The organism is Treponema sp. OMZ 857 (genome assembly GCF_024181085.1).
In the GTDB taxonomy this organism is placed as follows: Bacteria; Spirochaetota; Spirochaetia; order Treponematales; family Treponemataceae; genus Treponema.
The window spans coordinates 115,343-346,028 of record NZ_CP051147.1; the positions used below are offsets into that span (position 1 = coordinate 115,343).

Here is a 230,686-nt window from a genome sequence, read left to right on the forward strand (position 1 = left end):
TTACAAATGGCGAAAGACATGATTGAAGATAAAGAAACGACCCCCGGCCGTGCATATAGGCCTCTTGTTATTCTGTGTTCGGATGGAGCGCCGACTGATGATTGGAAGATGCCTATGGAAAACTTTATCAAAAACGGACGTTCTTCAAAATGTGATCGTATGGCAATGGCTATTGGTTCTGATGCAAACGAAGATATTCTGAAAAATTTTATTGTCGGTACTGAAAATCCGCTTTTTTATGCTAAGGATGCATCAGCTATGCATAAATTCTTTAAGTTTGTAACAATGAGTGTGACAAGCAGAAGCCATTCTCAGAATCCAAATCAAGTTTTCAAACTGGAAGCGCCTAAGGAAATCTTAAAATCCGTAAGTGTTGAACCTTCCGGCGGTAGTTATTGGTAATAATAGATTTTAAGGGCGGTAAACTTTATGAAAGAATGTTTACTTTCGTGGTACGGCATAACAGATTTTAAAGCATCTCTTGGGATCGAAAAAAGCGGACCGCTCTTAGGAGCAATTTTATCAACTCATTACACTGAGATTCAACTGTTAGGTTATACGAATAACGCGGCTGAATCTTACTCAGATGAAGTTTTTGATAGTGAGCTTGCATCTTTAAATAGAAATGATACGGCAGAAGCAAATAATTTTGTTTATAAATGGGCAAATACACAACCGGCACATCATCATTTTATAAAGTGGTTGCAAAATAAAGTAGCAGAAAATACTAAAAGTATTACTATTGGATTCACACCGGTGAAATTGAGAAAATTAAATGATACCGAGGGAATATATGCAGCAGCAGTCCGATTGTTGGAAGCAATTGCAGAGAATAGCAATAAGGAAGATATATACGTGACTTTGTTTTTAAGTCCCGGAACTCCGGTTATGGCTTTCTGTTGGGCAATGGCGGCTTTGAAATTTCCGCAGTTTCGGAAACGACTTATAGCATCATCGGATCCGAGAAAAGGGCCGGAAAATATCGGTTTACCGCAAGAATGGATGGAATGGTATGGAAAACAAATGCCGTTAGAACATCGGAATGGTAAATATTTTGACATGATATTTCATCTTTATGGTGATCAAAGAATACCGACATACTTAGGTCTAAAACAATTTAACTGCAAAAGTCATGTTTTTATTACATCCGCAGGATACCATGCCGTTGATATTATGAAACAATTTGTTAAGGAAGATATTGAATTATTAGAATTAAATGTAGACGCATACAATCCTAAGGATGTTCAAGATAAATTACTTAAATTTATTGAAGAAAAGGATGGGATTCAAAATCAAAAAATAGGATTCAATCTAACGGGTGGAACAAAATTAATGTATGCAGGAGCATTGAATGTTTGCAGACAACTCGGCGGGATCCCCTTTTATTTTAACACGAGAGATAAAAAGGTTATTTTTCTTAATGATTTCAGTTCTAAACCTATAGTTAAGATAGAAAAAGTGAAATCCTTTATAAAATTGAACAGTAACGGTTTATCAATCGGTGATTCACAAAGAAAAATTCCTCAGCAAGCAGATATGATTTCTTTAACAAACTATTTATGGAAAAGAAAAGAGATTATAAATGATATTGCAGGCGAAATCAAAAAACGATATTTTGAGTTACGAAAACCTTTTATAAAAGAAGAAATTACCGTTTTTACCGATAATGATCGCAATTCTTATATTAAAATTAAAGACAGGCAATATGTGTTTGAAGATGCTTCACAGTTCAAGGTTTATCTAACCGGAGGATGGTTTGAAGAATATGTTTATAATAACTTAGAGAACTTGGTTAAAACAAAAAAAATAACCGATTTGCATCATAGTTTAAAAATCTCTTATGAAACAAATAATGCAACTACATTAGAGAAATTTTTAGGATTAACTAAGTCGGAAAACAATCAGTTATACCAAGAGCTTGATGTTGTTTTTACCGACGGCAATAGACTGTATGTCATAGAATGTAAATCGGGTAGAGCCGAAGTAGAGCATATTATGAAACTGGAAAATATTGTGAGATATTATGGCGGTTTGGAAGGAAAGGGAATTTTACTGTATATAAATAAAGTCGATAACCCTATTGTAGTGAAAAAAGCAGCGGAATCAAAAAATGTCAGAGTTTTTGACGGTGATAATATCATATCGAAAATAGAGGAGTTCGTAGGTTTATATGACTAAAGTCTTAGTTGTTATTGATAATTCGGGCAGTATGTTTTGTTTGTCGAAATCCGATATTTTGGAATCTATCTGTAGAAGTATTTATCTTCATGAGGATATTGAGGCAGATTATTATAGATGGGATACGTCTATAACCAGAATTGATTATCAAAATGAAGAATTAATAAAAGATGTTAAGGGAACAGCAAATTTGGGAGCGCTGGTTGATTTTATTGAACAGCAGGTAGTTGGAAATATTATTCTCCTGACGGATGGGTATATTGATGGTGATAAGACGGATTTAAACAGAATCTTAAAAGAAAATAAAGAAATAAAAGTGAGATTGGTGGGAGTTGGTGCTGATTGGAATTCAGTAGTAAGTTCACAGTTATTTCCGCCAAGTTTTATTGCCGAGAATAAAACTTGGTATATCTTTAATATGCTTGAATTGGATGCTGCCTTAGATTCGTTCTTAGAAGTATAACAAAAAGGCAATGCTAATATGAAAAATAAATATTGGAAAGGAGCTGCTGTCGAAAATATAGGACCAGCTCATATTCGACAAAATATTTCTATGCAGGATGCAAACCGACTCTGTTTTTTTAAGAGCGGTTTTATTGCTGTAGTTTCTGATGGTCTGGGAAGTAAAACTCATTCTGATTTCGGTTCAAATGTGGCATGTAAAATATTTATAAAATATTCAAAAAAATGGATTAGAAAAACAAAAAAATCACCCGATAGATTTATAAATAATTTTCATAAATATTGGGTACATGTAATTGAAAAATCAGGGTATAAAATTAAGGATTGTTCGGCAACATTATTGGGGGTCGTATGCAATGGGAAAGAAATGTTTTTATTCCGTTTAGGCGATGGGATGATCGTGTGCCTTTCAGATAATCAAAATATTTTAGTTTCGGATAAAAAAAACGGATCATTTTCTAATATTACGAAATGTTTAGGTAATGTTAATAGCCGTGAAGACTGGCAATATTTAAAGATAAATATAAAATTTATTAAGAGCGTTTTTTTATGTACTGATGGAATTTCCGATGATTTAGAAAACAGCTGTGAGATAGATTTTGTACAGGATATGTCAGATCGATATAGAGATTATTCATGCAAACAAATAAAACTGGATATGAAACAGTGGATTTCAAACTGGCCTGTACCCCGACATACGGATGATAAGACTGCTATATTTATAACTAAGAGAGGTAATGTTTAATTTATGGATGTAAAAATAACAGAAATAAAAGTTGTTGATGTAGAAAACCGTGTATATATTTTAGGTGAAAAGATTGGGCAAGGAGGGCAAGGCGCCGTTTTTCATGTTAAAGATGATGCCGATATTGCAATAAAGCTTTCTACCGATAAAGAAGGAAACCCCTTACAGGATGATACTGCAATAAAAAATATTTCCTACAAGCTTAATATTATTCGAAAACTTCCTCTGCCGCAAAATATTAATCTTTCCAAACCTCTTAGTATTTTAAAAAGTCATGCCGGATATGTCATGACTTTTATGAATGAAATGAAAAGTTTTGAAAGCTTTCTGAAGTTGCATCAAAAAATTGAAGATAATGATATCCCTAGATGGTTAAAAAATGAAGCTGGGGATCCGATTCAAGATGCTGAAGTTTGGATAAACTTTTGTAAAACAGGAAGTATAAGAACAAGGTTGCTTGCTCTGTACAAAGTTTCAGAGTTACTGGCAAATCTTCATGCAAGGGGGCTTGTATACGGTGATATTTCCGGCGGTAATCTTATGTATAAAGAATTAGCCGCAGGAATAATAGCCGGACTAATTGATACTGATAATATTAATTTTGCCGGAAAGAGTAAAACTTATTTCACTCCCGGGTTTGGGGCTCCGGAAATAACAAACGGTAAAAGCCCTGCCACTGTTTATTCCGATTCCTATGCTTTTGCGGTTGCCGCTTTTTATATTTTAACAATGCTGCATCCATTTAAAGGTAAAAAAGTTCTGGGATCGGATGATAATGATGATGATGACTGGGCGAATAGTGTTACGGTACAACAAAAAGCTGATCCCGGAAATTTTAATGATACCGGTATGTATCCATGGATATTTAATCAAAATGACGACTCAAATTCTTATGGAGATTTAGAACAAGTCAATTCATTATTCCTTACTCCGTTATTGTTTGCATTATTTGATAATACGTTTTCAACAGGACATAATAACCCTAAGTTACGGACTCCATTAATCAGATGGCCGAAAGCTTTTGCTCAAGCAGCAGATTTAACTATTAGATGCTTATCATGCGGAATGACTTATTATTATGATTATACGGAAGATGATAAATATTGTTGTCCGTACTGTTCAACGGAACGATGTCCTTTCGTTCTAGTAAAAACTTATATAATTAATAACGATGAGCCTGTTTATTCTTTTGTTCATGAGATAGACAAGGAAGAGTTTTATATACCTTCAAGATGCTTTGAATCATTTAAAATAAATGAGAGTGATAATTCCGTAGTTGGAATTTCTTTGAAAAATGGTTTTATTGCACTACGATTGATTGAATCTGAGTATGCTATTTATATTGAAAAGAACAATCTTAGAGAAAGATTTACCGGTGTTTATAAATTTAAAATTTCGGATATCCAAAACTTTTCAATCACTTTATTAACACAGTATCGCAAAGTAATTATTTCCGGAGGAGAATTACAATGAAATTAAGCGAACTAAGATACGGAGAGCACTTTTCCTGTAGAATCGAGCCATATTCAAATCCTGCTGATAATCTTATTGATAAACAAAATCCGCTTGGAATAATACTTCAAAAGAATACTCATTTGTCTGATGCTTATATCTTACAAATAGGGGCGGCCGCTAAAATGGTTAGGATGATAAAGTGTTCCGATATTTCTTCATTAGAAAATAGGATTCTTGCAGGTCAAACAAATCTTTATGAAGTAACAAATATTCTTTCTAATAATCAATTGGATATCGAGGTTGTATTTTTTAGAGAATATAAAACATTTCCGCAACCATTTATTATTAATGTAACGGAAGATTTTATTACGGCCTGTGGAACTTCTCATTTTTGTTCTAAAGGTAAAGATGGCGACCAGTTATGCGGTATTTTTAAATCTCAATTTATGTTAGGTTCATCGTCAAATTCCTATTTTCTTTATATAGGAAAAACTCCCGGAGATGATGATCCTGCGGCTTCTTGTACATTAGTCAATAAAGATTGGCAATTAGTCATAAAATCAAGGGAAATAAGGGATGAAATTTCGTTATATTCATCTGATATCAAAAGACATATACCCAGAAACAATGATAATTCCGTGTGTTTGGCAAAAGGTGAATTGCGATTTGCGTATTTAAGTACAGAAACGATTTCAAAATTGAATGAACTGGAAATGAAAAAGAATTTAGATGACGGCAGCAGTTATATCGGGGAATGGGATAAATATAACACGGAAATAGGAAAAAGACTTCTTGAAGCTGCTCGCAAAGTAGGGTATATCGTGTTATCCGGAAAGCCTGAAAAACTTAGTAATCATGAAATACTTTTTAACTACTCATATAATGGTGAAAATAAACTTGGCGACTTTAATAATTTAACTATAGAAACGGATACTGTAGATATCGTTCAAGAATTACCGGATTACTTACTAAATCCGAATATGACTTACGAAGAATGGATTGGTGAAATTGATAAAAATCTTGAGCAGGAAGCTTTGTTTCAAAATAAAAAAAAGAAAAAACAAGAACAAGAAGAAAAGCACTGGAGCAATCTTAATATTATTGACTATACACAAGATACGATTACTATAGAATCAAAGCATAAAGGATTACCTAAAAGAGGAAAAAATGGAGAATTATTTATGATTCTTTCCATTACCGGCGAAAAAATACAGGTTGAAAGAAGACGGCGTGCACGACAGAATATCCTTAAAGGATGCAGCCAGATAAGTAATCTGGGGCTTATCCTTGATGGAAAATCAAATCTTAGCTCAAATATTCCAAGTGTATCCGGTACTAAAAGAAAGTTATCCGATAAGGAACAAAAAAAAGTATATGAAAAGATCTTTGAATTTGAACCGACGGAAAATCAAAAGAAAGCTATAAACATTGCTCTAACAACTCCGGATATTGCAGTTATTCAAGGTCCTCCGGGAACAGGAAAATCTACCGTTATTTGTGGAATTATTGAATCTTTAAATCAAGATTTTCAGAAAGACAATAATCTGGCAGGAAAAATATTGGTAACAAGTCTTCAACATGATGCGGTAGATAATGTTACCAATAGACTTTTAACGAATGGATTGCCGACGGTAAAATCCGGCCGCTCAAGTTCTGAAGATGAGCTGAGTATTTCTACAACGCAAGCTGAAATTAAATCTTGGTGCCAAACGGTAGTCAAAAATATTGAGAAAAATATTCCTGCCGTAATAGAATCGGCTGAATTTCAAAATCTGCGTTCTTTATTTTTAGATTATCATAAAGCTCCGTCAACTGCGATGGAGATTGCACTTTTAAATGGTATTAAAAACTTAAGCTCACGATTTACAACTCCTGAAATTATAGAAAAAATAGATTCAATTTTAGTAAGTTTAGATCAAGACCCTTCCTCGGATGATATGGATATGATCAATTGCCTTTATGCCTTACGAACCGATGAGGTCTCTTTTCAAGATGATGGTACAAAACGAGCTATGGAATTGGCTGCTCGTTTACGAGAGGCGCAGATTCCTATTCCTTCATGTTTAAGTAAAGCTTGTAGTTACGAATTGAAATCTGACTTGTCGTTTTTAAGCGATTTGGAAAATTTACAAAATGAGCTGCTTGAACAATATCTTCCGCATGAAGAGTTCAGACGCAATAAAGAAAATGCCGTTATTGCTGAGATTGTTAATGAAGTATCTCAAAGAATCCAAAAATATCCTTTTGACCCGAGCGAAAAAAAGAATATGGCGCTTGCCGACTTTATTTATGAGTTAAAAAATAATCCCGATGGGATACTGAATACGCTATTAAGTTATAATCCTGTTTTGGCAGCCACCGTACAACAAAGCGAAGGACAAGAAATTAATGAGGCACGCCGAAAACTTGGCCTTGATACCGATAAGCAGAAATTACCGTATGAATATGTGATAGTAGATGAAGCTGCTCGTGTTGCTCCTCCGGATTTATTAATTCCTATGGCGAAAGGAAAACATATTATTTTGGTAGGGGATCATCGTCAGTTGCCTCAACAAGTTGACCAAGATATTGAGAAAAAAATGGAAATATCGGCAGCAAGCAGAGAAGAAATTGCTTTCTTGAATGAAAGTACTTTTGAAAGATTATTCGCTCAATTAGACGCTTCAAAAAAAATAACGCTTGATAAACAATATCGTATGCATCCTCTTTTAGGAACTTTTATCAGTAAGGAGTTTTATGAAGTTCATAATCCTGATGAAAGATTTGAATCTCCGCTAAAAGCAGAAATATTCAGCCATAATTTGCCTATAATCACTAATAAAGCAGCAATTTGGTGCAATGTTGAAAATGAACGAAATGGGGGTGGTGCGGAAAATAGAGATGCTTCAAAAAGCAGGTATAGAAGAGGAGAGGCGATTGTTGCAGCAAAGCTTTTGAAGAAATGGTTAGATTTTGATACGGAGAAAAAATTGACATTCGGTGTAATAAGTTTTTATTCGGCGCAATGTCGTGAAATAAAAAAGCAATTATCTTCTCTTGGTATTTGTACTCAAAAATTGCAAATAAACGAAGATTATCAATATACCTTATCTGATGAAAAGAAGAACATTAAAGAAAGGCTTCGAATCGGTACTGTTGATGCATTTCAGGGCATGGAATTTGATGTAGTTATTTTATGTACGGTACGTACGGCAACAGAAGACAGAATAAGAAATGCATATTCTGAAATGCAAAAGGATGCCGAAGAAGGTTTGCGGAAACAACAGGGGCTTTTCGGTTTTTTAATGTCAAAGAATCGGCTTTGTGTAAGTATGAGCCGTCAGAAGAAAGTACTTGTTGTAATCGGTGATAAAAATTTGTTTACAAGCAATATCGCAGAAAGCACAGTTCCTGAACTTAATCATTACATCACCATGTGCGAAAATAATATCGATTTCGGACTTGTATTTGATGCTAAATCAATTGATTAAAGGAGAATAATAATGACGGACGCACAAAAATCGGAATTGGTAATTCTCCGAAAAAAAAATAGAGGTATTATTTCAAACAAACCATGCTTTGAAGGTTTTGCACCTATCAAAAACAGTCAGACAAATTTGTTCTGGCCTTGCATTATGTATCAAGTGGAAATACAAGTAGATAAAAGCGAACTTGATATTTTTGAAAGAACAATATTAAAGTTTGCAGATTGTAATATCACAAAGGCAAAGGATGTTGCAGATTTAATGAATATGGAAGTTGAAACGATAGCGTTTATTCAGAATAGGCTCGTTATAAAAGGTTATTTAAAAGACAGGCTTTGTTCGATTACCGATAAAGGCCATGCATACTTAGATGAATATATAAACGGTAATCATACCGAGGCACAAGTTATTTGTTTGTTTAAAGATATAAACTCCGGAGAATTTATAGATTTAGTGGAAGTTTATCCTGCAAAAAATACATTGAATATTTATCCTGAGAAAAACGGCAATATAGAAGGTGTTTTTAATTTACCGGGAAATGAACGGAAAAAAGGTTTTATAGTTCTCTCTACTAACTATGAAAAAGCCATTGCATCCGAACCGGAAGCGTATCTCCTCTTAAGAGCTATCAGAAAATATAACAAGGCTGTTGAAAAAGAATTAAAAATATCTCTTAGTAAAATTTCCAATTCCGTTAAAGTAAAAAGTAAAGAGCTTGTATTTGTTCATACAGTCGGTTTTGCTACTGCTAATGGAGAAATCCATTCTACCGATGCTGCCGGAATTGGAATTTCCGATATTTTTACGGATTTTATCCGAAATGCAAACGATAACGAGCATCCGTGGATTCGATCGATTTTTGAAAAGGGGAATGCTAAAATAAACAATGAAGAAAAAGAGGCTGATAATAAGTACGAGAAACCTCGTTTTAGCTATCCGGCAGTATCCAATCCGATTTTCAATGCAGTAAAGGCTTTTAATGAAATAAAATCGGTTAAGGTAGAAAACCATATTGCGCGAGAAGATATGAAGCGATCGGGAGAAATCATTTATTATAATATATTCACAGCCTTGGAATATGCTTTGAAGATGTATTATGCTGATTTTAAGTCTAGGGAAAAAGAAGATGTTACAATACAATTGGCAGATCAGGAAGCGCGACAAATGAACAAAACTAAAATAAAAGAAGTTGGGATAGCGGAAGATAATATTTTCTTGTTCTATATTCTTGCACAAAATCTTTCCATAAATCTGCCGCACAACTATCTAACATTATTAAAGGTATATCCCGGTAAAATCAAATCAATGAGGGATGATAATCAACCTGAACTTATACCGTTATTGTGTTTATGTCTGGCAAATGCTATTGATGATCCCGAAGTTCCGTTGAGTTTTTTGGCAAAAAATTATCCGGACTTTATGATTGATTTTTTTAAATTAAAAGAATTACGTGATAAAACCTCAATGGCGCATGGTCCGGGATTAACATTCTCAGATGTCTCTGCAAGTAAGTGTAAAGAGATAATCGAGAAGATTCTTTTTTACGTAGAATATTTGAATGAAAAACTAAAAGCCGATAATAAGTTACTTACTGATTATTTTAAAGATGATATTCATAACAGTAAGTATCAATACTCCTCTTATATTCAGAAGATATATGAAAAGAAATTAGAGTTATACAAAGATTATGGCTATGTAACTATTAATAAACTTCCTGCAAATCTTATTAAACAAATGATCAATTCTCTGATTACGTTTGGAGACCGCAAATATGTTGCAGGAAGTGCCTGTTCGGTATTACAACAGTTCTTTGAATATTCAATTACGGCTATGTTAAAATATATGATGCCACCTTCTAAAGAACAAAGAAACTGCAATTTTGTAGCGGAAAAATGTAGAAATGTATATTTTGAACTCAAAAATAACAAATTGCCTGATTCTATAGGTACGGTAAGTTATAAAAAGATAGGTAAGGCTGTATGTGGGGGAGGATGCGATAGTTTAGGAGCCGGTATTGTAAGTTTTTTGATACTTGTACCGGAGGAGCAACTAATGGATATTTCTCAACAATATCCTCGGTTTATTCTTGATTTAGATTTTTTGTTAAAATCACGCGGGCATAGTGATGTTCGAGAATATTCTGAACGGGAAGTATCAATTTATAAAAAAATTGTTACTAATATAATAAAGATACTGATAAAATACATTGACTAAAGGAGTGAATAAAATGTGGCCTTTTACAAATAATAAAAGAGAAAAACAGCTTGTTGAGAGAGAGAACTCGATTAAATCAAAAGAAGAACGCCTTGAAGATGAGAAAGATTTGCTTGAGCAAAGAAAAATCGAATTTGAGCAATATAGGGACAAAGAAAACACCGCGATAAAAGATGAATTTTCAAAGTTGGATGAGGCTCGTACCGTATTCGAAATGAAAAGAACCGAATATGAACCTAAATTTCAAGAAGCTATAAAAGGATTTTCAGCAAGGATCAAAGAAAATGAAGCGGATATTCAAAAACGTAATTCCGAAATTACTGTAGAACGGCAGGAAGAACAGAAAAAGTTTGCTGAGCGGCTCCATGAAGCTCACCAAAAAAGTGAAAGAGAACACGAAGAAACTCTTTTTGTACAAACCACAAAAAGAATTCAAGAAACGGATACGGAATTAAGTAGTAGACGCGATGCAATTGCTCAAAAAGAAGCAGAACTGCGTCAACGAGAAATCATTTTAGAACAAGATCGTGATAAGCTTATACAAGACAGAAAAGATTATGAACAAAAAGATTCTCAGTTAGCGGCAGAAAGAACAATCGTTTCTTCAAAAATGGCGTCTTTAGATGAACAAGCAAAAGAATTAGCCGATGCAAAAATTAAAGAGTTAAATGCGAGACTTGAAAACTACAAAGAACATCAAGAAAGATTAAGTCAAGAACGAGCAAACCTTGAAATACGGCTCATTGCCTATGAAGAGATTAAGCACAGACTTAATGGCCAAGAACCGGAATCCATATTAGTTGAAATTCAATCTCTAACCAGACAGTTAGCGGAAGCTAGAAAGACGTTACAGAATTACCCTGATAATGTTGAAGAAGAACTCAACCGTAAACAGGAAGAAATAGACAGTCTCTCGGAACAATTAGAAGACTCAAGATATAAACTCGTAGCGCTTCAAAAGCTTGCTAACAGCGGTGAATTAAATGCGGTACATAATACTTCATTAGAGACACAAAAAAACATACTTGAACAGGATAAGCTTAGATTAGAAACGCTTAATGCAGAGCAAAATGAAACGATTAAGCATTACAGAGAATTATATGATAAAGAGGCGACGCTTGAAGAGAAATTAAATTCTATTATGGCTCCGCATGAAAATTTTACGGAAGACAAGATTCGTAAAGAGCCGTTGATATTAGTTACAAAAAAGGACGATGAATATTCAGACGAAACCACTCTCGAAATTGATTTAGATATAAATCAAAATAGTGAGAATATCGATAATACTGATAACGCAGATAATAGCGCCGAACAGAATTCGGAAACACCGAAATCAGAAAAAGAAGCAATTAATGATGAGCTTTTATGGTTAGATCAAGTATGCAGAAAGATCGCCGATTATGGTCTTGCTTTTTCACCGAGAATTATTAAGGCTTTCCATACGGCATTAAAAACCGCTGAATGGTCTCCGTTGGCTGTTCTTGCCGGTGTCAGCGGTACCGGTAAATCGGAATTGCCGCAACTCTATGCAAAATTCGGCGGCATTAATTTTATAAATATTCCTGTTCAGCCTAATTGGGATAGTCAAGAGGCCTTGCTCGGTTATTACAATACAATTTCCGGTAAGTTTGAAGCTCAGCCTCTTCTAAAATATTTAATTCAATCTCAAAAAGAGAATTCAGAAAATTACTTTGTCAGCTTAAAAAATCAACTGAATATTGTTTTACTGGATGAAATGAATCTTGCACACATTGAACAGTATTTTGCAGAATTTTTAAGTAAGCTCGAAGAACGCCGCGGAAAAGATGAAGGAACTCCGCAATATCCTACATTAGCTGTCAAATTAGGAGGAACGGATTCTTATCCGCTTGCACTTGGAAGAAATGTTCTTTGGGTGGGAACTATGAATCAGGATGAAACAACAAAAAGCCTTTCCGATAAAGTTCTTGATAGAGGTATCGTTATTAATTTTCCTCGGCCAAATGAATTTAAACGCCGTATAAAGATTAACAAAGATATAAGAACGGAAGAAAGATATCTTCCGATTGAAACATGGGAAGGATGGAAGGTAAACTTTACAGATGAACAAACGGCTGCCTCTGAAAAAGTAATTGCACCATATAAACAATTAGTCGAAGAGATTAATAAAGAAATCTCAAATATCGGACGTGCGATTGGACACAGAGTTTGGCAATCAATTGAAAATTATATCTGGAATTATCCGGATGTACGGCAATTGCTTATCTCTAAATCGGCAGATATGAATGACAAAGAATTTATTGCCGAATTAAACAAGAAGATTGATCCCGCATTTGAAGATCAGTTAGTCCAGAAAATTATGCCGAAGCTGCGTGGAATCGAAACGAGGAGAAGCGAATCTAAGAATGTTCTTATGAAAATTGCAAGTATAATTACAAGTTTTACGAATGAAGGTCATAACATAAATATCTCTAAAGACTTCTTGAACGCAATTAAATTTGGAGACGGACAATTCCTCTGGCTTACTTCCGAATATTTAAGTATGGAACAAGATAAACAAGAGGGGCGATAATGGATAAAGAAACACGGGATTATTCAACACTCTTGAAATCTTTAACTGTAGAAGATTCTAAAGAGAAATTATTACTTTCTTTACGGGATTGGTACTATAGAATTATCGAAACGGATCCTGAAACAGGAGATCCACTCGATACTGATCTAACTGCCTTGCTTGATAAACTTATAGAAATAAAGTCATACACAGACGATAAAAATGTTTACGATTGGATATTTAATATTTTTTCATACAGTAAAAGAGGTCTTTTTCATATTTTTGAAGCTCCTCGAAAAGAAATTCTCCGTTTTCATGAACAAATGCCGGTTTATCAGGCAAGAGAAATCGATTCGATGGGGATTATAGATATTTCTAGAAGGCCAGGTAGGACAGTTAGAGAAAAAATAGCTGCCAAACCTTCCGTTATAGCTGTAAAAAGGCAACAAAGCGTAGATACTTTGGAAAATCGCTTATTAAAAAAATTAATAATAAGAGCAACATATATTCTGGAAGAAAGATTGAATATATTCACTGCCGAACCGCTTCAAATAGAAAATGAAGATTCAGAGCTTTCTATTTTATATTCAAAATTATGTAAATGGCTTAAAAGTGATGAGGCGCAAGAAATCGGTATGTGGCAAAATTTACCGCCAAATAATATTCTTTTATGTGATAAGTATTATAAAAAGGTCTGGGCTACATGGCGGTATATTCTTGAACTGACTGATATTATCGAAAATGATATGAATAACATAGATAAATATGTAGCAGTCTATATATTCTGGAAAACAAGTGCATTATTACAGCAGCGAAAATGCAAGATTAAGCAACTTCCTGTAAAATTTTCTATAAATGAAATTTTAATAGAAACTATCGGTTATGGAAAAAATGCAGGGGCTGTTATTGAGGCTGATGATTTTAAACTAACGCTTAAAGATAATATCATTACTTTTACATCGGAGGCCGGAGAAGAACATTCAATTAATATTGCTTATAATTATTTTGAAATTGATGGGAAAAAATATCCTGATAAATTATTAAATCTGTTTGATGCTAATAAAATTGCCGGCAAACTTGCAAATTCAATTTCTCATTCTCCTGATAGAAGAATAGTTTATTCGAATAATACAGAAGAACAAATTTTTACGGTTATGGATTTTTCGTCAGAATACTATTACGGCATTTCAAATACGGAATTTATTAATAGTAAAGATGAAGCTGCTAAACCTTATCCATTGAAATTATTACGCCAATTCTGGAAGGCTGATGATTCTTCGGAATTAATTAATGTTGATTGCGCCGCATCACCATCAATTCATAAAGATAGATTGAATAATTATAAGATTGATTCAATATCTTTTGATGATATTTTATATGATAGCATTACACGTAAAGAAGTTTCTATAGAATTAAAGACGGAAGCAACCTATAATTTTATGAATTCAATTAGGGATTATTACAATACAAATAATTTTTACTATATTTTGCCGGACTATCTTGAAGACTTTTCATTGGGACTCATACGCTCTACAGCAAACTCTGTTTTTACAAATGCTAATCCCACCCCTAGTAGTATCGGGGCAGTCTTTGCTTTTCAACATAGTAATGAATTTCCTCATTATGCCATCAAAGATAATGATTTTGTATTTGTAATTGAAAAAAAAGAATTTGCAGCCGATAAAAAACTTTTATCAATTACACCGATTACTGCGAAAACAACATATAAGCAAAATGAGAAGACTGAAGAGATTAATCTAAAATCAATAAGGGAAATACCGGGAGGCGTTCGCTGGGAGCATCATCCGCCTGTTGTTATTAGTGATTATAAACCTTCAAAAATAATGGAGTATATTCTTGCGGCCGTAAAAAATACGGAAGATAAGCTTGACTCTTCATGTATCTATATTATTTCCGGGCAAGACTCAATAAAAGATGCGCGACTTAAAATGCCTAATCCCAATTGGACATTCATAAATATCCCATTTAAGCCGATACACGGGATTGCCTCTTTTGTAAAACTTCATCATCGAATTTCCGATATCCCTTTGTGGAGTGAGCATCTGCCGAATGTACAGATGACTGTTATTAAGAAAGGCCGAAGGCACTATATTAACTTAACAAACGAGAAAACCGTTCTTCCGATACGCGGAAAAGCTCAAGAAATACCTATTTCGGAAACTTTTATTCTTAATAAAAATGTAAAAGAATATCATTTCAGATTGGTCAGAAGTATCGGCAAAGATACCTCTGCTTTGAAATATGAGGCTTGCTTAACAAATTCGGCATTCCCATTAAAAGCAGACACTTCTTGCGAATTAAAAATGTATTATACATACGGACAAGAGCAACCCTTTGACTTGTATTTTGTATCAATCAACTCATCAAACTTTGTACGTGCAAAAGTTCAATGGAAAGAAATTGATGAAACTAAATTCCCTGTTCCGAATTTTCCTCCTGAGCGGACATGGAGCGAGTTTATTAATTGGAAAGATAGCCGTAGTAATACTCCCCGTAATTTAGTTGAATGGGAAGAAAATAATTTTAACAGTATTATCGATTTAACTCATTTTTATGCAGACGAAGAAAATAAATTTAAAAGATACACATGTAATATTCCTTCTAATTTTACTCCAAATTATCATAAGGATATTCATGGTTATTATTTCGTTATCAAATTGAATGAAACCGAATATGTAAAAATATATCAAACGCAATTTAAGGCAGTCGAAAACTGTAATAGTTTTTCTTTTTCAATTAATACAAAACATAAACCTAAATTTGATGATGGAGTGACATTATATTCTTCTATAGGATTAACTAAAGGTATAAGTTTATCTACAAAATTAATTTCATCATTTATAAGAAGATATAGATTCCCAACAATGCAGATATGGAATTTCGGTCATTCAATTATTACAAATACCCAAGTACCGATAGCTTTTAAAGAAAAATTTAATTCTATAAAACAAGCCCTTAAATCGCTGTTATATAATCACGCAGTTCAAGAGCAAGAAATCTTATGGAACGAATTATTCTTGTATGCATGTATACTTCATAAAGATTGTCTCGATATATCATCAGACTTAATGAAAATAAAGTTACAAGAGACAATTGATTTTGAACAACATTGGAAAATCATAGAGCAAAAAATCTTCCAATTCGGATATTTTATAGGAGATGCAAATACTCCTATTCAAAAAAAGGTTTTTGATTGGGCTTTAGATTTGGCAGATCAGGATTCAAAACTAAATTCTTTTAAGCTTCAAATTCTTACAATTGCGTTGTGGCGATGTGAGCATCTATTATCTACAATTTCTATTACTCAAATGGAAACTGTATTTAATCAGGTAATAGATGGAATAAAAGATGAATATCATAAACTAAAACAGGAAATATCACTTTCTAATAGAAAACTAAATCCCTTGCGCTCTCATTTAGAATTATTATGTGCATTAATCCGCTCAAGACGCTTTGGGATAGAATATCAGCAGCTTTTTTCCCCGTTTAATTCAAGAATTCAGCAACTGATTTCCGATATAGAACATATCTATGCATGGTTAAATAAAAATAGTAAAGAACTATTTGCAAAACAAATTAAGTTCACCTTATCGGATTCCAAATCTAATAATAACTTTATTGATTATTTATTACTATGGTTAGATGGCGAAAATTCGACGGAAATGCCAAAAGTCGAGAGTGCAACAGATGATGCAACAGGCGAGGATGAGGAACTTCCTTCGGATGATGATGATGAATAATATCATTATATCTGTGAGGATGGCCGGTTTGAATGAGGCAATAAAGGCACTGAAAGCTGACAAAGCCGATTATCAATTCATTATAAATAAAATTTCGAATCAATAAATCGGCTTTGCTGTTGATTGTTAAAAATTAGTATGATTTTGAATCATACGATTTGCGGTTTTTTTTCATTAACTTGCGCTGAAGAGCCTTCTTCTTTCTATTTAAAATAGTAGACGGCTTTTCATAGTATTCGCGCTTTTTCCACTCGCGGATAATTCCCTCTTTTTCAACTTGGCGCTTAAAACGCTTAATCGCTTTTTCAAGGTTTTCGGAATCATCGATAACGATACTTGCCACTTACAGAATCACCTCCAATGGATTATATCCTTAGTATCTTCTTGTACGATAACGATTTTTTATCCCTCTGTCAAGGTAACGGAAAATCAGTAAGTCTATGCGTTTCGGTTGTGCATAATTTCAAGTTCTTCCATAACAAGATCGACGACAGCCTGTTTTTTGTCATCTCCTTCACGGCATCGTTGCTTGGCTCGCTCACGGAATTCGGTGCAGTCTATAACGGGGCTGATCTCTATTACAACCTTATCTTGGCAAACAATGTCGCCGAGCATATTGGAAGGATCATCTGAAATACGTAAACAGTTGCCGTTAATAGATACCAGCATCATTACATCGGAGGTTCTGATGTAGGAGTCGATTTCGCGGACGCCTCGTTTTGTTTCCGGTTTGCCGGGGCGGTAGCGGGTTCCAGCCGGATATACGATAACGGCTTTTCCTTCTTTTCGCACTTCTTCCAGCGTCCGCATTGAGGCAATATTGATGCTGCGGCTCCGTTTTTTCTCTTCTTCCAGCTGTACGGGGTCGGTAATACCGGCGAGTGTTCTGCTTGGATAAATGACAATGCGTTCATAGCCTTCGGTAAGAGCTGCTATCAGCGGGTCTTCTTCGGTAAGTTTCATGCCGGCCATTGCGATAGAGCGATGGGCAAGCTCTTCTCCAGCCGGTCCTGTTTGTTCCATTAAATATAAGAAAATCGGTAAATCGAGGTTGCTGTAGTGTTCGGAAAGGATAATGCCTTTCTTTCCTGCTTTAATTGCTTGCAAAAATTCGGTAATGTGTTTTTCAGGGTATAGTTTTGAACCGTCTAACAAAAGTTTTTTTACGGCGGATTCCAAGATTGTACGAATCTGAGGATTTTCCATTTTGTGTACATTTTCTTCAGTGATAACATTATCCTTACTTGCATACTGCTCAAATAGCGGCCTGAGTTCTTCAAGCATATTTTTTAGTACAAGACCGTCCATGTTTTCCTCCTAAAAATAATTGGGAGCATATCTAACAAGTGAATCTTTTAGAGATGCCCCATCATCACTTTATCTAAAAAAGACCGGATAGTACCGGCCGATAATATCATCCTATACGGAAAGGCGCTCCAGTAACGGCGGTAGTTCGTAAATCGATTTAATCGATGGAATTCCGGACGTTTTGGTAAAATCCGTACATCGTTCCTTTTCATCGATGAGTACGCTCCGGCCGCCAATTTGAACAAACCCCTGAACGTATGCAGGGCAATCATCTAAAAACAATGTTTCCTCTATCGTTTTATGTACGGCGGCAAGCGGTTTGGTAAAGGCTGTCGGTTGCGGTTTCCCTTTTCCCTGGTTGTAGGAAATATCAAAAATGCCGAGGAATAAGTCACTGATATTAAAGAAGTTCAAAACCCGTTCTGCGTGTGCCATCGGTGCATTGGTTAATACCGTCATCGGCATTTGTAACGAAATGAGAAAGTCGCGTAAATGGGGATCCGGCTGTAATTCTGAAATTTCCGAAGCAGGATGTACTGCGGCAAAATACGTGTCTCTGTCGTTAAAATGATATTCACACTCAAGCCATTCGAGCGTTGTGCCGTAGTTGTGCCGCCGCGCACGTTGCAGCCTGATAGCTTCTTCCAACGGAACCGATAGAAAATCGGCAATAAATTGAAACATCCGCTCGGAGATTCTCCGTTCCATCAGATTCGATGCAGAATAAAGTGTATTATCAATGTCGAAAAGTAAATGCCCTATCATCTCTGTTGCAGTATAGCACAAAAACTAAAAAAGTCCATTAAAATAGGCTTGTTCGGCGCTATAAGCATGGCTATTAACCGTTAGGCTGACAATGGTAAAGCTGCCGTCTTTATTTTTAATACACCGTTTTATATCTTTTGAAATCTTTTTTGATTCGACATCGTATACGGATTGCTTTAGTGTAAAGGCGGTCTGCTTTCCTTCAATAGTCGTATATGGCAGCAGGGTTTTTGCATAAGGGCTTGAAGCGGTTAACAATCGAAGTAATTGTTCGGGTCCGGATAACTTATTTCCACTTTCTTCCTGTGGTACATTGACCGTACTTACCGTTAAAAAGGCCGTATTTCCGCAAAGAAAAGAGTTATCTGCAATCTTTTTCCACTGGCTATCCAAATGGAGCCGCGTGCCCGATACGGTTACCGTTTCTTTTTTTGCCGCCTTATTGAGGGTAAATACGTTTGTGTCCTGCTGAGGTTCTACCGGATCGTAGCCGTAGAATACCGATTCTCCATTGCCGTTAATAGAGCCTATTTCGGTTAATTCCAAAACGGTTTCTTTTTTTGCACCGGTTATTGCTTTGAGGTGAAAAAGGGGTACAAAAGATTGAAAGTCTAGGGTTACCGAACCGCCGAATTCTTCCATTTGCTTGCGTACGGTTGCCGTACCGAACGGTGCTTTTCCGGCACGGGGAAAGGTTTTAAGTTCATAAAGCTTCGGCAAAAGTCCCATCAAATAATTGACTCCAAAGGTGTCGTCCGATGTGATAGAAGAGATAATTTGCTGGCCGGTTAGGACTAACTGCCCCTTCTCAATTTGAGTGCTGAATATGATGGATACGGTATGGGGATTCTCCGGATCATCGGTACGGATAAATGCTCCGTAGGTTTCGTCATTATAGTACAAAAAGCCTATCCACGTAGGGGATTTCCATGAATAATCGCGGTAAATAACGTAATCGCCGGAAAAAGTGCCTTGCGTAGATTCGGTTGTGGGTTTCTGCGTTGCAAAAAGGAAGGCGGGAGCAAGTATCGCCGTACAGCACAGGATGAACCGTGCGGTACTTCTCTTTAAAAGTCCGTGATGATAATCCATTATAATCTCCAAAAACTGAGCTTAATAGTCCTTCGTGAAAGAAAGAGTCAGACAATTTTTAAAAAAGCTGTAAGGTTTGTAACAGACGTCTGTTAACTTTTTTCCGCGTGTTCTTCCGCATATTTCTTGAATTCTTCTTCACTCATTTTATCGGCATAGAGCGGATAGAGCGCTTCGACTAAATCTTCCAATGTAGGGAATTTTGCACCGTCTAATTTGTATGGCATTATTGTACCTCACTTACTTTATTGAGAATTTTAATGAGCTCTTCTTTTGTTCCGTTAATGAGCGGTACATCCGTAAGAGGCATATCAATATCCCGGAGATATTCGGGTATTATCGGGGATTCGCCGCATATCCGGGTAAGAATTTCGCTTTCAAAGGCGGGATGATCCTTCGACACCAACACGAGGGATTCCCCGCCACGCCGCCGGAAGATGTTTCGGGTTTGCGCCGCGGCATACGCATGGGCGGTTGCCGTATCGAACATGATGCCGTAATGTCGGTACGAATCGCTGATGAGCGTTTCCGCTTCGGCATCCGAAACCTTGGCAGGAAAAATAATCGATTTCATGATAGCAGGACTGAGTGTGAAAATTTGTTCAAGCCGTTCAATACTGGAGGGAACGGCAGGGTCGGCAGGGCCGCGCTCCGCAAGCGGAACGGAAGAGTTAATGCAGCGGCAGTATCCGGTTTCGTCACAGTTCAGTGCATCCGTTGCATCCGTGATAAAACCGTTTACCGGTAAACGAAACTTCCATGCGTATAAGCCTGCCGCAAGATTGCCGTAATTTCCGGAAGGAACGGCATAGAATATTTCTCCTGCTGTTCGTGTTTTTATACGGGTAAAGGCAAACATATAAAAGAACACCTGTGGTAGGATGCGCCCGATGTTGACGGTATTTGCCAGCGTCAGGTTATAATCTTTTACAAGCTGCCGTTCCTGGTAAACCGATCTGATGAGGTTTTCGACTATGGCAATATCTCCGTCAACCTCTACAGGGTATACGGAGCCGCCGTTCTGAAATAAATGCTCCGGCTTTAGCCCCTTTGCGTAGCCTTTCGGATATAAGATAACCAATTTAAGATGTTTTTTGTTTCCAAATGCTGCTGCCATACTTCTGCCACCCGCCCCGGTACTGGGGGCAACGACGATGGCATTTTTTTCATCTATTGTCAACAGATGTTCCAAGGCGGAGGCAAGCCATAAAAAGCCGAAATCTCGATGATTGCCGGTCGGGCCGTGGAACAGTTCCAGCAAAAAGAGGCGGTCATCAAGCTGGCGGAGCCGCGGGCTATAGGATTGAAACGCTGTTGCTGCGATACGTTCGGAAATAACCGGACTAATTTCTTCTTTGAGCAGAGCAGAGGTTAGTGAGCCTGCTATAGTCGAAAAAGCTGTCTGCTCATTCATGTGCAATATCCACGATCGTAAATCGTGTTCGGAGTAGGGAACATATAAACCGCCGTCGGCAGGCATACAATCAAAGATTGCATGTTTAAAGGAAACCGCATGTGTGCTGTTTCGAGTGCTGACTAACTTCATAGTTTCAAAGTGCTCCTTTATCAAGTCGGTATTTTTTAACAAAACCTTCCGGCTTGTAGCTCATTTTTGCATGGCGCAGCCCTTCGTCTCCCAAATCTTGCTCACGGTTGATGTATACGACGTGTTCGGGAAGTGATTGTGCAAAGGCATAGTTGATGTATTGATAGCTGCCTCGAAAATCGGTTCGTGCTTTTTCAAAATGGACAACAGCGGTAGCTCCCTGTGCTGCTAACTCGGCTAAACACCATGCGACCGGCATACCCTGTGCATAGAGGATAAGGCTGAGAAAATCTGCTATTTGCGGCAATGCCAAGGCCTGCTGCGCAGCTTCGTAGTCGGTTTCTTGGAGATTGGTTTGCTCTGTTGCCCAGATGTCTAAAATTTTAGATGCGTCTTTTTTTGTATCTGTATCAAGCTTTTTTAACGTAAAATCAGGGTAATTACTCAAAAATCCGTTTACATGGTTCTTTTTTTTATGTAATTGCTTTCCTGATAATGTACTTAATGAAAGACGGGTATAGAGGTAATCGAAATTATCTCTATCTTCGGTAGGCGGTTCTTTAAAATTTTGGAAAAAAGCTGCATTATCGGTTAAATATGATTCTGAGATCAACTTCCAGTAAGCACAATCGTTGTACAGTTCCTTAAGTGTTGCAAGCGGAAGCGGGTCTCCTATAATGAAGAAAAACGCTTTTTTCTGTTCTTCCCCTAAAAAGATCAGGGTGCGCTCATTAAATCTGCTTATTTTATATTTATACGTATTTCTAAAAAAATACAAACTTCCGAAGGTTAACTCTGACATACCGTCTTTCTGCTGCTGCAAATCGGCTTTAATGGCTTGTACAGCTTCAAGAGATAGCGGAGAAAATTCAGGATACCGCGCAATGACGTCCATGGCCGCTATGTTACTCTTTTATCAAAAAAATCGCAAGTTCTTTAGAAAAGATAAAATATGCGGACGAGGCGTTTAAAAATATTTATGAAAAACGCCTCTCTATCTAGGCTGTCAGATCCAATAGATAAGCCGATTCCGGCAAGGAAGAAGCATACCCGATGCTTTTTGAAAGCGTTATTTCCGTATGAATTTTAGTATTGACGTATTCAATCATTGCATCCAGCGTTTTTTCATCGGGTTTTGCTGTTAATAGCTTATTTTCCCGTTCGTTTTCGCGCATTTTAACCAGCTGATCGATAAGCGTATTTAAAATCTTCAGCTTACCGATGCTGACGCCGTTTTGATCCTTAGTACGCGGCACTCCGGAAACATATTGAAAATGAGAATAAACAACTTGTTTGGTATCGACCGGAAGATATGCACGCCCTCCGGCCGAAATGCTCGTCATTGCCGCATAAGACAATGATGACAACGGTACATAATTCGATACCATACCGATCCCTCCACTATTCCAATAATCGGCATTTTCTTTATGTACTTTAGAATAATTACGAACATACGGATTGCCGTATCTGATTGAGTTATTGCTTACCGTTGCGGCATGACCGGTGTCTTTTTAATATAAGCATCGAAGGTAACGCGCGCGGATCGATTTTCGTAGTAAGAAGCATATTGAATAATGATTTTCATCTTTTGATCTTCGTAGATGAAAGGCGTCTCATCTGAGAAAGGCGTCTCATCTGATATCTTTTCGGATTCTGCGCTGTCGGTTTTTAGCCGTGTATAAAAATCAAGCATTACTATCTGTCCATCTGTTTCATCGCTTATTTTTACCGATTTTCCGTCCGGTGTCATTGAAAATAAAAATGAACGATACCGGCATCGTGTATCACGGGGGATAGAGGAAGCTGGTATTGTATTTAAATCTAAATCAACTTTCACAAGAACAGCTTCGTATTCAGTGGTTTCGATAATTCGATCAATATTTTCAGGAGGCTGATTTTCTAACGGATAATATCGATACAAGTATTCAGGACGGGGTACGCTATCACTATTCCGATTTCTTTCGTGTATAAACTCTGCCAAATCATTACGAGGTCTGGTTATATTTTCCCTTTCAAAATAAGCATAATTATAGAATCCGATGACCGGAAAAAAGAGAATGATTGTGATAATTGCCGTTACGGTACGAAGCTTTGCAGTTATGTTTTTCCTGCTGAATACCGCAGCAAAAAAGTAAAGCGCCAAAAGGCCGTTTATTGCTATTTCGTGCAGCGGTAGTTTGTCGGACACACTAAAACCGATTCTATAACTCCTTGCAGTGATTGTTCGTTCGTGCAGCAAAGCGGCAATAAACAGGAGCGATGCGGTACCGAGGATGCCGAGCATAAGCCGGACAATATTTTGCCGGTCTGTAAAATGCTGAATCATCAACAGACAGAGTACAATAGTGCCCAGCACAAGATAATATAACGGAAAATACATTACTTCCGTTGAACGTGGGAGTAGTGCATACTTTGCTAAGTACACAAGGCCGAGGATACCAAGCGGCAGCAGTAAAATAGGCAGCAGCTTTTGAAACATAAGGGTAAAAAATTTTGAGTGTACGAGCGGTTTTGAGTGGTATACGGCAAACACGGTCAAAGCTGTAACGGTTGCTGCCGCGTTGGTAATGCGGAAGATGATACTTTCGGTAAACACAATATTAAGATAAAAAATGGCATTAATCAAAGAGACGGTGACAAACAGTGTGCAGTATACAGCGCCGAAAAAGAGCAGCGAAACCAGAACATGAATAAAACGCAATTTAAATTCTTTCAGAAAGTCTTCCGCAGGGAAAAAGAAGATAAAAGCGCAGATGCAATATAAGTATATTAACGATAGATACACCAAATCAATGTTTTTATTGAGGGTCAAAAGACCGGTAAGATACATTGCAGTAAGTGCGGCTGTTTGGCAACAGAAGATTATCACTTTAGTGCGGACTGCCGCCGCTTTTATCTTGTCGTTACAGAGTAAAACGACCGAAAACGAAAATAGAAAATTCAAATGTATCGCATTCGGAATATATTTATAAAAGAGCTGCGATATACCTGCCGCTACTACAAAAAAGAATATGGACGGAGAACTTACGGCTGCTGCCCGTATACTCTGCATAATTTCGCTCATTCTTTCTTTGAATGTCATAGTCATTCTCCCTAAAAGTTTGTCCCTTTATCATATAGTATTATGTAGAGTCTGTAAAAGAATATGTACAAAACAATATCGGATTCTTTAAAAATTTTAAAGCCAATGGTATAATATTACTTATACTGAGTAAAATAGTATGGAGGTTCTCTGCTATGAAATTTATTATGGACGAAAGTATTGGCGCGCTTGGGATTAAAAGCATTGCGATTGGGATTGCAAAAAATGTAGATCCACAAGCTTCCTTATCAGAAGCCTTTTTAAAGAAGCAAAAAGAGATGGAAGAATGGGCATTGAAATGCGATGTTGATGAAGTATTCAATCATCCGGTCATTCAGGGATACACTGATATGCTGCAAAGCGTGGGGCGCAGTATCAAGAAATATATGCCGACCGTTCCGGCTCTTATCCGAAACATTCAGCACCGCGGTTCTATTCCGCATATTAATAGCGTTATCGATATTTACAACGTCGAGTCGTTACGTTCACTTTTGGCAATAGGCGGACACGACCTTGCTAAAGTAGACGGGCAGATAGAGTTTACCGTCAATAAAGAAGAAGGCGTTTTCCTTCCCATCCTATCCACGGAAAAGCATGTTGCTAAAACCGATTACGTGTACCGCGATTCAAAAGGTATTATGGCATGGCTGGATGTCCGGGATGGGGAACATTATAAATTTGATGACGGGACAAAAAATGCAATCTTTATCATTCAGGGAAATGCCAATACGTCCGCCGATATGCGTGTAGACGCGCTCAAGCGGATTCAAAGCGATTTAGCGGAGTGTATGCCCCAGTTGGAATTTGAGATACAGGTTATCGAGGGGTAATTCATAATGAGAAATTGAGTTTCTCTGTTTCCTGTACGGTTAAGCTGAATTTCAGAAATCGAAGGAGAGTTCTACCGCTCCGCAAGTTCCGGTTTTTTGAATAAGGAGATAGCCCAAAACGACAAAAAGAAGCGGAATGCTTCCCGATGAATTAAGCCGATATCAAGGGCGACGGCAACCAGCAAGGCCGACCGTATACCCAATTTGTTTTTACCGAATCCGATGAGCCAGTGTACAAAGGCTTCATCGTATTGGTAGTCTTGAATAAAATCGATGACGGTCTTTTTCAGCACGGGATCGCTCGTTTTTTTCGTTTCAAAGATTTCATCGAGTATATCGATGAAAAGAATAGATGGCGATTGTTTTTCGTTCCGGTATTTTTCAAACACATAATAAAAGTCGTTTTGGATACCCATTAACGATGCCAGTGCAAGCAGCGCTTCGTTTTCGATATAGGGCGGAACGGTGTCCCTGCGGAGAATATCCAGAATAAACATAGGAGAATTATCTGCATTAAAAAGCTCCAGTGCACGTATTCCTTTCAGTATCAGCGCGGGGTTTTCCGCTTGGGAAAGTATGGTGCCGATTTTAGGCTGGCTGTAGCTGTCGTTCAGCCGGGCAAGGGCGACCATCGCTTCTCCGGCAAGATAGTAGTCGTCGCTGTCGAGCGCTGCCCGTAAGGGGGTAACCGCCTGCTGCACATTGAATTTGGCGAGTATCCGCGCGGCGAGCGGCGCTGTGGTAAACGCCCCCTGTTCAAGCTCTTTCAACACTACATCGCGTACCTTCGCATTGATGGTATTCATCGAATAGAGCGCCCGTAATGCGTTCATCCGAATTGTAAACCGCGGAGATTCAAGGTAGTGCAGCAGCTGATCGCAGGATACCGATGAAGCAATTTCGCCGAGTTCGTTGAGGATTTTCTCCTCGGTTTCGATAGTCTCGCTTCGGTCTAATTTGTGCAGAAGGTTGAGTGCCTTCATATCGCGGGGAGAAAAGAGCACGGCAAGCGTTTCAAACACGCGGTAACTGCCGAGGTTCAAGAGTTTGCGCTGAAATACGATACCGATTGCGATAATGGCGATAACTATCAAGAAAAATATTTGATACGATTGCAGGTAGGAAAAACCTTGCACCCGCAAAAGGTCGAGTATCGTTCCGCCGAGGATGGAACCAGCGCCGCCGGTAATCGCAAGGATAAAGTAATAGAGCATACTTAAATCCATCAGCGCCTCTTCCGGTACCATCGCGAAGAAATATGCTTGCGACGAATTATCCTGCCCGACAAAACCGACATTGCTGATCATTGTAAATAAAATGAGGAAAACGGTACTGACTATTCCGGCGCTTGCAAGTCCCGGCGCAAAGAAAGCCGGTATCAACGAAAGGGCGCTGATTGCACTGAAAATGATAAAGATCGGTTTAGCGCCGATGCGGTCGATAATCAGATGCATTAAAAGCCCGACGCTGAGTGCACCTACAAGTGAGTACACGGATAAGATGGTCGCAGCGCTGTCTCGTCTACTGTAAACCTCTTTTGCATACACAATGATAAACGGGCGGATCATCGCAATACCGAGACTGATAATAAAGAACGCCAACACGAACCGTCTGAAGTTTGCATCTTTAAAGGCATCACGAATGTGCCTCAAAAAAGTAGAGCCTTGGCGCGGGGTCGTATTGTCTTTCCGCTTTTGACGGTTCGGCTTTGCGGACTCCGGTTCCGGTATTCTAAACAGCAGGATAGAGGCGATAAAGCCGAGCAGTATGCCGATCATACTGGCAAGGTTATAGCTATGTACCGAAGGATCTCTCCGTAAAAGCCATGCCAGCAAAACAGTGGCGAGTAATGCCGCAAGGTTGTTGATTAAGGAAAGGCGCACGATATACGAGCTACGGTCTTTCCCGGGCGCAAGGATTCTGATAACGGGATTATTGGCAATCATTCCGACGCCGCGGAAAAAATTGAACAGCCCTACCGCAAGCAATAGGCAATAGAGCGCATACTGATCGTGTCCTGCAGAGACAAGAAACGGGATGGCAAGCAGCGGCAGCAGCGAGGCGGTACGCAAAAGCCATGTACTGCCGAATGTCTGCATAATGCTGAAACGCATCACCATCAATTTACCAAGCGGAATGGCAAAAAACGAAAGATACATAAACGCAGTCAGTAAACCGACTACCGTTGTGTTGGCTTTTAAAAAGAGCGCATAAAGAGTAACCGTATTGCCGGTAACAAGCGCAAAAGAAAAAGAATTGAAGATATTGTAAATGTCGTAGATTCGCCGCCCTTGTTTAATTTTATAGGCCGACAGTTGCTCATTCATCGGCCATATTGTATAGTGAACGTATGAAAAACTCAACGGTACCCCTCCGCTCGGAGGTCGCAAAAAGCGATCAATGGGATTTAAGCAAACTTTTTACAAATGATGCGGACTGGAATGCCTCACTGAAAGACATTGCTGCCGCAAAAGACCGCGTATTAACCTACAAAACCGCCTTTGCCGCACCTGATACACTGACTGCCGAAACGGTGCTCGGCTGTTTACAGGCGGTGGAAGCGGCGTCCCGTATTTCGGAAAAGACAAGCCATTATGCCTTTTTGATGAAGTCGGTGGATGAAAGCGATCCTAAAAACATCGAACGGGTTTCTCTCGCAATGATGGCGGACACGGAACTTTCTTCCGAAACAAGTTGGTTTATCCCCGCCTTGCTGGATATTCCCGAACAGACTATCCGCGGCTGGCTCGATCCTGCCGGAAAGACCGGCGCTGCTTTTGCTCCGTACAAAATCTTTATCGAAAAACTGATTAGATTGAAGGCTCATACATTGAGTGAAAAAGAAGAAAAGCTCCTTTCGCTTTTAGCCGAATCGCAGGATGTCGAACGCCGCAGCTTCTCGACGCTTACGAATGTAGACTTCCGTTTCGGTTCGATTGAAACTCCCGACGGCGCAAAAGAACTTACGCAATCTTCATATTCGCAGTTCTTAATCAATCCCGACCGGAATATCCGTAAGCAAGCATATATGCAATTTTACGGCACGTTCGACACGTACAAAAATACGATAGCATCTTTATACACCGGTCAGGTGCAGCAAAATATCGCGCTTGCCCGTATCCGCGGATACGGTTCCGCTCGTGAACAAGCGCTCTATCCCGATAAGGTGCCGACGGAAGTATACGACAACCTTATCAGCACAATCCGGAAAAACTTGGAGCCGCTGCATCATTTTTATGCACTTATGCAAAAATCGCTCAAACTTGATGAGCTGCGGCACTACGATGTGTATGTTCCGTTGGTGGGCGAAGTGCGGCGGCACACTCCGTACAACGAAGCCGTCGATATGATTACCGAAGCGTTACAACCGCTCGGCAATGAATATGTCACAACGCTGCGGAACGGGCTGCTCGGCGGTTGGGTTGACCGGTACGAAAATAAGGGCAAGCGTTCCGGCGCTTTTTCGTGGGGCGGCTTTGAAGGCGATCCGTATATCATGGTCAACTATAAAGAAGACGTTATCCGGGATGTATTCACCCTTGTGCACGAAGGCGGGCATTCCATGCACTCGTGGTATTCAGTACGGAACAATCCGTTTTTAAGCTACAACTACACGATTTTTGAAGCGGAGGTTGCGTCCACCTTTAACGAGGAGCTGTTGTTCCGCTCTATGCTGAAAAACACGAGTGATCCTAAAATGCGGGCATATCTGCTGAGTATTCGTGTAAGCGATATTCTTGCAACGCTCTACCGTCAGACGATGTTTGCCGAATACGAGCATATCACGCATAAGCTTGTTGAAGAGGGAACGCCGCTTACCATCGAGAATCTCCGTAGCGAGTACCGCAAACTGTTGACCGCTTACTTTGGCACCGCGATGCACTTTGAGGAATGCAGCGATCTTGAAGGCTTGCGTATTCCGCATTTTTACAATTCGTTCTATGTGTACAAATATGCAACCGGTATTTCCGCATCGCTTGCCCTTGCCGAACGGGTATGCTCGGGCGGAAAAACGGAGCGGGAGGATTACTTTAAGTTTTTAACCTCCGGCGGTTCCCGCTATCCCATCGAGTCGCTGCGGATTGCCGGCGTCGATATGGCTTCTCCCGAACCGGTTGAGGCAGCCTGTAAGCACTTTGCGCACTTAGTAAGCGAGCTTGAAAAAGCCTTAGCCTCTCTATAACCCGATTGCTCTGCCGCCGTGACTCTTGAACAAGCTCAAGCGATTATCGCTTCGCCTCTTTTCAGCGCTTTTTTAGAACCGGCGGCAGACCGGTGTGCCTTTATAACGGCACGGTTGGCGGCGCAAGGAATTCCCTACCGTACCGTTACCCTTCAAGATAAAACTCACATTGTTATTACCTACCGGCAATCCGCGTACAATCCCCGCTTTAAGATGAAAACGTTGATAGCGCACTATGACCGCGCCGCCGGTACACAGGGCGCAAACGATAATTCCGCCGCCTGCATACAGCTACTGCTGTTTGCCCAAACGCTGCTGCAGAAACGGACTGCGCACAATATCCGCATTATCTTTACCGACGGCGAAGAAGCGGGTACGGATGGCATTAAAAATCAAGGCGCGTACCGTTTGGGGCAAGGCTTGCGTGCGCTTTCAATGCAGCAGGATGATATCTTTGTGTTTGATATGTGCGGCAGCGGGGATACGCTTATCCTTTCCGAGTCGGGGATATACGGCAGGGATACACGGAAAACGGCGGCGCTTTCTGCTTTGCATCGGCGCTGCCGCATCTATGCCGACGCCGCGTGCAGAGGGCGCTGGTTTTCGCTTCCGACTGCCTATAGCGACAACGCGGGGCTTATTTCCGCCGGATTAACGGCGCAGGTTATCACCGTATTGCCGAGGGAGGAAGCGGAGCTGCTGATGCGGTATATGCCTCGCTCCGAAGCGCTCCAACGGTGCATTATCACCAATGCACACGTTCCGCCTGATTCGCCGCTTGCCGCCGTCATTCCGCAGACATGGCAGCGGATGCACACGCCGCAGGACAGGCTCGAAACACTGACGCCGCAAGCCTTTATCCTAGTCGATAAAATGCTTCGGTATTTGGCGGGTGTGAAAGAACCGGCCGGATAAAAGAACTCTAATACGCCGGCTTTTGGTAATGAATCTTAGGTGATCATTTCCGGAACGGTTTTTCAAAAGTTTATTCATGCGGCTCTTCTAATATCCCTTTGCGGGGCGTGAACTATTTGTCATGTTTAAGATGGAACACTAGAGATCAAATAAGTGAAGTTGTAGGCTTGCTTAAAAAAAAATTTCATTTTATACTAAATTATAATGAGAAAACCTCTAAAAATCTCAGTTTTTTAGAGGTTTTTGATTACTCACTCTTATCAATGGAAGCTGATGGGATCTGGTGGTCTTCGCGGTCTTCAAAACCGTTGGTTGCATAATCCGCAACGGCAGGTTCGATTCCTGCCTCTTCCGGTTTTCTGTTGTAGGTGTGGCTTTGTTGACCGTCTTGTTTGTTGCAGCATTTTCGACAGATGCCGAAAAACTCGCGTATGAATCTCGTAAAGTTTGGTCTGTAGACTGCATATTCGATAATCGAGCGGTTTTATCGTGTTTAGAAGAAAAAAACTACGATTTTCTTTTATTTGATTTTGAGGCAGGAGGTGGGTATCCGCCTAATGTACTTAAAGAAATTTACGTTCAGTATCCTATTTTGCCCATCTTTTTATTATCACATCAGCATTGTACTTTTATCGAAAAAACAGTTTTTGCAACGGATATGATATTGGGCTCTTTTTCAATTCCGTATGAGTTCAGTATACTATCCAGCACTATTCAAAATATGCTTGAGGGAAAAATTGTTCCGATAATGGATACGCATACTATTGATCCGTTGACAGCTCCGCTTTACACAAAGTTGCAGGGGCAAAGTGTCGAGATACAAATGGTACGGAATTTTATTTTACAGGCAGCTCAGAAAAATTCCCATGTGCTTCTGTACGGTGAAAGCGGTTCCGGTAAAGAAGTCGTAGCTTCGCTTATCCATCAGTATTCTAAAAACCGTTCAGGTAAATATGTGCCGGTTAATATCACCTGCATTGCGGAAAACCTTGCAGAAAGTTTATTGTTCGGCTCATGTAAGGGAGCGTATACCGGAGCGATTGATAAAGAAGGTCTTTTTTCGGAGGCGGATCAAGGAACATTGTTCTTTGATGAAATAGAGAATCTTACATTGAATTTACAGGCAAAGCTTTTAAGGGTTATCGAAACACGCGAATATTATAAACTGGGAGGAACACAAAAGTATTCTTCCGATTTTAGATTGATTTGTGCTACAAATTGTGATCTCGAAGAGATGGTTGATCAAGGTCTTTTCCGTTTGGATCTTTTTTACCGGCTTGATGTATCGCATCTTGTTATCCCTCCGCTGCGGCAGCATAAAGAGGATATTAGGGTACTGGCGTACAATTATTTAAAACAATCGAGAAAGCATTTATCAGGGGATGCGCTGCGGCTGCTTTATAACTACAATTGGCCGGGGAATGTCCGGGAACTGTTTAACTGTCTGGAACGGGCTGTGTTTGCAGCTAAGGCCTCTCCGGTTCTTTTTCCGCAGCATTTCGACATTTAACATAGCACAGCTTTTGAAAAAGCTCTTCCAAATACCGTGCTTCCCGGGCGGATAATCCCGCTCTTGCAATTATCTCTTGGAAAAATCGGATGTTGTCTTCTTTCCCTGCATGTTTAAAAAGTCCCATTTTACATAAACAATCGTTGATATGTTCCGATGTCGAGGTAACCCTCGTATACGGGATACGTTCGTATCCATACTTTCGTGGGCTATAGGCGCGGAACAGGGTATAACAGACAATTTGTACCGCATGCGAAAGGTTAAGCGATGGAAAATCGGGCGCTGACGGGATATTAACCGCTGTCGAACAAACATTTAATTCTTCATCGGTGAGTCCTGTTCGCTCATTCCCGAATACGATGCCGGTAAGTCCTTCTGCCGTATTAAATGAAAACAAAGCAAAATCCTCCGGAGTCATTCCCCATGATTTGCGTTTTTCTCCTACACGCCGTGTCGTTCCGGCGACGATACAGCAATCGGCAACCGACGCTTTTAATCCGTCGATCGAGGGTTCAAAAAAACGTGCCTGTTGCCATATTGCTCCGGCATGGATAGCTAACCGGAGGATTTCTTCTTCGTCATAATCTTTTTTGTTGCCTACAATACGTAAATCGGAACAATTATTGTTGGCCATTGATCTGCAAACAGCACCGATGTTACGGCTTATTTCAGGGCGGCAGAGAATAACCGCAACCGGAAGCCGTTCTTGAGAGGTTGAAGTACCCATAGCAATATTTTGTGTAGAGAACGCTTGCTATGTCAAGTGCTTCGGAGTATAATAAAAGACATAAGCGTGGGAACTGTCTCATAAACCGTATAATAAGGAATACGCTATGGATAATGTGCTGCAAGGTAAAAGCGCATTGGTCGTTGGCGGAACAAGTGGAATTGGTTACTGCTTAGTACAATCGCTTTTACAAGAGTCTGTTTCTGTCGTGGTGCAGGGGCGGATGAATTCAAAACGTGTTACAAATCTTTGCTGCCAAGGAAATGTAGCCTGTTTTATCTGTGATTTGCAAAATGACTCCTATGTGGAGGAACTGTGTAAATATGCCAATGCTGCTGATATTCTGTGTGTTGTTTATGGTCCGTTTTTGCAAAAGCCGCTTGATATGACGACTGTTCAGGAATGGAACACAACCGTATACGCAAACCTTACATTGCCGGGAATATTGGTTTCATCTGCTTTAACCGGTATGAAAGAGCGGAAATGGGGGCGTATTTTGTTATTCGGGGGTACGGAAACGCAGGTTTTACGCGGTTTTCGGACAAACGCCGTATACGGAGCTGCAAAAACGGGGATTATGTCGCTAGTAAAATCCGTGAGCATGGAATATGCTCGATATGGTATTACGGCAAATGCCGTTTGCCCGGGGTTTACCGATAGCGGTTTATTGTCGGAAGAGACGCGGGCTATGTGGGAGAAAAAAAATCCCGACGGTAAGCTTGTTGATCCGTCTGCGATTACGGATGCAGCGCTCTTTTTATTAAAAGATAGCGCCTATAATGGAGTTGTAATGCCGGTTGATAAAGGATGGTCATCGTTTTAAATAAACCTCTTGAATAGGGATATGAATACAAGTATAATTTTTATTTTATAAAATAATAGACTGAATAAAGGATTGTCATATGAATGATGCAGAAATAATTCAGAGTTTCGACAACGAAAAAGACAAAAGCCTTAAAATACAACTCCAAAAGGTGGAAGGGCTTGAAAAATGTATCGTAATTATTCTGTCGGGATATGTCGATACATATAATTCAACATTCTTTCAAAAAAGAGTTACAACCCTTATTGATGCGGGGTATATTCAGATTATTTTTAACTGTGCTCATTTGGATTATGTTTCTTCTACAGGAATCGGCTCTTTTACTGCTTTCCTAAAGGCGGTAAAAGGAAAAGGCGGTGATATTGTATTATTAAGCCTCCAGCCGAAAGTATATGAAGTGTTCCAATTGCTCGGGTTTGCTACTTTCTTTACTATCCATGACTCCTTAGAAACGTCTATTGAATTCTTTAAAAATAAAGGGGCCAATACTACTTCTCAGGTTACTCTTTTCCCTAAAATCTTTTCGTGTCCTATCTGTGCAAAAAAATTAAAAGCGCCTCGTGCAGGTCGTTTCCGCTGTTCTGAATGTAAGACCATTCTGGCGGTTGATAATAATGCGCAGGTTTCGCTCGGTTGATATTAGATAACAGTATTACTTGTGCGGAAGTTGTGGATATCTTGTAAACAGTATATCTGTACTTATTGCATTTTACTATATCATCTGTATCGTTTTGGTTTTCTAAAGATATATATATAAAGGTTTTATGCTGTTTTAATATAAAATGAAGTCTGTTTATATCGGTTAAAAAAGAGAGAAAACAATAGAACCGTATTGCTAATAACTTGTGGATAATCTGTTATGTCGGTGAGTAAGTTGTGAATAATCGGCGTTGAATTAACACTTGATAAAAAAAGCTTCCTAAAATATGATGTAACCGTAAGGAGAAATTATGGCATACTATTATGAAGAACCATCGCATACTTTTAATGAATATCTATTAATTCCGCGTTATACCGGCGTTGAACATAGCCCTCAAAATATTGATTTGCATACGCCGCTTACTCGTTTTTCTACCGGCGAAAAACCGTTGTATACGCTCAATATTCCGTTAGTTTCGGCAATTATGCAGTCGGTTTCCAATGACGGTATGGCTATTTCCCTTGCAAAAGAGGGCGGTTTATCCTTTATCTTCTGTTCGCAAAGTATAGAAAAGCAGGCTGCAATGGTTGCTGCCGTTAAAGACTATAAAGCGGGCTTCGTCGAAAGCGATTCAAACTTAAAACCTGAAAATACTTTGGAAGACGTATTGCGTTTAAAAGAAAAAACAGGGCATACGACTGTCGCTGTTACCGATGACGGCACCGCACATGGAAAATTACTTGGCGTTATTACCGGCCGTGATTATCGTCCAAGTAGAATGGCACGGGATTTAACCGTTGCAAAATTTATGACGCCGATTGAGAAGATTCATTATGCCGGCGAAGGTGTTACCTTAAAGGAAGCAAACGACATTATTTGGGAATATAAGCTCAACTCCCTTCCCGTACTTGATTCCGAAGGAAAACTGGTAGCGTTTGTATTCCGCAAAGACTATGAAAGCAAAAAAGAGCATCCGAATGAGTTGCTCGATGAAAAAAAGCGTTATTTAGTAGGGGCCGGGCTTAATACCCGCGACTATGAGCAACGTGTTCCTGCTCTGGTAGCAGCCGGTGCCGATGTTTTATGCATTGACTCCTCCGACGGCTTTTCGGAGTGGCAAAAACGGACAATCAAGTTTGTAAAAAAACAGTATGGGAATAAGATTCCTATCGGAGCCGGCAATGTCGTTGACGAAGACGGTTTTGTTTTTTTGGCAGAGGCTGGGGCCGATTTTATCAAGGTCGGTATCGGCGGTGGTTCCATCTGTATTACCCGCGAAACGAAGGGAATAGGACGCGGACAGGCAACAGCGCTGATTGCGGTTGCCAAAGCCCGTGATGACTATTTTAAGAAAACGGGAGTTTATATTCCCATCTGTTCTGACGGCGGTATTGTATATGATCATCATATCACGATGGCGCTTGCGATGGGCAGCGACTTCTGTATGCTGGGGCGTTACTTTGCCCGTTTTGATGAAAGCCCGACAAACAAAATACTGGTAAACGGCAGTTATATGAAAGAATATTGGGGCGAAGGCTCGTCACGGGCACGGAACTGGCAGCGTTACGATTCCGGCGGAGACAGTAAACTCGCATTCGAGGAGGGCGTTGATTCCTATGTACCCTATGCGGGTTCTTTGCATGACGGCGTTAAAACAACACTTTATAAGGTACGGTCTACGATGTGTAATTGCGGCGTTTTAACTATTCCGGAGCTGCAAAAGAATGCAAAAATAACACTGGTATCTCCTTCCAGCATTGTAGAAGGCGGTTCTCACGATGTTATGCTGAAGGATGTGCGCTCCTCGATACGCTAAAAAAATTGCCGCCCTCTTTATAGAAGGCGGCAATACGTTTTCATGTTTGGTTGTTCAGGCAATCTAATGAGCGGCCGGAGTTTCGCGGCGGCCTTCGTGAATTTTGTTTTTCATTAACGTCGGCTGTCCGGTTGCATCTAGGGCATCGCGCCAGAGGGAGCCGTCCGGTTCAACATAGTTGCGCGAACGAACAACGACATTTATCGGTAAGTGAACAAACTTGTTATACATCAACCCCACAATCAGTTTTGTTTTACCTGCCATAGCGGCATGAACTGCATTGTTTCCGAGCCGTTCGCAGTAAATAGAGTCAACCGGTGCAGCCGGCGCCGAACGTATTTGGTAGCTGGGATCAATATACTTTAAATTGATATGGATGGATTTTGCCTTAAAATAAGCGTCGATTTGTTCTTTTAAGAACACGCCGATATCCGAAAGGCGCTTATTTCCCGAATCGTCGGTTTCATTTTTGCTCTGCATTAAGTCTTGCCCTGCTCCTTCCGCAACAACAATAACCGTATAATGGCTTTGTTCCAAACGGTCTTCCAAATGCTTTAAAAAACCGTTTTCGCCTTGCATATCGAAAGGAATTTCGGGGATGAGTACAAAGTCAACTTCATGACTTGCGATAGCGGTATGCGTGGCAATAAAGCCCGATTCCCGTCCCATCAGCTTGACTAATCCGATGCCGTTAATCTGGGACTGTGCTTCCATGCGAGCGGCGGCCACTGCCTCCGAAGCTTTTACAACAGCCGTGTCAAAGCCGAAAGATTTTTGGATAAACGACAAATCGTTGTCAACGGTTTTCGGAATGCCGACAACGGAGATACAAAGGTCTCTCCGTTCGATCTCTTTTGCAATTTCCAATGCGCCTTTTTGTGTTCCATCCCCTCCGATGACAAAGAGGATGTTTAAATTGAGGCGTTCGATTCCGTCTACGATTTCGACTACGCGGGTACCGCCGCCTCGTGAAGTGCCGAGAATGGTTCCTCCCGTTTTATGGCAGGCATCGACAACCGTCGGGTTTAGGGGCATAACATCAAAATGATAATCCGGCAAAAGGCCTTTGAATCCGAAACGGATACCGCTAATCCGTTTAACGCCATACCGTCCCCATAAACAGCGTACTACCGAACGGATAACGTCATTAAGTCCCGGACACAGTCCTCCGCAGGTGATAATACCTGCATGGACATGGCTCGGATTAAAAAATATTTTTTCTCGCGGGCCTGCTTTTTCGATCAGTTGTTCACGCTTAAAGGGGCCGTACTGTTCTCCGACTTTGGATTCCAGTCGAAAGCGGATAAAATCTTCATTCGTAACATAATTAGCGATACGGTCTCCGACTACGTTTGAAAGGTGAATGGGAGACGGTATTTTACAGGGGCCGAGTGTCTCAATACTAAAATCAAATTCTTCATCACGGCGCATAATGAACCTCCGTTATAGCGAAAGCATCAAACTCCAAATCAAAGGCGTTGCAGTTTTTATCTTTCTGCGATTATCGATGATAACCTTCATTACAGTATCATAAATTTGCAGGGCATGAAAGGGAGAAAAAGCTTTTTTTGATTGACAGATTTCCCAATTTTCTTCATTATAAGGGTATCTATGGCACAGAAAAAAGAATCTTTCCTTACACGCATAGTACAGCTTTTTTTTCCGCGGGCTGATGCAGAGGCGATAAAGAAACGGCATTTAAAAGCGTTGGCAAAAGAAATTTCAAAAAATAAATTCGGAAAGTGGTATAAACCTTCTTCTGAAGAGCTTCAGCAGCAGATGGCACGGTTCTTTTTTGAACTGTACAAGATCGTCGGACCTGCGCGGGCTCTCCTTGCAAGTGCTGCCTCATCAAAGGTTCTCAAGTCTATCACCGTAGAACAAAATTTATCAAAACAGCAACATCAAATGCGTGAGAGGTTTACACCCGAAGCGATTAAAGAGCGTGCCAAAACAACCAATCCCAAAGAGCTGAATCTTCAGGTACAGAAAGAATTTGATGCTTTTATGCGTGAATTTGACGGTAAGAAAATCGATGAGATTGATACGCAGTACCGGCAGCTCAACGAATTTATCCACTTTGTGCTGTTTGATTATTATTTCTTTTTAAAGAAATTTGATCCCGCTTTACCGGAAGATAAATTTTCTTATACGCCGAGTTTTTCGCATGTGAACGGTGAATACCTTAAAGATGAATTAAACGATTTTATCGTTGTGCTCAATGGGCTTTCTCTTGATGCAAATTGGGATAAGCTTTTTGCAATTATTACTGCATACAAGAATGTACAGCCGGTTAATGCTCCGCAGTGGAAAAAGTATCTCGGCCTCTTAAATGACGTGCGCCGCTCTCATATTCTGGAAAAAATTATTCAACACATTACAAAAAATCCTACCTACGTGGTGGAAAATAGTCCTTTCACGGAGAAGGTTACCGATGACTATCTTAAACAAATAGAGCGGTCTATTGATAATACATTAAAAGATATTGTTGCGGAGCAAAAGAATTCTCAAGTAGCGGTGTTGGTACAGCGTGTATTCGGGAATGTCATTCCTTCAGGTACTAAAAACTATAATCCGCGTTCCAATGCCGCATTTGAAAAACGAGGACTTGCAGGTTATATCTATGCTGATGCAATGAACTACCTTAAATCATTTTTAGTCGAGTACTTTAAAAGTGATGTCAGGGCTCTTTCCGATTTAATTTTAGTACGAGGTCAATGGACACAGCAGGTACTCTCTGCCGAATATTCCGAGAGTTATCATAATTTGATGCATATTTCGACCAAACTTTTAGAGTTTGACGAAAAGCTTTCGGAAGTTTCCGAAATGGGGGTTAAATTCCGTACGCTGTTGTCGCGAATGGAGCGGGAAAAAGAAGCCGGCCGTCAAGTACAAAAACACTTGGATACCGTTAACGAAGCCGCTCTTAAATTGCTTAAAGTTGCTATTAAAAATATTATGACGCTTGGAAATGCTGTAAAGAATTGTATTGCCGACTATGATAAACCGCATCGAGATTTATTGCAAAACTGGAAGGAAATCGAACAGCATTCCGATAAGCCGATACGGGAATGGATGACTGCTGTCTATACAAAAATTTATAATTTTATCATGCTGGAACAGGTCGTTTTAAAGAAAGAAGAGTAGGAAACCTCTAAAAACTTCAGTTTTGGGATGGTTTTCTTAGATTTAGATGCGAGTTTAAAACCAAGTCATTACTGTATAAAACTTGAACATTCGTGTTTGAGTTTCGCTTGCGGTAAACATCGTGTGTCGGAAGATAAAGGAAATCAAGTATATTTACGCGTATCTCGTAAAAACGGTATATTGACATAAACCGCTAAATGTTTCAAATATAGTAAGTCTCCTCTAAAGTCCGGTTATGGGTTAAATGCTTTTAGAGCGGGCTATAACAAGTTGAAGGGGGCGCGATGCGTCAGTGAAAGGGTGCGAAATTTCAATCGAAAATGTGTCAAAAACATTTGGTGATTTTCATGCGGTGGATAATGCCGTTATTCACATTAAGCGCGGGGAGTTTTTCTCGCTATTGGGGCCTTCCGGTTGCGGTAAAACAACGTTGTTGCGTATTATTGCAGGATTTGAACAACCGGATTCGGGGGTTATCACCTTTGACGGGCAAAATATTGTCGGCATAGAAGCTCATAAACGGCAATCGAATACCGTCTTTCAAACCTACGCGCTTTTTCCGCACCTGTCCGTGTATGAAAACATCGCCTTTCCGCTCAGGATTCGCAAGCGTCCGCAGGACGAAATTGACCGGCGGGTTAAAGAATATCTGCATTTGGTGCAGCTCGATGCGCATATCTACAAAAAGCCGTCCCAGCTTTCCGGTGGGCAGAAGCAGCGGGTTGCCATTGCCCGTGCGTTGATTAACGAACCGCGGGTGCTGCTGCTGGATGAACCGCTTTCCGCATTGGACGCAAAGCTGCGGGCAAATCTTTTAATTGAGCTTGATAAACTGCACGACCAAATCGGCATTACCTTTATTTTCGTAACGCATGACCAAAGCGAAGCGCTTTCCGTCTCAGACCGCATTGCGGTGATGAATCAGGGAAAGGTGCTGCAAATCGGCAGTCCGTATGAAATTTACGAACAGCCTGCCACAGCTTTTGTTGCAAAATTTATCGGCGAAACAAACCTCTTTGATGCAACCGTGGTAGCGTGTGAGCCGCATACGGACGGCTTTATGGTTACGCTCGATACACCGGCGCTGGGAACTTCGGTTAAGATTACCGACTATGATAAAACCGAAGTGGGGCAACCGGTGTGCTTTACCGTGCGGCCGGAAAAAATCCGCATTTCGTTGGAAAAGCCGTCCTCACAGACAAAGGAATTGAATGTTTTCCGCGGTGAGGTAGAAGAGCCGATTTATTCGGGATTCCAATCTAAGTTTTTTGTAAAGCTGGAATGCGGCACCGTGGTGCAGGTTTTTAAACAGCATCAAAACTATCTTGAGGACGGGCCTGAAATCGAATGGAAGGATACGGTATATGTTTCGTGGGCAGCCAATGACGGCTACATCGTCGAAGATTTAACATAAAGGTATATCAGACTATGGTGCAAGATCATTCCCGGCGGCGGTACGCCTTTTTGTATACCTTTCCGATGGCGGCATGGTTTACCGTCTTTTTTGTGCTGCCGCTTCTCATCATCGGCGTGTATAGTTTTCTTCAAAAAGGATTATACGGCGGAGTTGTGCGACATTTCACGTTCAACGCCTATATTCAGCTTTTTACTGCAAGCTACGGGTTATTATTTGTGCGGACGCTCTGTGTCAGTATTGCCGTAACGCTCATTTGTATTCTGCTTGCGCTTCCTGCCGGATATGCAATTGCGCGTAGTAAGCATCAGCTGTTCTTTTTGTTTTTGATTATCATTCCTTTTTGGACAAACTCTCTGATTAGAATCAATGCGTGGATTTCGATACTCGGTACTCAAGGTTTCCTTAACGGGCTTTTGAAAAAGCTGCATCTTATCACCGAAAGTATTCCGTTTTTGTATAACCAACAGGCGGTGATACTCGTGCTGGTATATATGTTTATCCCGTATGCAATTTTTCCGATTTTTTCGGCAATCGACAAGTTTGACTTTTCGCTGTTGGAAGCCGCACGAGATCTTGGCGCTACCAAAACGGAGGCTATCGTTAAGGTTATGCTGCCTAATATCCGTGCCGGAATCCTGACCGCGGTCATCTTTACCTTTATTCCGGTATTCGGCTCTTATACCGTACCGCTCCTTGTCGGCGGAAAGGACTCTTATATGTTCGGTAATTTGATTGTCGATCAGGTAACGAAGATCCGCAACTGGCCGCTCGCCTCAGCCTTTTCGGTACTTATCACCGTCGTTAGCGCTGCCGGTGTCCTCTGGATGATGTACGCCAGCTTTAAGCAAGAAAAGCAAGCCGCAAAATAGTGAAGAGTGAGGAGTGAGTATGTCTGATATACCGCAAGATATACAACAGCAAGCGTTACCGGTTCCGTACCGGCACAGTTCGGTAAAAAGCCCGTACCGGCGGTTAATTCAGAAATTCGAGAAACGCAAACGGGAATCCGAACCGGCGCGTCATGCACGGCGTGCATATAAGAACCTTAACAGTTCTTGGTTTTCTTCTACAGTGCTGGTGTTTGTGCTGTTGTTCTTGTTTTTACCTCTTGCGATTATCGCAGTGTTTTCTTTTAACGAAGGCAAGGCGATTGTATGGTCGGGCTTTTCGTTGAAATGGTATGCCGCGCTTTTCTTGGAATCCGAAAAATTATGGACTTCATTTTGGCACAGCATACTTATAGCCTTTGTTTCCGCATTTTGTTCCGTTGTTATCGGTACCTTTGCCGGTCTCGGCGTACAGTGGTACCGGTTCCGGGGCAGAGGGTATGTGCAAGCGGTGAGTATTCTCCCGATGGTGCTGCCGGAAGTTGTTATCGGTATGTCTACGCTGATTTTCTTTTCGGCAATCAATATACCGCTCGGCTTTTTTTCAATTATTATTGCGCATATTACCTTTTGTTTGCCTTTTGTGTTTTTGCTGGTGCTTGCCCGCCTTGAAGAGTTCGATTTTTCAATTGTCGAAGCCGCGCACGACCTCGGCGCAACGGAGCGGCAGACTTTATTCAAGGTGATAATTCCCGCAATTTTTCCGGCGATTTTATCCGGCTTTTTTATGTCGGTTACGTTGTCGCTTGAAGACTTTGTGATAACCTTTTTTGTATCCGGCCCCGGTTCCACGACGCTACCGCTCTATGTGTTTTCGATGGTTCGGTACGGTATTTCTCCGGTAATTAACGCACTTTCCCTCATTATGATTTTAGGAACCATGCTGATTGCTTTTATGTTACGTAATTTTTTAAAAGGAATTGCGGCCTCAAATTAAACGCGCCGCGGATTTGATGATGAAAAAAAATACTGATACCGCCTCCCCGGTTGCAGCGCATCCCGTATATCTGCGGAGCGGTTTCTCATTGTGCCGCTTGAGGCAAACTATTATCCGTACCGGTTTTATAATTTTAATTGTCGGTTTCATTGCCGGAGCTGCTTCTTGCGATGGGAAAAGCGGTTCAGGCAAGCTATCTCATAAAAAGAAGGAACTTACTCATTCTCTCCTGTTTGTGCTGGGAAAGGATTTTTATCAGTATTCCGATTTATTTACCTATCTTTCGAATGTTTATGATTCGGAGAGTCTAAAAGCGAACCTGCATATTTTGAGCTATCGCGATATGACCGCTAAGACAAAGCAGCCTCGGCTTTCGATAATCTCTGAACGGCTTGCGGCACAGCCTGTTGAGGCGCTTATTTCTATCGGTATTCCCGAAGGCGGCGCTCGCATACTCCGTACCGCTCAAGAGAAATACCCTGACTTACATATTTTTTCCTTGCTTCCGGTAGAAGAGATTTTGCCGCTCGAAGCCTGCAGCGATATTGTTGTAGACTTTGAACTGCCCGACTCGTTTGCAAAGGCCGACAGGGCGGTGGATATCCCCGCGCATGATGTACAGACGCTGGTGCTCTGTGCCGTAACCGCTGTAGAACAAATCAATGAATTGCCGGAACAGGAGCCGTTTCCGCGGTTTGCGCGGGCAGTTGCAACAACGGTCGATATATTAAAAGAGCAGGGAATAGCGGCATGGGGCGGTACACCGTATACGCTGCATCCGTATAAAGACCCTGAACTGAATATCCGTTCGTACAATTATCTTATTTTATCACCGCCTTCGACCGGCGGGCGGGCAGATAGCGAGGAACCGGAAATGAGCGCCGCAGGGGAAAAACAATGAACCGTTTTACTCGCTGCGAAAACGGTATTATTGCCGATGCCGTTTTCTATAACCGACTGCAGTATGCGGATACCGCTTCCGTCTTGCTGCTTTCCGACACGCACGGAGCAGTGGATGCAGTGCGGTGGATTTTATCGGCTTTTAGCGAGGAATGCCAAGCCTGCCTTTTTACCGGAGACGGCGCTCAAGATATCATAACCGTTGTGCGCGAAGCTGCTGCCGGCCGGATAACCATTCCGCCGGTGATTATTATGGCGCAGGGGAACTGCGACAGCCAGCTCTATCCCCCGGTTTTTCCCGGTTGTGAAAACCCGAAACCGTTCGGGCTGCCGGTATATCAACAAAAGATGATAGCCGGACAGCAGATTTTATTGGCGCACGGGCATCTGCACCATGTTGAACTTGACGGGCGTAAATTGAGCATGACGGCCGAAAACCTCGGTTGTACAATCGCCGTATACGGGCATACGCATATTCAAAGTATCGAATGTTTCGGCGGCGTTACGGCTGTCAATCCCGGTAGCCCCTTGCGTCCCCGCGGTAAATCCTACGGCGGTTTTGCGCTTTTATCGCTCCGCACAGGGCAAGCGGGAAGCCCTGAAGATACAGCCACCGGAGACAGTTCAGTGACGGGGTTATTCAGCAAGGTGCAATTTTATCAGCTGATACGGGAATCCGACGGTGCTTTTTCTGCCTCCGCACACGCGGTCTATCCTATCCCGATACGCCAGAGTGCAGGGGATTAGTCCTTGGGCATGAATCAACACGGAGCTGTTCCAAAAAAGGAACCTCGATGGAGAGTGTCAGAGATTATCTTCTCCGCACGGATCAACATACCCCGACGCAAGCGTCGGGGTATTAACCGCTCCCGTGTGCTCGTATAAGCCGCACTTGTATCAGCCTTGCCTTTCTCCTATTTTAATATTCCGGTTTCCAGATACAGTCTTTGACCGTTTTTTCTACATTATCCGTTGCAACACGGTTTAATTTTTGACGAACGGCACACGAAGCAACCGCGACGGCAACCGCTTCGGAAAATTCCGTTAGCCGTGCTACCGGTGGCAAAACCGCCGCGCCCGGTTTACCGGTTTCGATAAATGCACCAAGCGAGTGGGCGGCTGCAGAAATCATTTCATCGGTTACGAGTTTTGAATTTACCGCGATACTGCCTAAGCCCAATCCCGGATAAATCAGTGCATTGTTGGCCTGTCCGATTGTGTATGTAACGCCCTTGTATTCTACCGGATCGGCAGGAATTCCGGTTGCCACCATGGCGCGGCCGTCCGACCAATGAATCAAATCCGAAGCCGTAGCTTCCGCCAGTTCCGTTGGGTTACTGAGCGGGAAAATAATCGGGTGTTCGCACCATGATGCCATAGCGCGGACAATCTCTTCCGTAAAGGTTCCCGGTGTTGTTGATGTTCCTACTAGAATCGTCGGACGAATTGCCATCACCGCTTTTGTAAGCGAGGTGAGACTTGCCGCATCGGAAAATTCGCGACGTTTTCGCGCAAACGGTTTTTGCTCTGGCGTTAGATCGTCCATATCATCGAACAAAAGCCCTTGCTTATCAACCATATAAAAATGACTGCGAGCTTCGTCTTCAGAAAGCCCTTGGGCAACCATTTCTCTAAAAATACGATCGGTAATTCCGGCTCCGGCAGTTCCTGCTCCAAAGCACAGATATACCTGATCCGTAAGCTTTTGCCCGTTGATTTTCATAGCGCCGAGGATTCCCGCAAGCGTAATGATACCGGTTCCTTGGCAGTCATCATTGAATACGGGAAAAGTCTTCTGGTATGTTTGCAAAACCTTTGCGGCGTTCGATCTGCCGAAATCTTCAAAGTGGAGATATAAATCAGGAAACAATTTTTCCGCCGCTGTTACAAATTGATCGATGAAGCGATAATATCTGTCGCCGTATATTCTCTTGTGGTGATTTCCGAGATAGAGCGGGTCATCAAGCAGTGTTTGCCTGTTTGTTCCGCAATCCAGTACAACCGGCAATACCGTTTGCGGATCAATTCCTGCGGCCGCAGTATAGACCATCAGTTTACCCACGGAGATGTCAACGCCATTTGTCCCCCAGTCGCCGATACCGAGAATTCCTTCCGCATCCGTCGCAACGATAAGTCTGATGTGTCTTCCGCCTGCGGCATGCCGAAGCGTCTCTTCGATTTGCTCCGGAGCATCAATCGACAAAAACGCTGCACCTTGTGTATTGACAAACTGTTCGCTGTACTGCTCAATACTTTCTGCAATAACCGGATCATAAACAATCGGCATTAGTTCAACAATGTGTTCATGAAATACATAATAGAAAAGTCGCCGGTTGTGATTGAAGACATCCATAAGAAATCTTCTTTTTTCTATGCCAGAATTTTTTCGCTCCATCTGCCGGTAAATTCTATTTGCCTGTGTTTCAATATCGTCAATACACGGCGGAAGCAGCCCTTCCAGATGATATTTTTTTCTTTCTTCGGCAGAAAATGCTGTTCCCTTGTTCAAAAACGCATCATGGATAATGTCATACCCATATTTTTCCATAAAGGTTCCTCCATACTGTCCGTTTGCAGGATTGCGGATATCATTCCAAATCTCAATGGAAACTCTCAAATGTACTTTTAGTACCGATACACAGTTTATCATGTTTTTATAAATTTTCTAGCTTAATCAATCAATTTTTTTGTCTATTGTCTCAACTTTTTTATTTTTGTATTATTATACTTAATTTTTTCTTCTGTAATAAGTTTCGTTATAATCGATCTATTCGATAACTGCGTTTCCGAATAGGTCTACGAGTTCTAAATCGTACAAATAGCACGATGTGTGAACATCGCATTTATTGAACGGATATACATTCTGAATGCTTTCACTTCAGAGTAAGAAGCATCAGCATTTTTGAGTTTTGGGTATCTCTAAAAACTCGGTTAGATTTTTAGAGATACCCGACGAGTCTTTTTTGATAAGTCTTTACATTGTTATGACTTATCAAAAAAACATCGCAATCTAAATCTAAGGAAAACTTCTAAAAACGGAAGTTTTTAGAGGTTCCCTCTTGTAAAAAATAGTGCAGGGGATTAAACTCTCCGCACGAATATAAGGAGATTTGTCTCGATATGAACAAATTACAGCTTTTCTTAAAAAAGAAAGATATAGAGATTTCCGGTAAGCGGTATTTTATTGATGCGATGAGCGCTATGGCGATGGGGCTTTTTTCATCCTTGCTTGTCGGAACAATCCTGAGAACTATAGGGCAGCAGCTGCATATCACCTTTTTGACCGATACCATCTGGCCGATATGCCGTGATATGACGGGCGCCGCCATCGGTATTGCCGTTGCGCACTCGCTTAAAGCGCACACCTTTGTCTTGTTCTCCGCCTCTATTGTCGGGTATGCCGGTAATATGTTCGGCGGCGCAGTCGGCGCCTTTATTTCCGCCATTGTCGGTACCGAGTTGGGGAAACTGGTTTCAAAAGAAACAAAGATTGACCTGATTGTGACGCCGACGGTAACCATTCTTTCCGGCAGCGTAATAGCCGTCTTTTTCGGGCCGTATATGTCTGCGTGCATGAATTGGCTCGGAGAGGTTATTATGACGGCGACAACTCTGCGTCCGTTCCTGATGGGGATTTGCCTTGCGGTATTGGTTGGGATCATTCTTACGCTGCCGATTAGCAGTGCAGCGCTCTGTATGATGCTTTCTCTTTCGGGGCTTGCAGGAGGCGCGGCGGCGGCGGGGTGCTGCGCTCAGATGATCGGCTTTGCGGTGATGAGCTATCGGGATAACGGATTCGGCGGCAGCTTTGCAGTCGGCATCGGTACCAGTATGCTCCACATGCCGAATATTATTAAAAATCCCCGAATATGGATACCACCGATTGCCGCATCCGCCGTATTGGGGCCGGTTTCGACGATGCTGTTAAAAATGGAAAATACCCCCATCGGCTCAGGAATGGGAACTTGCGGGTTGGTCGGTCAAATCGGTGCGCTGACGGCGATGAGTGGAACCGGGCGCAGCACCGCAAGCATCTACCTTTCTATCTTGTTGCTGCACATTATCGCTCCCGCCGTACTCACAATTCTTTTTACCGTGCCGTTGCGGAAAATCGGATGGATTAAAGACGGCGATTTAAAACTTGCGCTGTAACAGCCGTATTATGTATCGCTTAAGCCTTCTTCAAAAATAAATTGGATGTAGAGGTCTTCGAGTGTTCGCTTGGGGCCGGGGACTTGGAGTCTCCGGCGCGATTCGGCGTTGTTTTTCCGGTCAATAAAAGAAGCATAGAAGCCGCGCGGATCATCACTCGGAAATTCTCTTTTGAAGCCGAGTAGATTATATGCTTCGTCTCTGCTGAGGGCAGAAACTTTTCTTTCCTTCAAAATATTGCGGATAAAATTGATCTTTTCATAAGAGATACCGAATAAGAATTCTTCCAGTGCTTGGCCGATTTCAGGGTCTGCCAATTTTGCAATCATAAACCGTTCCCACGATTCATCAAGCTCCATTGAAAGAAGAAAGAGTTCACTGACGCCGAGCATACTACCGAAGTTCGGTGCAAGTTTGTTCCGCGCTGTCCAAACCTTGTGTAAAACAGGTGCAAAAGATGAGGAGTGTTCATCCAGCCGATGCTCCCATAGTTCGGTTAATAATTCTGCTATATCTTTTCGTGTTTCATGCTGAAGATCGGCATTATCAAGAAGCATCGTATATACATCTTCCGCCATGAGTGCGAACATAGCGCGAAGGGTAATCCGCCGCAGCGCTTGGATATCTTTTTCTTCAAAAAAAGCATTCATCGCTATTTTGGTGAGTGCGGAAAAAGTTTGAAATTTGGCAATCAGAAAGCTTTTGCCGAGGATAACCTTTGTCGGTAATGTCAGTAAACGTGAAGAAGGATCACTGCTGCAGAGTGTGTCGATCAATGTTTCTGCCGATCGATGTTCACCTGCAAGGACGGTGCTGCGTTGTATTGAGGGATAGCGGGAGACAGCTACCGCCACTTGTTCTAATGTTGTAATACAGTTTGCAATGTTGCTCAGTACCCCTGGAGCATAAGCTTGTAAGCTTTTTAAAATCTGTTCGATTACCGCGTGTTCGTCTTTATCGAACACCACAATATCGGATGAAGTGCTTCCATCTTCAGTTGTGTATGGCATTGAGAGCGTTGCAGACAAAGATGCATAAGTCATACCTTATCAGTATACCACAAAATCCGGATTTTGCCAAATATTTTCTTGCGGATACATATCGTGAAAAAGGTTGTCCCGCAACTGTAGCTGCCGTTACTTCAAATACACAAACGGGATACCATCGACGCGTTGCAGCCGGACGGTTCCGCAGCCTTTTTCGGCGTACATGAGGTTCAGCATTGCGGTAATATTGCATTCAAAGTCGGGGTTGTTTTTTTCTTCTACGGCAGCGATGCTTCCGCCGTAAATACAGTAGATAAGGTCGGCATATTGGAGCGCGAGTGCAGGATTGTGGATGGAAACGATCACCGTCTTGTGCACCTTTGTACAGAGCTTGCGGATAATCTGCATAATCTTATGCTCGTTGTAAAAGTCGAGATTGGCGGTCGGTTCATCCAAGAGGATGATGGGCGCATCCTGTACCATCCCGCGGGCAAGCAACACAAGCCGCGATTCCCCGGAGCTAAGCTGACTGTAATAGCGTTCTGCAAATTGCGTTAGGCCGAACACTTCAAGCGCATGATCGACATATTCCCAGTCTTTTTGCGAAGGTGTTTGCAGTGCCGTTTGATGGGGATTGCGTCCCATAACGATAAAGTCGCGCACCGTGTAGGTAAATACGCCGGAATGTCCCTGCGGAATGTAGCATACCTTTTGGGCAAAGCGTTTCCGTGTAAGACGCGCCGCATCTTCTCCCAATACGGAGAGAGTGCCGGACGCGGGCGTATCCAATCCGGCAAGCAACCGCAGCAGGGTAGTCTTGCCCGCTCCGTTGGGGCCTATCAGCGCAATAACCTTTTGCTGCGGAATAGTGAGCCGGAGATTTTTCAGAATGGTCTGAGTTCCCCGCACCGCCGTAACGCCGTCAAGTTTAAACGCCGCGTTCATATTCCAATCCAAATATCGTTATTCCGGCGGAGCATCAGCTGTGCGAGAATCGGTGCGCCGATTACGGCCGTGATAATACTGACCGGTATCTCATTGCCGGACAGGGAGCGGGCAACGGTATCCGCAAACAGCAGCAGAGCAGCGCCGCACATAAAAGAAAGCGGGGCAACCTTGTAATTGTTATTGCCGAACAGCAGCCGGATAACATGCGGCGCAATAAGCCCGATCCAACTGATGATACCCGCAGCGGACACAACGCTTGCAACCAACAATGTCGAAGTGATAATAAACAGCAGCCGCATCTTTTTAACCGGCGTACCGAGTGACGCTGCTTCTTCATCACCGAGCGAGAGAATATTGAGCTGTCTGCGGAACAGGATAATAAAGCTGCATCCCGCAAGGGCAATCGGTAAAAAGGCGGCGAGTTTTTTCCACGTGATAACGTTAAAACAGCCCATCAGCCAAAACTCAAGAGCAGGCAGCTCATTGAGCGGATCCGCCATATATTTGATAAGGGATACCCCGGCTCCGGCAAGCGCATTAATGATGACGCCTGCAAGCACGAGGCGTATCAGACTGTGTTCTCCGCCGATGTTCGAAAGCTGCAACACCAGCAACGTCGCCCCGATGCCGCCCGCAAAGGCGCAGAGCTGGATGCCTGCCGCACTTGTATGGAGCAGCACAATACCGATTGCCGCGCCGAGGGAAGCGCCGGTAGAAACACCGATGATGTCGGGTGCTACCAGTGGATTACGGAATAGACTTTGCAGACTTACCCCGCTCAACCCGATTGCACCTCCCGAAAGAAAGACAAAGAGGGTGCGCGGCAGCCGGATGTTCATAAAGATATTGTAATCGGCTGTAGTTACCGCCGCAAATGCATCGGTGCGGAACAGGATGGAAAGTATTTTAATAAAAGAGAGCGGATAACGCCCCCAGCTCAGCGAGAATATCAGCGCCGCCAGAGGCATTATGAAAGCTGCACATATCAGTTTAGTCCGGTACCGCATCTGCATTGAAAGGTTTTATCTTTTTATTTTACATTAAGGGAAGCGAGGTCTTTTTCTTTACCGAAGAAGTCCCGATAAAAAGCCTTGGTTTTTTCCGCTAAATAACCGGCAGGGATTTTTCCCGGATGCAGTTTATCGGCAAGCCAGATAACACCGAGGCATGAGCACGGAATGGGGGAATCCCACTCATCAACACTTGACGGGAATACATAGACCTTGCCGTTATCGACTGCGGAAATGCCCTTCCATTCAGCCTTTCCTGCAAGTTCTGCCGGAGTTACCTTCGATCCCGTTGCGGCAACGATGACCTGCGGGGCGTATTTCTGGACTTGCTCCAGCGATACTTTTGTCCAATAGACATCGGTAATATCATCGCTCACCAATTTTCCGCCTGCTGCCGCAACGAGTTCCGCTTGGAACATCTTGGGACTGAGCGCGTTCAGATGATCGGAGCGGCTGGCCACATAAACGGATACCGCTGGCTCGCCTTTTACAAAACCTGCGACATCATTTAAGATTGTCTTATAAAAAGTGAGCAGTTTTTGTGCTTGTTCGCGATTACCGGAAGCGGCGCCGAGCATTTCAACATAGCTGAAAAAATTCTTCATCGTTTCGGGCTCGATCACCAATGCAGGAACACCGAGCGCTTCGATTTGGGGAAGCTGCTGTGCGGCTTTAAACGGCACTAAAATGAGATCGGGAGACAGAGAAGCAACCGCTTCGAGGTTCAAGTTCTTTGCGCCGCCGCAAGCGGGTTTATCCGCCAGTTCGGGAGCGAATTCTTTAATAAACGGCCGACCGCTTTTTCTGTCGTCGCCCGACACGATATAGTCCCGACAGCCGATTGCCAATGCCGTGTTGCTGAGAATATAAAACGGCGCGACAATCTGCTCCGGCTTTTTGGGGATAACAACGGTTCTGCCCTGATGATCGGTTACGGTTGCAAAACCTTCCGATGCTTTTTTGTCCTGCTTCCCGCCTGCCCATATCGGCAAAGCTGCAAGCATCACAACCAAGATTGCTAATGAACAGAGTTTTTTAGACATAGAGTTCTCCTTTATAAACTTAGATAGACGTTAACATAATCTTCTGAATAAACGCAACCCCGTCTGCAAGTTCTTTATCGTCAGGGTGGCCTTTCCCTAAGCCGCCGAACAGCTTGAATGGTCCGAAGGTATCAAATCCTTTACATTCAAATTCACCCAATACGGTAAAGCCGTTCGCCTGTAAATAGCCGGCAAATTTTTTTGCATATCGACCTTTTCCCACTCCGCTCGTACATACGGCGAAAGCATATTTCGGAAGTTCAGTCCGGTGCTGTTTCAAAAATGCATATATCGATTTGTGAAATCTTCCTGCATATATTCCCGAAGCGAAGCCGATACAGTCGTATTCCGAAAAATCGATATTTTGAGCTTGCTCTACTTTAAACAGCGTTACCGGCATATCTTGTGCCATTGCCGTAACTACTTTTTTCGTATTTCCATGATGAACCGATGCATAGATAATAGCCGCTTTTTTCATAAAATCTCCCGATATATAATTTTAAAAACCATGCCGATCAATGTGCTTACATTATCCGACAGTGTCTTATTTTTAACAGTGCGATTGTACTACTTTTCCCATACCGATATCAATATAATATTCCGGTATGGAAAATAAGCTCTTGGCGTGATAAAATCAGCATAAGGAGAATTATGACACCAGAAGAAATAAAGAAACTCATTCAAAACGGTGAAAAAATTGATGTTGAATTTAAAGAATCAAAGAATGCTTTATCGAAAGACGTATATGATTCTGTTTGTTCTTTTAACAATAGAAACGGCGGCCATATAGTATTAGGAGTTAACGACAAAAGAGAAATTACCGGCGTTAATCCTGACAAGGTTGATAAAATAACAAAGGAATTTACAACAGCTATTAATAATTCGCAAAAAATATATCCGCCTTTATACTTAACACCTGCTTCAATAGATATGGAAGGCAAGAAACTTATTTATATCAGAGTACCAAAAGGCTGTCAGGTGTGTAGGCACAATGGGCGCATTTGGGATAGATCTTACGAGGGTGATATAAATATTACCGATAATGCGGAACTGGTATATAAGCTTTATGCGCGGAAACAAAGCACCTATTTTGTAAATAAGGTCTATCCTAATTTGGGAATAGATTGTTTAAACTCAGCGGTAATTGAAAAAGCACGAAGAATGGCTATTGCAAGGAATCAAAATCATTTATGGATGGGTATGAATGATGAAGAACTTCTGAGAACGGCTAATTTAATTTTAATTGATCCGGAAACAAATAAAGAAGGTATTACCTTAGCTGCAATTTTATTATTTGGAAAAGACAACGCCATTATGTCCGTTTTATCACAGCATAAAACAGATGCACTATTTAGAGTAGAGAACAAAGACCGATATGATGACAGAGATGTCGTCATTACCAATCTGATTGACAGTTATGATAGGCTTATCAACTTTGGCAGAAAGCATTTGAATGACTTGTTTGTTTTAGAGGGCATTGTTAATGTCAATGCACGAGATAGAATACTTCGAGAAGTAGTGTCCAACACATTAGCTCACAGGGATTATTCAAGCGGATTCCCTGCCAAAATGATTATCGATGATGAAAAAATTACTATCGAAAACAGCAATGTAGCGCATGGGATCGGCGCATTGGATTTGCAAAAATTCGAACCGTTTCCTAAAAATCCGTCGATATCTAAAGTCTTTAGGGAAATTGGAATTGCCGATGAGCTTGGTTCCGGTATGCGTAACACCTATAAGTATACACAGCTGTATTCGGGAAAAAATCCTATTTTTGAAGAAGGAGATATATTCAGAACGATTATTCCACTCAAGAAGATTGCGACAGAAAAAGTCGGCGAGAAAAATGTCCCTCACAATGTCCCTCACAATGTCCCTCACAATGTCCCTCACAATGTCCCTCACAATGTCCCTCAGAGTAAGAAAGAGTTGATTGAATTTATAAAGGCAAAGGTGAGGTCAAATAATAAGATTACAAGACAAGCTATTGCAGATAGTGCCGGCGTAAGTGTAAAAACTATCCAGAGAACCATAAAAGAGATAGAGAATCTACGATATATCGGTACCGGAAATAACGGACACTGGGAACTTAATTAGAAACGTAAAAAATTTGAACAGGAATAAAACGATCGGCGTATGGAATTAGATTTTAAGCATGCTTCATTACAGGAAATAATTGACTATGCTCCCGACCTCCGTAGGGAGGCGTATGTAGATGCGACGCTGCGGATGCAGGCGGATGATAATATCGTTGGGGTGTTCGGTTCTGCGTATTCGGAAGCTCAGTCTCCCGTCATCGACGAGGCGCTCATCTACGGCTGCGGTCTTGTGCCGGTGCCGATTGTCGGAGTGGACGCCTTTATTTTTAAACACGGTGATTATCCTGCCTGCGATGCAATCAAGAGCACGATGATATATTTAACGACGCAAAAGTGTCCGCTGCTGTATTCTTCCAAGATGTATGTACTTGACTGCTGTTGCCCTGCTGTCGAAACCGCGTTCCGGCAGTGTACGCAAAAACCTGTGCATATATACAAGGATGCTGCAACACTCAAGACCGTGCTGCAACAGGTGTACGGCTGCGAGTATTCCGCTGCCCGCTATCAAGAAGCGAAGTCTGCCTTTCTAATATTGAGCGGCTTGTTGCAGCAGCTTGAGCAAAGTGTTCTTTCCGGCAATGACTTTGGAATGCTCGCTTTTTATTCCCGTTTTATCTTTGAGCTTGAAGAACGGATCGCTTTCTTAACGCGGGTGTGCGAATTGCTTCCTTCCGTAGCTATCGGCGAACATTCATCTCATTCGCCGGGAAAACGAGTGCCTGTTTCCATTTATTGTCCCGACGGCATCATACAAAAAATCAAACCGGCTGCCGGAAATTATTTTAAGCCGGTATGGGTGCAGGCAGGGCGTCCCGCCGATATTGCGTGCGCGGGATGTATCTATCCCGCGGCTGAGTATGTGGGGTATAGGGAGCGTCCATAAATTTCCTCGGCGGAATGCGTGGTTCCTAAGGTTCGAAAGGAAACAGCCTCGCTATTTCACCACGATATTACCTTTGGAATCTGCAATGGAAATACGCGCGACAACCGAATAATTAAAATCCAGATAATCATCTTGAATGCCGTCGGAAAAGATGATGCCGTTTTCTCCCATCCTCGATTCGACACAAAAATCCGTACCGGGGGTGATAGAACCGAAAATAATCTTTGTACCGGTATTGACGCTCGGGAACGGTTCCCGCACGGCAAAGGTGAGCTGTTCTTTGCCCCAATCGATGACGGACTTCGCTTTAATTGCGAGCGATTGTTTTGATAAGCGGCCGGTAATTCCCGAAGCACCTGCCAATACGCTTTTCATCCAACCGGAACGTCCGAGCGGCGTAGAAACGATAATGCCGCTTGAAGATTGGTTTTCTACGGCTCCGTCAACCGTAATAGCATACCGTGCCGACGCATGATTTTTAACACCGATAAAAAAATCATTGACGGCATACAGTACCTGATTATCGGAAAGCTGTACTTTCGCTTTGGTAACCTGCTTTACGGCTGCTTCATCATTCAACGCCTGCCTGATAACCGTTCCGGCCTCATCTACGGAAAACTGAGATAGGACTCCGTCCCACCTGCTCGGATCGGGATTAATACCGATCAGTTTTTGTGCTTCCAGATATTTCAGAGTATTGGCGATAAGACCGTCCTGTCCGACGGTGATAACCGTATCATTTTTGCCGAATATAAAATTCGGTAAAAATTTCCAGTCGATAACTTGTACGTTGCCGATACCTTGCGCGGTTTTTACCAGCCTATCCAGTACCGCATAGTACGTTTCGTGTTCCGCTTCATAATCCTTAAAATCCGCATTCAGATGTTCGATGTAAAATTGAGCCTGCTGCTTTGTATTAAACCGCGCGACGAGCGCATCCAAACGAGTCGGACGGCGGATAATAATCAGCCTGTCCATTATTTTTTCATCAACTGCTGTAACAGTTCCGAACTGATATTCAGCTCGCCGATTTTACCGGCGTTTTCCGCGAGTCCGGTAAACGCATTTGCGATCAGCTTTTCGGGCGCCATACCGATTGAAGAAAGCGCTTTGATAATTTCGGGATTGATCTTGGACATCGGCTCCAGAACGGCGTTCAGCGAATAGGCTTTAATATCCGCCTCGGTCTTCTTGTTCTTAACGGAAATTTCAATAAGCTTCGTATTTTCCTGCTCCTGCTTAATTTTGAACGCCATATCTTCCTGTAAAATAACCCGCTTCTTTTCTTGAACCGCCCGTTTTCCCTCCATGTGCGCTTCCATAATTTGCCGCTGTTTTTCTTCAACTGCGATCTGCGTATTCAATTCGTTTTCTTTTATTTTCCGCTCCTGCTCTACCGCTGCATTACGCCGTTTGTACACCGCATCATCCGCTTCGCGCAGAATATTTTCTCGCGTTTCCGCTTCCAATGCCCGCGCTGTTTCTTTGTTCGGCAAGATTGAAAGAATATTGATATTTGTGATTGTGATTCCCAAATTTTGCAGATATTCGTTGTGCTGCACCGCTTCCTTTAATGCCCCTGCAATTCGATCAATTGATTGTATCGCTTCCCGCAAAGGCAGCTTAGAAACTTCGGTTTTGGTTATCGTATTTACCAAATTGATAATAATCCGGCTCAATTTTTCAGGATCATCCGAGAGGTACGCATAATTTTTAAGATCGACGGAGAAATTAACTTGATCGATAATTTTTTCGGTATCGGTTATTTTATAGATCAAATCACCTTGTATGGTCAGCGTTTGATAATCACTCGAAAGCTCTTCAAACATGAACGGCACGTTTTTTGTTTCAAGCGGAACGGTAATAATCGAAGTCGAAGGTTTATAAAACCAAAACGAAAGCCCGCGCCCTTTTTTTACCACACGTCCTTTTTTAATTACGTGAATATACTCATTTGGTTCAAATTTTACAAATCGCAATCCGAACATATCGGCTCTCCTCTGATAACTGATACAGCATAATGCAGTGACTTTTTACACCTAATCCAATCTTTTTATTTTGATAAACCGTACTTCTTGCCTGTAAGCGCTTACCATTGTAAGAATTGAGGACAGTATTAAGACTCCGCCGTTTATCAATAGATCTCTTCTAACCAGCTTTGCGATGTCCGGTTCAGTGAATATAAGCTCCGGCGTTTCTTTTAAAACATCAAAGAAACTAATAAGTTCATTCTCGGGGTTCTCGTGTACTACCTCGTAGATACGCCAGCCGTATTCCAATACGGTTGCCGCTGCGAGCGCGATGCACAACACAATAAAAATCATAACGATGGCTTTTATGGTTGTTTTTTTCCCCAGTCGTTTATATACAGCATAGGATATTGCGCTGAGCAGAGCAGGAATCGCCCAAACATAGAGATTTAATTTTCCGACGATAACATACAGTATGATTCCCGCTAATGCAACGCCGATAACGCCCAATGTACCGAGTAAAAAATTTTCTTGCGTGTTTTTGTCTTTTTCTTTTTGATCGGTAAGATCGGCTTCTTTTTCTGCCCGCTCAGCTTCGGTTAGATACAGGTATTGCAGTCCTATTTGAAACAACCGTATCGTTCCATCATTTTTACCATAGATAAATCCGCCGGATTTATACTTATTCTCTATCAGGAATGGGATAACGGTATCATTCAGCAAATCAAATGTTTTCTTATAATTGCCTAATGCCGGCGTAGGATATTCAAAGATTAATGTTGCGTTATCGATACGCGTTTTTACTTTTTTTATTTCGCAAAGCCGCGATTGCAAAAGGGCGAACAAATCTTCTCCATTTTCTGCCTTAGAAGCGCCGATGGTAAGGATACATTTCTTCGCATTGGCATTTACGTGAAAAATCGTATAAAACCCTTGCAGCATCCCTGCATATACATTCTTATATTTTTTAAATTGATAATCCTTTAATAAAAAGTCTAAACTTCCCATGAGTGTTCCTCTTTGAGTAAATAAGTTGCGCCTCAAATAATGAGGTGCTTTTAAAAATGAATTCTTCTGTGACTATAGGGCATCTGTAAAAAGATAAAGAGACGAAAGGCTATACGAACCGTATCGGCCAATGTCTGTACGGCCCAGTCCGTATCACCGGAACTGTATCATAGCTTCCGTCTCTTCTCGTTTAAGATCAGCTTACGCGATAATGCCCATTTCTTTTCCGACTTTTTCGAAGATGGCGATAGCGCGGTCGAGCTGTTCGGTGGTGTGTCCTGCCGTTACCATACAGCGGACGCGTCCGGTGCCTTTGGGTACGGTGGGGAACACGATCGGTCCGATGAATAAGCCGTTATCGAACAGCTTTTTGGAGAACTCAAGGGTCTTCGCTTCTTCCCCGATGATGACCGGCGTAATGGGGGTTTCGCTATGTCCGGTGTTAAAGCCGAGGCGGGCGAGCTTTTCTTTAAAGTAGCGAGCGTTTTTCCACAGCCGATCGGTGTATTCGGTAGACTCCATCAGCATTTTGATGGCTTCGATACATGCGCCGATAGCGGCGGGGGGGAGTCCGGTGGAGAACAGGAAGGGTCGTCCGCGGTTTTTCAGCCAGTCGATAGTAACCTGCTTACCGGCAACATAGCCGCCGACAACGCCGATTGCCTTGGACAGGGTGCCGATTGCAAAGTCTACTCTGCCGTGCAGGTGGAAGTGGTCAACGGAGCCTCGTCCGCTTTCGCCTAAAACGCCGCTTGCATGGGCGTCATCCACGTAGGTTAAGCACTCGTATTTTTCCGCAAGCGCAACGATTTCCGGTAGCTTGGCAATGTCGCCGTCCATGGAGAATACGCCATCGGTGATGATGAGGATGTTGCGGTAGTTGGGGCGCTTTTCTTTTAAAACCCGCTCCAAATCCGCCATGTCGGAGTGCTTAAACACTGCCTTATCGGCTTTTGAAAGGCGGGAGCCGTCGATAATGGACGCATGGTTTAATTCATCGGATAGGATGAGGTCGCCCTTGTCGGTAACCGCTTGGATAACCCCGGCATTGCAGTTAAAGCCTGACTGAAAAGCCAGCACCGCTTCTTCCCGCTTGAATGTAGCAAGCAGAGTTTCGAGTTCATCGTGAATCTTCATGTTTCCGATGATGGGGCGGACAGCACCGGCTCCCGCTCCGTAAGTCTCAATAGCTGCGATTGCAGCCTTCTTTAAGCGGGGATGGTTTGCAAAGCCCAGATAGTTATTTGATGAAAGGTTGATAACTTTCTTTCCATTAATAACGCATTCTGCTTCGTTCGGCCCGTCAAGCGTTACCGGCACCTTATACAAGCCTTGATCTTTTAATTCCTGTACTTTTTCTTTTAAAAAAGCCATTTCATGAATATTGCTCATCGTTTTCTCCTCTTCAATGAAATTTAATGCTCATTGCAACGTTTCTTTATTTTTGTGCCGAGTGATACGCAACGCCGAGCCGCTTACTCAGTTTTTCCAGCATATCGACGGTCATCGTTTCCAGTGTGTATTCGGGTTTCCAGTTCCATTCATTCCGTGCACAAGTGTCGTCGATGGAGTTCGGCCATGAATCGGCAATGGCTTGCCGCATGGGATCTACCTTGTAGTTCATCTTGAACTCGGGAATGTGCTTTTTAATTTCCGCAGCGATAATTTCCGGTGTGAAGCTCATGGAAGCGATATTAAAAGCATTGCGGTGGACTAAGCTTGCCTCATCGGTTTCCAAAAGCTGCTGAACCGCTTTTAAGGCGTCCGGCATATACATCATGTCCATATAGGTGCCTTCTTTAATAAAGCAGTCATATTTTTTGTTTTTCAGCGCTTCGTAATAAATGTCAACGGCATAGTCGGTAGTGCCGCCGCCCGGAGGAGTTGTATACGAGATGAGGCCGGGGAAGCGCACGCCGCGGGTATCGACGCCGAAGCGCTTGTGGTAGTAGTCACATAGCAGTTCGCCTGAAACTTTGGTTACGCCGTACATCGATGTCGGGCGCTGAATGGTGTCCTGAGGCGTTTTGTCTTTCGGGGTTCCCGGCCCAAAGGCTGCGATAGAGCTGGGGACAAAGAATCGGTATTTATTCTCCCGGGCGATTTCCAGCATATTGTATAATCCGTGGATATTGATATTGAACGCCATTTGCGGATCGCGTTCCGCAACAGCGGAAAGAAGCGCTGCTAAGTGAATAACGGTGTCTACTTTATATTTTTTACATACATCGGCAACTTTCTGCGGTTCCAACACGTTTAATTGTTCAAAAGGCCCGGATTCAAGCACTTCCGGCATGTCTTTTTTAACTACATCACTTGCAATTACATTGCTGCCGCCGTAGGTCTTGCGCAGATGCATAACCAATTCACTGCCGATCTGACCGAGGGCTCCTGTTACCAGTATTGTTTTCATATTACCTCCTCAGATAATACATTTTTAATCGATATATTTAGTATATCACCGTTTTTGCGATTTTGCTATAATAAAATAATGAATGACACTATTTTGACAGATGAAGCCGCAGGCTTCATGAAGAAAAAGAATTTCTTGCCGGTTCTTTCCGGACTCTTTATCGGTGTATTGGTACTGTCGAATATTTTGGCAGTAAAAATGGTGCAGATCGGTCCCTTCGTATTTGACGGCGGTACGCTGCTTTTTCCGTTTTCGTATATCTTCGGCGATGTGCTGACTGAGGTGTACGGCTATCGGGATACGCGGAAAGTCATTTGGACGGGCTTTGTCGTTCTCATTTTTATGGCGTTCAATGTCTGGCTGGTGAGTATTTTGCCGGCAGAGGGCGGCTGGAATCTGCAAAGCGATTTTAATAATATTTTGCTGCAAATGCCCCGTATCAGCGCAGGTAGTATCTGCGGTTACTTTATCGGCGAGTATAGCAATTCTACCGTTCTTTCTAGAATGAAGATACTTACCAACGGCAAACACCTGTGGATGCGCACCATCGGCTCCACCTTGATTGGAGAGCTGCTTGACAGTATCATTTTTGTAATGATTGCGTTTTCAGGGCTATACGCATCTTCTGTTTTAATGGTGATGGCTCTTTCCAATTATCTTTTTAAGACAACGATAGAAGTAGTTTTTACCCCTTTTACCTATCTGGTTGTTAATTTCTTTAAAAAACACGAACAGCTTGACACCTACGACTATGGTGAGCGGTATAACCCGCTACCGCAGTTTAACCGGTAATATTTCTCGTAAGAATTAATTCACCGCAGAGCTTACGGGCTTTGCGGCTTACTTTTCCAAAACTTCTATTTTCCAGTCTTTAATCGTTCGCGTTTCTTAATGCTACACATCAGAGTATGCAGGTAAAATATCCAATCATAAATCCTAAAGATGCCGCGGCTCCCTAAAAAAAACTATTTGCGGTTTAGCCTTTTATGCGATACAATAGACACTATCGGTCACCGTTAAAAATCGGTTTTGAGCTTTTAGCGGTGTTCTATTTGTATCGTAATAGAATAAAGGAATATGCTGCATTATGGTAAAAGCTGTCTTTGCGGGTTCATTTGATCCTCCGACTTTCGGACATTTGAATATTATCGAGCGCGCCCAAAAACTCTTTTCCGAAATCCATGTCGTCATTGCCGTAAATAAAAACAAGAGTTATTGTTTTTCCGGCGAGGAACGGCTGGAGGTCATACAACAACTGGTTTCCCGCTGGAATAATGTTTCGGTACATCTATGGGATTCACTGATCGTTGATTATGCAAAAAAAATTAAAGCGGATGTGCTTATCCGCGGTGTCCGGAATGATAATGATTTTTTATATGAATTTGATTTGGCGATGATGAACAAGAGTTTGAACCCGCAGATTGAGACGTTATTCTTAGTTCCTGATCCTAAATTTTTTGTACTGCGTTCCAGTTCAATTAAGGAGCTGGCGGCATTCGGTGGTGATGTATCGACGATGGTGCCGCCCATCGTTGAAGCTATGCTGAAAAAGAAGTTTTCACCCAAAAAATAGCGGAGAATCGCCAAAGAATGAACATCCGTGTTCATCCTTTGGCTACGGGGATGTCTCAAAAGTTGGTTACTTTTTCGACATCCCCGCTGCTGCTTATAACCCCGGACAACCCTGTCCGTTCTGAAATGCCTTTTCCGTCAGCCTTTTGAAATAGACGGTACAGATACAAGGAGCTAGGTAAAAAAGTACCGCAGGCGTATCTTTGATACGTTGAGGACACTTTTTTACCGTGCGACGCAGTAGATGTACCGTATATTTCAAAAGGACGTTACCTTGTTTTTTTTATATGATTATAGTAAACTCGCCCGCATGAAAACCGATATTCAGATCGCACGCGAGACTTCGCTTAAACCGATACAAAAAATCGCAGAGGAACTTCATATAGATGCATCCTCAGTAATCCCCTACGGGTTTTATACGGCAAAAATTCCGTATACATCTATTGTTCCGTCCTGCGTAGAAGAGCATAAACTCATCCTTGTTACTTCCATGACGCCGACCAAGGCGGGAATCGGGAAGACGACGGTTTCCATCGGTTTAGCACTCGGCTTACAGAAAATAGGGAAAAATGCGGTGTTAGCACTGCGCGAGCCTTCGCTCGGCCCTTGTTTCGGAATGAAAGGCGGGGCTGCGGGCGGCGGTTATGCACAAGTGCTCCCTATGGAAGAAATCAATTTACATTTTACCGGCGACTTCCACGCCGTTACCTCAGCACACAATATGATCAGCGCGCTGCTGGATAACTATGTGTTTAGGACGCAGAATACACCGCAGGGTTTAAAAAAAGTAGTTTGGAAACGGGTACTGGATGTTAATGACCGCGCACTCCGTTCAATTGTTACCGGACTCGGCGAAGGGAACGGTGTACCTGCAGAATCGGGATTTGATATAACCGCCGCTTCGGAAATTATGGCGATTTTGTGCCTCTCTTCCGATATCGACGATTTACGCCGCCGCATAGAAAAGATTATCCTCGGCTACCGGCCGGACAATACGCCGTTTACGGTTAAAGACCTCGGCGTCGCCGGAGCCATTACCGTACTGCTTAAAAATGCGATTAATCCGAATTTGGTACAAACCACCGAAAATACCCCTGCATTTGTACACGGCGGCCCGTTTGCAAATATTGCGCACGGGTGCAATTCCATTATTGCGACTAAAACAGCCCTTACCTACGGCGATTATGTTATTACCGAAGCGGGATTCGGAGCCGATTTAGGCGCTGAAAAATTCTTTGACATTAAATGCCGCAAGGCGGGGCTTGCACCTGCCTTAACCGTGCTTGTCGTTACCACCGGCGGGCTTAAATTGCATGGCGGTGTTCCTGAAGCGGAGCTGTCAAAGCCCAATAAAGAGGCGCTTGTCCGCGGGTTTAAAAATATGGATAAGCATGTTGAAAACATGCGTACATTCGGGCAGACGGTATTGGTGGTGTTGAATAAATACAGCTACGATACGGATGAAGAAATCGAGTGTCTCCGCGCCTATTGCCGGAATACCGGTGTGCCGTTTGCCCTAAACAGCGCTTTTTCCGACGGAGGGGCTGGCGCAACGGATTTTGCCCGTACCGTTTCCGGTTTGATTGAAGCCGAACCGTCAAAGCCGCTTGTGTTTACCTATCAGGATAGTGACAGCATTAAGACAAAAATTGAGAAAATATGCAAACAGGTGTACGGCGCAAAAACCGTTACCTATCATGCCGATGCGGAAAAAATGCTGAAGCGTATCAGTACGTGGGGAGTAGACTCCTATCCGGTATGTATCGCAAAAACTCAGTATTCTTTTTCCGACGACCCAAAAAAACTCGGCGTTCCGGAACAGTTTGATATGACTGTCCGCGAAATTATCGTGAACAATGGCGCCGAGATGATCGTTGCGGTTATGGGCGACATGATGCGGATGCCGGGGCTGCCGAAAGAACCTCAGGCGCTTCGCATAGACCTTGTAAACGGTTATATCGACGGATTAGCGTAAATTATATATTAGGAGACTCGCTATGAAGAAAGGCCTTCGAGATTGTATCATTGTCGGCTTTGCACTCTTTGCAATGTTTTTCGGCGCAGGAAATCTTATCTTTCCGCCGCTGCTCGGTTTTATGACCGGCAGTAAATGGTTTATTACGTTTATCGCATTCTCTATTACCGGTATTTGTATTCCTATTTTAGGTATTTTTGCAATGGGGAAAGCGGGCGGCGATGTGCAGCACTTTGCCGGCAAGGTTCATCCTATTTTTGCTAATGTGTTCGGTACCGTTATTATGCTGGGTATCGGGCCGCTATTAGCGCTGCCGCGCACAGCCGCAACCACGTATGAAATTGGCGTACTTCCCTTTAGTACATCGATAAGCCCTGTCGTCAGTTCGATTATATTCTTTACCATTGTATTGATCTTTTCGATTAAACCCTCGAAAGTAATCGATACTATCGGCAAGTATTTAACACCGGTACTGATTATCGTGCTTGCCGCTATCGTTATCCGCGCTTTTATTGTTCCGCTCGGGCCGCTTGAGAATCCTCCTCCGCAGAACTTTTTTTTAAAAGGCTTTTTGGAAGGATATCAGACGATGGATGCGCTGGCAGCCATGTTGTTTGCGACAATCATTATCAATAATATTAAGGAACGCGGATATTCCGATCGGAAATCGCTGTTAAAGATCAACCTTTCTGCCGGATTAATTGCTGCGGCAGGATTGCTGCTGGTGTACGGCGGGTTACTGCATGCAGGCGCCTCTGCTTCGCAGGTGTTTCCTAAAAACATCAGCCGTACGGCTTTGTTGATCAATATCTGTGCAAGTTTATGGGGAAATGTCGGAACGGTGATTTTGTCGCTTTCGATTGCGTTTGCTTGTATTACGACTGCAATCGGTTTAACGGCAACCGCTGGGCATTTCTTTAAGAAATTGTTCAATAATAAGGTTTCTTATGAAGCAATCGTTATTGTCGTATCGGTATTCAGCTGCTGGCTTGCCAACTATGGGGTAGAAAATATCATCCGGTATTCGGTTCCGCTTTTGGAAGCCTTGTATCCGGTTTGTATCTTATTAACCGTTATGAACCTTTTAGATGACTATATCCCCAACCGGTACTACTATGTAGGGGGAACCATTGGTACGCTTTTAGTGAGCTGCTTGCAGGCATTTGCCTCGACCGAAGGTATTGTCAACGATTTTCTCGGGCTTTTCGGCGCACAGCCTGTGTCATTCGGCGGCTTGGCTGCGCTGCTGCAAAAACTCCCTCTTTCGAGCATCGGTGTTGCATGGCTGATTCCGGCCGTTATCGGTGCGTTATTGTTCGGACTGCTTGGCGGAAAGGGCAAGGCAGCAAAACAGATTGCTTAAAAAATTGGTAGAAACAAAAGCGGTATCGCTGAATATGTCTATCAATTTAGATGCGATGTTTAAGATTAAGTTATTACTATATAAAGGCTTAATTTAAAACCCGCTATCAGCCACGCTGATGGTGATGTCTAAAAAGCAACCAACTTTTGAGACATCACCAAGCCGGTTATCATACTTTTCTCGGCGCTTCCGCGCCCTCCTGTAATTCAAATAGTATTTTTTAAAGTAAAGTTCATTTAAGTTCGGTTGAAGATTTGATTTTAGGGAACCTCTAAAACCCTCAGTTTTTTAGAGATGTCCTTTAGATGGTTACGACAAATAACTCTATTAACAGGAGGCTCAATTCATGGAGCATTCAGTTTCTAAAGCGCCAAAATCGCTTTTTGTATTCAACTTTTTAATTTTTAACGGCGTTTTCGGCTTAACATTCTTGTATGCATGGTTTACAAAAATACTACCGGATGCCGTGCTGCTGCGTATGTTTATGAATCCTGCAGCGTTATTAGGACTCTGCGCAACCCTATCGGTTCCGGTACTGTTATATCGAAATTGTATGCCGATTATTCAAAACTGGCGTTCGGAAGATAACGGTCTTGATAGGGCAAATAAAGCCTTAGCCGTATACTCACTGGTAAGTGTTTTTGTGCCGTTCTTTCTTTCAAGTGTTGTACCGGTACTAGCCCTTTGGTTAATAGGGGAGAGGAATTGGGCAATGTTTGTTGCAACCGTGTTAGCAGCCATCGGGTGTATGTTTTTTGTGTCTCTGTTCTTCTATGTTGTTTGGCTGCAGCGGATCGAACGATATACAAATTTTTTGGTGCTTGAAAAAAAACATATTAGCCTGTCATATACACAGCGCGGTGCGGCGGTAGGCTTTGCTCTTTTTATAGGGATTTCCTTTCTTTGTGTGGCTCCTTTTGTCGCAACACTTTATAACGGCAGGGATGTTGCTTTTACATTAACGTATGCTATGCTCCCTTTATTGATCGTGACGGTTGGAGGAGCTATTTTTATTAATCTTACGCTCTATAAGGGCGTGAATGACGAAATAGAGTCTATTCTCCGATTTACGGATAAACTTGCGGTAGGGAACTTTATTACCGAGCCGCTTGAAATGAACCGCCGTGATATATTCGGTTTGCTTGTTACACGGTTGAATAGTTTTTATGCCAATACCGTTGAACTTCTCAGGGGAGTAAAGACGAATACGCAGACAATGGGCGAAGCTATCGGCGTGCTGTCAATGAATACAACGGAGAGCGCCAATTCCGTTCATGAAATCAGTGCAAATATTGAAGGAATACAGCAGCAAATACTATCACAGGCTGCGAACGTGAGTGAAACGGCCGCTACTGTCGAAGAAATTGTCCGAACTATTAAACAGCTGAACTCCAGTATTGAAATACAGTCCGGAAGTGTGGCTCAGTCTTCATCTTCTATAGAGCAGATGGCGGCAAATATCGTGTCGATTACTCAAACCCTCGAAAAGACGGATGATGTGATTAAACGGCTTTCCTCTGCGACAGCCGACGGCAAGAGTACTATTGTAAGTTCGAATAAGGTAACACAGAAAATCGCGGAGGCTTCCGGTGGGCTTATCGATGCAAGTAATGTTATACAAAATATTGCCAGCCAGACCAACCTTCTTGCAATGAACGCTGCCATTGAAGCGGCACATGCCGGAGAGTCAGGTAAGGGATTCGCGGTTGTTGCAGACGAAATTAGAAAACTCGCAGAGGAATCCTCGGCTCAGGGTAAAAATATTACGACAACGCTGAAAGCCCTTAGTATCGAAATCGAAAGCTTAACGGGGTCTTCAAAGAGCGTTGAAGATAAGTTTAGTATTATTTTTGATCTTTCCAAACAAGTTAATACGATGAGCGCGGCTCTTATGGATGCAATGCAAGAGCAGGAAAATGGCAGTAGGGAAGTTCTATCGGCGATTAAGGATATCAATGCAGTTACTGCAGAGGTTAGAAACGGTTCTGTGGAGATGCTCAAAGGAGGGGAGCAGGTCGCCGAAGAGATGCATAAATTGGATAACTTCACACGGTTTATTACTGACAATATGAATGAAATGGCGAGCGGTGCGATAGAGATAAACCGTTCGGTGCAGGAAGTTAATACGGTTGCACAGCAGGGAAAGGGTTTAGTTGAAAATTTGTCAAATGCAGTAAATAAGTTCAAGATCGACTAGGTCTTTGGTCTTACGGTTTTTTGCCGATAGTGTAACTATGGATATAATAACGTATCATGCGTCCGATATGGACATATTTCAAAGTGATTCCATGCCGTTTTCGGCTCAGATAACACATAAAAGCGGATATACGGGCGGACAGGCGCGGCAAGCGGCTGTCGCAGCCGATATGCGTTTTTTTTCCGGCTTTGATGATGTTCGTTCGGCGTATACCCATACCAAGCCGTCGGCGGCTGTTAATCGTACTGTGCCGCTGATGCGGTTGAACCCTTTGCCTTTTTTACTGGGTTTCAGTATCCTCTATGCATTATTGGCACTGCCGTTGCTGCGTACCGGTGCAGGTTCTTATTCCATACGGAAAATGACCTTTAACGAGGAGCCTTTATCCGGACGGGCACTGCATTCATATATTTTCCCCGAAGCGGAAAACTTTATCGATCAAGAGGCAGTAACTGCTGCGGAAGGGTATGTTTCGACGGTAACATTTAAAGATTACACCGTTAGAAAGGGGGATACTATCAGCGGTATTGCTTCCCGGGCAGGATTGCGGAATTTCGGGACGTTGTTATCGGTTAATAATATCGATAATGCGCGCCGCATCAGTGCGGGGCAGGTACTGCGTATACCATCGGCAGACGGCCTTTTGTATACGGTTAAAAAGAACGAGACCCTTGCGGGTATCGCGGCGGCTCATAATGTACCCGTTACGGCTTTGCTTGATGCAAACGATTTAACGCACGAAACGCTGGCCGTCGGACAAAAGCTTTTTATCCCCGGCGCATCGCTTTCGTCTTTTGAGCTGCGGAAGGCTCTCGGTGAATTATTTATCTATCCGATACACGGTAGACTTACCTCACCATTCGGGTACCGGAGCGATCCTTTTACGGGGGTACGAAGTTTTCATTCAGGTGTTGATTTGGCTGCGCCGACAGGGACGCCCGTTAAGGCAACGCTCGACGGAAAAATTGCCGAAACAGGATTTAACCGTGTTTTTGGGAATTATATCATTATTACTCATGATCGGGGTTATCAGTCCCTTTACGGTCATTTATCGGCGATTTATGTCAAGCGGGGGCAGTATGTCACGCAAGGCGCGGTCGTGGGTGCGGTCGGTAATACCGGATATTCTACCGGCCCACATTTACATTTGTCTATTTATAAAAACGGGAGATTGATTAATCCGTTTTCCGTTCTAAAATAGGTCATTATTACAAAGCAATATGCGGATATCTCTAACAGTTGAGGCTTTTGAAGGTATCCTATTGAGGAGGATTTTGTGAAACGAATTGTATTCACTTTATGCGCATTATTCAGCGCATGTACATTCTTATTTGCTTATAACCCGCCCATCGGAGGGGAATCTGCCAATACGTTCTTTTCTCCCGACTTATTGGGCGGTCAGGCAAGTGCTACCGGCGGGCCGTTCGGGGATGGGAATCCTGCTGAATTGGCAACCAACCCTGCCCTTTCTGCGTACGAGCAGCGGATTATTTTCGACCTTTCCTATGCCGCCGTTATCGGGTTTAACAAAAGTACCCCAAACGACTTCGGATTGAAAGGACATTTGGCAAACATCGATTTCTTATATCCTGCCCGGTGGGGTGTTATCTCAACCGATGTGCATCTTTTAAATTCATCGTTTGAGTCGCTGCCATGGGGTACCGCCGGTTCAATACGGCTTGCGTATTCAAAAGATTTAACCGATAACTTGGCACTCGGTGTCGGTTTATACGGCATTTTCGGTACCGGTTGGGGTGTCGGGGCTGACATCGGCGTACTGTATCGGTTCGGGGATCTCGGATTTGCAAAAGATTCAAAAATCGGCGCTTCGATTACCGGAATGGGTAAACCGTATAACGCCAACAGGGGCGGCGTGAGGGGAATGACGAATACGAGCGGTTTTACCGGTATGTTTACTCCCCGTGTCGGTTTTGCGACCACCTTTATTTCGGTGAAAAACTTTAAGCTTGGTATGGCTTTTGATCTATCTTTTCCGACATTCCAAAACCTTGTTTTTGATGCCGGATTGCACATGAAGTTTGCCGATATGGTTACCTTTAAAACCGGTTGGAATTTCAATCTTGTCGAAACACTGAATCACCGGCAAACCTATATTCCGTCATTTGCTTTGGCTTGTTCAATCAAAATTAAATCAAAAAATGCGAATGAAGCAAATGCATGGGAACAAAGCGACATTACGCCGCAGGTTGCCGTTAAACCTTTCTATAATAATATCTGGGCAATCGGTGCAGGGGTAAATGTGAAGGTTGGTAAAAATGATACGGCAGCGCCTGTTATCAGTGTTAATTACCCTGAAACTAAATATATTTCTCCCAATAGTGACGGCGTACAGGATGTACTCGAAATTCCGTTATCCATAACTGATGAACGCTATGTGATGTCATGGGAGTGTGCGTTTGAGAACGAAAAAGGGGAACGTGTCCGTACAATCACGAACAAAGAAGCACGTCCTCAGTTGAGTGGAAAATCTTTTTGGAAACTTTTAACAAAAGCAAAATCCGGAGTTGAACTGCCGGAGACGCTGCGCTGGGATGGTATGCTTGATTCCGGTTCGGTAGCACCCGACGGAACCTACTATTTTACTATTACCGCCGCGGACGATAACAATAACACGGCGAAGAGCGAACGGTACGCCGTAGTGGTCGATAATACGCCTCCGGTGATTAGCGTTACACCTCCAACCGGTCAAAATGCATTGATTTTCAGTCCCGACGGGGATGGAAACAAGGATACGTTCCTTATCAAACAGAGCGGTTCCGTTGAAGATAAATGGACGGCAACCTTTACCGACACCGATAACCGTGTTGTACGTACTGCTGAGACCGTAAAAGCTGCTCCCTCCGACTTTGTTTGGGATGGCAAGAACAATGCAGGGGAATTTGTCCCTGACGGCATTTACACCTATAAAATTGCCGCTACCGACCGTGCAGGAAACAGCGCATCGCAATCGGTTCCCAATATTATTGTAGACACTATTAAGCCTTCGGTCGGTATTTCGATTAGTACCAATGCCTTTTCTCCGAATGGGGACGGCGTGAAGGATACTATTACACTGTCGCCTACAATTCCGGTACAGACCGGCTTGCAGGAATGGAAAATCGATATACAAAATGCAAAAGGCGCAACAGTACACACGATAACCGATAGCCGTATCGGGGCAATCATCTTTGACGGGAAGGATAAAAACGGAAAAGTATTACCGGAAGGTGATTACAAAGCAAAGCTTTCCGCCCGTTATATAAACGGATATGCACCGGCTGAAACCTCTCCGGTTTTTACCCTTAATGTTACCGCCCCTAAGGCAACGGTAAAAGCTTCGACTGATATTTTCTCGCCGGACGGAGACGGAAAGCTTGATACGGTTACCTTTACTCAGCAACTGAATCCAGGCGATTCTTGGACTGCCGAAATTTATGCCCTTGACGGTGCGGGAAATATGACCGGTAAGCCGGTACGCAGCTTTGCGATTACAAAAGATAATGCTGCGAATTTTGCGTGGGACGGACGGAATAACACCGGCGCTTTACTTGCGGACGGAAAATACGCCTATCGCCTAGTAGGTAAAAACGATGCCGGTAATACCGGATATTCGGTACCCGTTCCGGTTGAGCTGAATACCGAAAAAGCCAATATCATTTTGTCTGCAAATATGCTGGCATTTTCTCCCAACAAAGACGGCGTGCAGGATACCATCGTATTTTCACCTAAACTGAGATCGAATACCGCTGCCGCTTCCTATATCTTCGGCATTTACGATAAAACAGGCGTTGCCGTAAAAACACTTTCAGGAAATGGAATGCCGCCTGCTTCAATCAGCTGGGATGGTATCGCAGATGCAGGAGATGCAAAAGGCCGGCTTTGTGCAGACGGTTCGTACTCCGCTGCTATCGATGTGACGCTTACGAACGGACAGACGACTAAATCGGCGATCCCTGAAATTATCCTCGATACAAAGCATCCTGAAGTGGAGATTTCTGCGCCTTATTTGGCGTTCTCGACTGATAGCGCGGCAAAACGCCCGAATTTACCCATAACACAAAAAGCTTCTGCAGAAAATCTTTGGACAGGCAGTTTGACCGCTTCCGGAGATAGGGAAGTGCGGAACTTTACCTGGGAAGGGGCGGCAGCCGATTTTGTGTGGGATGGAACCGATGCTTCGGGAAATAAAGTTCCCGATGGGACGTACCGCTATACTATTTTTGCACAAGACCCTGCCGGTAACAGAACAATCAAGTCGCTTGACAATATCGTGGTTGACTCGCGTGTTCCGAAGGCCTATATCACTGCGGAATTACCTGCATTCTCACCCAATGGTGACGGAGTAAAGGATACCCAGAATTTAACCCTTCATACAACGTTGAAAGACGGGCTTGCTTCATGGTCGGTTGTAGTAAAACCGGCGGATAACAGCACCTCCATACCGGTAAAGACGTGGTCATCGGAAAAGGGCGATGCGCTTACTTCTTCCATTCAATGGGACGGTAAATCCGACGCAGGCAGGGTTACATCCGGTACCTTTGTTGCAGAGCTTTCTCTCCGGTATACGAAAGGCGATGAGCTGGTAGTCAGCACCGCTCCGTTTGTTTCTTCGACAAAAGCCCCAGAGCTTGGGGTTACCATGGCGCCCAAGTATTTCAGTCCGGACAATGACGGTAACGAAGATGAGCTTTTTATTAACTTGTCTGCAAAGTCGGATACGCCGTTAAAACAGTGGTCATTTGAAATCCGCGAACCGGAAGATACCGGCAATAAGCTGTTCTGGAGTACCGGCGGAAAGAATAAGATAACCGAGCAAATTATCTGGGACGGCCGTTCGTTACGAGGTGAAACCGTACAATCAGCTACCGACTACCCGTATACCTTTGCCGTAACCGATGAAGTCGGACTAACCTCCGTTATAAAAGGCTATATTCCGATTGATGTGTTGGTTATCCGCGATGGCGATAAATTAAAGATTGCAGTTCCTTCTATTATCTTTAGAAAAAATGGCGCCGATTTTAATGAGCTTGAGCAAAATGTCGTTGATCGGAATGTTAAGGTATTAACCCGTATCGCGGAAATTTTGAATAAATTCCCCGAATATAAGGTACAGATTGAAGGGCATGCAAATAATACGAGCGGAACCGAACGGGAAGAAAGAGAAGATCTTATCCCGCTTTCAGGTGCGCGCGCCGATGCCGTCCGTAGATTCCTGATAGAAAAAGGTGTGGCGCGGGGCAGATTGTCGTCAGTCGGTATCGGTGGTACAAAACCGGTTGCATCGTTTTCGGATCGGGATAACTGGTGGAAAAACCGCCGCGTTGAATTTATTCTGATTAAGTAATACGTCAACAGCGGCCTCTAAAAACTACGGTTTTTAGAGGCCTTGAAATGCAGTTTCTGTTGAGGATGGCGAAAAAGCGAGCGGCTTTTGAGCTTTTCCCGGCAGCTTGAGAAATCCGCAGGCGGCGCCGCTGTTTGCGGATTTTTTTTAGCCGGTTGTCAAATTTATAGGAACGAATGATGACAAAAAAAACACCTAACCTAATCGGGCTGGTTGGGCAGTCCTGTGCGGGGAAAAACATGGTTGCCGATTTCCTTGAAGAAAAAGGCTATGCTGTTATCGATGCCGATAAGGTTGCACATACGGTTCTGCAAGAACAAAGCGATGCGGTGATATCACTGTTTTCTCCTTATGCCGAAAAACAGGGGCTACGGTTACGGGCGCAGGATGGGGCATTGGATAGAAAGGCGTTGAGCGTTCTGCTTTTCTCGGATTCTGCTTTATTAGCGGAACATGAGGCTTTTATTCTTCCGAAAATTGAAGCGCGTATCCGAAGCCTTATTAACACAGCGGTAACCGAACAGCCGAATCGGCCGGTTGTCCTTAACGCACCGACACTACATAAAACCTCCCTAACGCCGGAGTGCTCGTTTATTCTGTATATTAAGGCTCCGTTTGTTATCAGGCTTATCCGGGGCAAAAAACGGGATAATATTCCGCTCTGCCGGTTGATTGCCCGTTTTTTACAGCAAAAAGATTTCTTTGCTCAATACCTTTTGCAAAATGCCGATATTGTAAGCGTAGTAAACGCTCGTTCCGTGCAGTCTTTACGGAAAAAGATCGAGCGCGTACTGCGCGAAAAGGGTTTTTGAGGACAGCTATGGAACAAAAGAAAATTTTATGGGTTATCCTTTCGGTAAGCTTATTCGTATTGATTATTTTTGGTATTGCACTATTTTTATATTCACCGTCACGGAACAGCGCAACAGCACAGGCCGGCGGGGAAACGATTCCTTATGAAACATCGGAAACTTTGCTCAATGTGGATCCCGATGCATGGGCACGCAATCCCGATAGGGTTTCCGGGCTGGATAGAAATGCACCCGCTGCTGCCGGAAATATTATCAATTTGAATAATTTGAATATCATTTCGACCGATGGACAGAACGGCCAAACAAACGGGATTGACGTTTCCGATTTAACCGTACAGGCCGGTGATGCCGATGTCTCCGGATTGCCGAAAGATTTGGCGGCACAAATCGGTATAGATACTGCGCCGGAACAGCGGGAAGAACAACCCGCCGCTGCAAAAAAAGAAGAAGCCCCCGTCCAGCCGCAGACAGCTGCCGTGGTGCAAACTCCACCGAAACCGGCAGTAGAAAAAAAGCCCGCGCAAGCAAGCGCTTCGGTTACCGTTAAACCTAAGGCAAAAACGCCGGCTAAGCCTGCTGCGCCGCAGGTTCAAACCCTCTATTGGGTTCAGACCGCTTCGCTTGCAAGCAGGATTAACGCCGAACGTGCACGGGATAAACTTGCTGCGCAGCACATGAAGGTAGAGATTTTTACCAAAGAGACCTCTTCCGGATTAACGCATCGTGTAAGAGTTGGCCCCTTTACCAATAACACCGAAGCAAAGTATTGGCTGAATAGCATCAAAAAAATTGAAGGCTTTGAAAAAAGCTATGTTACGGAAGAAAAGGTAAAGACGAATAATTAAACATCTAAATCTAAGGAAACTGTCCGAAAATTGAAGTTTTTGGATAGCCTCTAAGCCAGAAAAGGGAGCCGCTTTTTTACCGGCTCCCTTTTTTTATATCAAAGCTACTTCTTGTTTTTGCATAGATAACATGGTATATTCTATAAACTATTAAATAGCACCATCGTTCTAAACCGTCATGATTTTTGGCAGCATCCTGCCTGTAAAGTAAGGGGGAAAAGATGTCTTATCATAAATATAGCAAATATCCTATGTGTATTAGTATACTTATTGCTTTGGCTTTTACCGCTGCCTGTGGTTTACAGCCTTTTTCAAGCGTTAGAATAAAAGCGAGGCCTAAGGTTCATTTGCCGCTGGGCGAAAAAAGTATTACTGAAGCTGAAGTATTCACAAAACTTGAAGAAACGTTGCAAGAGAACAATAAAAACATTCGTCTGTACCGGTATCAGCCTTCCGGAGGGGATGATAAACTCCGCTATTTAGTGCATTATCCGCTCCAAACCTTAGAGCTTGATATAAGCAAGTATTTCAATGGGGATCCGCTGGGAAACGGCGGCTCGGGAGACAATGCCGCACTTTCTCAAAATTTTGAGAAGAAGATTTCTGTTCCCAATTTACAGCAAAAGAAAGATGTTACTATAGATGTGTCTGGTATCAATGAAAAATTGCTTGCTAAGTTTAATACCGGCGATCCAATCTCCGTTCCTATCCCGACAGGTACACCGTCGGATATTGAATATCCTCTTCCAGATACAAATGTTAGCTTGCTAGGCTTTGAGACGATTTCTTTTGAAAACAGCGCAACGCTCACCTTATCATCATGCCCTTCGGCTGTGAATTATGAGATCACTGCGGCAACAATGAAAAGCAATGGAAAGACCGTTCCTGGAACTCCATCTTCCGACAAGAAAAGTGTTACATTTCCTTTGAACGATGTTACTCTAAACAATAGCCTGACTTTACAACTGACGGTGAAGGTTATAAGCGGTTCTGGTAATATTTCTCTGGGTACCAAGTTGGAAGGTGTCATAAAAAAAGTGACGGGTGTAACTGCTACTGATATTGATGTTTCTTTGGCAGCTCAAACCATTCCTCTATCCTTACCTGCTGAATTTGAAAAGGCAACGATTGCCGAAGGTTCAATGAAGTTTACCGCGCAAATGCCGAACGAGTGGTCAGGCATTACGATAGAAGAAAAAATGAAGGTAGTACAAAGCGGGGCAGACGGCTTTTCTATTGATCCTTCGGACTACCGACCGTTAGGAAATACCATTTCTCTGGAAAATCAAAAGTTGAATAATCAGTCGACATTGAGCTGTACTCCTGCATTCAAAGTAAAGCTGAATAATGCAACATATACGAAACAGGACAGTCTGCCTATTACCTTAGCGCTTGATATTAAAAAGTTTAAAGAAATTACACTGCAAAATCCTTCCGGTCTTACAGTTAATAGGGAACAGGATGTTCCGCAAGATATGAAAGACTGGGTTAAAAAGATAAAGTTTAAGACAGTATCTGCAAAAATTAAGCTTGATAACGGTTTACCAGCAGAAAATGATATAAAAATAAGGCTTTCTTCAACTAGTTTTAAAATGGCAGAACAGGAAAAAACATTTATCTCGAAATATCAAGCGGGATTTCAGCCCAATGAGAGTGAACAAGTCTATCACGGCGGAAGTAATTTTAATTTAAATATTGATAATTCTCCGCTTCCTCCTAGTGAGCAGAATATTACTAAGTTTGATTTAAAAATGCAGGTGATTTTACCGAATCCTAATGGTACTACCTTTACCTTGAAGAACATAGAGACAGGCAAGGATATAACATTATCCGGTTCTATTCAGTTTAATCCCGATTGGGAAGAAATTCTTTTAAAGGCAAAAACTAACCAGACGGGGTCTTTCCCCGAGTCAGGCTATCAGGACTTATCTCAGCTCACTTCAAAGTTGAAAAAAGCAGGTATACAACTGGAAGAAATCCCTGTGTATTTTTATGCAGGATCCGATTTACAGCTGCCTGCTAGTACGGCTGTAACTGTTAAAATAACGGCTAAGTATCATAAACCAGATGATTCGCTTGAAACAAAGAATTTGGTAAATACACCTCTTACTACATTAAAAGTCTTGCCGTCAGGGACATTCCCAACGGATAATAATGTTCCGTTTGATAAGGATCTTCCTCCTGCAACGCTTGAGATAAAAAAAGGCGCTTCAGGCGGGGATACCTCTTTAATAGAGATTGTGAATACATATCCGAAGGATTTAGGGCTTTCCTATAATCTTTCTATGAACGAAATTACGATTAAGCGTGCGGATTATAATAATCTCAAAGATAAAAAGCCAAAGGTAAGTATCGATCTTGTTTTGGATGTGCCGGTAGGCTTTAAAGTAGGGTCGGAACAAACACCTTCATTGATGGATATGTTCGGTATAAATATGTCCGGCGCCGATTTATTCGGCAGGCGCAGTGCTCATGATAAACCTTTCGGCCTTGATGATCAGTTTCAGATTTTAGATTCATTACGGTCAATTCAGGTACGTATTAACTTAAAAAATGATTTGAGCGGTCCTGTGCCTAAATGTATATTGCGATTCAAAGACGGTTCCGGCAATGCTATTAAGGGTGAATCTAACAAACCCATTAAAAAAGAAATAGCAGCGGCTGCAGGAGAGTCGACGGTAACGCTCACTTCTTTAGAATTGAAAAAACTTCTCGAAAAATATCCCGTCGTACCGGACTTGGTGTTGGAACTACCGCAAGGCTCATATTCGTTGAAGCGTGATTTTAAACTGGGAGCATCACTTTCTGTTTCAGCCGAAACGGGTATCGATTATTCGATGAAAGTGAACTAATTACCGGAATATCCCGAGGAAAGTAAAATGAAAAAAAAATGGTTTATTGTATTATATATCGTCCTAGGTTTTGTTACAGCGTTTGGACAGGATGCGGTAGGTACGAGTACCGATTCTGAAGTAGTAACCGAACAGGCAGCCCCAGCCGGCAGCCTTAAAACCGATGAGATAGCGGCAGAATCTCCCCAAGAAAATGCGGCTGCTCTACCCGAAAGCGAAGCTGCTGCTGCCGTTTCTGCTGCTGATGACGGCGGTACCGCACTGCCTGCGGCTGCCGAAAACGTTTCTGCCGCGCCTGCCGCTCATACGGATGCCGGAGTGACTGAATCCCCGGCTTCGCCGGCTCCAAACGCAAATGCTAAAGACGAATCTTCCGGCACCGGAATTGCTCCAGAACAGAACAATAAAGCTCAAGAGCAGAAAGATGTAGTACAGTCGGTTGAAATGAATGAACCGGCACGGCAGACTAAGAAGGTTCGTCCGTTCTCTCTGCATACGGGATTTGTTGTTTCGGCTACCGCTGCCAATAATATGGTTTCTGTGTTGGATTTTTTTCGGCCTGAATTGGTTATCGACCTTAATCAACTTTCAAACGATACGATGAAATCGGGCATACATGTAGGTGCGCTTTTAGATGTTGACACATTTTTCCGGTTTACCGTATTGGAAAAACATACGGTAAAGTTTTCTATTACTGCTAATGGGGACGTATGGGGAAATTTGCCGAAGAGTTTGCTTGATCTTGCGGCTAACGGCAACCCGGCGATTGCAACCGGTCAGACAATTAATGGTACTTTGAATGCAAAGATCAATGTGTTCGCTGATGCCGGACTAATGTATCAGTTTAATAATCCAACTTACGGTTTTTCAGCACGGGTTGCATATTTTGCACCTGTCGCATATATGGAAAATCCCAGCGGAACATATAGTCTGTCTCCGCATATGACAGGCGGTGTGGTTGATGGTATTACACTGAAAGCTCAAGGTACTGCAAATATTTATGGGTATCTACCGGATTATTTAGCCAATAGAAATTTTTCTATACTTGAGGTTTTAAAAAACGGCGGTGTTGATTTAAGTTTAACCGGTGTATTCCGTCCAACAGGTTGGGTTGCGATTACGGGCGGTATCGACTACTTACCGATTATGCCGATCGTAACGACGAAAGGTATGCAGGCGACATTTAACTATGACGGTTCTGTGACTAACCTTTTAGACGGTATTACGAGTGGTGGTACTTCCTTTTTCAACCAAACTACAACGACGAGCTTTTCCGGTACCTTGGCTGAAAAGAAAATTATGCGCCCGTGTAAGGTAAGTATCGGCGCCGATTTTAAGCCGTTCCAAAATGATTACTTGATTTTATCACCGTTCCTTGCTTTTCCGATTCTTAATGCAAATCCGTACTATGTAGACGGAGGGCTTAAAATTGAAAGCCGTTTTGCAAAGGTGCTCGGGGTATATTTGGATAGCCGATATGTCGAACGGATGTGGAAGCATGAGTTTTGTCTTTTTATAGATTCGCGCTGGTTTACGTTTAACCTTGCTGCATCCGTTGCCTCGCAGGATTTCAAGCGGGCATTTACAACGCTGTCCGGTCTAGGGATAAAGCTTGGTATTGGTATCGGTTTCTAGGATGTCCTTTTGAAAATATGCTGCGCATCTGCGTTGTCGCTTAACAAAAAACAGTCCTCGACGTACAACAAGTACGCCTGTGGGTGTTTTTTGTACGCTCCTAGCATCTGCACCGCCTCTTTTCAAAAGCGATGGCAGGGGTGATACCCTTTTCATTGCAGCGTATAAATTAATCCTCAACGTATCAAAGATACGCCTGCGCTTTATTTTTGTTCGCGCCTTGTAGTTTCAGAACGGACAGGGATGTCCGTGGTTCTAGTCAGTAGCGATGTTTTTGTGCAGCAAAAACTCGCGTCCAGAAGTGTACACGGATGTACACTTCTGGACAGGCTATTTTCAAAAGGCTAACGGAAAGCTAAATCCGTGTGTACCCTAATGCGTTTACCCTGCAAAAAACGATTGAATTTTTTTTAAAAATATGTAAACTATTGCTCAAATTTATTCCGACATGAGGGGGCGGGTATGATATACTCCGGGTCTGCGAATTTGGCAATTCTGGCGTGTCCGGGCGGCGAGCACTTTGCCGATGCGGTAATACAACATTTAAAGCATATTTATATAGAAAAATTTAATAGAAAAATAGATAAGTTAATAAAACGGTATAATTTACAAAAAGAAAACCTTATCCGAGACCTCAATTTTTATAACGATCTTATTTCTTCCGGTTTACATGAAAATAACGAGATTGAAAAAATCCGTATTCCTCGATTTAAAGTGAATGCCCGTTTTACCTATTTTATGAACGGCGAATTTAAAACGGAAATACTGGAATGTATCCGCGGAAAGAACGTCTTTATTTTTCAGGACGTAGAAAATCATTATCCGCTCTGGGTGAATGAAGGTAAAAATCAGCATGTTTTTTCGGTGAATGATCACCTTATGTCGATGATGGTTAGTATCGATGCTGTTCGGTATGCCGGAGCTGCACATATTACGCTTGTAGTTCCTGTGTATCCGTATAGCCGCCAGCATAAAAAGAAGGGGCGCGAAGGATTAACTGCCAGTATGTTGGGGCATTTTTACGAAACGCTCGGTGTTGACCAAATTATTACGTTGGATATCCATTCCCGCGAGATTGAAAATGCCTTTCATACTGCCCGTATCGAAAATCTCCACGCAAGTTATCAGATTATTCGCGAGCTGATAAAAATTGAAAACCTTGCCGATCCCAATGCCGAGTTTGTTATTGTTGCTCCGGATAGCGGGGCGGTAGACCGGAATAAATTCTATTCCAGCGGCCTAAAAAAACCGCTCGCGATGATTTACAAAGAGCGCGATTATTCCGTCGTTACGCAGAATGCAAAGCAATCCAATATTGTCAATATCAATTTATTAGGTGATGTAAACGGTAAAACCGCTTTCCTTGCCGATGATATGCTCGGTACAGGTGGAACCCTGTTAAAGGCAATGGAATTCCTGAAAAGCAAGGGGGCAAAAAAAGTTATTGCCGCTGTGAGTCTGCCGTTTTTTACCGGCGATGCAATTCAGCTTTTTGATGAAGCATATAAAAAAGGACATTTTTATCGCATCATCGGTACCAATGCAGTATACCACGAAGAGTTGCTCAAGAAGGAATGGTATATTTCAACTGACGTTTCAAGATTATTTGCGCAGGCTATTTCGCGGCTGCATCATAATCAGTCTTTGAGCGGTTTATTGGATAATAGAGATATTATCGAACGGATGCTGCACGCAGCAGATCCGAATGCACAGAGTAAAACGGATAACAAACAAGATTAAGCAAAATCGGGGTTGATATGGATGTAAAACAATCAGCAGAGATGAGTGCTGTTATGCCCAAGAGATCGTTATTTTCTCATCAGGCGGCATGGATAAAGCCCGTTATTATTTTTATTATGATGCTGATACTGCTTATCCCTCTCGCGTTTATCCGTTCACTTGTCAACGATCGGGAAGGGTACCGGCGGACTGCCGAAGCGTCTATTATGGAACCGGCCGGTGGCGAGCCTGTTATTGAGGGACTCGTGCTTGCTGTGCCGTATGACGAATTTATCGAATATACGGATTCTTCCGGAAAGGTTGTTCAAAAGGGAAAAAAAACAGATTATATTCTCACGGTTCCGGAAACATATAATCTGGTAACGCAGATTAATCCTTATCGACTTTCGCGGGGGATATTTACCGTCCCTGTTTTTAACGGCGATCTTGCAGTAACCGCCTCATTCTCAGGTTTTCAATTCCGCCAATTCAATATCGCGGAAAAAAACATCCGCTATAAAGATGCGGTACTTATCCTTGGAATAAAAGATAAAAAGACATTAACTGCCTATCCTGCGCTTTACGGGAACGGTAAACCGCTGCTCGAAGCGTTGACGGCTCCTACCGGGGCATCTCCGTTCCGCAATGCCGTGTATTACATGGTACCGGAAGATATTGTGCGTTCCGGTTTTGCGATAGAAGGTTCTGTTTCCATACAAGGGGGTAAAAGCCTTTGTATCGTACCGCTTGCTGCGGACAACAGTTTCGCCGTACAGTCAACATGGTCTGCTCCCAGCTTTGCGGGGGGATGGCTGCCAAAAAATCGTACACTCGACAATTCGGGCTTTTCCGCCGACTGGCGTATTTCCGGTTTAAGTACGGTGTTCCCCCGCAGCTGGAAAGCACAGGATTTCAGTATATCCAAAGATACGGATGTGTATGATGAATATGACGGTTATGCGGCGAAAGCTTCTTCAAGCCTCCGCAGTTCACCCGAAACGGTAAAAATCGGTTTTATTACACCCGTTAATCATTATTCGCAAGTAAAGCGCTGTATTACTTATGCACTGCTTTTTTTGGCAGTCCCGTTTCTAGCGATATTTGTATGTGAATTATGGAGTGCAGCGCGGATTCATCCCATCCAGTATTTTCTTATCGGGATTGCTGACGTTTTATTTTACTTGCTGTTATTGTCTTTTTCCGAACATGTTTCGTTTAATCTCAGCTATTTGATTGCGACGGCAGGTGTGTGTACCGTTGTTGGATTTTATACTGCGGCAATTTTTAAGCAAATTTGTTGGGGTGTCTTGTTAACGGCGGTGCAAGCCGTATCCTATTTTTTATTGTTCGGCATATTGCAATCGGAAGATTATGCACTGCTTATCGGCAGTATCGGTATTTTCTGTGTTGTTGCACTGTTGATGTTCCTTACTCGGCGGGTTGATTGGTATAGTACTCGCTTTGCCTCTGTGCATACTCGTTCGGAAGTTGATGACGGCGATATAAACCAAATACTTGCAAACGACGAATCTTTCTCCGGCGGCGCTCAATAGGTTCATGCAGAGCGGTATTTTTTGTGCCGATATCGGCACGTCGTCGCTAAAGGCGGCGTTTATTACCGAGGACGGAACAGTACTCAAGTTTATACGCTTGTTGTTTCCACAGCCTGTTCAGGCGGTAGACTGGGTGCAGGCCTTTTTTGCTGCATGGCATACCTTACCCGCTGAGTATGTGATAGAAGCTATTTGTGTTTCCGGAAATGGTCCTTCGCTTGTTGCCGTACCTCAAAACCGCCGTATGCCGGAAGCAAGCATAAACTCTCCCGGACGCGTACCCAAGATACATATCAACGCCGCTACACCTTTGTCCGCCGCATCTTTATCCTCCGCTGTTCCCCCCGATGATGTTATTAACGGTATTATTGATGCGGCAAAAAATGATACGCTGTTTTTATGGAATGAACCTGTGCCGCAAGGGCTTACCGTATCGGGGCAGCAGGGGGCTATCGTACCTGCGCCGCAAGAGGGAACCACATCTATCCCGCCTGCGGGAGCCTCTCTTTTTTTGCCGCGGATTGCGGCTTTCCGTGCAAAATATCCTGATGTATTCGATAGCGCCGCCCAGCTTTTCTCCGGGCCGGAATATGTCTCCTACCTTTTAACCGGAGCGGCGGTAACCAGCCTCCCTGATCCGCGTTACGAGGCGGCGTATTGGAGCAAAGAAGAGCTTTTCCGGTTTTCGGAAGCGCTGCATATCGATACGGAAAGGCTTGCCGGTTTGCTGCCGCCTTTCACAGCCGCCGGCACGGTAATCGGTCGCTTTTGCGGTATTCCGGTTGTCGCCGGTGTACCTGATTTTATCGCAGCGCTTATCGGGACGGGAACGCTGACAGCGGGTACGGCTTGCGACCGTGCCGGTTCAAGTGAGGGCATTAACGTTTGCATTTTACAGCCTTGCCGTACCGAAAAAACGCTGCTACTGCCGTCTGTTATGCCCGATTTGTGGAACCTTTCTTCCGTTATTCCATCATCCGGTGCAGCGTTTTCCTCGTTTCTGGTGTCTCACGGTTTTTTGGGTAATGATTATATCGCCGCAATGGAACGGATTGCGGAAGAGCCGCTCGTTGCTTTCGGTGCATATCCTGCGACCTTTGCGGGACAAGGGCGTGCCTTTGTAGAGGCGCTTGCTTTCCGTATTCGGCACGGCTGTGATTTACTGGAACAGGCTTCCGGCTTTCATCCCGTCTATACGTTATCCGGCGGGCAGGCGCATAATGCTATCTGGTGCCAAATGAAGGCCGATATGACCGGTAGAACTTTTGCGCTTCCCGCTTTTGCCGACGGAGAATTGATCGGTGATGCGGCGTTGGCGCTCTACGGCCTCGGCAGGGGAGATAACCTCGCCTCCATCGCGCAGCGGCTTATCCGCATCAAACGATACTACGAACCGGAACCGGCTGCCGCACAGCTGTATACGGAAAAATACTCGCGGTGTTAATCCTGCTGTTTTAAAATTCCCTTGTTGTAGGCGCTGATCAGCATTTCCAAGTTTTGGATTTTTTCTTTCATGTCGGCTCCGGTGTCGGTATCCGCAACCCGCTTTCGTTCAACTAAAGTTTCGATCACCTCTTTGGTCGATTCAATGTCGAATCCTTCGCGTAAAACCTTGTCTACGGACTCAAACGGGTGGTGGCTTATCAGCGTCATTCCATAAGAGTTATACGTCAGTGTGTATCCTGCAATGCCGGTAGTCTTTTGATAAGCCTTGGAAAATCCGCCGTCGATAACCAAGAGCTTGCCGCCTGCTTTAATCGGACTTTCCCCCTTGGCAACTTTGACCGGTGTGTGCCCGTTAACGATGTGGGCATTACCGCTTAGTCCGAACTCCTTGAGTATCCGTGCGGCAAGCGTTCCGTCATCCCGTTCCATCAGCTTATAATACGGCGAGGACGGCTCCTTATGCGTTGCCTTATCATCGATAAAGTAGCGCTCAAAGGTGGTCATCTTCGTCTTACCGAACAGCGTCGAATCCTGATTGCACCATAAGAACCAGAGAAAATCCGCATTTTGTCCGGAGAAATAGGCTTCTCGCGCCATCTGGTCGTATTTATCCATCAGGCTTTTGCCGTAATATACGGCGCCGTCTATCTCTTTCTCCTTAAAGCTGCCGTCCTCGTTTAGCAACAGGCAGGCATGAAAGAGCAGGTTGTTGTTGTAGCGCCGGTACATACTCCCCTTTGCATACAAAAACCGCACATGCTGCTTGAGTTTTTCACTTCCGACAAATGTATTGGTGAGCGTATCGATGAGGTACTGTTCTTCGTCGGTGAGCGCTGTTTGATGTGCAGGATCAACGGTGGGGAACGAGGTGTCGTTTAGGGTATAGGTCTTCCCTTCAATTTCAATGGTACCCGCAGCAGGATTAAGAGTTCGCAAAAGTCTCCGGTGTTCCATATTATACGAAGGATGTTGCTCGATGATATTCTCTTCAAGTTTGAATTGAATGATGCTGATTGCCTTATGCATTTTTGCCAGCAGTTCCGCATCGACATCGAAGGGCTTTTTCTCGTTTACTTTCGGCATAAACCGCGTGCACGGGTCATCCTTATACACATGCTGTGCAAAACTCACCAGCGGCAAGAGGCTAATTCCGTATCCGTCCTCAATGGAATCGATGTTGGAATAGCGGAGCGCGATCCGTATCGCCGTTGCAACACACGCACGGCATCCCGCAGCAGCCCCCATCCAGAGGATATCGTGGTTGCCCCATTGGATATCAAGGCTGTTTTGCGCCATCAGCGTATCCATCACCTTATGCGGGGACGGGCCGCGGTCAAAAATATCGCCGATAATATGCAGGTGGTCGATCGTGCATTTTTTTATCACTTCGGACAGTTCGATGATGAACAAATCTGCGCGTCCGTATTCTACAAGGCTTTTGATAATTTCGCTGTAATAATCTCTCTTGTTAAAGCGGTGTTCATCCTCCTGCAACAGCTCTTCCATTATGTAGGCAAAACTCTTCGGCAGTAGTTTCCTCACCTTCGACCTCGTATACTTCGAAGCAGTTGCCCGCGCCACCCGTACCAGTCGGTAAATGGTCAATTCATACCAGTTTGTAATATTGGTTTTCTTTTCCGCTTTGATCAGTTCGAGTTTTTCCTTAGGATAGTAGATGAGCGTCGTCAATTCTTCCAAATCGTCAATGCTGACTGTTGAGCTGAGTTCCTCGGATACTTTTCGCCGGATAGCGCCCGAAGCATTTTGCATCACATGATTAAACGCTTCCGCTTCTCCGTGAATATCCGTCAAAAAATGTTCGGTTCCTTTCGGTAAGTTCAGGATAGCTTTCAGATTGACCACTTCTTCAACTGCAGCGGTAACATTGGGAAACAAGCGGGAGAGTAAATCCAAATACTTTACATTTTGCTGTAAGGTCTCTGCGGGTACGTTTTTCATATATTTTTCCTTATGGAGCACTTTATGGGGAGCCTCTAAAAAAATGGTGAATTTTAAAAGCTTCATTATATACGGTAATACGCATATCGTCTTTTGTCAAATGAAATGATATTGATTGTATGGATTGCTATTCCCCTCTATCTAAGTTTACGTTTTTGGTCTATGATAATCCCAGTTGACTAGGAGGATTGAGATGAAATGTTCACCGCTTAATCAGGCTTTATGCGGAACTGTCGTACCGGTTTCCGCTTTGTACAGTCAAAAAAGTTCCGGCGTCGGCGAATTTTCCGACCTCATTCCTTTTGCAGATTTTTGCAAAAAAGTAGGACTGCGCATTATTCAGCTTTTACCGGTCAATGATACAGGCACCGACAGTTCCCCATATAATGCTCTTTCAGCTTTTGCATTGCATCCGCTCTATATCTGCTTGGATGATATACCGGAAGCACATACCTTCAAGGCTGAGATAAAAAAAATACGCACTGCTTTTGAACCACACACTCCGGCGGAGCGGTTCCGGTATCGGGATATCCTGCATGAAAAAAATGTACTGCTGCACGCCATATTTAATAAGGCTGAATCACAGATTATTGCGGATTCTCAGACCGGTGAGCTTGCGGAATGGATACAGGCAAATCCGTGGATAATCGAATACGCGGTGTTTAAGAATATTAAGCGGCAAAACTATTATGCTTCGTGGAAGGATTGGAAAGAATGTGCCGGCATGCGTTCTCCTTCAACGGCAAAAATCACTGCTGCATGGAACGATCCTATTTTGAAGCGGGAGCATCTGTTCTATGCGTGGGTACAAATGCATCTGCACAAGCAACTGTTAAAAGCCGTTATCTACTGTGCCGATAACGGGATTTCGGTAAAAGGCGATATCCCGATTTTGATGAACGAGGATTCGGTGGAGGTGTGGGCGCATCCCGAATATTTCCGCAGTGATCTTCGTGCGGGCAGTCCTCCTGATGGGGATAATCCTACGGGACAAAATTGGGGTTTCCCTATTTACAACTGGGCAAATTTAAAAGCAACCGGCTACCGTTGGTGGAAGGAGCGGCTTCGCCATGCATCGCAGTATTATCATGCGTACCGGCTTGATCATATATTAGGCTTTTTTAGAATTTGGGCTATCACCGAAGGTGAAACGACAGGGCTTTTAGGCAAGCCTATTCCTTATGCGGAAATAACGATAGAGGATTTGAAAAAGGCAGGCTTTTCGGAAAGCCGTATCCGATGGATGGCAGAGCCGCACATCAATACCCATATTGTTCAAGATGCAGTCAATGGCGACTATCTGTATGCGCACGGTCTGTTGCGTAAAGTTGCGGAAAGAATCGGTACTGAGGAGCTATGGCTTTTTAGAGCAGAAATACAAAGCGAGGCAGATATTCATCGGTGTGGCCTTCCTCCGGAAGTGGAAACAGCTTTGAGGCAAAAATGGGCTGACCGTATGCTGGTAAAAGCCGGAAAAGATTTACATGGCGCTGCCGTGTATACTCCGGCGTATCTGTACCGTAACAGCACCGCGTGGAGAACGTTGTCCGATGATGAACAGCGGTTATTTTCATTATTGCTGGATGAAAAAGAGGCGCTGCAGAATCAACTGTGGGCTGCGCAGGCGGGAGATATTTTGTCGGAATTGTGCGGTTCTGTTGATATGCAGCCTTGTGCTGAAGATTTGGGTGCGAAACCTGCGGCATTGCCGGAAGTTCTTGAAAAATTGCATATTTTGAGCTTGCGGGTATTTCGCTGGGAACGTGAATGGAAAAAAAACGGAGCGCCTTTTATCCCGCTGCAAGATTATCCGAAAGCAGCGGTTGCGGTAACTTCCGTGCACGATTCTTCCACACTGCGGGAATGGTGGGAGCAAGAATTGTCTTATGCTGATATGCTTTCGTTCTTTGATGCATTGCATATTGATAAGGCAATACAGAGAATGCTTTGTCCTATTGAAGGGCGTAAACCTGCCTATACGGTAGATTTGGCTGTGGTGTTATTGAGTGCCTTTGTTAAAGTTCCCTCAGTGTTTGCCGTCTTTCCTATACAAGATTGGTTGGGAGTCATAATCGACGAATTGCCGGAAAGCAAGGCGCGTGAGGAGCGGATTAACGTACCGGGTTCTGTCAGCGAATCGAACTGGACATATCGATTACCGCGCCCCATAGAAGCTTTGAGTAAGAGCAAAGAATTGATAAAACGATTACGGAATATCACCTCATTACGGCATGCCGAACTGATCGATTAAATTTAACGGTTTGATGATTCGGCAATGGTGGAAAAGAGGTTTATGAGAGGTTTACTATGCGTGTATTAGTTATCGGCGGGGCTGGGTATATCGGCAGTCATGTAGTAAAAGCAATGTTGGAAGCCGGTCATTCGGTTACGATATTCGACAATTTATCGACGGGACGATTGTGCAATATTTTTCCGGGTACGGAGTTTATTGCAGGCGATACTCGCCACAGTGATGACATTGACGCGGCTTTTGCCCGCGGTTTTGATGGGGCTGTGTATCTTGCTGCATTTAAGGCAGTAGGGGAGTCGATGGCTGCCCCTGAAAAATATTCTATTAATAATATTTCGGCGACGATGAATATTTTAAATGCGGCGGTTAAACACGGTTGTCTCCGTTTTGTCTTTTCGTCCTCGGCAGCCGTTTACGGTTCCCCGGAATATCTTCCGATTGACGAAAAACACCCGAAGAATCCCGAAAGCTATTATGGGTTTACCAAGCTTAAAACCGAAGAATTTTTGCAATGGTACGACCGGTTAAAAGGACTCAAATTTGCATCGCTGCGGTATTTTAATGCAGCGGGCTACGATCCGGAGGGGGCTGTTAAGGGGCTTGAGCGGAATCCGCAGAACCTCCTGCCGATTATTATGGAGGTCGCAGCCGGTATGCGGAAGGAACTTCAGATTTTTGGAAATGATTATCCTACACGCGACGGTACCTGTATCCGTGACTATGTCCATGTCAGCGACCTTGCGAAAGCTCATACCGATGCACTGCATTATATCGATAAGAAAAACAGTAGTCTTATCGTAAATCTCGGCAGCGAAGTTGGAATTACCGTCAGTGAAATGCTTACCGCCGCCCGCACTATTACCGGAAAGGCAATACCTGCCCGCTTTGTCGGCCGCCGTGCCGGAGACCCTGCCGAGCTTTATGCAACATCTCAGCATGCCCGCGAAACGATAGGCTGGAATCCTCAGTATTCTGATGTAAAAACTTTGATTGAATCAACATGGAATATGTATAAAAATCTTTAAATACGAGGCGGCTCTTTTGCTTGTAAAGCAGAGAAAAATATAGCCATATATGAAAAGAAAACCTCTCAGAAGAATGCTTCCGAGAGGTTTTTAAATTAAGTTTGCAGAAAATTAAGAAAAGAACTTTTCAAGTTCGTTCATATCGGTAGTCTTTAACAAATCCTTCCCGTCTTCATCAAGTACGACAACCATCGGAGCTGCAGATACGCCATGTGCGCTCATAAAGCTTTTTCCTTCATCAGATGCAGCATCCATAACCTTCTTATCGACATCAGGCAGCCCATTGCAGTATGTCTTTAGTTTTTCACTTACATCGTCTCCTGCTGTTAATACATTTACAAGCATAAAACCTCCTCATGCTTTGTTAGTTTAAGTGCATTTGCTCCAGTCGTGTACACTATTCGGTTAAAATACGGATAATATCGGACTTGTCAGTTGCATTCAGTATTTCTTGCCGTTTTTCAGCACTCTTGAACAGCAGACTGACTTCTGCCAAGAATTGCAAGTGCGGTCCTGTTTTGTCAATCGGGGAAAGTGTCATAATAAAAATACGGCATGGCTCTTGATCCAGCGAATCAAAATCAACCGGATGATCCGAAATACCAATACAGGCAACAAGATCGCTAACCGAATCAGTCTTTCCGTGCGGGATTGCAATACCATGCTTCATTCCCGTAGACATTTTTCGTTCACGATCTAACACGCAGGCTCGGGCAACGGCTTTATCTTTTACTTTTCCTGCCTGAACAAGCATGTCAAGTAATTCATCAATAATTTCCTCTTTAGAGGTTCCTTTTAAATGGAGATTGACAGTTTCAGGTGTCAAAACGGTTTTCAAGTTCATATATTCAGTGTACGGGACTTTGTCGGAAAAGTCAAGGATTTTGTTTTGTATTTTTATATCTTGGCTCGCATCTGAAACATTCTCTTAAAAAGCACTTGCCCAATTTATCTAAAAACTATATACTCATACCGTTTTTGGGGAATTAGCTCAGTTGGTAGAGCGATTGGTTCGCAATCAATAGGTCAGGGGTTCGAATCCCCTATTCTCCATAGATTTTAATCCTTTTTGTATATAGACTTGTCAAACTATTGTTTTTTTAGAGCCATGTTAAAGTCCTATGCGTGAAGTGTTGTCTTTTTAATAAGCTGAAAATTATAAACAAACATGAAAGCAAAAAATAAAGAAAAGATGCTTGACAGGAAGAAGTGATTTGTGCTAGTATCGCTGCCGTTGCATTTAATCCCTGCCGGGAGGTGGGTGAGGAGCAGCAAAGAATAAAAACGTTTGGATTTATCAATTTCTTCTATATATATTAGTTATTAGTAAATAATTCATGTAGGAGTTTTTCCCGAGACGGCATGCGGCTTGGTATGTCGGTTGTGTGTCTATACGGCATGGCTTTGCGTGCCTGCTGAAATGTTGTTATTCTTTTGTGTTTTTTTGGCTCAATTACAGCTAAAAAAATAAATAAAAAAAAGAAAAAGGTGCTTGACAAGACTGAGTGTTTTGTGATACATTCTTTTTCGCTTGCGGCGCTCTAAAGCAGGGCTTCGATTAAGCAAGCTGGTCTTTGAAATTAAAGGGAAGGGAAAGAAGAAAAAAGCCAAAGAGCAAAATCTTTGGTAAGGAAATAAGCGTAGAACAAAGAATCAAGAGAAAGAGGGTGTGCAGGGCAATGAATAATTGCTTTGCGTTATTATTTTCTTTCTCTTAAAGGTCAACGTTCCTAAAATAAAAGAAACGGGACTTGCTTTCAAAATTATGAATATCAGACACCCTTCGGGGTGTTTGAAATAAAATAATGGAGAGTTTGATCCTGGCTCAGAACGAACGCTGGCGGCGCGTCTTAAGCATGCAAGTCGAACGGCAAGAGAGAAGCTTGCTTCTCTCCTAGAGTGGCGGACTGGTGAGGAACACGTGGGTAATCTACCCTTAAGATGGGGATAGCTGCTAGAAATAGCAGGTAATACCGAATACACTCGGCATTTCACAAGAGATGTTGAGGAAAGGAAGCTACGGCTTCGCTTGAGGATGAGCTTGCGTCCCATTAGCTAGTTGGTGAGGTAAAGGCCCACCAAGGCGACGATGGGTATCCGGCCTGAGAGGGTGATCGGACACATTGGGACTGAGATACGGCCCAAACTCCTACGGGAGGCAGCAGCTAAGAATATTCCGCAATGGACGGAAGTCTGACGGAGCGACGCCGCGTGGATGAAGAAGGCTGAAAAGTTGTAAAATCCTTTGTTGATGAAGAATAAGGGTGAGAGGGAATGCTCATCTGATGACGGTAATCGACGAATAAGCCCCGGCTAATTACGTGCCAGCAGCCGCGGTAACACGTAAGGGGCGAGCGTTGTTCGGAATTATTGGGCGTAAAGGGCATGTAGGCGGTTGTGTAAGCCTGGTGTGAAATCCTGGGGCTTAACCCCAGAATAGCATTGGGTACTGCACAACTTGAATTACGGAAGGGAAACTGGAATTCCAAGTGTAGGGGTGGAATCTGTAGATATTTGGAAGAACACCGGTGGCGAAGGCGGGTTTCTGGCCGATAATTGACGCTGAGATGCGAAAGTGTGGGGATCGAACAGGATTAGATACCCTGGTAGTCCACACTGTAAACGATGTACACTAGGTGTTGGGGCAAGAGCTTCAGTGCCAAAGCAAACGCGATAAGTGTACCGCCTGGGGAGTATGCCCGCAAGGGTGAAACTCAAAGGAATTGACGGGGGCCCGCACAAGCGGTGGAGCATGTGGTTTAATTCGATGGTACGCGAGGAACCTTACCTGGGTTTGACATCTAGTAGAAGGTCTTAGAGATAAGGCCGGGTAGCAATACCCTGCTAGACAGGTGCTGCATGGCTGTCGTCAGCTCGTGCCGTGAGGTGTTGGGTTAAGTCCCGCAACGAGCGCAACCCCTACTGCCAGTTACTAACAGGTAAAGCTTGAGGACTCTGGCGGAACTGCCGATGACAAATCGGAGGAAGGTGGGGATGACGTCAAGTCATCATGGCCCTTATGTCCAGGGCTACACACGTGCTACAATGGTTGCTACAAAGCGAAGCAAGACCGTAAGGTGGAGCAAACCGCAAAAAAGCAATCGTAGTTCGGATTGAAGTCTGAAACTCGACTTCATGAAGTTGGAATCGCTAGTAATCGCGCATCAGCACGGCGCGGTGAATACGTTCCCGGGCCTTGTACACACCGCCCGTCACACCATCCGAGTTGGGGGTACCCGAAGTCGCTTGTCTAACCTGCAAAGGAGGACGGTGCCGAAGGTACGCTTGGTAAGAAGGGTGAAGTCGTAACAAGGTAGCCGTACCGGAAGGTGCGGCTGGATCACCTCCTTTCTTAGAGAAAGGTAAATACTAAATGCTTTGTTGGTTGTACACAAAGCTTCCGCTTATCTCCTCTTCTTTCCCTCTCTTTTTTTATATTATTGGTTTGTAGTAAGGGGATATAGCTCAGCTGGCTAGAGCGGCGGCTTTGCAAGCCGTAGGTCAGGGGTTCGAATCCCCTTATCTCCAAAAATCGTGCAGTATAAATAATTTTACTGTATGAAGAGATCTTTGAAAAGCTAGGGAAGGGAAAGAAAGACTACTTGAAGGTGAGTTGCTTTGTTAGAGAAGTAATTGGCTGGAGAGTAGAAGAAAATAAGGTGAAGAGAAAAGTTCTTGACGATTGTCGAATAGGCGATTGTTTTAAGAAGAGAACATAATATGGTCAAGCGAAGAATAGGTTTATGGTGGATGTCTTGGAGCCAACCGGCGAAGAAGGCCGTGATAAGCTGCGAAAAGCTTCGGGGAGGAGCACATATCCTTTGATCCGGAGATTGCCGAATGGGGTAACCCGATAGGAGAGATTCTATCATTACGCTCTTGAATAAAATAGAGAGGTAAAGCGATACTGAGTGAACTGAACCATCTAAGTAACTCAAGGAAAAGACATCAAAAGAGATTCCGAAAGTAGTGGCGAGCGAAATTGGAAGAGCCCAAACCCGTTAAACGGGGGTTGTAGGGCTGCACGGGCTTATGTACAGCAAGTGATAAAGTGAATGTATAGTAGAAAGGTTTTGGGAAAGCCTGACAGAGAGGGTGAAATCCCCGTATACGAAATGCATTCATCTTGCCGGTGCAGTACCTGAGTACGGCGGGACACGAGAAATCCTGTCGGAATCCGGGTCGACCACGATCCAAGGCTAAATACGAGTTGGCTACCGATAGCGGACAAGTACCGTGAGGGAAAGATGAAAAGAACCCCGGTGAGGGGAGTGAAATAGAACCTGAAACCATAAACCAACAAGATGCTACAGCCCTTTATGGGTGGTAGCGTGCCTTTTGTAGAATGAGCCTGCGAGTTACGGTATGCAGCGAGGTTAAGGAATAGAAGTTCCGGAGCCGGAGGGAAACCGAGTCTGAATAGGGCGAAGTAAAGTTGCATGTCGTAGACCCGAAGCCAGAGTGATCTAGTCATGAGCAGGTTGAAGCAGCGGTAAAACGCTGTGGAGGACCGAACTACAATCTGTTAAAAAAGGTTTGGATGACTTGTGACTAGGAGTGAAAGGCTAAACAAACCTGGAAATAGCTGGTTCTCCCCGAAATGCCTTTAGGGACAGCCTTATACAAAATTACCGGAGGTAAAGCACTGGATGGACTAGGGGGCTTCACCGCCTACCAAACCCAATCAAACTCTGAATGCCGGTAATCAACGTATAGGAGTGAGACTGCGTGCGACAAGGTTCGTAGTCAAGAGGGAAACAGCCCAGACCGTCAGCTAAGGTCCCGAAATACTGCTTGAGTGTGAAATGAAGTGTGGATACAAAGACAGCCAGGAGGTTGGCTTAGAAGCAGCCATTCCTTAAAAGAGTGCGTAATAGCTCACTGGTCGAGTATACATGCGCAGATAATGTAACGGGGCTAAGTAGTATACCGAAGCTACGGGTCTTACACGATTTAAGTGTAAGGCGGTAGGGGAGCATTCCATGGACTGATGAAGGTGTACCTGAGAGGGGCACTGGAGGGGATGGAAGAGAGAATGCAGGTATAAGTACACGAAAAGAAAGGTGAGATTCCTTTCCGCCGGAAACCTAAGGTTTCCTGGGTAAAGGTCATCTGCCCAGGGTTAGTCGGCCCCTAAGGCGAGGGCGAAAGCCGTAGTCGATGGGAAATCGGTTCATATTCCGATACCTTTTATAATTTCGATGGCAGGACGCATGAGGCGACCCCCGGCCGGAGAACGGTTGTTCCGGTCGAAGCTTTCAAGCCGTTATAAAGGATGGTAGGCAAATCCGCTATCCAAGGTGAGAGGCGACAGCGAGTGGATCGATGAGAGAAGCGAAGCGGGGTAAGTCATGGTGCCGGGAAATACTGTCTAAGGCTAGGTTATAAAAGACCGTACCGTAAACCGACACAGGTAGGTAGGATGAGAAATCTAAGGCGCTCGAGAGAACTCGCGTTAAGGAACTCGGCAAAATGCACACGTAACTTAGGGAAAAGTGTGGCCTCTGTTTAGTAATGAGTGGAGGTAGCATAAAGCAGGCCCAGGCGACTGTTTATCAAAAACACAGCCATCTGCGAATCAGTAATGAGACGTATAGGTGGTGACACCTGCCCGGTGCCGGAAGGTTAAGAGGAGCGGTTAGCAGTAATGCGAAGCTGTCAATTGAAGCCCCGGTAAACGGCGGCCGTAACTATAACGGTCCTAAGGTAGCGAAATTCCTTGTCGGGTAAGTTCCGACCCGCACGAATGGTGTAACGTATCTGGGCACTGTCTCAACGCGAGGCTCGGTGAAATTTATATACCGGTAAAGAAGCCGGTTACCCATAGTTAGACGGAAAGACCCCGTGAACCTTCACCGTAACTTACTATTGGGACTTGGTTTATCATGTGTAGAATAGGTGGGAAACTATGAAGCTTGCTCGTTAGGGTGAGTGGAGTTGCCAAGTGAAATACCACCCTTGATGAATTAGGTTTCTAACCTGTTCCGTGAAGCCGGAATAGGAACAGTGGTAGGCAGGCGGTTTGACTGGGGCGGTCGCCTCCTAAAATGTAACGGAGGTGCGCGAAGGTCTCCTCACGTCGGTTGGAAATCGACGCAGTGAGTGTAAAGGCACAAGGAGGCTTAACTGCAAGAGTGACAGCTCAAGCAGATACGAAAGTAGGTCTTAGTGATCTGGCGGTAGCGAGTGGAAGCGCCGTCACTTAACGGATAAAAGGTACTCCGGGGATAACAGGCTGATTTTCCCCAAGAGTTCACATCGACGGGAAAGTTTGGCACCTCGATGTCGGCTCATCGCATCCTGGGGCTGAAGTAGGTCCCAAGGGTTTGGCTGTTCGCCAATTAAAGCGGTACGTGAGCTGGGTTCAGAACGTCGCGAGACAGTTCGGTCCCTATCTGCTATGGGCGTTGGATATGTGAGAGGGGCTGCTTTTAGTACGAGAGGACCGAAGTGGACGAACCTCTGGTGTACCAGTTATCCTGCCAAGGGTAAGTGCTGGGTAGCTATCGTTCGGAAGGGATAACCGCTGAAGGCATCTAAGCGGGAAGCCCACCTCAAGATTACATATCCCTCGGGGTTTAACCCCGCTAAAGACTCCTTGCACACTACAAGGTTGATAGGTTGCAGGTCTAAGCACAGTAATGTGTTATAGCCGAGCAATACTAATAAGTCGTGAGGCTTGACCATATTATCTTCTCTTCTTTATTCTTTATCTCCTTACTCTTTCTTTCCTGTCCCTTTATTTAATAAATTTCGTTTCTTTTTTGTTGCGTCTTTTATTGCCCGGTTGCCATAGTGGAGAGGTCATACCCGTTCCCATCCCGAACACGGAAGTCAAGCTCTCATTACGCCGATGATACTGCTCACCAGAGTGGGAAAGTAGGTAGCTGCCGGGCTTTTTTTTTACCTAACTATGTGGAATAAAGGTAGGTATTGTTGATGATGTTTTCTCATCCTATCTCAAAATATTGTGTATTATATTTGTTTGTTCCTATTCTTTTCTTCATATCATGTACTACAGTAAAAAATAGTACTCACGCCGATCGTTCGTCCGGCCAGTCTCTTTCGGCCACTATTCTGCCATTACCTTCGGCCACTGATTTGGCCTCAAGCCGTATTGATCCACAGGTTCAAGCTGATATGGAGATAGGTTCTCCGGCAAGTATTCGCAGTGCGGTAACCCGTGTGTATTCGACTTCTCAGGGTTTAACGAAGGAGAAGCAATTGCAATTAACATTGGCTGCCCGATTGATGCGTCTCTTATATCCGTTTGAGACTATCGATTGGAATGCGCCGAATTATCAACAAACTGATCCGTATCTTGATGCATTGACTCAGATCGAAAAAGGTCTTTATCCACAAAATCTTGGAATGAATACGTTTTTTGATGCGGTTATTCCGGCAATAATTTTAACAAAGGGTGTAGGGGTACAGGAATACGCTGATGCATTGGAAAAACGTCTCTTTATTGCAAGAAATTTAAATCCTTCTTCTGTCCTGCCTTCTTACCTTTTGGGACTCTTATATGAGCAGCGTGGTAAACTTTCGGATGCAGAGAATTACTATCAAATGGCATGGGAACAAGATGAGAGCTGCTATCCGGCCGGTATGCGCTTTGCATATTTAGCTCTTTTTAGTAATAATATTGAAACATCATATAAAATTGCTGAAAAATTGTATACGCGCCATCCTAATGCAGTAACAATTCAACTATTGCTGGCAGAAACATATCTTGAAAAAGGAAATCTTGAAAAGGCAGAGGAGATTGTTTCTGCAGTTCTCAAAAAAAACAATGACTTTGGACGTGCGTTCTTTTTGCAAGTCCGGTTGCATATAGAAAAAAAAGAATATTTAGCAGCAAATGCCATGCTTGATGAATTTGCAAAACAAAATAAGGTTGATAAGGATTATCTTTTGCTGCGCCACCGTATGTTACTTGAATGGAGTAAAAATATTGCCGAGGCAAAACAATGCCTTGAAAGAGCCGCCTCTTTTTATCCGCAATCACCGGATGTTGTTCTTGCTTGTGCGAATTTTTGTTTTGAAACAAAAAATACTGTTAATGGGAAAACAGCGAATGATTTTATTAATGCACTTTTAAAACAGAATCCGCGTAATATTCTAGCAATTCGTCTTCTGGTTAAAGAGGATATAGCTGAAAAACGATGGGGAAGTGCCTTTGAACGTGCTCAGTATCTATATGAAAACAATCCTTCTGAGGAAGATATCGTGTTATATGCTCGTGTCTGTGCAGGAATGAATAACTGGGAAGAGGCGGTGACTACGGCACAAGCTGCATATAACGCTGTTTCGAAACAGCCTTCCGACGAAATTATTACGTTGTATTTACAGGCTCTTTACGGTGCAAAAAAATATGGTATGCTGGTGCAAGTGATTAATCGGCATCTCTCCGATGCTCGTTCTGCATTAAAGTCGGTTTTAATTTATTATCAGTCATTACTTGCATCCAATGATGAAGATAATCTTGCTCTTTTACGGTCGAGCCTTTTATCCGATCCGCGCAGTTCTTTGACGCTCTTTGCTCTCTACGAGTGGTATTTTAGACATAAAGACTACCGAAAGGCATATTATTATTTACAACAAGTTATTGCGCTTGACCCTTACAACAAGACGTATCTCCAACTCGCTGAAAAATTGGAAAGACTTCAATAGAATTTTACATGAACAATGCTGTAGGCGGTAACTTCTTTTCCGTTATGCAGTTCAAGGTGAATGTAATGACAAGTGCGGAAAATAAAAAAAGCCTAAAGCAGTCCGCTTTAGGCTTTAATCATCTCCTAGGGGAATTGAACCCCTGTTGTCGGGATGAAAACCCGATGTCCTAACCACTAGACGAAGGAGACATTTATATTCCGCCGAATAACAACGAGATATATTTATATCGCAAAAGCGGATTATTGTCAAGTGGTAAGTTTAAAACCTGTCAAGTTTTAAAGTTTATTCGGCAAAACGAATATTCACCTTCCCTATACCGGCTTTAACACGGATGGTATGTAGCGCATTCTGATTGTTGATACGGAATGTGGAGTCGAGCCCTTTCGCACTGCGTCCGTCTATTAGTATCGAACCAATCCCTGAGGTAGCATTGATCAAATAATCATCTTTTTTACCGTTTATACGCATATCTATTTCGCCGATTCCGGCATTGATATCAAGGTTCTTGAAAATCCTGCCGTCAAAAGATGTTTCACCGACACCGGTGTTCATCACCGTATTCGTAAAGCTGCAATTACGGAAGACCGTTTCACCGACGCCCGTTTTGATGTCCACATTTGAGGCGGTAATATTTTTAATGTCTATAGCAGCAGCCCCGGCATTTAGTGTAAACCGCTGATTTGCCGTAAAGCTGTCAAGGAGTAATGAACCCGCCCCGATGTTGATGTCAGCGGTATCAAATAGCATATTTTGAGGAATTTTTACTGTGATTACAATTTTAGCACGTCCTATATTAGGGCTCCATCCAAAAAACCAATTCCATTTACGCTCCTTTTCCGTGCTGATCATCAAGGTATTTCCCTCAGCTTGTACCGAAGCTCTCATTTTCTTTGTGTTATTCATGATGCTGTAGGTAACGGATTGCTTATCGTGCGGTATAATTCGCAGCGTGACATAAGAAACATCCGCTTTAAGCCGGTTTAAAGCGGATATGCTGGTAGACAGCTGTGTTTCATGCATATCAGCCGATAGGGCAATACCGGTATTCTTGTTATCCATATTCCACTCCTCGTCCATACTCCACTTTTCATCGTGATATTCGTTATAGAAAGTCTTTTTAACGCTACCACCCATCAGAATTCCAATGATGATGAGCAATCCCCCAATTCCGATAATTGCAAATGCCGTTCGAATTCTTCTTTTCATCTATACATCCTAAAATAAGAACACCAAGCCGCCGAAAAATAATCCTGCCAATAAAAGGGGGATGCCGAACAAAATGGCAATAATCAACGTAATACTAAAGATGAGGAGCTTAAATGAGAACTTTAGCAGGCCGCCTGCGATGGCAAAGACTAATCCCCCCATTCCGAATAAAGTAAGCAAAAGGCATAAAATAATAATTGTCAGCATTTACTTTTTCCTTATTGCTCCATATCATTTTCACCTTTGCGGACATATTCATATTCGAGCGGTTCCTCTTTTTTGATGGGCATTACCAATGCACAAATAATGTAGCAGAAAATGCCGCTTCCGAAAAAAAGAGTCGCAAGAATCCACAACAACCGGATAACGGTTGAGTCGATATCAAAGTATTCGGCAATACCGCCGCATACACCACAGATTTTTTTATCGCTTTCGCTTCGATAGAGTTTCTTTTTCATATAGTCCTCCAATGTGTGTGGTTTTGAGAATCACTAAAAGTTCATTTGAGCTTTTGGCAATGCTCGTTCATCTATTTATTTGATTTGTTCTTAATATGCTTCCCAATACCGGCAATTAAGGCGCTGATGCCGTAAAAAATCAGGAGTGCAAAACCTACCAGTATTAATGCACTGCCGAAGAGTAATAAGGCAGTAGCAGAGCCGAAAAACAATGTGCCAATGCCTTTGATAAAAATGGCACCTGCTGCAATTATCAAGGCAAAAACAACTGCAAATCCGGCAAATCCAAGCGCTACGATGGTTACCACTGCGGCGATGATAAGCGGCACCGCAACAGGTGCGGCGCAAATCGCCAGTATGGTAAACCAAAAAGCACGCCAGCCGCTTTTAGTAGAGGCTCGGGCTTTTTTTGCTTCTTTTACAGCATAATCGGATAAAATTTTTGAAGCAACGTGTGCGGGGCTTCTCAGTTCCCGTATGACTTCTTGTTCATTTTGGCTGCCGGCCTCCTCAAAGTATTCTTCATAATATTGCAATGCAGCTCGCAAATCTTCTTGCGGTAACCGGTGCAGCCGCGCGGCAAGCTCGAGCATAAATTCTTTACGGGTCATGAACGTTGTGCTCCTTTAAAAATTTTTTCGATCAATTCCTTGTAAGACTTCCATTCGTCACAGTATAGGCTCTGCTGCCGTTTTCCTGCGGGTGTTATACGATAGTATTTTCTATTGCGTCCATCAATGGGCATGTCATACGTTTCTAGAAAACCCGCCGTTTGCAGCCGTTTTAATACCGGATAGAGTGTCGATTCGGAAATAGACATGACGTCCTTTACGTCTTGCGTTAGCTTATAGCCGTAGGAATCTTCATTACTCAAGAGGGCAAGCACACAGGCTTCAAGCAGTCCTGAGTTAATTGAAAAAAGCACCTTCACCTCCCGATGTTTATATGGAAATCGCTAAAAACTGAAATTTTTAGTCCTTTCTCTTAAGCGTGTTGGTAAACATCTACAAATCTTTGAAAATCTCACGGAGCTTCTTACTATCTCCTTGTTTTACACTGTAATTATTATAATATTATTTATAATATAATATGTTGTCAAGTATGATATTTAAGAAAAAATAAACTGATGCGTTTGTCCTAACTTATCTGTCTATTAAAACTTTCTTAAATGATATATACTTTTAACCGATAATTGAAAACGATGATGTGTATAAAAAAAATTTTTGCAGCGCTATTTTTTTTCTCAAGCATTCTCACGGCTTCGTTTACCGGTAATGCGGTATTTGAATTAGGTGGAAAAAACGGCTGGGGTATGCTGCAGTATACGGAAAATATCCAGATGTGTCCGGGAAAATATGGGAATCCCGGCATTTCGCTCAGCAGCAGTGTTCCAAAAATAACGCAGGAAACCGATCTGTATCTTAATTTCGATTCCCCTTCCATCGTAGAAGAGACCAGCTCCTATACGGTTGCTTCCTCGAGTATGCGTTTTGCAGGAGCTGAACAAGCAAAACTGGGAGCCGGTGCTGCAATGTGCAGCCCTCATGTAAAAACAGCCGGTTTGGTTTTAAAACCTCAAAAAGGCTCTTTTTTCGGAGGTGAAAGTTCTGCCGGTTCGTTTACGATTGAGTTTTGGATTGCACCGTCGGTTACCGAAAACGGTAGTATTATTCTTCAATGGTATTCCTCATATTTTGAAAGAGAACGCTTAACCGATCAGCATATTATCGCACAGATCATTCAAAATAAGCTGCAGTGGGATTTTTTTAACATTTGGCAGGATAAATACAATAATGGTATTTCCATTCAGCTGAGAGGACGCACCAATTTAATTCCTTCGAAGTGGTCGCACCATCTGATTACGTATGATGAAGAAATCGGGTTGTTAGAATACCGAATGAACGGGCATACGGAGAATATCGTCTACATTACCGAGAATGGGCGGGAAAGTGATGCTGTTTTATTATCAAAAATGGGGCATGCAGCCGATCTTTCAATTGGGGTGCAGTATTCGGGAATGCTTGATGAGATGAAGATAACCAAACGGTTTGTCGAACCGCCGACTTTTGCCGAACAGACGGCACTGTTTGACCGGTATCACCTTAACGGCGGCCGGTTTGAATCTCTGATTATTGATGCAGGCGGTTCTCTGTCCGAGGCAAAGCGGCTGATTGTTTCTGCTGATACGCCGGTACAGACAGACGCAGTGTTCTTTATTCGCTCCGGGGAAAACCGTTACACATGGACGGATACGGAACCTGCATGGAAACCTATACGCAGCGGGCAGACAATTACCGGAATGCAAGGCCGGTTCTTTCAAATTGCAGGAAATTTATATCCGGATGCGGAAGGACAAAAGACACCGATTGTACACTCCATCAGTCTTGAATATGAAAAAGATTCAGAACCGCTGCCGCCTGCACGATTATTTGCAGTGCCGAAGGACGGCGGAATCGAACTGTCATGGACGCCCTCAATCGATTTTGATGTAAAAGGTTATATGGTTTATTACGGAGAGCGCCGAGGCGAATATTTTTCGGCGGGCTCGCCTTTGAATGTGGGTAACGTTCTTTCTTATCGCATACCGAATTTGCATAACGGTAAAATTTATTTTTTTGCTGTTGCCGCCTATGATGATGAGTCCGGTACGCGGGTAGGGACGTTTTCTCAAGAAGTATGGGCAAGGCCGCGGAAGGAATAGCGGCCTTTAGAGGAACTATGTCGGAGTCACTTGATTTTATCTTTGAACGTGCAAATTCAGCTTTAATTACTCAAGACTTTGAATATGCCGAACGTTTGTTGACCAATGCGCTGAAAAAGCATCCGGATATGTTGCCGGGTGACAGGGAAAAAGTTGAGAGCTTGTTAGCGCGTGTGTATGGAGATGAAGGTAATCTTGAACAGTCGCTTGCAACCTATCTCCGCTTATATGAACGTGCTCCCGATAATATTGACTTGATGCTGAGTCTCGGCCGTATTTATCGGCATTTGGGACGTTATGACGATGCGCTTGAGATATTAACTAAAGCGCAAGCAGCCGGCGGTGATACCGACGAAGTATTGTATAATTTTGCAAAAACCTATAAAAGAATGGGCGACTATGCAAAATCTGCGGAGTATTTTTCCCGTGCAATCGAAGTTAAGCCCGACCATGCTCACGCCTATGACCGGCTCGGTAATCTTTATGTCTTAACCGGTGAGACGGATAAAGCAATTGAAATATATAAACAAGGTCTTCGTGTAGACGCTAATCATCCCTATTTAAATTTTCACCTTGCCGGACTTTTACGCAAAGAAAAGCGGTATGAAGAAGCGATTGTATATTACAATTCGGCACTTCGTGTTAATCCTGCATGGGGTGAAGTGTTAGCGGGTATCGCTGCTGCGTATTTAGAGTTGGATAAACTTGATGATGCGTTGAATGCCTATCGCTCGTTGCTTCGTGTAACCGGTGAAAATGCCTCGGTCTATACTGAGCTTGGTTATCTTTTTGAAAAGAAACAGCTTCAGCAGGAGGCTGAGCAATACTATTATGATGCATTGGCAATCGATTCCGGGTACGCTCCTGCTGCACTTGCCTTAACGAATCTTTTAGAAAAAAAGCAGCGATATAACGAAGCGCTTCCGATACTGCTTACTGCAGAAGCTGCACCGGTAAATGCCGACAATCATGCCTTACGGCTTAAAGCTATTCAAATGTGCATGTATGCTAAAGATTATGCAAAGGCATACGAGCTTTTGGGGCGGCTGGACACGGAACATAGTAACAGCCTCAACGCACTAAAACTACGGGGGCAGCTGTTTGCCCTTACAGGTGAGCTTGAGCAAGCTGAAGATACCTTCAAACAAATATTAAAAATGGCACCTTCAGCAATAGAGTTCCGTCAAGAACTTGCAGAACAATACCTCTTGGCTCATAAATATGAGGAAGCAAAGGAGCAGCTTAAACTCTTCTTGCGGCAAAAGCCGAGCGATATTTCTGCGTTGATGGCATTAGGTAGAACTGAAGAATTGCTGAATAATCCTCAAGCTGCATATCAGGAATATCAAAAAGTGCTCGAGTTAAAGCCGAATGCTATTGAAGCCCGCTCCGCTCTTTCGAGATTATTCCAAAAAAGGGGAGACACACTTGAAGCGTTAAAAACAGCAAATGAGATTCTTAATATGCAGAGTGGCTTCGAATCGGATGCTCCTGAACAAGATATAGCTGCCTCGCTTGATCTCTATGAGCAGGCTGCAGAAAAGTATATAGCCGATCCGTTGTTAACTAAAAACCTTGAACAGCTAAAATCCGATGATTCATATCTTTATATATCTCCGTCCGAATTGAATCCGGAGCCGAAACAAAGTATTCCTTCATTGAGGGATATATCGATGTCCGAACGGGAGCTCCCTTTTGAAATGCTCATCGAAGGAACGGAAGAGGTAAAAGAACTTCCGCCGGAAAAAGACGATGCTGCACTCGGCGGTATCCAATTAATCGGCGCCCAACAATCGGATATAGCCGGTCAGTCGTCATTTCCCTCCTATTCAAGCGCGGGGGTTGAACCCTATACGTTCGGTGCAGGAAATTCAGATACTGCCGGCTTTGCCGCAGCAGGGAACAGCGCCGGCGGTGCACCGCAAATAAGCAGCCGTCTACCGAATGGTCAAGTAGGGGCAGCCTCCAATGAGACGTTTGCTTCACCTGTTGATGAACTGTATCTTAATCCCGATCACGTTGAAAACAACGCCGCCCTTGGCGTTGGCGGTATATCTCAAAAAAATGTACAAGCGCTGTATAAACGCCAGAATCTTCTTCGCGACGAGGTAGTACAGGAAAGATTGAAAGATCTGGATGTCTACGGCACGACAATCGGTTTTTTGCAGGATGTCATTTCAGATATTGATAAGCAGCTTGATGAAAATCGATATGCTCAGGCTGTTGAGGTTTTAGCAGAAAAGATTGCCGAAAACCTGAGTCGAAAAATGCCGCTTCAATCAGCTCTTCTAGAACAAGAACCTGAGGAGCAACAGATTCAATCGGATGAGCAAGCAGTGCAAGAATCGGCGGAAATATCCCAAGACGAAACAGCCCCAGCCGCCGTAGAAGAAGTCGTTGCAGTAACGGCAGCCGGAGAAGAAGCAGAAGAAGACGGGCTGCAGATTGCCGAAATGCAGGAAACTTTCTCTGATATGGAAGAAGATTGTGCTCCGGTTGATAGGGATGTATCGGTGCATGATGATAGCGTGCAGGTTATCGAAACTACAGAAGAAGATATTTTTGGCACCGAGGAAGATAAGGCGGTTTCGCTTGAAACCGAAACGATTCCGGTTGATGAAATAATGGATCAAGATTATTCCGAAGTGGTTACAAAAGACGCAACGGAAGAAGAATCTGTAGATATTTCATCTGATTTCAATCAAGAAGAAGGCACGGACGTTACCGTTGATACTGATGAAGACTCTGCTTCCGAAAATTTGGAAAGCAAGGAAGTATATGCGCCGAGTGATAACGAAGCTCCGTTTGTTCTTGATCAAGAACAGAAAAACCTTTTGTGGTGCCATGCAAAACATCAGATTAAAGACTCGCCTTCGCTTGAACAATATCTTAATACTACGGATCCTGAGCAGCTTGCTCAGTTGTTCTTGTATTTGCGCGATCTAGCTATCTATCTTCCACAGGAAGAACTTGAAGTTTTCCTTAATAGCAGCGAAAGAATACAGATTTATTATATTATTGCTCGATTGTCGGGAGAATTGGGGCTTAAAGAACGGGCGAACCTTATTAAGCAGGCTTCTAGTGTAGCGAATGATCATCTCCCGTATAATGATGCGGCTGTATTTAAATTGCTCAGCTATTTGCGTGATTTAAGTATTGAGTTACCTGATCAGGAATTAGGAACAAGAGTAAGACAAGAGTTGGAACAAGTAATGGCGAATATGTCGGCAGTGTTGCCTGACTTATCATAAGATAAAAAAATGTCAGACTGGTGTCTGTTATTTTAGGAGAAAAGAATGGAATTGAATAAGTATATCGATCATACTTTATTAAAGCCGAATGCTGTAGAGTCGGAAATTATTGCATTGTGTAAGGAAGCGAAGGAATATCATTTTGCTTCAGTTTGTGTGAATCCTTGTAATGTCGCATTGGTAAAAAAAGAGCTTACGGGTTCTGATGTTATGACGTGCAGCGTTATCGGCTTTCCGTTTGGCACGCAGACAACCGAAGTAAAATGTGCTGAAACCGATCAGGCTATAAAAGACGGCGCCGATGAAATCGATATGGTGATCAATATCGGAAAACTGCTGGAAGGAAATACTGCGTATGTCGAAAAAGAAATTGCTGCGCTTGCCTCGCTTTGCCATGCGAAAAAAGCTCATTTAAAGGTAATCGTCGAGACCTGCTATTTGTCCGAAAAGGATATTGCGAATGTCTGTGCCGCGGTTGAACAAGCCGGAGCAGATTTTATTAAAACATCTACCGGTTACGGTTCACGTGGAGCATCGCTTGAGGATATTGCATTATTTAAAAAATACCTCAAAAAGGATACAAAGATTAAGGCTTCCGGAGGTATCCGCAGTCGCGAGGATGCGCTTAAATATATAGAGGCGGGATGTTCGAGGATTGGCACCAGCAGCGGCATCAAAATAATTAAAGGATAAATGATGCGCCGTTAGTGGATATTTTGCTGTATAATACAGTAAGGCTGTAACATTCAAGATTTTTCGATATTCACCGATAATTAGACTGTCGGCCTGTCGGAATATGTATGTCGGATATTAGTAGAGGCGCAAAAAGGGTTTTAGAATGAAAGATATTGAGTATTTAAAATCGCGACCGAAGTCGGATACGCATAATCACCTTAACTTGAGCATGAAGTATGAACGCTACAAGCATTGGGCTGGTATGGCTATTCCGAATTTTCCCCGTAAAATGACCGGCCTCGATGAAATGCACATGGTAATCGGTACTTATACCCGCCCGCGCTGTCAAACGGCAAAGGATGTTAAGGATCTTTTTGAAATGTCCATTCAGGATGCAATTGCCGATAATGTTGTCTGGCTTGAGACATCCGTCGATATAAATTTTCTAAAACATTATGATAACAATCTTGACAAGTTCTTATCGGATATTTCGGGGCTTGTTTCAAAGTACAAAAAGCAAATTGAAATACGTCCGGAAGTCGGCATTTCGAAGACACTTGACCGCGATTTTATTCGTACATGGGTATATCCACTTTTTGAAAGCAAGATATTCAACAATGTTGACTTATACGGTCCGGAAGTTTTTGAGGGTATTGAAGATTTTGTCTATATTTTTAAGCTTGCCGAAAAATATAATATAAAAAAGAAAGCGCATGTCGGAGAATTTTCCGATGCACAGTCTGTCCGCCGCTTTGTCGAACTTTTCGATTTGGATGAGGTGCAGCACGGTATCGGGGCAGCTGCCGATGATTCGGTGCTGCAATTCTTGGCCGACCGTAAAATACGCTGCAATGTATGCCCGATGAGTAACGTGATGCTGAGCGCAGTACCGAGTTTAAAAGAACACCCCATCAAAAAAATGATCGATGCAGGCATTCCGATAGGGCTCGGTACTGATGACCTGTTATTCTTTGGAAAGACAAACAGCGATCAGCTCTACGATATGCTTAAATGCGGATTGATTACGGACGCCGATGCTGAAATGCTGATGGCGGTGCGCGATTAAGCGATACGCCGCTCCCGCTTCTCTTGGAAAACTCTAAAAGCTAACCGAGTTTTTAGAGATGCTCTCTTATTTAATTGCTACCATCAACACCATTATATCAGACGGGCGGATGCCGGGAATTCTGCTTGCCTGTCCGATCGTTGCGGGCATTACCCGCTTTAAGCGCGCAAGCGATTCCGTCGAAAGCCCCGAAACCCCATCGTAGTTAAAATTCGGCGGGATGCGGCTCGTTTCCATCTTCTTCATTTTATCAATTCGTTTATCCTGCGCAATAATGTAATGCTCATAGCGGATTTCGAGTTCCGCCGCGTTTTTAATTGCTTCAGAATACTGTGCACTTGCGGGATCGCATCGGCAGATCAGCTCAAGCGGGATGAGCGGGTCGTGCAGCGCGTCGGCGAGTGATTTACCGAGATGACACTGCAACGCGGCTTCCGCCTCTACAATGCTGCCGGTAATTTTCAACTCCCGCCAGTGTTTGATAAGCTCGCCGCGCTGCACAAGTTTTTCCTGTAGGCGGGTAAAGGCGCTTTGTTTTTGCAAGCCGATGCGGTATGCCCGCTCGGTGAGCCGCTCGTCGGCAGTATCGTGCCGGAGCTTGAGCCGGTATTCGGCGCGGGCGGTGAACATCCGGTAGGGTTCATCGACCCCTTGCGTGATAAGGTCGTCGATCATTACGCCGATGTAGGCTTCGTCGCGGCGGAGTGTAAACGGTTCGTAGGTCGCCGGTTGTGCGTTGCTGTGGCTGAAAGCCCTGGCGTACAGCGTTGCGTTGATTCCGGCGATGAGGCCTTGACCGCCCGCTTCTTCATAGCCGGAGGTTCCGTTGATCTGCCCTGCGGTAAAAAGCCCCGCGATTCGGCGGGTTTGTAAGTCCGGCCCCAGCTGCAGCGGAGAGACAACCGCGTAGTCAACCGCATACGCGGGGCGGGTGATTACGGCATCGGAAAAACCGGTCAGAGTGCGGAGCATTTGATCCTGCACATCCTCCGGCAGCGAAGATGAAAATCCGTTGATGTACAGCTCATCGCTCATCAGGCCTTCCGGTTCGATATACAGCTGATGCCGCGTGCGTTCGGGGAACTTCCGTACTTTGTCCTCGATGGAAGGGCAGTAGCGGGCGCCCGTTGCGTGAATTTTTCCCGAAAAAAGCGGCGAGCGGTGAAAGTTTTGCCGGATAACCTCGTGGGTATGCTCGTTGGTGTAGCAGACATAGCACACTGCCGAGGGGCGGAATATTTCCGCCGTGTCGAAGGAGAACGGGCGCATCACCGCATCCGCCTCCTGTATTTCCAGCTGAGAAAGATCGACGGATTTTCTCAGTACGCGGCAGGGGGTACCGGTTTTGAGCCTACTCATCGTGAAACCCTTGCGTGCAAGGGCGGTACCGAGTCCGATTGCCGCTTTTTCACCAAGACGGCCTTCTTCAGCTTCGAACTCGCCGATGTAGATTTTCCCTTCCATAAAGGTTCCGGTGGTAAGCACCACTGCCCGCGCGGAAATTGTCCTGCCGCGCGCCGTCAACACCGCTTGTATGGTTCCTCCATCCACAAGCCCGCTTTCCGCAGTCTGCGAGGAGATAACATCAACAACCGTATCTTGATAAATATGGAGATTTTTTTCTTTTTCGAGGGTGTACTGCGCAGTCTGCGCATATAAGAATTTGTCCGCCTGAATGCGGGGGGATTGCACTGCCGGCCCGCGGCTTTTATTGAGAAGGCGGTATTGAATCATACATGCATCGGCGAGTTTTCCCATTTCGCCGCCGAGCGCGTCTATTTCCCGCACGATATTGCCTTTGGAAACACCGCCAATCGAGGGGTTGCAGGACATCCTGCCGATAGTATCAACCGTTTGTGTAATAAGGAGGGTTTGTGCGCCCATCCGTGCAGCAGCGAGCGAGGCTTCGATGCCCGCGTGCCCTCCGCCGACGACAATCACGTCATAGTCCGAATAACGAAAATTCATAGCGGATATTATAGCGAAACGGCTCCTGTTTGTCTGGCATAGATTTGTATTTTCGGCTATAACTATGTAAAAAGCAAGGCACCCGCTTGCAATATTGCCGGTGTGTTTGCCTGCTGTGAAATGTTTATAGTTGGAGACGGTTATGGAAATAGGAATTAAGGGCGATGCCAACTTTGTTGTTACAAAGGAAATGCTCGCAACTGCGGTGGGCAGCGGAACGGTAGAGGTATTTGCAACGCCGGCTATGATTGCTCGAATGGAAGATACGGCAACGCGCAGCGTGATGCCGTATTTGGACGAGGGGCAGGCCACGGTCGGTACACATGTGGATGTACGGCATCTTGATGCAACCCCCGAAGGAATGAAGGTGTTCATCCATACCGAATTGGTAGAGATCAACGCAAATGGAAAATTTCTGACCTTTCAGGTTGAAGCGCGTGATGAGCGCGGTGTGATAGGCAGTGGTATCCATGAACGGGCGATTATCAATGTCGGCCGGTTTATGGAAAAAGTGAATAAGAAGAAAAACGCATAACACAAATTACATGTACGGGAAACCTCAAAAAACGAGATTTTTAGAGGTTCCTACTATTTTAATACGATGAGTATCTTTTAAAAATGCAGATGAACGGCGAAATATATCAGGATAATGAAATAGACGAATTCGGTATTATACGCGGAGAAAAACGTGTTGGGGATGAAAAAGATCGCGCGCTGCGCCCGCAGCTTTTGAAGGATTTTCAGGGTCAGGAAAATATCAAAGAAAACCTGTCGGTCTTTATTCAAGCGGCGCGGAGTAGGGGAGAGAGCCTTGATCATCTTTTTTTGATTGGACCTCCCGGGCTGGGAAAAACTACCCTTGCACAAATTACCGCGCAAGAACTTGGAGTTGAATGCAAGATCACCGGGGCACCCGCTCTCGATAAGCCTAAGGACTTGGCAGGTATTTTGACAACGCTTTCCGAACGGAGCGTATTCTTTATTGACGAAATCCACCGGTTAAAACCTGCTATCGAAGAGATGCTCTATATCGCTATGGAAGATTACGAGCTTGACTGGATTATCGGGCAAGGGCCGGGGGCGCGGACTGTCCGTATCCCGCTGCCGCCGTTTACGCTGATCGGTGCGACAACCCGTGCTGGGATGGTTTCGAGTCCGCTTATCAGCCGGTTCGGGATTGTGCAGCGCTTCGAATTTTACAGCGACGAAGAGCTTGCTTCCATTATTATGCGCTCCGCCGATATTCTTCAAATCAACATCGGGAAAAAAGCGGCCGTTGCACTTGCCCGCTGTTCCCGCGGAACGCCGCGCGTTGCCAACCGGCTGCTGAGGCGTATGCGGGATTTTGCATTTATTGAAGGCAGCGATACTATCCGCGAAACAACCGTTGCGCAAGGCTTGGAAAAATTGCACATCGACCGGCTTGGTTTGGAAAACTATGACCGGCAGATACTTCGCTCTATCATCGAAAACTACGGTGGGGGACCGGTCGGGGCAGAGACGCTTGCGATCTCCATCGGAGAGTCGCAGGATACGCTTGAAGATTACTACGAACCCTACCTTATTCAAACGGGATTGTTACAGCGTACTCCCCGCGGACGTATGGTTACGGAAAAAGCATACACCCATCTCGGACTAAAAATTCCGGCGTCAGCAGCACAAACCGGCAGCCTCTTTGAGTAGGTGAGGCTACACGGTTACATCCGTTGTTCATGATGTTGTTACCCTTTGTACTTCCGTTTACATTGGGCAATAACAAGTTTTTTCATAAAAGCAAAGCAGGGTGGGCTTAGGGCAGCGCCCTAATTGGTTTTAAATTTAGAAACTTCTTGAGCAAGACTTTCTATGCTTTGTTTGTTTTTCTGAGTAATTGTGTTGACTTCTTGGATTGCATTGTTGATTTCAATAGCACCTGAAGCCATTTCGTTCATGCTGTCGGTAATAGTGCGGGTAAGATTGTCCAATTTGTACATTTCTTCCGCAACACCCTCACCGCCTTTCAGCATTTCCTCAGAGCCGGCTTGAACTTCAGTTGTTACCATATTGATGTTTTTAATCGCGGAGAGGACTTCTCTACTGCCGTTTTCCTGTTCTCTCATCGATGCGGTAAGTGTGTCGCTCATTGTCTTTACCTGCTCGGCAAGCGTAAAAATGGCGTTGAATTTTTCTTCGACCGTTTTAGAGGAAGCCGAAAGCGTTTCAATCTCGATGCTGAGTGTTTTTAAGGTTGTAGTGATGTTTTTTCCCTGCATGGCAGAATCTTCTGCAAGCTTTCGGATTTCATCTGCGACTACGGCAAAACCTTTGCCCGCCTCTCCTGCATGAGCAGCTTCGATTGCAGCATTCATTGCAAGAAGATTCGTCTGTGAGGCAATATGCTGGATAACATTTGAGGCTTCCATAAGAGAGCCGGACTCTTCGGCAATTTTTTGCGTTACGGTATTTGATGTTACCAATGTTGCTTTACCGTCGTTCGTTGCAGAGGTTAAATCTTTTATAACCGTGTCGGTTTTTCCGAGTGTTTGTCCGATAGAGGCAATATTGGCAACCATTTCTTCAACCGATGCGGAAGATTGGGCAACGCTTGCTGCTTGTACTTCAATACTCGCGTTCAGCTGTTTAATGGTTCGGACAATCTCTTCTATAGTAGAGGCGGTTTCGGTAACGCTTGCCGCTTGCGTTAAGGCTTGTTGTTTTAATCCATCGATGTTTGCGCTGATTTGGTTTACCGAACTTGCCGTGGTGGTCATATTTTCGGCAAGCTCGTTTCCGGTGGTTTGCATGGTAGCGCTGTTTTCTCCAACTGTTTGGATTGATGTACCGATCTTTTCAATTGTTTGGTTAAAATATTCCGACATATCGGTAATTTCGTCATTCCCTAGTATCGGTAAACGTACCGTTAAATCGCCTTCTCCTTGGGCAATGTTCTGCAGTGCCGTAACAGCCTGACTAATCGGTTCGATAATATTGCGTGCAATGAAGTACACAATAACAAGCGCGACAATCAAACTGATGGTTGCCATAATACCCATGATTCGTTGTAGGTCGTCCAGTGTTCCCATAAACTCTTCAACCGGAGCTCTGATAATGACCGACCATCCTGATATCCCGATGGGCGAAGCAGTTGCAATGTAATAGGTTCCTTTGTAGGTGTAGTATCCCATTTCGTTTTTGCTGCCGTCTAAAATGTACTGTGTAAATACCGCAAGGGAATCGTACTCGCGGTCTTCTTTGGCTTTTTCGATAGCATTGAATTGTGTTTGAACTAAAGAAAAATCTTTGTTCGCAATGATCGTACCGGTTCTACCGATAATATATGAATTTCCTGTTTTTCCGATCACGATATCGCTGATTTGCTTCGATAAAAATTCCGGAGGGACAACTGCGCATAATACACCGATAATTTCTTGATTTTCACCTCTAATCGGTACGGCAAGAATGATTTGGAGCGTATTGAGCTTGCGGGCAAGCTGAGGTTCCGTAATAAAATTAGCTCCTTTTATAGCTGCAGTGAACCACTCTCTATCGCCGAGGAAAACTTCGTTCCCGTCCGTATCGGAGCAATTGCCTTGCATATTGCATACGGCAAAAGCTTTTATGTCTTCATTACTCTCTGCTTCTCGAACGAGTGTTTGAGCCTTTTGCCGAAGAGAAAGCGAATTGTCCCTTAAAGAAGGCATACGGGAAACGCCTTCGATAAATTGAAAGAGAGCACCGAGTTTCCCGTCTATAATTAAGGCGATATCAGCTGCTTTATCGGCGAGATGGTCTTCGATTTTTTCGGAAACAGCTTTACGGGCAGTGTAAATTGCCAAACTTCCTTCGATAGTTAATGCAACAGCGATTAAAGCTCCAAAAATAAGAATAAGTTTTCTTTTGAGCGAGAATCGTTTTTTTCCTTTTGATGTACGCATAAAAATCCCTTTCCTTTCTATAAGATTACGTATAGACCTTTTATGAAAGCGTGTCTAGCTGATAAATGTATTTTTTTCAATAGCTCGTTTTATGTTACAGTAGTGCTTCATTAACATGATTTACTATACTAATGGAACCGTTTTGTGTAAAATCATCACCGAACTTTTTAGATTGAGTTTTTTAATAATAGAGGAGCGGGACGTGAGCATCGAAACGGTATATCAACAAACATTATTGGATTATTCGCGAAGAGCGGAACATAAACATCAGTTGGACGGAGCGACCGGCATTGAGCGCGGGCATAATCCCAGCTGCGGCGACGATTTAACTTTGCTGATTAAGCAGAAGGACGGGATCGTTGAGGACGCTTCTTTTTTAGGCGCGGGGTGTGCGGTTTCAACCGCTTCCACCAATATGCTGATCGATTTAATCAAAGGCAAAACGGTTAAAGAGGCGCAGCATTGTCTTGAGGTGTTTTTTAATATGATGGCAGGAAAGCCGCAGTCAGAGGAAGAATTGGAGAGCCTCGGTGATGCGCAGATTCTTAGCTATTTTGCCGAAATGCCTGCTCGTATTAAATGCGCGACACTGAGCTGGCACAGCGCACAGGTGCTGCTTAAATAAGATAATCGAGCGTCTTACAACAACCGTACCGGAAACTGCGGGGCTGTTAAAAATAGGTCGATGTGATTGCTCTGCAAGACAGCTCGAAATATAAAATAACCACATACCATTACGGAAGATATGATATGGAAACTAAAATGATGGATAAAACAAATAGACCGACATTAACCGGAAATTGGGAACCACAGAACAAACTGCGGTTGGAACGCTTGATTGCGGAAAAAGCTTTTGCGAACAACTATGCCGTCTTTGATTGGGATTATACGTGTATCTTCTATGATATACAGGATAGCCTTTTTCTGTATCAGCTTGAGCACCTTTGTTTTAACCTGACGCCCGAACAGTTTGCCGTTACTATTCGGCACGAAATTCCGCAGAATATTCCGCTCGTCGGCTGCTTTAATAGCGAAGGGCGGCAGCTCACTGCAGCTGATCTTTCGGCGGATTTGGATGACCGCTACCGGTTCTTATATCATGCATATCAACATTTGAACGGAACGCTTCCGCTTGAGGAAGTTGTGCAAACCGAGGAGTATCTCGATTTTAAGACAAAAATTCTGACGCTGATGCGGTATGCGGTAACCGTTTGTGATACCGATATTTCTCAATCGGTATGCACGGGAATGACGCTTCCCGAATTGAATAGTCTTGTAGAAAAAACGATTGCCGAAGCGCTTACCGCTGAAATAAAACAATACACGCTCGTATCACCCGTGCGGCAGGCAGGGAGAGCCGGTGTCGTTACCGCAACGTACCGGAAGGGTATACGGATACAGCCGGAAATACGGGAGCTGTTCCGCCGCTTTGAAGAACACGGCATTACTCCCTACATCTGCTCCGCCTCGCAGGAGGACGGCGTGCGGGTGTTTGCCTGTAATCCTGCGTATGGCTACTGCCTCCGTCCCGAACAAGTATTCGGCAGGCGGCGGCTGCGGAATGTCGACGGCGTGTTTACCGATGAGCGGGATTACTCCATTCCGCAAACGTGGCGGGAAGGAAAGGCGGAGGCGATACGGACGTTGGTTGCTCCGCGGCACGGTGGGAAAGCTCCCATCCTTATTGCGGGCGACAGTGACGGCGATTTTTGTATGATGGATGCGTTCAAAAATGAGGCATTGCTGCTTATCCTGTACCGCAATCAAAAGCCGCACGAACAGCTCTACCCGCTGATACGGCAGGGACTCGCCGAGCGCAATGCCCCCGATGCATCGATTATCGTACAGCATCGGGATGAAGAGACGGGGCTATTTATTTCCGATGTGTCTGATTGTGCCGACGGTTCTGTGAACGTCCTTTAGACGGTTTGGCTCGTCCGCCGGAGTTTTTGGGGCCGCGCGCTGTCGCCGATTTTTGTCCCAGCTGCTTGAGCTCTTCTACCCGCTGCGGATCGTAGAAGCCTTCCTTCCAGTTAAAGCGCACCGAGTCGGGGAGGGGAGTACCGTTTCGCAGCGACTGTAAAATAAACCGATAAGCGCGGCGTTCAACGCTCGTATGCGAAAAATCCAGCAAAAAGCGTGAGAACTGATGATGCTGCAAGGCATGGTAGCGGTCTACAACCGAGAACGGCTTGTCGGACAGTACAAAAGAGGCGGACGGTGTAGAAAAAGCTCTGAATGCCTCGCCTTGCTTGTCGGAAAAGTAGAGGAAGTTGTAGTTTTTCGGCAGCGTAAAGCGCATCCTGAACAGCACGGAATACGAAAAAAGCGGCAGCAGTACCTGCGGGCGCAGCTCCGGCGCAAACACCGTTTCGATATTCGCCTGAGAGCTTTCGGCAGGGGGGATATAGGCGCAGATACCGTTCTCCTGCAGCCACGAAACCGCCCAGCAGTTAAAGGTGTAGAGGTACGGCCCCGCGACTAAAAAGTTCTTTTTATTGCGGAGCATGGAAATATGCGCCGGATTATTCACGATAAATTGCGTATACCCCTGTGCGGTGAGCTGTTCCAGCTGCTCCGCAAGGATAGGCTCCTGTTCCTGCGGCACAAAGGGATCAAGCGAAATAAAGATTTCCCGTTTGGAGAACGGCAGCGGTTTTGCCTGCTGCTGATTTTGCTGCTGCGGATTGGGTTGCTGTCCAGTCAGCGCCGGATAGGTGTCCTCATTCAAATTGATAATAACCCGCACCGGTTTATCTGCAAGGATGGTATGTAAATCGGCAATGGAAGAAACCTGAACGTAGAGCCCTTCGGGGAAAATATCCGCAGGCTTTTTCGCAAGGCTTTTTTTGACGGATGTCGCGGATGGCGCGGTTGCTGCAGCCGCTGATTTCGCGGGCTGTGCAGCTCCGGCAGGTGTCGATGTTGCTGATTTTGAAGGCCCAGCCTTGTTTGTATCGCCGAGGGTAGGGAAGCCCCCTTCGAGCGTCAGCACTGGCAGGGCTTCGTCGTTGGGTTGTTTCCGGTATTTTTCGAGCGAGGCAGGCAGCAAATGTGGGTAGCGTTTGGTCATCGCCTTGGTCTGCAAGAGATATACGCTGTCGCCTTTACCGGAATCCGCAGGCAGTTGCAGCCATGCACCGGATTTGCTTTCCATTATATCCTGAATTTTCCAGCTTTCGCGTCCGCTGTCGTCCTTCTTATGAATGCGCACCGAGTCGCCTTTCTCCGGCGTATAGTGCCCGTCTTTCAGCTGTACATAGTGTACCGCCCGCGTACCGTCTTTGAACGGGACTTCCTCCACGGCGCCTTTTTTAATGCCGTCGATAATGCCGAGGTAGATACCGGTGCCGCCCGCCTGATCGGGGTTGAGCACTTCTTCCGCGCGGGTGCTTTTAAAGCGGTAGCCGGTTTTTTTCCGTGCAAAATCGTTCGCTAAGATACGCTTGCCCGTTTCCACCGCCGCCTTTTTATCGGCTTCCCAGTTGTCGATGACATACCGGTAGGCGGATACCACCGTGCCGACATACTCGGCGCTTTTCATTCTTCCTTCTATTTTAAATGAGGCAACGCCTGCCTGTATCAAATCGGGGATATACTCGATGAGCTGTAAATCTGCGGGGGAGAAAAAGTAACCTTCCCGGTCGCCCTCCGGTTCATGCGCGGTATAGAGGCGGCGGCACGCTTGGGTACACATCCCGCGGTTCGCCGACTTTCCGCCGAGGTAGCTCGAAAAAAGGCAAAGTCCCGATTCGCTGACACAGAGCGCCCCGTGTACGAATACCTCCAGCTCGCAGGAGGTGTTTGCATGGACAGCGCGGATTTCTTCCAAGCTCAGTTCCCGGGCAAGAACCGTCCGCGACACCCCCCAGCGGCTCATCGCATTGGCTGCCTTTGCGCTTGCAATATTGAGCTGTGTTGAGGCGTGGAGTTTGAGATTCGGAAAGTGTTTGTGCGCCATTTGAATCAGCCCGAGATCCTGCACGATGATGCCGTCAGGGCCGACATTGTTGAGATATGCCAAGAACCGATAGAGCCGCTCCATCTCGTTCTCGGTTACAACCGTATTGACGGTAACATATATTTTTTTATTCCGCTTATGCAGTACATCAACCGTTGCCTCAAACTGATTCCACGCAAAGTTTGAAGACCGCATACGGGCATTAAAGCTCTTTAAACCTAAATAAACGGCGTCCGCCCCTTCCGCAATCGCTGCTTCTAATGCTTCGGGATTCCCCGCCGGTGCTAATAACTCGACCATCCCGCTATCATACCGGAAAAAAGCGGCGCTGCATAGATATAGATATGGGTTTGTCCGTGATGTCGGTGTAATTGGGGAGGGCTTCCCGATGACCTTCTACTGGAAAGCTTAGACTGCGCCGAAACACGTGATTGTTGTATTGTTTTCTAAAGTATTTTTAGCGATGCTATCTTTATTATCAAGAATATTTTGTAAGTCTTGAGTAATATCTTTTGAGTTTTTATTATTTAGTAACTCATGATTCGTTGTAAGTATTTTTCCATTTTGATATTTATTTGGACTTGATAACTTTTCTGCTGTTCTGGAATCTATTTCAATGGCTTTAAGAATGTTTCCTTCTTTATCAAACAACACCACAACAAGAATATCGAAATCCCAGCTTCGAATTACATTTAAACTTGTTGTTTTTAATCGATCTATCTTTCTTGATTTCACTTGTATAAGTCTTCCGTCTTTTGTTTTCAAATCAGCGCTTTTATTTGAAGCAGGTAACTGTTCTGCATTATAGTATTTACCTACGAGTATTTCAGCAAACTCGCCGACTTCGTTTGCTGTACCACCCATTGCTGAGGTTAATAAATAACTTGCATTATTGTACTTTTTCCATAATGATACAAGAAAATTAAATTCCATGTTTATTCCTTTATTATTTGTGACCACAGTAAGATTTCTTGCTAGACCTTGAGCGGCTATCTGCGTATCAAAAGGTCCAATCGGAATTCCTTTATTTTCAAGATACGCTCTAATCATTCCGTACGTTTCTGTATCTTCGGTCGTAAAATCTATTATGTTAGTAAAATCGGAACAAAAATTCTGTGCACTACCAACTTAACTGCCGCTTAATCTGCATTGTCGCAAAGGCAATGTCAGGCTGAAGCGGGTGTTATGTGTTCCTTCTTATAAACTTAATCCTTTGTTACGTAATCTATTTCTCGTTCAATTTTTAAAATAATATGCTTTGGTAATTTTGAAAGTCTTTCTTTTAGACGAAATTTGTCTACCACAATAATTTGATGAACAAGTGCAACAGAATCTTTTGGTAGCCCTGATTCTTTTTTCGAGATAAAAACATTACCTTTTAATTCTGCATTTACGGTATTAGATGTAAGAGGTATAACAATTTTTGTATTTAATCCATTCAAATTATCTTTGTCAGATTGTATTATTACGGCAGGTCTTTTCATACCCGGTTCACTTCCAAATGGAATACCAAAATCAAGCATATAAACATCACCACGAGTCATTTTTTACAGTCTCCCAGACAGTCGTTAAATTTACTTCTCTCATTTTTTGCAACACTTCTTCTTCTGATAATTGAAAAGTTTTTTTATTTACAACATCTGCAATAAAACTAAGCAGATGAAGCTGTTCCGTTAAAGAAAAAGAAAGAACTTGATTTTCAACATACGCAAGTGCATCAGACATATTTCACCCCCATATATCTTATTTATACACAAATTCATATTTTTGTCATTTAGTTTGTATTCTTTTACAACAAAACCATCATACATCTATAATATATTAAATTTTAAGATATTCATATATTTTTTTAATTATATATTTCGTCTATGTATAATTAAGTATATTAAAGATAAAGAAAAACGATTTATTTATAAATTATAAGATATTCTATTCGCGATAGAATGGAGCTGACTTCCTAAAATACTCCTAAATACAAATGAGGGAGCTGTAAAAAATGAGAATGGGTGTTCAAAACTAAGTGAAAAAACCGCATCGATATAAGTTAAGCCAATGTTATTCATATTCGATTATTATACGCGAGTTTTCTGACATTGAAAATGGTGCCATTGGTGAAGCGCTCGAACGAATTCAAAGCGATTTAGCGGAGTGTATGCCTCAGCTGGAATTTGACATACAGGTTATCGAATGCTAATACGGCACTTCTCTTACACTTTCAGCGTCCGCAGGTAGTTCTTTATTTCAGGAGAAATCCGGCGGCTCTCTATCGCTTTTTGAATGGTTTTGTTGTGGGTAAAGGGAGCAAGCGTTTGCTTTTTGATATAGGGGAGCGCGGCATCGTACTGTTTAATTAGCGCAAAGCTGAAATACCACGCAATCATCATATTGATGTAATACTCATCCGATTTTACAGAGGCAACAAGTTCGAGCATTTCCGGTTTAAACCGGTCATCAAGGTAATTCGACAACAAGAGATTGATGGCATAACGGACGGTATAGGTGCGGTGCGACCGTATCCAGAGCAAAATTTTTTGATATATCTCATCTGGGTGTTTTTTAAAGAGCGGCGGTGCAAAGGTATCGCAGGTTGCCCAGTTGTCGATAAACGGTAAAAACCGTTCCGTTTCGGTTATAGCGGTTTCAAAATCTTTGATATTTTCGATGAGGAATGCGTGGAGATTGTTCTCTTCAAAATACCGATGCGGAAGTGTTTGCATAAAAGCGGCAGCCTGCTTCGGTTCTGTCTTAAACAGGTCTTTCGCAAATTTTCGTAAAAGAGGTGTCCGTATTCCGATCATGAGTTTCGGGTCAACGGTGGGGATGAGTTTTGCATTAAAATCCCGATATGCCGTATCTTGCATCGACAAGAGCTTACTTTGAATTGATTCCATCATTTTCTCCATGGTAATTGTAGCGGACACTTTGCTAGATACCCCGCAGAAAACTAAAGACTATTCAAGCAGAGTTGAACCTCTTCGCGGTTCAAATGCTTGCCTAATCTTTAGTTTTCTGCGCCGTCTGTTTTTTTTGTCCGGTACAATTACCCTCTTTTTAAAATAGGCTGCGAAATTTTAGATAAAATTTCGCACGACAAGGAAAGCAATCGTACCGGACGCTTCCTTATAATAAGCCGCTTACCAGCGCGGGGACTGCGATAAAATTTCCGATTGCTCCGCCGAGGCTGGATAAAAAGAAGATCAACAGGATGTGCGCTATTTTGTTTTTATACCATCCTTTGATGCTCGTTACGTCGGTGGTCAGGTTTTCCATATCGGCGACCTGCGGTTTCCGCACCCAAGCTTGAACAATACCGGTAAATAAGCCGACTCCGATAAACGGGTTAAGGGTTGCGAGGGGCGCTCCTAAAAAGCCGGTGATAATGCTTAACGGATGACCAAGTGCAAGCAAGGTGCCGAGTGCGGCAAGGCTTCCGTTCCAGAGCAGCCAGCGTACCAGCAACGCGCTTGACGCTGCAACGCCGCCTTTCATAAATCCTGCTGCGATAAGCAGTATAATCAGCGCCGGGAGTATCCAGCCCGAAATTTTTGCAAAACCGCTTTTCGGCGGTACGTCTGCAATATCGCTTACATCGTTCGGCGCGGTTCCGTTTTGCAGCTTTTCAATGTAGGCGGCGGTACCTTCGAGGTGTCCCGCCCCCAGAACCGCAACGGTTTTCTTTCCTGCCGCATTCCATATTTTTGTCGCCAAATAACGGTCGCGCTCGTCGATGAGGGCTTCTTTTACCTGCGGTAAGTATTCCGCCATTTCCGCCATCATGCTATCCATTTCGCTTTTGTCTTTCAGCGCTTCAATTTCGTCCGCGCTGAGTTTTTCGGTAGAAAAAGCGCTGCTAAGCAGCGTTGCCAAAAGCTTCGATTTGCCCCACAGATTGTTCTTTGCCCATGCCCGTTTGAGCGTGATGTGAATCGGACGATCAACAAGCTCCGTTTTAATCGAAAGCTCTTTCGCGGCGGTAATGGCGGCCTTCATTTCATCCCCCGGCTTAACCCCGACATCGGCGCCGATCCGCTTCTGAAAAGCAGCAAGCACTAAATTAGCGAGCAGCAAAAAGCCTTTTCCGCTTTTCAGCACTTCGACAATATCAAGTTCCTGCCATTGCTTTTCATCAGTAAGCGCTTTATACCGTTGTTCATCCAATTCGACGCACACGCAGTCGGGCTGTTCGTCGTGAATGCACCGCTCAACATCATCGATGCTTTCTTTTGAAATATGCGCCGTTCCAAGCAAGATGATTTCTTTATCATTTAAGGTAATACGTTTCAATGTTTGATTCATGAGGTTATCCTATTTTTGAGCAGTTTTATTCCCATCGGGGGCAAGCTCGCTTACCGCAAGCCGGTATTCAAAAAAAGTCGGTGCTTGTGTGGTCTTAATTTCGAGTAGAAATTTTTCGGCAAGATGTCCTTTTCCGGCAAGCCGGTAGAATTCGGCTAAATAAAAGAATTTGCGTAAACGTTCCGTTTCGTCCTTTTCTTTTGTAATGCGATTATTGACATCGCTATCACCTGCAAAGTCGATAAAGAGACGGCAAAGATAATAATCGGTTTCGCGTTTTGTGCGGTCTATCGTTTTAAGATATTTTGACATAAAATCTTTTGCCTCAGCTTTTTTCTTCATTTTATAGCTGCATACGGTTGCCGATAATGCGTAATAGATGTTTGTGGGAGCATAACGCAGTGCATTCACAAAAGCTTTGCGGGAGTTTTCCCAATCTTTTTTTTCAAACAGTAAAATACCGAGTCCTTCATACGCAAAATAGTATTGCGGGTAGAGTTCTGTTACTTTTTTGTAATGTTTTATTGCGGCTTCTTTATTGCCGAGGTCATCATTCAATCCTGCAAGATAAATGTGAATAAAATATGAATCGGGGACAAGCTCGATTGCGCGGTTAAATGCAACACGGGCTTCTTCTCTCCTTCCGATTTGCAGATTATAAGAGCCGAGATCTGTCCAGTGCGGGGCGGCATCGGGTTCCAAGTCAATCGCTTTTTGTATATCTGCAATCGCCTCCGCCATGCGGTTTGTCTCCGATTTTATCCGTGCCAATTCGGCGATTGCAAGACTGTTCTTTGGTTGATACTTCAAGACGGTGAGATAGCATTGCTCAGCTTCCGGCATCTTATTGTCTAGATAATACACCTTACCGCACCAAATCAATGCCTGAATATCGTTCGGATGTTTTTTTAAAATTTTACTGAACGTTTTTCCTGCTTCTTTATAGTTTCCTTGGTCATAAAAATCGATTCCTTCTTCCCGTAATGCCTGTACATTCTCAGGATCGAGTTTTAATATCTTTTTTAAATACGTTTTCCGCATTTTTTTGTCATTTTTTGCTTGTGCAACCATCGTCATCGTATACAGTACATTGAGGTCGTTGGGATATTGCTTTTCCAGGGCTTTTGCCGTCTCCTCAGCATCCCGTACCCGTCCGGTTGAAATAAGTACGGCTACTTTTAAATTCCGTATTGAAAGAGAATCTCTGTCCTCTTCGGGCAATGCATCAAAGAGTGCAATGGCTTCATCCGTTTTTTGTTCGTTTAATAATGTGTTGAGCTGCTGTCCGAATATAACACGCGGCGGGATTTCTTCAGGAGTTTCCGCCGTACTGCCGGCGGCTGCGGGCTTTTCGGATACTTTTCGGTTAGACTGCGTATGAGGCTTTGCGCTCTGTGCGCTCAAGCAGGAAAGCATACCGATTATAAGGGAGATACATACGGCTTTTTTTGAAATACTTCTATACAAATGTTTCATGAAAACTCCTACGGAACGGTGATTAACTAAAACTAAAGAAACTGCTCAAAGCCTTTCGCTTTTGCATAACCCCGCTAGTCTACCCAAGTTTTCCAATCTGGTCTAGCGGTTATGTTAAACGGTTGTACATCCGTGTGCACTTTTCATGATGCGACAACGCAGATGCATGGTATATTTGCAAAGGGAAGGATTGCAATTATTATCCCCTTTTATTAGACTAACAGCGTATGAAGCATATTGTCGGCAGAGTAGTTGCATATACCGCTCTTTATTGTAGTGTTATTTTCGGTATTTTTGTTCTTCAGTTTACCAAAGGACAAACATTTTCTTTAACTTTAGGATCTATGGCCGTTACAGGCAGGCAGGAGCGTACCGAAGCGGGTGAAACGCTCCCTCTTTTACCCCTTCATGTCGTGTCGAATGGGCTTGATTTATATATTAGCGACCAAAATCCCGTTTATGCCGTAGATGCAGCGGACACGATTTCTCCTTTGCGTGTACTATCGTACCAATTTTATGAAACGGAAGCACGTTTTTCGGTACACTGCTCTGATGATGTGGTTATTTCATTTTTTTCCGAAAAGCGGGGTGAAGTTGACAGCCTTATGGTTGAAGCTGTGCTTCCTGAAGGAATAAAAAGAGTATTGCTTCCGTGGAAGATTACTCAAAATGCCGGTATTGAGCGTGCCGACGGCAAGATTTTTGTGCGTTCCGGTAAAAAGCAATACACGTTTACCGGCAGCTTCGGGTTTGATACGGATGGTGAAAATACGGCGGCACAATTGGAAGGGCCTCATCTGGTACTCGCAAAAACACAGCCGATTGCCTCTTATAAAACCTATTTGCCGCTTGAAGAGCTTGATATCACGACTATCCCGTCGATGGTACAGGCTTCTGCGGAATCATATACGGCAGCGCTGAACACTTTTTCCTCAGCTGTTATCCACGCGGGTACACAGGCGCTTTCAGCTAAACAGATAACGGAGAAAACGTTGACGGCCTATATTGCCGAAATGGGACAGCGCGGCAAATTCGCCGGAGCGATGGAAGCTGCTCCGGCTCAAACGCTGGCGCGGAACGTGCGGACATATCTTTCAAATCCTTTTTACAATAATATACAGGAAACCCATGTAGGCTTGGCTGCTGACGATACAAAAAAAAGAGAGTTGTATGCTGCCCTTATCACGGATAATTCACTTGAAATTTTTGAACAAGACAGCTTAATACCGTTTTTAACCGACCGCGGCTCTAGGCGCAGCATAGAAGGTTTATTCCGGCTGATAGGAAAGCTGGATGCTGCACAGCTTAACGCACGGCAGGCGGCAGGGGTATTGGCAGTGTGGCTCGACTGTACGCATTACTACCCTGAGCAAAAGACATTGTTTGAAGATTTACTGCCGTTGTGTGAGAAAAAAATTACCGAATCCCTCTTGCTGATTAATGAAGGTTTATATCTGAGCAATAACGGCACGTATATCGACAGTGCTGACTCTTTAACTTCTGCACAAATACTGATGCGATACGGAACGGAGCAATCTTCGGTATGGCAATCCGTTGCACGAATGCTGGTAACTTCTTTATTAAGGTACTCAGGTGAATCGGCCGGGGTGCCGATAGGTTTTACCATAACCGGAAGTAAATCGACACAGTTGGAAATTACAGCTGATGACAGCGGTATGCTGGATGCCGGTACGCTCTATCCTTTGCTAAAGCCGGATAACAGTTGGTATCCCCATGCACAGTCGCTTGCGTTGCAGGCGGAAGCCGGTATTTGGGCGTGGACTTGTGCGCAGAACATCGAGGTTTTGGAAAACACTTCAAAAACCTTAGTATTGCGGATTCGTTTTCCCGAAGGCCAATCTCACTATCTTACCTTGCACGGTATTAGGTCTTTCTATCGGATTGAGATGTATGGTATTCCGTTCAGGAGCGATGCCCGTTTTGAAATGTATAACTCCTCCGGCTATGCCTATAATGCAGGAAGTAAGATTTTATACTTAAAGATGAGACATAAGAGCGAATACGAAACAATACGCCTCTCGCTCGGTTCAGCGCCACAGGAGCCTGCTTCCGGTTCAAATACAAGCACCGGAGCCGCTCCTTCTACGGAGGCAGCATCCTCTAACCAAGCGGCAGGCACAACTGGGGCTCTTTCGGTACCGCAACCGGAAAATCCCGCTCAGCCGGAGGATGCTGAGTAACCCTGTTCCGAGACTTCCGTTTCGGAACAGACAACCTAAGGCCTTATTCCGTCCATGTATATGAAGCAACAGCGCTAAAGGCGCTTGTATTATCATCGGTGTTATAACCGTCGGCGCTTTTTACCCAGAAATAATACGTCGTACCGGAGACGAGATTGTTGTACTTTGCAGACACCTGCTTGAGATTGCTGCGCACAAATGTATCAAGCTCTGTTGCTGCCGATACATCATCCGTTGTTCCCCAGTATACATGATAATAAGCGCTGCGGGTGGAATCCCAGGTAAGCTTTATTCCTAAACGGTCTCCGGTACCATCTTTCGAAGCGGCAAGATTTGTCGGTACCGGTAAATTTTGGTGCGTTAACGTACAACTGACACCATTGCTGAAGTCGCTTGTCTGGTCGGTATTGTTATAACCGTCGGCGCTTTTCACCCAGAAATAATATGTACCGGAAGCCGAAAAACTCTTAGAATAACTTGTTGATGAAACCGTATCGCTTAATAATATGGCAGATGCCGTGTTATTGGTTGTCCCATAATAAACCCAGTAGTATTTTGCTCCGGTTGTAGTCCAGCTCACCGTAATCGTATTGAGCTTTTCCGTGGAAAGCTCCGCTTGTACGTTCGCCGGTACTTGAAGTGTCGTGTACGTAAACGATAATGGCGCAACATTACTGAAACTGCTCAAACTGCTTGAGGACGTAAAATCGTCGGCAGCCCTTACCCAAAAATAGTAGGTTCCGGTTTCCGATAACGTGGTGGAATACTTTGATGAAAATGTATAATCGGTCAAAACTTTTGCTGTAGATGAATCGTTACTTGTGTTGTAATACACCCAGTAAGTTTTTGCGCCGGTACTTGTCCACGAAATAGTTATGCCATTAACCGTGTTACTGTCAAGTTCAGCCTTTACATCCGTCGGCGCATACGCCCCCTTTGCAGTAGGTGTTGGTGTCGGCGTTGGATTATTAACGGGGCCGTTACATCCAATAACGGCACAGAGTAATAAAACAGCACTTATAACGGAGATGTATTTTTTTACTCTGTTATTGGCATTTTGGATATCCGCAGGATGATTTTTTCCTGCCGGACGTTTTGTCGTATTCGGCATTTTTGCCCTCCTCTTTTGTTAAGGTGTTCCAAACGATGGAGTTGATTCATGTTTAGAACTTTCCTTCTATTATATCCCCTAAAGTCAAGAGAAAAACAAAAATGAGCTGGGGCAAACGCATCAGACATTTTTTTATCCCCCCTCAGAATAATTGGGACTGCTCAACCGGAGTTGAACCGTTGGTTCAAATGGTCACCGCATAAAAAAAGCCCTGCCGAATGTAATCGACAGGGCTTTTTCGATAGCCTTTATAGCCTCGGTGTGCTTATCCGGAGCTATAAGGAAAATTATTTTTCCGCTAAAAGCATTGTTTTGGCGTCAAGTTTGCAGCCGGTATCAAAGTTCGCTTTACCGCGAGCTTTTAACGCGTGTATTTTAATAGCGTCCGGCGTCGGTTCCAAATACAGGATAACGTCTAGATCATCTGCATAAGGTTTTAAATCGGCATGAACGGCTTTTTCACGTGCGTCAGCGGAAGCAGAATACCAGACGAACATACCGGTTTCTTTTGCAAAAGTTTTTATCTGCTGAATCGCTTCGGGAACCGCTTTGGAAAAATCGAAATCATCGATAATCAGCGCGGAAGGCTTGGATCCGACTTCAAACAGCGCTTTTACGGTCTTGATAATTTGTGTCGTACGTACAATGTCTTGATTAAAATTCAGAACAATGCGTCGTGCGATAACCTCCGACTTTAACTCGGCTGCTTTTTCAAGGTGTTTTTTCTCGGCTGTTTCGTCGAACATATTGTTGTACCATGTAATGGCATAATCGGTTTGCTGACTGAACGAGATATGTACAATCGGTTTACCTTGCAGCAGCTGATCCAATCCGAGCTGTACCAGCATGGAAGTTTTTCCAACGCCTCTTTTAGCTGTTACAATACCGATTTCCCCCGGTTGTAACGCCCCTCCGAGCGCTTTCTCAAAATTACGAACAGCGCTGCGTTCAATTAAATCTTCTTTAACCATTTTCCGCCTCCTATTTTTGTTGTTCCGCTTTGCGTTTTTCTTCGTACGCCTTAATTAAGTTCTCCGTAACACTCTGGGGAGCCTTACCGTACTTCGCAAATTCCATTGAGTATTCCGCTTTACCCTGCGTTGAAGAGCGCAAAATGGTTGAAAATCCGAACATTTCGCTTAACGGGACTTCTGCATCAACGCGGGTAAACTGTTCATCTTCGGTCGACGAAAGTATTATACCACGACGTTGGTTGATAAGTCCAAAGATATTTCCTTGAAATTCCTGAGGGCCTTCGATTGAAACTTTCATAATCGGTTCGAGTACAATCGGATTGGCTTTTTTGTACGCTTCGCGGAAAGCACCGATAGCGGCAGCCTGGAATGCCATATCGGAAGAGTCAACCGGGTGTGTTTGACCGTCGTTAATGGTAACCCGTACACCGACAATCGGGAAGCCGATAAGCGTCCCCTTCTTCACGGCCGCTTTAAAGCCCTTATCGCAAGACGGAATGAATTCCGAAGGAATGGCGCCGCCCTTAATCTGATCGACAAACTCGTAGTCTTGCTCAGAGGTAGGTTCGATAAAGCCTGCAACACGACCGAATTGACCGGAACCGCCTGTCTGCTTTTTATGGGTGTAGTTAAAGTCTGCACGCTGGCTGATTGCTTCGCGGTAGGCAACTTGCGGCATACCGGTTTCTACTTCGCACTTGTATTCGCGGCGCATCCGTTCAATGTATACATCCAAATGCAACTCGCCCATACCCTGAATAACCGTTTCGTTCGATTCGGGGTCGACATAGGTACGGAAAGTGGGGTCTTCTTTGGTAAAGCGGTTTAACGCCTTGCCCATCTGGTCGGCGGATTTCTTATCTTTGGGAGTAACCGAAAGCGAAATAACCGGATCGGGGACGTACATAGAGCTCATTGCATAGTTGAGGTCCCCACCGCAGAACGTGTCACCCGATGCACATTCGATACCGAAGAGCGCAACGATGTCTCCCGGGCCGCCTTCGGAAATATCTTCCATTTCGGCAGAGTTCATGCGAACAAGGCGTCCTACCTTGAACTTTTTGCGTGAGCGGGTATTGTACAGTTCGCCGCCTTTTTTCAGCGTTCCCTGATAGATACGCACATAGGTCAACTGTCCGTATTTTCCATCCTCCAGCTTAAAGCCGAGCGATACAACCGGATCATCAGCGTTGGAAGTTAGTACAACAGGCTCTTCGTTTTTATCCAAATCGAGCGCCTTATTGGTAATTTCCGTCGGATTGGGTAAGTAGTAGGTAACGGCATCGAGCAGCGGCTGGATACCTTTGTTTTTATAGGCTGAACCGAGGAACACGGGTACAAAAGCTTCTTTTAAGGTTCCTGCGCGTACCGCTGCACGGATCATCTCTTCCGTTTCGGCGCCTTCAAGATATGCTTCTGCAAGCTCATCAGAGAACATGGATGCTGCATCGATCATTTCTTCGCGGTATTTTTTTGCATCATCCAGCAGATGCGCCGGAATTTCGGCAACGCGGAGTTCGGTGCCGCTGTCTCCTTCAAAGTATAGCGCCTTCATCGTTACGAGGTCGATAACACCTTCGAGTTTATCTTCCAGACCGATCGGGAGCTGCATCATATAGGCATTGAGACCGAGTTTTTCGCGGAGCTGCATCCGTACCTTTAACGGGTTTGCACCGGTTCTATCGCACTTGTTGACAAAGGCAATCCGCGGAACATGATAGCGTTTAAGCTGGCGGTCAACGGTGATAGATTGAGACTGTACACCGGCAACGGAACAAAGTACTAAAATAGCGCCGTCCAAGACGCGCAACGAACGTTCAACCTCAATGGTAAAGTCAACGTGTCCCGGGGTATCGATAACGTTAATGGTATGATCTTTCCATTGTACCTGTGTTGATGCGGACTGAATGGTGATACCGCGCTCCCGTTCCAATTCCATATTATCCATAACGGCGCCGACACCGTCTTTTCCGCGTACTTCATGAATGGTATGAATACGGTCGCAATAAAACAAGATACGCTCTGAAAGGGTTGTTTTTCCCGAATCGATGTGCGCACTGATACCGATATTTCTCATTTTTGAAATATCACTACTCATAATTCTTTTACCTCATTTCTATAAGATTTTTACGTCAAAAAAAACAGCAGCTAAAAATATCAATTTTCAAAAACTGTCTATAAGCAAGATTATAAATTATACAGGAAACGGTTTTTGATTGCAAGACTAAGCTTTAAGTTATGTGAGAAAAAGGCGCAAAAAGCAGAAAGATGCCTCTTTCGTATACTAAAACGTGTCCAATATGTAACTGCTGCTGTTAAATACTGTTTAAACTGAAAGGACTATTTTAGTAATTGGAATTTTGAAAGATGTCTATTAATGATCAGTACATTTTATGAGTGCTGAGGGGATGGTCTATGGTTACAGTCAATGAAATTCAAAAGGCTTTGGACGGTATTCGTCCTCACTTGCAAGCGGATGGAGGCGATGTTGAATTTGTCTCATTATCCGATGACGGTGTTGTTTCCGTCCGATTAAAGGGGGCGTGCGGCTCCTGTCCGATGGCTTTGATGACGTTAAAATCCGGTATTGAAGCTCAACTAAAAGAATCCTATCCTGATATAAAAAAAGTCGTCTCCGTTTAATATCTTTACATTATCCCGATCTTGATATACTCAAGTTTTCGGGGTATTGTGCCGATACCTTAAAAGGAAATTTTTACAACAATGATCTTCTTCTTAATCTGAATTACTATAAAAGTTGTAGCATGCCGGTACTGTATATAAGTTTCCGGAGAAAGCTGCCGTATTAAACGAGAGCTTATTTACTTTAATAAGGAACTTCTATGAAAAAGCTACTGCTCTGTGTCTGTGCGTCCGCCTTTCTGGGGGCATTTCTATTTGCCGGAGGCAAGGTAGAAACCCGCACTGTAGAAAATCCCGAAAGCTGGGATGAATCTTTTGATCTTACGGGGAAAAAGCCGGGTAAGTATAATGTACTTGTTACGGCCGAAGATTCGGCAGGTAATATCGGAGAAGCCGGCCCCTTTAATATGTACATAGACCCCCGCTCGGATCAACCGGTTGTGTCTATTACAAACCCCTTCAAAAATATGAATATTACGGGAACTTTTAGTGCATCCGGAACATGTTTTGACGATGACGGTATCGATTATATTGAAGTAGCCTTAGACGACAATGAACCGGTCCGTGCAAAAGGTAAGCAGTTTTGGACACAAACCTTTAATACTGCCGACTTGCAAGAGGGGGTACACCGTATTACTGCATGGGGTATCGACATTAACGGACTAAAGAGTGACGGCGTTTCGGTTGAGTTTAATTTGAATCTGCATACGCCTGAAACCCTTGTAACCACTATGGATGACGGTGCCCTGATTTCCGGTAAACAGGTATTGGGAGGAATCGTGCGGGATGGAAACGGCGTGAGTAAGCTGTTCTATTCGCTGGATGCCGGACATACCTATACGCCGCTTGCGCTTAAATATGATAAAAAGGCGGACGTTTCTTCTTTTAAGCTTGACATTGATACACGTAAAATGCCTGAGGGGCCGACCGTATGTTGGTTTAAGGCGGTTGATAAATTAGGAGCCGAAGGTATTTCTACGTTCTTATTCTTTATTGATAATACTCCTCCTGTGGTTGATTTTTTTTATCCTGCCCCTTCCGAAAAGGTTAATAGCGTTTTTGGGATAGCAGGCTTTGCAAGCGATGCGGTAAATCTTAAGTCGTTATCGTGGCGAATGGGGAATCAAGCCGGAGATTTTGAACTGACTAAAGGAAATTCTTATTGGGTTAAAGAATTTGATGTGAGCGGTTTTTCAAATAAAACCGAGACCGTTGAGATTACTGCCGAAGATGCAGCCGGCAATATTACGAAGGTAGTACGGACAATTACGATTGATAAATCCGTGGATGCTCCACGCCTTACAATAGTACAGCCCGTTGCCAATGCCATTACCGGTAACAGTATATATCTTGCCGGTTCAATTCAAAGTGGTTTCGGAGTTTCCGAAATACGCTATAGAATCGATCGAGGGGAGGAAGTAACCGTACCCGTCACCATGAGTGCTTTTGGCGTTCCTATTACCGATATTTCGGGAGGAACGCATACGGTTTCTGTTTATGCCGTTAACCCACAAGGTGTAAGAGGTAATACCGAAACGGTATCTTTCTCGGTAATAGGTACGAAGCCCGTTATCGGACTTGAGGGAACTTCCGGTGTTGTGCAGTCGGCGGCTCCTGATAGCCGGACTCCCGTTACAATAACTGTCAGCGCCGGAGCCGGACTTGATTCGGTTTCATACACTATTGCAGATAATACTGAAATTCCTGTTTCAATCAGGAAAGGGGCTGCAAATACGCTTATCCGTATTCCGGTTGATTCTTCATTTACCGGCAAGGTGGTTCCCGTTGCAGTACAAGCTTCCGATATATACGGCAGGGCTGTCGCTCAAACTATTTTAATTGATTCTCAGACAACTGCGGAAGAAGAAGCTTTTGCCTGGGCGGAAGGGAATAAATCTTCTGACGGAACTTTTGTTTTATCCGATAACAATACGCTAACGGCGGTATATCGTCCTGCAGGCGAGGCGGAGATTGCTTCCGTCGAATTAGCCGGTTCTACAATACCCTGCGAATTGTCATTTTCGGGTCATGTCATTGCGCTCGCTGTCACTGAAGAAGGAGTATATAAAAATGTACGGATTACCGTTACGGACACGGAAGGCCGGACTTTTATCTCTTCGGGTATTAATATTCTCGTTGATAAAACCGCTCCGGTAATTAAGCTGACGCTTGCCGAAGAGCCTCGCTTTATAAAAGAATCGCTGGAATTAGCCGGCACAATTTCCGATATTTCCGCATTACAGTCGATAACATACACGGTTGGAGATGCCGAAGCGCAACCGCTTCCTTCCGCTAAGTTCTCTCAGAAAATTGCGCTGGAAAATTATCCTGACGGCGTTATTGTTGTGGGTGTACATGCAGTCGATGTGCTTGGACAGAAAAGCTCTGCATATCGGACATTCTATAAAAATTCGCAGGGACCGCAGGTGTCGCTTATCCTTCCTCGTGAAGGCGATAAGGTGAACGGTTCTATTTTGGTGGCTTTTAAACCGGATAACTATTCTGCCCTCGAAAAAATCGAGTATAAACCGGAAGGTTCTAATCGTCCCTGGGAGCCCATGGAAATTTCTCCTCTTCCCCATAGAATTATCGGGACGGCAGCCGCACCGATCGGTAAGGGAATGGTGTTCCGATTTACAGATAAAGCAGGGAATGTCTCAACATATAACGAGTATCCTTTTGAAATAGACACTGAGTCGGATAAGCCGATTATTGAAGTCCACTTACCGGAAGAAGATGCTATTGTAGTAAAAGATTTTGTCCTGTCCGGTATCATCCATGACGATGACGGCGTTTCGAAAGTCTTTTATCAGATTGACAACGGTGCAATCAAATCTCTTGAAGTAAAGAATACCTTTACGGTTCCGCTTGCTTTAACCGATTTTACGGATAATGAACATACTATTTCAATTTATGCCGAAGATATTTATGGCGTTAAGAGCAATGTATTTAAGCGGAAGGTTCGGGTTTCTCTTGAACCTCCGTCAGTTGCGGTTCAGGCGCCGGCGAGTACGTCCATAGTAAAAGATATTATTTCTATCAAAGGAACTGCAGCCGATAAAAACGGCATCAAGTCAATTGAGGTGTCGATTGACAACGGAAATACCTATTCTAAAGCAGAAGGTGGTGAGAACTGGTACTATGATTTTAATACCGCTGTGATTGCCGATGGAACCCATGTAGTGTTTATAAAAGCTGTAGACCAATACGGCGAAGAATCTCGAGCTTCTACTCTGGTAAACATCGATAATACGGCACCGGTACTCCAGTTTGAATATCCCATCCCCGGTGGAAGATACGACAATGAGCTTTTTGTTTCCGGACAGGTATATGACGAAATCGCCTTAAAAGAAGTTGCCGTTCATATCAAAGGATTACAAGGTCAGTCGGTACCGGCGAAGTTTTCAAATACAGTGCTTGAACCGAAGCTTATCGTCTCAAAGAGTATCAATGTTGCAGATCTTCCTGAAGGATCTTATAACCTTGAAATTGTCGGTTCAGATGAAGCAGGAAATGTTACCAATATTGCCCGAAACTTTGTCATTGATCGTAGTAATGATAAAGGAAAGATTGAGCTTCTCGCTCCACTTATGGGAGAAACATTGGTCGGCGAGTTTAATATATATGGAAAGATTTCCAGTACGATTTTCCCTGAGTCGGCTACCTTATATATCGATGGTGCGGAGCGCGGTACGTCCGCTATTTCTCCGACCGGTTATTTTAATTTTAGAATAACGCCTGAAGGTATGACCGAAGGTTCGCATAAAATATCGGTTAAAGCAGAAATTGTAAAAAATAAACCGGAAAGTTCTGCCGTTCATTCGATAGTTTATAAGACCTCTGGTCCGTGGATTACGATTGATAATTTTGCAATGGGTGATTTTGCCGTTGAGCGGCCGTATCTGAAAGGTAAGGCGGGATACACTCTTTCCGAAGAAGAGAAGTTATTACTCAAAGACAAATCTACGGCAGTCGGTGTTCGCGAAGCAATCGCTGCAAAGAAATTAGTTGCAGTAGAACTTAGTTTTAATAACGGTAGAACATTTGTCCCGCTCGGTTCGAAAGCCAACTGGAAATACCGGCTTGAAACCGGCGATATGGCAGAAGGTGAACATTTCTTGCTCGTGCGTGCTCGAATGGCAAATAATGAAACTGCCGTTTGCCGTATGGTAGTGAGTATCGATAAGACGGCTCCTGTTGTTACACTGCTTACTCCGGATGAAGGCGGAACCTATAACCAATCTTTGACGTATGCAGGATTAGCAACCGATGATGTTTCTCTTACTAATGTTTCTTTATCTTTACGAAAGGGTGATAAATACCTTTATGGTATACCAAAGGTTATACAAGGGTTGCATTTTGATGTCGGTTTCTGGGGTGCTACGTTCTGGAATGCCGGAGTTGGTTTGAGTTTCTTCGGCAGCAATGTGAAATTACAACTTCATTACGGACAGTTCTTGCAATCGCAATGGGATTTATTCTATAAGGGTAAGGAAAGAATGCGGTATGGCGGGCACGTAGTAAGTATGAAGATTCTTGCAAATGTATTCGAGCTGCCTTTTGAATCTTTTGCAGGACCTGATTGGTCGTGGTTATATATGACCGGTGCTTTAGGGGCAAATTTCTCGCTCTTTACGGAAACCCAAAAGGGAAAGCCGCAAGTTCTTGCTGCTATGCTGGCACAGATAGAGTTCCCCCGTGTTAAGTTATCGAAGAAGAAAATGAAGTATTTTAGAAGCTTTGCTGTGTATACAGAAGGGCAGCTGTGGTTTATCCCAACCGATGTCAGCGGCGGTTCTTCCTCAGCAATAAGGGGTGTCCTTCCGCATATATCGGTCGGTCTCCGCTTTGATGTATTCTAAAAAAAATGCAGCGCCAAAGGCGCTGCATTTTTTGTTTTAAAAGATGTTTAACGTGTTGTTTCGGAGTAAAAATACACACGTTTGCAAAAACGTCCGGTTTTTTCTATAATATAACGATAATGAGTATGCAAAAACCTTTTTATGAAAAATTTATTAAAAAACCGTCTTCCGCTCGGACGCAAGACAAGCACAATCAATTCCAAGTAGAGGAAAAGAACCGGAAGCATCAGTCAAAAGAGAAAGATATTTATCAAAAAACTTCCGGACAGCGTCTTAATCAAAAAAATGAGAAGCAAAGCAAAAACCGAAACACTGCACTTTATACATTCGGCAGACCGATATTTGCAGAGCTGACTCCTGAAGCTAAAAATATCTTAGAGCATTTCCCTGCCTTGTTGGATCAGGTGTTACCGCTCGATGCAAAGAAGAAACAGCTGTTACCGCAGCACATTCACACGCTTTTCCATGAACTGACGGATGAGCGAAGCAGCAGAAAAACGCACTATTTAAATGATCCCGTAAAGCTTTCTGCATATACGCATTATTATGTCTGGTGGAATTTAGTGCGGCTTACCAAGCTCCTACAGAATATTGATATCCGGCTTGATGACGGCGATTATGCTGCGGACTTCGGTTCGGGGCCGCTTACTTTGGTCTGCGCTTTGTGGATTGCAAAACCGGAGCTGCGGAAAAAACGGCTGACATGGTATTGTGTGGATATTTCTAATAAGGCGCTCGGCTTTGGTGAAGAGCTTTTTTTAGCGCTCTGTGCATACACCGGTAAAAAGAATGACAACGGCGAAATTCCGTGGACTGTTAAGAAAGTGTGCGGGGCGTTCGGTACGCCATTGGCCGAAAAAGTATCGCTGGTAACGGAAGCAAATATGTTCAATGAGATATTCTGGAACAGCCCGCTCTCCCTCGATGACCAGGCCGAAAAAACGCACCGTACGGTTATGCACTATCTAAAGCCCGCCGGTTCGGTTCTGTTCATTGAACCGGGGATACCGCTTGCAGGCGAGTTTTTAAGCCTGTTGAGAACGGAATTTTTAGCGGCAGGTTTTTCTATATATGCGCCGTGTCCCCATGCCGGAGTTTGTTGTTTCCCCAATCGTCCTCTCCAAACCGGAACGGCGAAAATGCCGGTAGCGTTTCATAAATGGTGCCATTTTACTTTTGAAACGCACGATTCGCCTGAGAACCTTCTCCGTCTTTCAGAGGCTTCACATTTGGGAAAAGAGCGTGCAAGTTTAAGTTTTTTATACGGAACGTTATCCTCATCTGCCATATCTTCCGGCACCGCACAGCGGGAGGCTTCCGATGGGATACCCGTGCGTATCTGTTCGGATATCATCAAACCGGATCCTCAAACTATCGGCAGATATGCCTGTTCGGAAAAAGGCTTTATGTTCATCACCGGCCATGCGTACAAAGAATCGGTGCTAAATACCGCCGTATCGGGTACACTGCTCATCCTGCCGGAAGAGTCAGTGAAGCTTAATCAGCGGGATAAAAAGACCCATGCGCTGTTGGTAGAGGTGCTGTAAAAGTGGAGAGAAACGATTAGTTCTAAATTGCTATGGCCACCATTGTTTGCTATGGCCACCATTGTGGTTTGACACATCTTTCGTTTCCCTGCACATCCTCCTCTCCGCCCTTTACTCACCCCAACTCACTTATATCGAGCCGGTTGAAGCCTTCCAGTAATGCGCGGGCGATGTCTTTCAGCTTTGCAAGATCTCCTTTTCGGGTGCTTTCGATATTCAGCGGCATAACGGGGTCGTGCAGGGATAAGCGGAGCAGCATCCAGCCTTGTGCTTCCGCGCTTTTAAACGAAATACGCACCCCTTCATACGATTGCGGCAGTTCAAAGCCTGCGTTTTCGGCGCGCTCCTTAAATGCTTGCAGTATCTTCGTTCCGTATTCTTTAAAATCTTCGCCGCGTATCTTAAAGCGCAATTCAGTTTCTTCTACCATCGGCGGCAGCTTTTCAATCAGGCTTTCGATATTTTTTCCTGCGTGCTTTGCGTTCGCGAGCGATGTTACCAGCTTTACGGCAAGGAAAGCGCCGTCATCGAGGTAGTAATTGTCTTTCAGCGCGCCGTGTCCGGACGTTTCCATCGCCAGCGGGCTGATAATGCCCTGCTCGTTCAATTCGCGGCATTTGTTGATTACGTTTTTGTAGCCGCGCATATACCGCAGATGGGTGAGCCCCAGCTCCTGCTCAAGGAAGAAGGTGAGCCGGTCGGAAGTTACCGAATCGGTAACGATGGTACTGTGCGGATAGTCGGGTGCAAGGATTGCCGCCGTCATTGCGATAATTGCATCGCGGTTGACCTCCGTTCCGTCGGACAGCACTGCCGACATACGGTCAACATCCGTGTCGAAAATCAGACCTAAATCGGAATGGCTTTGCACGGTAGCGGTTTTTGCCGCTTCCATCGCCACCTTGTTTTCGGGATTGGGAATGTGATTGGGAAAGGTTCCGTCCGGTTCAAGGAAGCGGCTGCCGCTGGTATCGGCGCCAAGTGCTTTTAATACCTGCTCCGCGAAAAAGCCGCCCGCACCGTTCCCGGCATCGACCGCGATTTTTAAGTTTGCGAGCGGCTTTTCGGCATGGAAGTTCAAGCCTTTCCTGATTGCGTCTTGTAGGTGTTTTGAGTATCGCGCAATTAAATCGAATGATCGGCATTTCGGCGCGTTGCTGTCTCCGGTAGTCTGTTGTGCGACGGTATCAGGCGGAATGGCATTACTGTGCTGCGCTGTAGCATCATGCTGTGCGGCGGCACTGCGTAAAATTTCCGTGATGTCGGCGCGTTCAAGCCCGCCTGTTTTATCGAAGAACTTGAACCCGTTCCGGTTGAACGGGAGGTGGCTTGCGGTAATCATAATTGAACCGTCAAAGTTTGTTTCTTCAAACACGGTGCCCATAAACATTGCCGGTGTGGTAGCAAGCGAACAGCGCACGATAGTAACCCGCTGCACCGCAAGCCCTTCGATGAGCGCATTTTCAAGCGCTTCACCGGACAGCCGGGAATCCCGTCCGATACCGATCACCAGCGTATCCGTGCTGCGTCCTGTTTTTGCGGAAAGCCAGAGCGCAAACGCCGCGCCGATGTTCCGGCAGACTTCATTGGTCAGGTTAACGTGTTCGCCGTCAACGCCTTCCAGCGCAACGCCGCGGATATCGCTGCCGTTTTGCAGCTTTAAAAAATCATGTTCGTTCATAGTGCATTCATTATAGCAAAAAAAAGCGTGTGGGGTAGAGGGGGAAGCGCGGCTTTTAGTCGGGGAGAACCCTCTCGCAAAATGATGATCTGATGATATAGCTTGCTTGATATATAAAACTGCGGTACCATTAAGGAATGAGCAGGAATATAAACATGAACAAAAAATTTTTTTATTGGTTTATTATCAGCATTGCTGTTGCGGCACAGTTAGCTGCGACAGAGACGGTGCGTTTTCAGGAGCAGACTTACAGCGGTTCTGTAACGTACAACGCAAAGGCTCAGCCGGGAGACGCAGTATTCGTACGTCTTTCGATGAAGATGCCCGGAGCAACATCTAATAAGACTTCACAAAAGCCTGCTGCCGTTTTGCAGCTCTTTAAGGGAAAAGAGCGTGCTGCTTCCGCGCAGTTCTTCTTTACAAATCCACAAAATCGCAGCACGGAAACGGCTGAGATGCTTGCGGGTATTCCGCTTTCGACATGGCTTTCCGACAAGGATGTTTATTCACTTAAAGTGATTATTTCAACAGGGGATGCACAGAAAAAAGAAATAACGCTGCCATTCAGTATTCAAAAAAAGCAATTTGTTTCCGAGCATATTGTGCTTGATGCAAGAAATACAGGAATTAGGAAGGATGTGAGTCCGGAACGCCGTGCACAAAGTGAAAAACTCAATAAAATTCTTGAAACGGTAACACCGCAGGATGTGTATACATTGAAGCCCTTTACAATACCGGTAGATTCAAAACGGATAACGTCCGGTTTTGGCGATCGCCGGGTCTTTGAATATGCCGACAAGCAAACGAGTACTACGCTGCATTATGGAATAGATTATGGAGTGCCGACGGGGACTCCCGTTCACTCTTGTGCCGAGGGAAAAGTTGTGCTGGCAGAGAACCGTATTTCTACCGGCTGGAGCGTTGTGGTAGAACATTTGCCGGGACTATACAGTCTCTATTACCACATGGATTCGCTGAACGTGCAAGAAGGTCAATATGTCAAACAAGGGGAAACGCTTGGCCTTTCCGGTGCAACGGGGCTTGCAACCGGTCCGCATCTGCACTGGGAAGTGCGGCTGAATATGGGCGCTGTAAATCCCGAATTCTTTTTGAAAGAGTTTAGTTTTTAAAGGGAAGGGTGACATTCTCGTCTATTCCCTTTTGCCCGGTTATGCGTTTTGCAGAGCATTTGGCAATTTGAGCTATTGGTTGCGCCGCCTTTGCTCCAAGCGGAAACATGGTCAGTCTCCATTTCGCTCAATTTCCAGATTTTTGTTTTGTTGCCGGTGTTCTCTAAAGCGCAGAGCGGACAGTTGGAAGTGTCTTTTTTTTCGGCATCTGAAATCATTTATATCTATTCTACCATCTTTGTTTTCATCAGCGGTAAGGGTGAAGATTTTTCCTTTTATTCGGGTTTTGTTTGCATCAAAAAGCGGACTTTCTGTTTCAAATAAGCTCGGCTGATAGTGCTTATAGGTTTTGCTTTCGACGGCGTAGCTGGTGCTGATGAGTTTTTTTAATCCGAATGCTGCAAAGTTTTGTGCAAAGAATTTAGTAAAATTGCTCCATTCCGGCTCGTCGCACGGTAAGAGAATGGTTTTACCTTTGAATACATTAGGATTATATTCAATGTACGCATTTATCTCTTTTTGAATGTCGGGGTATTGGGTGTAAAACTCATCGTTTTTGGCTGTTTTTGCTGCCGAAAGATTTTGGTTTGCCATCGCTGGGTTCAGTATACCGGATTTCGTGCTATTGTCAAAGCGTTATGCTTTTCCTTGATTTATGTACAAGGATAATGTACCATAAGACTATGGAGCGGAATACGGACTTTGTATATCTTGATACATTTGTATGGGATACGGAAAAGAATGAACTCAACAAGAAAAAACATGGAGATTTATCTTTTGAACTTGCAAGCCGTGTATTCAACGATCCGTTACTGTATAATGTGTATGACTATTCCCATTCCGATGATGAATATAGGGAGAAATATATTGGTAAAATTGAAGGATATTACATAGTAAGTGTAATAGCAACAGATAGAGATAATTTGATACGGCTTATATCTGCCCGAAAAGCCGACAAAATGGAGGTACGATGTTATGAAGAAAACGCAAAGAGAATACAAAGTTATTGATTTTCCCCCGCTGACAGCGGAAGATCGGGCAGTATTAGACAAATTGGATGAAATGCCCGATAGCGAAATAAATTATGAGGATATTCCTAAAAGTACGTCTGACAGTAACGGTGGCTTTTACTATTTTCAGTCATTGAAAATACCTAAGACTGATGTACATACAAAAATCGATAACGATACGTTAGATTGGCTGAAAAAAGATGGAAAAGGCTACCAAGCGCGGCTGAACAATGTGCTGCGGTGGGCGCGAATGAACGGGTGTCCGATTGCATCGATGTAAGAGACTATAATATGCGGTATATCGAAATGGCAGGAGGATACGATGTCCATTAAGGCAAAAGACATGACGATGGCGGAACGCAAGGAACGTGTGGCGCAGCTGGTAAATCAATTTAAGGAAAATGAGCCCTTTTATCTTTCCAAGAATTTTGTGGAAAGCGAAGTGCGCAATAAGTTTATCGATCCGCTGCTTGAATGCCTGAAATGGGATGTCAAAAATGAGAAAGGAGCGCGGCATGATCGGCAGGAGGTTATTACCGAAGACCGCGTAGTGATGAACGGGCAGGTGAAGCATCCCGACTATACGCTCTGTTACGGCGGCGAGCGGAAGATGTATGTGGAAGCAAAGCAGCCGAGTGTTGACCTTAAAACAAATCCCGAACCGGCGCTGCAGGTGCGGCGGTATGCCTATACTTCAAAGATGCCGATTGCGGTGCTGACGGACTTTCAGGAATTTGCGATTTACGATACGCGGATTAAGCCGTCCGAAAAAGACTCTGCCGCCACTGCCCGCATTGAGTATCTGACTTACGATCAGCTCTCTGATAATTTTGAATCGCTGTACGATAAAATCAGCTGGGATGCCGTCGATCTTGGTAAGTTCGATACCTATTATGAAGGGACGAAAGATAAGCGGGGGACGGCAACTGTCGATGATGATATTTTGAATATGATCGAAAAATGGCGGATGGTTCTTGCCGAAGATATTGCGTTGCATAATGACGGAATCGATGCATTCAATTTGACGGGCGCTGTGCAGAAAATTATCGACCGGCTGCTCTTCTTACGGATTTGTGAAGATAAAGAAATTGAAGAAGGAAATCAGCTTAAAAAAATCGCGGAGCAAAAAACGGCTATTTATAAAAATGTGCAGCGGCTTTTTGAAAATGCGAATGCTAAATTCAATGCAGGGTTGTTTGCTTCCGACCAATGGCTTGACGAACTTGCCGTTGCGGATAAAACGCTTATCAGTATTATCAATGCGCTCTATTATCCTGAATGTCAGTATGAGTTCAGCGTACTGCCGGTTGAAATACTCGGTTCCATCTATGAACGCTTTTTGGGAAAGATTATCCGCTTTACGCGCAAAACGAAGAACGGGCACAGCATAGAAATTCTTGAAAAGCCGGAAGTACAAAAAGCAGGGGGTGTGTATTATACGCCGCCTTATATCGTTAAATACATCGTTGAAAACACAATCGGTAAAAAGCTTGTAGGCAAGACACCTGATGAGGTAAGCCGTTTGCGTTTTGTTGATCCTGCATGCGGTTCGGGGAGTTTTCTTGTCGGGGCATATCAGTATTTGCTGGACTGGCACTTGGATTGGTATTATGCGGAAACGCGGCGTGCGCAGGCAGAGAAGAAGGGGCTTATCTACAAAGATGCGGCAACAAAGGAGTATAAGCTGAGTGTCGAAGAGAAAAAACGCATCTTGCTGAACAATATCTACGGTGTGGATATCGACGCACAGGCGGTGGAGGTAACAAAGCTTTCGCTCTTTTTGAAGCTCTTGGAAAATGAGGGTAAGGCGCTTTCTCCAGGAGGGCAGTCTACACTATTCAAACAGAGCGAAATACAGAAACACAAAAAAATTTTACCGGATATGTCGCATAATATTAAATGCGGGAACAGCCTTATCGGAACGGATTACTACACGGGTAAGGATTTAACACTGTTCGGTATAGAGGAACAACGTAAGGTGAACGCCTTTGACTGGGATGCTCAGTTCCCGGGCATATTTGCAGACGGCGGTTTTGATTGCGTGATTGGGAATCCGCCGTATGTATTGTGCCAGCCTGGAACGACTGATGAAACACTGTTGAATTATTATAAATTCTATAAAGTTGCAAGTTATAAAATAGATTTATTCCACTTGTTTTTTGAAAAGGCAATTACGCTGTTAGCTGATCAAGGAATGCTTGGATTTATTACTCCGAATACCTATCTCACAAATAAATATATAAAACCACTACGCCAATATATTTTACATTGCTGTGATATTGAGCGACTAGTCATACATGATACCGTTTTTATGACAGCTTCTGTTGATGTGGCTACAATAATTTTAAGTAAGCAAAAAGAAAAAGATCATGCAATTATTATAGAGAAAGAAGAAAATCAAACGTTACAAAATTACCGGATGATTATTCAACGTTTATGGGAAGAAAATACCGATTTCCTTTTTAATATTAATCAAGTGAAAAAGATGGAATTTACAGATACGGTACCCTTAGGAACTATTTGTAATACTTATTTTGGTATACAAGCATTTGATAGAAAAGCATCAATTTCATTTGAAAAAATAGATGATAACTATCTGCCTATCATTGATGGAGAAGATATTTTTTCATTTGCGCTTGCACAGCCGAAAAAATTCTTTGATTATCGAAAACAAAATATAAAAAGCGGCGGTGATTGGAATGTTTACAGCAAAGATAGAATTGTCGTAAGGCAAATCGGTTCTATACCAATCGTAGGTCTATGTAAAGCTGACATACTTGCATCAAATACATTATATAGTATTTGGTCGAAAAATTCTGATTTTTCATTATTATACATACTGTCTATATTAAATTCAAAATTAATAAAAAATTATTGGAGTACAACATACTCCGATAACAAGTTACTATTTCCTAAAATAAAAGGATATCAGCTAAAAGAACTGCCTATTAAAAAAATTCCACTTCAAGAGCAAACGCCGCTTATCCATTTGGCTGAGCAAATGCTTGATTCACAGGAACAGCTGAATAGTGCAACCTCCGATTCTGATAAGAACTTCTTACAACAGCGGGTTGATATTTTGGATAAGCAGATAAATACTGTTGTATATGGACTGTACGGGGTGACTGCGGATGAGGTGAAGGTTGCGGAGGGGGAGTAAGAAAGAGTTATGGGAAATACAAATATGTCTGATCAATTTGCTTATATGAATCCTTGGTTAGACGAGAAAATAGAATATGTTATAGAGTATTTGTATAAACTACAAAAAATTCTTTTATTAGTATTAGGTTATAGTGATGAAAGTGGTTTTGATAAATTTATATTTAATAGATTTCCTTATAGTTCATGTCCTGACAAGGAGTATATGAAAGACTTATTCTCTAGCTGTAGTTTTCAAAGTGATAGAGAATGTATTTTGGAATTATTATCAAATTCTTTTTTTGACTTAACAAAGATTTTTAGTTTTGTAGTTGGAGGGCAGTGGGAGATAGAGGATAGAGATTTACTAGAAAATCAAGGGATTCAGGGGCTCAAAAAACTATATAAAAAATATGGTTTAAAACAGCAATCAAATATTCAGGTTTCAAATAAAATGTTATCCGACCAGTTTGATAGTAATATGGCTTATTGGTTATATGAAAGAATAGTATCTGTTATTGAAAAATTATTAGAAGTACAAAATTTTTTTGTAGCGGATAAACAGAATATTAAAGAACTATTAGTAAGTCCATATAATGATTCAAAAACTAATAATGAGCATATTCTCGATTTACTATCAGACAGTTTTTCTGAGTTAACAAGTATTTTAAAATTGTCTCTTGGAAAAGATTTAGAAGTTCAATCAAAAAAATTATTAGGCATTAGGGGAGATAAAGGTCTTGACAAATTATATGTAAAATATGGGATAAAATCAGAAACGGATATTCATCGAGATATATTTTTATTTATTCGAGAAGCTAAAGAACTATTAAAAGGAGAACGGGTGCCGAATAGAACTTTTTTTTATGATATCCTATATCCAATTGTAAAAGAATATCCATTATTACAGCATATTGATAATAATCTTGAGTTAGTTCGTGATGGGGAAATGAGTTGGGAAGTTTTTGTAGAAAAAACAGCAGTAGACTTAAATACTCTGGAGAAATTATATGAAAATGAATAATATTATACCCTCTGATTACGTATTTTAATCAAAGGAGGATTTAATGCTCCCATGCTCTGTATCGGGATACTTCATTGAAACTGATTTTATTGAAAGATATTACGGTTATAAGTATTATAGTACAAAATTTCTTTAAAAGGAGATAGACGATGTCAGAAGTAAAATACAATTACAAATCTCTTGAAGATTATTTAACTTCTAACCCATTAACTGTTGATAGGTGTTTTGATGATGGTTGGGGGGCAAAATTTCCTGTAAAAGGTATCGAACTTAATGCTTCAGTATTATTTGCAGATATTACCTCTTTTTCAAAGAAAACATTAGACCTTAATCCGATTGAAACACTCATTTATGTTAATAATTTTTTTTCATGGATATCTGCAGAAGCATTAATGCATTCACATGGCCTTATCGACAAATATATTGGCGATGAAATTATGGTTGTCTTTGCTAATGAGTTTGGCTCTGAGGATCATTTTATTGATGCTTTAAAAACAGCTCGTATGATGATGCAGTATGATGCTTTAGATTTTTCTCCGCATATTGGTATTGCAAGTGGTCATGTTGTTATTGGTTATGTGGGAACTCCATTAAAGTATAATTGTTCAGTTTTTGGTTTGCCTGTTATGTTAGCAGCACGGTGTACATCAGTCAGGTCAAATTGCTTAAAATCAATTGTATTTCCAGAAAGTTGTTGGAAATCTAACTATGTATTTAAAGATATATTTCCATCAATAAAGTGGTATAACTCAAAAAATGAATTATATAAGGAATCAGATAGTGGTTGGCAGAAAAAAGAAGCACGAAGTGTAGAGCTGAAAAATATTGGAGAAAAAAGCATAATAGAAATTATATGTAATACTACACATATTCCATCAATTTCAGCGCCAGAAATTGCAAAAATTTATTTCTCAGAATTTAAAAAAAATAGCCAGTATCATGGTTATAACCATAATGATTAGGAGCAATATTATAAAAATAATGGCTATTCAGCATATGTGCCGAAAAATGGTTATTTACAGCTTTTTCAATAGAATGAATCGCTATATGTAGCTTACAAGAAGAATCCCGCATGATCTATACAAAAGTGTTGAATAGTTAAAATTGTAGAGGAGGAAGATATGATAGGTAGCTATAGGAATACTTATAACTGTATTTAAACGGCAAAAATATTTATTAACTATTCACACTCTTGATGAATTTGATAAATATATTCACCAATTTCTATGTATGGAATAAAAATTAACAAAGACTAATGAATATTACTATCATATATCAATATTAACACACAGAAGTCCTTCAATGTCTTACGAAACAGTTATTGAACAAGTAAAAATGTTACCGGAACCATTGTTAGCATCAGTATCAACCTTCATTAAACTATTTGAATCTGCGCAATGCAATTTTACTGAAAACCACGCCGGCCACGCAAAGCCTAAAAAAAACTTTTTTTGCATTAGCGGAAAAATACACCTTGACCAGAACGCTGTTACCGAGTTACGCGAGGTAAGCTTGATATGATTTGATCTACTGAATGAATCTTTTAACCCACGTATCTAAAAAATTTATTTGCTCTTCCGTATGAAACCAATGTTCGCCCCTATCAAAAACCGTTAAGCTCGCGTTTATTGTATGTACAAAATTCGTCATTGTTTCCAAAGAAGTCATATCGTCTTTTTTACCGTAAAGAATGCCGGTAGGAATGTTCCATGTTATAGGATTGTTCCTGACAAAAGAAAGATATTCCCACGATAAGGGTTCGCCGAAAGAAGTACTGATTATCTTTTTTGCCCTCAGTTCTTCTTCGGATACCTTTGCCTTTTTCATCATAGTTAAGATTAGATTTTCCATATCGACAATTGGCGAAATAAACAGGGTTTTTGTGATCGGCTTTTCCGATAAAGAAATCAGAGAAAAATAAGCTCCTATACTGTTTGCGATTAATAAAATTTCACTGTACTTTGGAGCGATAAAATCAAAATAGTTTTGAAATTCTTCTTTAGCCTGCCACGGTAATTCCGCTTTATAATCGAATCCTATAACTTCATAATTGTCATTAAAAAGTTTTTTATAATGATTTGCTTCGTCTGCGGAACCGCCTTTTCCGTGCACATATATAACAGCGTTGTTCATTTAAAATAGCTCCTATCCTGCATCTATAAATCCGAAACAATAAATTATTTTAAGAAATCTTCCCAATCCTGCCGAGCGGCATAGGAAAATTCTAAGGCAGGGCAACCGCATTACAAATATTTTTAGCGGTTGCCTTCCTTCCTCTGTGCGAAATTTTGCTTAAAATTTCGCACATTTTTCCAGCAAATGGGTAAACGCATCAGGTAGAGTAGATATAAATCGCGGAAAAATTGATACTGTGAGACCATTTGAACCATCTTCAACTGTTGTACATCCGTGTACAACAGTTGAAGGCGAGTTTTGTGCGCGCACAAAACATCGCTGCTGTATGGAACTACTGCCATCCTTGGCAGTTCTGGTCGAATAGTATCAATTTTTCCGCGGGGAGACTAAAAAAACGACCTGATGCGTTTATCCTGAATTCTAAAGTCAATACATGGGAATTTCCAGAGTAATCCCCGCTTCCCACCTGTTGCCTTTCCGTTCAAAAATCGTGATGTTATCAACCGGAAAGTCTTCCGCAAGGTTTAGTTCGTTCATAACCTGAAGTGCCTTCGTCATTATGCCTACAGGAATATCCCGATTTGCAACAGTTGCGTGAGGCTGGAAAGGCTTTTTGTCTTTTTTAGTACAGCCTGGACAGGCATTCAAAATTGCTTGTACCGTTTTATCACGGAGCTTTGTCCAATTTTCACCTGCAACGACGTTTGCAAAAAGTGTTCTATCTCCAAACGCATCAAAGTTATCAATATGAGCAGTAAAACCTAAGCCTTTGGGCAAGACTTCTTTTTCAATCGCGTTGATTAAATCAGCTGTTGAATATTCTTCTTGCAATCCGAACGGAGGGACGAGTGTAACATGGATGGGAGTGCCATGCCCTGACTTGCAGCCGTAAACCTCATTCATATAACGGCGGCAATCTTCCAGAGTAAGGGTTATATCCTCTGGAAGGAGAACCCCGATAAAATGCGTTTGCTGCGGAACATTGTTTTGTTTCATCTCTATCATTATAGCATAAAACCATGTATCATTCTATCTTGGTGTTCTTCAGTATTCTGAATGCCGGCAGCTGGATTTTCTCAAAGTTATGATATAATAGTTATGCAATGTTAAGGTTAACTGAAAATGATTCATAATCCGGTATTTTTTCATGTTGATTTAGATGCTTTTTTTGCCTCGGTAGAACAGCTTGATAATCCGGCTTATCGCGGCAAGCCGGTTATTGTCGGCGGGCTTGGTAGGCGAGGTGTTGTTTCAACTGCTTCGTATGAAGCGCGGAAATTCGGTGTCCATTCTGCGATGCCGATAGCCCGTGCGCGTGCCTTGTGTCCGCAGGGGATCTTTATAAAAACACGAATGCAGCGTTACTATGAAAAATCGAAAGAGATTATGAGCATTTTTAAAAACTTTAGTCCCGATATACAGCAGCTTTCTGTCGATGAAGCGTTCCTCGATATGAGCGGTACTGAAAAAATATTCGGCGATACGACAACGGCAGCCCGGCTTTTAAAAACTACCATTTTTGAACAAACCGGTTTGCGCGTTTCCGTAGGAGCTGCTTCTAATAAGTACATTGCAAAAATTGCGTCGGGACAATCGAAACCGGATGGTTTGCTGGTTATTCCGCCAGGCGGAGAAGGGGCGTTTATGCAGTCGCTGCGTTTAAGCGATGTATGGGGGATCGGCGGCAAAACGCGTGCGAGACTTGCGGAGGCCGGTCTGACGACTATTGCTGAAATTCTCAAACAGCAGGAATCCGTTTTACAGCTGATTATCGGGAATGCCGCCGGTACGTTTTTGTATCAAGCCGTCCGCGGAGATATGGCGCATGTTTTTAACGAAGAGCGGAAAAGTCATGCTATCAGTACGGAACGCACGTTTGAAACCGATCTTCATGAAAGAGACGAAATCTCCGATGTGCTGTTTCAGCTGAGTGCTGAGTTGATGTGCCGTATTCTTGATGAGCGTATTCAAAGCCGCACCGTACATATTAAAATACGGTATACGGATTTTACCACCATTTCGGCACAGCAGAGCGGGGCATTGATTAACGATTCTGCTGATTTATATGAGCGGGCACAAAAGCTGTTCTTTTCCCGTTTTGATACGGCGCTGTCCGTCCGGCTTATCGGGATTGGGGTGGATGTCGGCAGCGACAACAGTCAGTTGGAGCTTTTTGCTTCCGAAAAAGCGACAAAAAAACGTAAAATTGAAGAAGCGGTTTTGAATATTGCAAAGAAGAATAAAGATGTCAAAATTGTGCAAGCACGATTGCTCCCGCGGGGAGAATAGCGGAGTATAATGAGTTTATGGCTTGCTTCCGTACTTCGGGATTGTCTCTGCGGCAAGGGATGCGTCTGTATACGATTGTGCCGGCACTGTGTCTTTTATCGCTGTGGCTTTTGAGTTCGTAGTTTGTGCTGCTTTTACGTTTTCCTTTTGCACTGTTGTATTAGATGATATGACGGCGGAGGAATCAAGTTCCATAAGGTTATCTGTCCACACTTCGCATTGGTTCATAACAGTTTCCACTGCATCTTCTACCCCTGCTGGCGGGTAATCATATTTTTTTAAGAGTCTTTTGATAAGCATCCGCATGTGTGCCCGAGCACCTGCTTTCCGCGACCAATCGATGGTTTTATTTTTACGCAGTGTTTCGGTTAATGCCTTTGTCATTGCAATCAGCTCATCATTTTTATAAAAATCTTTGATTGCTTCAGGCTTCGTGAGAGCATCATAAAACGCGGATTCTTCGGCGCTCAAGCCTAGCTGTTTTCCTTCCTGTTCGGCTTCGGTGATTTGCCGTGCGAGTTTGAGCATCTCGGCTATGACTTCTTCGTTGGTAAGCATCCCGTTCAAATAGGCATTTACGGTCTGCTGCAGCATTTTGCTGAATTTTTCTGATTTTACAACATTGTACCTCTGATAGATATGTACTTGTTCCGCAAGCAGCCGCTTGAGCAGCTCGACGGCAAGGTTGCGCTCTTTCATATTCGCAATATCTTCTAAAAATCCCGGAGAAAAGAGGGAAAAAGCTTTTGAAATATCCGAAAAAAGATTGACTACACCGCTGCTTTTAATACTCTGCATTAAAAGCGCATTGATCTGAGCATTCAATTCAGGCAGTGAAAGCCGTTTGCCGCCACCGGTATAGCTTAATCTGACTAACAAAACACGTACCGCTTCAAAAAAAGCAGCTTCAAACCGTTGCGGTTCTACAGCAACGGAAGAACAGAGGGAGAGTGCTTGCCGGAGCAAGAATGCTTCTTTCAAAAAAGTGTCTTTTTGCTTTTCGTTTTCACGTGCCATAAGAAAGTTCACCGCACCGCTTATCGCCTTTGCCCGTTCCAGATCGGTACCGGTCATAAACATAGAGTAATCATAGCCATGTAAGAGGTCTTGGCAGATAGAAAGTTTTTCTAGGAAGGTAGGATAAGCAACGGAAAGAATATCAGTGTCGCCGTATTGTTTTTTATCGCGGCTGGTGTAGTCGTTCATTGCCTGTTTGAGCGCCCGTATAATCCCGATGTAATCGACTACGAGTCCTCCTTCTTTATCCTGAAAAACACGGTTGACACGGGCGATTGCCTGCATCAGATTATGCCCAGCCATCGGCTTGTATATATACATGGTAGCAAGAGACGGTACATCAAAACCGGTCAACCACATATCGACAACAATCGCAATCTTGAGCGGACTCGTGTTATCCTTAAATTTTGCAGCAAGTTCATCCCGTCGGTGTTTATTTCCAATAATACTCCGCCATGATTCATCGTCATCATTGGTAGAAGTCATAACGACAGCAACGGTTTCAGTCCATATAGGACGCAGCTCCAGCATTTTACGGTAAATCTTCATCGCAATAGGCCGGGAATAAGCGACAACCATCGCTTTACCGGTTAGAAGGCAGGCACGGTTACTTTCATAATGTTCAATAATATCGCGCACCAGCGAATCGATTGCTTCATCGCTGCCGAGCAATGCTTCCATTTTGGTAAGTTCGTGTTTACTTTTTTCAATGACGTATTCATCGGTTTGTTGCGCAGCCGCATCATATTCCGCATCGATGAGCTGCAAAGTTTCCTGATCTAGTTTGAGCTTGATGACGCGACTTTCATAATATACCGGCCGAGTTGCGCCGTCTTCAACTGCCTGCGTCATATCGTAAATATCGATGTAATCGCCAAACACTTCGCGAGTGCTGCGATCGGCAGCGGAGATCGGTGTTCCGGTAAAACCGATATAACTTGCATTCGGTAGACTGTTACGAATAATGCGTGCAGTACCGATTATCCGTTTGGCGATATCTTCACCTGCGTCGTTTTTGGCTATTTTTATTTTTTCGGTGAGGCCGTATTGTCCGCGGTGAGCTTCATCTGCCATCACAATGATATTCCGACGTTCCGACAGCGGTTCAGAAGATTCTTCGAACTTCTGCATGGTGGTAAAAAAGATACCGTTTGCCTGTCGTCCTGCAAGCAGTTGTTTTAGGTTTTGTCTGCTTGTTGCTTGTATTGGAGATTGCCGCAAAAAGCTCTTGCATTTAGCAAACTGACCATAGAGTTGATCGTCAAGGTCATTTCGATCCGTAATTACTACAATAGTAGGGCTTTCCAATGCAGCTTGCAGCAAATGGGCGTAAAACACCATCGAGAGAGATTTTCCGCTTCCCTGCGTATGCCAAAACACTCCGGCTTTTCCGTCGGTCTTAACAGCTTTTTGCGTTGAAAGGATGGCTTTCCGCACGGCAAAGTATTGATGATACCCTGCAAGGATTTTAAAGCTCTCGAGTCCCTCATCCGAGAAGCAAATGAAGTTTTTGATGATATCCAAAAGCCGTTCTTTTTTAAACATACCTTCAAAAAACGTATCAAACTGAGCATACTGGGTATTTTCGTAGTTGCCGTCCTTTGTTTTCCACTCCATAAAGCGGTCTTCTCCGGATGTTATCGTACCTGCTTTTGAGGTAAGCTGATCACTCATTACGCAGATTGCATTGTAGATAAACAGAGAAGGGACTTCTCTCATATAGTTGCGGATTTGCCGGTAAGCCTCGGATGCATCGGTTTCCTCACGGGATGGTGACTTCAGTTCTATCAGTACAATCGGCAGTCCGTTAAGAAACAGGAGCATATCGGGGCGTTTTGTGCTGTTTTCGATATATGTCCATTGATTTGCGATGATAAATGAATTGCGCGCAGGATTGTCATAATCGGCAAGATATACGATAGCTGACCGCCGTTGCCCCTGATCAAAATACTGTACTTCGATACCGTTTTGCAGGTAATCCATAAAAAGCGTATTTTTTTGCAGCAGTTCGGCGTTTTCAAAATGCTGTAATTTAGAAAGCGCTTCCTGAATCGCCTCTTGCGGCAGATCCGCGTTAATCCGATACAGAGAATCCTCTAAAACAGTATGGAACAGGGGGCTATGAAAATCCCGTTCAACATCCGGCCCGTACACATAGTCATAGCCCAATGTATCTCTAAAAAGCTCAATCAAAGAATGTTCATAATCGGTTTCGGTATAATTTTGCACACTCTCTCCTTTTGAAAATATACAGTGCATCTACTGCGTCGCATCATTAAAAGTGTACATCCGTGTACACTTTTAATGGCGATGTTTCGGTGCTGCCGAAACATCGCTTCTGATAAAACCAGCGGCATCCATGCCGCTACTGAAATTCTCACCGTTTCAGAACGGACATGGATGTCCGTGATATAAAACAAGAGCGATGTTTTTGCGTGAGCAAAAACTCGCCGTCAGCAAATGTACACGGATGTACATTTGCTGACAGGGTATCTACACCGTCTCTTTTCAAAAGGCTCACGAAAACCTGATTTTTCAAAAAAGAGGTGTTTCATCGCTGCGCTAAATCAGAATTTATCGGCTAATATATCCAAGGCTTGATGCGGTGTTATGACGAAGGGAACTTCAGGAAAATGTTTTATATTGCCGGTAATTAAATAAGCATTAAACTGTTGCCGAGCATGTAACGTAACGGCATAGAAAACAATGTCTTTCGGATCGGGCATTGGTTCATTGACTGATATGCCGTTAAATTTTATCCCTATCTCTTGTATCGCATGTACTGCAATATCAACTGATTTTGCCGGAAAACAAAATTTTGGACGGTGCAGTACGGTAGAATATTCAGCAATAATTTCTTCATTATAAATCGGAATAATATTACCTGCATACATGTTATTGACGACAGAGCGAGGAACAGAATTTTCCTTTAGAAATGCTGAAACAAGCACATTTGTATCAACAACAGCATATAGAGGCATATTATTATCCCTTGCGAACGGCATTGATTTCAGCATTAATTTCGTCAAGACTCATATTGGCAATGCCGTTTACGGTAGCACTTTCGGTCATTTTCTGCATTGCAGACATCACATCTTGTGGAATTCGCCTTTTCAAAGCCTTTTGATCCGAATTTCCTAACTTCATGCTAAATGGAATGCCATTTTCTGCAACGCTCCGCTTAAAAAAAATACGCACTGCTGTTGATAAATCTAAGCCAAGACCTTCATAGACGGCAGCAGCATCGTTTTTCAGCTTTTCATCTACTCGGATTTGAACTAAGGTACTTGCCATAAGGAATCTCCTGAAACCGATATTATCATATAAAAAGTCATTTTTGCAAGTATAATGTAATAACAAATTCTTATAGCTGTAAAAATCTTTCAAATTGTTTGAAAATATATCAATCAAGCTCTATTTTTGAAACGTCTATTTCTCCAGACATCAATTTGGGGAGAAGAGTGTCGCGGAGGGCAGAAAGCGCTGTATTTTCAATACGGGTTGTGATAATAAAATCATATACGTGACTAAGCAAGTTTTCCACTGTCAAATATACTTGTTTTGTAGGAATAACAACCTCTGCTTTTGCTAAATTTTCTCGTTTGATATGTCCTAGTGTGGTTGCTTTATCTGCAGCTTCCGTAATAAAGTGATGTAAATGAAATTTTGTCCAACAATAATAAAACCATTTGACATATTTGTTCGAGCTTACTTTAAAAAGATGTTGGTTCAATCCGCACAAACCTCCACACCAGAAATCGATTAGTAAACTCCCTGACCAAGAAAAAATAACATCGCCATTATGTATTAAATAAGCAGGATTTACATTATTTGAACATAATTCACTGCTATTATCGCAAAAACCTTGACGAAGTTCTTTGATTTTCATAACAGGAATTCCTTGTTCATTATTGAGAGGGCGATATTTTTGCATTGCTAGGCCATTCACATAATCTGCAATATCCAGTAAACACGCCTTTTCCCAATCATCTGGCATTGTACCGCCGAATGGCTCAAAATCAATAAACCATGACTTAAAAATTGCCTGAGCCTGCTGCTCTAAATTAGTATTTATCTGCTTAAAAATATCCGCAGCAAAACAAAAAGCATCAAAAATAACAGCAGTAAATTAGTATTTATCTGTCGATTGAGCTCGATTTTTTTATCAATATCATATAAAATATCAACAATTTTTTGTTGTATGGTAATAGAAGGAAGCCGTATTTCCATTCTTTTCATAATCCAACCAGAAAGGCCTCCTCTTGTACTTGTTCCATCTGATAATTGCCTAAGCTCCTGATAACGATTAGTTAGATTATAATATAAATAGAGCGGCAGAATGATATTTTGTTTAGGAACAAGAACTAACACAGATTGACTTACATATGTATCTATCATTAAATAACTTACTTGTCCCCTAGTATAGCCTTGTCCGGCAGAAGCGACAATGATACTACCTTGCTGTGCTTTTTTAGTCGCAGAAAACTTTACACCCTCTGAGGTGATTTTTTTCTTTGTATCATAAATGAAATGTTTTGATGTTTCACTGGACGATAGCCAATTTACATCCCCATTCCAGAATAATGATTGTTTTGTTGAAGGAGTTCCACCACTATATATATTGGTACAGGTTTGATTCAATGTATAAATTTTCCACTCACATCTCATAGCCGATTGCTCCAAGATTTTTACGTATTTCGGCTTCTAATTCGTGTGATTTTGTGAAGAGTCCCATTAATTCGGTAGTCAAACGTTTCATTTTATCATCGAAAGGTTCACCGTCATCTTCTTGTTCTTCAATACCGACATAGCGTCCCGGCGTTAAGATAAAATCTTGCCGGGCAATCTCCTCCGTATCGGCGATTGCGCAGAAGCCTTTTACCGGTTCTAATATTCCGTTTTGAAATGCTTCAAAAGTATCGCCGAGTTTTTTAATATCCTTATCGCTAAAATCCCGATGGTTTTTATCTACCATGTGTCCCATTTTGCGGGCATCGATAAATACGGTTTTTCCTTTCTGCTTCTTGTTTTTTGAAATGAACCAGAGGGTAACAGGAATAGTAACGCTGTAAAAAAGTTGTGTAGGCAGCGCAACGATTCCTTCTATTAAGTCTGCTTCAATAATATTTTTTCTGATTTGACCCTCTCCGCTTGTTTGTGTCGAAAGAGCGCCATTAGCAAGTACAAGTCCGATTTTACCGTTAGCAGAAAGATGGTATATCATGTGCTGTATCCACGCATAGTTCGCATTGCCGGCAGGAGGAAGCCCATATTTCCAGCGGACATCATCTTTAAGCTTATCCTGCCCCCAGTTTGAGAGATTGAAGGGCGGATTTGCCATAATATAATCGGCTTTTAAGGTTGGATGTAAGTCGTTAAAAAAGGTATCGGCTTGATGAGAGCCGAAATCAACTTCGATACCGCGGATTGCCATATTCATTTTTGCCATTTTCCAGGTATCGGCATTGCTTTCTTGTCCGTACACTGAAATACCGTAGCGGTTCCCCGCATGTTCATTGATAAATCGAACCGATTGTACGAACATACCGCCCGATCCGCAGCATGGATCATAGATGCGGCAGTTGGAAAACGGCTTGAGTATTTCTACAATAGTTTTGACAATACTTGCCGGAGTATAAAACTCTCCGCCCTTTTTACCCTCGTAGGCAGCAAACTGCGCAATGCAGTATTCATACGTTCTGCCGAGCAAGTCTTTGCTTTCCTCCGTACCATCCATATCCATGTTGGTAAAAAGGTCAACAACATCACCAAGGACACGCTTATCCAAATCATGACTTGCATAATTTTGAGGCAGCACATTTTTAAGGTTTTTATTTTCTGCTTCTATTTCCCGCATTGCGGTATCAATTACAATGCCGATTTCCGGAGTATGCGCTGCCGTCGCGATGATATTCCAGCGAGCTTTTTCGGGTACAAAGAAAATATTTTTCTCTTCGTAAGCATCGCGATCGTTCTCAAAACCGTCACCGTCGCTCACTAGCTCAGCATAGCGTTTTTCAAATGCAGATGAAATGTACCGTAAAAAAATCAGTCCAATAATTACTTTCCGGTATTCGGCAGCAGGAATATGTCCCCACAAGACGCATGCAGCATCCCAAATCTGTTTTTCAAATCCGATATTCGCATTGTTTTTTACCGGCATAGAGACGGCTCCTTTTTTGAGTTAATTTACCTACCACACACTTTTCTACACATGCTGCGACATCAGCCATGGAGGAGGTCGGTTCAAAGCGGGCAATGACCGTACCATCCCGGGCGTAGTTGTACGTTTATGTTTTACCTATTATACCTTAAACTTAGCGACCTCCTCTGCCAGCTTTTCAATACTCCGCTTATTCTTCTGCGTAATTTCGTTGACGTCCTGTACTGCATTGCTAATCTGCACCGCGCCGGCTGCCATCTCATTCATACTGTCGGTGATAACGCGGGTCAGACTGTCCAATTTTTGCATCTCCTCTGCGACACCTTCACCGCCTTTCAGCATTTCTTCCGAACCGGCTTGTACTTCCACTGTTACCATATTGATATTCTTAATAGCCGTTAATACTTCTTTACTGCCGTTTTCCTGTTCCCTCATCGATTCCGTAAGGATGGTACTCATTTCCTTCACCTGCTCCGCAAGGGTGAAAATAGTATTAAATTTCTCTTCTACTGTCTTGGACGAAGCGGAAAGGGTTTCAATTTCACCGGATAATGCTTTCAGCGTTGTTGTGATGGTTTTTCCTTGTATTGAAGATTCTTCTGCGAGCTTGCGAATTTCATCTGCAACAACCGCAAAACCTTTTCCCGCCTCTCCTGCATGGGCTGCTTCGATGGCGGCATTCATCGCTAAAAGGTTTGTCTGCGAGGCAATATGTTGAATAACGCTCGATGCTTCCAGCAACGAACCGGATTCTTCGGCAATCTTTTGTGTTACGGTATTTGAGGTTACAAGTGTTGCTTTACCGTCTCCTGTTGCACCGGTCAAATTTTTGATTACATCATCGGTTTTTGCAAGGGTCTGTCCGATAGAGGCGATATTTGCAACCATCTCTTCTACGGAAGATGAAGATTGGGCGACACTTGCCGCTTGCGTTTCAATACTGGTATTCAGCTGCTTAATTGTGCGTACGATTTCTTCAACAGTAGCGGCTGTTTCGGTAACGCTTGCCGCTTGCGTTAAAGCTTGTTGTTTTACGCCATCGATATTTGCACTGATTTGATTTATAGCGCTTGCCGTTTCAGTCATATTGGATGCAAGTTCATTCCCGATTTCTTCCATGTTGTTACTGTTTGTACCGACGGTATGTATCGACATACCGATTTTTTTGATTGTTTCATTGAAGTATTCTGCCATATCGGTAATTTCGTCATTACCGTGTACAGGCAGCCGTACCGTTAAATCTCCTTCGCCTTGTGCGATATCCTGTAATGCAGAAACGGCTTTTTGAATCGGTTTTACCATTGCACGGGAGATAATATATACAATAACGATTGCCGTCAGTAAAATGACAAACCCTATCAGTATCATGGTGCTGCGTAAGGTATCGACGGTTCCCATAAATTCGTGATACGGAGCTTTGATAATAACAGTCCAGCCCGTTGTCTTTATCAGAGCATGAGCTGCAATATTCGAAATATTGTCGTATGTATAACTGCCGATTAAAGCCTTGCTGTTTTGCAGAGCTTGTTTTTCAAAGGTTGCACGAGAATTAAACTGTGCATCTGTTTGTGCTCGCTGTTGTGCATTATCAAAATTATCGACAAGAGAAGCATCTTTATGCCCGATAACCGTTCCATCAGAATTGATGACATAGCAATATCCCGTTTCGCCTACAACAATGTCTTTAATCTGTTCGGTTATCCAATGGCCGTCAACATCGGCTCCCAGCACACCGATCAAGTTTTTGTTCCTATCGTAGACAGGTATGGAGAAAGCGATAAACAGCGCATTACCGCGTGTTTCGTCACGATCGGGAACGCCGATAAATTTTTTTCCGGTAACAGCTACCGCAAACCAAGGGTCGGTTGCGTAATCTTCCGTCGTACCGTTGATATTATGCTGCTTCCCTGAGGGATCGGCTATATATAATTCTTTCAGTACGGTATTGAACTGGGTTTCTTTAGCAAGAATGCTCATTTTTTCCTGAAATGATCTGGAATTATCTTGAATAATCGGCATGCGGGTAATACCTTCCAAAAACTGAAACATAGCTGTTATTCGTCCGTCAATAATTTCCGCCGTATTGAGTGCTTTATCGATTAAATGGGTCTCAACTTTTTCGATTACCGCTTTTCGTGACGTATATACCGCAAGAGCGCCTTCGATAGAACCTGCAAGTAAAATTAAAAGACCGAAAATAACGATAAGTTTGTAACGAAGCGAAAAACGTTTTTTCATTGTACAACCCCTAAGAAAATATAATGCATAGCGATACCTTTTATCATAACATATATTATTCCTTTTGCAAGGTTTACAATGTTTATAATGGCTAATTTTGTAATTTTAATGTTTTTAATGTTAAATTAAATCTAAAGCAGTATTGTCCTATATATTATCTACAACCCTGTAAGTCATAGCTAAATTTTTGACAAGGCTCATATTGCATGATATAATCCTTTTCATATTTGTGTCCGGTAAGATTTACCGGATTATTTTTAACAGGGAGTACATTATGAAAAAAATGTGTCTGTTTTTATTGGTTGCCGCAGCTAGCGTATGGACAGGAATGTCTAATGCTTTCGGCTGTACCGGCTTCGTTGCAGGAAAGGATGCAACAGCCGACGGCTTTCGTATCATTGCACGGACTGAAGATTTAAGCGGTGCCCATAACAAAACCTTTAAGGTATATCCGCATAAGAAAAACAGAAAGCCGGTACAGTTTGCCGACTCAATCGGCTTTAAAATCGAATTACCGAAAGAGAGTTATCGGTATACCGCTATCTGCGATGCCGAACAATCCGAAGGCATCTACGACGAAGTCGGTTTTAACGAGCACGGCGTTGCTATGAGCGCAACCGTTTCAGCATCTCCGGGAAAAGCAGCGGAAGCAGCTGACCCGCTTGTTGAAAACGGACTGTCTGAAGCATCTATGACAACCGTTGTGCTGCCGTATGTTACCACCGCACGGGAAGGCGTTGAACGGATTGCAAAGATTGTAGATACCTACGGTTCAGCTGAAGGCAATATCCTTTTTATTGCAGACGATAAAGAAACCTGGTACATGGAAATTTATACCGGCCATCAGTATGCGGCGGTTAAAGTTCCGGACGATATGTATGCGGTAGTACCTAATTGCTTCTTGCTCGGCTACATTGATACGGCAAGTAAAGATGTTATTGCATCAAAAGATTTAATCAATTTGCCTAAAGCGAAAGGTTTTTATAAAGAAGTTGACGGTAAATTCCATGCGGGGCTTACTTATGGAGAAGAAATGAACGACTACAACCGTGTGCGGCTTTGGGGAGGACAAAACAAACTCTCACCGTCCGCTAAGGTTGCGTATGACACAAAGCTATTCTCTTTGTGGAGAAAGGCTGACAAGAAAATCGCGCTTGAAGATGTAATGGAATTGCAGCGCTACCGCTATGAAGATACCGATAAAAATGCAAATTTACCGGAAAACGCAGGAGTTCGGGCAATCGGTACACCGACTTCTATGGAGTGCCATATCATTCAGATGAAAAACACATTACCGAAAGCTATCGGCGGTGTAATGTGGATGGCAATGGCAAATGCGGAACATTCAGTATATCTGCCATTCTATGGCAACATTACGGACACCTACTCTGCGTATAAAGTAGACAACGAAATGTATACACCCGATTCGTTTTACTGGCTGATGCGGACTATCAATGTCTTTTCAGCATTAAACAGGGATATGTATGGAAAGAATGTCCGCAGCTATTGGAAAGCCTATGAGCAAAAGCTGATTAAAGAGCAGAAAGACAAAGATGCTGAAATTGCACGGCTCTATACCAAAAAAGGTGAATCCGCCGCAGCAAAATATGCAACCAAATTAGGAAACGACCAAGCAGCCGATGTGTTTGCTAAAGCACAGAAAATATACCCGGAACTGGTAGGTTTTGCAGCAAAGAACGAAGGCAGAACTCCTAAAAAAGCCTTTGAACCGTCTGTAGCAAAAGAAAAATAAAGAATGTCTTCCGGCAGTTTAGCCGCTAAACTGCCGGAAATTGGAAGCAACCAATGAATATACGTACTATGCTTGTATCCGACTATGAAGCGGTATATGCTTTATGGATGTCGTGTGCGGGAATGGGCTTGAACGATTTAGATGACTCAAAAGAAGGTATTGCTCGTTTCTTGAAGCGCAATCCGGAAACATGTTTTGTTGCGGAAAATGAAAAAGATATTATCGGCGCAATATTGGCAGGAAATGACGGAAGGCGAGGTTACATATACCATACTGCTGTACATCCGAAATGGCGGAGACAAAGGGTTGCTTCCCAATTGATCTCCACGGTGCTGAATGCTTTAAAACATATTGGTATTCACAAAACCGCGTTAGTTGTATTCACTAAAAATAAAGATGGTAATGCCTTTTGGGAAAACGAAGGTTTTTCCGCTAGGAACGATTTAGTTTATCGCAATAAAGCACTGACAGAATTAAAAAGAATAGACACCTAGCTTGATATCTTTGGGACAGTTTTTTAGCGGTATAAGGGTATTTCCTTTTTATCGAAAAACCTGTTTTTTCAACCCTTTTGCGAAATATCTTAGACACAAATAAAGCGAGTAGATACAAGGCGCTGAATAAACAACACCCACAGAGACGATATACCTACACGCTTAATCTTCCGCCTAAGCGTGTTTCTGATAAACATCACTAACATCCGTGTTACTGCCTCGAAATGTATTTTCGTGAAAAGCTTACCCGCAAACTTCTATTTTGGGAACTATCTTTGGAATCACGGCGGGTTCTTAGGGTAGAACCCTAAGTCGTCATTTTTCTTTTTATCGGAAAATTATTTTTTTCAGCGCTTTTGCGAAATATCTTAGACACAAATAGAGCGAGTAGATACAAGGCGCGAACAAAAATAAAGCGGAGACGTACTTTGTGTACGTTGAGCATTTATTTTTGTGCAGCAACGCCGTAGATACCGCTCTATTTGTGTCTAAATTTTGAATTTAGAGACCTCGGTTGCCAAATTCTCAATACTCTGCTTGTTCTTTTGCGTAATCTCGTTTACTTCCTGCACGGCATTGTTAATCTGCACCGCACCTGCCGCCATCTCATTCATACTGTCAGTTATGATGCGGGTAAGATTATCCAGTTTTCGCATTTCCTGAGCAACCCCTTCGCCGCCTTTCAGCATTTCCTCGGAACCGGCCTGTACTTCCATTGTTACCGTGTTGATGTTCTTAATAGCTGTCAATACTTCTTTGCTGCCGTGCTCCTGTTCTTTCATCGATTCGGTTAGGTGGGCGCTCATCTCTTTAACCTGTTCTGCAAGAGTAAAAATACTATTGAAATTTCCTTCTACCGTTTTGGATGATGCGGAAAGGGTTTCTATTTCCGCTGAAAGCATTTTTAAGGTTGTGGTGATCGTTTTTCCTTGTACCGAAGATTCTTCGGCAAGCTTTCTTATCTCATCAGCTACAACGGCAAAGCCCTTACCGGCTTCTCCTGCATGCGCAGCTTCTATTGCAGCATTCATTGCCAATAAGTTTGTCTGCGATGCAATGTGCTGGATAACGCTTGACGCTTCCAGTAAAGAACCGGATTCTTCAGCAATTTTTTGCGTTACGGTATTCGATGTAACGATCGTAGCTTTGCCGTTAGCGGTTGCGGTTGTAAGCTCTTTAATCGCGCTATCGGTTTTAGTGAGTGTTTGTCCGATCGAAGCGATATTTGCGACCATTTCTTCTATAGATGACGATGACCGTGCAACACTTGCCGCTTGCATTTCGATGCCTGTATTCAACTGCTTAATGGTTCGGACAATTTCCTCAACGGTTGCCGCTGTTTCGGTAACGCTTGCCGCTTGAGTCATTGCTTGATGTTTTACCCCATCGATATTCGCACTGATTTGATGTACTGCGCTTGCCGTTTCGGTCATATTGGTAGACAACTCATTTCCGATTTCTTCCATTTGATTGCAGTTCACACCTATCGATTTGATTGCGTTTCTTATTTTTGCAATCGTCTCGTTAAAATATTCCGATAAGTCCGTAATTTCATCATTTCCGGTTACCGGAAGGCTTACGGTTAAATCACCTTCGCCCTGTGCGATATTTTTTAAAGCCGAAACTGTCCGCTTAACCGGTTTTATCATACTCCGAGCTGCTAAATAGACGATAATAACGGCTCCTATAAAAATAACGAATCCGATTAAAATCAGACTGAGCCGGAGTGTATTGACGGTTTCCATAAATTCGTCTACAGGTGCACATACGATAGTAGTCCATGCGGCTGACTTCAATTTTGTATAAGCCGCAATTTTGGGAACTCCCTCGTACTCATAATAGCCGATGCCGGGTTGTGAAGAAGCTATCGCGTTTCTTTCGAATCTTCCGCAAGAATCCAATTCAGTATTGCTCTGTCCTTCTTGGCTTGGGTTGAGCATACTTGTTACCGCATTAATATCCTGATCGGCAATGGTTGCTCCCGTAGGGCCTATGATGTAGCAATTGCCGCTTTTACCGATGGTAATGTCTTTGATATTGTCCCTGAACCATAGGCCGGAAATATCGGCTGATAAAACACCCGCGATGCGTTGATTCTCATCGTAAAGCGGAATCGAGAACGTGCTGATCAACTTTTGAGTTGTTTTTGAAATCAGTAAGTCGGAAACAAAATGTTCCCCTCTCATTGAGGCTTTAAACCATTCTCTGTCGTTTACATTTACCGTACCGCTTTCTGCATAACAGACACCGGCGGTATCACTGATATTAAGCTCCTGTATTGTATTGTTGCTTATGGCATTGTTTTGCAGCTGTTCTATTTTTTCTTGATATGAAGCATTCGGATCATACAGTATCGGTATGTGAGATAATCCTTCTAGAAATTGAAAAAAAGCAGTTATTTTTGCGTCGATAATTTCCGCTTCATCCAAAGCCTTATCGATAAGCTGAACTTCCAATTTTTCGATAACGGCTTTCCGTGCAAAGCTGATTGCCAGTGCTCCTTCCGTCAGCGAGGCCGCTGCAATTAAAAGTCCGAAAATGATAATCAATTTGTTGCTGATTGAAAAACGTTTTTTTGCCATGCTATGTATCCTATTTTAAACAATTTTGAGCTGAGTGGTATGTATACCATATTTTATATATTTTGAAAATAGGGGAAAAAGTATTGACATGGAAAAAAATTGTTGACGGGCGGGGGAATCTCACGGTATAATTTTGCAATAGAGTATGCAAGAAAAACTATTCGCAGGAGCAGTGCTGATCATTACAGTGCTCCTCTGTCTCGGTATGCCGAAAGTTTCAAATAAACTCAAGCCCGAATCTCCGTTTACCCAAGAATTTGCTGAGGGTATTATCGAGGAGGTGCTGGAAGAAGACCTTTCTCCCGATCCTGTTGTACAAGGAAGATATCGCGGTACGCAGAAACTTCGTGTTAAAATTCTGGAAGGGAAATATAAAAATACGGAATTTGAAGTGTATAATACGCTCAGCAGCTTACACAGTAATTTTGCGTATAAGGGCTTGAAAGCGGTGTTCACGCTGCGGGAGAGCGGCGGGCAAACTGCGGTATGGCTTTATAACCTCAAGCGCGATACCTATGTCTTTGTACTGCTGGGGCTGTTTTTTGCCGCGCTGATTATTCTCGGCAGAGGGCAAGGGCTTAAATCCGCCCTTGGGCTTGTGTTTACCTGTGTAGTTATTGTTACTGTGCTTATTCCAGCCCTGTTTGCCGGCTTCCCGCCCGTGCCGGTTTCTATCGGGCTTGTTTCCATTATGACCATCGTCAGCTTTATTTTGATAGGCGGCTTTACACGCAAAACATATACCGCAATTGCAGGTACCGTGTCCGGTATTACCATTGCCGGAATTATCTCGGCAATCGTTTCTTATTCGGCGCAGCTTTCCGGTGTCAATATGGAAGGAGGCGAACAGCTGCTCAACTTGGCCCCTGATTATAACCTCAAGCTGGACGGACTGCTGTTTACCTCAATTTTGATTGCCTCGCTCGGTGCCGTGATGGATGTCAGTATGTCTATCGCTTCTTCTATGCAGGAGATTTTAGCGGTCAATCCGCGCCTCAGCAAAAAAGAGTTGTTTAAGTCGGGATTGACCGTAGGCAAAGATATTACCGGCACGATGAGTAACACGCTTATTTTAGCCTTTGCCGGGGCGTCGCTGCCGCTTGTGATGATGATTTGGGGGTACGGCATGAGCTTTAAGCAGTTTATCAATATACCGCGCATCGTCATAGAAATTATGCACGGTATTTCCGGAAGTATCGGCATTATTGGGGCTGTTCCATGCACGGCGCTGGTTGCTCTTGTTGTACTGAAAATACCTGCTGCCGGGAAAGTACGAAAATAGGCGGATAAGATCCGTACTATAAAAGATATCGCGATAAACTCACCTAAGATTTTGAGCGGTGTCAAAAATAATGTAAAAGGAGTATGCACATGATCAAGAAAAGAATGCTGCATTTTGTAGCTGCATTGATTTTTGTTTTTTCGCTGACCGCTTGCGTTGAAACAAATTCTGCAGCACGAAGCACGGAACATGCCTCTGCACGTACGGCAAAGGCGCGCGGAAAACAATCTGATGAGGTAAAGCTTACCCACAAGATTATCCAAAAGGGGCAGCCGGGCGCGGATGCTGTTACCCTTACCTTCGGTGTAACCGGCGACGTACATGGACGGCTCTATGCCTATGACTACGCAGTCTGTGAAGAGACCGCGGGAGCCGGTTTTGTAAAAACTTACGTACTTGCAAAGGAACTGCGGGCACAAAATCCCAACACCGTTTTGATCGATGTCGGCGACACAGTACAGGACAACAGTGCGGATCTGTTTAACGACCTCGATACCCATCCGATGATTCAAGCCCTCAACTACATGAATTATGATATTTGGGTATTGGGTAACCATGAGTTTAATTTTGAAAAAGAATTCCTTGCCCGTAATATCCGCCACTTTAACGGTTCGGTTGTAAGTGCCAATATCAAAAACACAAAGGACGGCAGCAACTTTGTACTGCCCTATCAGCTGTTTAATATTGAAGGTGTCCGCGTTGCCGTTATCGGTATGGTGCCGCCTCATATCCCGATGTGGGAAGCTGCCGCACCGTCTCACTTTAAAGGGTTGGAATTTGAAGATCCGATAGCTGTTGCACGTAAAACCGTCGATTCCTTAAAGGGGCAATATGACGTTCTAATCGGTGCGTTCCATCTTGGGCGCAACGGTGAATACGGTACCAACAGCGGCGTTATCGAAATGGCGAAGCAAATTCCGGAATTCGATTTGATCTTCGGCGGACATGAACACGCCCGTTATGCAAGCATTGTAGACGGTCAGAACGGTGATAAAACATGGATCATTGAACCGGGGTGTTACGGCTGGGCTTTAGCGGTTGGAGAAGTACAGGTTAAAAAAGACAACGGCGCATGGAAGGTTGTTTCCGTAAAAGCGGAAAACCGCGAAACTGCCAAAATTGCTGCCGATAAAGCGATGGAAAAAGAGTTTAACTTTGTACATGATAAATCCGTTGCAGATGCAAACCTCATTGTCGGAAAGGTTACGGCAGATTTTATCCCGCGTGTTGATTACATTACCGGAAAAGACAAAGTTACGACCATGCCTACTATTCAGCTTGAAGATACCGCACTCATTGATTTAATCAACAATGTGCAGCTTTATTACACAAAGGCTGATGTTGCTGCCGCTGCCGCTTTCCGCTTTGATATGAATTTAAAGAAAGGGGATTTCAAGAAAAAGGATGTGGCCTTTATCTATAAATATTCCAATACGTTGATGGGTGTTAATATGACCGGTGAGAACCTGTTAAAATACATGGAGTGGTCGGCTTCATATTACAACACTGCAAAGAAAGGCGATGTAACGATTTCGTTTAATCCCAATGTGCGCGGTTATAACTATGATATGTTTGAAGGTGTCGATTACGACATCGATATTTCAAAAGAGGCTGGGAATAGAATTACAAACGCCAAGATAAAAGGGCAGGCACTTGATCCTAAAAAGGTGTATAAGGTTGCCGTCAATAACTACCGCTTCGGTACGCTGCAAAACTTAAAACTTGCAACACCTCAAGACGTGTATTACGATTCGTATGAAGTAATGCAGGATGCCGGGCGTATTCGAGATTTGATCGGTGCGTATGTAAAGAAAGTCGATAAGGGCGTTATCACTCCCAAGGTTAATTACAACTGGAAGATTATCGGTTTTAATCCGAATGTTGCCGAACGGGATAAGATTTTTGATGAGATTAGAGCGGGTACTATCATGATTCCGACTTCTGCGGACGGAAGAACTCCGAACGTTAAATCCATCAATATTAACGACCTCAAGAAGTAAAAAATTAATTTGCGGTGTTTTTAATCAACAACCCCATGCTCTGCGTCGGGGGTGTTGATTAAAAACCCGTGTGGTGGCTAAAAAGCGGTAATTGTCGCTATCAACCCGAAAATAATCCCGGGAGCGTTTGCTGCAGCAAGCGGATAATCTCTTTTATCTTTCAGCAATGCGTATAAAACCCATATTGTACAATTGACGGCTGCCGCTAAGGGCTGAAGAAAAACGGTTTTATTTCCACTCAAATTGTTCATAATCTGAGGAATATAGGATACGTACATGGTAACCGATAGTGCTGTTCCTATCCAACCGATAATCTTTAATTTGTTTTCGCTCATCATTCCTCCTTGCGTATCAATTTATAGTTAATACTTTGCAAGTATACATTGATGGGTTTACTATATCCGTTTTATCGGTGTTGAGCAATATTCCGGCATATCGGATAACGGCGCCGGACATATTGTCGAGTATCCGCAGCTTACTCGCGCGGTTCGTTGAGCTTGTCGGTAATTTCCTTTATTTTTGCAGAATGAGCGAGCACATAGAGAATATCGCTTTTTTGAATAACGGTATCGCCCTTAGGAAAGATGATTTTTCCCCCGCGTACGATTGAGCTGATGAGCGTATCCTTATCAAGATGGAGGTTGCTGATTTTTTGACCGATACTGCCGGAATGATCTTCTATATAAATATCAAAGATATCAACGTCGCTTGCTTTAAGCGAGTACAGTTCGACCGAATACAGCGACTCCGGTTTCTTTGGGTCGGTAAACTTTAAGAGCCGTGCAAGCGGTGCAAGCGTGGTTCCTTGAATAATACAAGAAAGAAAAACAGCAAAGAAGATCGTATCAAAGATAAAGCCGTTCTCGTCCAACCCGTTCGCAAGCGGGTAGGTTGCAAGAACAATGGGAACCGCACCTTTAATACCGCCCCACATTAAAAAGAATTTTTCCTTCCGTGTATATTGAAATGGAAACGTAGAGATCAATACGGCAAGCGGGCGAGCGACAAACATCATAATGCCGACAATGATGAGCGCTTCTTTCCAGATATGGACGAATCGGTGGGGAAACGATAAAAGCCCGAGCATAATAAAGAGCGTGATATTAAAAATAGTAGAAACGCTTTCGAGAAAACTTCCGACGCTGCGCTTTGCAGGAAAAGCGGTATTACCGATCCAGTAGCCCATAAAAAATACTGCGATAATTCCGTTCGCTTGACAAAGCTCCGCTGCGCCGTATCCAAGCAGTACGCAGCCCAGCATCAGTACGTTATAATTCCCTCTATTATCCGACTGCAGCCGGTTGAACAACCATACCGAAATTTGAAAGGCAAAGTAACCGATAATGATGCCGCCGACAAACTGCCAAATAAGCCGAGCAACAGTTAAGGCAGGGGTATCAAATGCTCCGGTTGCAATATGTACAAAGGTGAGGGTCAGCAAAATCGCCATCGGGTCGTTTGCTGCGGATTCAACATTGAGCGTTGCCGCAAGTTTATCCTTTATCGGGTTTGATTTGGTAATCATAAAGACACCGGCCGCATCGGTGGAAGAAATAATAGAAGAAATCAACATCGAGTATGCTAAATCGAATTTTAGGACAAAGTGAATTAAGAACCCGAGTGTTACCGAAGTAAGCGCAACGCCGAGTATTGCAAGGGTCATCGATGGTCCGGCAACTTTGTGAAACGTATCTTTAGAAACGCAGAATCCGCCGTCAAAAATAATAAAGATCAACAGAATATCCGCAATTTTTTTGGTTAAAAGGGCATTATCAAAATAGAATAAATTTAAAACATCGCTTCCAACCAGCACACCGATAAGAATAAAACCGATAAGGAGCGGCAGCCCGAATTTATCGCTGATTTTGGTCGACAGCATTGCCAAAATGATAAGAAACGAGATAAACAGAATCATAGAAACCTCAAAATTGTCGCTATGCCGATTGTACCGATTTTGACAGTAAAATCAACAACCCCGACGCAGACCACTGGTGCCGCCTAAAAAAATCTCTTTGCGATTTGTGGATTTAGTGCTATAATCGTTCTATGCAAAAATTATATCGATATGGATTATTATGTATCGGCTTTTGTTTTGTCTTTATGATGAGCAGCTGTGTTTCTACTTCTTCGGCAAAACGTGATGAGTCAAATGTTCAAAAATACGACAAGGGCAGCAGAGATATACTGCTTATCTTTACCGGCTCGGATTGGTCACAGGAAGCGGAAGAATTTTCAAAAAACATCCTTACCGAATCGTGTAAAACTGAATTGGCAGCGAACTATGCCGCCCGTTTTATCGACTTATTACGCAATCCTTCGGAGGGTGAACGAGCGGCTGCACAAAAGAACTATCTGTTGTTTTCCGAATATGCAGTACCTGATGTCCCTTTTATTATACTGCAAACAGCCGAACAGGATACGTATGCCTCTGCCGTTATAGAATCGGATATAAAGAGCGGTGTGCAGCTGATAGAAAAGATTAAAGGGCTGACAGCACAGCGGACAAATGTAGTTGAAGCACGAAAGCGTATCGGCAGTACAAAAGGAGCGGAAAAAGCGCAGGCAATCGATGACTTTTTAAATACGGTTGGTAATGCTGAAGCTCACCGCTATGATTCGTTACGGATGCAAGTACCCGCGCTCGATCCCCATAATCAATCGGGACTCAAAGGCAAATACGTATTGATGAGCGCCGACATACGGGCAAAGAGCTTTGCACAACAGGGAAATTATCTTAAAGCAGGCGATGAATATAAAACTGCCGCAGAAACGGGCGATCTTTCTCCTGCCGAATTACAGCTTGCATGGTATTTAACGGCTTATTCTCATCTCATGGCGGGAAGCGCCGATACGGAAATCATCGTTGGATATTTACAAAAGGCGATTGAAGCGGATCCTCAAAATCCCGCGGTTCCGCAACTTAATCAGGCAATACATAAGCTGCGAAACGATGTTCAGTTAAAAAAATAATGAGAGAAAAAAGGAATTACATAATATGATGTCCAAACACACCCTTGCGCTGCTGCAGCAAATTGCACACGGTATTGCTGTCCATTTCGGTAATAATTGTGAAGTACTTGTGCACGACCTTACCGCCGGCTATACCAACAGCTCAATCGTCATTATAGAAAACGGTACTGTTACGATGCGGAAAATCGGTGACGGGCCGTCTCATGTAGTGCTTGAGGCGCTCAATAGCGATCGTAAAACGTTGGAAGACAAACTCAGTTATCTGACAAAAACGAAGGACGGACGCATTCTTAAATCGAGCAGTATGTTTATCAGGAATGAAGATGATGCAATCGAGGCGGTGCTTTCGATTAATCTTGATATTACACCGATGCAGATGGCGGAAAATGTATTGCGGCAGCTTATTTCGCCGATCAGTGTTAAAAATGAACCTGAGAATATTCTGCAGAATGTCAACGATCTGTTGGACGAGCTTATCGAACAATCCGTTCATATTGTGGGTAAGCCGGTTGCATTGATGAATAAAGAAGATAAAATTACGGCGATTAAGTTTTTAAATGAGTCCGGCGCTTTTTTAATTACAAAATCCGGCGATAAGATTTCAAGTTACTTCGGTATTTCCAAGTATACGCTCTACAGCTATATAGATGCCGGCGCGAGCGGGCATCTATAATGCCGCACCGTACCTTGTACCGGCAACGGTAATAGACCGCCGTTCATACTGCTCTTCACTATGGCAAACCCCAAGCTGTTTAGAACAATCGATAAGGCTGTTTCCGAATATAATATGATAGAAGCCGGCGACCGGATTTTGATTGCAGCATCCGGCGGAAAGGATTCGACCGCTCTTACTGAATATTTTGCGGCACGGCTGCAACGCCGGCATCCGGTTTTTGAAGCCGCTGCACTCCATATCGCCACGGATATCGGCTCAGAATTCGCGACTGAATTGGCGGAGCGGTTTAAAAGCTGGGGAATTGATTTAACCGTTAAAACAATTTCGGTACTGGAGCGGCTTAAAACCGGCAAGAAGATGAACTGCTGGTGGTGCTCCAGCCAGCGCCGCTTGGAACTGAGCAAATATGCGCAGGAGTACGGCTTTAATAAAATTGCGCTCGGGCACCACTTGGATGACATCCTCGAAACGGCGCTGATGAATGCGCTGACAAAGGGAGAGCTTGCGGCAATGCCTCCCGTACTGAAGTTCGATAAATTCCCGTTGACCTTTATCCGCCCACTCTGCCTCGCCGACATCCCGATGATTGTCCGGCATGCAGAAATGCAGGGCTATATTTCTTCTACCTGTACATGCAGCTATCAGGATAATTCAGGCAGAAAAACCGCTCGTTCCCGCTTGGATAAGCTTACGGACGGTAACTATGAGTTAAAGCGTAAGCTCTTCGATGCGTTGAGGAATATAAATACGGCGTACCTACCCTAGCAACACCTTTTGAAATATACGGTGCATCTACTGGGTCATACAGTAAAAAAGTGTCCTCAACGTATCAAAGATACGCCTGCGGTACTTTTTTACTGTATTCCTTGTATCTGCACCGTCTATTTCAAAAGGCTTACGGAAGGGGTATTGCCAAAGGGGCTGTTTTAAAATATGTGGGTATCTGCGTTGTCGCTTAACAAAAAACAGTCCTCGACGTACAACAAGTACGCCTGCGGGTGTTTTTTGTACGCTCCTAGCATCTGCATCGTCTATTTCAAAAGGCTTACGGAAAGTATGTTTTACGATATGCCACGTCTGAACATATTCAACGTATCAAAACTGCCAAGGAGGGCAGTGGTTTTATACAGGAGCGAGATTTGTGTTATGCACAAATCTCGTCGTTAAGCAGTTGTACACGGATGTACAACTGCTTAACAGTCTATTTCAAAAGGCTTACGGAAGGGTTTTATAGTATATGCCGCTTCTGAAAATACTCAATGTATCGCCTGCCTTGCGAAGCAATGTCAGATTGAAGCGGTGGTTGGGTAATCTTTTTATTAGCACGTTGCAAGATATCGAGCCGTATTAACATTTCGTATTGTCATATCTTTATATACTTTATTCGATATTATTTTGTTTAAATGGCTTTTATTATAATCTTCTCGCTGAACATTCCAGATTAACGCACCCTTAACATATATTAATTGTATATATTCTTTTCTTATTGGTAATTCATTTATTATGCTTTCATTATCTATTGAGTCAAATAAATAGGCTACATCAGTCTTTTGAGCATCATTATTTTGCCAATCACAGGGGATGCTCTTTGCTATTTTTACCATCTCACTTTTTGTTTTTACTAATACTTTTACTTCATTCCCGGTCGTTATATGCAATGCTTGTTCAATATTCTCTGTGATACTATTTTTCGCGTCATGTGATTGAAAAATAACGTTTCCGGAATTGATATATGTTGAAATGTTTGAAAAACCGCATTGCTCAAATAATGTTTTCAATTCTTTCATGTTAATTTTTACAGAGCTTCCAACATTGATACCTCTGAGCAATGCTATATAATCCATATATTCCGTATTAATTCCGCCATGCATGGCGGGGTATTCAAAAGAATGTCTAATTACCCCGCCATAATTGCTATTTTGCGATGCGCGATGCGGCGCTGATAGTGCGGTGGCGTTCTTCCCAAGGGGAGGCGACACGATTTACATCGGAAACAACGAGGAAGCATTGAGTCGCCTTACCAAACCAGTCTTTATTGGTTGCATCTTTGCGGAGTACATACTGGCATTTTTTTCCATCGGTAGAGAACGAGCGGCATCCGTTTACCGGCTTTCCCGTTGCATCGATCATCGAACCTGAATCGCGATAGTATTCTTCTCCCGGTACGTCAAAATAGAAATAAGCGTTTTTAACCCGTGAATCATTAACCGAAAAGATAATCTCTATTGTATCTGCGTCGCGGGAAACGGATTGTATAACCGGCATTGTCAGTGCTTGTTGCTCATTTTCCGCTTTCGCAGTGGGAACGATAAGCGGGATAACCTTTTTCTTTGCTGTCCCTTTAGCGTCCTTATTCTCTGTGACGGTTTTACCGCCAATTCCGGTTACGTTCAATTCTTTTTCAAACGGCTTTTGCCCTGCAAGGGTAACCGATGCAAACCACTTTCCAAGAGCAGCTGCTCCTTCGCCTTCACCTGAAGACAGATGTTTCAGCATCAAGAGTTTCTCTTTTTTGTTAATCTCCATCAGCCCCTTTGCACTTTGTTCATCAAGCCCCCACACATCAGCGGGTGATGCAAAGAAAGCTTCTTTGAAATCTTGAGCTGTTAGTTCGCCTTTGTATTTTGCAAGCATGGTAACAAAGATTTTTCCCTTACCTTTATGCTGTTTGGAAACAAAAGATGCATCAGCCTGCTCAATCATCCATGAAATATCGGTAATTTGAGCCGCTGCGGTTTGAGCAGCAGATTCTTTTGCTTTAGTTTCGGTCTTTTTATTTTCCGGCTGTTTTGCAGGAGCAGCTTTATCGGCAGTGTCTTGCTTGGCAGATATCGATTTAGACGCTTCTTTCTTGGCCGCTTCCGGAGATGCAGACTGCTTATTATTTTTTGCGGTTGCTTTAGACTTTGCCGTTTCTTGTTGTTTCGGATCTTGTTTAGCGGGCTTTGTCTGCGCATTTTTTGCTTGAGAAGCGGTTTTGTTTTTTGAAGTGCTTTCCGCTTGTGCAGCAGCCTTTTGGGGTGCAGTCTTTACCGATTGCTTAGAGGTGTCAGTTTTTGCAGCCGATGTACCGGACACATTTGAGTTCGCTGTTTTCTGCTGCGTCGTACCCTGTTTGGGGGACTTTGTTTGAGTATTCTTTGCCGCTGATGTCGCAGTCTGATTTGCCTGTCCGGGCGTTTTAACCGGTTCCGGTGTTTTTGCGGTGGCTGTTTGTGCAGCTTCCTTAGATTTTGCTTTTTGCGCCGTGTTCAATTCGCCCGCTGTTTGCGTTGTTTGTGTCTCAGCTCCCGCTCCTTTGGCGGTTTCGGCCGGTTCCGGCGTTTTATTCGCAGGAGCTGTTTTACAGCCCGCAGCAATTATAAGTAAGCAAAATAATATAAACGATAATAATGATTTTTTCATTCAAGGTCCTCCTTAACGGTAAGGCGTAGTAAGAAAACAAATAGTTCTATGTGATGTATCGGTAAATATACCGAAAAGCCTAAGAAAATGCCAGAGGGGGATTCTGCAACGATCCGCAGGGCTTCAGCATGAAAGAAAAGTATAGTAAAGTAACGTTATGGTGGAAGGGATATTATTTGAACAAGTAGAAGACAGTCGGCAAGACTGGAAAGTAAAGCATTCGATAAGTGAAATACTGATGGTAGTAATGTGTGGAGTAAGTGCCGGAGAACGAAGCATCTATGGGATTCGAGAGTTTGCGCGGCTAAAAGAACAATGGTTGCGAGATGTTATCGGTCTTAAACTGCCGAATGGACTGCCTTCATATGATACGGTACGGCGAGTACTAGGAATGTTAGATCCAAAACAGTTTCAAAGTGTATTTATTCGCTGGATAGAAGAAGAACTCGATATTCCAGTAGGCAGTTATGTCAGTTTAGATGGAAAAAGTCTAAGAGGAAGCGGGTTGAAAGAAGTCGGCATAGATCCATTGCATCTGTTACACGCTTATAGCCATGAATTGGGAGTCGTTATCGGACAGATGGAATGCAGCAGCGAAAAGACGAACGAAATACCAATCGCTGAAAGGCTGATACAGATACTCAAAATCAAAGGCGTCATTATAACCGCTGATGCAATGCTATGTCAGAAAGAAATAGTGAAAAGATTGCAAAGATAATGATTATATTCTGGCTCTTAAAGGAAATCATCCGCTTATGGAGCAGGAGGTAAAGGACTTCTTTCTTAGTCCTGCACCATCGACTCGGATCGTCCATACGACCTTTGATAAAGGGCACGGGAGAATAGAAAGGCGAATATATAGCCTTGATACCAACATAGAATGGTTTGAAGATAAAAAGGAGTGGAAGCACCTTGCTGCATTCGGTATGGTCGAAAGCATTGTAACGAGGAAGGGGAAAGAATGCCGTGAAATTCGCTATTTTATTACGAGTCTTACAGATGTAAAACAATTTGCAAAGGGAGTACGCAGTCATTGGGCGATAGAAAATAACTTACATTGGTGTTTAGATGTGTTGTTTTCTGATGATGCCTGTACTGTTCTTGACCGGAATGCAGCAGAAAACCTAGCTATTATCAGAAGAATTGTCTACAATAGAATTAAGATGCTTTCTAAAATGGATACGCTCAGTATGGGCAAGCGCGCTTGCATCTACGACGATAATTTTAGAGCTCAGATCCTTTTTTCATGCTGAAGCCCTGCAACGATCCGCCGTCGATCTTGACTTAACAGGTAAATGTGATATAGTTTTGTCTGCAATTTTACGGGAAAGTACTTATTGAGGATTTTTTTTAAAACTAACTGAGCTTTAGAGATTCCCGACAGATTTTTTCTACCGTAGATATTTTTATAATTGAGGAGTATAAAAATGGTAAAATTAGCGACAATTGCCGGTTCAGATGCATCAGGAGGTGCAGGCCTTGAGGCAGACTTAAAGACATTTCAGGAGTATGGCGGATACGGTATGGCAGCAATTACTTTGGTTGCTACCATGAATCCCCACAAGGATTGGAGCCATGAGGTGTTCCCGATCGGTGAAGATTCACTGCGGTCACAACTCGAAACCATTTTTAACGGTATTGGCGTTGATGCGGCAAAAACGGGAATGTTGGCAACTCCATACGCAATCGAACTTGCTGCCGAGTATCTCGGTAAATATAAGGTAGAAAACTATGTTCTTGATCCGGTAATGATTTGTAAAGGCGGAAATTTACCGCTTAATCCGGAAATCAATGAGCTGTTGATAAAAAAACTGTTGCCGCTTGCAAAGATTATTACGCCGAATGTGTTTGAAGCCGGCCAGATTGCCCATGTCGATACCCCTTCGACATTGGAAGAAATGAAAGATGCCGCAAAACGGATTTATGATATGGGCGCCCCGCATGTATTCATTAAGGGCGGTTCCAAGTTAAAAGAGGCGGAAACTTCTATTGATGTTTTCTATGATGGCAATGATTTCCGATATCTTGAAGCTGAGCTGATTAAAACCGAATGGACTCACGGTTGCGGGTGTACCGTTGCTGCTGCAATTACTGCGGGCTTGGGTTTCGGGCTTGAACCGTATGAAGCAGCCCTCCGCGCAAAGAAATTTATCACGTTAAGTCTACGGAACGGTTTTGCCCTCAATAAATGGGTTGGCCCGGGCAATCCCGCCGCGTGGCGCAAGGCTTTCAATTAAAAGAGGAAGAAAAATATGCGTGCAGTTGATATCATTATGAAAAAGCGCGGGTTTAGAGAAACCGGCGCAGGAACACTCTCTCGGGAAGAAATTGCCTTTTTAGTGAACGGATATGTAGCCGGAGAGATTCCTGACTATCAAATGTCCGCATGGCTGATGGCGATTTATTTTAACGGTATGACGTTTGATGAAACTGCCGTTCTTACCGACGTCATGCTGCATTCCGGAGCAGTCATGGATTTATCGGGGATTGAAGGCCCCTTTGTCGATAAACACTCCACCGGCGGCGTCGGGGATAAGCTTTCTTTGCCGCTTGCACCTATTGTAGCGGCCTGCGGAGTGAAGGTTCCGATGATGAGCGGCCGTGCACTTGGACACACCGGCGGGACGCTCGATAAACTTGAATCGATTACCGGATATAAGACCAGCCTTTCCGTTGAACAATTCCGTAATTATCTTAAAAAAACCGGCTTTGCAATGACGGGGCAGACAAAAGAAATCGTCCCTGCCGACCGGCTGATTTACGCCCTGCGCGATGTGACTGCAACCGTTGAATCGGTGCCGCTCATTACGGCGAGTATTCTCTCCAAGAAAGTTGCCGAAGGCGCCGAAGCGCTGGTGTTCGATGTAAAATGCGGAAGCGGCGCCTTTATGAAAACACTGCCCGAAGCCGAAGCGCTCGCAAAGAGCCTTGTCGGTACCGGCACCGCGATGGGTAAAAAAGTTATCGCGATGATAACCAATATGTATGAGCCCTTAGGAAATGCAGTCGGTAACTTCTTGGAAATGGAAGAAACCTACAATGTTCTGAAAGGTACAGGGCCGCAGGATGTAACCGACTTAACTTTACAGCTTGCAGGTTGGATGCTCGTGCTTGGTCACAAAGCTGCATCAAAAGAAGAAGGAATTCAAAAAGCGCAAGAGGCGCTTCGCAGTGGCAAAGCGCTTGAGCTGTTTTTAGAAAATATTACGCTGCAAGGCGGCAATGCGCAGCAGTTCGTTGCCGAATGCGGAAAGCGCCGCAGCCCGCACACCTGCCACATTAAAGCGGAACAAGACGGCTTTATCGCGAATATCGATGCGTTTAAAATCGGTATTGCCGGAGTTAATCTTGGGGTCGGCCGCAATAAAACCACCGATGCGGTGTGTCCCGATGCCGGTATGATTTTGCATAAGCACGCAGGCGATGCCGTAAAAAAAGGCGACCTTATCATGGACGTGTACGGCAAGGATGCGGAGTGCCTTCCGGCTGCTTCCGATATGATCAAAACAGCGATACGGTATGCAGCGGAGAAGCCGCAAACGCGTCCGCTGGTATTTAAAGAAATTTCTGCGGCCGACTTATAGCCGCGCTTCCGGTACCATACAGTGAATTGGGAAAAAAAAGATATAGACCCGAGTGTTGTCCGCTCCATGGCGCAGCAATATGGCTGCACTCCGCTTGTTGCATCGATTTTGCTGCGGCGTGGTATTGCCGAAGGGAGCGAGGCGTTTTTTCACCTTGAAAACGATCTGCGCTATGTGCACAATCCCTTCCTTTTTGTAAATATGGAGGATGCCGTTGACCGGATCCTCGATGCAAAGGAAGAAGGGGAGCGGGTGCTCATTTTCGGAGACCGCGATGTGGACGGGATCACTGCTGTTACCGTGCTTTACGAAGCGCTGACCGATTTAGGCATCCCGACAACATGGCGTATCCCAACCGGCGACGAACCGTATGGACTCTCCTGCCAAGCGGTTGATGCGCATGAAGCCGACGGCGGTACCCTCATCATTACCGTAGACTGCGGTATTTCCAATATTCAAGAAGTCGCCTACGCTGCGGAAAAAGGAATCGATGTTATCGTTATCGATCATCACACCCCGCAGGATACGCTTCCCGATGCCGCAGTCATCATTAACTGTAAGGTGCCGGACTCAGGCTATCCTAACGAACATCTTTCCGGATGCGCTACGGCATGGAAGGTGGTTACCGCCCTGCGCTTCGGACTTCTCGATATTTATAAACAGCAGATTTGCCTATTGAATGTCCGCCCCGTCAACGATGCATTCGCAGTGGAAGCGATCCATACCGTCAATTTAGTTGAAACAGCTCGAATCACCGAAACGATTATCCCCGGTATGGTTCCGTTTTCAGATACTCGGCTTGGCAGGTTTTTGCAGGGACAGCAGATTTTTGTCTGGGATAAGGAGTTGCAGCTCAAGCAGCTGGAAAAAGTGTTCGGTAAGTCGGTTGAATTTCATGTGAGTGATTTTAGACTCGAATGCGCAAAGATTGCGCCTCAGCTTGCCGAGATGAGCCTTTTGCGGTTAAAGAATTTATCGCGGATTGGCAAGTACAACGACACGCCGATGTCCGAACTCGACGGCTTTTTCAATATCTTTATTACGCTTGTTCAACAAGCGCATAACATATACGGTGAAAAAGAAAAGCGTGAATTACAACTTGTCGCGCTTTCGCTGCTTGCAGACTTGATGCAGCTGACCGGAGAAAACCGGATATTGGTAAAGCAAGGCTTAGCAGCCATCAATGCCGCGCCTCGTGCCGGTCTTTCCGAGTTGATGATAAAACAGGGGCTTATCGGTAAGCATATCGGCACCAACGATATTGCGTGGAATATTACGCCCGTTATCAATGCAACAGGACGGATGGGTAAACCGGAAACGGCGATCCGGCTCTTCCTTGAGCAAAACGCAGCGGTACGCAATGAACTTGCAGATGCGGTTATTGCAATGAACGAGGAGCGGAAAGAACTCGGAAAGGCCGGCTGGGCAATTGCCGAACCGATTGCGCGGGAAAGTCTTGCAAAATACCGCGAAAAACTCACCGTTGTTGTAAGCAATAAAATCCACCGCGGCATTACCGGTATCCTTTCAAACCGGCTTGCAGATAAGTTTAACGTGCCGAGTATGGTTATCTGTCTTATGGAAGACGGAACCGCAGTCGGTTCGCTTCGTTCCGCCCGCGGCTATCGGGTGCTTTCTTTGCCGGAAGCATATTCCGATTTTTTCCTCGACTATGGCGGACACGCATTTGCGGCAGGATTCAGCTTAATGCAAGAAAAACTTGCGCCGTTTTTAAAAAAAGTTCAGGAATTTACCGCGGCTATCGAATTTGACGAAAACTCAGAAAACCCTCCGCTTTCCATCGATGCGGAACTCCCGCATGACTATTTAACGCCCGAACTTTTAACCGTGCATGACACCTTTGAGCCCTACGGCGAAGGGTTCCCGGCGCTGCAATTTGCCGCTAAAGGAATAAAAATAGCTGCCGCCTCAATTATGGGTAAAACCCAGCCGCAGCATTTGCGTCTTACGTTCGACTGCGGAACATATAAATGGACAGCGGTGTATTGGCAGGCAGCGGATAAATTGAATGTTGAATTTAAGATCGGCGACAGTATCGATGCCGTATTCACGCTGACCCGGAATACCTTTAACGGCAATACGGTACCTCAAATGGTTATTCAGGATATGCGGAAGACGGGCACGGGTATTTAAGCAGTGTCTCTCTTATACACAAAATTTTAAATAAAATTTTGTGTAAATTTTTTTACAGCGGCAGGGCAAGCGTAGAGGTTCAATTCTGGTTGAACGGCTCCACTTTTTCTGCGGGAATATTAAACAAGCATCTGATGCGCTTGCCCTGCGCTTCGTTGGTGTTAGCGCCCCTGCCGAGACAAGGTAAGGTTTGCCAGCTCTTTGGGTAAGTCGCTGCCGCGCAGTGTGAGCATATTATCGTCATTGCGGGTGTACTGGAGCTTCCACACTGCATTCATGCTTTCGCGGGTTTCCTTTTTAGAGCCGTTTGTCCATGTTTCGGTTTCTTTACTTCTTACGGTAAAGGTGACTTCGGTATCCGTAGATGTCCAGAACCCTTCCCACTCCGTCGATGAAGTAAAGCCTTGCAGCCATTCGATTTCCATACTGCCGTCGCGGTCAAACTCAACCTTCACCGCTTTATTTTCATCGCGGGCAATCCATTTACCCATAATCGAATTTCCCGTCGGTGTGGCAGCATCATTCATCATCGGGCGCCGGTTGAACTCTCCGCCTTTGCCGTCAGGTTGCATTTGGCGTTCGTTAAACTCGCCGCCTTTACCGTTATGCGGCATCAGACGTTCCGCGGCTCCGGCATCATTATGATGTTTCCAATCTTTTGAATTCGATTGGTGCGGTTTTGCAAACACGGCTCCTACCGATAATACCGCAACGATACCGAATGCCGCAGCCTTTTTTACCATTTGTTTGTTCATTCGTATACTCCTAAAAAATAAAGTACGGTTGTTTAAGTTTTCACACCGTCTGTGCACGACTATACCGTATTGTACTAGCCCTATCATGAAGCCTGCATTGGAAAAAGATTAAAATATTTTAATCGGGAATTTTGACACAAAACGGAAAGAATAGGGTATGATACGGTCATGATTACCCATAAGACAGTGAGTGTCTCTATCATATCGGTATTTATCTTTTTGATTATGCACAGTGCACTTTTTGCGGACAAACCGAAGGACGCTAAACATACATTTTCGTACCGCGGTATGCGGATGGCAAATGCCGACGGTCTTTTTTATGTTACAAAAATAGAAACCGAAATCGAGCAGGCCGGCATTATCGAAATAGAGATTAAATTCAATATGCCTGCCGATCCGCGTACACTGCAAAAAAAGAATATCAGCATAAACGGTCAGTTTTTACCTGCCAATGCGTTGATTGCTTTTAACAAAGCAGGTGATAAAATAAAAATATTGATTCGGGACTCTTTTTTATCTGCGGGAAAAGATACGCCAAATCGTCCGTTTCATCTTGATTTACCGGAAGCGAAAAGTTTTAATCATATTCCGCTCTATCTTTCACACTTTGATGATATGGAATGCGACAAAGAATATAAATTTACATTTTTGAATATTCCGCCGCAGAAACCCCCTAAGGAAATGCACGAAGAAATGCATAATCATCACCATTATGAATATGTTCGCTTTGAGGAAAAAGATTGATGGCACGGGTATTAATCGTTGAAGATGATTCGGGTATTGCGGAATTCTTACAGCTTGAACTTGAGCATGAAGGATATGATATTCTCTATGCCGCAGACGGCAGAACCGCTTTGGATATTTTTGAAAAGAATACGCCGGATCTTATGCTGCTCGACATCATGCTTCCGCAGTTGAACGGACTTGAAGTGTTGCGGCGAATCAGAAAAACGTCGAATACGCCGGTTATTATGCTCACCGCACGGGGGGATACATTCGATAAGGTGAGCGGTCTTGATTCCGGTGCGGATGACTATCTTGCAAAACCGTTTGAGATTGAAGAGCTGCTTGCACGGATGAGGGCGGTGATGCGCCGGAATAATGCACAGGGAGTAACGCCGTTAAAACTACGAGGTATCGAACTTAACCCGAACAGTATGGAAGTAACGGTAAACAAAGAACGGGTTATGTTGTCGAAAACTGAATACCTTTTGTTGAAGACATTGCTCGAACACAAGAACACCGTTTTAAGCCGCGATACCATCATCAATACGGTATGGGGTGCAGATCATTACATCGATGAAAATTCGGTCGATGTGTATGTGCGGTATTTGCGTGCAAAAATCGACGACAAAACCGGTGAGGAGTACATCTCTACGGTACGCGGCGTCGGCTATGTTATGCGGGATATCTGCAATGAAAGCATCTGATTTACCGGTACGGCAGCTCCGCATATCGACGGTACGGCAGCTTTCACTTCGCTTCTCTCTTTTGTTTGCCGTGATGATTGCCCTTTTTTCCACCGGTATTATCGTGCTGCTTCGTTCCGGCGTTAGGCAGCAGCAAAACCGCGAACTCATTTCCGTCGCTCGGACTATTGCCGAAGCACTGAAGGACGGTCGCGTACAAGAAATCGATGCGGATCTTCCGTATTATATTACGTTTTCCGTGTATCAGAGCGGCACGCAGGAAGTGATCGCAACGAACGATCCCTTTTTACCGATACTGCCGGTAACACCCCGCCGTGCAGAACGGTATACGGCAAAACAATATTTTATCGACGGCGATTTAAATATTCTCTACTATGCAGTACCCGTTCATGCGGGGGGCGATTACGTTATACAGACGGCGCTGAATATGGATTCCGACACGGCGGAGTCCATTATCTCCGGTGTACCGAGCATCCTTGCTGTCGTTACCGTCCCGTTGCTGCTGCTTTCGTACATCGCGGTGTTTTTTATGACAAAACGTACAATGCGAAGCGTCCGCGCTATGACCGATGCGGCAAAGAACATCAGCGGATCCAATTTAACCGACCGGCTTCCCGTTACGGATAGGGACGACGACTTTGATGTCCTTGCAAAAACATTGAACGATTTGCTTTCCCGCCTGCAAACCGATTTTGAACGGGAACGCCGGTTTACAGCTGATGTATCTCACGAGTTAAAAACACCGCTTGCGGTGATTCTCGGCCATGCGAACCTGCTGCGCCGTTGGGGAAAGCACGATCCCGACCGCTTGGAAAAATCGCTTTCTGCACTGATCCGCGAAGCGCATTCAATGGAAGCAATTATCGAAAATTTGCTGCAAATGACCCGGCTTGAAAACGGGCATATACGGATTCATAAAACGCCTGTTCCCGTTGCCGAATTTTTTACGCGGCTTATCGACAGCACACAAAGCTATGCGCCGAATGTGAGCTTTACCGAAAGTATTGGGGTGCCAAACCTGTATACGGATGAAGCGCTGCTCCATCAAGTATGCACTATCATAATTTCCAATAGCGTAAAATTTGCCGGAGAATATGTACATATTGAGCTTTCGATACGGCCTCTTTTAGAAGCGGAGCGCCTTCCTGATGCGCCTTTATCGGAAAGTGCGTGTATTATCTCGATTTCGGATAACGGCCCGGGAATTGCGCAAGATATACTACCGCATATATTTGAGCGCTTTTATCGCGGAGATGCCGCGCATACGAGAGGTGCAGGCGGTGCGGGGCTCGGCTTGTCGATAGGGGCAAGCATAATGCAGGCGCTCGGCGGTTCAATTCGTGCCGAAAATAACAACGGGAAAGGTGCGTGCATTATGCTCCGCTTACCCTGAAGTTTTCCCTTGACAAAAGATGCCGAGAATATACACTATAAGCGATAATTAACATATCGACAGGCTGTTGAAAGATATCCTTTCGGGTTATAATATTCTAAAAATATAGGATTCTGCGATGAGTGAGAATGAAGATAAAAAGTTAGAAACACCGCCGACACAGACGCTAAAGTCTCCTTATATGCTGCAAATTGTCTCCCTTGCTATTTTGGCTGCATTGATGGTTATGCCTTTCGGTATGGATAAAATGAATTTGCTCAATTATGAGCAGACTCCGCAGCTCTTGTATCCCTTTACGGTTCTGTTTTCCGGTTTGGTACAAAAAGAGTTCTATTTTTTTTATATCAGCTGTTCTTTCTTTTTTTTATTGCCTGTAGCTTTTCTCATTATTTTAGCTTCGATCTTTTATAAAAAAATCACACAAAACATTGTTATTATCTCTGCCTTTGTTGCGGTAACATTGTATCTTGCACCTACCCTTTCGGGAATGACAGTATTTGCCAACACCATACGTTGGTTTAAATCTTTAAGTATTTTAGTGTATGCTGCTTTTTTTACTGCACTTATCTTTCATATCTTTTTAATCAGCCGCGGTATTGCTTTAATAAAAGCAAAGAATGAAGCGTTCTCTGAATACAAGCAACTTATTTTGGAAGATGAAAAAGCTGAGAAATCGGATAAATCGGAGAAACAGCAGGGATACAAAAAGAAAGATACAACAGAAGTTGCAGAACCGGAAGATAAAAAAAAGATTAATATAAAAACTCGAATTAAAGAACTCATTGCTGCGGTAAATGATCCTGAAAAGAAAACACATCTAAAAAATAAAATAGCCGCTGTAATTCTTATCGCAATTATTGTTATTATTTCTGCCTTTATTTATACGGATTTAAAGAACTACAAATTGCTTTTAACCCAGAATGTCAATACGACGGGTAAGAATCAAGCCGAGCAGGTTGCGGCAATTTATGATTTTTCGGATGGACTTCATGCCAAAATAAGCGCCTTTCTCGAAGGTATAAAAAAGACAAACGCCTCTTCACCTTTTCCGCACCGCCGCGTAGATATTATTACGACTGACAGTACCGCTCCTATTTTTCTTGATAAAATCGATAGCACTACGGAGCTTCCGGACTTCAACGTATTCTCTTATACGACAGAGTCCGGATCAGTACGCGATATACCGGCAGAAGAAAAACGCATTACTGCGAAAGAGGCTGCTTTCTATATAAAGCATTTTCAAAATGCAAGTACCCGGAATCAACCTATTTATAAACCGGAAAAGGGAACCTGTATTTATATATATCCTATAACTTTTTCACGGAAAGACGGGCAAAGGCTTGTCGGATTTTCCGTTGTAACATACATGAAAGAAATACTTAACCGTCCGTATTTCCAAGCAAAAGTATTTATCTTTGCACTTGCAGCAGTCTTTTTGTATGCTGTCATCATTATCACATTGTTTCTTGCTGATTTTATCGCCGCTCCTATTATTCAGCTTTGTGTAAATATTAGAAAGACAACCAATATTTTAAGCGGAATACTTTCAGGTAACGCCAAGGTTGAAGCGAACAGACTGGTCTTTGAAGATAATCTAAAAACACGGGACGAAATAAAGACGCTCTCACACGAAATAAAAAATATTATTACGCTCGTGCGTAGAATACTGCCCTATATTTCTTTTCATACTCTTCAGAATGCAGAAAAGGATATCGGCCCCAAGGGAATTACACGGAATCTTTGTTTTCTTTTTACCGATATCAGAGGGTTTACAAAGATGTGCGAAAAACTTCCTGCGCGGGAAGTCATTATGATTTTAAATCGATATCTGAACATCGAAACTAAGATTATCTTTGATCATGGCGGTGATGTTGATAAATATGTCGGCGACGAAATCATGGCGTTTTTTTCCGGACCCAATAAAGAGATAAATGCTTGTAAGGCTGCAATGGAAATACGGGAGGCACTCTACCGTGAACAACAGGCCGCTATGAAGGTAGGTAAGGAAACTATCTCGCTCGGCATCGGTATCAATACCGGCTATGTTACGTTCGGTCCTGTCGGTTCGGAAACAAGAAAAGATTTTACGTCCATCGGCGATACGGTAAATTTGGCGGCACGGCTTGAAAGTGCAAATAAAGAATACGGTTCAAAGACCATTATTTCGGAAGCTGTTTACAAGAGTCTCAACGATTCTTTCATTTGCCGAGAACTTGATTATATAACGGTAAAAGGCAGAACTGAAGTGGTGCGAATCTTTGAAGTGTTACAAGATGCTCAAAAGATCAGCAGTGATAAGCTTTATGATTTAAAAGAAGTTTTTGAAACAGGACTCGGATATTATCGACAACGAAAATGGAAGACTGCCGAAAAATATTTTTTGGAATGTGTAGAAAAATACAACGATCAACCGGCAAAAGTATTCTTAGACAGAATTGCCCACTATCGTAATTCTCCGCCTCCCGCCGACTGGAAAGGCGTCTTTGCTATGCGTATGAAATAACCAACTAAAACAACTATTGCACATAAAAAAGGCCGATCAACCGGATGGTTAATCGGCCTTTTCCATTTTAGCCTTTATCTTAACTTAAAACTTATAGCGTAAAGTTGATAACGTTTGTCCTTCACGCAATACATCGAACCACACTTCTTTTTTAACCTTTGACAATTCGCGATAGAATTCGCGCATATTTGCTACCGGCACATCGTTTACCGCAGTAATAACATCGCCGGATTTGAGCCCGATAATGACTGCGGGTGTTTTATTGGTAATGTTGGTGACCAATACTCCCGCCTGTTTTTTATCAAGCTTTAATTTATCGCGTACTTCATCAGTGAGCTCGTAACCGATAAATCCCGGCCAGAGTTTTGACGAGTCGGTAACGATGTTCTGATCCCGTTCTTCAATCTTTACGGAAAGTGTTTGTTCTTTGCCATCACGGATAACTACAAATTCTGCGGTTGTTCCGCTGCGGAGATCGCCGACATCGCGTACCAGCTGATCGACACTCTTTACTTCTTTGCCGTTCAGCTTAACGACAAAATCGCCCGGCCGGATACCGCCTTTAAACGCAGGGGAACCTAAGAAGATATCGATAGCCAAAGCGCCGGCTTTTTCACCGAGCCCTAGAGCTTTCATAACCGTTTCGTCGGCGCTTGTCAGTTGGACTCCGACCCAGCCGTATTTCAACTTACCGTCGGAAATGAGCGAGTCGATTGCACCTTTGACGTTATTAATCGGAATGGAAAATCCAAGCCCTTGTGAACCACCGCTTGACGATGCGATCCATGTGTTAATACCGATAACTTGCCCGTAGATATTAACAAGCGGGCCGCCGGAGTTTCCCTGATTAATTGCCGCGTCGGTTTGGATAAAGTCATTGATATTATTATTTGGCCCGCCCGATCGCCCAACCGCGCTGACCATACCGCGAGTAACCGTCGAAACATATCCGAGCGGAGAACCGACGGCAAAAACGATATCGCCGACTTCTACCGCATCGGAATTGCCTAATTCGGCAATGGCAATGTCTTTTTCGGTGGATTCAAACGAAACCAATGCGATGTCCCGCCGCTGATCGCCGCCGACCAGTTTTCCTTCGGCAGTATGCCCGTTATACAACTTGACGATAATCTTTTCCGCCGTACCGGTAACATGCTGGTTAGTCAACACGTAATAGGTATTGCCGCTTTTACGGACGATAACGCCCGAGCCCATACCTTCTGATTTATATTCCTGCTCGCCGCCGTCATTCCCTTCGGATTTTTCACCGTTATTCTGATTAGGCATTCCAAAAAAGAACCACGGGAAGCCATCCCCCGAGAGAGGATTGCGGACTTTCTTAATTTCCGTAACCGAAAGCGTTACTACTGACGGCAAAATTGCCGCAGACACTTGTCGATTTGCGATTTGCAGCCCTTCCAGCAAGGAAATCGTCTCTTTTGTGATTGCTTCCGAATGTTTTGTATCGGCATAAACCGTTGTTGCCGAAGCAGGACTTGCAGAGCAAGATGATACAAAAATCATTACGGCCATGCTCAACAGTGCAGTACATGACAGTACCGTTTTAAACTTTCGTTTTAAATACATGAGTTTACCTCCAATATGAGAGCGCTATAAAAGATGTAGGTTTTAGAAGCCCTCGTTCGTGTATCAACTGTTTCTTAAACATATAACATACTATTATGATACACCCATCGGCAATAATAACTTGACAGAGATTTTATATTTTGTTTGTATGTATGGATGATACGGTTAGTAAACGTGAATAAACGGTACGGAGAACTTCAAGCCGTTGATAATATCAGCCTTGAAATTCCTTCTCATACGATTTTCGGTATTATCGGAAAAAGCGGCGCGGGGAAATCGACGCTCGTGCGGCTGATAAGCCTTTTAGAACCGGTGGACTCGGGCGAGATTTACTACGGAGACTCCCGCGTAGACACCTTGACAGGCAAGCTCTTACGAAATCAGCATAAAAAAATCGGGATGATTTTCCAAAATTTCAATTTATTTGCATCGCGCACGGCTGCGGGCAATATTGCCTATCCGCTTGAAATTGCGGGAATGCCGAAGCGTGCTATTGCAGCAAAAGTGGAAGAAATGCTGCACGTTGTCGGGCTGGAAGGACGCGGCGATGCGCGGGTAAGTACCCTATCCGGTGGACAAAAACAGCGGGTGGCTATTGCTCGTGCCTTGGCGGTTTCTCCCGATATCCTCTTTTGTGATGAAGCGACAAGCGCACTTGACCCGCAGACGACACGCTCAATTTTGGAACTGCTCAAGCGGCTGCAAAAGGATATGAATTTAAGCGTTGTGATGATAACGCATCAGATGGAAGTAGTGCGCGATTGCTGCCAACAAGTGGCCGTTATCGATAACGGCGCCGTAGCTGAAACGGGTTCCGTGCGTGAAATTTTTTCTGCTCCGAAATCGGAAGTAACCAAAGACTTCTTAATGCATATCAACCCGCTCAATCCCGAAGACACGCAGCTTATCCGATGGTCTAAAAGCGGCGGCGCCTATACGCTCCGGTTCTCCGGCGAATTAACAAGCGAGCCGGTCTTGAGTAAAATTTCCCGCGATTACAATATTGAATTTAACATCTGCGCAGGCGGTATGCAAAAGGTCGGGGAAACGGTGGTCGGAACCCTCTTTGTCGATATTAACGGTTCACCCGAAGATATGCAAAAAGCGTTTGCTTATCTTAATCAAAACGGTATCAAAGTAGAGGAGACACGCAAATGAATTCATGGTCAACGTTAGTGCAGCTGGTAGGAACGGCGACGGGGCAAACGCTTATAATGGTATTCTTTTCTACGCTTTTTTCTTTTATACTCGGAGCGCCGCTCGGCGTGCTGCTGTGCATCACTGCGGAGGGGAACCTTATGCCGAGACCGGTGTTGCATCAACTTATCGATCGGGTGGTAAACGTATTACGCTCATTCCCGTTTATTATATTGATGATTTTGCTCTTTCCGTTTTCGCGGCTCATCATCGGTACCAGCATCGGAACCGCCGCAACGGTAGTGCCGCTTTCCATCGCCGCCGCCCCCTTTGTTGCGCGGGTTATCGAAAACGCCTTGCTGGAAATTGACCGCGGTGTTATCCAAGCAGCTCTCGCGATGGGATCATCCACTATGGAGATTATCTTTAAAGTGATGATACCGGAAGCGCTGCCGCCCCTCGTTGCAGGCATTACACTGACTATTATCAACCTTATCGGGTATTCGGCAATGGCAGGTGCAATCGGCGGCGGCGGTCTCGGCGATTTGGCAATCCGATACGGCTATCAGCGGTTCCGCAGTGATATTATGCTGGCAGCGGTTATCGTCATTTTAGTGATGGTAGAGCTTATTCAATTTATCGGCACGAGGATCAGTACGGCACTTGCAAAACGGCGGTAGGAGATACTCGCTCACTGTCTTTTGTAAAGACTGGGAAGCTGCATTAAGGATGAAGAGGTAGTACTGATTAATTAGCCTTCCTACTAAAAAGCTGAGAGAAAGGGCAAACATGTCAGATTTGTTTGCCCTGGTCGTACCTTTATTTTTTATTAATTTGTTCCGTATAGAATTCAAATGCTTCTTTGTCGGTATATTTGTGGTGAACGATTTTTCCGATTGCATCGGCCATCGCTACAGGATGAGCACTCTGAAAAATATTACGTCCCATATCAAGGCCGCGGGCTCCGTCACGGATTGCATGATAAGCCAATGCAAGCGCTTCTTGTTCGGGGAGCTTTTTTCCACCGGCTACTACAATCGGCACCGGACATGCAGCGACGATTTCTTCAAAATCTTCGCAATAATATGTTTTTATAATGTTTGCACCGAGTTCGGCAATAATACGTGTTGCAAGTTTAAAATACTGTGCGGTGCGCTCCATATTCTTACCGACTGCGACTACGCCAAGAGTCGGTATGCTATAACGGATTCCCGCATTAATAACCGCAGAAAGATTATCGATGCTTTCCAGCTGACCGTCGCCGCCGATAAAGGTCTGAACTGCAAGACAGTCAGCATTCATCCTTATCGCATCTTCAATATTGACGGCAACAACTTCATGGGTTAAGTCATCCTGTACCATAGAAGAACCGGAAGATACTCTGAGCGCAATAGCTTTTTTGCAGTCGGGACGCACACAGGTGCGCAATGCTCCTCGTGTTGCCATAAGGACATCGACATGGTCATTAAGCTGGGGAATTAAAAGGTCGAGCCGTTCGAGCCCCGAAACGGACCCCATAAAATAACCGTGATCAAATGCGAACATCACGGTATTACCGGTTTGAGGATTAAAGATATTCGAGAGGTGTTTTTTCATACCCCAGTCGAGATTGCCTGCCCCCTTGACATAAAATGCTCCGTCAACGGCAAAAGGGACATCCGTGTAATAATCGTGAGCTGTTTTTAAACCATCTAAATCTGCCATACTATCATTCCTATCATTAAAAGTGATAACAGGGAACCTCTAAAAACGGCTGTGTCTTTAAAGATTCCCCTATAACCTCTATTTAGAAGTTATACTTATCCATGTTTTCTTTTGTGAATACTGCACGCTCCGGAAGCAATACAACACCGGAATCGTTTGCCGTATAAGCTTTCGGATCAAGTACCGTGTTCGGCTGAATAGTTACCTTACCGATGGTGGGAATATCGATCGTGTCGCCGACTTTCATGCTGTGTCCTGTTGCTGCCCAGTAGGCGAGGTAACAGGAAATTGCACCTTGAATACCGCAATCCCACAAACCCCAGCGAGTAAGAATACCTGCACGGCAATAGCCCTTAATCGCATTCGGTGTTGCAAAACCGGTAATGGTTACCTTTTTCTGATTAAGACCAAGGTTTTGTGCGGCTTGACACTGACCGGGAAGAGCAGTCGAGTCGTTACAAATAATTAAGTCGATATCTTTATGCGCAGACAGAACCGCTTCTCCAACTGTAATTGCACGTTCCGCATCTTGGTTCGAATAATAGTTATCCGGCGCAACATTAACCCATTTGGGATACTTTTGGCGAATATAAGCTTCGCCTGCGACATGCCATGAATTCTGATCGGTAACCGTTGCCTGAGAATAGTGCCAGCAGTATTTGATAACATCCGTATCGGGATTTTTACCTCTTTCTTTAAGAGAGGTAACGCCCATATCTACAAGCATTTTGCCGAGGATATCGGGGGTTCCCTGAGATGTCATAAGCTGCCGTGCATCAGGATTGGAATCGGAGTCCCATGTCATAACGGCAAGACCGGCCTTGCGCGCTGCTTTCAATGCTTGATCGACACCGGCTGCATCAACGGTCGAAATTGAGATTGCATCGGCACCTTGCTGAATAGCATTGTTAATGATATTAACCTGATTCGCCACTGCTGCATCGGGGCTGCCGTCATACTTTACGGTAAAACCGACCTGCTTTGCCAGTTTTTGAGCGCCTTCATTTGCTACTTCAAAAAAAGCATTGCCGCTGATTTTCGGAATAAATACGACAACAACGTCTTTCTTTGAACCACCAGAGCCCTGATCACTTGAGCCGCCGGCAAATACCGGTACGCCGACCAAGAGCGCTGCCAACATAATCGACATCAGTTTTTTCATTTTTTACCTCCTGATTTTGTCGTCCGTTGTTTTCACCTATAGACATCTTTAAAAGCAGAGCTATTAAAGATGTCATCCCCTATCGCTTGCGGAAAATACCGGTGAGATTGCTCGAAAAGCCTTTCCCGGAAAATCCGCGAGATGCAACAATAATGAGCAGTAACATGCCGACCGGTATATCAAGATACTGAGTATTGACTCCTGCCATCGATAAACCGAATCGCATAATTCCGATTACCAGCGCAGAAAGCGCCGTCCCGAAAATACTGCCGCTCCCGCCGGTAATTGCCGTACCGCCGAGTACGACGGCCGTTATAACCGGCAGGGTTAATTCTTTACCAAAGTCCGCCTTTGCGGTACCAAGATATGAGGTAAGTACAATCCCGGCGATTGCCGCACCGGCTCCGGAAAGCGCATACGTCGTCATCTTGATAAATCGCGTATTTACCCCGGAAAATTCGGCAGCATTCGAGTTAATACCGCACAAATACACGGAACGTCCGTAGGCAGTACGGTGCAGAATAATATAGGCAATTATCGCCATAATTAAAAACAATAAAATTTGAGAAGGAATAATTCCAAAAAAACGGAACTGCGTAACTGCCGTAAATGCAGCAGGGAAACCGCTGATACCCTTGTACAATTCAACCTTTGCAATACGGGTAATCGAAACCGCTAAACCGGAATATAAAAACGAACCGCCAAGTGTTACAACCATGGGCGGCACATTGGTATACGCAATGATAAAACCGCTTAACAGTCCGCACAGTATACCTGCAATAATCGCAAGCAAACAGGCCGCATAGATATTTACACCGCTTTGAAAAAATACACCTACAACAATTGACGAAAGGCCGACTATGGAACCTGCCTGAATATCCATCCCGCCGGCAATAATAACCATCGTTACAAAAAGCGAGATGATGCAGATCGAAATAAAGTCATTGATTGAACCGAGCAGTACAATCGGACGTAAAAAGCGCGGGTTCAACATACCGAATAAGATAATTTCGCATACAATAACGGCAATCAGCAATAATTCATTTGTAAAAGCAAACCGTTTCTTTCCCATATCGCTACCTACTCTCCGTTCCGGCTGTCTTTGCTAAGAGGCGCGTTCTCCGTGCCTTTTCAGCCGCATAATGCTGTACCAACCCGTCTATCGTAACAATCGTAATCAATAAAATACCGGTAATCGTGCTGTCATAATCGGAAGAAAATTTTAAAAATACGAGGATGCGGTCTATCGACGCCATGATGATGGCTCCTATCAGCGCACCGAACAACGAACCTACACCACCGGACAGACTGATGCCGCCCAGAACACAGGCTGCAATCGCTTTCATTTCGTAACCGTTTCCTGCAATCGGCGTAACAAATCCGATGCGGCTTACATAGATACAACCGGCTGCGGCGGCAAAGAACGAACTGAGCACAAAGGCGCTTATCCGCGTGCGCTTTACCGGAATACCGACCAGCTCGGCGCCGCCGATATTGTCTCCTACGGCATAAAAATTTCGTCCTACGGCAATACGCCGCAGTAATAGCGAACCGCCGACTGCGATAATGAACGTTGCCAAATAAATGTAAGTGATGCCGCCGACAGTCGCTTGACTGATCGCCTTATACTCAAACGGAATGTTTTCAACCCATTTTCCGCCGGTATAGACATAGATAAGACCGCGGATAACACCGTTCATACCAAGCGTCATAATAATGGAAGGAATGCCGAGATATACGAGCCCATAGCCGTTTATGAGTCCGCATACGATACCGATTCCGACGGCCGCTAAAATAGCAAGCGACCACGGACTGCCGTCACGAATTAACGTTGCGCTTACCGCAGCAGTCAACCCCATCACTGCGCCGACTGAAACGTCGATTTCACCGATAATCAGTACAAATGCGATACCGATAGACAAAAGCGCAAATACGACGCTTGAGTTTACCGTCTGCATTAAATTTCGCGTACCGAGAAAATCGGGATTAACAATACCGACAAGAAGAAAAAGTATAACTACTACCGCAAGCGAAAAGAGGCTTCTTGCCTTAAAAATCCGCTTAAAGGATATATACTGCATTTATCCAACCATCCCTTTTTCTACACCGAAAGAAGCCGCCATCAGCGCCTGTTCGTTTATTTCATCTTTTGAAAATTCATGATTAATTCTACCACGGTACATGGTAACCACCCGATCGCTCATTGTAATGATTTCTTCCATATCGGAACTAATCAGTAAGATAGCTACGCCTGTTTTTTTAAGCTCTTTGATAATCGCGTACACATCACTGCGAGCTCCCGCATCAACACCGCGCGTCGGTTCGTCAAGAATAACAAGGTGCGGATTTGTAGAAAAACATCTTCCAATAATCACTTTTTGCTGATTGCCGCCGGAAAGAGAACCCATTATCTGGCCGTCGCCGGTAACTTTAATATGAAATTCATCGATGTATTTTTTTGCAAGCGATTTTTCTTGTACGGTATTGATAAGCATTCGCTTTAACGTTGTAAGTGTTATAGAGGTAATATTATTACGCACCGTTGTCAATTTAAAAATTCCGTTTAAAAACCGGTCTTCGGGAAGATAATTGATCCCCTTTGCAATGATCCGCTTGGTCTTCAACCCCGTAATATCTTCACCGTTTAAATACACTTTTCCGCTCAGCACTCTATCACGGCCGTAAAGCGTCGTTGCAAGCTCCGTTTTACCGGCTCCTACGACACCGGTCATACCGAGAACTTCTCCGGGATAGACATCAAGATTGACATCGGCAAAACCGTAGCCGCTGAGGGTTTTAAGTGAAAGTACCGGCTCTTTTTTTTCGACTTCCGTCGTCTCAATCGTTTCTTCTTCGAGCATTTTTTCGACACTTTCAGGTGCGAGTCCTTTTAACAACATGTCGTATGTAAAGTCTTTAGTGTCGCCATCCATCGTAATAGTACCGTCTATCAAAAGCGCAATGCGGTTTGCTATAGCAAATACTTCATTTAAACGATGTGTTATATAAATGACGCCGACTTTCTTTTTTTTCAATTCGGCGATAATGTCAAAAAGAGAGTTAACCTCTTCAAATGTAAGTGAAGATGTCGGCTCGTCAAAAAACATGATGCGCGCCTCACGCATCAGACCGCGTAAGATTTCTACCAACTGCTGTTCCGCAATCGAAAGCGTACGCGCTGTTCTATCAAAATCGAGCTTCCAGCCGAGCTGCTGCATAATATCCATAAGACGCTTATGAAGTTCTTTCTTTTTACCGGGAATCCCCATCAAAATATTTTCTTCAAGCGTCATATTTGAAAAAAGCATCGGCTCCTGCGGTATAAGATATACTCCCGCATGCAGCGAGGCCGATGGACTTCCGAAATGAATAGGTTTTCCGTCTACAAGGATATCTCCGCTTTCTGGTCTGTTTATTCCCATAATGGTCTTTACCAGCGTGCTTTTACCGGCGCCATTACCTCCGATAAGGGCAAGCACGTCTCCCGGGTAGACATTAAGGTCAACGCCTTTAAGTACGGCATTGGAACCGAATGATTTATAGATTTTCTTTACCGACAGCAACGGCGCTGCGTTTTCATCCATAGGTTGTTTCCTCTCTCACTCAAGAGTAAAAATTAAAGAACTTTTGTTCTTGATATGAACATTTATCAATATTTTAAGTATAAGACGAAAAAAACGATTTGTCAAATGTATATTTGATAAAATAACAAAATTTCAGCGAGATAGGAATTTCTTACTGTTTTTAAAGTTTTGTTAATTAAATTATGAAGAAAATGAATAATTAGTCCTAATAACCTATCGGTTAAATCTTGTTTTTTCAGATCTAATGTGATAATATGTTCATAGTGTGATATTTTGTTCGTTTTAGGAGAAGAAAAACACAATGACGGATGATTGGGAAAAAGAGCTTATCGTACGTATCGCATGGTATTATTACATACAAAAGAAAACGCAAAAAGAAATAGCCGATATGCTCGGTATTTCCCGTATGCGTGTTATAAGATTGCTTGAAAAAGCTGAACGGGAAAACGTTGTGCAAATCAGCATTCATAATGATTTTAGAGGCAGGCTGAAAACCGAGCAAAATTTGATCGATATCTACCGGCTTGATGATGCCTTTGTAATCCCTTCCGATGAACGCCATACCCCCGAAACGCTTAACGATGCGGTTGCGAAAGCGGCTGCTATGTACATCGACGAACACTTCTCCGATACTCCCATCATCAATATCGGATATGGTGATACGACCGGACGGTTTATGAACTATTTTTCGCAAATTTCAAAAAAGAAACCGACGTATATCTCGCTTACCGGCGGAGTCAGTATTTATCTGCTCAATACGCAGCTCTCTGCCGGAAATGCATCACTCTACCTTATTCCGGCCCCTTTCGTTGCATCGACAAAAGAAATTGTTGACGCAATAAAAAAGGAAACGGCCGTTATTGAAATTTCGCGGATGCACCCGACGGCAAGCTGTTCGGTGATCGGCATCGGCGGTATGGATGATAATGCGACTGTTATTAAGTCCGGTATCATACAAAAAAACGATTTCGATTTTCTCAAAATGCGCGGCGCTGCAGGTGATGTGCTTGCTCATTTTTTTGACGAAAACGGAACTTTTATTCCGGTTTCTACCGAAGAACGCCTTATCACATATTCACCGGAAGCATTAAAAAAACTGCACAATGTCATTGCCGTTGCTGCTGGAACGGTTAAACGCACTGCAATCAGAGCGGCGCTTCGGGGACAGTACCCGAATATTCTCATAACGGATGAAGCAACCGCAGAGTGGCTCATTGAAAATAAGTAAAGGAGTATTGGGAGATAATTATGAGTGAAAAGTATTTGATGGCTATCGATGCCGGTACGGGGAGTGTTCGCGCTGTCATTTTTGATGTAAAAGGAAATCAAATCGAATGCGTACAGCAAGAATGGGAGCATCTTGAAGATCCGAAATATCCCGGAAGTATGAACTTCGATTGGGAAAAAAATTGGGACTATGCGCGCCGCTGTATCGCCGGGGTAATGGAAAAATCACACATCAACAATGCCGACATCGTTGCCGTTTCGACAACTTGTATGCGCGAAGGGATTATCTTATACGATAAGACAGGAAAAGAAATCTGGGCATGTGCCAATGTCGATGCGCGCAGTACGGACGAAGTGGTACAGCTTAAAAAAAAGTCGCTCTCTCTTGAACATGAACTTTATCTTGAGACCGGACAAACGTATTCGCTTAGTGCGCTGCCGCGTATCCTTTGGGTAAAAAATAATTTGCCGGAAGTATATGAGAACATTGCTTCTATTGGTATGTTTAACGACTGGCTTATCTATAAAATGAGCGGGAAACTGGTTGTGGAACCGAGTAACGGCTCTACAAGCGGGCTTTTTTCATTGATAAAGCGGACATGGGATAAAACGATTGCAGAGCGTTGCGGTCTTAAACGCGATATCTTCCCGCCGGTACAGGAATGCGGTACGCTCGTTTCCCACGTCAGCAAAGAGGGCGCTAAAGAAACCGGATTGAAAGAAGGAACTCCTATTATTGTCGGTGGCGGAGATGCCCAGCTTGGTACAATCGGAGTCGGCGTAACGGAAGCGAATGAAGCGGCTGTTTTCGGTGGGACATTTTGGCAATATGAATATAACACCGCAAGCGGAAGCATATCGGACGACTGCGATATACGGGTGAACTGCCATGTACAGCCGAACCTTTGGCAGTATGAAGCGCTTGCATTTAAACCCGGCCTGATGATGCGCTGGTACCGCGACGGATTTTGTACCGAAGAACAAAAAAAAGCTGCCGCGCAAGGTAAAGATATCTATGCGCTGATGGATGAACGCGCCGAAAAAATCCCGGTCGGTTCGAACGGTATGTTCTGCACATTTAGCGATGTTATGAATTTTTCCGCATGGCGTCATGCAGCCCCTACGTTTACGAACTTCACCTTTGAAGCGGAGCTGTTCAATAAATATACCTTTTACCGTTCCATCCTCGAAAGCACTGCGCTGATCACTTACGGTCATATGCAACTCGTTGCATCAAAAGGCGGCGGAATGCCGTCCGCGGTAACGTTCGGCGGCGGAGCTGCGAAGAGCCGGCTGTGGGCGCAAATCGTATGCGATGCACTCGGTGTTCCATTGCGCATACCGGTCGTAAAAGAAGCAACCGCGCTTGGGGCGGCAATGCTTGCGGCGACAGGTGTCGGTATATACGGCAGTATAAAAGAAGCGGCGGCGGCGATGGTGAAAATCGAAACGACACTACAGCCGAATATGGAACATCATAAAAAATACATGGAAATGTATAAAATATGGCGAGATATCTATGATGCACAGCTCAGCTTGAGCGATCGCGGCATCACGCAGTACATGTGGGCTGCGCCTGGCATTACCGGAAAATAGAGCATAATAGGAGAATAATATGTTTATAGTAGATGAAAAAGATAAAGAGTATCGTTTTCAGGATCACGGGCCGAAGTATTTGATGAAAGGCCCCCGAATGAATTTTGCGATAGTGCAGTTCCAACCGGGACAGGATTTTAGAGCGCATTATCACAACATAATGGAAGAAAATTTTTATATCCTTGAAGGCGAGGTAGATATCGTTGTCGATAACGTCGTACACCATCTGACAAAGGGGCAATTCATCCATATTGAACCTAAGGAAGTTCATTATGTTATCAATCGATCAAATGCCGTGATGCGCATGGTATCGACGCTTGCCCCCTATCAAGACAACGATAAGATTGAGGTGGATAATCCGGTATTGGAATAAAGGCCACAGAGCGCTCTTGTTGACATACTTTGCTTTTTCAATTGACCTTTCAGCGATAGTATGCGAAAATAAAAAGATGTCCGCATCGTAATCAACCAAATCTACAGATGTGGGCAAGAAGGAGCATAAATCTATGTTAAAAAAAATGATTGGCATTTTGTCTGCGGGGCTGATGATTGCAGCTCTTATGTCATGTACTCAGGCAAAAAAGGAAGAGGGGCCTATCACGCTTCATTATTGGACGCATGAAGACCCCGCCCGTACCGAGCTCGAAACAAAGCTTATCGCCGAATTTGAAAAAGCAAATCCGAATATAAAAGTAGAGCGGACAACGCAAGGCGCGGCAAAGCTGATTGAGTTGGTACAGACCGCTTTTGCAGCTAATCAGGGGCCTGATATTTTCAATTTATCTATCGAAGATGAATATTCTTATGTTGCAAACGGTAGAGTCGCTCCGGTTGATCCCAAAGCCGCCGGTTATGCCGATCAGGCTGCGATCTATGACAGCTATTTGCCGGAAATCCTCAATGCCGTAACCAAAGACGGAAAAGTATACGGTCTGCCGCTTGAAATTACCAACTGGTGTATCTATATCAATAAGAAGATTTTCCGTGATGCCGGTTTGGATCCCGAAAAAGATTATCCCAAAACATGGGAAGATATGGTTGCTGTTTCCGAAAAATTGGTTATCCGCGACGGTGATATTTTGGTGCGCAGAGGGTTCGATTTCCGCTATCCGTATTATCTTGTTGCCTTTGTTCCGATGGTGGAACAGCTCGGTGGTCAGCTGATCAGCGATGATGGAAAAACAGCGATTGTCGGCGATGAAGCATGGATCAAGTTCCTTACCTTTATGCGCGATTGGGGACCCTCCGGAAAGAACCTTGGCTCTCCCACCTACAAGAGCGCACGTAACCTGTTCAACAAAGACAATAACGACATTGCAATGGCAACGACCGGTTTATACCAGCAGGGACGGATCCGCAAGGATAATCCCGACTTCTATAATAGCGGTGAATGGATGGTTGTTCCGTTCCCTCAATTTAAGAACGCAGTTAAAGAAGTTCCCGCTTGCTATTACGGACATTTCTTAATGGTTAACAACGATATTTCCAAGGCGAAGCAGGAGGCTGCATGGAAGCTCATCGGCTTTTTACTCAAGCACGGTGAAGACTACCTACGCGAAGGCGGTAACATTATTCAGCCGACCAAAGCCTTGCTCGATTCGCAGACACTCAAAGATATGCCGTATTCCGATGTATTTATCAACGATATGAACAAAGGACACATGGTGTATTACGGAGCGAACAGTGCTGAGTTGCAAACGGCAATCCGCTCGGCAGTTGAGTCGGTTATGCTGTCCGGTGTAGCTCCTGAAAAAGCGCTTGAGTCTTTGCGAGCAACGGCTCAAGAAATTCTTGACGAAGAAAATAAAAAATAAATAGTTACCTTGCAATGCGATGTTCTAACTCGTGCTATTTGTACGAGTTAGAACTCGCCGACCTATTCGCCAACGAAGCTATTGAACAGGTCTAGTACTCATCGGTAAAAGGAAAAGCGGTTATGTCTAACTCAAAAAAAAGCGGCGGTATCGAAAAAAAGATCGCACGGTGGGGTGTTATTTTTGTTATTCCCGCAGTGTTGTTTTTTACTGTATTCAGTTTTTATCCCATTATAAATGCGTTCATCGAAAGCTTTTTTGATAAGCGCGTTCTCAGTAATGTTCCCCCTAAGTTTGTAGGGCTGCAAAATTATTTCTATATTTTTGACGCTTCCCGATACGATAATCCGATGTCATTCTTAAATTCGCTGCGTGCAACGGTCGTGTTTACGCTCGGAACATTTATACCGCTTGTGATATTAAGTCTTTTGTTTGCGGTGCTTATCAGTTCATTGCAGCGGAACAGTTTAAAAAAAGTTTTTCAGATAGCGTATTACACACCTGCCATTCTATCATCGGTTGTCGCTGCAGCCATTTGGCTGCTGATTTTTGACCCTCGCGGATTGGGAAATTACTGGATTAATAAACTTCTTTCCACGCCCGGCGTTGACCATCAATGGCTGTTAAACAGTACGATGCTTCAACTTTCTACAATGATTGTATATTTTTGGAAATATATCGGATACTTCGTTATTCTTTTTATTACCGGCCTTTCAACCATCCCTCCGGTGGTATACGAAGCGGCTTTAATCGACGGTGCAAATAGATTCCAAGTCTTTTGGTCGATTACGCTGCCGCTCCTCAAACCGACGGTCGTATTGGTTTCAATTATGGCGATGTTGCAGTGTTTAAAAACGTTCAGCACCCAATATCTCTTTACCCAGAATGGAGCGTCGCTCGGGCCGATTAACGTTATCACGTTGAATATCTATCAGACCGGTATTAAGCTGCAGCGGATCGGCCGTGCAAGCGCGATGAGTATCGTATTATTTTTAATGATGCTCCTTTTAACATGGCTGCAATTCCGCTCGTCAAAACCCGACGAGACGGATTATTAAAAGAGCGCCGCAAGACGCATAGGAGTTAAATATGAAACAATCTATGACGACAGGAGCGCTTTCAGTTATTAAAATAGTATTATTGCTGGCGCTTGCTGCCTTTACCGTGATGCCGCTGGTATTTATGTTGACCGCTTCATTTATGTCGGGAAAAGAGATTATGCAGATGCCGTATAAATGGATTCCCGAAAGCTGGCAGTACGTCAACTTTATAACGGCAATGAAGGGTAATGACGGCAATTACATTTACGTTCGGAATATTATCAACTCGTTTATCGTGGCAATTAGCGTATCGTTTACCACGGTTCTCCTTGCATCCATCACCGGTTACGGACTGGCTAAATTCAGATTCCGCGGACGAAACCTCATCTTTATGCTGATTATGGCAACGATGATGATTCCGTTTGAAGCTATTATGATACCGCTGTACATGATTGCGACTAAGCTGCATATTCAAAATACATACACGGGTTTGATACTGCCCTTTATGGTGAGCGCATTCGGTATTTTTATGATGCGCCAATACCTTATCACCTTCCCGAATGAGTTTTTGGATGCAGCACGTGTGGACGGTATGCATGAGTTTTCCATCTATTCGCATATCGTACTGCCGAACTGCAAACCTGTTATCGCGACGCTCGCGATCCTTTCGTTTAGGACTCAGTGGGATAACCTGCTGTGGCCGCTGCTGGTTTCCCAATCCGATACGATGAAAACCATTCCGCAGTACATCACCTCATTTACAGCCGAACGGAGCACGGACGAAGGTGCAATGATGGCCGCCGCCGTTATTGCCAGCATCCCGATGATGTTGATCTTCTTCGGACTTTCCAAATATTTTATTGGGGGGTCGGTTGTATACGAATCCCGCAAAGGCTAACCACCTTTTGAAAATATACGGGGCATCTACTTCGTTGCTGCACACAAATTAATCCTCAACGTATCAAAGATACGCCTGCGGTTAATTTGTGCTCGCGCCTCGTACCTGCCCCGTATATTTTCAAAAGGCTTACGGAAAGGGTGCGGCTACTGTGTCGCATTGCCAAAAGCGTACATCCTTGTGCGCTTTTGGCAGCGAGTTTCGGGCGATGCCGAAACATCGCTTCTGTTTAAACCAGCGGCATCCTTGCCAATGTTTAAGCGGCATTGCCGCTTAAACTTGCAAGTTTTGGCTGGCTAAAATGTTGCTGCTGAAAATCCTCAACGTATCATTTCCGATAAAGATGGCGGTGGTTCCATGCAGCAGCAAGTTTTTCGTGAGAAAAACTTGTCGTTGAACAGCGTACATGAATGTGCGCTGTTCAACAGGTTATTTCCGCTTTTTATAGGCGGAGGCGGAGCCTGCACTGACGGGATGTTTCTTTCGCGTGTCTTTGTCGCGGAAAAAGGCTTCGCGCCGGTTTCCTTCACGCAGCTTTCGGGAAGGACTTTTTTTTGCATAACCGGCTGTATGAGGACTCTTTTCGTTTACGCTATCCGATTTTGTGTCGATGTGAATGTGCGGCATGTTGGCTTTTTTCTTTGAAAGCCTCAATGCCTCGTGAGCAGCGTCGGCCGGTAAATCCGCGAGCGAAAAACGGTCGAATAATTCGATGCGGTCAACCGCGTGTTCGGGGATGGAAAGCAGTGTACTGAAAAACTGTGCAAGGCTCCGCTTACTTGTCCCGTCCTTTCTACCAAGACCGATATAGAGCCGCACGGTATTCCCGTCGGAGAATTTTCCGCGCTTGTCTTCGGTGCGGGGGACTTTGATATTTCTGTAATGGGATGCCGACAGTACCGAACCGTAATGCAGCTGCAGCACGGCGGCAAGCACCTCGGCGCTGTCAATATCTTTGACGTCGGATATCGCGGCCTCAGCGCCGAAAGCAACGACTTCGTCAATGTTTGCAGTATTTGCAGCAGCGGTATCGATACCATCAGCGGCGGTGAGGCTTGCTTTATTTCCGGCTAAGAGTTCTCGGGCGAGTTCGATAAAGGGCTTGTTGACCGTATGTTCGGCTCGGACGGTGTCCAGCTGATGCCGCAGATCGGAAAAGAGCCGCTCTTGTTTTTGCGCGAGGACTTTCTCTATAGAAGGGATTTTTCCTTCCTGCAGCTCGCCTCGTGCATGGCGGCGCAAATAGTCGATCCTGCGCCGCTCATTCGGGCGGATAAAGCTTACCGCCGTCCCTTTTGCTCCCGCCCGCCCGGTTCTGCCGATACGGTGCGTGTATGTGGGGCCGTCATACGGAATGGAATAGTTGACAACGTGCGTAATCCCCTCGATATCGATACCGCGGGCGGCAACATCGGTTGCAACGAGAATGCGGGTTTTTCCCGCCCGAAACCGGCTCAAGATTTTTTCGCGCTGCCCCTGCGGGATGTCTCCATGCAAAGCGGCGGCTTCGTAATGCCGTTCGTCAAGCTCTTTCGCAACCGCATCGGCGTCAACCTTGGTTTGGCAAAAGACCAGCCCGTAAAAGTTTTCGGCGGTGTCGATCAGGCGCACCAAGGCCTCGCTTTTATCTTCTTCCCTCACCATCCAAAAAAACTGTTCGGTAAGCGGCAGCGGTTCTTCCGACGCCTCTTCTTCTACAATTTCATATTCGCCCATAAAGTCGGCAGCAATTTTCAAAATCTGCTTGGGCATCGTTGCCGAAAACATCAGTACTCGCGAATCGGGATTTGCCTTTTTGAATATCGTTTCGATATCTTCGATAAAGCCCATGTTCAGCATTTCATCAGCTTCATCTAAAATAAAATATTCGATACTGTCCAAATTCAGCGAGCCGCGCTCCAAATGATCGATAACACGGCCGGGGGTTCCGGCAACAATTTCGCATCCGCGCTTTAAGTTTCGTAATTGCTCGACAATCGACGCGCCGCCGTATACGGTCGTGATACGGGGATGGGTTCCTTCCTTAAACGATTCTATTTCCGAAGCGACTTGCAGCGCAAGTTCGCGAGTAGGCACCAATACCAACGCACGCGGTTTTTCCCGCGGTTCCCTCAATTCCTGTACAAGCGGCAATCCGTAGGCGGCGGTTTTACCGGTACCCGTTCTCGCCTTTGCAATAACATTCGCATCGCCGTTTAAGAGGCGCGGAATTGCCAACACTTGAATGGGCGTCGGCTCTTCAAATCCTTTTGCCGCTACCGCATTCAACACGGACTCATCGAGTCCCAAATCTCTAAAAGATATATCCATAATCGGTGCGAGTATATCAGATACGAGGATAAGTTCATAGCCTACTTTACAAAAGAAACTTAATATGCTACAGTACTCCCTCGAAAGCCGGCGTGGTGAAATTGGTATACACGATAGACTCAAAATCTATTGGGGGCAACTCCGTAAGGGTTCAAGTCCCTTCGCCGGCATGTTCTTCAATCCAGCCGCCGTTAACCCACCGGTCTTCAATCTATCAAAACTACTAAAAATGAAATATGGAACGAAAAGACGCAGGGCTTGCATTTTTATTGCAATACGAAAATGTCGCATGGTATGAAAAAGGACGGGTCAGAATCCTTGACCGGCGCATCTATCCCCAAAAAATAACGTACGTTGAATGTTCTTCGTGGCAGGAAGTCCGGCAGGCGATTGCCGATATGGTAACCCAGAGCGCCGGGCCGTACACGGCTGCCGCTATGGGAATGGCGCTTGCCGCATATCAAGTACGGAATGAGGGGGCAGAGAAGCAGCGGCGCTTTCTTGAAGAGGCAGCGCAGGGGTTGGCTCATGCGCGGCCGACGACGGCAAACAGAATGGGACTGATTACTACCGGCTGCCTCACTACGGCTGAAAATGCCTTGAATGCGGGGCAAGATGTAGTAACAGCCCTTTTTAACACTGCAATAGACTCACTGAATCGGCGCTACGGTATAATGGAAAAGGTCGGAAGCTATCTTGCAGAACTTTTCCCGCAAGGAGGCGGCGTTCTTACCCAGTGCTTTGGGGAAACAATTGTCGGGATGATGCTGAAGGCAGCCCGTGCGCGCAATAATCCCGTGAGAATAATCTGCGCCGAAACGAGGCCGTTCTTGCAAGGCGCCCGCTTAACCGCAAGCTGCGCCGCCGATATGGGGTTTGACACCACCGTTATTACCGATAATATGGTTGCTTATATGATGCAGCAAGGGCAAGTCGATCTTTTTACCTCGGCGGCGGATACTATTACGCGGGACGGTCATATCGCAAATAAAATCGGCACGTTTCAGATAGCCCTGCTTGCAGAGCAGTTCGATATACCGTACTATGTAACCGGCATACCGGATGCGGATAAAAAAACTGCCGCTGATATCCGTATCGAACAGCGCAACCCTGAAGAAACGCTTTCGTGCCATGGAGTGCGGCATACGCATCCTGCGGTAAAAGGTATTTATCCCTCGTTCGATATTACCCCGCCTCAGCTTATCCGTGGGGTCGTAACCGATAAGGGAATATACCGCGCCCAAGAACTCGGTGCGTATTTCGATACACCGCAGGAGCGGTTCTATTAGATTGTTACGAGATTGCTAGGTTATTACTATGGATATACAAAAAGTTCCTTATACCCGTATTATTACTCCGGCTCCGCGCCGACCCGTTGAAAATTCAGTGCCGCTGTTCGGTTCATATTCGGGGATGTTCCATACCTTCGACATACGGGGCGTTAAAAAACCGTTTGGAGATTTGCCGGTTCCTTCGTTCATTACGGATACCCGTATAACCGATACATTGCGGCTCCTTTTTTGCGATGATACTCTTATCGGTGAAATCGAATTTTTTTACGGCGGGTATTTTGCTTTTATGGAAACAACACTGTGGAACCGGCAAACGAACCGCTTGCTTGCCTACCGGCAGCTTTTGCCGCTCGGTTTTGTGCATCTACCCAAGTACATTGCGTACAGTGTTGCAACCTGCCGCGTTAAACGGCGGTATATCCGTATTTTTTCCCGCCTTTCCAAAGGGATGCTCTATGCCGATTTTGATTTTCTTGCTGCTAACGACCGGCCGTCATGCGAGGGGCGACTTGATTTTGATTCACGTTCGCCGCAATGCACCGACTATTCCGCCGTTATCCCTTCTTTTGTGAACCGCCGGTGCCAAGCCGTGTATTTCCGCTCATTTGCTGTAAACGGGTGGGTTACGTTCGGGCACAATCAAGATATACAGTTGAATAAAGCAAACGCAGTCGGCTTTTTGGATTTTCGAAAAACATACACGACACTGCGTACAAAGCGGAGTGTGGTTATCGGACTAGGCGTTATTGATGGTACCCAAGTTTCTTTCCATTTAAGTAATTCCATCGCTCCCGACAGCTATAGCTATAACGACAATATTTTGTTTTATGGTGGAAAGCGTATTCCGTTGCCGCCGGTACGTATTACCTACCCGTTTGGTTCTTCCAAGAATTGGATTATCCAAGATACCGAGAGTATGGTCGATTTAACCTTTACCCCCAGCGCAATCTCCCAGCGGAACCTGAATATCCTTGTCTGGCAGCGGGATTATAAGACTATTTGCGGTACTTTTGAAGGTTCTTTTTTAATTGAGGACGGCGTAGTGCTCAAATTAAAAGGCTTCCCAGGCATCGCAAAAAAAGTTAGGATGAGAATGTAAAGGGCATCGGCAGGTGTCTACCGCAGCTTTTCTCCTTTAGTTTTGTGCTTAACTCTGTACTTCCGGAAAACGATAGATAAAATCGGCAATGGGCTCCAGTCCGTTTTGAATATGCATCGTATCGATTTTCTGTTCTATAGAGCTCAATACGGAATCATCGGCTATTATCTCTTTTACTTTTTTTATTATCTTCCGTGGTTTTGGAATATACCAACCAAGGTTGTTGTTAACAACATAGAGCATATTCCCGAATTCTTGTCCACGCACATAGCTTGCAAGGATTAACGGCTTACCGGCAGACAGGGTTTCCATAACGGTAGCAGGTCCGCCTTTGGTGATCACACAATCGGACACATTGATTAAATCGGGCATAAACGAAACAAAACCGAATACCTGAATATTGGAAATATTCGTGGTTTTAAGGAGAATTTCCAGTTGCGTTTTTAACACTTTATTCTTGCCGCAGATAACGATTAAATGAGCAGGACAGCGCTGAAAAATAAAAGCGTTGACAATAGCAAGCGTCGATTTTAAGCCTTCTCCGCCGCCGACAACCAGTACGATTTTCTTATCAAGCGGAATGCCGTGTTTTTTCTTAGCAGTAATTTTTTCGTCGGGGGTATACCGCCGGTCAAAATTCCGCGAAAGCATAATAGGAAATTGATGAACCCGTTCCGGCTTAAAGCCATAGTGCGAGATCGCTTCTTTTTGCAGCTTCCGAGAAAAGACAATAAGCTCGGTATCTTTTACATAAAACCAGGACGGATGTGCGGTGAACGGATCCATCACAATGGAAATAAGCGGGATGTTAGGGTTTACTCTATCGATAGCAATCCGTGCTAACGGAATAAGTATTTCGTGTAGACAAACCAATTTGGTTATTTTTTCAGCTTTAAGAAATGTTACCAGATTTTTTACAATAAACGGACGTAACAGCCACGCACAAAAGGTTAAAACGGTTTTCGATTTTGTTAACTGATAGAACGCAACGTAACCGGGTTCAAAGTAGTTTGAAGTTGCAAGATATCCTTTTTCAAAAAAAATGCGCGCAACCCAATTGGTGCTTTTGAAGCCGTTTTGCGGTATATATTCGGCATTATCCGGATGTTTTTCCTTTAAGCGTGTTACTAAGGCGTTGGCACCGGAAACATGTCCGCCGCCTGTCTTTAGATATAAAAAGCCGATACGTTGTTTCATTAAGAACACTATATCAAAAAGAGGTTGTAAGCGTAAAGACGATGGTATTGAAACGTTGTAACCAAGTTTTTCCGCTGCTGCCATGAATTGGAGCATTTGACAATAGGTGGGTGGCTTGACAAACAATATCGTTGCCGATAGCATAAATAAGTCTTTTTAATAGTATTTGAAGATACCTGGTGGTATCTAAAAATGGGGAGAAAATATGCATTTACATAAAAAAATATTGACGGTGGTACTGTTTGCTGTCGCTGCCGTCCATTTATATGCTTTTGATTCCGGCTTTACGTTGGGAGTAAAGGCGAATTTGACCGGCTCACTGACACGTCCGAAGATTAATAAAGAGGATAGGGATTACTTAGGTGCCGACAAAATGGAAGGATCGCTCGGCTATATAACCGTCGGAGAAGCAGATCTAACCTATATTTTCGATTCAATAAAATACTTCCGCTTACAAGATAATAGTATATTTGGCGGACTGGGCTGGAGCTTCGCGCTCGGCCTGGGGCAGGGCTTTACCGGACAGATTTCGGGACAGGCTGATGCAGGTATCGGGGTGCCAGTTAATGTCTATTGCCGTATACACATGACTCCTGTGTTAACGCTTACAACGGGTGTCCGCTCATATTTTTTAGGTAACCGTATCGCAGTCGGTCTTAACACCGGTATACGGATGCCGATGGATCCTCAACCGATATATGAACTTTACAGCAATTTAACGCCGGAACAGATTGAAGCATTAAAAACAGCTACCGGCGGAAAGGTTGATTTTTCTCCCGAAACAGGAACGCTGTTAATTACTCCGGAACAAATAAAAAAAATAAACCCTATCGGTTTTACTTTTAAGGGCTACTTTGAATATAACCAGCCGTTCCTGTCCCGAATGGAGATTTTGTTTGGAGCGTTCTTATCATATACGGTGTATAGACCGAAATATATAACAATGCCGCAAAAAGTTATTACTGCGGCTCAAGCCGGAGGGGCAGCCAAAAATCCTCCTATTAATGTTGATGTGCTTAATCACCCGCTTAATTCGTATTATTTAAATTCGCTCGATTTTGGTCTCACAATCGGGTTAACCTTTAAGGTCTAAGGAGGTACATTTATGTATTTGCCTAAAAAGATTATAAATACAATTACTGTAATGCTTTGTACCGCTTCTGCGGTGTTGATGTTTTCGACATGTAAACCGTCGATAGGAACCCCATGGTACCCGCGGTCGGCAGGTTCGGATAAAATGCCGCTGTATGTAGGCGAGATAACGGTGGCAGATACCCATGTAGAAAAAAGCGCTGATGCACCCAATTTTAATGCTTCTGCGGAATATACCGTTCCGGTATCCGGTAAATTAGATTCCGTTAATGTTGCACATATTAAGGTAAAGCTCTATTCCGATGCCAAGTTAGAAAAAGAATTGACGCTTGATAAAGATTTTACCCTTGAGCTTGCCGGAGGTTCCATTCCTCTGGTAACGAATACTCCTGTTCCGGTGCTGCTGCGTATTAAGCCTACGGCTTCACAGTATGGTATTATAGAAAAAACAATAAAGATAACACGGCAGCCTAAGGATACCGTATACCTTGGTAATTTGACAGTATATGGTATTTCGGCAACTCCGCCATCGGCTGACGGCAGTTCTTACTATACGGTTACCGTACCGAGCGAAATTAACAAAATAACAAAAAATGAGATTGGCGTAAGTCTTTTTTCGGATGCGCAAAAGAAAAATGAAATAGATAATAACAGTGTTACTATTACCGTTACCGGCGGTTCCGTACAGCTAGCCGCCGAGGTGCCAATTGCCGTTACAGTAACGATTACCCCGCCCGATCTTTATGACAGTGTACAAACAACTGTTATGGTAACACGCGAAAAGGTTCAGGAAAAACCTTTGAGTGAATTGGTATTGGTAAAAGAACTGGCGGTATTCGGCACCCCTGTTGTACCCGATAATAATGGGACATATACTCTTTCCGTTGCGAACGATACAAAACGAGTAACACAGCGGGATATTACCGTAAGTTTGGTAAAAAACGATGAATCCCAAACACCGGTTGTAGGTAGAGTAAGGTTACTATCTGGCAGCTCTGTTCCTCTCGCAGCAGGGACGGAGGCCTACCTCGCTGTTGAAATTACAGTACAGGATCCTTCCGGTCAATTTATAAAGATTATAAAAATAACACGCGAAAAGAAAGCTGCAGATCCTTCCAATCCCGGCGATCCGTCCAATCCTAATGATCCTGATGACGGAGAAGATTGGGGAAGTGGTGGGGAAAGTGATGAGGACAATAACGATCTCCCTGGGACTGTGCCTCCTTCTATTCCCGAATTTGATGAAAATAAACCGAATTCAAACCCAAAAGATCCTGACGGCCGGTTTAAATGGATTAAGAAAATGGTTGATCCGAATGAAGATCCGTTTACCAAATATACGGCAGATTCCAACGGCTTTTCTGCTACCCAATTTGATAGTTGGGTCGTGTATATCAGCGACTTCGACTACAATACCAACGTTCCTACCTATAGATTTAAACCCGGTGTATGGACGGGAACACCTGAAAGCTATGATGGACCGAATTTCGGCTCCAGTCTTAAAACTTCAAAAAATGTAAAGTTTTATCGTTATAGAACGCGAAAAGATCGTTGGGCACAACATGGGGGGTTCGTTCCTGCCCATGATCCAAACGATGAGCGGTTTTATTTTTATCGATTTACTTCACTTTCAGGTCCTGCAATTGGTGCTCAAAGTCTTGACAATTCAATGTTTGCGATGGATACTTATTCCAAATTCATCTTCTACTATAGCGAACCCAGTTATCTAAAAAATTTGTTTGGAAATAAAGTTCCTCAAAACTGGATGGACTATAATGCCCCTGCTTCAGGAGAACATCAGCTGTTTAATGAACCGTTTTATATGAGTGACCCTATAGGGTATGTTAACGCTGACGGAACAGTTGTTCTGTATTCTTGGGTTAAACAGTATATTGCAAATGATAAGTATCATGCCCCTAAAAATGGAAGTTTTACACAACCGGCAGAACCTAATGAAGGAAAACCGGGCTATTCGCCTTACCGGAAAACTCAACAGCCGTTACAGACCAAGTGGGTAGAAAATCCCGATTATACGGCAGCGGCTGTAACGATTAAGGAGCAGCCTAAATCGCAGTCTGTTATGCAGGGAGCTCGTGATTGGTTTGTACAGGTTATACCGAATGCAACGCCGTCAGACGAAATTTTGAGTTACCAATGGTACGAAAATGCTTCGAACTCTAATACTGGTGGTACACCGGTTTCAACCGGTGTGGGAAATACGGCGTCTGCATTTTATTTCCCGACCGGTACAGAAGGAGTAAAATACTATTACTGCAAGGTAACCAATACAAACCCCAAAAACAATAAGACCGCCGAAGTGGTAAGTGATGCTGTTAAGGTTGAAGTAAAAAAAGGTACAGCCGTTATTCACTTCCGTCATACTCCCGATAAGGGTGGCACGCTTGCCGCTGTAATAGACGGACAGCCGGTACAAGATGGAGCAACGGTTGATCGTGGTTCCGTTATTACCTTAACCGCAAGTCCTGCTGCCGGTTTTGTTGTCGGCAGTTGGGTAGGTGCTGTACAGAAAGATGCCGGTAACCCACTCGTTGCCGAATATACCGTAACTCAGAATGCAACTATAGGTGTGCAATTTAAATCGAACTCTGCACCTCCTGCTGAAAAAGTAAAGTTGTATTTCTTTACCGGCGATTCTAACGGAACTCTAAAAGCAGTGGCAAGAGTAGATAATCAAGATGTTGAACTGCAAAACGGTACGGAGCTTGATAAAGGCACTATCGTTACCTTTACCGCCGACCCCAAGCCTTTGTATGAAGTTGACTCATGGACGGTCGGAGAGTCCTCCAATAAAACAATAACAGTAACGCTAAAGGAAAAAAAGACCACGGTATGTGTATTCTTTAAGTTGAAACAGTTTAAGGTAACATTTGCGCCGGAACCGGTAGAAGGAGGTTCGGTTACCGCTTTTATAGATGAAAAGCCGCATGAAAACAATACTGAAGTGGAAGTGGGCAAAAACGTAACCTTTAAAGCGGAAGCAAAGTCCGGCTATTACCTCGATCATTGGGAAGGCTGGGATGAAGCTTCCGACAAAGGTGAAGCTTCTGAGGTGCAGGTACAGGTGAAAAATCCCCTTTCTGTTACAGCTGTCTTTAAAAAGCTCTATCCCGTTACCTTTGCTTCCACTGACGAAAATAAAGGTACCGTTACCGCAACCGTTAATGGAGAATCTATTGAGAGCGGAGCAAACGTTCGAGAGGGACAAACCGTTACCTTTAAAGCAACGCCGAAAAATGGAGCATTCATTATTGATCAGTGGAACGATATTGACGCCCAAGCTTCCGATACAGAAAAAACGGTGGCTGTTGACAGGGCATTTAATGTTACAGCCTCCTTTAAGCATAAGCCTAATATGCAGTTAACTGTAACTCCAAAAATACAGAATGTAGATTTACAGTCGTGGTCTACAGCAGACACCCATTGGTTTAGCCCACAGTATACTGATGGTGTTCACCTTGCACGTAAATGTTCAGTGGAAGCATATGGGAGGCAGCCCGCTTCGTGGAATCATATGTTCCCTATTAAAAAGAAAAAAATCTATGTAGAAACAGAAGATTTTATTACGACAGGAGATATTAAAAAAGATTCTAAGTCGCTGATTGATGTGAGTTATACAAACTTTTCCAATTTGGCATTAACTATGTCCAATTATTTATTGAAGTCGAACCGTCATGATTGGTGGTGGTCTGAAGATAGCCTAAAAACTGTATACCCACTGCAAGCATTGGATGATAACAGTAAGTTTCCTTTGCTGTATGATGAAACAACTGGTATATGGAAAGTTGATACAGGAAGTGTCAAGATCGAACACTCAGAGAATATTCCGCTTCCTGCTGAGTACGCAGGTACTAAACCCGATCCAAATCGAAAGATTTCTTACAGGGGTGTGACAATTACCTATGACGAGAACTTTACCCTTGCCGGTGGCGAGGAAAAAGACTTCGTTATTACGTACAAGGTAGATAACCATGATGGAACCCGCTCGAAAGGAACTGTAAAGGTAATCTACACGATAGGGTGGAAGTAGTTACTAAGTAATAATTTTGAATGAAGGGAAAGCCGTTTTATGTTGGAGAAATCCTGCGTAAGACGGCTTTTTTTTATGGGGAGGGTGCGATTTGCTCCTTTAGTAAGGTTTTGGCAGCCTGTTCTTTTCTTATCTATTAGTATATAATACTTAATAGTAGTTAGAGGAGATATATTATGTCAACTGTGAAGTTTAAGTTTGTTTTTGAAGATTCGTATAATCCGGTATATTGTAATGGTGCATTTGGAGAACTTCAACCAAATGGTGAAATTGTATTACATTTCTACACGGAAAGACGTCCGTTACCTCGCGCCGATATTAGAGAAATCTCTGACGATGGAAGCTTTACGGAAACGGCAAGATTCGAGCCGGAAGATTTTTCAAATACAATTATTAGATTTGTGCAGAATGGTATTATTATGAATAAAGACACGGCAAAAGACCTTCATAGCTGGTTAGGTTCAATAATTGAAGAGATGGAGCAGGCTGAGAAATGATTTCAGATTATATTAACACACGAACAGAAAAATATTCTCCCTATTGCTTGGAATACAACAAAAGACATAAAAATTTTAGATCACAATATAATTATTTAAATTCTGCTAATGAAAGGATACAAGTAAAAATCTTCCATGCAAGCAATTTCGGATTAATTAATCCTAAAATTAGTGCAAATCTTTTTTCTATACTGAGAACCGAAAAAATACAGAATCAATCTCTTGATAAAAAAAGATTTTTTAATTTGCTCAAACTAAAAAAGTATGCAAAATTATCAGCCGGATGGGGCGGTGAAAATTCTAAAGCAATTGATTCAAAGATTTTATCTAAAGCTAACTATTTGATTAATACTTTAGCTATACAACCTGATATTTATCCTACTCCGAGAGGAACCATACAATTTGAATATTACAAGAATAGTAATTATCTAGAATTTGAAATATTCCCAACAGAAAATAAAATGCTAAAAGTTATTAAGAATGAACCGTATGAAACAATAGTTAATCATTTGTTCGATATAAACAAGGAAGTGAATGCGTTCTATGAATCTTAATATAATCGAACAACATGAAAAGTTATTGCGTAGTATATTTCCTCAAGATTTATTTTGGGATACTGTGCGAAATAAGCCATCTTCAGCGGCATTTAAAGATGCTAATGGCTGTTCGGTAGATAGAACAGGTGATAGGACTCTGCCGGATTCGATCGATTACTTAAAAAAACAATTTAAGAAAAATCCTGCAGTGGCTGTAATATCAAAAACTATATGTGATGAAATACAAGTAGCTGTAAAATATACCCCCTCAAAAAAGAATATCTATCATACTGAAATACATGAGTCAGACGATGTTGTCGAAATATCTGCATATAAATTGAAACTTCTTTCCGATAGATGTATCGTTTATTAACCTAACAGCCGCTTCAAATAAGATAGATATTACGGAGTCGGCAATTTGAACGGAATATTGATAGTGTTGAATGTAACGCCCGTTAAAAAACAATTTCTATAAAAAAAATAGATGCGGATATTCTTGCTGTACTCCAGTCTTTAGGTAAAGGCTATCAGACGAGAATCAACAGTATTTTAAGAAAAGCTATTACTATAGGTGATTATTAATTCCTCAGCTTCAAGTACGGCATTTGTTTTAGCACGAAAATTGTTTTATGTTCTCTTTGCTCAAGTAAGCGCCTCCACTTCTGCTTGCGAAAGCCCTGTCGCTTGGGCTATATTTTCCACTGATAGGCTGAACCGTATCTAATTACAATCAGGCTCTCTATAATTTCTCTCTCCAAAAGTGTATAATCATTGGTGTATGGAAGCGCTTATACTTTTTTGAAGAGTAAGCAATACTTTAATTTTTTATAAGGAGAGACGTTATGGATCAAAAGAAACGAAAAGTAACGATTGTCGGTGCGGGTTCTGTCGGGGCTACATTTGCGTATGCGTTGGCTCAAAGCGGTTTTGCCGATGAGATTGCAATCACCGATATGAATAAAAACTTTGCAGAAGGGCAGGCGATGGATCTTGTACACGGTTTGCCGTTTTTGCCGCAGGTTGATATCCACACCGGCAGTCAAATCGATTATGCCGACAGCGATATCATTGTGATAACTGCCGGTGCAAAACAGCAGCCGGGAGAAACGAGAATAGACCTCCTTAAACGCAATGCCGCTATCATCAAAACTATTGCAAAAGAAATTGCCGCAAGCGGCTGCAAAGGCGTCATGCTGCTCGTGAGTAATCCCGTCGATATTCTTACAAAGGTGGCGCTCGAAGCAAGCGGTTGGGATCGCGGTAGGGTTATCGGTTCCGGTACCGTCTTGGATACCGCGCGATTCCGCTACGTACTCAGCAAAGAATGCGGCGTCGATGCCCGTAATATACACGGCTACATCCTCGGCGAGCACGGCGACAGCGAATTTGCCGCATGGTCGATGACCACCATAGCCGGACGGCGTATCGACGAATACTGCGGCAGCGGCACGTGCAGTTCGGGCATTCACTTCGATAAAGAAAAAATCTTGGACGAAGTACGCCATTCCGCCTATCATATCATCGACTACAAAGGCTCAACCTATTTTGCTGTCGGTTTGGCGCTTACCAGAATAGCCGGCGCCATTCTGCGTAATGAACACAGCATCCTCTCCGTCTCGATGGCTCTAAACGGAGAATTCGGCTTGCACGGCGCTTGTTTGAGCGTTCCCTGCATTGTCGGCAGAAGCGGCGTCGAAAAAATCATCGAAGGCGAACTCCCCAAGGACGAACAATCAGCTCTTGAAGCCAGCGCCCAGCGCCTTCACGACGCATATCTGTCTATCTGTTAAAAAGCATATTTTTATATAGGATTTTCAGCAGCAGCATCTCCTGTACACCCCTTCCGTAAGCCCGTTGACCAGTGTACTTCCGTGTACACTGGTCAACGTCGAGATTTGTGTATAACACAAATCTCGCTACTGCTTACAACCACAGACATCCGTGTCCGTTCTGAAAAGCCTTTTACCGTAAGCCTTTTGAAAATATACGGTATAGATACGAGGCGCGAGCACAAATTAACCGCAGGCGTATCTTTGATACGTTGAGGATTAATTTGTGCGCAGCAACGAAGTAGATATGCCGTATATTTTCAAAAGGATAGCTTGCAGGGAGAGGGTAACCATGCTACACTTACCACATGAAAACTATCAATAAAGATTTACAATCTATTACGGAACACTTCCCTTCCGACTTTACGGAAAATGAAAAAGCGGCGGCGAAAACGTTGTTTTTAAAAAAGCTTTCGCTGTTAACACACGAATTTTATGGCGGAAAACTGCAAACCGTCCCAAAATGCGGGCTCTATGGGTTTAACTGGTTCAATGTCTGGTATACACCGGGAGTTTCCGCCGTTTCTACCGGCATCCGCGATAATCATGACAGCTCCTTTATGCTTTCCAACCGAGGAAATCTCGTAGCGGTTGTCAGCGATTCCACCCGCGTACTGGGCGACGGGGACTGTTCTCCTTCCGGCGGTCTCGGCGTTATGGAAGGAAAATGTATGCTGATGAAGTACTTAGGCGGCGTGGACGCGTATCCCATCTGTATCGATTCCTACATCAAGCCGAATGAAGAAAAGAAATACAACTTCCCTGCCGGTAAACATTGCCCCGATAAGATTATCGACTTTGTGAAGATGCTGGAACCGAGCGTTGGCGCAGTTAATCTGGAAGATATTCAGCAGCCGGACTGCTTTAAAGTTCTGGATACGCTGCGGGAAGAATGTGACATTCCTGTTTGGCATGACGACGCTCAAGGAACGGCCTGTATTACGCTTGCCGGTTTACTCAATGCGCTGAAATTGGCGGGTAAAAAAATCGGAGACTGCCGCATTGTACTGCTCGGTGCCGGCGCTTCCAACACGACAATTGCACGCCTCATTCTACAGGACGGCGGAGATCCTGCGAAGATGATTGTTTGCGACTCTCAGGGTGCGCTCCATGCAGGCCGCGAAGACATCAAAGCTGATGCGCGCTATTACCGTAAATGGGAGCTGTGCCAGACGACGAACCCCAACCGGATAAACGATTTTGACGAAGCACTGAAAGGCGCCGACGTACTGATCGCTCTGTCCAAGCCGGGCCCGAATACCGTAACCAAAGAGCAGATCGCCTCTATGGGCGATAAACCCATCGTGTTTACCTGTGCAAATCCCATCCCCGAAATTTGGCCGCACGATGCCAAAGCCGCCGGCGCTTTCATCGTCGGTACCGGACGCGGAGACTTCCCGAATCAGATCAACAACTCCGTCTGTTTCCCCGGCATCTTGAAAGGGGCGCTGCTTGTCCGCGCACGGAAAATTTCCGATGGTATGGCGATCCGCTGTGCGCACTCTATTGCCGACTATTCGGAGAAAAAAGGCATCGATCCCGAAAATATCGTCGTAAAGATGGATGATGAGGATGTCTTTGCTGTCGAAGCGGCCGATGTTGCAATGCAGGCGATAAAAGAAGGTCTTGCCCGTATCACTATTACATGGGATGAAGCCTTTAAGCAGGCTAAGGCCGAGATTGCCGAAAGCAGAGCGCTGACACAGCAGCTGATGGATAGCGGGTTTATCAAAGAACCGCCGCAAGACTTTTTTAATCAAGCGATGGGTTACGCGATTGAACAAATTAAAAATCAGCGCAGCAAATAAAAACAAGCTTTCTGAATACGGAAATTTTGTTTAAAAAGCCGAGCGGTACAATAACCGTTTAACCTTCATTTATAATAGACCTATTCGATAACTGCGTTTTCGAATAGGTCGCCGAGTTCTAAATCGTACAAATAGCACGATTTAGAACATCGACATAAAAGTTATATAAGACATAAAGACCGTTGTAGATTACTACAGCGATAATAAACAGCCAAATTACAATCTAAACGCCGCAGCTATCCGTAACGTAAAAACATTACCGAAGCCGAATGTTGATCCGACTTTATTATTGTCGTCAGCGATATTTGATTTTTCCATACTACGCAAAAGTCCTGAAAAACTTATCATATCATGCAGTCCTATATTAATACCGATGTGCTCTGTAAAAATATATTGGAAGCCGATATGTAATGCTATTGGTGTCCACGCATGATAAAAATTTTCCAAACCTTGCCCATTTGAGCGCGTCCAAAATCTTCCCAGCGCAAGACCTGGACCAATACCGGCATGAATACTGAAAGGCTGTTTAATTCCATACGTATAACCAAACAGCATTTGGCCGTCCCATATAAAACCGTGGACTTTCATTGACTCGGCACCGAAGCCGCCGCTTTTATATATGCCGATAGGGAGCGCTGCGTTATTAATAAGACTGAAGGTAAAGCCGCTGTTTTCATGAGTAAAATGCATATCAAGCCCTACAGCGGGAGCAAAAATAGTATATGTTGCCGCTTTATCTGAAGTATTAAGAGTGCCTCCGCTTATTATAACTTCATAACTTCGCACTGTATACGATGAAAATCCGATACCGGGTGAAAAAATAATTTCCGCAGCAAAACTATTTACTGCACCAATTAGAATACATAAAAAGAGTCCTATTATTTTTTTCATTGCATGCCTCCTAATAGTCGAGTCTCGTCTTAAAAAGAGTATACATCTGACGAAAAAAAAAGCAAGCGTTCATCTGTAAGTCGTTTATTTGGCTGGATTTATCAGCACTCTTTGTAGAGCTGCCGCTTTTCTGTGCAGTGTGTAGTTCATACAACAGCGGAAATCGGGACAGATACATCGCGCGGAGTTCCGCATAATTATCGTAAGGCGTTTGCGGCTGTCCAAAAAACTAAAGTTTTTGGACAGTTTACTGGGATGCCCCGAAAGCAATCAACTTTTGGGGCGTCCTCGTACTGACTGCCGGTGTTTCCATACTCGGAACCGCCGGCATTTTTCTTAAAAGGCAGGTACGGCCTCTTTTTCTGGGACGGTCTCCTCACGCATATCGTCTAACGCATCGGCAGGCTGTTTCCCGTTTTTGAACAAGGGCTTAAACTCGATATGTTCGGCCACTACTTTAATCTTGCTGTAGTGTTTGCCGTCGGTACCTACCCAGCGGTCTTGCTTTAAACGTCCTACAACCCGGACGCCGCGGCCTTTTGTGCAATTTTCTCCGCAGAGTTCCGCTAAGCGTGACCATGTTTCGACATCAAAGAATGAAGTTTCTTGCGTTGTTTGATCTTCCTGCTTAAAAAAACGGTTCGAAGCAATGGAAAACATACAGAGCGGTGTTCCTTTAGGTGTCGCTCTTACAACGGGATCGCGAACTACATTTCCCTCAATGATCAACGAATTCAAATTGTGCATAATAGCCTCCTAAAATAAGAGTACCGAGTTGCCGCTCGCCGCGGTTCCGGTCTCTTTTGATCTTGTAGTACCTGTTATATAAAGCATTCATTTAAAAATGGCTGGAAATTTACGGTATTTTTGCAAAAAAAAATAAAAAAAATTACAAATTTTTTTTATATGCACTATTAAGAGAAAAATCGATACGGTTTGAGCGATAGTCTTGACATTCGCCATTATTCTAGGCTAATATACAAACCGCTTATGGAGCGGTGGCCGAGTGGTTTAAGGCGGCGGTCTTGAAAACCGTTGTGCTGCGAGGTACCGGGGGTTCGAATCCCCCCTGCTCCGTAAAATAAAAGGCGGCACGTTCCTTTATACGTGCATATATAAAACCGATAACTTAGACAGGCAATAACTTTGGAGCGGTGCGAGAGTGGCCGAATCGGGCTCCCTGCTAAGGAGTTGTACCCATCCGGGTACCGGGGGTTCGAATCCCCCCTGCTCCGTAAGATAAAACCGGATATTATTGTACATTAGACGGCAAGAATGCAGTAATGGACAAAGCATATCGGGGATATTTGAGATTATAGCTCAGTTGGATCAGAGCGTCAGATTGCGGATCTGAAGGTCGGCGGTTCGAGCCCGCCTAGTCTCATCGGTTGTTTTTGTGTTTGAGATTATAGCTCAGTTGGATTAGAGCGTCAGATTGCGGATCTGAAGGTCGGCGGTTCGAGCCCGCCTAGTCTCATCGGTTATTTTTATTTTTGAGATTATAGCTCAGTTGGATTAGAGCGTCAGATTGCGGATCTGAAGGTCGGCGGTTCGAGCCCGCCTAGTCTCATGCTACTGGAGAGATGCGAGAGCGGTCGAATCGGGCGGTCTCGAAAACCGTTGTACCGCAAGGTACCGGGGGTTCGAATCCCCCTCTCTCCGTTTTTTAACGGAGCCGCGCGTTCAAGCATCTTCTTTATGCGTTTTACGAAACACCTTGAAAATTTCAATACTTTCAGGTGCTTTCAACACTTTGGAGAGATGTCCGAGTGGTCGAAGGTACACGATTGGAAGTCGTGTGTGCCCGGAAGGGTACCGAGGGTTCGAATCCCTCTCTCTCCGTACCGGGACCTATGCAAAGAAGGTTTTTCAAACCCCGTCAGATCCGGAAGGAAGCAGCGGTAGATTAATTCTTCTTGTGCCGTAGTGCTCCCGGTTTTTTATATCCTCTGTAAATTTTCTTTTTCAGTTGACCGTATCTCTCCAATTTATTCTATAGAATAGCCATTGCATCGGAATGGTGATCGTATCGGCTAACAAGCAACTTGTACATTTAGACTGATAGCGGTATGATAGCGACTGCTTCGTAACACTTTTAATGATAGGAGTAATAATGAACGAACATAAATTATTTACCTCGGAATCGGTCGGAGAAGGCCATCCCGATAAACTGTGTGATCAAATTTCTGATGCTGTTTTGGACGCTTGCTTACGTGATGATCCCGGAAGCCATGTTGCGTGCGAAACCTTTGCTTCAACTGCGTTAATCCTTATCGGCGGAGAGATTACCACCAATACTTTTGTTGATATACAGCAAACAGCCCGCAATATCGCACGGGAAATCGGCTATACCGATTCCGCATTTGGACTTGACTGCAACTCCATGGCTGTTTTAAGCATGATTCACGCTCAATCGCCTGACATTGCGCAAGGGGTAAACGGTACCGGACTTAGTGAGTATCAGAACCAAATGGGCGCAGGGGATCAGGGGATGATGTTCGGCTATGCGTGTAAAGAAACACCGGAATTGATGCCTGCCCCTATCATGTATGCGCATAAGCTGCTGCGGAAGGCATCACAGCTGCGTAAGTCGAAAGAAATCGATTGGCTGCGCCCCGATGCAAAGAGTCAAGTAACGGTAGAATACGAAGGAGATAAACCCGTGCGTATCGATACGGTTGTTATCTCCCATCAGCACGACCCCGAAATTGCTTATGCCTCATTAAAAGAAGCGATTATCGAAAAGATTGTTAAACCCGTTCTTGAACCGACCGGTTTACTGGATTCAAAGACAAAATTCTTTATTAACCCGACCGGCCGCTTTGTTATCGGAGGTCCCTTCGGCGACACCGGTTTAACGGGGCGGAAGATCATCGTGGATACCTACGGCGGTATGGGGCGGCACGGCGGCGGCGCTTTCTCCGGCAAAGACCCGACCAAGGTAGACCGTTCAGCCGCATATATGGCGCGCTATGTTGCAAAGAATATCGTTGCAGCAGGATTTGCCGAACGGTGCGAGTTGCAGCTTGCCTATGCTATCGGGGTACCGTTTCCCGTTTCGATTCGGGTAGATTCCTTCGGTACCGCAAAGGTTCCGGAAGATGCAATCGAAAAAGCCGTTCAGCAGGTATTCGACCTCAGCCCTGCCGGTATTATCAAGACATTGGATTTACGTAAACCTATTTACCAAGCGACCGCTGCCTACGGACACTTCGGCCGCCCCGAATTCAGTTGGGAAAAAACCGATAAGATTGACGCTCTAAAAGCAGCTATAAAATAGCAGCAACATGCATATCCTGCTGCGGGGCGTTCTTGTTTTAGTTTTTACCTCTTGGTTATGTACCTCTTGTGCCGATCCCGCGTCGTCGGTATCGCTTGCATTGCCGGCAGACAGGGATGATACTGCGGTTTATCTATTAGCTGCATCTGCTTCCGGTATGCAGAGCCGGTGCGTGCCGCTCAAGGCTTTAAATACAAATGCCCAAACGGGTACGATAGATGATCCGGAAAAATCCGATGCCATGTACTTTGCTTTTGAAAAAAGCCCTACAATGTTCGGTTTAACCGATTCCGGCTTATATGCCCTCGAGCTGGAGTTTGAACCGTTAGAGTTCACCGGTCAATCGAGCCGCACAGCACCTATCAACCCAAACGCTATTCAAACTGATGCTGCCCAATTTGCCGTAGGACTGCTTTATGCAAACGATTTTTCCGCTTTCGGTAAGTTAAAAGAAAACTTCCGCCCGCAGCATCTCGTTACAGCGAAGCTGCTGCCGCGAGGACCCCTTACGGTCAGCATCGGCTTTGCAGGCATAGCCGTAGGGACAGCTCATATTAGGGGCTTTATGGTTTCGGCGAAATCGGCGCTAAAGCTGAAAAGTGCGGCTATCGTACCCGTTCGGTACGGTTGGTTAAAAGATGGGGCTGCACTGTGGTACGGTACAACCGCCGATGGAGATGTTATTCCGCCGGAATTATGTACCGAAGCAAACGTACCATTACGCACGGAGTTACCGAAGCCGTCAGCTGTCATACAGGCACGGTATGCCGGAAAAGGCGGTAGGGACTCTATCGGTATTCATTTTGACAAGACCCAACCGGTTAATCTGACGGCAGGGCAAAAACAGCCGCGCCTTTCGTTCCAATGCGGGGATAAAAGCATATCCGTATATCGCGCACCGAATGTATATCGCCTTACGCTTGACGGCTGCCTTTTTCCCGATGCTTTTTTTACTATTGAACAAACCGGCGCGGAACGGTTATCCAATACGGATACGCTTTCTGATACGGGTGGGCAGGCAGATATGGCAGCCATGGTCTGTGGTGTTACGATCGAATATTCTACCCCCTCCCTGATGACTCCGATTACTGCCGATCCGGGGCTTATTCTGGATTGGCAGCAAGAACAATGGCGGCAGCCCTCTTACGAGCTGTTTTCATGGGAACAGTTTCCTTCGGTGTTGATCTTTGATTTTGCCGACTATTCAGTGCAGGATGCCTATCTTAAACGGCTTTCGTTCTTTGCGGAAAAAAAAGGCTTTACAGGAAAGCTCCTTTTTGATGAAGAGCTTGCTTCTCTTCATGGCTTTAATGCCCATGACTATAGAGCCGAAATGCTTGCGGCATTCTTTCAGAAGGCTGAAGCGGAATCTTTCCCACTTAACAAAGCGGAATTACATTTACGGAAAATCCTTTTCCGTAACGGCATTATTATTCGTACTGAAGCCGGCATTGAGGCGGGGGAGGGCGCAATCGTATCTATAAGCCGTCAATCTGAGCGGGATCTCCGTTACCGGTTTATTACCCACGAATGTCTGCACGGTATTTATTTTACGGAAGAAAGCTTCCGTGATACGGTAACGGAGGCTTTTCGAAAGACAAATCCGCGCGCAGTGTTGTTTTTGCGCCGTTATTTTGAAATATATCCGTCGCTGCAGTATGACACGGATGACGATTACTTGATGCAAAATGAATTTATGGCGTATCTCCTTCAACAAAGCAGCAGTTTTCTTCAGCAGTATTTTACACAGATTGCATGGTTCCGTTTAATGAGTGCGGTTGAACCGGCGCTTTGCAGATACATACGCAAGACCAAGGCAGCTGGTTTTATGCAGGCTGCTGCGCACATGGAGTCTTTTTTATATACGGCATGGGGGATAAAAGGCGGAAGAATTTATTTGGCAAATATGGAAACTTTATAAAAATCGATAAATTTCAATATTATTGAAAAATTATTGAAACGTTTTTTGTAGTTCATTGTTTATTTTTTTTATCTTTATTTCCGTGAGAGGGAAAATTATGAATTTTGAAGCGATACTGAATCAATGGGAAACTCAGACTCAACAGCCTTATGGAAAGAAGCGAATGCGTAAAGATGCAAAAAATCCGGCAGCAGCGTATGCCGTTGAAACTACCCAAACGCTCAATCCGATGGATTATTGGGTGCGGCGTTACGGCATTTATGATAAAGATGCGGATAATTCCGAAAATATTTCCTTTTTTGATAATCTAGCCGAAAAGCGGCGGCTACGGACAATGCGTCCGCAGGCAGAAATCGACTTGCATGGCATGACGCTTGAAGAAGCGTATGGCGCGTTGGTTACTTTTTTTGAAGATTCCGTGCGGAGAGAGTATCAAAAAATACTCATCATTCACGGTAAAGGGAATCATTCTCAAAACGGGCCTGTATTGGCGCGGTTTGTACAAAAATTCTTAGAAACAAATACCCATGCAGGCGAAACAGGCCATCCCAAAGGACGTGACGGAGGGACGGGCTCAACGTGGGTGATATTGAAATAACCGTCTCTTTTGCAAATATATGGCGTATCTACTTTGTTGCTGCACAAAAATAAATGCTCAACGTACAACAAGTACGTCTCCGCTTTATTTTTGTTCGCGCCTCGTAGTTTCAGAACGGACACGGATGTCCGGAGTTTTACGCAGCAGCGATGTTTTTGCAATGCAAAAACTCGCGTCCAGAAGTGTACACGGACGTACACTTCTGGACATGCTCTTTGCAAATATTCTGCGGGAATATCAAAAAATACCTGATGCGTTTACCTCGACTAAACTTATTGCCATAATAGTTAAAAAGAATTACAATCAGCAATTATTATGGATACCCAGTCGGATATTGTAGCTAGGGAAAAGGACAATCCCCTCGCTCGGCATGCTTTAGTAATGCAGATAGCGCTCTATGCCGGAGAGCTTCTTATTCGGAACGGAGCAGAGATGTACCGCGCCGAGGAAACGATTGTGCGGATAAGCGAAGCGGGCGGCGTCCACGATATTACTCCGTTTGTTACGCCCACCGTGCTGTTTATTGCAAACGGTGACGGCGAAAACGTACTCTATACAAAAAATATAAAAAAGCGGAGCAACAATATTGCTAAAATTACATTAGTGAGTGATTTTTCCCGTAATTTTGTGGAAGGCCGTATTGATATATCCGAAGCAATGGATTGCTTACGCAAAATAGATCAATACAAAGGTTATCCATACCGGTTTGTTCTCTTTGCGACCGGCATCGGATGCGGTCTTTTTGCGGTATTAGTAGGCGGAAAATTCGGAGACTTTGTTGCGGCGTTTTTTGCCTCATATATTGCCGTTTTTATCAGCGATAAAATAATGGCTCGTTCCCGCACCGTCTTTACCGGTAATTTTGTCGCAAGTATGTTCGTAGGGATTATTTCTATAATATCTTTCGAAATTAAATTAGTCGATAATCTCGATAATATCATCGTCGGTGCCGCACTCGCCCTTGTTCCCGGTGTTGCATTCACTGCAGGTATTAGAGACTTTATTTCGGGAGACCTTATCTCCGGTATTGCGCGTATCGGAGAGGCGGTTCTGGTTGCCATTGCCATTGCTTTCGGTGTCGGTAGTATCCTCATGCTCTATTCAATCTTAGGAGGACTGTGATGCCGATCTATGCCCATACGATACTCTCCTTTGTCAGCTGTCTCGGCTTCGGTGTCTTGTTCAATGTTCAAAAGCGTACATTACTGCTTGCCGCAGCAAACGGTGCAATCGGATGGACAATTTTGTTAGTACTCGATGTTCCTCAAGTCAGCTATATTTTTGCCAATCTCTTGTCCGCCATTATAGTCGGTCTTCTTGCCGAAGTCTTTGCCGTAATCCAAAAAACCCCTGCAACTTCTTTTATCGTTATCGGTGTTATTCCGTTAGTTCCCGGTTTCCGCGTGTATCGATCGATGCTTTTCTTTGTACGGGGAGATCTTGATAAGGGAATTGCTGAAGGTGTCCATTCATGCTTTATGGCAGTTGCGATAGCAGTCGGCATCATCCTTGCCACCTCAATTGTCCGCATGGTTAGACAAGCGCATACAGACTATAAAAGAAAAAAATACAGAATAGACTAAATTGACAGCCTAGGTTAATTGCAATAAAATATCCCTGTATACTTAGGGGATAGTCCGCCCCTTGCAAAAAAGTATAGGAGGTCGATATGAAGCTTGAACTGGGAATTATCCCTATTCATGAGATGAGGTTTTCCAGTAAAACTGCTATCAAGGGAACTTGTCTTGAAATAAACAAAGATGAACTGATTTCGCTTATTAAAGAAGATCCGCTTATCACTGATGTTTCACTGACAATTACTAAACCGGGTGATAAAACCCGTATTATTTCCGTTAAAGATGTTATTGAACCGCGCTGTAAAATCGAAGGCAGCGGTGTTTGTTTTCCCGGGTTCTTTACCGGTGAGGAAGATACGGTCGGATCGGGCAAAACTGCCGTGCTTCGCGGTGCAGCGGTTGTAACAACCGGTACCGTTGTCGGGTTCCAAGAAGGAATTATCGATATGAGCGGCCCCGGCGCCGACTATACGCCGTTTTCCCGCACAGTTAACCTTGTGGTAAAAGGCACCGTGAAAGATGACACCACTCGTGCGGTTAAAGAAAAATCGCTGCGCTTGATGGGGCTTAAAGCTGCCCGCTATTTGGGTAATGCCGCAAAGTCTGTTGCTCCGGCAGAAACCGAAGTGTACGAAACCTTAAACCCGATTGAACAAGCTAAGCAATATCCCAATCTGCCGAAGGTTGGCTATGTCTATGCACTCCAAAGTCAGGGATTGCTGCATGACACCTACTATTATGGTATCGACGTTAAGCAGATTGTACCCACCATTATGTATCCCACTGAGGCAATGGACGGCGCAGTCGTGAGCGGTAACTGCGTTTCCGCCTGCGATAAAAACCCGACCTATGTACATCAGAACAGCCCTGTTATCCACGAACTGTATAAGCGGCACGGAAAGGATTACAACTTTATCGGCGTCATCGTAACCAACGAGAACGTAACGCTTGCCGATAAAGAACGCTCTTCTTCTTTAACCGCACGGCTTGCGGAACAGCTCGGCCTTGATGCGGTGATTATCTCCGAAGAAGGCTTCGGTAACCCCGATGCCGACTTGATGATGAACTGCCGCAAGATTGCCGCAAAGGGCATTAAAACCGTATTGCTGACCGACGAATACGCGGGGCAGGACGGCGCGAGCCAGTCGCTTGCGGATGCTCATCCTTCTGCGGATGCCGTGGTGTCGAACGGGAATGCCAATCAGGTTATCAAACTGCCTAAGATGGACTTGGTTATCGGCGATCCCCAACAGGCCAACGTTATTGCAGGGGCATGGGAAGGCAGTTTACACGAGGATGGCAGTATCGAAGCGGAATTACAGGTTATTACCGGCGCAACCAACGAGCTGGGCTTCTGGAATTTATCCGCATGCGGATTATAAGAGGTAAACAATGAAAAAGATTGTACATTATATCAACCAATTCTTTGCCGGAAAGGGTGGAGAAGATGTTGCCGATTACAAAATTGAAGTAATCGACGGAAATGCCGGCCCCGGTATGGGGATTCAGGCTGCACTCGGCGACGGAGGAAAAATTGTTAAGACAATTATCTGCGGTGATAACTATTTTAACGACCACACCGATGAGTGTATGGCATTTATCCAAGATGTTTTAAAGAAAAACGAAGCGGACTTGCTGATTGCCGGCCCCGGTTTTAACGCCGGCCGTTACGGTATGGCGTGCGGCGGTGCTGCAAAAGCGGCTGCTGCGCTTGGCATCCCTGCTATCTCCGGTTTGTACGAAGAGAACCCCGGTTACGACGTGTTCAAAGCCTTTATGTATACGGTAAAGACCAAGAACTCTGCTGCCGATATGCGCAAAGCGGTACCGGCAATCGCAGCTGTCGCGAAGAAAATATTAAACGGCGGAACAATTGACCCGGCAGCCGACGGCTTATTGCCGCGCGGTATCCGTCAGAATTACTTTGCAAAAGAGCGCGGTGCAAAACGTGCCGTCGATATGCTTGTGCAGAAACTCAAGGGCGAAGCATTCGTTACCGAATATCCGATGCCGGTGTTCGACCGTGTTCCTCCGCATGCTCCTGTTAGCGATATTTCCAAGGCGGTTATCGCATTGGTTACCTCAGGCGGTGTTGTTCCTAAGGGAAACCCCGATCATATCGAAGCATCTTCCGCTTCCCACTATGGTGAATACTCCCTGAAAGGAATTAACGAACTGACTTCCGAAAACAGCGAAACGGCGCACGGCGGTTATGACCCCACGTACTGTAATGCCAATCCCAACCGTGTTTTACCGGTCGATGTATTGCGCGATATGGAACGAGAACACAAAATCGGAAAGCTGCATGAACTGTATTACACAACCGTCGGTAACGGTACCAGTGTTGCGAATGCAAAGCGTTTCGCTTCCGAAATTGCCGGAAAGCTTGTAAACGCCGGAGTGCAGGCGGTTATTCTTACCTCCACGTGAGGCACCTGTACTCGTTGCGGTGCAACGATGGTCAAAGAAATTGAAAAAGTTTTACCGGTTGTGCATATTGCGACCGTAGTCCCGATTTCAAAAACAGTAGGAGCGAACAGAATTGTACCGGCGGTAGCAATTCCTCACCCGCTCGGAAACCCGACGATGAACGCAAAGGACGAAAAAGAATTACGCCGCGCGCTTGTCGAAAAAGCCTTAAAAGCCTTACAAACACCCATCACGGAACAAACTGTTTTCTAAACGACCGGCTAACGGTTCCGGCCGTTAGCTGATAGTCAAAACAAGCTGTTCTTGTGTGAACGCCCTCTAAAACACATCGTCTTAGAGGGCGTTTTTATAATGTAATGCTGTTACCGGTAGCTTTCATTTACTGCAGCGAGGGCAGGGAGCAGGTTATCGGTAAAAAAACGGTCTTCAATCGGAAGGTGGGCTGCGGTTCTGCCTAAATACACATCTTTACGGTTCTTACCGTGGAAGTCGCTGCCGGCGGTAACAATCAATCCGAGTTCTTCCGCTAATGCTTGCAGCCGGACGCATTCCCCATAACGTGCTCCCGAATGCCATGCTTCAAGGCCTACTAAGCCTTGCTCCTTGAATTGAGCAATCGTTTCGGGCAGTTTTCCCCACGAAAGATAGAGCGACATCGGATGAGCCAAAACGGGAACTCCGCGAGCGGCTTTAATAGCTTCTATCGCTTCCGCAAGCGGTAAACATTCCTTTTCAATATAAAACGGCCGTCCTTTGGCTAGGTATTTAAGAAAGGCGTCTTGAATGGATTTTGCCTTTTTTTCCTGTACAAGATACTTTGCAAAATGAGGCCGTCCGATTACCGCTCCACCGGCGAGTTGGGCAAGCTTTTCTTCATCGATTACAATTCCCGCCTCATTGAATTTTTCTATTATCTTACGGTTCCGTTCCAGCCGCTTTGCCTGAGCATACTGCATAAGACTGCACAGAGTTTTATTTTCAATATCGATTCCAAGCCCGAGTAGATGCAGCTCCCCCGGTTGCCATTCAACGCTGATTTCTATTCCCGGTAAAACACGGATGCCGAGAGTCTCTCCTGCCTGCTGAGCCTCCGCAACCCCTGCTACCGTGTCGTGGTCGGTAAGGGCAAACAACGAAAGACCGGCTTTATGGGCTTCCGCTGCCAGTTCCGCCGGCGAAAAAGTGCCGTCGGAAGCAGTGGAGTGAGTATGCAAATCTACCATAGCAATCATTATAGCAAAAAGATGTATAATGCACTAGGTTTTTTCCGCAAGGTATGATATAATCCTTACAGATAGTTCTTACCGTTAATTAGAGTTGAGAACTGCGTGTGGTACGGAGGACAAAATGCCAAAGGCTGTTCAATACAGCGCAAATTCAGTAATTTATTTTTCAGGCGATTTTGATGCTCGAGTATTTTTGCTGCATAGCGGACATATTGCACTTAATTCGCTTGATATTGAAACCGGCGCGCAGGTAACGGAATATATTAAAACCGGTGAGTTTTTTGGGGTGAAGTCCGCACTTGGGAATTATCCGCGGGAAGAAAGCGCAATGGTTTTAACCGATTCGCTCGTATATACTTTCTCGGTTGCCGAATTTGAGAGTTTTGCTCAAACCAATACGCGTATTATTCTTCAAATGTTGAAAGTTTTTTCCAGACAACTGAGAAATATTCATCATCAGCTTGAATCGTTGATGGATAGTAAACAGCAGACAAATAACGAAGACGGTTTATTCACGGTTGCAACGGCTTTTTATAAGTCACAGCATTATCAGGCGGCTGCCCAAGTAGCAGCGCGCTATCGGGCGCTTTATCCGTCCGGTAAGCATTTGGCTGCTATCGGGCCGATTATTGCAAATTCGACACAGATGGCAGGACGCAGCTTCGGGGAAGCGCGGCAAGCAGGTAGTGTTAATGCCGTGCCCGGCGGCGGCGGTGCTGCTGCTCAGCCTGAACAGAACAATGATGCCTCCATAGAATTGACGTTCCAGCTTGCTGAAGATTTGGCAAAGCAGCAAAAGTGGGCCGATGCGTATAAGCAGTACCATACGATTATCGAGTTAAAACAAGGTGCAAATGTTGAAGCATCCTATTTAGGGGCAGCCCGCTGTTTATATAAACAAGCGGAATATGTCCGGTGTATTCAATTGGGTACCGGTTTTATCACTCAATTCCCTAAATCTTTAAAACTTGCAGAAATTTTGATGTTCCTCGGTCTCTGTTATCAAGGTATGGATCGCCCCGATAAGGCGTTGCCGTTCTATGATAAAGCTTTAACGATGGCAGGTCCGCTGCTGGTGCCTAAGATTAAAGAATTGCAGGCTACATGCGAAGGAGCTATTCATGCCTGATTTATTTGCCTCGTTTGCCCGTTTTGCAAAAAAATTCCCCAAAGGATCGGTTATTTTTTCCGAATTTGAACCCGGGGCATCTTTTTATTTAATTCAATCGGGACGTGTTCAGCTGATTAAGATTATCAACGGAGCAGAAAAAAATCTTGATATTTTACAACAGGGGGAGATATTCGGCGAGATGGCCGTTTTGGATAATTCCCCCCGTTCGGCTTCCGCAATCGCGTATGACGATGTTGTTGCGCTCGAGTTTAATAAAGAAAACTTTGAAATTCTTTTAACCGGCAATCCCGCTATTGCAATGCGTCTGTTAAAGACCTTTGTAAAGCGTATTTACGTGCAAAAGCGGCGGTTTATGATTTTGACGATACAAGATAATGTTGCCCGTATCGGCGACGTATTCTTGATGCTTGATGAAACCCAGCCCGATCTTGACCGTTCTACCCAGATGCGTACCTTTATCATTACGCCCGAAGAAGTCGCCCGATGGGCAGGTCTTTCGGCGGAGGCAACCGGCGATGCGTTGCGGAAATTTGCCGATCAGGGGCGGTTAGAGGTATACGGCGACCGCATTATCGTAAAAAATATTGTTGACCTTGCCCGTTTCGTAACGACCCGCCGTACAAAAGACAATTTCTTCGGCTAAATCAACAATCCCGGCGTACACTGCCGAGGAACGGCGGGTATGCAACCCTCTGCACGAATTATTGGTGATGAAAGAACATACATTACAAGACAGTATCCGCTCATGGAAAACCATGCAAGACGCTTTTTCCTCTTTGAGGGAAGGGCGTTTCCCGTATCATATATACGGACTTTCAGGCGGTATATTCGCTTTTTTCTTAGCCGAATATGTCCGGCATTTTAACGCTCATCTCTGTATCGTTGTACCGACGGAAAAAGAAATAGAAGAACTACGCGCAGACCTCGATATTGCAGGATTGCAAGCTCGGGTTTTGCCGTGGTGGGGTAATATGGCCTATCGGCCGGTACAAAACTCCGCGCCGGTATTTGCGGAGCGGGCTCAAGTTTTAGCTGAACTCTGTGCAGGGTCGCCGGTATCCGACTCAGCGACATCAAGCTCGACAGTAAACATGGTAACGGTAATGACCCAGCGGGCATTTTTAACGCCGGTTCCGCCGCCCGACTACCTTAAAACACTCACCTGTACTCTCTATAAAGGTAAGGAAATCGATACGGAGAAAATAGCTTCGCTGCTGGTGCAATGGGGCTATACGCGGGTGCCGCGGGTAAGCGTCCGGGGCGAGTTTGCGCTTCGAGGCGAGGTACTCGATGTCTGCGCCGCTGCTAACAAAGGCTCGCAGCATACCGCCTACCGTATCCAATTCGACTTTACTACTACCGAAAAGATAAAGTCCTTCGATATGCACACGCAGGCCTCGGTTGAAGAATTTGACAGCCTGACGCTCTATCCGATGAAAGAAGTTATCTGGGATGATGAGCGGATCGCCGCGTTCGAACGGAATGTGCATAATATGCCCGAATTTACTGCCGAAGGTACGGAAAAGCTGATTGCGCACTTAAAAGAACACCGAGCCTTTGACGGTGAAGAGCTTTTTTATCCGCTCTGTTTTGAAAAACCTGCAAGCGTCCTTGATTATCTTGAGTATCTGCACGGCGGCGCTTCGAAACCTGCGGTTCTTCTGTACATGGACTACGACCGGCAGCGGAATGCGGCGGAGGCACTGGAGCGGGAATACCACGGCTTATATAATAAAATCACCCGCGCAATCGACGACGACATCAAGCATAACCTTTTGATTACCGAATATCCCATGCCGCAGCGCCTTTTGCTGCCCTTTACGGAGTTGACCGAAAGCTATCTGCAAAGTCTTTTCCTCCGGACGCTGAAAGAATTGGATGAAACCGGAGCGTCGATTGTATTTAACTGCGACCCGCCGCGCAGTTTTTTCGGCAATATCGTGTATCTAAAAGAAGAATTAACGCATTTACAGCAGGAAGGCTG

General features: G+C 43.8%; 176 protein-coding genes, 12 tRNA genes, 3 rRNA genes, 1 other RNA gene and 1 pseudogene (2 of these 193 cut by a window edge). 120 read left to right on the plus strand and 73 right to left on the minus strand.

The window, feature by feature from the left end; all coding sequences use genetic code 11:
* The 9 genes in view from E4N66_RS00500 to E4N66_RS00540 are tightly spaced (at most 27 nt apart) and all read left to right on the plus strand, a layout consistent with a single transcriptional unit that may run on beyond the window.
* A protein-coding gene (locus E4N66_RS00500) for a vWA domain-containing protein (RefSeq protein WP_253728512.1) crosses the window boundary here: on the plus strand, nt 1–402 show its 3' portion. Its footprint begins 303 nt before the window's first position; 402 of the gene's 705 nt are visible here — the last part of the coding sequence; the start codon falls outside the window, past its left edge; it ends in the stop codon at nt 400–402.
* Between the two features lie 27 nt (nt 403–429).
* A complete protein-coding gene (locus E4N66_RS00505) occupies nt 430–2,178 on the plus strand; it encodes a Card1-like endonuclease domain-containing protein (RefSeq protein WP_253728513.1) in 1,749 nt (582 codons plus the stop codon).
* Nucleotides 2,171–2,641 (plus strand): hypothetical protein, encoded by a 471-nt coding sequence (locus tag E4N66_RS00510; protein WP_253728515.1) that lies wholly within the window; start codon nt 2,171–2,173, stop codon nt 2,639–2,641. Before E4N66_RS00505 ends, E4N66_RS00510 begins: the two co-directional genes overlap by 8 nt.
* Before the next feature lie 18 nt (nt 2,642–2,659).
* Complete coding sequence (locus E4N66_RS00515) at nt 2,660–3,385, plus strand: PP2C family serine/threonine-protein phosphatase (protein WP_253728516.1); 726 nt, start codon at nt 2,660–2,662, stop codon at nt 3,383–3,385.
* A gap of 3 nt (nt 3,386–3,388) precedes the next feature.
* Nucleotides 3,389–4,858, plus strand: a complete 1,470-nt coding sequence (locus E4N66_RS00520) for a protein kinase domain-containing protein (protein ID WP_253728517.1) — start codon at nt 3,389–3,391, stop codon at nt 4,856–4,858.
* Nucleotides 4,855–8,310 (plus strand): DEAD/DEAH box helicase, encoded by a 3,456-nt coding sequence (locus tag E4N66_RS00525; RefSeq protein ID WP_253728519.1) that lies wholly within the window; start codon nt 4,855–4,857, stop codon nt 8,308–8,310. The genes E4N66_RS00520 and E4N66_RS00525 overlap by 4 nt, the downstream gene beginning before the upstream one ends.
* 12 nt (nt 8,311–8,322) lie before the next feature.
* A complete protein-coding gene (locus E4N66_RS00530; protein WP_253728520.1) occupies nt 8,323–10,518 on the plus strand; it encodes a hypothetical protein in 2,196 nt (731 codons plus the stop codon).
* 13 nt (nt 10,519–10,531) lie between these two features.
* On the plus strand, nt 10,532–13,069 hold the full coding sequence (locus E4N66_RS00535; protein ID WP_253728521.1) for a hypothetical protein: 2,538 nt from the start codon (nt 10,532–10,534) through the stop codon (nt 13,067–13,069).
* A complete protein-coding gene (locus E4N66_RS00540; protein ID WP_253728523.1) occupies nt 13,069–16,809 on the plus strand; it encodes a DUF2357 domain-containing protein in 3,741 nt (1,246 codons plus the stop codon). Before E4N66_RS00535 ends, E4N66_RS00540 begins: the two co-directional genes overlap by 1 nt.
* Before the next feature lie 133 nt (nt 16,810–16,942).
* Here the strand turns inward: E4N66_RS00540 and rpsU are convergent, their stop codons facing one another.
* The 9 genes from rpsU to E4N66_RS00580 form a co-directional block, all read right to left on the minus strand.
* Nucleotides 16,943–17,152, minus strand: coding sequence for a 30S ribosomal protein S21 (rpsU, locus tag E4N66_RS00545; RefSeq protein ID WP_006188264.1), 210 nt, complete (start codon nt 17,150–17,152; stop codon nt 16,943–16,945).
* A 95-nt stretch (nt 17,153–17,247) separates the two neighbouring features.
* Complete coding sequence (locus E4N66_RS00550; protein WP_253728524.1) at nt 17,248–18,117, minus strand: 1-acyl-sn-glycerol-3-phosphate acyltransferase; 870 nt, start codon at nt 18,115–18,117, stop codon at nt 17,248–17,250.
* Nucleotides 18,118–18,228: 111 nt separating this feature from the next.
* A complete protein-coding gene (locus tag E4N66_RS00555) occupies nt 18,229–18,882 on the minus strand; it encodes an HAD-IA family hydrolase (protein WP_253728525.1) in 654 nt (217 codons plus the stop codon).
* A 24-nt stretch (nt 18,883–18,906) separates the two neighbouring features.
* Nucleotides 18,907–19,974 carry a DUF7954 domain-containing protein gene (locus E4N66_RS00560; RefSeq protein ID WP_253728527.1) on the minus strand — a complete coding sequence of 356 codons (1,068 nt, stop codon included), beginning with the start codon at nt 19,972–19,974 and terminating at the stop codon, nt 18,907–18,909.
* 92 nt (nt 19,975–20,066) lie between these two features.
* Complete coding sequence (locus E4N66_RS12970; protein ID WP_016522790.1) at nt 20,067–20,201, minus strand: hypothetical protein; 135 nt, start codon at nt 20,199–20,201, stop codon at nt 20,067–20,069.
* On the minus strand, nt 20,201–21,520 hold the full coding sequence (locus E4N66_RS00565; RefSeq protein WP_253728528.1) for a pyridoxal-phosphate dependent enzyme: 1,320 nt from the start codon (nt 21,518–21,520) through the stop codon (nt 20,201–20,203). Before E4N66_RS00565 ends, E4N66_RS12970 begins: the two co-directional genes overlap by 1 nt.
* Nucleotides 21,521–21,524: 4 nt before the next feature.
* A complete protein-coding gene (locus E4N66_RS00570; protein WP_253728530.1) occupies nt 21,525–22,415 on the minus strand; it encodes a DUF2156 domain-containing protein in 891 nt (296 codons plus the stop codon).
* Between the two features lie 103 nt (nt 22,416–22,518).
* On the minus strand, nt 22,519–22,908 hold the full coding sequence (locus E4N66_RS00575; protein WP_253728532.1) for a hypothetical protein: 390 nt from the start codon (nt 22,906–22,908) through the stop codon (nt 22,519–22,521).
* A gap of 95 nt (nt 22,909–23,003) precedes the next feature.
* Nucleotides 23,004–24,602, minus strand: a complete 1,599-nt coding sequence (locus tag E4N66_RS00580; protein ID WP_253728533.1) for a hypothetical protein — start codon at nt 24,600–24,602, stop codon at nt 23,004–23,006.
* A gap of 155 nt (nt 24,603–24,757) precedes the next feature.
* Here E4N66_RS00580 and E4N66_RS00585 point away from each other — a divergent pair, with 155 nt between their 5' ends.
* On the plus strand, nt 24,758–25,432 hold the full coding sequence (locus tag E4N66_RS00585) for a B3/B4 domain-containing protein (protein ID WP_044014549.1): 675 nt from the start codon (nt 24,758–24,760) through the stop codon (nt 25,430–25,432).
* A 71-nt stretch (nt 25,433–25,503) separates the two neighbouring features.
* Here the strand turns inward: E4N66_RS00585 and E4N66_RS00590 are convergent, their stop codons facing one another.
* On the minus strand, nt 25,504–27,759 hold the full coding sequence (locus E4N66_RS00590; protein WP_253728534.1) for an MFS transporter: 2,256 nt from the start codon (nt 27,757–27,759) through the stop codon (nt 25,504–25,506).
* A gap of 23 nt (nt 27,760–27,782) precedes the next feature.
* Here E4N66_RS00590 and pepF point away from each other — a divergent pair, with 23 nt between their 5' ends.
* The 4 genes from pepF (at nt 27,783) to E4N66_RS00610 (ending at nt 32,040) form a co-directional block, all read left to right on the plus strand.
* On the plus strand, nt 27,783–29,615 hold the full coding sequence (gene pepF / locus E4N66_RS00595; RefSeq protein WP_253728535.1) for an oligoendopeptidase F: 1,833 nt from the start codon (nt 27,783–27,785) through the stop codon (nt 29,613–29,615).
* Nucleotides 29,616–29,633: 18 nt separating this feature from the next.
* Nucleotides 29,634–30,530: a M28 family peptidase gene (locus E4N66_RS00600; RefSeq protein ID WP_253728537.1), complete on the plus strand. Its 897-nt coding sequence runs from the start codon at nt 29,634–29,636 to the stop codon at nt 30,528–30,530.
* 265 nt (nt 30,531–30,795) lie between these two features.
* Nucleotides 30,796–30,884 (plus strand) — tRNA-Sec (locus E4N66_RS00605).
* 16 nt (nt 30,885–30,900) lie between these two features.
* The gene (locus E4N66_RS00610; protein ID WP_253728539.1) at nt 30,901–32,040 is read left to right on the plus strand and encodes a sigma 54-interacting transcriptional regulator; all 1,140 of its coding nucleotides are present in this window, start codon (nt 30,901–30,903) and stop codon (nt 32,038–32,040) included.
* Here E4N66_RS00610 and E4N66_RS00615 read toward each other — a convergent pair.
* Nucleotides 31,997–32,767, minus strand: a complete 771-nt coding sequence (locus tag E4N66_RS00615; protein WP_253728541.1) for an RNA methyltransferase — start codon at nt 32,765–32,767, stop codon at nt 31,997–31,999. The two genes, E4N66_RS00610 and E4N66_RS00615, sit on opposite strands and share 44 nt — an antisense overlap.
* A 106-nt stretch (nt 32,768–32,873) precedes the next feature.
* Here E4N66_RS00615 and E4N66_RS00620 point away from each other — a divergent pair, with 106 nt between their 5' ends.
* From E4N66_RS00620 to E4N66_RS00630, 3 genes are all read left to right on the plus strand, one after another.
* Nucleotides 32,874–33,590 (plus strand): SDR family NAD(P)-dependent oxidoreductase, encoded by a 717-nt coding sequence (locus tag E4N66_RS00620; RefSeq protein ID WP_044014559.1) that lies wholly within the window; start codon nt 32,874–32,876, stop codon nt 33,588–33,590.
* Between the two features lie 79 nt (nt 33,591–33,669).
* Complete coding sequence (locus E4N66_RS00625) at nt 33,670–34,227, plus strand: STAS domain-containing protein (RefSeq protein WP_044014561.1); 558 nt, start codon at nt 33,670–33,672, stop codon at nt 34,225–34,227.
* 313 nt (nt 34,228–34,540) lie between these two features.
* Nucleotides 34,541–36,046: an IMP dehydrogenase gene (locus E4N66_RS00630; RefSeq protein WP_253728542.1), complete on the plus strand. Its 1,506-nt coding sequence runs from the start codon at nt 34,541–34,543 to the stop codon at nt 36,044–36,046.
* A gap of 63 nt (nt 36,047–36,109) precedes the next feature.
* Here the strand turns inward: E4N66_RS00630 and E4N66_RS00635 are convergent, their stop codons facing one another.
* Nucleotides 36,110–37,477, minus strand: a complete 1,368-nt coding sequence (locus tag E4N66_RS00635; RefSeq protein WP_253728544.1) for an ATP-dependent 6-phosphofructokinase — start codon at nt 37,475–37,477, stop codon at nt 36,110–36,112.
* A 180-nt stretch (nt 37,478–37,657) separates the two neighbouring features.
* Between E4N66_RS00635 and E4N66_RS00640 the strand changes: the two genes are divergently transcribed.
* The 6 genes from E4N66_RS00640 (at nt 37,658) to E4N66_RS00665 (ending at nt 44,081) form a co-directional block, all read left to right on the plus strand.
* Nucleotides 37,658–39,193 (plus strand): DUF5312 family protein, encoded by a 1,536-nt coding sequence (locus E4N66_RS00640; protein ID WP_253728545.1) that lies wholly within the window; start codon nt 37,658–37,660, stop codon nt 39,191–39,193.
* A 292-nt stretch (nt 39,194–39,485) separates the two neighbouring features.
* Nucleotides 39,486–40,607 carry an ABC transporter ATP-binding protein gene (locus tag E4N66_RS00645; protein WP_044014569.1) on the plus strand — a complete coding sequence of 374 codons (1,122 nt, stop codon included), beginning with the start codon at nt 39,486–39,488 and terminating at the stop codon, nt 40,605–40,607.
* A gap of 14 nt (nt 40,608–40,621) precedes the next feature.
* Nucleotides 40,622–41,479, plus strand: a complete 858-nt coding sequence (locus E4N66_RS00650; protein WP_044014572.1) for an ABC transporter permease — start codon at nt 40,622–40,624, stop codon at nt 41,477–41,479.
* Between the two features lie 19 nt (nt 41,480–41,498).
* Nucleotides 41,499–42,434, plus strand: coding sequence for an ABC transporter permease (locus tag E4N66_RS00655; protein ID WP_044014574.1), 936 nt, complete (start codon nt 41,499–41,501; stop codon nt 42,432–42,434).
* A gap of 19 nt (nt 42,435–42,453) precedes the next feature.
* Nucleotides 42,454–43,335 (plus strand): hypothetical protein, encoded by an 882-nt coding sequence (locus E4N66_RS00660; RefSeq protein ID WP_253728547.1) that lies wholly within the window; start codon nt 42,454–42,456, stop codon nt 43,333–43,335.
* Complete coding sequence (locus E4N66_RS00665; RefSeq protein WP_253728548.1) at nt 43,332–44,081, plus strand: YfcE family phosphodiesterase; 750 nt, start codon at nt 43,332–43,334, stop codon at nt 44,079–44,081. Before E4N66_RS00660 ends, E4N66_RS00665 begins: the two co-directional genes overlap by 4 nt.
* A gap of 172 nt (nt 44,082–44,253) precedes the next feature.
* On the opposite strand, the gene E4N66_RS00670 is transcribed toward E4N66_RS00665, so the two are convergent.
* Entirely contained in the window at nt 44,254–45,882 is a 1,629-nt protein-coding gene (locus E4N66_RS00670; protein ID WP_253728550.1) for a malolactic enzyme, read from the minus strand.
* A 572-nt stretch (nt 45,883–46,454) separates the two neighbouring features.
* Between E4N66_RS00670 and E4N66_RS00675 the strand changes: the two genes are divergently transcribed.
* Nucleotides 46,455–47,486 carry a PTS sugar transporter subunit IIC gene (locus tag E4N66_RS00675; protein WP_253728551.1) on the plus strand — a complete coding sequence of 344 codons (1,032 nt, stop codon included), beginning with the start codon at nt 46,455–46,457 and terminating at the stop codon, nt 47,484–47,486.
* A gap of 8 nt (nt 47,487–47,494) precedes the next feature.
* Here E4N66_RS00675 and E4N66_RS00680 read toward each other — a convergent pair whose 3' ends face one another.
* The 5 genes from E4N66_RS00680 to E4N66_RS00700 all read right to left on the minus strand — a co-directional run bounded on the left by E4N66_RS00680 (nt 47,495) and on the right by E4N66_RS00700 (nt 51,951).
* Nucleotides 47,495–48,529 (minus strand): hypothetical protein, encoded by a 1,035-nt coding sequence (locus E4N66_RS00680; protein WP_253728553.1) that lies wholly within the window; start codon nt 48,527–48,529, stop codon nt 47,495–47,497.
* Nucleotides 48,530–48,622: 93 nt separating this feature from the next.
* Nucleotides 48,623–49,417: an ABC transporter ATP-binding protein gene (locus E4N66_RS00685; protein ID WP_253728554.1), complete on the minus strand. Its 795-nt coding sequence runs from the start codon at nt 49,415–49,417 to the stop codon at nt 48,623–48,625.
* On the minus strand, nt 49,414–50,388 hold the full coding sequence (locus E4N66_RS00690) for a FecCD family ABC transporter permease (RefSeq protein WP_253728556.1): 975 nt from the start codon (nt 50,386–50,388) through the stop codon (nt 49,414–49,416). The genes E4N66_RS00685 and E4N66_RS00690 overlap by 4 nt, the downstream gene beginning before the upstream one ends.
* A 62-nt stretch (nt 50,389–50,450) precedes the next feature.
* Nucleotides 50,451–51,473, minus strand: coding sequence for an ABC transporter substrate-binding protein (locus E4N66_RS00695; RefSeq protein WP_253728558.1), 1,023 nt, complete (start codon nt 51,471–51,473; stop codon nt 50,451–50,453).
* 19 nt (nt 51,474–51,492) lie between these two features.
* Nucleotides 51,493–51,951 (minus strand): flavodoxin domain-containing protein, encoded by a 459-nt coding sequence (locus E4N66_RS00700; RefSeq protein WP_253728560.1) that lies wholly within the window; start codon nt 51,949–51,951, stop codon nt 51,493–51,495.
* Between the two features lie 173 nt (nt 51,952–52,124).
* On the opposite strand from E4N66_RS00700, the gene E4N66_RS00705 reads away from it, so the two are divergent.
* Both E4N66_RS00705 and E4N66_RS00710 read left to right on the plus strand, forming a co-directional pair.
* Nucleotides 52,125–53,573: an AlbA family DNA-binding domain-containing protein gene (locus E4N66_RS00705; protein WP_253728562.1), complete on the plus strand. Its 1,449-nt coding sequence runs from the start codon at nt 52,125–52,127 to the stop codon at nt 53,571–53,573.
* 39 nt (nt 53,574–53,612) lie between these two features.
* Nucleotides 53,613–54,458 (plus strand): hypothetical protein, encoded by an 846-nt coding sequence (locus E4N66_RS00710; protein ID WP_253728564.1) that lies wholly within the window; start codon nt 53,613–53,615, stop codon nt 54,456–54,458.
* Nucleotides 54,459–54,509: 51 nt separating this feature from the next.
* On the opposite strand, the gene E4N66_RS00715 is transcribed toward E4N66_RS00710, so the two are convergent.
* From E4N66_RS00715 to E4N66_RS00735, 5 genes are all read right to left on the minus strand, one after another.
* Complete coding sequence (locus E4N66_RS00715) at nt 54,510–55,436, minus strand: NAD(+)/NADH kinase (protein ID WP_253728565.1); 927 nt, start codon at nt 55,434–55,436, stop codon at nt 54,510–54,512.
* Nucleotides 55,436–56,446 (minus strand): SPFH domain-containing protein, encoded by a 1,011-nt coding sequence (locus tag E4N66_RS00720; RefSeq protein WP_253728567.1) that lies wholly within the window; start codon nt 56,444–56,446, stop codon nt 55,436–55,438. The genes E4N66_RS00715 and E4N66_RS00720 overlap by 1 nt, the downstream gene beginning before the upstream one ends.
* A 51-nt stretch (nt 56,447–56,497) precedes the next feature.
* Nucleotides 56,498–57,436 (minus strand): hypothetical protein, encoded by a 939-nt coding sequence (locus E4N66_RS00725; RefSeq protein WP_253728568.1) that lies wholly within the window; start codon nt 57,434–57,436, stop codon nt 56,498–56,500.
* Between the two features lie 201 nt (nt 57,437–57,637).
* On the minus strand, nt 57,638–58,828 hold the full coding sequence (locus tag E4N66_RS00730) for a glycine C-acetyltransferase (protein ID WP_253728570.1): 1,191 nt from the start codon (nt 58,826–58,828) through the stop codon (nt 57,638–57,640).
* Nucleotides 58,829–58,874: 46 nt separating this feature from the next.
* Complete coding sequence (locus tag E4N66_RS00735; RefSeq protein WP_253728572.1) at nt 58,875–59,849, minus strand: L-threonine 3-dehydrogenase; 975 nt, start codon at nt 59,847–59,849, stop codon at nt 58,875–58,877.
* 78 nt (nt 59,850–59,927) lie between these two features.
* Between E4N66_RS00735 and E4N66_RS00740 the strand changes: the two genes are divergently transcribed.
* From E4N66_RS00740 to E4N66_RS00805, 14 genes are all read left to right on the plus strand, one after another.
* Entirely contained in the window at nt 59,928–60,641 is a 714-nt protein-coding gene (locus tag E4N66_RS00740; RefSeq protein WP_253728574.1) for a queuosine precursor transporter, read from the plus strand.
* A gap of 295 nt (nt 60,642–60,936) precedes the next feature.
* Entirely contained in the window at nt 60,937–61,422 is a 486-nt protein-coding gene (coaD, locus tag E4N66_RS00745) for a pantetheine-phosphate adenylyltransferase (protein WP_253728576.1), read from the plus strand.
* 309 nt (nt 61,423–61,731) lie between these two features.
* Entirely contained in the window at nt 61,732–63,396 is a 1,665-nt protein-coding gene (locus tag E4N66_RS00750) for a formate--tetrahydrofolate ligase (protein WP_253728577.1), read from the plus strand.
* A gap of 22 nt (nt 63,397–63,418) precedes the next feature.
* On the plus strand, nt 63,419–64,759 hold the full coding sequence (gene brnQ, locus E4N66_RS00755) for a branched-chain amino acid transport system II carrier protein (protein ID WP_253728579.1): 1,341 nt from the start codon (nt 63,419–63,421) through the stop codon (nt 64,757–64,759).
* A 346-nt stretch (nt 64,760–65,105) separates the two neighbouring features.
* Nucleotides 65,106–66,956 (plus strand): methyl-accepting chemotaxis protein, encoded by a 1,851-nt coding sequence (locus E4N66_RS00760; RefSeq protein ID WP_253728581.1) that lies wholly within the window; start codon nt 65,106–65,108, stop codon nt 66,954–66,956.
* A 67-nt stretch (nt 66,957–67,023) separates the two neighbouring features.
* Nucleotides 67,024–68,157, plus strand: a complete 1,134-nt coding sequence (locus E4N66_RS00765; RefSeq protein WP_253728583.1) for a peptidoglycan DD-metalloendopeptidase family protein — start codon at nt 67,024–67,026, stop codon at nt 68,155–68,157.
* A 75-nt stretch (nt 68,158–68,232) separates the two neighbouring features.
* Nucleotides 68,233–72,300, plus strand: coding sequence for a FlgD immunoglobulin-like domain containing protein (locus E4N66_RS00770; RefSeq protein WP_253728585.1), 4,068 nt, complete (start codon nt 68,233–68,235; stop codon nt 72,298–72,300).
* A 179-nt stretch (nt 72,301–72,479) separates the two neighbouring features.
* Entirely contained in the window at nt 72,480–73,112 is a 633-nt protein-coding gene (gene coaE / locus E4N66_RS00775) for a dephospho-CoA kinase (protein ID WP_253728587.1), read from the plus strand.
* An 8-nt stretch (nt 73,113–73,120) separates the two neighbouring features.
* Nucleotides 73,121–73,957, plus strand: coding sequence for an SPOR domain-containing protein (locus E4N66_RS00780; RefSeq protein WP_253728589.1), 837 nt, complete (start codon nt 73,121–73,123; stop codon nt 73,955–73,957).
* Nucleotides 73,958–74,208: 251 nt separating this feature from the next.
* Entirely contained in the window at nt 74,209–76,809 is a 2,601-nt protein-coding gene (locus E4N66_RS00785) for a hypothetical protein (protein ID WP_253728591.1), read from the plus strand.
* Nucleotides 76,810–76,836: 27 nt separating this feature from the next.
* Nucleotides 76,837–78,444 carry a DUF5723 family protein gene (locus tag E4N66_RS00790; RefSeq protein ID WP_253728593.1) on the plus strand — a complete coding sequence of 536 codons (1,608 nt, stop codon included), beginning with the start codon at nt 76,837–76,839 and terminating at the stop codon, nt 78,442–78,444.
* A gap of 462 nt (nt 78,445–78,906) precedes the next feature.
* The gene (prs, locus tag E4N66_RS00795; protein ID WP_253673268.1) at nt 78,907–80,184 is read left to right on the plus strand and encodes a ribose-phosphate diphosphokinase; all 1,278 of its coding nucleotides are present in this window, start codon (nt 78,907–78,909) and stop codon (nt 80,182–80,184) included.
* Nucleotides 80,185–80,201: 17 nt separating this feature from the next.
* Complete coding sequence (creD, locus tag E4N66_RS00800) at nt 80,202–81,716, plus strand: cell envelope integrity protein CreD (protein WP_253728594.1); 1,515 nt, start codon at nt 80,202–80,204, stop codon at nt 81,714–81,716.
* Complete coding sequence (locus tag E4N66_RS00805) at nt 81,679–83,160, plus strand: xylulokinase (protein WP_253728595.1); 1,482 nt, start codon at nt 81,679–81,681, stop codon at nt 83,158–83,160. The genes creD and E4N66_RS00805 overlap by 38 nt, the downstream gene beginning before the upstream one ends.
* On the opposite strand, the gene E4N66_RS00810 is transcribed toward E4N66_RS00805, so the two are convergent.
* A complete protein-coding gene (locus E4N66_RS00810) occupies nt 83,157–85,121 on the minus strand; it encodes a fructose-1,6-bisphosphatase (RefSeq protein WP_253728596.1) in 1,965 nt (654 codons plus the stop codon). The two genes, E4N66_RS00805 and E4N66_RS00810, sit on opposite strands and share 4 nt — an antisense overlap.
* A gap of 193 nt (nt 85,122–85,314) precedes the next feature.
* Between E4N66_RS00810 and E4N66_RS00815 the strand changes: the two genes are divergently transcribed.
* The gene (locus E4N66_RS00815) at nt 85,315–87,372 is read left to right on the plus strand and encodes a 4-alpha-glucanotransferase (protein ID WP_253728597.1); all 2,058 of its coding nucleotides are present in this window, start codon (nt 85,315–85,317) and stop codon (nt 87,370–87,372) included.
* Between the two features lie 56 nt (nt 87,373–87,428).
* Nucleotides 87,429–88,397, plus strand: a complete 969-nt coding sequence (gene galE / locus E4N66_RS00820) for a UDP-glucose 4-epimerase GalE (RefSeq protein WP_253728598.1) — start codon at nt 87,429–87,431, stop codon at nt 88,395–88,397.
* Nucleotides 88,398–88,508: 111 nt separating this feature from the next.
* Here the strand turns inward: galE and E4N66_RS00825 are convergent, their stop codons facing one another.
* Together E4N66_RS00825 and E4N66_RS00830 are read right to left on the minus strand one after the other, a co-directional pair.
* The gene (locus tag E4N66_RS00825) at nt 88,509–88,742 is read right to left on the minus strand and encodes a thioredoxin domain-containing protein (RefSeq protein WP_044014635.1); all 234 of its coding nucleotides are present in this window, start codon (nt 88,740–88,742) and stop codon (nt 88,509–88,511) included.
* 52 nt (nt 88,743–88,794) lie between these two features.
* Nucleotides 88,795–89,241 (minus strand): PTS sugar transporter subunit IIA, encoded by a 447-nt coding sequence (locus E4N66_RS00830; RefSeq protein WP_006188512.1) that lies wholly within the window; start codon nt 89,239–89,241, stop codon nt 88,795–88,797.
* 136 nt (nt 89,242–89,377) lie between these two features.
* Between E4N66_RS00830 and E4N66_RS00835 the strand changes: the two genes are divergently transcribed.
* The 6 genes from E4N66_RS00835 (at nt 89,378) to E4N66_RS00860 (ending at nt 97,070) form a co-directional block, all read left to right on the plus strand.
* Nucleotides 89,378–89,450, plus strand: a tRNA-Ala gene (locus E4N66_RS00835).
* Nucleotides 89,451–90,199: 749 nt separating this feature from the next.
* A 16S ribosomal RNA gene (locus tag E4N66_RS00840) occupies nt 90,200–91,748 on the plus strand.
* A 103-nt stretch (nt 91,749–91,851) separates the two neighbouring features.
* Nucleotides 91,852–91,925: transfer RNA gene (locus E4N66_RS00845), tRNA-Ala, on the plus strand.
* A 194-nt stretch (nt 91,926–92,119) separates the two neighbouring features.
* Nucleotides 92,120–95,084, plus strand: a 23S ribosomal RNA gene (locus E4N66_RS00850).
* A gap of 95 nt (nt 95,085–95,179) precedes the next feature.
* Nucleotides 95,180–95,293: ribosomal RNA gene (gene rrf, locus E4N66_RS00855) — 5S ribosomal RNA — on the plus strand.
* The 16S, 23S and 5S rRNA genes sit together here with 1 tRNA gene alongside, the layout of an rRNA operon.
* A gap of 43 nt (nt 95,294–95,336) precedes the next feature.
* Complete coding sequence (locus tag E4N66_RS00860) at nt 95,337–97,070, plus strand: tetratricopeptide repeat protein (protein WP_253728599.1); 1,734 nt, start codon at nt 95,337–95,339, stop codon at nt 97,068–97,070.
* A gap of 119 nt (nt 97,071–97,189) precedes the next feature.
* Here the strand turns inward: E4N66_RS00860 and E4N66_RS00865 are convergent.
* The 6 genes from E4N66_RS00865 to E4N66_RS00890 form a co-directional block, all read right to left on the minus strand.
* Nucleotides 97,190–97,261, minus strand: a tRNA-Glu gene (locus tag E4N66_RS00865).
* Nucleotides 97,262–97,355: 94 nt separating this feature from the next.
* Entirely contained in the window at nt 97,356–98,279 is a 924-nt protein-coding gene (locus E4N66_RS00870) for a DUF4097 family beta strand repeat-containing protein (RefSeq protein WP_253728600.1), read from the minus strand.
* Between the two features lie 9 nt (nt 98,280–98,288).
* Nucleotides 98,289–98,486, minus strand: coding sequence for a hypothetical protein (locus E4N66_RS00875; protein ID WP_253673255.1), 198 nt, complete (start codon nt 98,484–98,486; stop codon nt 98,289–98,291).
* Nucleotides 98,487–98,497: 11 nt separating this feature from the next.
* The gene (locus E4N66_RS00880; protein ID WP_253728601.1) at nt 98,498–98,737 is read right to left on the minus strand and encodes a PspC domain-containing protein; all 240 of its coding nucleotides are present in this window, start codon (nt 98,735–98,737) and stop codon (nt 98,498–98,500) included.
* Between the two features lie 71 nt (nt 98,738–98,808).
* Nucleotides 98,809–99,348, minus strand: coding sequence for a DUF1700 domain-containing protein (locus tag E4N66_RS00885; RefSeq protein ID WP_253728602.1), 540 nt, complete (start codon nt 99,346–99,348; stop codon nt 98,809–98,811).
* Nucleotides 99,345–99,662 (minus strand): PadR family transcriptional regulator, encoded by a 318-nt coding sequence (locus E4N66_RS00890; RefSeq protein ID WP_044014649.1) that lies wholly within the window; start codon nt 99,660–99,662, stop codon nt 99,345–99,347. The genes E4N66_RS00885 and E4N66_RS00890 overlap by 4 nt, the downstream gene beginning before the upstream one ends.
* Nucleotides 99,663–99,938: 276 nt before the next feature.
* Between E4N66_RS00890 and E4N66_RS00895 the strand changes: the two genes are divergently transcribed.
* The 4 genes from E4N66_RS00895 (at nt 99,939) to E4N66_RS00910 (ending at nt 106,430) form a co-directional block, all read left to right on the plus strand.
* Nucleotides 99,939–101,438 carry a LamG domain-containing protein gene (locus tag E4N66_RS00895; RefSeq protein ID WP_253728603.1) on the plus strand — a complete coding sequence of 500 codons (1,500 nt, stop codon included), beginning with the start codon at nt 99,939–99,941 and terminating at the stop codon, nt 101,436–101,438.
* A 17-nt stretch (nt 101,439–101,455) separates the two neighbouring features.
* Nucleotides 101,456–104,689 (plus strand): tetratricopeptide repeat protein, encoded by a 3,234-nt coding sequence (locus E4N66_RS00900; RefSeq protein ID WP_253728604.1) that lies wholly within the window; start codon nt 101,456–101,458, stop codon nt 104,687–104,689.
* Nucleotides 104,690–104,734: 45 nt separating this feature from the next.
* Nucleotides 104,735–105,382, plus strand: a complete 648-nt coding sequence (gene deoC / locus E4N66_RS00905) for a deoxyribose-phosphate aldolase (protein WP_253728605.1) — start codon at nt 104,735–104,737, stop codon at nt 105,380–105,382.
* 145 nt (nt 105,383–105,527) lie between these two features.
* Nucleotides 105,528–106,430, plus strand: a complete 903-nt coding sequence (locus E4N66_RS00910; RefSeq protein WP_253728606.1) for an amidohydrolase family protein — start codon at nt 105,528–105,530, stop codon at nt 106,428–106,430.
* Nucleotides 106,431–106,496: 66 nt separating this feature from the next.
* On the opposite strand, the gene mnmG is transcribed toward E4N66_RS00910, so the two are convergent.
* Complete coding sequence (gene mnmG, locus E4N66_RS00915; protein ID WP_253728607.1) at nt 106,497–108,398, minus strand: tRNA uridine-5-carboxymethylaminomethyl(34) synthesis enzyme MnmG; 1,902 nt, start codon at nt 108,396–108,398, stop codon at nt 106,497–106,499.
* A 142-nt stretch (nt 108,399–108,540) separates the two neighbouring features.
* Here mnmG and E4N66_RS00920 point away from each other — a divergent pair, with 142 nt between their 5' ends.
* Both E4N66_RS00920 and ruvB read left to right on the plus strand, forming a co-directional pair.
* Entirely contained in the window at nt 108,541–108,933 is a 393-nt protein-coding gene (locus E4N66_RS00920) for a thioesterase family protein (protein ID WP_253728608.1), read from the plus strand.
* Between the two features lie 89 nt (nt 108,934–109,022).
* Nucleotides 109,023–110,081, plus strand: coding sequence for a Holliday junction branch migration DNA helicase RuvB (gene ruvB / locus E4N66_RS00925; protein WP_371922451.1), 1,059 nt, complete (start codon nt 109,023–109,025; stop codon nt 110,079–110,081).
* 119 nt (nt 110,082–110,200) lie between these two features.
* Here ruvB and E4N66_RS00930 read toward each other — a convergent pair whose 3' ends face one another.
* Nucleotides 110,201–112,312, minus strand: coding sequence for a methyl-accepting chemotaxis protein (locus E4N66_RS00930; RefSeq protein WP_253728610.1), 2,112 nt, complete (start codon nt 112,310–112,312; stop codon nt 110,201–110,203).
* A 202-nt stretch (nt 112,313–112,514) separates the two neighbouring features.
* Here E4N66_RS00930 and sufU point away from each other — a divergent pair, with 202 nt between their 5' ends.
* Together sufU and E4N66_RS00940 are read left to right on the plus strand one after the other, a co-directional pair.
* Nucleotides 112,515–112,937, plus strand: coding sequence for a Fe-S cluster assembly sulfur transfer protein SufU (gene sufU, locus E4N66_RS00935; RefSeq protein WP_016522648.1), 423 nt, complete (start codon nt 112,515–112,517; stop codon nt 112,935–112,937).
* 125 nt (nt 112,938–113,062) lie between these two features.
* A complete protein-coding gene (locus E4N66_RS00940; RefSeq protein WP_253728612.1) occupies nt 113,063–114,235 on the plus strand; it encodes a haloacid dehalogenase-like hydrolase in 1,173 nt (390 codons plus the stop codon).
* Here the strand turns inward: E4N66_RS00940 and E4N66_RS00945 are convergent.
* The 7 genes from E4N66_RS00945 to E4N66_RS00975 form a co-directional block, all read right to left on the minus strand.
* Complete coding sequence (locus E4N66_RS00945) at nt 114,186–116,573, minus strand: peptidase U32 family protein (protein WP_253728613.1); 2,388 nt, start codon at nt 116,571–116,573, stop codon at nt 114,186–114,188. The genes E4N66_RS00940 and E4N66_RS00945 overlap by 50 nt on opposite strands.
* A 108-nt stretch (nt 116,574–116,681) precedes the next feature.
* Nucleotides 116,682–117,323: a DUF6998 domain-containing protein gene (locus tag E4N66_RS00950; RefSeq protein ID WP_253728614.1), complete on the minus strand. Its 642-nt coding sequence runs from the start codon at nt 117,321–117,323 to the stop codon at nt 116,682–116,684.
* 155 nt (nt 117,324–117,478) lie between these two features.
* Nucleotides 117,479–117,817, minus strand: a complete 339-nt coding sequence (locus E4N66_RS00955; protein WP_253728615.1) for a type II toxin-antitoxin system PemK/MazF family toxin — start codon at nt 117,815–117,817, stop codon at nt 117,479–117,481.
* Complete coding sequence (locus tag E4N66_RS00960; protein WP_253728616.1) at nt 117,804–117,998, minus strand: hypothetical protein; 195 nt, start codon at nt 117,996–117,998, stop codon at nt 117,804–117,806. The genes E4N66_RS00955 and E4N66_RS00960 overlap by 14 nt, the downstream gene beginning before the upstream one ends.
* A gap of 482 nt (nt 117,999–118,480) precedes the next feature.
* Nucleotides 118,481–119,176 (minus strand): DNA alkylation repair protein, encoded by a 696-nt coding sequence (locus E4N66_RS00965; protein WP_371922452.1) that lies wholly within the window; start codon nt 119,174–119,176, stop codon nt 118,481–118,483.
* Between the two features lie 217 nt (nt 119,177–119,393).
* Nucleotides 119,394–120,569, minus strand: a complete 1,176-nt coding sequence (locus E4N66_RS00970) for a TraB/GumN family protein (protein WP_253728617.1) — start codon at nt 120,567–120,569, stop codon at nt 119,394–119,396.
* 9 nt (nt 120,570–120,578) lie between these two features.
* Nucleotides 120,579–122,045, minus strand: a complete 1,467-nt coding sequence (locus E4N66_RS00975) for a tetratricopeptide repeat protein (RefSeq protein ID WP_253728618.1) — start codon at nt 122,043–122,045, stop codon at nt 120,579–120,581.
* Between the two features lie 227 nt (nt 122,046–122,272).
* Between E4N66_RS00975 and E4N66_RS00980 the strand changes: the two genes are divergently transcribed.
* Complete coding sequence (locus tag E4N66_RS00980) at nt 122,273–124,246, plus strand: hypothetical protein (protein ID WP_253728619.1); 1,974 nt, start codon at nt 122,273–122,275, stop codon at nt 124,244–124,246.
* A gap of 43 nt (nt 124,247–124,289) precedes the next feature.
* Here E4N66_RS00980 and E4N66_RS00985 read toward each other — a convergent pair whose 3' ends face one another.
* From E4N66_RS00985 to fusA, 3 genes are all read right to left on the minus strand, one after another.
* Nucleotides 124,290–125,357, minus strand: coding sequence for a hypothetical protein (locus tag E4N66_RS00985; RefSeq protein ID WP_253728620.1), 1,068 nt, complete (start codon nt 125,355–125,357; stop codon nt 124,290–124,292).
* A 287-nt stretch (nt 125,358–125,644) separates the two neighbouring features.
* Nucleotides 125,645–126,328, minus strand: a complete 684-nt coding sequence (locus E4N66_RS00990; RefSeq protein ID WP_044014675.1) for a hypothetical protein — start codon at nt 126,326–126,328, stop codon at nt 125,645–125,647.
* 10 nt (nt 126,329–126,338) lie between these two features.
* A complete protein-coding gene (gene fusA, locus E4N66_RS00995) occupies nt 126,339–128,429 on the minus strand; it encodes an elongation factor G (protein ID WP_253728621.1) in 2,091 nt (696 codons plus the stop codon).
* Nucleotides 128,430–128,746: 317 nt separating this feature from the next.
* On the opposite strand from fusA, the gene E4N66_RS01000 reads away from it, so the two are divergent.
* From E4N66_RS01000 to E4N66_RS01010, 3 genes are all read left to right on the plus strand, one after another.
* Nucleotides 128,747–128,974, plus strand: a complete 228-nt coding sequence (locus E4N66_RS01000) for a NifU family protein (protein WP_044014679.1) — start codon at nt 128,747–128,749, stop codon at nt 128,972–128,974.
* Between the two features lie 200 nt (nt 128,975–129,174).
* Nucleotides 129,175–133,836, plus strand: coding sequence for an Ig-like domain-containing protein (locus E4N66_RS01005; RefSeq protein ID WP_253728622.1), 4,662 nt, complete (start codon nt 129,175–129,177; stop codon nt 133,834–133,836).
* Between the two features lie 125 nt (nt 133,837–133,961).
* Nucleotides 133,962–135,383: a small ribosomal subunit Rsm22 family protein gene (locus E4N66_RS01010; protein ID WP_253728623.1), complete on the plus strand. Its 1,422-nt coding sequence runs from the start codon at nt 133,962–133,964 to the stop codon at nt 135,381–135,383.
* A gap of 115 nt (nt 135,384–135,498) precedes the next feature.
* On the opposite strand, the gene E4N66_RS01015 is transcribed toward E4N66_RS01010, so the two are convergent.
* Nucleotides 135,499–137,064, minus strand: a complete 1,566-nt coding sequence (locus E4N66_RS01015; RefSeq protein ID WP_253728624.1) for a phosphohexomutase domain-containing protein — start codon at nt 137,062–137,064, stop codon at nt 135,499–135,501.
* Between the two features lie 155 nt (nt 137,065–137,219).
* Here E4N66_RS01015 and E4N66_RS01020 point away from each other — a divergent pair, with 155 nt between their 5' ends.
* A complete protein-coding gene (locus E4N66_RS01020; protein ID WP_253728625.1) occupies nt 137,220–138,194 on the plus strand; it encodes a M23 family metallopeptidase in 975 nt (324 codons plus the stop codon).
* On the opposite strand, the gene E4N66_RS13025 is transcribed toward E4N66_RS01020, so the two are convergent.
* On the minus strand, nt 138,191–138,412 hold the full coding sequence (locus E4N66_RS13025) for an HNH endonuclease (RefSeq protein ID WP_371922430.1): 222 nt from the start codon (nt 138,410–138,412) through the stop codon (nt 138,191–138,193). The genes E4N66_RS01020 and E4N66_RS13025 overlap by 4 nt on opposite strands.
* Nucleotides 138,306–138,788, minus strand: a complete 483-nt coding sequence (locus E4N66_RS01030; protein ID WP_253728627.1) for an adenine-specific methyltransferase EcoRI family protein — start codon at nt 138,786–138,788, stop codon at nt 138,306–138,308. Before E4N66_RS01030 ends, E4N66_RS13025 begins: the two co-directional genes overlap by 107 nt.
* 89 nt (nt 138,789–138,877) lie before the next feature.
* On the opposite strand from E4N66_RS01030, the gene E4N66_RS01035 reads away from it, so the two are divergent.
* The 5 genes from E4N66_RS01035 to E4N66_RS01055 all read left to right on the plus strand — a co-directional run bounded on the left by E4N66_RS01035 (nt 138,878) and on the right by E4N66_RS01055 (nt 144,328).
* A complete protein-coding gene (locus tag E4N66_RS01035) occupies nt 138,878–139,204 on the plus strand; it encodes a BrnT family toxin (protein ID WP_253728628.1) in 327 nt (108 codons plus the stop codon).
* A complete protein-coding gene (locus E4N66_RS01040; protein WP_253728629.1) occupies nt 139,170–139,484 on the plus strand; it encodes a BrnA antitoxin family protein in 315 nt (104 codons plus the stop codon). Before E4N66_RS01035 ends, E4N66_RS01040 begins: the two co-directional genes overlap by 35 nt.
* 42 nt (nt 139,485–139,526) lie before the next feature.
* The gene (locus E4N66_RS01045; protein WP_253728630.1) at nt 139,527–142,364 is read left to right on the plus strand and encodes an Eco57I restriction-modification methylase domain-containing protein; all 2,838 of its coding nucleotides are present in this window, start codon (nt 139,527–139,529) and stop codon (nt 142,362–142,364) included.
* 9 nt (nt 142,365–142,373) lie between these two features.
* A complete protein-coding gene (locus E4N66_RS01050; RefSeq protein ID WP_253728631.1) occupies nt 142,374–143,366 on the plus strand; it encodes a hypothetical protein in 993 nt (330 codons plus the stop codon).
* 149 nt (nt 143,367–143,515) lie between these two features.
* Entirely contained in the window at nt 143,516–144,328 is an 813-nt protein-coding gene (locus tag E4N66_RS01055) for an adenylate/guanylate cyclase domain-containing protein (protein ID WP_253728632.1), read from the plus strand.
* 565 nt (nt 144,329–144,893) lie between these two features.
* Here the strand turns inward: E4N66_RS01055 and E4N66_RS01060 are convergent.
* On the minus strand, nt 144,894–145,499 hold the full coding sequence (locus E4N66_RS01060) for an alpha/beta hydrolase (protein ID WP_253728633.1): 606 nt from the start codon (nt 145,497–145,499) through the stop codon (nt 144,894–144,896).
* 429 nt (nt 145,500–145,928) lie between these two features.
* Nucleotides 145,929–146,498: a 2'-5' RNA ligase family protein gene (locus tag E4N66_RS01065; protein ID WP_253729418.1), complete on the minus strand. Its 570-nt coding sequence runs from the start codon at nt 146,496–146,498 to the stop codon at nt 145,929–145,931.
* Between the two features lie 126 nt (nt 146,499–146,624).
* Here E4N66_RS01065 and dinB point away from each other — a divergent pair, with 126 nt between their 5' ends.
* Complete coding sequence (gene dinB / locus E4N66_RS01070) at nt 146,625–147,791, plus strand: DNA polymerase IV (protein ID WP_044014696.1); 1,167 nt, start codon at nt 146,625–146,627, stop codon at nt 147,789–147,791.
* Nucleotides 147,792–147,806: 15 nt separating this feature from the next.
* Here dinB and E4N66_RS01075 read toward each other — a convergent pair whose 3' ends face one another.
* From E4N66_RS01075 to E4N66_RS01105, 7 genes are all read right to left on the minus strand, one after another.
* Entirely contained in the window at nt 147,807–151,037 is a 3,231-nt protein-coding gene (locus E4N66_RS01075) for a type I restriction endonuclease subunit R (RefSeq protein WP_253728634.1), read from the minus strand.
* A 338-nt stretch (nt 151,038–151,375) separates the two neighbouring features.
* Nucleotides 151,376–151,822 (minus strand): PIN domain-containing protein, encoded by a 447-nt coding sequence (locus E4N66_RS01080; protein ID WP_200877782.1) that lies wholly within the window; start codon nt 151,820–151,822, stop codon nt 151,376–151,378.
* Nucleotides 151,794–152,102, minus strand: a complete 309-nt coding sequence (locus E4N66_RS01085; RefSeq protein WP_253728635.1) for a type II toxin-antitoxin system RelB/DinJ family antitoxin — start codon at nt 152,100–152,102, stop codon at nt 151,794–151,796. Before E4N66_RS01085 ends, E4N66_RS01080 begins: the two co-directional genes overlap by 29 nt.
* A 109-nt stretch (nt 152,103–152,211) precedes the next feature.
* Nucleotides 152,212–152,805: a restriction endonuclease subunit S gene (locus tag E4N66_RS01090; protein WP_253728636.1), complete on the minus strand. Its 594-nt coding sequence runs from the start codon at nt 152,803–152,805 to the stop codon at nt 152,212–152,214.
* A 74-nt stretch (nt 152,806–152,879) separates the two neighbouring features.
* Nucleotides 152,880–153,476, minus strand: a complete 597-nt coding sequence (locus tag E4N66_RS01095) for a restriction endonuclease subunit S (protein WP_052185496.1) — start codon at nt 153,474–153,476, stop codon at nt 152,880–152,882.
* Nucleotides 153,466–154,971, minus strand: a complete 1,506-nt coding sequence (locus E4N66_RS01100) for a type I restriction-modification system subunit M (protein WP_253728637.1) — start codon at nt 154,969–154,971, stop codon at nt 153,466–153,468. The genes E4N66_RS01095 and E4N66_RS01100 overlap by 11 nt, the downstream gene beginning before the upstream one ends.
* Before the next feature lie 141 nt (nt 154,972–155,112).
* On the minus strand, nt 155,113–157,209 hold the full coding sequence (locus E4N66_RS01105) for a methyl-accepting chemotaxis protein (protein WP_253728638.1): 2,097 nt from the start codon (nt 157,207–157,209) through the stop codon (nt 155,113–155,115).
* A gap of 274 nt (nt 157,210–157,483) precedes the next feature.
* On the opposite strand from E4N66_RS01105, the gene E4N66_RS01110 reads away from it, so the two are divergent.
* Together E4N66_RS01110 and E4N66_RS01115 are read left to right on the plus strand one after the other, a co-directional pair.
* On the plus strand, nt 157,484–158,962 hold the full coding sequence (locus E4N66_RS01110; protein ID WP_253673225.1) for a C69 family dipeptidase: 1,479 nt from the start codon (nt 157,484–157,486) through the stop codon (nt 158,960–158,962).
* 53 nt (nt 158,963–159,015) lie between these two features.
* Nucleotides 159,016–159,456 (plus strand): GNAT family N-acetyltransferase, encoded by a 441-nt coding sequence (locus E4N66_RS01115; RefSeq protein ID WP_253728639.1) that lies wholly within the window; start codon nt 159,016–159,018, stop codon nt 159,454–159,456.
* Nucleotides 159,457–159,944: 488 nt separating this feature from the next.
* Here E4N66_RS01115 and E4N66_RS01120 read toward each other — a convergent pair whose 3' ends face one another.
* Entirely contained in the window at nt 159,945–162,038 is a 2,094-nt protein-coding gene (locus E4N66_RS01120; RefSeq protein ID WP_253728640.1) for a methyl-accepting chemotaxis protein, read from the minus strand.
* A gap of 145 nt (nt 162,039–162,183) precedes the next feature.
* Here E4N66_RS01120 and E4N66_RS01125 point away from each other — a divergent pair, with 145 nt between their 5' ends.
* On the plus strand, nt 162,184–163,320 hold the full coding sequence (locus E4N66_RS01125; RefSeq protein ID WP_253728641.1) for a YibE/F family protein: 1,137 nt from the start codon (nt 162,184–162,186) through the stop codon (nt 163,318–163,320).
* An 89-nt stretch (nt 163,321–163,409) separates the two neighbouring features.
* Complete coding sequence (locus E4N66_RS01130; protein ID WP_253728642.1) at nt 163,410–165,320, plus strand: bifunctional metallophosphatase/5'-nucleotidase; 1,911 nt, start codon at nt 163,410–163,412, stop codon at nt 165,318–165,320.
* A gap of 77 nt (nt 165,321–165,397) precedes the next feature.
* Here E4N66_RS01130 and E4N66_RS01135 read toward each other — a convergent pair whose 3' ends face one another.
* Nucleotides 165,398–165,655, minus strand: coding sequence for an SWEET family sugar transporter (locus E4N66_RS01135; RefSeq protein WP_253728643.1), 258 nt, complete (start codon nt 165,653–165,655; stop codon nt 165,398–165,400).
* A 140-nt stretch (nt 165,656–165,795) separates the two neighbouring features.
* Nucleotides 165,796–167,235 carry a potassium/proton antiporter gene (locus E4N66_RS01140; RefSeq protein WP_253728644.1) on the minus strand — a complete coding sequence of 480 codons (1,440 nt, stop codon included), beginning with the start codon at nt 167,233–167,235 and terminating at the stop codon, nt 165,796–165,798.
* A 131-nt stretch (nt 167,236–167,366) separates the two neighbouring features.
* On the opposite strand from E4N66_RS01140, the gene E4N66_RS01145 reads away from it, so the two are divergent.
* Genes E4N66_RS01145 through E4N66_RS01155 form a run of 3 tightly spaced genes read left to right on the plus strand, consistent with a single transcriptional unit; the run spans nt 167,367 to nt 169,731 of the window.
* Nucleotides 167,367–168,290 carry a tetratricopeptide repeat protein gene (locus E4N66_RS01145; RefSeq protein ID WP_253728645.1) on the plus strand — a complete coding sequence of 308 codons (924 nt, stop codon included), beginning with the start codon at nt 167,367–167,369 and terminating at the stop codon, nt 168,288–168,290.
* A gap of 25 nt (nt 168,291–168,315) precedes the next feature.
* Nucleotides 168,316–168,963 carry a helix-turn-helix transcriptional regulator gene (locus E4N66_RS01150; protein ID WP_044014732.1) on the plus strand — a complete coding sequence of 216 codons (648 nt, stop codon included), beginning with the start codon at nt 168,316–168,318 and terminating at the stop codon, nt 168,961–168,963.
* A gap of 60 nt (nt 168,964–169,023) precedes the next feature.
* The gene (locus E4N66_RS01155) at nt 169,024–169,731 is read left to right on the plus strand and encodes a tRNA 2-thiocytidine biosynthesis TtcA family protein (RefSeq protein WP_253728646.1); all 708 of its coding nucleotides are present in this window, start codon (nt 169,024–169,026) and stop codon (nt 169,729–169,731) included.
* Between the two features lie 554 nt (nt 169,732–170,285).
* Here E4N66_RS01155 and E4N66_RS01160 read toward each other — a convergent pair.
* Both E4N66_RS01160 and E4N66_RS01165 read right to left on the minus strand, forming a co-directional pair.
* On the minus strand, nt 170,286–170,810 hold the full coding sequence (locus E4N66_RS01160) for a DUF1697 domain-containing protein (RefSeq protein WP_253728647.1): 525 nt from the start codon (nt 170,808–170,810) through the stop codon (nt 170,286–170,288).
* Between the two features lie 70 nt (nt 170,811–170,880).
* Nucleotides 170,881–172,371 (minus strand): hypothetical protein, encoded by a 1,491-nt coding sequence (locus E4N66_RS01165; protein WP_253728648.1) that lies wholly within the window; start codon nt 172,369–172,371, stop codon nt 170,881–170,883.
* A 157-nt stretch (nt 172,372–172,528) separates the two neighbouring features.
* Here E4N66_RS01165 and E4N66_RS01170 point away from each other — a divergent pair, with 157 nt between their 5' ends.
* The 5 genes from E4N66_RS01170 (at nt 172,529) to recJ (ending at nt 178,109) form a co-directional block, all read left to right on the plus strand.
* Nucleotides 172,529–173,089 carry an ISAs1 family transposase gene (locus tag E4N66_RS01170; protein WP_253728649.1) on the plus strand — a complete coding sequence of 187 codons (561 nt, stop codon included), beginning with the start codon at nt 172,529–172,531 and terminating at the stop codon, nt 173,087–173,089.
* Between the two features lie 10 nt (nt 173,090–173,099).
* Entirely contained in the window at nt 173,100–173,624 is a 525-nt protein-coding gene (locus tag E4N66_RS01175) for an ISAs1 family transposase (protein WP_256478300.1), read from the plus strand.
* A gap of 174 nt (nt 173,625–173,798) precedes the next feature.
* A complete protein-coding gene (gene thiD, locus E4N66_RS01180) occupies nt 173,799–174,608 on the plus strand; it encodes a bifunctional hydroxymethylpyrimidine kinase/phosphomethylpyrimidine kinase (protein WP_253728651.1) in 810 nt (269 codons plus the stop codon).
* Between the two features lie 15 nt (nt 174,609–174,623).
* Complete coding sequence (locus tag E4N66_RS01185) at nt 174,624–175,955, plus strand: thymidine phosphorylase (protein WP_253728652.1); 1,332 nt, start codon at nt 174,624–174,626, stop codon at nt 175,953–175,955.
* A 21-nt stretch (nt 175,956–175,976) separates the two neighbouring features.
* On the plus strand, nt 175,977–178,109 hold the full coding sequence (gene recJ / locus E4N66_RS01190) for a single-stranded-DNA-specific exonuclease RecJ (protein ID WP_253728653.1): 2,133 nt from the start codon (nt 175,977–175,979) through the stop codon (nt 178,107–178,109).
* A 161-nt stretch (nt 178,110–178,270) separates the two neighbouring features.
* On the opposite strand, the gene E4N66_RS01195 is transcribed toward recJ, so the two are convergent.
* Nucleotides 178,271–178,864 (minus strand): hypothetical protein, encoded by a 594-nt coding sequence (locus E4N66_RS01195; protein ID WP_253728654.1) that lies wholly within the window; start codon nt 178,862–178,864, stop codon nt 178,271–178,273.
* A 168-nt stretch (nt 178,865–179,032) separates the two neighbouring features.
* On the opposite strand from E4N66_RS01195, the gene E4N66_RS01200 reads away from it, so the two are divergent.
* The 4 genes from E4N66_RS01200 (at nt 179,033) to E4N66_RS01215 (ending at nt 184,190) form a co-directional block, all read left to right on the plus strand.
* Nucleotides 179,033–179,608, plus strand: coding sequence for a hypothetical protein (locus E4N66_RS01200; protein WP_253728655.1), 576 nt, complete (start codon nt 179,033–179,035; stop codon nt 179,606–179,608).
* Nucleotides 179,608–180,294 carry a response regulator transcription factor gene (locus tag E4N66_RS01205; protein WP_253728656.1) on the plus strand — a complete coding sequence of 229 codons (687 nt, stop codon included), beginning with the start codon at nt 179,608–179,610 and terminating at the stop codon, nt 180,292–180,294. Before E4N66_RS01200 ends, E4N66_RS01205 begins: the two co-directional genes overlap by 1 nt.
* Nucleotides 180,281–181,687 carry a sensor histidine kinase gene (locus E4N66_RS01210; RefSeq protein ID WP_253728657.1) on the plus strand — a complete coding sequence of 469 codons (1,407 nt, stop codon included), beginning with the start codon at nt 180,281–180,283 and terminating at the stop codon, nt 181,685–181,687. Before E4N66_RS01205 ends, E4N66_RS01210 begins: the two co-directional genes overlap by 14 nt.
* A 118-nt stretch (nt 181,688–181,805) precedes the next feature.
* On the plus strand, nt 181,806–184,190 hold the full coding sequence (locus E4N66_RS01215; RefSeq protein ID WP_253728658.1) for an adenylate/guanylate cyclase domain-containing protein: 2,385 nt from the start codon (nt 181,806–181,808) through the stop codon (nt 184,188–184,190).
* An 84-nt stretch (nt 184,191–184,274) separates the two neighbouring features.
* Here the strand turns inward: E4N66_RS01215 and E4N66_RS01220 are convergent, their stop codons facing one another.
* A complete protein-coding gene (locus E4N66_RS01220) occupies nt 184,275–185,777 on the minus strand; it encodes a Do family serine endopeptidase (RefSeq protein ID WP_253728659.1) in 1,503 nt (500 codons plus the stop codon).
* Between the two features lie 156 nt (nt 185,778–185,933).
* Here E4N66_RS01220 and E4N66_RS01225 point away from each other — a divergent pair, with 156 nt between their 5' ends.
* Nucleotides 185,934–186,935, plus strand: a complete 1,002-nt coding sequence (locus E4N66_RS01225; protein ID WP_044014756.1) for a methionine ABC transporter ATP-binding protein — start codon at nt 185,934–185,936, stop codon at nt 186,933–186,935.
* Entirely contained in the window at nt 186,932–187,594 is a 663-nt protein-coding gene (locus E4N66_RS01230; RefSeq protein WP_253728660.1) for a methionine ABC transporter permease, read from the plus strand. The genes E4N66_RS01225 and E4N66_RS01230 overlap by 4 nt, the downstream gene beginning before the upstream one ends.
* A 139-nt stretch (nt 187,595–187,733) precedes the next feature.
* Here the strand turns inward: E4N66_RS01230 and lsrF are convergent, their stop codons facing one another.
* The 5 genes from lsrF to E4N66_RS01255 form a co-directional block, all read right to left on the minus strand.
* Nucleotides 187,734–188,618: a 3-hydroxy-5-phosphonooxypentane-2,4-dione thiolase gene (lsrF, locus tag E4N66_RS01235; RefSeq protein ID WP_044014760.1), complete on the minus strand. Its 885-nt coding sequence runs from the start codon at nt 188,616–188,618 to the stop codon at nt 187,734–187,736.
* A gap of 82 nt (nt 188,619–188,700) precedes the next feature.
* Nucleotides 188,701–189,780 (minus strand): substrate-binding domain-containing protein, encoded by a 1,080-nt coding sequence (locus tag E4N66_RS01240; protein WP_044014762.1) that lies wholly within the window; start codon nt 189,778–189,780, stop codon nt 188,701–188,703.
* A gap of 79 nt (nt 189,781–189,859) precedes the next feature.
* A complete protein-coding gene (locus E4N66_RS01245; protein ID WP_253673193.1) occupies nt 189,860–190,852 on the minus strand; it encodes an ABC transporter permease in 993 nt (330 codons plus the stop codon).
* A gap of 4 nt (nt 190,853–190,856) precedes the next feature.
* Nucleotides 190,857–191,861 (minus strand): ABC transporter permease, encoded by a 1,005-nt coding sequence (locus tag E4N66_RS01250; protein ID WP_253728661.1) that lies wholly within the window; start codon nt 191,859–191,861, stop codon nt 190,857–190,859.
* Nucleotides 191,862–193,364 carry a sugar ABC transporter ATP-binding protein gene (locus E4N66_RS01255; RefSeq protein WP_253728662.1) on the minus strand — a complete coding sequence of 501 codons (1,503 nt, stop codon included), beginning with the start codon at nt 193,362–193,364 and terminating at the stop codon, nt 191,862–191,864.
* Between the two features lie 301 nt (nt 193,365–193,665).
* Between E4N66_RS01255 and E4N66_RS01260 the strand changes: the two genes are divergently transcribed.
* From E4N66_RS01260 to E4N66_RS01285, 6 genes are all read left to right on the plus strand, one after another.
* Entirely contained in the window at nt 193,666–194,592 is a 927-nt protein-coding gene (locus tag E4N66_RS01260) for a sugar-binding transcriptional regulator (RefSeq protein ID WP_253728663.1), read from the plus strand.
* 20 nt (nt 194,593–194,612) lie between these two features.
* The gene (lsrK, locus tag E4N66_RS01265) at nt 194,613–196,187 is read left to right on the plus strand and encodes an autoinducer-2 kinase (RefSeq protein WP_253728664.1); all 1,575 of its coding nucleotides are present in this window, start codon (nt 194,613–194,615) and stop codon (nt 196,185–196,187) included.
* A gap of 19 nt (nt 196,188–196,206) precedes the next feature.
* Nucleotides 196,207–196,560: a cupin domain-containing protein gene (locus E4N66_RS01270; protein ID WP_253728665.1), complete on the plus strand. Its 354-nt coding sequence runs from the start codon at nt 196,207–196,209 to the stop codon at nt 196,558–196,560.
* Between the two features lie 133 nt (nt 196,561–196,693).
* Nucleotides 196,694–198,001, plus strand: coding sequence for an ABC transporter substrate-binding protein (locus E4N66_RS01275; protein ID WP_044014775.1), 1,308 nt, complete (start codon nt 196,694–196,696; stop codon nt 197,999–198,001).
* Nucleotides 198,002–198,123: 122 nt separating this feature from the next.
* Entirely contained in the window at nt 198,124–199,059 is a 936-nt protein-coding gene (locus E4N66_RS01280) for a carbohydrate ABC transporter permease (RefSeq protein WP_253728666.1), read from the plus strand.
* 31 nt (nt 199,060–199,090) lie between these two features.
* Nucleotides 199,091–199,939, plus strand: a complete 849-nt coding sequence (locus E4N66_RS01285) for a carbohydrate ABC transporter permease (protein WP_253728667.1) — start codon at nt 199,091–199,093, stop codon at nt 199,937–199,939.
* 429 nt (nt 199,940–200,368) lie between these two features.
* Here E4N66_RS01285 and E4N66_RS01290 read toward each other — a convergent pair whose 3' ends face one another.
* Entirely contained in the window at nt 200,369–202,249 is a 1,881-nt protein-coding gene (locus E4N66_RS01290; protein WP_253728668.1) for a DEAD/DEAH box helicase, read from the minus strand.
* Between the two features lie 86 nt (nt 202,250–202,335).
* Between E4N66_RS01290 and E4N66_RS01295 the strand changes: the two genes are divergently transcribed.
* The 3 genes from E4N66_RS01295 (at nt 202,336) to E4N66_RS01305 (ending at nt 204,640) form a co-directional block, all read left to right on the plus strand.
* A tRNA-Leu gene (locus tag E4N66_RS01295) sits at nt 202,336–202,419 on the plus strand.
* Nucleotides 202,420–202,485: 66 nt separating this feature from the next.
* Nucleotides 202,486–203,538, plus strand: a complete 1,053-nt coding sequence (locus E4N66_RS01300; protein ID WP_253728669.1) for a s-methyl-5-thioribose-1-phosphate isomerase — start codon at nt 202,486–202,488, stop codon at nt 203,536–203,538.
* Nucleotides 203,539–203,566: 28 nt separating this feature from the next.
* On the plus strand, nt 203,567–204,640 hold the full coding sequence (locus E4N66_RS01305; RefSeq protein ID WP_253728670.1) for a DUF2804 family protein: 1,074 nt from the start codon (nt 203,567–203,569) through the stop codon (nt 204,638–204,640).
* 48 nt (nt 204,641–204,688) lie between these two features.
* Here E4N66_RS01305 and E4N66_RS01310 read toward each other — a convergent pair whose 3' ends face one another.
* Nucleotides 204,689–205,837, minus strand: coding sequence for a glycosyltransferase (locus E4N66_RS01310; protein ID WP_253728671.1), 1,149 nt, complete (start codon nt 205,835–205,837; stop codon nt 204,689–204,691).
* A 205-nt stretch (nt 205,838–206,042) separates the two neighbouring features.
* Between E4N66_RS01310 and E4N66_RS01315 the strand changes: the two genes are divergently transcribed.
* From E4N66_RS01315 to E4N66_RS01350, 8 genes and pseudogenes are all read left to right on the plus strand, one after another.
* Complete coding sequence (locus E4N66_RS01315) at nt 206,043–206,930, plus strand: hypothetical protein (protein ID WP_253728672.1); 888 nt, start codon at nt 206,043–206,045, stop codon at nt 206,928–206,930.
* A gap of 12 nt (nt 206,931–206,942) precedes the next feature.
* Complete coding sequence (locus tag E4N66_RS01320; protein ID WP_253728673.1) at nt 206,943–210,977, plus strand: InlB B-repeat-containing protein; 4,035 nt, start codon at nt 206,943–206,945, stop codon at nt 210,975–210,977.
* Nucleotides 210,978–211,153: 176 nt separating this feature from the next.
* Nucleotides 211,154–211,474: a hypothetical protein gene (locus E4N66_RS01325; protein ID WP_253728674.1), complete on the plus strand. Its 321-nt coding sequence runs from the start codon at nt 211,154–211,156 to the stop codon at nt 211,472–211,474.
* Nucleotides 211,471–212,028, plus strand: coding sequence for a hypothetical protein (locus E4N66_RS01330; protein ID WP_253728675.1), 558 nt, complete (start codon nt 211,471–211,473; stop codon nt 212,026–212,028). Before E4N66_RS01325 ends, E4N66_RS01330 begins: the two co-directional genes overlap by 4 nt.
* The gene (locus E4N66_RS01335) at nt 212,018–212,383 is read left to right on the plus strand and encodes a hypothetical protein (protein WP_253728676.1); all 366 of its coding nucleotides are present in this window, start codon (nt 212,018–212,020) and stop codon (nt 212,381–212,383) included. Before E4N66_RS01330 ends, E4N66_RS01335 begins: the two co-directional genes overlap by 11 nt.
* A gap of 69 nt (nt 212,384–212,452) precedes the next feature.
* Nucleotides 212,453–212,592, plus strand: a pseudogene (locus tag E4N66_RS13030) (BrnA antitoxin family protein); the annotation flags it as partial.
* A 260-nt stretch (nt 212,593–212,852) separates the two neighbouring features.
* The gene (locus E4N66_RS01345) at nt 212,853–213,800 is read left to right on the plus strand and encodes an L-lactate dehydrogenase (RefSeq protein ID WP_253728677.1); all 948 of its coding nucleotides are present in this window, start codon (nt 212,853–212,855) and stop codon (nt 213,798–213,800) included.
* A 347-nt stretch (nt 213,801–214,147) separates the two neighbouring features.
* A complete protein-coding gene (locus E4N66_RS01350; RefSeq protein ID WP_253728678.1) occupies nt 214,148–215,647 on the plus strand; it encodes an NAD(P)-dependent malic enzyme in 1,500 nt (499 codons plus the stop codon).
* A 216-nt stretch (nt 215,648–215,863) separates the two neighbouring features.
* On the opposite strand, the gene E4N66_RS01355 is transcribed toward E4N66_RS01350, so the two are convergent.
* Both E4N66_RS01355 and E4N66_RS01360 read right to left on the minus strand, forming a co-directional pair.
* The gene (locus tag E4N66_RS01355) at nt 215,864–216,538 is read right to left on the minus strand and encodes a DUF2715 domain-containing protein (RefSeq protein WP_253728679.1); all 675 of its coding nucleotides are present in this window, start codon (nt 216,536–216,538) and stop codon (nt 215,864–215,866) included.
* A gap of 336 nt (nt 216,539–216,874) precedes the next feature.
* Complete coding sequence (locus tag E4N66_RS01360; protein ID WP_044014797.1) at nt 216,875–217,285, minus strand: single-stranded DNA-binding protein; 411 nt, start codon at nt 217,283–217,285, stop codon at nt 216,875–216,877.
* A 245-nt stretch (nt 217,286–217,530) separates the two neighbouring features.
* Between E4N66_RS01360 and E4N66_RS01365 the strand changes: the two genes are divergently transcribed.
* The 15 genes from E4N66_RS01365 to grdB all read left to right on the plus strand — a co-directional run bounded on the left by E4N66_RS01365 (nt 217,531) and on the right by grdB (nt 226,596).
* Nucleotides 217,531–217,615, plus strand: a tRNA-Ser gene (locus E4N66_RS01365).
* A gap of 71 nt (nt 217,616–217,686) precedes the next feature.
* Nucleotides 217,687–217,773, plus strand: a tRNA-Ser gene (locus E4N66_RS01370).
* Between the two features lie 74 nt (nt 217,774–217,847).
* Nucleotides 217,848–217,922 (plus strand) — tRNA-Arg (locus E4N66_RS01375).
* Between the two features lie 18 nt (nt 217,923–217,940).
* A tRNA-Arg gene (locus E4N66_RS01380) sits at nt 217,941–218,015 on the plus strand.
* An 18-nt stretch (nt 218,016–218,033) separates the two neighbouring features.
* A tRNA-Arg gene (locus E4N66_RS01385) sits at nt 218,034–218,108 on the plus strand.
* A 7-nt stretch (nt 218,109–218,115) separates the two neighbouring features.
* A tRNA-Ser gene (locus tag E4N66_RS01390) sits at nt 218,116–218,200 on the plus strand.
* A gap of 93 nt (nt 218,201–218,293) precedes the next feature.
* Nucleotides 218,294–218,380 (plus strand) — tRNA-Ser (locus tag E4N66_RS01395).
* An RNA gene (gene ffs / locus E4N66_RS01400) (signal recognition particle sRNA small type) lies at nt 218,381–218,479 on the plus strand.
* A 172-nt stretch (nt 218,480–218,651) separates the two neighbouring features.
* Nucleotides 218,652–219,818, plus strand: a complete 1,167-nt coding sequence (gene metK, locus E4N66_RS01405; protein WP_253728680.1) for a methionine adenosyltransferase — start codon at nt 218,652–218,654, stop codon at nt 219,816–219,818.
* A 7-nt stretch (nt 219,819–219,825) separates the two neighbouring features.
* Complete coding sequence (locus tag E4N66_RS01410; protein WP_253728681.1) at nt 219,826–221,739, plus strand: hypothetical protein; 1,914 nt, start codon at nt 219,826–219,828, stop codon at nt 221,737–221,739.
* A 97-nt stretch (nt 221,740–221,836) separates the two neighbouring features.
* Nucleotides 221,837–222,337 carry a Smr/MutS family protein gene (locus E4N66_RS01415; protein ID WP_253673184.1) on the plus strand — a complete coding sequence of 167 codons (501 nt, stop codon included), beginning with the start codon at nt 221,837–221,839 and terminating at the stop codon, nt 222,335–222,337.
* A gap of 315 nt (nt 222,338–222,652) precedes the next feature.
* Entirely contained in the window at nt 222,653–223,459 is an 807-nt protein-coding gene (locus E4N66_RS01420; protein ID WP_253673182.1) for a threonine/serine exporter family protein, read from the plus strand.
* Complete coding sequence (locus tag E4N66_RS01425; protein WP_253728682.1) at nt 223,459–223,920, plus strand: threonine/serine exporter family protein; 462 nt, start codon at nt 223,459–223,461, stop codon at nt 223,918–223,920. Before E4N66_RS01420 ends, E4N66_RS01425 begins: the two co-directional genes overlap by 1 nt.
* Before the next feature lie 86 nt (nt 223,921–224,006).
* Nucleotides 224,007–225,296, plus strand: a complete 1,290-nt coding sequence (locus E4N66_RS01430; RefSeq protein ID WP_253728683.1) for a glycine/sarcosine/betaine reductase component B subunit — start codon at nt 224,007–224,009, stop codon at nt 225,294–225,296.
* 10 nt (nt 225,297–225,306) lie between these two features.
* A complete protein-coding gene (grdB, locus tag E4N66_RS01435) occupies nt 225,307–226,596 on the plus strand; it encodes a glycine reductase complex selenoprotein B (RefSeq protein ID WP_253728684.1) in 1,290 nt (429 codons plus the stop codon).
* Between the two features lie 110 nt (nt 226,597–226,706).
* Here the strand turns inward: grdB and E4N66_RS01440 are convergent, their stop codons facing one another.
* Nucleotides 226,707–227,567, minus strand: coding sequence for a PHP domain-containing protein (locus E4N66_RS01440; protein WP_044017137.1), 861 nt, complete (start codon nt 227,565–227,567; stop codon nt 226,707–226,709).
* 124 nt (nt 227,568–227,691) lie between these two features.
* On the opposite strand from E4N66_RS01440, the gene E4N66_RS01445 reads away from it, so the two are divergent.
* From E4N66_RS01445 to mfd, 3 genes are all read left to right on the plus strand, one after another.
* Nucleotides 227,692–228,699, plus strand: a complete 1,008-nt coding sequence (locus E4N66_RS01445; protein WP_253728685.1) for a cyclic nucleotide-binding domain-containing protein — start codon at nt 227,692–227,694, stop codon at nt 228,697–228,699.
* Nucleotides 228,692–229,345: a Crp/Fnr family transcriptional regulator gene (locus tag E4N66_RS01450; RefSeq protein WP_044014815.1), complete on the plus strand. Its 654-nt coding sequence runs from the start codon at nt 228,692–228,694 to the stop codon at nt 229,343–229,345. Before E4N66_RS01445 ends, E4N66_RS01450 begins: the two co-directional genes overlap by 8 nt.
* 67 nt (nt 229,346–229,412) lie before the next feature.
* Nucleotides 229,413–230,686: the 5' end (the start) of a transcription-repair coupling factor gene (mfd, locus tag E4N66_RS01455; protein ID WP_253728686.1), read on the plus strand. The gene runs 2,218 nt beyond the window's last position; only the first 1,274 of its 3,492 coding nucleotides appear in the window; the start codon lies at nt 229,413–229,415; its stop codon lies off the right edge, out of view.

What these genes read in the sequence shown, in the direction of transcription:
- E4N66_RS00505 (WP_253728513.1), top strand. Translation starts at nt 430, where the DNA reads ATGAAAGAATGTTTACTTTCGTGGTACGGCATAACAGATTTTAAAGCA.
- E4N66_RS00510 (WP_253728515.1), top strand. Translation starts at nt 2,171, where the DNA reads ATGACTAAAGTCTTAGTTGTTATTGATAATTCGGGCAGTATGTTTTGT.
- E4N66_RS00515 (WP_253728516.1), top strand. Translation starts at nt 2,660, where the DNA reads ATGAAAAATAAATATTGGAAAGGAGCTGCTGTCGAAAATATAGGACCA.
- E4N66_RS00520 (WP_253728517.1), top strand. Translation starts at nt 3,389, where the DNA reads ATGGATGTAAAAATAACAGAAATAAAAGTTGTTGATGTAGAAAACCGT.
- E4N66_RS00525 (WP_253728519.1), top strand. Translation starts at nt 4,855, where the DNA reads ATGAAATTAAGCGAACTAAGATACGGAGAGCACTTTTCCTGTAGAATC.
- E4N66_RS00530 (WP_253728520.1), top strand. Translation starts at nt 8,323, where the DNA reads ATGACGGACGCACAAAAATCGGAATTGGTAATTCTCCGAAAAAAAAAT.
- E4N66_RS00535 (WP_253728521.1), top strand. Translation starts at nt 10,532, where the DNA reads ATGTGGCCTTTTACAAATAATAAAAGAGAAAAACAGCTTGTTGAGAGA.
- E4N66_RS00540 (WP_253728523.1), top strand. Translation starts at nt 13,069, where the DNA reads ATGGATAAAGAAACACGGGATTATTCAACACTCTTGAAATCTTTAACT.
- E4N66_RS00550 (WP_253728524.1), bottom strand. Translation starts at nt 18,117, where the DNA reads ATGGACGGTCTTGTACTAAAAAATATGCTTGAAGAACTCAGGCCGCTA.
- E4N66_RS00555 (WP_253728525.1), bottom strand. Translation starts at nt 18,882, where the DNA reads ATGATAGGGCATTTACTTTTCGACATTGATAATACACTTTATTCTGCA.
- E4N66_RS00560 (WP_253728527.1), bottom strand. Translation starts at nt 19,974, where the DNA reads ATGGATTATCATCACGGACTTTTAAAGAGAAGTACCGCACGGTTCATC.
- E4N66_RS12970 (WP_016522790.1), bottom strand. Translation starts at nt 20,201, where the DNA reads ATGCCATACAAATTAGACGGTGCAAAATTCCCTACATTGGAAGATTTA.
- E4N66_RS00565 (WP_253728528.1), bottom strand. Translation starts at nt 21,520, where the DNA reads ATGAAGTTAGTCAGCACTCGAAACAGCACACATGCGGTTTCCTTTAAA.
- E4N66_RS00570 (WP_253728530.1), bottom strand. Translation starts at nt 22,415, where the DNA reads ATGGACGTCATTGCGCGGTATCCTGAATTTTCTCCGCTATCTCTTGAA.
- E4N66_RS00575 (WP_253728532.1), bottom strand. Translation starts at nt 22,908, where the DNA reads ATGGTATCGAATTATGTACCGTTGTCATCATTGTCTTATGCGGCAATG.
- E4N66_RS00580 (WP_253728533.1), bottom strand. Translation starts at nt 24,602, where the DNA reads ATGACATTCAAAGAAAGAATGAGCGAAATTATGCAGAGTATACGGGCA.
- E4N66_RS00585 (WP_044014549.1), top strand. Translation starts at nt 24,758, where the DNA reads ATGAAATTTATTATGGACGAAAGTATTGGCGCGCTTGGGATTAAAAGC.
- E4N66_RS00590 (WP_253728534.1), bottom strand. Translation starts at nt 27,759, where the DNA reads ATGAATGAGCAACTGTCGGCCTATAAAATTAAACAAGGGCGGCGAATC.
- pepF (WP_253728535.1), top strand. Translation starts at nt 27,783, where the DNA reads ATGAAAAACTCAACGGTACCCCTCCGCTCGGAGGTCGCAAAAAGCGAT.
- E4N66_RS00615 (WP_253728541.1), bottom strand. Translation starts at nt 32,767, where the DNA reads ATGGGTACTTCAACCTCTCAAGAACGGCTTCCGGTTGCGGTTATTCTC.
- E4N66_RS00620 (WP_044014559.1), top strand. Translation starts at nt 32,874, where the DNA reads ATGGATAATGTGCTGCAAGGTAAAAGCGCATTGGTCGTTGGCGGAACA.
- E4N66_RS00625 (WP_044014561.1), top strand. Translation starts at nt 33,670, where the DNA reads ATGAATGATGCAGAAATAATTCAGAGTTTCGACAACGAAAAAGACAAA.
- E4N66_RS00630 (WP_253728542.1), top strand. Translation starts at nt 34,541, where the DNA reads ATGGCATACTATTATGAAGAACCATCGCATACTTTTAATGAATATCTA.
- E4N66_RS00635 (WP_253728544.1), bottom strand. Translation starts at nt 37,477, where the DNA reads ATGCGCCGTGATGAAGAATTTGATTTTAGTATTGAGACACTCGGCCCC.
- E4N66_RS00640 (WP_253728545.1), top strand. Translation starts at nt 37,658, where the DNA reads ATGGCACAGAAAAAAGAATCTTTCCTTACACGCATAGTACAGCTTTTT.
- E4N66_RS00650 (WP_044014572.1), top strand. Translation starts at nt 40,622, where the DNA reads ATGGTGCAAGATCATTCCCGGCGGCGGTACGCCTTTTTGTATACCTTT.
- E4N66_RS00655 (WP_044014574.1), top strand. Translation starts at nt 41,499, where the DNA reads ATGTCTGATATACCGCAAGATATACAACAGCAAGCGTTACCGGTTCCG.
- E4N66_RS00660 (WP_253728547.1), top strand. Translation starts at nt 42,454, where the DNA reads ATGAAAAAAAATACTGATACCGCCTCCCCGGTTGCAGCGCATCCCGTA.
- E4N66_RS00665 (WP_253728548.1), top strand. Translation starts at nt 43,332, where the DNA reads ATGAACCGTTTTACTCGCTGCGAAAACGGTATTATTGCCGATGCCGTT.
- E4N66_RS00670 (WP_253728550.1), bottom strand. Translation starts at nt 45,882, where the DNA reads ATGGAAAAATATGGGTATGACATTATCCATGATGCGTTTTTGAACAAG.
- E4N66_RS00675 (WP_253728551.1), top strand. Translation starts at nt 46,455, where the DNA reads ATGAACAAATTACAGCTTTTCTTAAAAAAGAAAGATATAGAGATTTCC.
- E4N66_RS00680 (WP_253728553.1), bottom strand. Translation starts at nt 48,529, where the DNA reads ATGACTTATGCATCTTTGTCTGCAACGCTCTCAATGCCATACACAACT.
- E4N66_RS00685 (WP_253728554.1), bottom strand. Translation starts at nt 49,417, where the DNA reads ATGAACGCGGCGTTTAAACTTGACGGCGTTACGGCGGTGCGGGGAACT.
- E4N66_RS00690 (WP_253728556.1), bottom strand. Translation starts at nt 50,388, where the DNA reads ATGCCTCTGGCGGCGCTGATATTCTCGCTGAGCTGGGGGCGTTATCCG.
- E4N66_RS00695 (WP_253728558.1), bottom strand. Translation starts at nt 51,473, where the DNA reads ATGTCTAAAAAACTCTGTTCATTAGCAATCTTGGTTGTGATGCTTGCA.
- E4N66_RS00700 (WP_253728560.1), bottom strand. Translation starts at nt 51,951, where the DNA reads ATGAAAAAAGCGGCTATTATCTATGCATCGGTTCATCATGGAAATACG.
- E4N66_RS00705 (WP_253728562.1), top strand. Translation starts at nt 52,125, where the DNA reads ATGACACCAGAAGAAATAAAGAAACTCATTCAAAACGGTGAAAAAATT.
- E4N66_RS00710 (WP_253728564.1), top strand. Translation starts at nt 53,613, where the DNA reads ATGGAATTAGATTTTAAGCATGCTTCATTACAGGAAATAATTGACTAT.
- E4N66_RS00715 (WP_253728565.1), bottom strand. Translation starts at nt 55,436, where the DNA reads ATGGACAGGCTGATTATTATCCGCCGTCCGACTCGTTTGGATGCGCTC.
- E4N66_RS00720 (WP_253728567.1), bottom strand. Translation starts at nt 56,446, where the DNA reads ATGTTCGGATTGCGATTTGTAAAATTTGAACCAAATGAGTATATTCAC.
- E4N66_RS00725 (WP_253728568.1), bottom strand. Translation starts at nt 57,436, where the DNA reads ATGGGAAGTTTAGACTTTTTATTAAAGGATTATCAATTTAAAAAATAT.
- E4N66_RS00730 (WP_253728570.1), bottom strand. Translation starts at nt 58,828, where the DNA reads ATGAGCAATATTCATGAAATGGCTTTTTTAAAAGAAAAAGTACAGGAA.
- E4N66_RS00735 (WP_253728572.1), bottom strand. Translation starts at nt 59,849, where the DNA reads ATGAAAACAATACTGGTAACAGGAGCCCTCGGTCAGATCGGCAGTGAA.
- E4N66_RS00740 (WP_253728574.1), top strand. Translation starts at nt 59,928, where the DNA reads ATGAATGACACTATTTTGACAGATGAAGCCGCAGGCTTCATGAAGAAA.
- coaD (WP_253728576.1), top strand. Translation starts at nt 60,937, where the DNA reads ATGGTAAAAGCTGTCTTTGCGGGTTCATTTGATCCTCCGACTTTCGGA.
- E4N66_RS00750 (WP_253728577.1), top strand. Translation starts at nt 61,732, where the DNA reads ATGAAAACCGATATTCAGATCGCACGCGAGACTTCGCTTAAACCGATA.
- brnQ (WP_253728579.1), top strand. Translation starts at nt 63,419, where the DNA reads ATGAAGAAAGGCCTTCGAGATTGTATCATTGTCGGCTTTGCACTCTTT.
- E4N66_RS00760 (WP_253728581.1), top strand. Translation starts at nt 65,106, where the DNA reads ATGGAGCATTCAGTTTCTAAAGCGCCAAAATCGCTTTTTGTATTCAAC.
- E4N66_RS00765 (WP_253728583.1), top strand. Translation starts at nt 67,024, where the DNA reads ATGGACATATTTCAAAGTGATTCCATGCCGTTTTCGGCTCAGATAACA.
- coaE (WP_253728587.1), top strand. Translation starts at nt 72,480, where the DNA reads ATGACAAAAAAAACACCTAACCTAATCGGGCTGGTTGGGCAGTCCTGT.
- E4N66_RS00780 (WP_253728589.1), top strand. Translation starts at nt 73,121, where the DNA reads ATGGAACAAAAGAAAATTTTATGGGTTATCCTTTCGGTAAGCTTATTC.
- E4N66_RS00785 (WP_253728591.1), top strand. Translation starts at nt 74,209, where the DNA reads ATGTGTATTAGTATACTTATTGCTTTGGCTTTTACCGCTGCCTGTGGT.
- E4N66_RS00790 (WP_253728593.1), top strand. Translation starts at nt 76,837, where the DNA reads ATGAAAAAAAAATGGTTTATTGTATTATATATCGTCCTAGGTTTTGTT.
- prs (WP_253673268.1), top strand. Translation starts at nt 78,907, where the DNA reads ATGATATACTCCGGGTCTGCGAATTTGGCAATTCTGGCGTGTCCGGGC.
- creD (WP_253728594.1), top strand. Translation starts at nt 80,202, where the DNA reads ATGGATGTAAAACAATCAGCAGAGATGAGTGCTGTTATGCCCAAGAGA.
- E4N66_RS00810 (WP_253728596.1), bottom strand. Translation starts at nt 85,121, where the DNA reads ATGAAAAACGTACCCGCAGAGACCTTACAGCAAAATGTAAAGTATTTG.
- E4N66_RS00815 (WP_253728597.1), top strand. Translation starts at nt 85,315, where the DNA reads ATGAAATGTTCACCGCTTAATCAGGCTTTATGCGGAACTGTCGTACCG.
- galE (WP_253728598.1), top strand. Translation starts at nt 87,429, where the DNA reads ATGCGTGTATTAGTTATCGGCGGGGCTGGGTATATCGGCAGTCATGTA.
- E4N66_RS00825 (WP_044014635.1), bottom strand. Translation starts at nt 88,742, where the DNA reads ATGCTTGTAAATGTATTAACAGCAGGAGACGATGTAAGTGAAAAACTA.
- E4N66_RS00830 (WP_006188512.1), bottom strand. Translation starts at nt 89,241, where the DNA reads ATGAACTTGAAAACCGTTTTGACACCTGAAACTGTCAATCTCCATTTA.
- E4N66_RS00860 (WP_253728599.1), top strand. Translation starts at nt 95,337, where the DNA reads ATGATGTTTTCTCATCCTATCTCAAAATATTGTGTATTATATTTGTTT.
- E4N66_RS00870 (WP_253728600.1), bottom strand. Translation starts at nt 98,279, where the DNA reads ATGAAAAGAAGAATTCGAACGGCATTTGCAATTATCGGAATTGGGGGA.
- E4N66_RS00875 (WP_253673255.1), bottom strand. Translation starts at nt 98,486, where the DNA reads ATGCTGACAATTATTATTTTATGCCTTTTGCTTACTTTATTCGGAATG.
- E4N66_RS00880 (WP_253728601.1), bottom strand. Translation starts at nt 98,737, where the DNA reads ATGAAAAAGAAACTCTATCGAAGCGAAAGCGATAAAAAAATCTGTGGT.
- E4N66_RS00885 (WP_253728602.1), bottom strand. Translation starts at nt 99,348, where the DNA reads ATGACCCGTAAAGAATTTATGCTCGAGCTTGCCGCGCGGCTGCACCGG.
- E4N66_RS00895 (WP_253728603.1), top strand. Translation starts at nt 99,939, where the DNA reads ATGATGTGTATAAAAAAAATTTTTGCAGCGCTATTTTTTTTCTCAAGC.
- E4N66_RS00900 (WP_253728604.1), top strand. Translation starts at nt 101,456, where the DNA reads ATGTCGGAGTCACTTGATTTTATCTTTGAACGTGCAAATTCAGCTTTA.
- deoC (WP_253728605.1), top strand. Translation starts at nt 104,735, where the DNA reads ATGGAATTGAATAAGTATATCGATCATACTTTATTAAAGCCGAATGCT.
- E4N66_RS00910 (WP_253728606.1), top strand. Translation starts at nt 105,528, where the DNA reads ATGAAAGATATTGAGTATTTAAAATCGCGACCGAAGTCGGATACGCAT.
- mnmG (WP_253728607.1), bottom strand. Translation starts at nt 108,398, where the DNA reads ATGAATTTTCGTTATTCGGACTATGACGTGATTGTCGTCGGCGGAGGG.
- E4N66_RS00920 (WP_253728608.1), top strand. Translation starts at nt 108,541, where the DNA reads ATGGAAATAGGAATTAAGGGCGATGCCAACTTTGTTGTTACAAAGGAA.
- ruvB (WP_371922451.1), top strand. Translation starts at nt 109,023, where the DNA reads ATGAACGGCGAAATATATCAGGATAATGAAATAGACGAATTCGGTATT.
- E4N66_RS00930 (WP_253728610.1), bottom strand. Translation starts at nt 112,312, where the DNA reads ATGCGTACATCAAAAGGAAAAAAACGATTCTCGCTCAAAAGAAAACTT.
- E4N66_RS00940 (WP_253728612.1), top strand. Translation starts at nt 113,063, where the DNA reads ATGGAAACTAAAATGATGGATAAAACAAATAGACCGACATTAACCGGA.
- E4N66_RS00945 (WP_253728613.1), bottom strand. Translation starts at nt 116,573, where the DNA reads ATGGTCGAGTTATTAGCACCGGCGGGGAATCCCGAAGCATTAGAAGCA.
- E4N66_RS00950 (WP_253728614.1), bottom strand. Translation starts at nt 117,323, where the DNA reads ATGATTAGAGCGTATCTTGAAAATAAAGGAATTCCGATTGGACCTTTT.
- E4N66_RS00955 (WP_253728615.1), bottom strand. Translation starts at nt 117,817, where the DNA reads ATGACTCGTGGTGATGTTTATATGCTTGATTTTGGTATTCCATTTGGA.
- E4N66_RS00960 (WP_253728616.1), bottom strand. Translation starts at nt 117,998, where the DNA reads ATGTCTGATGCACTTGCGTATGTTGAAAATCAAGTTCTTTCTTTTTCT.
- E4N66_RS00965 (WP_371922452.1), bottom strand. Translation starts at nt 119,176, where the DNA reads ATGGAGAAAATGATGGAATCAATTCAAAGTAAGCTCTTGTCGATGCAA.
- E4N66_RS00970 (WP_253728617.1), bottom strand. Translation starts at nt 120,569, where the DNA reads ATGAATCAAACATTGAAACGTATTACCTTAAATGATAAAGAAATCATC.
- E4N66_RS00975 (WP_253728618.1), bottom strand. Translation starts at nt 122,045, where the DNA reads ATGAAACATTTGTATAGAAGTATTTCAAAAAAAGCCGTATGTATCTCC.
- E4N66_RS00980 (WP_253728619.1), top strand. Translation starts at nt 122,273, where the DNA reads ATGAAGCATATTGTCGGCAGAGTAGTTGCATATACCGCTCTTTATTGT.
- E4N66_RS00985 (WP_253728620.1), bottom strand. Translation starts at nt 125,357, where the DNA reads ATGCCGAATACGACAAAACGTCCGGCAGGAAAAAATCATCCTGCGGAT.
- E4N66_RS00990 (WP_044014675.1), bottom strand. Translation starts at nt 126,328, where the DNA reads ATGGTTAAAGAAGATTTAATTGAACGCAGCGCTGTTCGTAATTTTGAG.
- fusA (WP_253728621.1), bottom strand. Translation starts at nt 128,429, where the DNA reads ATGAGTAGTGATATTTCAAAAATGAGAAATATCGGTATCAGTGCGCAC.
- E4N66_RS01000 (WP_044014679.1), top strand. Translation starts at nt 128,747, where the DNA reads ATGGTTACAGTCAATGAAATTCAAAAGGCTTTGGACGGTATTCGTCCT.
- E4N66_RS01005 (WP_253728622.1), top strand. Translation starts at nt 129,175, where the DNA reads ATGAAAAAGCTACTGCTCTGTGTCTGTGCGTCCGCCTTTCTGGGGGCA.
- E4N66_RS01010 (WP_253728623.1), top strand. Translation starts at nt 133,962, where the DNA reads ATGCAAAAACCTTTTTATGAAAAATTTATTAAAAAACCGTCTTCCGCT.
- E4N66_RS01015 (WP_253728624.1), bottom strand. Translation starts at nt 137,064, where the DNA reads ATGAACGAACATGATTTTTTAAAGCTGCAAAACGGCAGCGATATCCGC.
- E4N66_RS01020 (WP_253728625.1), top strand. Translation starts at nt 137,220, where the DNA reads ATGAACAAAAAATTTTTTTATTGGTTTATTATCAGCATTGCTGTTGCG.
- E4N66_RS13025 (WP_371922430.1), bottom strand. Translation starts at nt 138,412, where the DNA reads ATGATTTCAGATGCCGAAAAAAAAGACACTTCCAACTGTCCGCTCTGC.
- E4N66_RS01030 (WP_253728627.1), bottom strand. Translation starts at nt 138,788, where the DNA reads ATGGCAAACCAAAATCTTTCGGCAGCAAAAACAGCCAAAAACGATGAG.
- E4N66_RS01035 (WP_253728628.1), top strand. Translation starts at nt 138,878, where the DNA reads ATGGAGCGGAATACGGACTTTGTATATCTTGATACATTTGTATGGGAT.
- E4N66_RS01040 (WP_253728629.1), top strand. Translation starts at nt 139,170, where the DNA reads ATGAAGAAAACGCAAAGAGAATACAAAGTTATTGATTTTCCCCCGCTG.
- E4N66_RS01045 (WP_253728630.1), top strand. Translation starts at nt 139,527, where the DNA reads ATGTCCATTAAGGCAAAAGACATGACGATGGCGGAACGCAAGGAACGT.
- E4N66_RS01050 (WP_253728631.1), top strand. Translation starts at nt 142,374, where the DNA reads ATGGGAAATACAAATATGTCTGATCAATTTGCTTATATGAATCCTTGG.
- E4N66_RS01055 (WP_253728632.1), top strand. Translation starts at nt 143,516, where the DNA reads ATGTCAGAAGTAAAATACAATTACAAATCTCTTGAAGATTATTTAACT.
- E4N66_RS01060 (WP_253728633.1), bottom strand. Translation starts at nt 145,499, where the DNA reads ATGAACAACGCTGTTATATATGTGCACGGAAAAGGCGGTTCCGCAGAC.
- E4N66_RS01065 (WP_253729418.1), bottom strand. Translation starts at nt 146,498, where the DNA reads ATGAAACAAAACAATGTTCCGCAGCAAACGCATTTTATCGGGGTTCTC.
- dinB (WP_044014696.1), top strand. Translation starts at nt 146,625, where the DNA reads ATGATTCATAATCCGGTATTTTTTCATGTTGATTTAGATGCTTTTTTT.
- E4N66_RS01085 (WP_253728635.1), bottom strand. Translation starts at nt 152,102, where the DNA reads ATGGCAAGTACCTTAGTTCAAATCCGAGTAGATGAAAAGCTGAAAAAC.
- E4N66_RS01090 (WP_253728636.1), bottom strand. Translation starts at nt 152,805, where the DNA reads ATGCCAGATGATTGGGAAAAGGCGTGTTTACTGGATATTGCAGATTAT.
- E4N66_RS01095 (WP_052185496.1), bottom strand. Translation starts at nt 153,476, where the DNA reads ATGAGATGTGAGTGGAAAATTTATACATTGAATCAAACCTGTACCAAT.
- E4N66_RS01100 (WP_253728637.1), bottom strand. Translation starts at nt 154,971, where the DNA reads ATGCCGGTAAAAAACAATGCGAATATCGGATTTGAAAAACAGATTTGG.
- E4N66_RS01105 (WP_253728638.1), bottom strand. Translation starts at nt 157,209, where the DNA reads ATGAAAAAACGTTTTTCGCTTCGTTACAAACTTATCGTTATTTTCGGT.
- E4N66_RS01110 (WP_253673225.1), top strand. Translation starts at nt 157,484, where the DNA reads ATGAAAAAAATGTGTCTGTTTTTATTGGTTGCCGCAGCTAGCGTATGG.
- E4N66_RS01115 (WP_253728639.1), top strand. Translation starts at nt 159,016, where the DNA reads ATGAATATACGTACTATGCTTGTATCCGACTATGAAGCGGTATATGCT.
- E4N66_RS01120 (WP_253728640.1), bottom strand. Translation starts at nt 162,038, where the DNA reads ATGGCAAAAAAACGTTTTTCAATCAGCAACAAATTGATTATCATTTTC.
- E4N66_RS01125 (WP_253728641.1), top strand. Translation starts at nt 162,184, where the DNA reads ATGCAAGAAAAACTATTCGCAGGAGCAGTGCTGATCATTACAGTGCTC.
- E4N66_RS01130 (WP_253728642.1), top strand. Translation starts at nt 163,410, where the DNA reads ATGATCAAGAAAAGAATGCTGCATTTTGTAGCTGCATTGATTTTTGTT.
- E4N66_RS01135 (WP_253728643.1), bottom strand. Translation starts at nt 165,655, where the DNA reads ATGAGCGAAAACAAATTAAAGATTATCGGTTGGATAGGAACAGCACTA.
- E4N66_RS01140 (WP_253728644.1), bottom strand. Translation starts at nt 167,235, where the DNA reads ATGATTCTGTTTATCTCGTTTCTTATCATTTTGGCAATGCTGTCGACC.
- E4N66_RS01145 (WP_253728645.1), top strand. Translation starts at nt 167,367, where the DNA reads ATGCAAAAATTATATCGATATGGATTATTATGTATCGGCTTTTGTTTT.
- E4N66_RS01150 (WP_044014732.1), top strand. Translation starts at nt 168,316, where the DNA reads ATGATGTCCAAACACACCCTTGCGCTGCTGCAGCAAATTGCACACGGT.
- E4N66_RS01155 (WP_253728646.1), top strand. Translation starts at nt 169,024, where the DNA reads ATGGCAAACCCCAAGCTGTTTAGAACAATCGATAAGGCTGTTTCCGAA.
- E4N66_RS01160 (WP_253728647.1), bottom strand. Translation starts at nt 170,810, where the DNA reads ATGGATTATATAGCATTGCTCAGAGGTATCAATGTTGGAAGCTCTGTA.
- E4N66_RS01165 (WP_253728648.1), bottom strand. Translation starts at nt 172,371, where the DNA reads ATGAAAAAATCATTATTATCGTTTATATTATTTTGCTTACTTATAATT.
- E4N66_RS01170 (WP_253728649.1), top strand. Translation starts at nt 172,529, where the DNA reads ATGGTGGAAGGGATATTATTTGAACAAGTAGAAGACAGTCGGCAAGAC.
- thiD (WP_253728651.1), top strand. Translation starts at nt 173,799, where the DNA reads ATGGTAAAATTAGCGACAATTGCCGGTTCAGATGCATCAGGAGGTGCA.
- E4N66_RS01185 (WP_253728652.1), top strand. Translation starts at nt 174,624, where the DNA reads ATGCGTGCAGTTGATATCATTATGAAAAAGCGCGGGTTTAGAGAAACC.
- E4N66_RS01195 (WP_253728654.1), bottom strand. Translation starts at nt 178,864, where the DNA reads ATGAACAAACAAATGGTAAAAAAGGCTGCGGCATTCGGTATCGTTGCG.
- E4N66_RS01200 (WP_253728655.1), top strand. Translation starts at nt 179,033, where the DNA reads ATGATTACCCATAAGACAGTGAGTGTCTCTATCATATCGGTATTTATC.
- E4N66_RS01205 (WP_253728656.1), top strand. Translation starts at nt 179,608, where the DNA reads ATGGCACGGGTATTAATCGTTGAAGATGATTCGGGTATTGCGGAATTC.
- E4N66_RS01210 (WP_253728657.1), top strand. Translation starts at nt 180,281, where the DNA reads ATGAAAGCATCTGATTTACCGGTACGGCAGCTCCGCATATCGACGGTA.
- E4N66_RS01215 (WP_253728658.1), top strand. Translation starts at nt 181,806, where the DNA reads ATGAGTGAGAATGAAGATAAAAAGTTAGAAACACCGCCGACACAGACG.
- E4N66_RS01220 (WP_253728659.1), bottom strand. Translation starts at nt 185,777, where the DNA reads ATGTATTTAAAACGAAAGTTTAAAACGGTACTGTCATGTACTGCACTG.
- E4N66_RS01225 (WP_044014756.1), top strand. Translation starts at nt 185,934, where the DNA reads ATGATACGGTTAGTAAACGTGAATAAACGGTACGGAGAACTTCAAGCC.
- E4N66_RS01230 (WP_253728660.1), top strand. Translation starts at nt 186,932, where the DNA reads ATGAATTCATGGTCAACGTTAGTGCAGCTGGTAGGAACGGCGACGGGG.
- lsrF (WP_044014760.1), bottom strand. Translation starts at nt 188,618, where the DNA reads ATGGCAGATTTAGATGGTTTAAAAACAGCTCACGATTATTACACGGAT.
- E4N66_RS01240 (WP_044014762.1), bottom strand. Translation starts at nt 189,780, where the DNA reads ATGAAAAAACTGATGTCGATTATGTTGGCAGCGCTCTTGGTCGGCGTA.
- E4N66_RS01245 (WP_253673193.1), bottom strand. Translation starts at nt 190,852, where the DNA reads ATGGGAAAGAAACGGTTTGCTTTTACAAATGAATTATTGCTGATTGCC.
- E4N66_RS01250 (WP_253728661.1), bottom strand. Translation starts at nt 191,861, where the DNA reads ATGCAGTATATATCCTTTAAGCGGATTTTTAAGGCAAGAAGCCTCTTT.
- E4N66_RS01255 (WP_253728662.1), bottom strand. Translation starts at nt 193,364, where the DNA reads ATGGATGAAAACGCAGCGCCGTTGCTGTCGGTAAAGAAAATCTATAAA.
- E4N66_RS01260 (WP_253728663.1), top strand. Translation starts at nt 193,666, where the DNA reads ATGACGGATGATTGGGAAAAAGAGCTTATCGTACGTATCGCATGGTAT.
- lsrK (WP_253728664.1), top strand. Translation starts at nt 194,613, where the DNA reads ATGAGTGAAAAGTATTTGATGGCTATCGATGCCGGTACGGGGAGTGTT.
- E4N66_RS01270 (WP_253728665.1), top strand. Translation starts at nt 196,207, where the DNA reads ATGTTTATAGTAGATGAAAAAGATAAAGAGTATCGTTTTCAGGATCAC.
- E4N66_RS01275 (WP_044014775.1), top strand. Translation starts at nt 196,694, where the DNA reads ATGTTAAAAAAAATGATTGGCATTTTGTCTGCGGGGCTGATGATTGCA.
- E4N66_RS01280 (WP_253728666.1), top strand. Translation starts at nt 198,124, where the DNA reads ATGTCTAACTCAAAAAAAAGCGGCGGTATCGAAAAAAAGATCGCACGG.
- E4N66_RS01285 (WP_253728667.1), top strand. Translation starts at nt 199,091, where the DNA reads ATGAAACAATCTATGACGACAGGAGCGCTTTCAGTTATTAAAATAGTA.
- E4N66_RS01290 (WP_253728668.1), bottom strand. Translation starts at nt 202,249, where the DNA reads ATGGATATATCTTTTAGAGATTTGGGACTCGATGAGTCCGTGTTGAAT.
- E4N66_RS01300 (WP_253728669.1), top strand. Translation starts at nt 202,486, where the DNA reads ATGGAACGAAAAGACGCAGGGCTTGCATTTTTATTGCAATACGAAAAT.
- E4N66_RS01305 (WP_253728670.1), top strand. Translation starts at nt 203,567, where the DNA reads ATGGATATACAAAAAGTTCCTTATACCCGTATTATTACTCCGGCTCCG.
- E4N66_RS01310 (WP_253728671.1), bottom strand. Translation starts at nt 205,837, where the DNA reads ATGAAACAACGTATCGGCTTTTTATATCTAAAGACAGGCGGCGGACAT.
- E4N66_RS01315 (WP_253728672.1), top strand. Translation starts at nt 206,043, where the DNA reads ATGCATTTACATAAAAAAATATTGACGGTGGTACTGTTTGCTGTCGCT.
- E4N66_RS01320 (WP_253728673.1), top strand. Translation starts at nt 206,943, where the DNA reads ATGTATTTGCCTAAAAAGATTATAAATACAATTACTGTAATGCTTTGT.
- E4N66_RS01325 (WP_253728674.1), top strand. Translation starts at nt 211,154, where the DNA reads ATGTCAACTGTGAAGTTTAAGTTTGTTTTTGAAGATTCGTATAATCCG.
- E4N66_RS01330 (WP_253728675.1), top strand. Translation starts at nt 211,471, where the DNA reads ATGATTTCAGATTATATTAACACACGAACAGAAAAATATTCTCCCTAT.
- E4N66_RS01335 (WP_253728676.1), top strand. Translation starts at nt 212,018, where the DNA reads ATGAATCTTAATATAATCGAACAACATGAAAAGTTATTGCGTAGTATA.
- E4N66_RS01345 (WP_253728677.1), top strand. Translation starts at nt 212,853, where the DNA reads ATGGATCAAAAGAAACGAAAAGTAACGATTGTCGGTGCGGGTTCTGTC.
- E4N66_RS01350 (WP_253728678.1), top strand. Translation starts at nt 214,148, where the DNA reads ATGAAAACTATCAATAAAGATTTACAATCTATTACGGAACACTTCCCT.
- E4N66_RS01355 (WP_253728679.1), bottom strand. Translation starts at nt 216,538, where the DNA reads ATGAAAAAAATAATAGGACTCTTTTTATGTATTCTAATTGGTGCAGTA.
- E4N66_RS01360 (WP_044014797.1), bottom strand. Translation starts at nt 217,285, where the DNA reads ATGCACAATTTGAATTCGTTGATCATTGAGGGAAATGTAGTTCGCGAT.
- metK (WP_253728680.1), top strand. Translation starts at nt 218,652, where the DNA reads ATGAACGAACATAAATTATTTACCTCGGAATCGGTCGGAGAAGGCCAT.
- E4N66_RS01410 (WP_253728681.1), top strand. Translation starts at nt 219,826, where the DNA reads ATGCATATCCTGCTGCGGGGCGTTCTTGTTTTAGTTTTTACCTCTTGG.
- E4N66_RS01415 (WP_253673184.1), top strand. Translation starts at nt 221,837, where the DNA reads ATGAATTTTGAAGCGATACTGAATCAATGGGAAACTCAGACTCAACAG.
- E4N66_RS01420 (WP_253673182.1), top strand. Translation starts at nt 222,653, where the DNA reads ATGGATACCCAGTCGGATATTGTAGCTAGGGAAAAGGACAATCCCCTC.
- E4N66_RS01425 (WP_253728682.1), top strand. Translation starts at nt 223,459, where the DNA reads ATGCCGATCTATGCCCATACGATACTCTCCTTTGTCAGCTGTCTCGGC.
- E4N66_RS01430 (WP_253728683.1), top strand. Translation starts at nt 224,007, where the DNA reads ATGAAGCTTGAACTGGGAATTATCCCTATTCATGAGATGAGGTTTTCC.
- E4N66_RS01440 (WP_044017137.1), bottom strand. Translation starts at nt 227,567, where the DNA reads ATGGTAGATTTGCATACTCACTCCACTGCTTCCGACGGCACTTTTTCG.
- E4N66_RS01445 (WP_253728685.1), top strand. Translation starts at nt 227,692, where the DNA reads ATGCCAAAGGCTGTTCAATACAGCGCAAATTCAGTAATTTATTTTTCA.
- E4N66_RS01450 (WP_044014815.1), top strand. Translation starts at nt 228,692, where the DNA reads ATGCCTGATTTATTTGCCTCGTTTGCCCGTTTTGCAAAAAAATTCCCC.